Genomic DNA, 228405 nt, shown 5'->3' on the forward strand with positions numbered 1-228405 from the left:
GCGACTTGGGCCTCCTTTGTTGTCCAGACTCGGCAACGACTCGCCGCCTCTTACCAGCGTGGGCTACATCGTGATCGCCGATCCGGAGGGAGACGAGTTCTGCTGGGACTGAACCACGGGGAACCGCACCCCCGTGAGGTCTTCGGAGACGGCCCACAGGCGCTGCTGGACGGCTAGCCCGTACGACTGGGGACTGGAGGTGACCAGCCGGGGGTGGCCCATGATCTCGTTGCGTCCGCCGGGGCCGTAGTACTGGCCGCCGAGCGCGGCGGGGTCGGTGGCGGCGCGCAGGGTCGGCAGTGCGCCCATCGCCGGCGTCTGGGTGATCAGCGGCGCGAGCCAGGTGAGCGGGAGACGGAGGGCCGCGGGGGTGTTGCGGGCGAGTTCGGTGCTGGACAGGCCGGGGTGCGCGGCCACCGCGGCGGTGGTGGTGCCGTGCATGGCGAGGCGGCGCTGCAACTCGTACGTGAACATCAGGTTGGCCAGCTTGGACTGACCGTAGGCGGCGGCCCGGCCGTACGACCGCTCCCACTGCAGGTCGTCGAAGTGGATCGCGGCCCGGATGCGGTGGCCGGTGCTGCTGACCGTCACCACGCGCGAGCCGGGCACCGGCAGCATCAGGTCCAACAGGAGCCCGGTGAGCGCGAAGTGGCCGAGGTGGTTGGTGCCGAACTGCATCTCGAAGCCGTCCCGAGTGGTCTGCTTCGGGGTGTACATCACGCCGGCGTTGTTGATCAGCAGGTCGAGCCGGCCGAGCCGGGACCGCAGCGCCGCCGCCGTGGTCCGGACGGAGTCGAGCGAGGTCAGGTCCAGCGCCTGCACGGTCACGTCGCCGGTCATGCGGGCCGCGGCCTGCTCGCCCTTATCGACGTCGCGCACGGCGAGCACCACGGAAGCCCCGCGCTCGGCGAGCGCCTTGGCGGTCTCGTACCCCAGCCCGGTGTTGGCCCCGGTCACCACGGCGACCCGCCCGCGCTGGTCCGGAATGTTCGCCGTCGTCCACTTCTCGCTCATGCCAGGCTCCCGACTAGATAACGTACCGAGGGTATCTTGCGCCGACGACGTTAAAGTACTTTCGGTACGTTGTCAACGTACCGCCGGTACGTAAGTTAGGCTGGTGATCGTGACTTTCCAGCGGGCGCGAACCGAAGAGCAGCGGGAGATCCGCCGACGGGCGATCCTCGACATGGCCTCGGCGATGCTCGACGAGATGCCTGTGGCCGCCGTCACCCTGAACGAGCTGAGCCGCCGGGTAGGCCTGGCGAAGCCGAACGTGCTGCGCTACTTCGAGTCTCGCGAGGCGGTGCTGCTGGAACTGCTGGACCACTTCCTGCAGGAGTGGCTGACGGAACTGGCAGACGAGCTGGCCGCCGGCGTCGACGAGAATCTGCCCATGGCCGAGCGAGCGGCGGCGGTGGCCGAGACCCTCAGCCGCTCACTCTCCGGCCGAGTGGTGCTGTGCGACCTCTTCGGCGCACAGGGCGGCGTCCTCGAACACAACGTCTCCGTCGCGGTCGTAACACGTTTCAAGCGCGCCTCCCTGGACCGCCTGACAACGATGACCGCCCTGATCCGGAAGTACCTGCCGGAGCTGGGCGAGAACGCCACACAGTTCAGCCTGCAGACCATGGTCATGGCCGGCGCGCTGTCGGCGTACAGCACACCCCCACCCAGCCTCCAGGCGGCCTACCAGGCCGAGCCCGACCTGGCCCAATTCCACCTGGAGTTGAAGGACACCCTGAAACTGGCCCTGACCGCGACCCTCCTGGGCGTGCTGCCCCGCCGCTGACCTGCCCCGCCGTTGACCTGCGGCACCGCCTACGCACGCAGCTACGCACGCAACGCGATCACCGTCGTACCCGAGCCGACCGGGCCGACCCGCAGCACCGTGCCGGTCAGGTCGTCGAACGATGTCATCTTGACGCCTCCGTGCGCGTCCGCGGCCGACATGGCCACCCGGTACGCCCCCGGGTCGGCGTCGCCGATCTCCAGTTCCACCACCGCCCGGGTGTTGGGCGGCACGGTCACTCTGAGGGAGTGCGTGCCCTTGGAACGGCGCAGGGAGACCGAGACGGGGCCGCGCACGGACGGGACCGTTCCGTCGACCCGGGTCAGCCTCCCGGTCCTGGGCCGGACACGGAACCCGGCCGCGCCCGGTTCCGTGACCTGGACGCCCAGTACGTGCCGGGCCACGGCGTTGGCGGGGGCGGAGGCCCAGGCGTGGGAGAAGGTCATGTTCGGCTTCAGGGACGGGTCCCATGCCTCCGCGACAATGGTGGCCTTCAGGTCGTCGATCATGTGCAGCCATGAGTTGGTGGCCCTGGAGGTGAGCAACGCGAGCGCGGCGTCGGCGCGGCCGAGCCGGAACAACGCGTCGAGCAGGAACTGCGCCCCGTACACGCTCATCTTCATACCGCCCGCGGCGAGAGTGTCGCCCATCCTGGTCAGCACCTCGCCGTCGAGGGAGGCGTCGACACCGAGCGCGACCGGGAAGGCGGTGGCGTGCTGGGCACTGTGGGTGGTGCCCACACCATCGCGGAACCGACCCGCCGAGGTGTCGAGCAGGGTGTCGCGCATGGCGGCGGCGAGGGTGTCGGCCCGCTCCCGCATCAACGCTTCCTCATCGCTCTCGCCGAGGGCGTCGGCGCACTTGGCGAGAGCGTCGAAGGCCGCGTACTGGAAGGCGTTGACGACGGTGTTGACACTGGTGAAGACGTAGCCGTCGCGGCTGGTGGCGGGCCAGTCGACCAAGTCACCGAGATCCTGGCTGGAGTTGCCGGGCGACTTGTGAACCAGACCGTCGGGACCCAGATATGAGGTGAGGTTCTTGGCGGCGAGCAGGGCGTAGTCCTTGGCGAGCTGCCGGTCGTCGCCGGTGGCGAGATAGTCCTCCCAGGCGGAGATCGCGCACATCAGCCGGTACTCGGTGGGCCAGGTGCCCTGGCGGACCAGATAGTCGTTGGACCACCGGGCGAGCGCGTACGAGCGCTGCACGCCGTACTCGGAGAGCTGGTTGATCAGCGCGTCGCCCTCGTAGGGGCCGCGCTCGCGGGTCGGGGTGTCCTGGTAGAGGTCACCGCGGGTCGCCTCGATGGAGTAGCGGCACAGGTCCCAGACCCGGTCCAGATCGGGGTCCGAGCTGCTGAAGCGGGAGTCGGATTCGTCCCAGTCGAGCTTCCAGGCGCGGCCCCTGACGGTCGCCCGGGACAGGTCGACGGAGGTGCGCAGCTCGGCCCAGCGGAAGCCGCGGTAACCCCAGTGCTCGAAGCGCTGGGGACCGTCGCGCAGGGTCCACACCTCGCGGTAGAGGTTGGTGGCCCGCAACTGATACTTCACGGTGCCGTCGGCGTTGAGCTCCTCGCCGAGGCGTACCTCCACGGTGTCACCCGCGTTCCCGGTGACCTCCAGGGCCAGCCCGCCGGCGATCTCCCGGCCGAGGTCAACCAGCCAGCGGCCATCAGCCACTTCGGTCACCGAGGCAGGGGTGACGTCGTGCAGCCGTACGGGCTCGATGAGCGCCGGGACCAGGCCGTCGATGACCGAGCGGGATGCGGGGGTGAGCCAGTCGGCGTCGTCGAAGCCGGGCTCGGTCCAGCCGACGGGCTCGTTGCGCAGATCCCAGTACTCCTGGGGCGCGGTGAAGAAGCTGCTGCCCGCGCTGCCCCCGCCCGGGAGCAGGCCGTGCTCGCCGCGGGCTCTCCAGTCGCCGCCCGAGCCGATGGTGGCCCGGCTGCCGTCGGTGTAGGTGATCTCCAGTTGGGCCAGGAACTTCTGCTCCGAGGGGGTATGACACAGCGCGGCCAGAGCGTTGGCCCGGCCGGCGCGCAGGGTGTCGGTGATGTCGAAGGACTGGTACGCGACCCCGGAGCCGGAGCGTACGGAGGCGTAGCCGACCAGGCTGCCGTTGCTCCACACTTTGGCCACGTACTGCCTGGCCGGGTTGGCGGAGGTGGCGGCCACGTGCAGCACGGCGGCGGCGACCCTCTTGCCGTACGCCAGGCCGTACTCGTGCCGCAGCAGCGCCCAGGTGTTGTCGCCGCCGTAGGAGGAGAGCGAGAAGGCGCCGGTGGGGAAGGTGAGGACGCCGTTCGCGACAGTGCCCGCGGAGAACGTGCCTTTGTGGGAGGCGAAGTCGTCCTGGAGCAGCACGGTGCCGTCGGCCGCGGTGAAGCGGACGCTGTCGTACACCTGCGACTCGGTGCGGCCGTTGCGCAAGCCGATGTTGCCCGCCGGGTAGCGGGTGTGGGTGGTGGTGTCGACGACGGTGCCGTTGACGCCGGTGGTGAAGGTGGAGCCGGTCATCGTGACGGAGAGGTCCAGCCACTCACCGGTCGCGACCGGGAAGGGCAGAGTCACCTCGCCGAGGACGCTGTAGGTACCGTTCACGCACACGTGCTTGCGCAGCACTCCGGCGATACCGTCGGCGCGCAGTTGCCACATGTAGTTGTTGGCGGTGTCGGTGGCCCGGAACCACAGACCGGCCGCCACCGCGGTGATCTTCAGGCGAGTGGCGAAGGTACCGTCCGTCATGGTGGGCCCGGCCGGGGCCCAGATGGGCTCGGCCCGCCACTCGTCCTCCACCGCGGTCGCCATCAGCACCGGCTCCGACCACGACGACGATCGCTTGTCCCCCCAGCTGCGGACCCGCCACCAGTAGGCGGTACGCGGTTTCAGCGCCGGTCCGCCGTAGGCCACGGCGGTGGAGTCGGCAGCGGCCACCCTGCCGCTGCTCCAGACCAGTCGGTGGTTCTCGAACCCGGCCGGGGTGGTGGCGACTTCCAGCTGGTAGGCACGCTGGCGGGTGCCGGGGCCGAGGTCGGGGACCTGCCAGCTGAACCGGGGCCGCTGTCCGGCGGTGGTGCCCAGGCCCTGGGGAAGCAGGTCGGTCAGCAGTCCGATGGGCGCGGGTGGCGCGCCCTCGCCCTTGCCTTTGCCTTTGCCCTGCGCGGCGGCGGACGCCCGGGGTCCGGTGAACACGACAGAAGCGGACGCGGCGGCACCCAGTTGCAGGGCGGTTCTGCGCGTCGGGAGTCTGGACATGGGCAGCCTCCGCGGATGAAAGGTTTCATTCGGGTCCTCGGAGGCTAGGCGCTGTCCAGAAAACAGGTCAACAGATTGGACGAAAGAAACGAGCGAGGCAGAAGTGAAACGATATACATCAACGGAAGAGGAGCTCTCGCTCCTCATCGACACCGCGCTCGCTGTCAACGGCAGGTGGCACCGCAGCCGCGTTGAGAACAGACCCTCGAAGGGCCAAGGGCATGCTGTTGTAGGGCCAGGGCGTGCTGTTGTCCGGCATGCAAGGGATGATCGGACCATGAGTGGCGATGATCCTCTGGTGTTCGGTGCGGAGCGGGGCTGAGGGGGCGGTGAACGAAGGATCTCTTCTCAGACGGTACGAAGCACTCCTGGGCGCCGTACCGCAGTCGGTCTGGGTGATGTCGGCCGACGGGGTCGTCACTCTGCTGATGGGCAGCGGGATGCCGGAGAGGCTGTGGCACCCCGACGGTGAGAGCTCATGGATGGACGCGGTGCATCCGAAGGACCGGGACTGGTTCCAGCGGGCGTGGCGCAAGGCCAATCAGCAGCGGTCTCCCCTCGACACGATCGTACGAGTACGGCTTGAGGACGCCCCCGACCGTTTCCGCCACATCAAGATCATCGCTGCACCTGTCGTGGACCGGAGCGGGGAAGTGGAGTGGGTCGGTACCGCCACCGATGCCGAGGACGACTGGCGCTCCCGCATGCGGGAGAAGCTGCTGGCTCGCATGGCACCGGTACCGGCCGCGCACAACCTGTCCGAGGCCTTTCTGACCACTGCGGCAGCCGTCGTGCCTGAACTCGCCGACGCCGTCGCTGTCTTCCACGTACAAGGCGACACCCAAGCCGCTTTCCGGACTTCCGATGGAGTACCGACCGCGGCGTCGGCAGAGCGGGTGGGGCTTGCTCCCGGACTGCCTCCCATCCATCCGCTGGACGCGGACTTCCTGCTGGGGCCGGCCGCACAAGAGGCCATCGAGAGCCAGGAGGCGGGGCTGCTGACCTTCCCGCCCGGAGAGCCGCCCGAGGACAGTCTTTCCAAGGTCACCGTCCGGTGGCTGCGGGAGGCCGACGCGACGAGCGTGGCCCTGCTGCCCGTCGTGGTGGACGGCCGGACTGTCGCGCTGGCGACTACAGCGACCTGCCGGGGCAACCCGCCCTCGGACGAGGCCGACCTCTCCCTGCTGCAGGACGTCTTTCAGCAGATGAGCGAGCCCCTGCGCCGGACAATGGAACTGCAGAGCATCCGCGACATGGCCCTCGTACTGCAGCAGTCCTTCCTGGCCGTCCCGCCGTCCGTCGAAGGTCTCGTCATCACGGCGCTCTACCATCCGGCCGACTCGGCCGCCGAGGTCGGCGGGGACTGGTACGACGCCGTCAGACTCTCGGCCGACTCGCTCGCCCTGACCATCGGCGACATCGCAGGTCACGACCTGGACGCGGCCACCGCGATGGGGCGTGTCAACAGCATTCTGAGGGGACTCGCCTACGACAGCGGTCCGGCCGCCAGCCCGGCGGCCACCTTGAGCCGGCTCGACCGCATCGTGCAGGCGCTCGACAGCCCGTCGATGGTCACGGCGGTGCACGCGGTCCTGCACCGGCAGGCGGACGATGCCTGGCACATCGCCCTGTCCAACGCCGGCCACCCGCCACCCCTGCTGATCCCGGCCGGCGCGCCATCGCGGTATCTGCACGACCTCACGGCCTCGGACCCACCCCTGTGCGTCGGCGAGGCCCTCCCCCGTACCGACCTCCACGCGGTCATCCGGGAGGGCGACACCTTGGTGCTCTACACCGACGGACTCGTGGAGGTGCCGGGTACGGACATCGGTGACGGCCTCCAGCGCCTGCGTGAGCACACCGACGCGCTGGTCCGAAAGGGGGTACCCCAGCTGACCCTGATCCGAGGGCTCCTGCCGCCCGTCAAGAACCGCCGGGACGACATCGCCGTCATCGCCCTGCAAGCCCGGAGGGAGCGGTGATGCCCAGCCCCCGGCCCAGCCCCCGGCCCTGCCCTCGCCCCACCGAGGGCCGGCTTGGCCGTCCTGCCGGACGCATCCTCATTCCGCTGTTTCGCTTGCACCCGGAACACCACGTTTATACCGTTGGTGAGCCGTCCTTGACCGAAAGAGGCGCCGCATGAATGCTCCGCACGATCGACAGAGCGGACTTGCCACTTCGCGCGCCCACTCCGCCCGGGTGTACGACTACATTCTGGGCGGCAAGGATCACTATCCCGCCGATGTCGAAGCGGGCGACGCCATGTGCCGGCACTGGCCCGCCCTGCCCGTCCACATGATGGAAAACCGCCGATTCATGCACCGCGCCGGCCGCTTCCTTGCCGAGGAGCGGGGCATCCGCCAGTTCCTCGACGTCGGGACCGGTCTGCCGACCTCGCCCAACCTGCATGAGGTCGTGCAGGAGGTGGCGCCGGAATCACGCGTGGTCTACGTCGACAACGACCCCATCGTCCTCGCCCACGCCCGCGCCCTGCTGCAGAGCTCAGCCGAAGGGGCCACCGCGTATGTGGACGCCGACATGCACCACCCCGACACCATCCTGGACAGCCCCGAGTTCCGTGACCTCATCGATCTGAACCAGCCCGTCGGCCTGATGGTGATCGGCATCCTGCACTTCATCCTGCCTCCGGACGACCGGCGCCTGATCAAGCGGCTCCTGGAACCGCTGCCGTCCGGCAGCTATCTGGCGATGACCATCGGCACCGCCGACTTCGCGCCCGAGGAAGTCAACCGGGTGGCAGAGGAATACCGGCAGCAGAACATGCCCATGGCGCTACGCGATCTCCCCACCGCCACCTCGTTCTTCGAGGACCTGGAACTACAGGAGCCAGGAGTCACCCAGGTGCACACCTGGCGCCCCGGCCCTGAGCAGGCCGGCATCGACGGCCGCGACATCGCCATGTACGGGGCGGTTGCCAGAAAGCCCTGAAGCAACCCTGAAGAGACCTGCGCCGGGGTGATGCCTCGTGCGCGGCGGGTTCGCCTGGCTGGTCCCGCGAAGGAGTGGCCGAGCCACGTGTAGTAACAGCGGCGCCGCGCCGGGAACAGCCGGTCCGGCCGGCGCCGTTGCATCCGAGAGACCGACGTCGCAGGGCAGGGAACACGGAGACCATGAGGTCGTCCGCCCCTGCCTGGATCCAGGCCGTCGGGATCGCGGTACGCCCGTCGCGTACCCGGACCAAGACGTATTTCTACAGAAGGACTGTCCCATGACTGACCGGCCCTTGACGCTCATGGCAGTACACGCCCACCCCGACGACGAGGCCACCGGAACCGGAGGGATCCTCGCGCGGTACGCGGCGGAAGGCATCCGCACCGTTCTTGTGACGTGTACCGACGGCGGTTGCGGTGACGGGCCGGGGGGTGTCAAGCCGGGCGACCCCGGTCACGATCCGGCGGCCGTCGCCTTGCTGCGCCGGCAAGAACTTGAGGAGAGCTGTGACGTCCTGAAGATCAGCGATCTGGAGATGCTGGACTACGCCGACTCCGGGATGGCGGGCTGGCCGAGCAACGACGCCCCGGGATCCTTCTGGCAGACACCCGTGGAGGAAGGCGCCGCCCGGCTCGCGGAACTCATGCGGCATTACCGGCCCGATGTGGTCGTCACCTACGACGAGAACGGCTTCTACGGCCACCCCGACCACATCCAGGCCCACCGCATCACGATGGCGGCGCTGGAGATGACCGCGCTGACACCGAAGGTTTACTGGACGACGATGCCCCGCTCGCTGATGCAGCGGTTCGGGGAGACCATGCGCGAATTTCAGGAGGACGTGCCGGAGTCAGAGCCGGAGCCGGATCCCGCCGAGGCCGCCGCGATGGCCGAGATCGGCCTCCCCGACGACGAGATCACCACGTGGGTGGACACCACCGCGTTCAGCGGTCAGAAGTTCGACGCGCTGGCCGCGCACGCCAGTCAGGGCGAGAACATCTTCTTCCTCAAGATGGGCAAGGAGAAGTTCGGCGAGTTGATGGGCACGGAGACCTTCGTACGTGTCAAGGACGCCACCGGCGCGACCGTACCCGAGAACGATCTCTTCGCCGGACTGCGCTGATCCCTCCGTCCGGCCGGCCGGGGCTCGGGAAAGCTCATCGGCCTCAACGGACCTGCCCTCCTCGTCCCACTCCGAGGAGCCGCCGCATCCAGGTGGACCAAGTCAGATTTTTCGGAGTTCGGCGGTCTGCGGATGTCGAGAACGTGCCACCGGCTCCGTCCCGGGGACATCAGCGGCCACGACCGGCCGCACGAGGAAGAAGGAGAAGCCAGCATGGCGATTCAGCGGATGGACAACGTCGGCATCGTCGTCGAGGACATGGATGCCGCCATCGCGTTCTTCGTGGAACTCGGTATGGAGCTGGAGGGCAGGGCGGAGGTCAAGGGCCTCGTCGCCGATCAGTGCACCGGACTCGACGGCGTCCACTGTGACATCGCGATGGTCCGGACCCCGGACGGTCACAGCCGGCTTGAGCTGGCGAAGTACCGCAGCCCCGCGGCGATCGGCGCCGGGCCGCGCAACCGGCCGCACAACATTCTGGGCACGCACCGCGTCATGTTCGCCGTCGACGACATCGAGGACACGGTTGCCCGCCTGCGCCCGCACGGCGCCGAACTCGTCGGCGAGATGGCCCGGTTCGAGGACAGCTATCTGCTCTGCTACGTACGCGGCCCGGAGGGCATCATCGTCGGACTGGCCGAGCAACTGAGCTGAGAAGGAGAAACCGAACCACGCGGCCGAACGAGATCATCGTCGCCTTCGCCTGGAACGCTAGTTCATGCCGCGCAGTTCCTGGAGTTCGCCGCCCACCTTCGTGCGGAGCGTCTTGAGCAGTTGGGGCTTGGCGCCGATTGCCCATCTCGGGCCGACGAGGTAGGTACCGCCGTACATGCTCGCCGTATCCAGCCACGTCAGCTTGAGTTTCTCGGTCGGGAAGGTCGTCACGATCCAGTTGCCCTCCGGAGTGACGCACACCGCCTCGCGGAGTTCTTCGGCCTCGGTACGCATCTCCGCCGAGCAGCCCGTCATGGACGCGATCTTCTCGATGCTCGCGGGTGCGGCCGAGGGGGCAGGCGTGGTGGTCGCCTTCCGGGGTGGGCTCGCCCTGACGGCCGGATCGGCCGAGCAGCCCATGACCAGGGCTGCCAGGAGGAGGGGCACGGCGAGCGCACTCGTGGTGCGTGCGGGGTGGGCGCGAGGTGCGGTCACCGGTGTTGCCTTCCTGCCGGGTCGGGTGTGTCGGGAGGTACGTACCGGTGGGGCGCGTCGTTCACCTGTCTCCGCGCCGTCGGGGTTCAAGACCGTTGAGACCCGGAGGACTTGGAGTCAGCCACTAAGATGATTAGTATCAGCGGTCAAGTCCTCGCAAAGCGATTCGCCCACCCGGGGTGACGGCGGAGGAAGAAGGAGCTCGCCTCAGTGGCGTCCCATCGTCGTCCTAAGCAGCCGAACCCCGCGTACACGGGCATGCTCACAGCGACCGCCGCGGCTGCCGTGGCGCTGTCGACCCAGTCCGCGTCCGCCGACCCGCTTCCCGACCCGAACAAGAAGGGTGTCCAGGCGCAGATCGATCGCCTGTACGAGGAAGCGACCCAGGCCACGGAGAAGTACAGCGGGGCGAAGGAGAAGGCCGACAAGCTCGAAAAGCGGGTCGACAGTCTCCAGGACTCGGCGGCCCGCCGCCAGGACGGTCTGAACGAACTCCGCAACCGTCTCGGCTCGGTGGCCACCGCCCAGTACCGCAGCGGCGGGCTGGACCCGTCGGTGCAGTTGCTGCTTTCCACCGACCCGGACAGCTATCTGGACAAGGCGTCCGACCTGGACCGGCTGAGCGACCGGCAGGCGGAGACGCTCAAGCAGTACCAGTCCCGGCAGCGCACATCGCAGCAGCTGCGGGCGCGGGCCGGCGAACAGCTGAAGGCGCTTCAGGACACGCGTAAAGAGCTGGGGAACAAGAAGAAGGAGATCCAGGGCAAGCTGGCGAAGGCGCAGACCCTCCTCAACTCGCTGACGGCCGAGGAACGCGCGGAGCGGACGGCCGAGGAGGACCGGGTGAACCGCGACAGCGACCGCGTCGACCTCGGCGACGAGGCCAGTGCGTCACAGCGCGGCGCGGCGGCCTTCGCCGCGGCGAAGAGCCGGGTCGGCATGCCGTACGTATGGGGAGCGGCCGGCCCGAACTCCTTCGACTGCTCCGGCCTGACGTCCTGGGCGTTCCAGCAGGGCGGTGTCGCCATACCCCGTACGTCCCAGGACCAGGCCAACGTGGGCACCCGGATCAACTCACTGAGCGCGCTCAAGCCGGGCGACCTGATCATCATGCGCACCGACCTGAGCCATGTCGGCTTCTACGCCGGGAACGGCCAGATCCTGCACTCCCCGAAGCCGGGCGCGCAGGTTCGCTACGAGTCGATCGCCCGCAGCGGCATGCCGTTCATGTGGGGCGTGCGCCTCTAAGCCAGTCCCGGAGGACAAGCAACCAGGAGAGGCAGCAGCGGCATCAGTACGGCTGCCCCGGCCACAACGGCCCGGAACGCGGGATGCGTACGCCGGGCCGGCGCCAGGATCCGGCGCAGCCGTATGTGCACGGTGCGTCCCCCTGCGGACAGCGCGCCCTTCGGGACCGTCTCGGCCGACGCCATCTCGAACATCGCGGTGATCAGCGTCCGCTGGGAATGCACGTGCAGGGCCCCGTCGTCGGCGGCCATCTCCAGCAGGAGCGGGATCTGCTCCCCCGTCTGCCTGGCCAGCGGCACTCCCTTGAACACAACGGCGAAGGACCGCGCCGCCGCGAGAAGGAGATGGTGGCGGCCGGCGATGTGGACGCGCTCGTGCTCCACGACCGCGGCGATCTCGGCGTCGGACAGCAGCTCCACGGCGCCGCTGCTCACCACGATCCTGGAACGGCGGCCCGGCAGGCAGTAGGCGGCGGGGGTCGCGTGCTCAAGGACCGTGGCGCGCAGCCTCGCCGACGGTCGGCCCACCTTGTCCAGGACCTCGCGGTGCCGGGAGCGGGCCACGCGGGCTCGCAGTACGAGGTACGTGAAGGCGGCCACGAGGGCTGTCGGTACGGCCGCCGCAACACCGATGCCCAGGAACCGCACCGCGCCGGCGCCAGGCGGGCCGACGCCCAGTGCCACGCCGCACGAGTAGAGGATTCCGTGCAGATGGGCGCCCGGCGTCGCGAGATGGAGTGCGGCGAGGGCAACACACACGGAGAAGGACGCCGCGAGCGCGAACCACACAGCGGCGGCCAGCACCGGTGCCCGGTGCGGCCACGCGCTGCGCAGCATCACGCGTGGTGCGAGCACGCCGACGGCGGCGGCGTAACCGAGCAGTGCGGGGGCGGCGTTCACGGCTCGACGTCATGGTCGGTGACACGGTCGGTGCTGCGGTCCGAGGCGCCGTCGATGTCGCGGTCGGCGTCGCGCAACGCTTCGCGCAGCGCGGCCACTTCGTCGTCCGACATGCGTTCCACGAAGTGCGCCAACGCGACCCGCCGGTCCTCGCTCGCTCCCAGCGCGTCCTCCATGAGGGCCGCCGCGTACGCCTCACGGCTGCGCACAGGTGTGTAGAGCCACGCCTGGCCCTGCTTCTGTCTCGTCAGCCACCCTTTGCCGTGGAGGATCGACGCCACCGTCATGACAGTCGTGTACGCCGCCGGCCGCCGCGTGTTGATCTCGTCGACCACCTCACGGACGGTCGCGGGTCTCCCCCACTTCCACAGACAGTCCATGATCTCGGCTTCCAGGTTCCCCAGCCACCGCACTTCCGGAGTCCCTTCCACCGTCAACCGGCTCTTCGCCCACCTCGCCATCGTAGACGTGCCCGGACACCCTCCGGGCCGGCCATGTCCCGCGCGTTCACCGGGCAAGCCGAGCCTCGATGAGGTCCCTGAACTCGTCGTCAACGCGGCTGGGTTTCGAACAGCTTGCTGTACATCTGCTGGAACTTCCCCTGCCGCGCGGCGGCTTCTCCGGGGCGGGCACCGCGGGCGCCGCAGGGCGGAGCGGGTCAGTCGTGCAGCCCCGCCTCCTGCGCCAGCACCGCCGCCTGGACGCGGTTGGTGCAGTCGGTGCGGGTGAGGATGCTGCTGATGTGCGCCTTGACCGTGCCGGAGCTCAGGTGGAGCTGTGCGGCGATGCCGGCGTTGGAGAGGCCGGTGCCCAGCAGCCGGAGGACGTCCCGCTCGGTCGGCGTCAGGTCCGCGATCCGACGTGACGCGGCGTCGCTGTTGTGGCCCGACCGGGTCCGGAAGTCGATGAGTTGGCGGGTGACCTGCGGGGCGAGGACAGGTTCTCCGGCGGCGGCGCGGCGTACGGCGTCGATGAGGTCGCGGGGGCCGGTGTCCTTGAGGAGGTAGCCGTGCGCTCCGGCGCGCAGGGCGCGGGTGACGCTCGGTTCCTCGCCGAAGGCCGTCAGCATCACCACCCGGGTGCGGGGCGAGTGGCGGGCGATCTCGGCGGCGCCGGTGATGCCGTCGCCCGGCATACGGATGTCGAGGAGGGCGACATCGACGAGGTGTGCGCGGCAGGCCTCGACGGCCTCGCGGGCGTCCTGGGCCTCGGCCACGATACGGATCTCGTCGTCGTTCTCCAGGATCAGCCGGATCCCGGCGCGCATCAGGGCCTCGTCGTCGGCGATCAGCACTCGGATCATCGGTTCAGTGTAGAACCGCCATGATCAATAGGAGGAGGGTGCCACCGACCGTCGGAAGCAACACCAGCATCGCCGCGCAGCCCCCGCCCAGGAGGCGGGGCCAGGTGAGGACTTCCGTGGACAGCGGGGGCTGGGAGCCCGCCCCGCCGGACACCGGCCCGGACGAAGCGGCGTACACGGACGACGGCGCGTACACAGGCGAGGGCGCGTACACCGGCTTCGGCACGGCGGGCCGGGCGGGTATCCGGGCGGAGAGGGCGAAGCCGCCCTCCGGACTCGGCCCGGCGCTGAGGGTGCCCCCGAGCAGGCCGATCCTCTCCCGGAGACCGACGAGTCCGCTGCGGCTCCCGTCCCCGGGCGAACGGGGCACCGGCGGCGCGTCGTTGACGACGGAGACCACCACCATGTCCCCCTCGTCGTCGTACGTCACACGGACGGGCGCGCCGGACGCGTGCTTCAGCGCGTTGGCGAGTCCTTCGCGGGTCACACGGTGTACGGCCTGCCGGGTGCGGGCGTCGGCGTCCGCAACTCCCGTCGCGTTCCAGTGCAGTTCGGCGTCGGCTCCCGCGTTCCGGGAGTCCGCGACGAGGGCAGCGAGATCCTCGCGGGTCCCCCGCTCGCCGGTCTCCTCGTAGGACTGGTGCCGCAGGACGCCGAGGATGCCCCGCAGCTCTTCCATGGCTGTTCCCGCGGTGGTGCGCAGGAGTTCGGCCTGGGCGGCCAGCGGAGGTGCCTGTCGTTCGGCGGCGAGCTGGAGGGCTCCGGCGTGCATCGAGATGAGGCCGATGCGGTGGCCGAGCAGATCGTGCATCTCGGCGGCGATGCGCGCCCGTTCCTCCATGCGGGCCGCCTCGTCGGTGAGGAAGCGGGCCTGTTCGAGGTAGGCATTGCGTTCGCGCAACAGCCCGGTCAGCGGACGGCGACGCCCCAGCATCATGCCGGACAGCGCGGGCAGCAGGATGAACAGCCCGCTCAGGCCGGCTCCGGCGGCCAGGTACGGCATCGTCGGGAGTCCGCTGAGGGACTGCGCGGCGGTCGCGGCGAGCGCGGAGCCGGCAGCGCTCGCCCCAACCACCTTCCAGGCGCGCCGTGCTGGGGCGATGCGGCGCGCGGCGGACCACACGACGAACGGCGCCACCACCATCGCCCACACGTTGTCCCCGGCGACCACCGGCACGCAGCACAGGACCGTCAGGGCCGGGTACAGCCGCCGCGCGGGCACCAGCAGCGCCGCCCACACCCCCAGGAGGGCCGTCGTGACCGGGTGGGCCGGCGGTATCAGCGAAATCGGCGCCAGCGAGCACAGCAGGACCAGGCCGACGAGTACGGACTCCATGGCGACGGTCCGCCGGGGCGCGGCGCGCACCGCGTCCCGGATCGTGGCGGCCTCGCGGCGCGTCCGCCTCCACGGTCGCACGGCCGGGGTCATGGTTTCCTCCGTGTGGGCGCCGTGCTCAACGGCTGTTCTCGTCATACGCGTCGGCGAACCGTCGCGGCCTCAGGCAGCTCGTGCCGCTCCTCCCGGGACCCGGAGTTCCGGCTCCGCGCGCAGCGCGGCGACGTCCACCCCGCTCTCGGCCAGTACACGCTCGATCTCCGCCGCGGACTCCGCGTCCGTCCCGGTCTTGTCCAGCAGGGCTGCCAGCAGATGGGTGGTACCGACCGTGGGCGAGCCCTGGGAGGAAGCGGTGTACTGCGCGACGTGCAGAAGCCGTCGGTCGCGGTCGGCGGTTCCGTCGCCCAACGGGAGCTCCCCCTCCGCGGCCCCGGTGGCAGAGAACAGCACCCGGGCGACAGCGTCCAGCCGTGCGCCGTACCGGCGCAGCAGTTCCGCCCCCTGGTTCGCGCCCGTCAGCTTCTCCGGCAGCTCACGTCCCGCGACGGCCAACGACCGGTCCAGCGCCAGGATTCCCAGCAGTACGTCGACGGGCTCCTGCTCCGGCGCCCCGCGCCGCACCGCCCCCCGCAGCGCCTCCGCGCGCACCGCGCTCACGACCGAGGAACCGAACCCCGCGCCGCCCCCGAACACCCACGCGCTGAACTTCCGGGTCAGCGGATTGCCGCTCTTCCCGAACGTCCCCGACTTGCGCAGCATCAACACCGAGCCGGGCTCCGGCGCTGTGTCGCTCCCACGCAACGCGTCGAGCGCGGCCGAGGCCGCGGAGATGTCCACCTTCTCCACGACCATGGCCTCGCGGGCACGTGTATCGGGCAACTCGACCAGTGCGTACGCCACATGGCGCACACGCACCGAAACGGCCCCCTCCTCCCGTGCGTTCACCAGCGCATTGCGCAGACAGGCCCGCAACGCACCGGTCACCGGCGGGAGTTCAACACTTTCCCGCTCCGCTTCCTCCTTCTTCCGGTTCTTCCAGCGCAGCCTGCTGGCCCTGTCCTGCCGGACCTCCCGCCAGACAGAGTCGATCTCCCGCTCGTCGTCCGGGGCTCCCGCCGCGCCGTCACCCGTGTCGTCGCTGACCCACACGGATGTCCCACGGGCCGAGATCGAACCGCTGAGCGAGCCGGAGGCCCTCATCCCGGGGGCGATCGCGGAACCTGCGGCGGAGTCACCCGACACGAGCGCGGCAAGCAGGCTTTCCGTACCGGCATCCTCGCGTTCCTGCTTGTCCACGTTGCTCATCGTCTCCAGCAACAGCTTGACGACGTCGATCTCGAACTCGGTGGTCGCACCGGCGTCGCGCTCGGAAGTTCGCTGATCCATCGGTGTCTTCCTCTCCCTGGTGTCACCTGCCGAGAAGGACGCTAGCCCGCGCCCTCCGGCTCCGCGTCGGCCGACCTGCCACGCTTCCGGTCCGAACGGCCAGGCGACTTGTCCGCAACGGCCGGATTGCGGCCGTCGGTTGTTCTCGGACAAGGTCTTGCGACTCGCGGTGAAAGCGGGAGGTCCGGCGTAGAACTTGTGGGATCAGCGGGGAGTGACGCCGGCGGGGAAGGCGACGGGTGCTGTCGGACGACGCATGGCGTGAGTTGTTGGGGCAGGGAACTGTCCGTACGTTTCGCGAACGTAGCGTGATGCTGAGGCAGGGCTCCGCGGGAACGCACCTGCTCGCACTCACCGACGGCCTTGCCAAAGTCGTGTCACGGGAGCCGGGCGGAGTCATGACCTGGCTGGCCTTCCGCGGACCGGGTGACCTGTTGGGTGAGGTATCCGTCTTCAACGGCACCCCGCGTACGGCGGAAGTGGTCTCACTCACCCCCTGCACGGCTGTCGTGCTCGAAGCGGAACGGTTCCGCCAATTCGTCGAACGGCGCGGTCTCGTCATGGACTTGATGCGCCAGGCCCTTTCCCGACTGCGGGAATCCGACGCCCACCGCAGCGAACTGCTGACCCTGCCGCTGGTCGTCCGGCTGGCGCGGGCTCTCCTGCGGCTGGTCGAACTCACCGCGCCCGGAACCGAATCGGACGTCGTACGACTGACCGGTCTGAGCCAGGAGGAGATCGCCCAGGCGATCGGCGTGACCCGCAACGCGGCCATCACGGGACTGCAACGGCTGCGGGAGTCCGGCGCGGTGGAGACGGCCCGCAGGACGATCGTCGTCAGGGACATGAAGGTACTGCGCGCCTGGGCGACGGCCGCCCCGTAGACGGGTGAACGCGGTTCGCCCCAGGGGCACGCGGACGCTGTGACGTGAGACACCGGCGAAGCGCCCACCACTGTGCAGTCGCACGCACGGAACCGGCGGAACCTCGAAGCAGCCGGCCATCGGCTTCGTCAACGCCCTGCCCTCCACGAGGAGATCACGCATGACCACACCCGTTCCCGCCCCGTACTCCGAAAGCCGACCGCTGCCTCCCTACCGCGCCCTGTTCGCCGTGGACGCGAAGGACTTCACCGGTCTTCCCGCCGTGCAGCACGGCCCCGTCAGCCAGTTGATCCCCGAACTCGTCGACCAGGCGCTGGAGCAGGCCGGGCTTCACGAGCTGCGTGACTCCAAGCGGTTTCCGGCCAACACCGGGGACGGCGTGGTGTTCGGCTTCGACCCGGCGTCGCTGCCCTATGTCCTCTGGCCGTTCCTGGGCGTGCTGGACGACATCCTCGGCGCGTACAACAAGCAGTCCGTGGGCCCCCGCATCAGGCTCCGGGCCAGTGTCCACGTCGGGCCGCTGCCGGACGCGGACAACCCCGGCGACGGCAACGGCACCGCACGCAACGACACACACCGGCTGCTGGACTCCCGTCCCGTCAAGGCCATCCTGGCGGCGGCGAGCGAACAGGTCACCCACCTGGCGGCGGTCATCTCCCAGCGCGTCTACGAGGACGTCGTACTCGGCGGGTACACCGGACTGCACCCGGAACGCTGCGTGGAGGTCCCGGCCACCGTGGAGGGGAAGAACTTCTCGCAGCGGGCCTGGCTGTACGTCCCGTCGCCGTCCGGAAACCTGGTGCAGGCCGGGGTACGACCGCGTGAGAAATCCGCGGAGCAGGGCGGCGAATCCGTCGATCAGCAGCAGGAGCCGGTCGCGCGGCCCGGCACGCAGTACAGCGGCAACACCCAGCACGTGGGCGAGGGCGCTGCCGTGATGGGGAACGTCGGACGGGACGTCACCTACACCGGCGGTGCCACCTCGTACCGAGGTACCAACCAGCACTGGGGCAGCGGCGACAACGTGACGGGGGACAAGCGGGTCGGCGGGGACGGGGACGAGCGGTGAGCGCCGAGGCGGCCCCGGACCCGGACCCGGACAGTTCGGAGAGCGCCGACCAGGCGGGGGTACGGGACTCCTACCGCGGCAATCATCAGCGGCTGGGCCAGGGCGCTCAAGTCATGGGCCCGGTCGGCGGCAACTTCACCGTGATCAATGCGGCCACGCTCGACGAGAGCGTCACGGACCTCATCGTTCCGCCGCGGCTCCGGGAAGGCCCCTACCCCGCGGCCGATGTCCACGAACGACTGCGCGGATTCGTGGAACCGCCCACCTACGCGCGGTGCCGGAAGGTGCTGGACAGCCGCGTTCTGCTGCTGACGGCCGGCAGCGGAACGGGCGCGAGCACGGCCGCGTTCGCACTGCTCGCGGAGCGGTACGGAGCCGACGGCATCACCGGCCTGGACTCACCGGACGACCTCTCGCGCTGGCGCCCGACGGAGAGGCGCGGCTATCTGCTCCAGGGTTTGTCACCGAGGGCCGCCGACTCGCTCAGCGAAGTCGTACTCACCGCGCTGGCCGAGGTGTTGCTTCGATCGGGTGCCCATCTGATCGTCACCGTACGGGCGGAGACGGAGCTGCCCGGCGACACGGTGGCCTGGCAGGCCGTACACCGCCCGCCACCGCCGGTCGAGGTGGCCTCGAAGCGTCTGAAAATCATGGTTGAGGCGGGCGAACTCACCCCGGGGCAGGGTGCCGACGCACTGAGGTACCTCGCCTCCGCGGACTTCACCGGCCATCTGCGTGCCCATCCGCTGCCACAGGACGGTGTCGAGGTGGCGGAGGGACTGGGTGATCTCTTCGTCGTACCTGGAAAGTCCGCCGCATCCGTACTCGACGATCTACAGGCCGGCAGCCTCACGGCGGCCCGGAAAGCGCTGGCGAAATCGAGCCACCAGGCCGACAGCCTCGCCCTGATGGCGGCGATCTCGCTGCTCTCGGAACAGGACCGTACGGTCATCGAGAAGTTCAGCGCGATCCTGCGCCCCCGCATCGAGGAACGCGGCGGCCCGGCACCTGTCGCGGCCGAGCCGGCCGAACGCGGGGCTCACACGCCACGCGACCTTCTCGGGCCCTCCTTCGAGAAACGGCTGGAGACCGTCGGGGCACGTCAACTGCCGCCCGGCTTCGGACCGGCGCAGCGCTATCCGGTCCAGCCAGTCGTTTTCTCCGGTCGCCACCGGTCGGACGCCCTGCTCCGCTGTCTGTGGCTCGACCACGAAGGCATGGGGGACCTGCTGTCGAGGACCTTGGGCGAGGTTCCCCACCACCCCGGCATCGAGCTGGCGGCGGGCCGGGCGATCGGGAAGGTACTGGCCCACGCGACCGGCCCGGACACACTGCGCCAGCTGCACCCCTTCGCCGACTCGAACAAACGCTGGCAACGCCGTCTGGTGGCCTACGCGCTCGGGCAGATGGTCGAGCACCCCGCCCTTACCGGCGCGGTACGGGAACAGCTACGGCAATGGAGCCGGGCCGCCCCCGTCCCCCTCCGCTGCACCGTGGCGGAGACCTGCGCGGGCGGCTACGGCCTGGCCCGGCCCGCCGTCGCCCTGAGACTGCTGGACTCCGTGCTCGGCGAGCCGGACAAGGACCTGGACGGCAGATTGCGCACGGCGGTGTCGTTCGCTCTCAGCACCCTTCTCTCCGAGGACGCCAACTACGGCCTCGTGCTGGACAGGTTGAGCCAGTGGCAGGGGGCCGAGCCGGGCACACAGCGTCACGCCCTCGCCGTTCACTTCGTCGAGTCGGTGAGCGTGGATACCTTCCCCCTGCCCAGAGCGCCGGGCAAAAAGCGCGTGCGACTGGCCGACCTGCTCGCGGACCACCCCGAGTGGGCCCTCGACCTCGTCATCACCGCGCTGGACGACCCCGCCACCCACGAAGCGATGGCGAGGGGTCTGTCCGTGATCGAGAGCGACCCGGACTCACGGCGCCGGACCGCCTTCCCACGCTTCCTCGCAGCACTTTCCAGCGCGGCCCGGACCAACCGTGGCGTCCTGCGATTCGTCCTGCGCCGCCACCGCATACGTACGGCCTACTCAACAGAAGGGTTCGCCTCATGACCGGTCCGCTCATCACACCTCTGAAGTCCTCACCGGCCTGGCAGTTGCTCCGCCTCCGCTTCAGTGCCCCGGAGAACCGGGCGCTTGTGTTCCTCGCGGACGACGGGGCCGACGGCATGGTGCCGCCCCGCGACGGGGACTACTGGGGCTATCCCCGGCCGACAGTGCGCACAGTGGGTCAGCGGGACTTCTTCGACATCGTGTGGGTCTCGCTCGCGGAACGGCGGATCTCGGTCGACATCCCACGCCGAGCGCCGAAACCCCCTGCCCGCTACAGAGTCGCCTGGCGGATCAGCAACCCGGTCGTCGCGGCGAGGAACCGGCTCACGGAGGAGCGGGCACGGCACCTGGTGGCCCGCGACATCAGCGACAGCGCCAGCCTGCCCGGCCCGGCCGACCCGCTACGACGGCCGCCGCCCCACTTCGGTACGACAGAGATCGAACCGCCCGGCCGGCCACGGGTGATCGACGGCTTCGGCCTCACGTACTGGTTCCTGGACCCGCCGGCCGCGCTCCTGCCCACCCCCGGCACCGGTGCGGAACCCGCCCTCCCGCCAGGCTTCGGCGAAGCCCACCGTGAGGCGTACCGCTTCTACCGGGAGGTCATCGCGGGCGGTCCCGTCGGCCTGGCCGCCCTCTGGCTGCTGACCCAGCCGGAACAGGCGAAGGACGTGCTCGAATGGACGGTGACCCACCGCAATCTCCTCTCCGACAAGGACAGTTGGGAACACACCCTGGCAGCGACGCTTCAGTCACTGACACCGGAGGACCGGGGCTTCGTCGGAGTCAACCTGGCACGCGTCCTCAGCGACATCGGGGTCCCCCAGGGCGACGAGATCCTGCACCGGCTCGGCCATGACGACGGGACGGAGGGCTGGAACGGATCCTAGAACGGGCGGGCGTACGGGTGCTTTCGCACGTGGTCGTAGATCCTGCGCAGCCATGGCTCACGGACCGCAGGCAGGCGTGCCAGCGTGTGGAGGAAAACCTTCGAGTCGGGGCGGAACAGCTCGTGCGGGTACGGCGGCAGGGGGTCGTCGCGGAAGACGCCCTCGGGCATGCCGCCTGTCGCCGGAACCGGCTGCTGTTCGCGGGGGAAGGCCAGAGCGGTCCACACGTCGGCGGCCAACGGTACGGCTTTAGCCGTACCGGGCGGCTGCCACGTCTTACCCGTTCGTGGATGCCGTGGGACCAGGGCGATGTCGGCAACAGGGTGCGGGGCAGGCAGGTTCGGGCCGGCGAGGCCCGCTCGCTTCGGCGGCGGGCCCGGCGGGAGCAGCGTTTCGAGCGCGCGGCCGAAGGTGTCCGCGACGAGGCCGTCAGGGACCGCCACAGGCGCGCCCGCCGAAGCAGCCAGCATGTGTGCCAGCGCCGCCCCGACCGCCGCCTCCCACCTCGGGTTCCACCTGCCGGACTGCTCGACCGAGGGGGTGCCCTTCCACTCGACGGTCCGGCCGGCGGAGCCTTCGGCGGGAAGCCGGCGCACGGCGTCCGGCGCGAGCCACACCGCCTGCCAGAGGGAGCAGTCATCGATGCGTGTCGCCACCGCCAACCCGCATCGGGCACACGCGAGGTTCGGGCCGTCCCTCCCGTCCAGCCCCAGGCAGTAGCCGTCGCACCGCTCCGGGATCAGGACGGTGCCACGGGTGTCGCCCGGCGCGACGACGACCGCCCCCGGCGCACCGAAGGAGAGGGCGTGCACGGGCGCGAAGATGCCGCGAGCCTCTGCCTCATCCGCACCGATCTCGCTCCACGGCCGCCAAGGCGGCCCGGAGGGCTCCGGATCGACGGCGTACGTCCCCGGTTCCATGAGCGCGGGAAGCATGTCGTGTCCGTACGTGTGATGGGCATGAACCGGAAGCGCGACCCGCGACACGGAGGCGGTCAGCACGGCGCCGCACCGCGCGCACGCGAACACATCGGCCATCGGACCTCCCCGCCCCAGGACAGGTGAATCATCCCAGGGCGGTGCCCCGCCGGACACGCACTAGTCCGCCGGCAGTGGCTCCGTCCGGGGCGCCGGCGTCTCCCACGGGATCCGGGTGGCGCACAGCGTGACCACGAAGGCGCAGACGGAGACCAGGCCGAGGCCCCACGCCAGGCTGCTCGCGTTCGCCACGAAGCCGATGAGTGGGGGGCCCGCCAGCAGGCCCGTGGTGCCCATCGCGGCGACCAGGGTCAGGGTGTCCGAGCCGCGTTTCGCCGCCGCCACGTAGACGCACGGGGTTACCGCCGCGACGCCCAGGCCCACCGCGCCGAAGCCGAGCAGGGCCGGGATCACGCCGCCCGCCAGCAGGGCCGTGCCCAGGCCCACCCCGGCGACCACGCTGCCCAGTACGACCACCCTGCCGTCGCCCCAGCGGGCGCGCCAGCCGTCGGCGAGGAGGCGGGCCGCCACCATCGCTCCGGAGACGACCGCGATGCCCAGCGGCGCGACCTGCTCCGACGCCAGCGCGATGTCCTCCATGTAGAGCGTGGACCAGTCGTTCATGGCTCCTTCGGCCACGGTGCCGAAGGCCATCGCACAGCACATCCAGAGGGTGACGCCGGTGGGCAGCGTCCAACCGGTGCGGGTGCGGGACGTCTTCTTCTCCTCGGTCTCGGCAGGGGCTCCTTCGTCCGGGAGCAGTCCCGTACGCGCGCAGGCGGCCAGGATGACGAGCAGGAGCGCCGCGACGCCGAAGTGGGCGACGACGGACGAGGTGACCGCGTTCATGCCGGAGGCGAGCAGCGCCGCCGCGAACGACCCGGCGCTGAACGTGGCGTGCAGCTTGGCCATGGTGTTGCGACCGTACGTGGTCTCCAGGGCCGCCCCCTGCGCGTTCATCGCGGTGTTCAGGCACCCCACGAGGACGCCGTCCACGCACATCACCAGAAGCGCCACCGGGTAGTTCGGCGCCACCGAGAGGGCCAGCAGCATCAGGGTGAGGCCGAGGGCGGACAACAGCGCGAGCTGTTGCGAGCCCAGACGCCGCATCAGGTACGCCACCAGGGGGAAGGACACCGCGGCGCCGACACCCGCCGCCATCAGGAAGAACCCGACCTCGGCCGACGTCAGGTGGAGATCGGCCTTGAACGCCGGGATGCGTGAGGCCCAGGTGGCGTACTGGAAGCCCAGGGAGGAGAAGAGGGCGGCTGTCGCCAACTGTCCGCGGAGGAAGGGGTCGTGGACACGGAGCACCGGGCTCAGCTCGCTTCGGGTAGGGGGGACGGGACGGCTGGCGCCGGGACGGTACGGGACATGTAGACGGCGCCCGCCGGGTAGCTGCCGGAAGCCACCGCGTCGGGGTGCGCGGTGAAGCCGCGCGCCGACCAGAACTGTTCGCTCCCGCCGACCGCGACGAGGGATATCCGCTCGTAGCCCTGGGACCGGGCCGTCCGGTCCAGATGTGCCACGAGGCGGCGGCCCAGGCCCTGCCGGCGGTACGCGGGGGCGATCACGATGTCGTGGAGATGGAGGTTGCGCGAGCGGAAGCCGCTCTCCTCCGGCCGCTCCAGGTCCGGGTACCGGCCGGCCGGGTAGGGGAGCGCGAGCAGATAGCCGGCCGGCCCGTCGGCGGTCTCCAGGAGGAAACAGGTGTCGGGCGAGGCGTCGGCCCGGGACCTCAGGGCGGCGCGCCCCTCGGAGAGCCCGAGCCCGGTGTAGGCGTCGGACTCCAGGGTGACAACGGCGTCCCAGTCGTCCTCCCCGATGGGGCGGATCCGGATGCCGCCGTCCCCCGTCCCCAACCTCCTGTCCGCCGCACGCCGTCCGCCGCCCGTCGTCGTACGGGGCAGCGGGGCGACGCCGTTGAAGCCCTCGGTCATGTAGCTGACCCCGTACGCCCCGGTGGACAGGACCCACACCGGGTCACCGGAGGCCAGTTCGGCGGGTACCCGCACCGGGCGGTGCTCGGCGGCGTAGGCGTCGTCGCTGTCGCAGGTGGGACCGGCGACCACGACGGGGACCGTGGGGGCGTCGTCGCGATGGGTGGGGAAGACGAGGCGGTACTGGAGCGCGTCCATCTCGTACAGCCCGTTGAACTTGCCGCAGCTCAGATAGAGCCAGTGCCTGCGGTTGCCGTCCGGCATCTCCCGCTCCGACAGGCGGACCACCCGGCCCCGGACGGCCCCCTGGTCCGCGACGAGGAAGCGTCCCGGTTCCATGACGAAGCGCAGCTGCGCGCCGTGGGTCCGCCGCAGTTGGGCCATGCCCTCGCGCAGTACGGCGAAGATCTTGTCGATCGGAGGGTCCAGCTGCACCCCGCGCCGGTCGGTGTAGCCCAGTGCGGGAAGACCGCCGCCGAGATTGACGTGGTCGAGCACGATGCCGCGCCGGCCGAGGGCGTCCATGACATCGGCGATCCGCTCGACCGCGGCGTGCCAGGCGTCCGGGTCCATCTGCTGCGAGCCGACGTGGACCGAGAGCCCGGCCGGGGTGAGGCCGAGCGACCTGGCGGTCTCCAGTACGCGTACGGCGTCCTCGGGCGAGCAGCCGAACTTGTCCTTGAGCCCCCACAGGGCTCCGCCGCCCGCCGTCGCCACCCGGCAGAAGACCCGGGCCCCCGGCGCGTGGGCGGCGACGGCCCGCACGTCCTCGACGCTGTCGGTGGCGAAGTCGGTGATGCCCATCCGGTGGGCCGCCGCGATGTCCTGGTCGGACTTGATGGTGTTGCCGTAGTGGATCCGGCCGACCGGCACCCCGGCCCGCAGTGCCTGGGCGAGTTCCGGGAGGCTCGCCCCGTCGACACCGCAGCCCTGGTCCGCCAGGTGCGCGATGACGTCGTCCACCGGGCATGCCTTCATGGCGAAGCGGATGTCGGTGCCGGGGAGTTCGTCGAGCAGTGTGCTGTACCGCTCTCCGATCCCGTCCAGGTCGAGAACGATCTGGTCGTGGTCGGCGCGCGTGAGCGCGTCAATCAATCCGTGGGCCGGCGCGTCCGTCAACCCGTCCGTCAGCCGTGCCGGGAGTTCCTTCATCACCTGTCCTCCCCCACCGGGTTGAGCACGGGCGTCCGGCGGGCCGCGCGCACCAGCCGCTCCCACTCCTCGGTGAGGAGGGCGAAATCCTCCATGTCGCTCCGCGCCTCGTCTAGGAGACGGTCACGGTGCGGGGCCAGATGGTCGGCGAAGTCGGCGTAACGGCCGCCCAGTTCGCGGTACGCCGTGTCGAGGCGGCGCAGGCGCTCGCGGTTGTCGGCCGTGTCAACTCCGGTGCTCTCGCGTACGAGTTCGGCGACGGCGCGGGCGCGCACGTGCCCCTCGTCGTCGAGCAGGGTGTCCCCTGCTCGGCCCAGAGCGTCGTAGACAACGTTGTAATAGAGCATCGAGAGCAGGAACTTGGCGAAGCGCGTCTGGTACGCGACGAACCCCTGGTCGGTCCGGCGTTCGGCCGTGTAGAAGTTCACGATGTTGCGGTTGTGCAGGACGCCCGGCAGCCCGGCGTCGTACACGAGGTGGATCAGGAAGTAGTCGCTGCCGATGGTGTCGGTGGCCGGGGGCAGCGGGACGCGCCCGTGCACGCCGTGGAAGGCGATGTTGCACATGTCGACCCGCATGGGGTCGACCAGGGACAGCGTCGTACGGTCCTGGTCGAACGCGGCACTGCCGGCGCCCCGGAAGGACTCCTCGACCAGTTCCCGCTTCTGCTCCGGAGACCAGTCCAGGGGAGCCCATAGGCTGACGACGTCGTGGTACACGTCGCCGTCGATCGACTCGATCTCGTCGATGTCCACCGACGGCGGGCCGATGAAGGAGCTGCCGACCATGCTCACCGGCCGGTCCGCGTGCTCGGGGGCCAGTTCCGTCTCGGAGACGGACCGGGCGGCCTCCGCGGCCGGGCGGCCGAGCGAGGTCAGTTCATGGTGGATGGGGAAGACCGGTGCGCCGTCGGCCACTTGGTAGCGGCTGTCGGAGTCCCTGCGGTGGACCGACTCGCACCCGAGGGCGAAGCTGATCAGGAAGGCGCGGTTGGTGCAGGCGCCGTACGAGAGTGAGTCCGGCAGCATGAGGCGCAGCAGCAGCTCGGGTTTGGTGGCATCGGCCCGGCCGATCGTCCGCTCCAGGAAGTCCTTCTGGCCGGCCTCGTCCAGGTGGTGGGGAACGACGCGCGGGTGCCCGGGAAGACGGCGCACGGCGGCGGCGTGCTCCTCGTACGTCGGGGTGTCGCACGAGTCCAGGATCAGCAGGTGCACCTCGACGTCGAAGTGCTCGGCGGCGTGGACCGCCTCCGCGCCGATGGCCTCGATGGTCGCCGGGCAGGCCCGGTTGGTGGGCAGCGTCAGGCAGATTCTTCGCATGCCCGCTCCCCGTCGCGCTCGTCGAGGTCCTGTCCGCGCCAGCCCTTGAGACCCAGGAGCTTGCTGCCCAGTTCGTCGAGCTGGGCCCGGCCGTACCTCTCGGCCTCGGGGCGGGTCGCGTCGCCCAGCAGCGTCCCGTTCCAGGTCGGTGTGGTGACGTCGCGCCAGGACTCGACGCGCTCGCGGCGCAGGCTCCGGTGGCCGTCGAGTGCGGGCATCATCGAGAGGTACTGCACCGCGCGCGCCTTGTCCTGCGAGCGGTTGGGGGCCACGCCGTGGGCCAGGAAACCGTTGAAGATCAGCAGGTCGCCGGCCTCCAGATCGGGCCGTACGACGGGGAGTTCGGCCCGGTCGATCGCGGGGCGGATCGGGTCACGGTCGGCCGGCTGGAGAGCCTTCCAGCGGTCGAATCCGCGGAAGAGCTCGGGGCAGCACTGGAAGCCGCCCTGTTCCGCGTTGGTGTCGTTCAGGGCGATGATGCCCTGGACCCGCTGCGGCGGGATGCCCAGTGTGGAGTCCACGTCCCAGTGGAGGTTGATGTCGAAGCCCGTCTCACGGAATTCGATCAGGGACCGGTCACGGGTCTTGATGTTGGGCGGGTTGAGGTTCAACCGGTCCAGGGTGACCCAGAGTTCCTCGCAGTCCCACACGTCGGCGAACGCGTCGTAGACACGGCGGCTCTGGCGGCTCTCCCACAGAAGCTGGTGGTGGTACGCCTCCACGAAGCCGTAGATGTGCAGCTCCTGGTCCAGTTCGGAGCGGTACTCCCGCTCGTCGTACCAGGTCTCCGGGCGTTCGGGATCCAGACCCTGGAAGTCCCAGGTGAAGTCCAGCAGACGCCGGGCGGACTCCGCCGGTATCGCCTGCTTCACCACGACGTAGCCGTAGGTCTGCCAGAAAGTGAAGTCCTCTTCGGACAGGACGCGAAGCGGACGCGTCTTCTTGATGTCGCGCAGCGGTGTCTGGGCGAGGTAGGTCTCACCGTCCGCGCTGAAGTAGGGGCGGTCGGTGGCGGCACGGTGGAGATACGGATTAGCCGTTGGCATGCGTTGCTCCGAGACTCGGTGGCGGAGTCGCGACAAAGGGAACGAACGGACGACGCGGGGCGCGTCGTCGGCGGTCATGTCCGCCGGCGGCGCGCGCGGGTGAACACAGGGTCCGGCGCGGAGCGCTTCCGGATGCGAAGCGCGGTGCCTCTGTCGAGATCCCCTACGGCACGTGTGCACACAAAGTTGGACTAGACCAACTCGTATGTCAAACAGCTCGATCGGCGCGACGTAGCGTCAAAACCTCCTGACGGTACGTAAGTTCGCGAGCTGGGAGCACACCCCCGCCGCCCGGGAAAGTCGATTCACGCGCGAGGGACGCGACTCGGGCCTCCGGTCGTGTTGCCCACCTCACACGCACGCCCGACGATCACTTGACGTGGGGGTTGGCTCTTGACGCGGGGGGTCGGCTTAGGTTCAGACTATTGGTCCATACCAAGGATTGCGGCGCCGGCCCACGCGAAAGGCACAGATCATGTCAAGCGGACACAGCAAGGAGCTGCGGCGGCTTGCCCTCTCCCTCCTGCAGCCAGGGTTCGTGGGCACGACCGCGCCGGACTGGATACTCCGCGAGATCCGGAACGGCCTCGCGTCCGTGGTGCTCTTCTCCCGCAACATCGTCTCCACCGAGCAGGTCGCCCGGCTTACCGCTCAACTACGCGCGGAGAACCCCGAGTTGATCATCGCCATCGACGAGGAGTCCGGCGATGTCACCAGGATCGAGTCCGCGACAGGCTCCACCCGGCCCGGCAACTACGCCCTGGGCGTCGCCGACGACACGGAGCTCACCGCCTCCGTGGCCGCCGATCTGGGACGCCAACTGCGCGCCGTGGGAGTCAGCCTGGACTACGCGCCGAGCGTCGACGTCAACTCCAACCCCGACAACCCCATCATCGGCGTGCGGTCGTTCGGGGCCGAACCCGAGGCCGTCTCCCGGCACGCCGGCGCCTGGGTACGGGGCCTCCAGTCGGCCGGTGTCGCGGCCTGCGCCAAGCACTTCCCCGGGCACGGGGACGTGGCCGTCGACTCCCACCACAGCCTCCCCTGTTACACCGCGTCCCGGGAGCGGATCGCCGTCGAGGCGCTGCCGCCCTTCCGCGCCGCGCTGGACGCCGGAGTGCGCGCCGTCATGAGCGGTCACCTCCTGGTGCCCGCGTACGACCCGGATCTTCCGGCGACGCTCAGCCGCCGCATTCTCGTCGATCTGCTCCGCCACGAGCTGGGCTTCGACGGCCTGATCGTCACCGACGCCATCGAGATGGGCGCGGTCGCCGAACGCTACGGGATTGATGGCGCGGCCGTCCGGGCCGTGGTCGCCGGTGCGGACGCCATCTGTGTGGGCGGCGAGAACGCCGACGAGGGCACCACCACGCGGCTCGCCGACGCGCTGTGCGACGCCGTCATCGGCGGCGAACTGTCCGAGGACCGCCTCGCGGACGCGGTGGACAGGGTGGGTGCGTTCGCCCGCTGGTCCACCGAGCTGCGCCGGGGCGAGCCGGACGCCACGGCGGACGAGGCCATCGGGCTGGTCGCCGCCCGCCGGGCGCTCCGGCTGACCGGCTCCGTACGGGACGCGCTGCCGCTGTCCGCCGCGCCGCACGTGGCGGAACTGGTGCCGGTCACCAACCTGGCCGTCGGCAACGAGACCCCGTGGGGCGTCGCCCTCCCGTTGAGCGAACGGCTCCGCGGGACCACCTCGGTCCGGGTGCACGGCGACGCCCTGCGTGAGCCGGGCACCGCGGTGGACGCCTGCGGCCTGGAAGCCGCGTCGGGACGCCCCCTGGTCGTCGTCGTCAGGGACTCCGCCAGGCACCTGTGGATGGGCAAGGCCCTCGCCGAGATCACCGCGGTACGCCCGGACGCGCTCGTGGTCGAGATGGGCCTGCCCGGTCCGGACACCGGAGCGGCACGCATCTGCACACACGGTGCGTCGGCGGCATCGGGAATCGCCGCGGCGGAACTGCTCACGGGCGCACGCTGAGACGGCCCGCCGGGTGATCGCGACGACCACGATCACGGCCGTGGCGAGCACCCCGTAGCCGGGCCGGTAACGAGCCGTCGGCCGTTACGATGACCGTCGAACGTGGCGGGGGGCGGCTGTGGACTTCGGGGTGTTGGGCCCGCTGACCGTGCGGCGGGCGGGCGTACCGGTGGAACTGGGCACACCGAAAGGGCAGTTGGTCCTGGCTGTCCTGCTGTGCCGGCCGGGCCGGCCGGTCTCCGGCGATGCGCTGGCGGAGGCGGTCTGGGGCGATGAGCAGCCGAAAAGCGCCGCCAAGAACGTGCAGACGTACGTCCACCGGCTCCGGCAGCGCCTGGGGGAGCCGGGACGTATCGCCAGGGAGGGCCCCGGCTATCTGCTGCGCGCCGACCGCGACGAACTGGACGCGGCGCGGTTCGAGGACCTGGTGGACATGGCCCGAGCGGCGCTCGTGGCCGGTGATCCCCCTCAGTCACGGCGGCTCTATGACGAGGCCCTGGGCCTGTGGCGGGGACCCGCGTTCGCCGGGCTCGCCGACGTACCGGCCCTGACCTCGGAGGCCGCCCGCCTGGACGAGCTGCGGCTCGGCGTACTCGAAGAGCGGATCGACGTCGACCTCCGGCTCGGCCGGCACAGCGAGCTGCTCGGCGAGCTGACCGCGCTGACAATGGAGCACCCGTTCCGCGAGCGGATGTGGGCCCAGCTCATGCTCGCGCTGTACCGCTGCGGCCGGCGGGCGGACGCGCTGCTGGCGTACCTCCAGGTCCGGGACATCCTGGCGGAGGAGACCGGTCTGGAACCGGGGCAGAAGCTGCGGGACCTGCACCGGACGATTCTCGGCGAGGAACCGACGGACGATCCGGCGGAAGGTCACACGGCGGATCCAACGGCGGATCCGGCCGTCGTGACCGGGAAGCGGGAGCACCCGAACGCCAACACCGCCCGGATGCTGCCTCCCACACTCGGCGACTTCAGCGGCCAGCGGGCCGAGTTGGCTGAGATCGAGGCGGCGCTCGGCAAAGACCGCGCCGCCGACCGGCCGGCCGCGGTGGTGACGATCTCGGGCCCCGGCGGAATCGGCAAGACCGCGCTCGCGGTCCAGGCCGCGCATCGCCTCAAGTCGGCTTACCCCGAGGGGCAGTTGTTCGCGACGCTGGCCGGTACGCGTAGCCGGCCGACCGAACCGGCCACCGTACTCGGCCGCTTCCTGCGCGCGCTCGGAGTGCCCGCCACCGCGGTGCCGGACGATCCGGAGGAACGTACCGATCTCTACCGGAGCCTGCTCGCGGAACGCCGGATCCTGGTGGTGCTCGACGACGCGTCCGACGAGGAGCGGTTGGCGCCGCTGATGCCGGCCAGCGGTACGTGCGGGGTGATCGTCACCGGCCGCGTACGGCTCGGCGGGCTCGGCGGCGCGCACCGGGTCCAGCTCCGCGAGATGTCCGAGGCCGACAGCCTGGGCATGCTGCGCGACAGCACCGGCGACCGGCTGGCATCGGCCACATCGGCGGAGCTGTCCGACCTGGTCCGGCTCTGTGCGCGGCTGCCGCTCGCGCTGCGGATCGTCGGTTCGCTCCTGGTGTCACGACCGCACTGGCGCGTGGCGGACCTCGTGTCGCGGCTGGCGGACGAACAGCATCGGCTGGACGCGCTCCGCTACCGGGATCTTGAGGTACGGGCCAGTTTCGGGCTGAGTTACGAAGGGCTACGGTCCGGGGCGCGGCGGCTGTTCCGGCTCCTCGGGCTCCTGGAGGCACCCGACTTCCCGCTCTGGGCGGCAGCCGCCGCGGTCGACACCGAACTGCGCGCGGCCCAGGAACTCCTCGACGAGCTGGTCGACGTCCATCTGCTCGACGTCACAGGAACGCCCAACGGCCAGGCCCGTTACGGTTTCCACGATCTGATCCGCGCCTACGCGAGGGAACGCGCGGAGGTGGAGGACTCGGTGGAGGTCCGGGACGAAGCCGTCGTCCGCGTCCTCAGCGCCCTTCTGGCTCTCACGGACATCGCCGACCGCGACCACATGGGACAGAACATGTTCCAGCGGGACGCCTCCCGTTGGCGGCCGGAGCGGGTGGAGGCGAGTCTGCCCGCGTCGGTGGCTCCGATGGTGTCGCTGGACTCGGAACGTATCCCGCTGGTGACAGGTGTGCGGCAGGCCGCCGAGCTGGGCAGGGACGAGCTCTGCTGGGAACTGGCCGTGGGCGGGCACGCGCTGTTCGAGACGGAGCGGTACTTCGACGACTGGCAGGAGTGCTACGAGACGGCGATGCGCCTGGCCACGGCCGCGGGCAACGTGCGGGGCCGGGCCAGACTGCTCATCTCGATGGCCGGTCTGAGCTACACCCGGCGCCGGTACGGCCCGGCCGAGGAGTCCAACACCGAGGCCATGGGCCTGTTCGAGCGGATGGGGGACCGGCGAGGTTACCTGGAGGCGCTGAGCAACGCGCCGTTCTTCCTCGTGCCCAACGGACGTCTGACCGAGGCGATCGCGGCGGGCCGCGAGGCCTGGGAACGGCTCAACGCCGCCGGGCAGGAGGCCGCGGCACTGCACGCGTACTCACAGGTCGGTCTCGCCCATCTCCAGGCGGGGCGGCCCGGGGTCGCGGCGGAGGTTCTCGCCGAGATCGTCGCCGGGGCACGTAAGCAGGGAATCCGCACCCTGATCGCGCGGGACACCTACTGGCTCGGCCAGGCGCAGCTCGCGCTCGGCCGGCACGCTGACGCGGCGGAGTCGTTCACCGAACTGACGGCGTGCGTACGGGACATCGGGTCGGCGGGCGCGTTCTACACCGCCCACGCCTGGGGCTGTCTCCATCTGGCCCGGGGTGAGTACGCCGAAGCGCGACGCCGTCTTCTCGAAGGCGTCGAGTTCGCGCGCACGACCCATGACCCCATGTTCGAGGCCCGAGTTCTCGTCGACCTCCTCGATCTCCGCCTGTACGACCCGCACGACGGTCGTGACCTGCGAGCCGCGATCGAGCGGGGGGAGCACGCGGTGGAGGTGGCGCGCGGGATCGACTACCCGTATCTGCTCGCGGGTGTCCTGGAGAAGCTGGCGCGACTGCGGTCCGCGGCGGGTGACGAGAGCGCCGCGCGGAAGCTGGCGGACGAGGTGGCGGCGGTGCGAGCCAGAATCCGCTGAGCGGTACGGCTCCGAGCGGTACCCGACCCCTCGTATTCCCGGCGTGTGCCCGCCGTATTCCGGTGCGTGTCACTGTGCGCCTCGGCAACGAAATGCCGTCGGCGGGCCGCTCAAGCAGGTCCACCCGCGCTGCCGGTCATTTCTTGAGGCAATCGAACCTACGAGGCCGCCGTATCGGCCGGCTCTCGTTATCAGTGAGGTAACAGCAGTGCACAAGGGACGTATCGCATTCGCCGCCGCTCTGGTCACCATGGCGCTCGGGCTCTCCGCGTGCAACGGCGACGACGAGGGGGCGGCGGCACAGGACTCACCGGCGGCGTCGACCTCGGACCCGGCCGCGGACCCGGACCCGGACCCGGCCTCGTCCGAGCCGAGCGACGAGGGCGGGGACGCCGGCGGCGACGCTCCGGCCGAGGGCGACACCACCGCGCCGGGAACGGAACTCAAGGTCGGCGACAGGGCTGTTGTGCCGTTCGAGTACACGAGCGAGAAGAAGGGCACCATCGCCGTGACGGTCACGGCGATCGAGAAGGGCGCCGAGGCGGACATGGCCGCCTTCGGCGAGAAGGCGGCGGGAATGACGCCGTACTTCATCAAGATGAAGGTGGAGAACGTCGGGGGCACCGACCTGTCGTACGCGTCGCTGAAGCTGAACGGCGTGCTGGACGGTGGCGGCGGCACGGGTGTCGTCCTGATCGGCGACATCCCGGGCAAGTGCGACAACGAGACCGCGCCCGCCGAGTTCACCACCAAGGACGCGTCCTACGAGACCTGCTCGCTCAGCGCCACGAAGGGCACCCCGGTCACGTCCGCGTCCTTCGACGAGGGCGACGCGTACAGCGACAGCCCGGTCACCTGGTCCAACTGACAACCCACGCAGGCCCGTTGGCCGGCGGCGCCCATGGCGTCACGGCACCATCGAAGCCGGCTCCACGACGAACCCCCGGGCCGGCGGCCCGGGGGTGTCACCCGGATCGGGCCATGTCTACCAGCGCAGTTCGCCCGCCTCGTCCGAGAAGGTTCCTGTCGGGCCGTCCGTGGCGAGAGTCGCCAGGCGCACGATCGTGCCGGCGCTCTCTTCCGGCGTTCTGCCGCCTTCGAATCCCTCGGTCATGTCGGTGGCGGTGAAGCCGGGCTCGATGGTCGGGTTCGAGGATTTACGCAGCAGCGGAAGCGCCGCCTCCGTGACGCGGACGACCCCGACCGCGTTGGTGTCGAAGACCTGGAGAGCCGTGGGACCGTCGGCGACGCCGTGTCCCAGGATGCCCGCGTTGTGGACCAGAACGTCGAGCCGGCCCTCGGCCGAACCGATCGTCGCCAGCGCGCTGTTCACCGATTCGTCGTCGGTCACATCGAGTTGTACGAATCGCGCGCCAAGTGCTGCCCCCGGTGACGAGAGCGGTCTTGTCTTCCAGTTGTCCCACGCGTGAACAGCCTCCTTCGACTTCTGTAGCGGTCGCCACCGAATGGCCACGGTAGCACTTCCGCATCGATCACTACGGAAGAGGTAGGCTGTGGGGGTGGAGACGAAGAAGAGCGGTCCGATCGGCCGGCCGCGAGGATTCGACGCCGACGAGGCGCTTGAGCGCGCCATGCTGGTGTTCTGGGAGCACGGCTACGAGGGGGCCAGCCTGGCGGGCCTCACGGACGCGATGGGCATCTCCACCACGAGCATGTACGCGGCCTTCGGCAACAAGGAGGAGCTGTTCCGCAAGGCTCTGGAGCGTTACACCGAAGGCCCGAGCGCCTACCTGGCGCGGGCGCTTGAGGAGCCGACCGCCCTCGGCGTCGCCACCGCGATCCTGGCCGGCACCATTCGCACCACCACTCGCGCGGCCCGGCCCCAGGGGTGCATGGGCGTCCAGGGAGCCCTGGCCGCCGGCGACGCCGGGCGGGACGTCCGCGACCTTCTCGTCGACTGGCGCAACAACAGCCACTCCACTGTCCGGGAGCGGTTCCAGCGAGCCGTCGACGAGGGCGACCTGCCACCGGAGACCGATCCGGGGCTGCTGGCCCGCTATGTCACCACCTTGGCGTTCGGCATCGCCGTGCAGGCCGCGAGCGGTGTCTGCCGCGACGAACTCCAGGCGATGACCGACGCGGCCCTGCGGAACTGGCCGCTCTGACCTTGTCCGGGAACTCTCCCGGAGTTGTCCGCGATCGGTAACGGACGCATCCCACCGCCCACATGCCTCGTCCTGTCAGTTGGTCGTAAGACCACCGGGGATCAACGGGATCGCGCATAAGGGGCGGACATGGCACGGCACAGCGGCGGGCGTGGCTGGTACGGCAAGTTGATCGGGGCGGCGCTCGGAGTGACGATGCTCGCCACCGGTGCCTCGGTGTGGACCACGCACGCCGTAACCCCGGGCGGCTCCTCGGCGAAGCCGAGCGCGCCGGCCACGCCGGGCGGTGACATCAAGCCGGTCGCGGCGACCATCGCGCACGCCTCGGAGGCGGGGGAGCGCGGGGTCAACATCACCATCGACGACGGCCCCGACCCCGTGTGGACCCCCCAAATGCTCGACCTGCTGCGGGAGTACGAGGTGAAAGCCACGTTCTGCATGGTGGGGACGCAGGCGCAGGCCCACCCCGACCTCGTGAAGAAGGTGGTCGCGGACGGGCACCGGCTGTGCGACCACTCGGTGTCGCACAACACCGCCATGGACAAGGACTCCCAGACCTACCAGTCGCAGCAGATCCTCGACGCCGAACGAATGATCACCAAGGCGTCCGGGGGCGTACGGCCGATGTACTACCGCGCGCCCGGCGGGGCCTTCACCCCCTACAGCCGCCAGCTCGCCGCGTCCCGGGGCATGCGCCCGCTGGGCTGGAACGTGGACACCAAGGACTTCGAGCGCCCTGGCACGGCCGCCATCGTCGCCACGGTCGAGCGGGAGCTGCCCAACGGACCGACGCTCCTGTTCCACGACGCGGGCGGCGACCGCACCCAGACGGTGGAGGCCCTGCGCCAACTCCTTCCCCAACTCAAGGAGCAGGGTTACTCGTTCGGCTTCCCGGTGCGCTGAGCGATGCGCTGAGCGATGCATGGATGGCCGATCCGCCCGATCTCATCGGCAACGGCCGCGAAGTCGGCCTCCGCGTTCAGCGACGACACGAGTGCGGGAGTCACCGGTCGCGACGCGTACACATGGCGTACCGCTTCCAGGTCCACGGGAACCTCGTAGTAGTCCTCGGCGAATCGCCGGTACGCCTCGGGAGAACGTTCCACAAGGAGTCGGAAGAGACTGTCCGCCCCGTCCGGGTCTTCGCGGCCCAGCGGAAAATCAATCGTTCCATGTCTCCAACGGTCGTCCGCGGCCTCGCGCCATATACAGGCCGTCGCGACAGGCACGTTGTCCTCGTCGCTGAACGCCGGCTCCTCGACCCACGACCGGAAAGCCGTGGGGACCTCGTCCATCACACCCGGCCAGAGTTCACCGTCGTTCACGTACGGGCTCATCGGCGACTCGTGATCGAAACCGCGCACATAGGCACCGACCGGCGAGAAGACGATGGAGTAGTCGTCACCCGAGCCGTTGCGCATCGAGGCCATCTCCTCGCCCTCGGCCCAGGCGGAGTCGAAGGAGTAGTACCGGTACTCCCAGTCAGGGCTGAGGATCGTATCGAGCACCGCCAAGGAACGGCACAGGTGCCGCAGGTCGGCGATGGCGGGGAGTCGGCGCGCGACGTCGTATGCGGTCATGGGCCTATTCAACCCGCCGCCTCTGACAGCGGGACGGAACCTCGATGGGCGAAGTACGCGCACTGTCACAGGTTCTCGACCGCGCAACCGGGCACGCCCGTTCCCCTCTCTTGCAGTGCGGCCCGACCGGCCACGTCCATCGACGGCGCACCAGGCGAGGAGACATCCCCCATGTCCGAGACAGCAACTTCCCTGATCCGGCGTCTTCGTGGCCGGGCCGTGGGATTGGCCGCGGCCGGTACGGCCCTCGTTCTCGCCGTGCCGGTGCCGGCGACCGCCGTGGTCGGGCAGAGCCGAGCCGCCGCCGAGCCCGTCTCCGTCATGACGTACACCGCCAAGGAACGCCGCGAGGCCCTCGCCTACTGGACCACCGCCCGGATGAAGGCCGTCGGCAAGTCCGTGGACCTCGGTCCCACCGGGCCCAAGGCCAAGCCGTACCGGGGCGTCGCCCTCAAGACCGTGGGGCGGCTCTTCTTCGTCAACGCCAACGGCGCCGACACCTGGTGCACGGCCACCGCCGTCAAGAGCGCCAACCGCTCCGCCGTGATGACCGCCGCGCACTGCGTACGCCGCGGCTCCTCCCCCGGCAACACCAACACCACGATGGTGTTCGCCCCCGGCTACGGCAAGGGCAAGCAGCCGTACGGCGCTTTCGCGGTCCGCACCGCCGCGAGCCCGCGTGCCTGGGTGAACGACTCCACCGATGACGTCTCCGCGCTGGTCGTCGACGCCGACAAGAAGGGCCGCAAACTCACCGACGTCGTGGGCGGCCAGGCCATCGCCTTCAACCGCGCCGTCGGCGGCACCGTCTCCGCCCTCGGCTACTCCGCCACCCGCCCGCAGCGCGGCGAGGAACTCCTCCGCTGCGTCGGCAAGGCGAAGAAGGAGAACGGTATGCAGGCCATTCCCTGCGACATGACCGGCGGCTCCAGCGGCGGCCCGTGGCTGGCCGACTTCGACACCACCACCGGCAAGGGCGTCCTTGTCTCGGTCAATGGCTCGCTGGACGCGCTGACGCCGACCAAGATGTACGGAGAGGTGCTGGGGGCCACGGCGAAGAAGGTGTACAACCGGGCCCAGAAGGGCTGAGTCCCGCCATTCGGAAACGAAAACGCTCGGCTGGGAAATCCCAGCCGAGCGCAGACGGAATTTAGGCCGCCGGATCAGATCGTGGGTGTGTCGTCCACGACTTCCTTGTGCGGTTCGACAATGAACTTCCAGCCGTCGCTGGGCTCCAGAAAACGCACCCGGGTCGGGTAGATGTCCAACGCGCGGCGGTCGCGGTTCTGGCTCGCGCTCTTGCGCCCCCGGACCGGCTCCTCGAACAGGTCGACCTTGACGTCCGGCACCTCGACGACTTCCTCGCTCCAGCGCTGGACGATCCCCGCGCCGAACGCGTCGCGCGCGGCGGAGTAGAGCGCCTCCAGAGCTTCGGTGTTCCCGTTGGGCACGAAGAGCGCGAGATTCAGAACGACGCCGGCGCTCCGGAGAACCTCGATTTCCTCCCCCGCCTTGTCGGCGACCCAGATCCCGCGCTCGTCGGCGTTGTCCGGGAGAACATGGATTTCCTCGCCGAATACCGTCCGCGCGGCGAAGGACCCTCCCTCTGAATTCTTTCCCGGCTCCGAAAGGAATGCCGGAGCGTAGCAGTCGAGAGGAAGGCCATCCATCTCCGCCGAGACGAAGATGGCGTCCTGGACGCCCAACTCTGAGACCTCGCCGGCCGTAAGACGTCGACCCGTAACCTTCTCGGTATTCACGCCATTCCCCTTTTTCTCGTGGCGTCCTGTGAATTCAATAAGACTCTACCACGAAAAAGATCGGGCGGTTCCTCTTGTGCACGCCCGCGTATTCGGTGCCGATTTCGGCAACGAAGTCGCACCGAAGTCGGCACCGAATAGGAATGCGAGGAGGCTTGGCCGAATCACAACAGAGCGGTTAATTGGCGCCCGTCCTACGCCCCGCCGTCCGGCGGGTCCGTACGGTCCGCGAAGACGCCTTCCAGGATGCCGGTGGCCTGGCCGATCTCGATCAGGTAGCCGTCCGGATCCTTGAGGTAGCAGCGGAGTTCGGCCTTGCGGTCGAGCGGCTCGGTGAGGAACCGCGCGCCCTTCGCGGTCGCCTGCTCGTAGAAAGCCGCGATGTCCGCCACCCGTACGTTGAGAAACGAGGACACGGGGTCACCGGGTTCGGGGGCGGTGAGGATGACGTCGGGCTTGTCGGGTGTGGGGCCGCCGCCCGGGTTCATGATGATCCAGCCGTTGGCGATCTTCACGATGCAGGGGTTCTCCTCCAGCACCACCTCCCCGCCGAAGATGTCGGCGTAGAAGCGGCGCGAGGCCACGACGTCCCGGACGGTCAGGAAGTGGGTCAGAACCAGGCCCTCGGCGGGGGTCGGCAGGTTGCCACGGGGAGTCATGAGAGTTGTCCTTCCCACGGATGCGAGTCGGTCCCCGTTCCGTCCACCTTGCGCAGCGTTCCGCTCCCCTGCAACTTGTCCTTCGGGCCCCGCGCGGGCCCCGCGCGTACGGACGCGGACAGACAAGGGCGCCCCCGGGAAGGGGGCGCCCTTGTCTCAACGTGCGGTCAGGGTCGGGGCGCCTCAGGCCGCCGAGTTGGACCGGCGGCGACGGGCCGTGAAGACCGCCGCCGCGCCGAGGGCCAGCGCGCCGCCGGCCGCCGCGGCGAACTGCGGCAGGGGCGAGGACGAGCCCGTGCTGGCGAGGGAGCCGTCGTCGTCGGAGGAGTTCTTTACGGTGCCGGACGTGCCGCCCTGCGGCTTGTTGTCCGAGGTCGGCGGCGTGGTGCCGCCGGGCTTGGCGTCGTCGACGTCGTCATCCACCGCGCTGCCGGCGGCCAGGAGATCGAAGGCGTACTCGGTGGCGAAGTTGCCGCCGCAGGACTCGTCGAAGTTGGAGTACTCGCCGGAGACGAAGGCGAGACCGTGCCCGGCCGGGGCCTTGGCGTCGATCTTCAGGCGCAGCTTCACATCGATGTGGGCACCGGCCTTCAGCGGACTGATGGTCCCGGCCTTGTGGTCCTCTCCCACGTTCTGCCAGGCCGGGAACGCGGCGGTCGACCACTGGAGTTGGAAGGCGTCGTCGATGACGTTGTAGCCGCCCTTGTCCGTCGCGTGGAAGTTGACGCTCGGGGAGACCCTGTCCATGGACTTCTTCGTGCCGTTGGTCACGCGCACCGAGAAGTTGGTCGTGGCGCCCGCGACCAGCTTGGACGGCAGGCCGGTGACGACGGTGGTGAGCTTGCCCTCGGGGACGCAGCTCGGCTCCTCCGGCTCCCCCGCCTCCTCCTGGGCGTCGGCGAGCGCCTTGTCGGCGGCCTCCTTCTCCTTGAGGGCTTCCTTCAGGGCGTTCTGAACCTTGCCGTACTCCCGTACGGCCGCCACGCGGGCGTCGTCGCGGGCACGGTCGGCAGCCGTGGCCTTCTCGTCGGCGGTGGTCTTGGCGCCCGCCGCGGACGCGGCGGCGGTCTCGGCGTCGGTGACGGCCTTCTCGGCGGCCGTCTTCTCCTCGTCGGTGGCGGTCTCGGGCAGCGCGGCGAGTGCGGCCCTGGCGTCGGCGAGCGCCGTGTCGGCGTTCACTTTCGCGGTGGCGGCGGCGGTCGCCTCCGCCCTGGCGGCCTTCGCGGCGACGCTGAGAGGCGCGTCGTCGGAGAGAGCCGCGTCGAGGACCACCCTGGCTGCCTGGTGCGCGGCTTCGGCGTCGTCGTACGCCTTCTGCGCCTTCTCGGCGGCCTTTTCGAGTTCCTCGATGGAGGGCTTGTCCTGCGCGCCCCGCTGCTGTGCCTGCGACGCGACGGACGATTTGGCGTCGGCGAGCGCGGGGGTGACGGAGAGCAGGACTACGGGGGTGGTGACGGCGGCGACAACGGCCGTGGCAAGCATGCGGCGAATCTTCAACGGAGTCCTTCACGGGTCCGAAAAGCAGGGTGAGAAAGCGGGATCTGAAAGCTGGTGCGAAAGGTGTTGAGGCAACCCCAGCGGTGGCATCACGCAGGGCTTCGCCGGGATCGTATGACCGAAAACACCGCTGGCGGAAGCACGTTAAACGGGCGAAGGGGGTGGCACGGAGCCCTCACGTGCCGGACAATCGCCGCATAGGGGGATAGTTGCTTTCCCCACACAGGTCACTTTTGTGATCCATGTCATTTCATGGAGGGCAAGGTGTGGCGCCCCCGACGTGATCGCGTACGTAGTCGGCGAGTTCGGCCGGCTGGAGTGCGAGCGCGTCCACCGCGGATACGGTCAGTGGGACGCGGACAGGTGTGAACTCCCCCAGATCGGGGCGCCGTATCTTCACGACCGCGACGTTAGGGCGTGTTTGAGAAGTAGCGTCGTCCGCCCATCGGGCGGGGCCCACGGCGTCTGGTGCGTGCGATCGCAAGGCGGAGGATCATCCCCGTAGAAGGACTGGACGTACTTGGATGACTCCGACAACGCAGCGAGCGCGCGTGCCAGGCGTCGTGGGCCAGACGGGACTTCTCAAACACGCCCTAGCCCGTTCCACGGCCGCCGGCAGTGGGCCGGCGGCCGTGGAACGGGACCCAGGGGTCAAGGGAATCAGCGGCGGCCGAAGATCTCGCGGTCCGAGCCGAGGTGCAGGAAGGTCGTTTCGCCCGTGGCGTCGTCCAGGCCGTCGTTGTCCGTCACCGCGTAGACCTCGCCGTTCCCGGCCACGGTCAGGCCCTCCAGCTTCTCCTGCGTCCAGCCGTTCCCCGCGCGGAGGTCGGGCAGGACGTCGTGGGCCAGCTTCTTCGGGAGCACGCGCAGCGGGCCCGACGGGGCCGCTGAACTCGGGAGGTCGACCGTGTAGATCCGCTTGATCTTCGCGGACGGGCCGTTCAGCTTGTCCCGTTCGATCACCGCGAGCTTGTCGCCGACCGCGGTGATCTCGGAGAGGCCGATCCAGTCGCCTGGCGTGCTGGTGCTGCCGATCCGGTAGCCGTACCAGCTCCAGCTGTCGGCCTCGACGTCGTACCGGCCGAGGCGGACCGTGCCCGCCGGGTCCGTCTTGACCTCGCGCTGGAGCGTGGCCCAGACCACCTCGTGGCCCCGGCGGTCGGTGGTCGCCGTGACGCCCTCGAAGCCCTGTCCCCCGAGCCCCGCCGCGACGTCCGTCGGCAGCGGGACGACCTGACGGGTGTTGCCCGCGCTGTCGAGCCGGACCAGCTTGTTGCCCGCGCCGGTTTTGCCCTCCACCGCGAGCCAGAAGCCGCCCTGCTTACGGGCGTGGATGCCCTCCGCGTCGTAACCGATCGGCCGGCCGTCCGTTCCCTTGACCGTCAACGACCGTGCGATGACCGCCGGTTGGCGGGCCGCGTCGATCGTGAGGATCTTGGTGGTGGAGTACGCCGCGTCGGTGACGCTGTAGAGCTGGCTCGACTTGCCGGGTACGGCGGAGAGCGCGCCGAGCGCGCCCCAGCCGATCGGGGCGCCCGCCGAGTCGTCCGCCGAGACGATGCTCGGGAAGGAGGGTGTGTGCCTGCCGAGGCGGAAGAGGCTCACCGAGGCCCGTACGTTGACCGCGGCGTCGTCCTCCTCGCTGGAGACCGCGAGCATGTCGCGCGACGGGATCGGCAGCAGGCCCTCGGGGCCGTTGGTGGTGGCGAGCACCTGGCGGAAGACCGGGGCGGTCGGCCGGCTCAGGTCGTACACCGCGACGAAGTTGCTCCGCTCCGAGCCGACGAAGGCGTAGCGCACACCGTCGAGCTCGGCGATGGCCAGGCCCTCCGGCTCGGTGCCCTTCTTCTCGGCGCGGGACTCGTTGTGCAGTCCGTGACGCGCCGCGATCTCTTCGAAGCTGTTGCCCGCGTCCCAGACGACCTTGCCGGTGCGGCTGTCGAAGATGGACCAGCCGCGCGTACCGCCGTGCCAGTCGCCCTCGTTGGCGGTGGCGAGGTAGCGGTCGTCGACCCAGCCGACCGAGTCGGGCTCGCGCGGTACGCCGGTGATCGAGCCGGTCAGGTCGATGTTGCCGTCATCGACGGTGTCGATGCCGTCGACCGACGCCGTACCGGCACTGAACGCCTTGGTGATCCTGCCCGTCGGCAGGTCCAGCAGCACAACGCCGTTGTTCTCCTGGAGGGTCACCACCAGCTGGTTACGGCTGTTGATGGAGACGTACTCCGGCTCCGGGTCGGTCGGTTCGGTGATCCCGCCCGCGACCAGGGCCGGCAGCGCCTTGCCGTCGGGCCGGGTCAGCGGCACCGCACGGGTGCGCCACTGGGTGGGCGCGGCGCCCTTGAGGTCGACTATCTGGAGGAAACCGGCCGGGAGTTGGGGCAGATCGCCCTCCTCGCCGCCGGGCGGGGTCGCCTCCTCGTCGCGCTCGTTCTCGATGGCGATCGCGGCGTACCGCTTGTCCGCGCTGATCGCGATGGAGTCGGGCTGGCCGCCGAGGTCGTAACTCGCCACCCGCTCGCGGTCGCGCAGGGAGATGACGTCGAGCCGGCCGGACGGGTCGGTGTACTCCGCGCTGGTGTTTACCACGACCAGGACGTACTTGCCGACGACGGCCACCGACGTCGGCTCGTCCTCGGCGTCGCCGAGTTCGGCGAGCGAGAGCGTGCCGAGGCCCTGCGGGCGGTCGGCGTCGCTGATGTCGAGGAAGCCGATCCGCCGGGCCAGGGCGTCGGTGTAGACCAGGGTCCGGCCGTCCGCGCTGGTCGCCGAGATCTCGGCGACGGTCGGGGACGCGGGGTCTTCGCCGGCGGGCCGGTTCTGGAAGACCGGGTAGGTGGCGGTGCGGTCGAAGGCGACCGGCCGCCGCGAATCCTGGTGTGCGCTCGCCGCGCCCGTCCCGGCCAGCAGACCGGCGGCGACCGCCACGGCTACGAGCGCGGCGCAGGTTCTCTTCGGGGGCATCGTTTCTCCGTTGCAGGACAGTTGGGAGGGCAGGATCGTCCCACCCGCGCGCGAGCACGGAACGGCGCCCGGATGAACAGCCGCGGAAGGTCATCGACGCCGGTACGCGGCGAGCCGGCGGTCTTCGAGGACCGCCGCGACCGCGTACGCGCCGCCGCCCGCGAGGGTGAGGACCCAGTAGAGGCCGGGGGTGCCGAGGAAGAGCGCCGCCGTGGAGGTCAGGGCGAGCCAGACGCCGAGGGTGTAGTGGAGGGTGTTGCGGCGTACGGCGCCTTCGGCGAGGTAGAGGAGGCCGACGACGAGACCGGAGCCGGTGGGCCAGAGCATCGATTGCAGGTCGGGCAGGTCGAGGCTGTTCGTCAGTCCGGTGATGGCGAGGAACAGTGCGGCGAACGCGACGACCCACGACGCGCCGAGCAGCTTGCCGGAGAGGATGTCGGGCCCGGTGGCGCCGCGTTGGGCGCGGGCGGCGGCAAGGGTCGCGTTGACGGTGCCGGCCGCGAGCCCGATTCCGAGGAGCGTCATGGGCAGCCAGCCGGGCAGGGCGAACAGGGGGTTACTGCCACCGGAGACGGCCGCTGCGCCGTGGCCGAGTACGTAGGCGAGTCCGAAGCTGACGTATGTCGCACGGTTGTCGACCTCGCCCGAACGGGGCCCGCCTGCCGGGGACTTGGTCGTGGACGGGGCGACGGCAGTGGCGATGGACATGGTGGAGACCTCCGGAGTCGGGGTGGGGTGCGGTGGGGTGGGTTGATGTCCTGTCCACCGGACAGGACCTACGAAAGGGGCCCGCGTCCCGGGCGCCCGATGCGTGACAGCGAGGCCACGAAGGGCCGTACGAGATCGGGGGGCCACGGAAAGGCGTGGGCGATGGTGCGTTGGTGAGCGAATCCGTGCAGGCCGAGCCAGAGCGCGAGCGCGTCGGCGCGGGGGGCGGTGCTGGTGGAGTGCCCGGCGGTGACGCACTCGGCGAGGGCGTCGGCGAGGACGCGTTGCGCCGGCGCGCCCAGAGTGGCGGGGTCGTCGGTGGCCGGGAGTTCGGCGAACATCGCGCGGTAGCGCCCGGGATGGGCGGCGGCGAAGTCGAGATACGCGCGGCAGGCGGCATAGAGCCGTTCGCGAGGATCGTCCCCCGCACGCGCCACCGAGGACCGGAGCCGGCCGGACAGTTCGGCGAAGCCTTCGCGGACGACCGCGAGCACGATGGCGGACCGGTCGGGGAAGTGCGGATAGATCGACGGGGCGGTGATCCCGGCCCGCCGGGCCACGGCCCGTAGCGTGACGGCCCGTTGGTCGCCGTGGTCGAGCAACTCGGTCGCGGCAGCCAGGATGTCGTTACGCAGGTTGCCGCCCTGTCCCCGGCGGTTCCGCGCGTGCGTCCGCGCCGGTGGTGTCGACGGCAGTGGTGTCGACGGCAGTGGTGTCGACGGCGCCGAGAGTGTCACGCGTCCGGGACGAGGATGACCTTGCCCGCGACGGTGTGGGACTCGGCCAGCGACAGCGCCGACGCGACGTCGCTCAGCGGGATCCGCGCGGCGATCTGCGGGGTGAGGACGCCCTCCGAGACCAGCCGCAGCACCTGGGTGAGGTCCTCGCGCAGCCGGCGGCGGAAGGTCTCCGGGCGACGCAGGCCGGCCCAGAAGTTGTAGAAGTGCGCGCTCTTGCCGTTGGGCAGGTAGTTCCAGGCGAAGAGTCGTGCGAAGAGCTTCAGTACGGGGAGCTGCGAGTTGCCCTCGTCGTCCTTCGTCGCCGCGGTGCCGTACGAGACGAGCGTGCCGCCCTTGCGCAGCAGTCGCCACGAGCGCACCAGTCCGGCGCCGCCGACGTGGTCGAACACCGCGTCCACGCCGCCCGGGGCGAGTTCGGCGATCCGGCCATACAGGTCGGGGTCGCGATAGTCGACCGGGACGGCTCCCAGCTCACGTACCGCCTCGTGGTGGCGGGCCGACGCCGTACCGATCACCGTGATCCCGGCGTGCCGGGCGAGCTGTACGAGCGTGGAACCGACGCCGCCGTTGGCGCCCAGCACCACGATGGTGCCGCCGGAGGGGACCTTGGCCATCCGGTGCAGCATCTGCCAGGCGGTGATGCCGTTGACCACGACGGTCTCCGCGTCGGCGGCGTCCACGTCGTCGGGCACGGGGAGCAGGTCCTCGGCGTCGAGCAGCAGGTGGCTGGCCCATGCGCCGACCTTGGTGACGGCGGCGAAGCGGCGTCCGGTCAGGGCGGTGTCGACACCGGGGCCGGTCGCGGTGACCGTACCGACCAGGTCGTAGCCCGGTACGAAGGGGAAGGCCGGCTGGTTGTAGTACTTGCCGCGGCGCATCTGCTGCTCGGCGAAGGAGACGCCGGTCGCGTCCATCCGCAGAACGACCTGACCGGCGGCGGGCGGCGGCAGCTCACGGTTGTGGACCTTCAGACCGCTCGGCTCGACCTTGCCGGGCAGGACGATCTCGGTGGCGTTGGTGGTAACGGTGCTGGTCATGGTGGGCTCCTCAGGGCTTCGCTCGTTTGCTTACGGTCGTAACACTACAGGCGTTAACTTGAGCCCGCAAGGGAATCCGGCGATAAGCTTCGCGGTGTAAGGTGACAGGGTGAAGAAGACGCCGGCGGAGGAGTCCGCCGTACCGAGCGCGGGGCCCGGACCAGACGCGTCGCCCGCGGGCCCCGCCGCGAAACCCGCCCGCGCACGCAACCGCCGCGGCGAGGGCGGGCGCCTGCGCGAGGACATCGTGGCCGCCGCGGTGGAACTGCTCGACGAGTCCGGCGACGAACGCGCGATCACGCTGCGCTCGGTCGCCCGCCGCGTCGGCATCGCCGCCCCGTCGATCTACCCGCACTTCCCCGACCAGCCGGCCATCATGCTGGCCGTCGTGCAAGGGGAGTTCGCCGACCTGCACAGAAATCTGCTGGCCGCCGTGGAAGCGGCCGGCGACGATCCGCGCGAACGGCTCTACGCCGCCTGCGACGCCTATCTGGACTTCGCGCGGCTTCATCCCGGGCGCTACCGCACCATGTTCGGCGGCCTCTGGCAGCCGACTCTCGGGGACAGCTCCCTGACCCACGACGATCTGGCCTCACTCGGCTCGGACACCATGCGGCTGCTCGTCGGCCTCTTCGGCGACTGCGTCGCCGCGGGGCAGGCCACCAGCACCGACGTGTCCAGCGACGCGGTGGCGCTCTGGCTGGGGCTGCACGGACTCGCACATCAGCGTGCGGTCTCGCAGGCGTTCCCCTGGCCTGACGACATCGCCGACCGCATCATCACGACGCTCGCACACCTGACCCCGCGCACCTGAACGACGAACGACGGGCCCAAGTCGCGGGTTGGGCCCGGAGCTGGGCCTTGGGGCCCATGCCCGGGACGGCGTGCCGCCGTATGTTTCTCATGTCGCCAGCGAGACCGGCCAGGAGGAAGTCGGAAGCGCCGGGGACACCAAAGACTCGTACGAGTCGGCCGGAAGACGGCCGGCCGACACACAAGGGGAATCACATGTCGAACGTCACGCTGAAGGCCGCCACCAACGCCAAGCTCTACGTCGGCACCTGGGCGAACACCGCCGTCGCCGCCATGAAGCGCCGCAGCGACAAGGGCCAGGGCGCGGTCGAGTACGTCGGCGTCATCGTCCTGGTGGCCCTGATCATCGCCGCGATCGTCGGCTCCGGTGTCGCGGACGAGATCGCCGGCGGTCTGTCGGACAAGGTCGCCGAGATCCTGGGTGGCTGATCCTCGGCCGACCCCCACTGAGTAGGCGAGACAGGGCAGGCGCGGCACCATCCCCGGCCAGGGTGGTGACGACCCTGCCCCTCTCTCGTTTTCCGGACCACAGTGCCCCCCACCCTCTGCCCCGACCGCCCGAACGACCGGCGGTCGGGGCAGAGTCATGTGGTTTTACGGGAGGACCGCCGGCGCTACGACGGTGGGGGCCCGTAGGTCCCGTAGGGCCCTTTGGGCCCGCCCAGACCCTCAACTGACCGCCGGACAGAACCGACCCGCGATCAACGCGCGATCAACCCGCGACCGTGCCTCGAACGGCACCCCGGCGTCGCCGTCCGAGGCGGCGGAATGCCCGGTTCGGTAACTGCGGGCGTCGTCAAAGGTGTTGCCGGTCAACCAGAAGATGAACACCTCCCGGATCGGCCCTGAAGGAGCCACCAGTGGGTCCATGGACCCTGCCGAATGGGCCCTGACCAGTCCTTACGCTGCTCGCGCTCGGGGGCGGAGACGACAGCGCGAGGTGGGAGAACAGATGAAGAAGGGCCGCAGGTTCCAGTGGTGGCAGTCGCACACGCACACACACAGATGGCGAGATCCGAGGCACCGTGACAGAGGGCAGAGCGGCGCCGAGTACGCCGCGATGTTCGGGGTCGTGGCCGCGATCGTCGCCGCGATCGTCGGGCTCAGTGTGCCCGCCGACACCGGGACCGGGCTGAAGAGCGCGGTGTGCCGGGTCATCCACCCGCTCAGCGACGCCAAGGCGTGCGCCACCGGCGACTTCGCGGACGGCGGTGAGGGCGGCGGCGAGGGCGGGGGCGGCGGCGGGGACGAATTCGTCCCGAACGGCGACCCGTTCGAGCCCACCAGGTGTCTGCTGGCCCAGGACCAGACGAAGACCACCGTCGTCGTCCAGATCTTCTTCATCAAGATCAGCAGTTCGGAGACGGTCAAGCTCCAGCAGTGGTCCGACGGCACCGTCACCCTGGAGCGGATCACCGAGACCGGCGGCGGTGTCACGGCCAGCATCTCCGCGGGCATCAAGGGCCTTGAGGACTGGGGCGGCAGCGCCAAACTGAGCGGCACCTACCTCGCGGGCAGCGGCAGCGGCGGACAGTGGCTCTTCTCCGGCAACAAGACCGGCGACACGCAGAAGGACCTTGAGCTCAACCTTGAGGACGCCAAGCAGTTCACCGAGTACCTCAAGGCCCAGGACGAGTGCAACAGCAGGCCCGCCGGCCCCCGTTCCTCCGAACTGGGCGCGATCTGCGGCTACCACGCGAACAAGAAGAAGCCCGACCTGCCGCCCGAGAAGGCGCCGGACGTCGACATCACCAAGACCTCCATCGAGGCGTCGGGCAACGCGAACTTCGGCGGAAAGTTCAAGAGCAACGGCAAGAGCGGCAAGGACTCCAAGGATCTCGGCAAGATATCCGGCGAGCTGGCCAACGGCACGATGACCGAGGACGTCGTCGTCATGCGGTCGCACAGCGGACCCAACGCCGGAAAGATCACCTTCGTCTACACCTTCAGCGTCAAGGGCTCGGCCGGCGTGGGCGGGGTCGCTGTCGGCGAGCGGATGCAGCAGGTGGCGGTCACCTACGACGCGGCGACGTACGACCAGGAGGAGAAGGACGGCAAGTCGCACCGCCCCGAGAAGCTGGTGGTCACCACCAGCCAGGAGGCCGGCGAGGGCGGCGGCGTCAAGGTCGAGGCGGGCGCCAACGCCGGTCCCGTGACCATCGACGTCGGTGGCGGCGGCGGATCCACCAACTCGAAGATCCACACCGAGACGTCCGAGCTCATTCTCGACAACGACGCCGACAGCACGATCGTCGAGGACTGGCTGCGCGGAAACGGCGACCCGGCGAAGAACCCGCTGCCCTCGCCCACGGACTCGGCCAAGGTGCCCGGCCCCGACGCGAGCCCGCTCGAAAGGCTCCTGCACGACAAGGCGAAGCTCAGCAGGCTCGACTACAACGCCAACACCGACTGGTGGAACGCGTCGCTGGGCATCGGATTCGGCATCTCCGCCGGGCAGTTCACCCTGGGGTTCAAGCTCTTCGGGATCGACATCACCCACGAGGAGAAGTCGCAGACGATCACCGGCAATCCCGAGTACGCCACCGGCCCCAAGAGCGGCGGCGCCCGCCCGTGGGTGGACTGGAAGAACTGCAGCAAGATCAAGCCCATCCCGACGTAACGGTGCCGGGTGACCGCCCCTCGGCACACCGCCGCCCCTCGGCATCCGTCGGGGGGCGGCGCCCGTCGGCCTCGTGGTCAGGCCCGCCGTCAGCCCCGCCCTCAACCCTGCCGTCAGCCCCTCCGTCAGCCCCGCAGCTCGGCCAAGTCCCTCTCGCCGAGCGTGAGATCGTCCGCCCCGAGGTTCTCCTCCAGGTGATCGGCATTGCCCGTCCCCGGGATCGCCAGCACCGTCGGCGAGGCCGCCAGCAGGGCGGCGAGCGCCACCTGCGGGGTGGTCGCGCCGATGCGGGCGGCGACCTTGTCGAGGCGCGTGGTGTCGAGCGGGTTGTGGCCACCGCCGAGCGGGAAGTACGGGACGTACGCGATGCCCGCCTCCTCGCACTCCGCGAGCAGCGCCAGATCGTCCAGGTACTCGTTCTGCAACGCCGCGACGGGTGCGACGGCCCTGGCCTCCGCGAGCTGGGCGGCATCGACGTTGCTGACGCCCAGATGCCGGATCAGCCCCTCCTCGCGGAGCTCGGCCAGTGCCGCGAACCGTTCGGCGACCGACTCGCCACCGGGTCCGTGCGTCGCGCCCACCCGCAGATAGACCAGGTCGAGCCGGTCGAGACCGAGAGCGCGCAGATCCCCCTCGACCAGGCCGCGCAGCCGGTCGGGAGTCGCCTGTTCGGTCGGCACACCGCTCGGCCCGAGCAGCGGGCCGACCTTCGTCGCGATCACCAGGTCGTCGGGGTACGGCGTCAGCGCCGTACGGATCATGTCGTTGGCCCACACGTCCTGGCCGCCGTAGAAGCCGGCCGTGTCGATGTGGTTCACGCCCAGCTCGACGGCCCGCCGGAGCACGGTGACGCCGGTCGCCGTGTCCCGCATCGGGCCCGCGAAAGTGCCCCTGGCCAGGCGCATCGCGCCGAAGCCGAGCCGGTTGATGGTCAGGTCCCCGCCCAGGGAGAAAGTCTTGATCGTCATGGCTTCATCGTGCCGCCGGTCACGGAGCCCGGCGAGTTCGTGGCAGCTTGCTGCCAGACTGGTGGAATGCGGAACGAACAAGTGTTTTCAGTACAGGGCGACGCCGAGCTCGTCGCGCGTGCCGGTCATCTCTTCGAATCCGCGCAGACCGAGTTCGTGTGCGCCGCGCGGGACCTCGACACCTGGTCGCAGCCGGAGGCGAGAGCGGGGATCGCGAGGCGGATGGGCGCCGCCGGCTCCCCCGGCCGCCTCGCGGTCCGCAAGCTGCTCAGCCCGGTCGCGCTGGCCGACGAAGGGGCCAGGGCGCATCTTCGGGAGGTACGGAGCCGGGGCGCCCTCGTACGGATCAGCGGCTCGCTGCTGCCGCACGAGACGATCCTCATCGACCGGCGGGTGATGATCCTCGCCGGCCGGGAGACCCCCGCGTCGCCCACCGGCCGTGAGTACACGGTGACGACGTCGGAGACCCTGGTCGAGGGCGTCCACTCGATGTTCCGGGCGATCTGGGACACCGCCGTCGATCTCGACAGCTATCTGCGCGGCGATGTGCCGCACCTCGACGCCGAGGGCCGGGTGATCCTCGACGCGCTCGCCTCGGGACTCACCGACGATTCGTCGGCCAGGCGGCTGGGGGTCTCCCTGCGTACGTACCGTCGGCGCGTGGCCGACCTGATGGCCGGGCTGGAGGCGGGCTCCCGCTTCCAGGCCGGGCTGCGGGCGGGCGAACTGGGGCTGGCCCACCGGCCGTAGCGGTCCGGCCCGGGGCGCTCAGGGGAGGCGGCGGGCCGCGACGACCGCTGAACTCGCGGGGGTGGTGAGTACTTCGGTGGCTTCCAGCGCCGGATGGGTCAGATAGAAGACGCGGAGCTCGTCCACCTCGCCCTCGAAGCGGGGCGGCCAGTGGGGCGATGGGGTGAAGTCGTCCAGGATCAGCAGGCCGCCAGGGGCCAGCAACTCGACGACCCTCCCGGGGTCGTCGCGCTTGCCGCCGCCGTCGCAGAAGAAGACGTCGAAGGGGGCGTGCCGATCTAGGTCCTGTCCGGTGGATCTTCGCGGATAAGCCCGGGGCGTCTGGTGCGGTGCATCGCAAGGCGCCGAAGTGCCCGCAGGGTGGTTTCCTGTGGGCACTTCGGCAACGCGGCGAGGTGCCGTGCCAGGCGTTCCGGGCCCGCGAAGATCCACCGGACAGGACCTAGCAGCCGCCAGTCTCCGGTCATTACGCTGACGCGCTCGTCGTCCGCGAAGACGCCGGAGGCCCGCCGGGCCAGTTCCTCGTCACGTTCCACGGTGACCAGGCGCGCACCGGCGGCGAGGCCGCTGTGCAGCCAGGCGGTGCCCACTCCCGAGCCGGTGCCGCTCTCCGCGACGACCCCGTCGGGTTTCGACGCGGCGGCCAGCCTGAGCAGCCGGCCCACCTCGGGGAGGCAGCTCTTCGTGAACCCCGTCTCGGCGGCGATACGTTCCGCGGCCACCACGCGGGGCGGGACCGTACGCGCCGCCGACTTTCCGTCACTGATCACCACCGCACGGTAGCGCCGTACGCCCCGGAGCGCGACGGGCACTCCGGGGCGTACGGGCAGTCGTGGTCGGGCGGCACCGATGGGCCGGCGATCAGTCCACGATCATCGTGTTGAGCGGCACCGAGCCCGCCGTACGGGCGAACGCGCCGCCGAAGTAGCCCTCGACCTCGGCTTTTTCGGCCGCGTTCGGGTACGGGTTCTTGCACGAGGTGCCCGCGCTGGAGCCGGACATCAGGCTGGTGCACGGGCCGGGCTTACGGTCCGGGAGGCCCAGGATGTGGCCCAGTTCATGGGACGAGATACGGATCGTGTCGTGGCCCTCGTTCACCGCCTGGCGGCCGATCCAGACCGTTCCGTTGCCCAGCGACGTGGTGAGGGCGCGGGGCCAGCCGTTGTCCGCCAGGACCTGGATGTTGGCGCGCTGGCCGGCCGCGACCGGGCGCAGTTCGACGGCGTCGACGCTCTCGTTCCAGATCGCCGCCCCGCGGTCGACCGCGGACCTGAACTCCGCGGAACCGCCCGCGTCGTAGGTGACCACCCGCGCGGCCGCGGCTCTGTCCTGGGCCGCGGCGGGAGCCGCCGTGGCCTGGCCACCCATCAGGGAAAACGTCACAGCCAGTGCGGCGACGAGCCCGCCGGTCAGCTTACGGATGTGCATGGTGTGCCTCCTTGGGGGGAGAGACAGTTGTGAACATGACACGAAGTTCCCCTGCTCACTGCCCAGCGGCGCCCGGCACCAATCAGTCAATCCAACTGCCGTCCGGCGCCGGCTACTTGGTGCGGCCCGCGCACAGCTGCTTGTCGATCAGGTCGCTCGTCGCGTAGATGGAGCCCGGCATCGAGCCGTCGCCCGTGGCCTCCAGGATCACGACGCGGCGGCCGTCCGGGGTGGCGCCGGTGCGGGTCGCGTAGCCGGGGAGGTCGCCGGCGTGGCTGTAGTAGCTGCCGCCGCAGGTCAGCGGGAGCCGCATCAGGCCGAGACCGTAACGGGCGCCCGGCCAGGCCTCGTCCAGCTCCGTGGCCCGTACGGTCGTCTTCATCTCCTTCAGCTGCGCGGGCTTCAGCAGCCGGCCGCCCAGGAGCGCCTGGTAGAAGGTGGTCATGTCGCCGGTGGTGCTGATCATCGCGCCCGCCGCGCCGGCCGCGCTCGGGTTGAACTCGGTGATGTCGATCGCCGGAGCGGACTCACCGAAGGCGGAGTAGCCCTTCAGGTGGGAGCCGGGGATACGGGAGGAGGTGGTGGGGGTGCTGGTGTTGTGCAGGGCCAGGGGGCGCACGATGCGCTTGGTGACCTCCTGCTGCCAGGTGTGGCCGGTGACCTGCTTGATGATCATTCCGGCGAGGGTGTAATTGGTGTTGGAGTACGACCAGTTGGCGCCGGGCTCGAAGTTGGGTGCGTGGCGCGTCGCGATGCCCACGAGCTGCTCGTCGGTCCAGGTGGTGTAGCGGCCGGCCTCGTAGGCGGCGATGCTGGTCAGGGCGGGGAAATCGGCGGTGTAGTTGAACAGGCCGCTGGTGTGGTTCAGCAGCTGCCGTACGGTGATCCTGCTGCCTTCGTTGCCGTTGCCGGACACGAGGCCGGGGAGATGGTCCTCGACGGTGTCGTCCAGCGAGAGCCGTCCCTCGCCGGCCAGTTGGAGCAGAACGGTGGAGACATAGGTCTTCGTCGCGCTGGCGATACGGAACTTGTCACCCGGCCGCGCCTTCCGGCCCGTCTCGGTGTCGGCCACCCCGGCCGTCGCGTACTGGACTCCGCGCGGGCCGGTCGACCGGGCGAGCACACCCACGGTCCCGGTCTTCTGGACCGCGTCCACCTGCTGCTGAAGCGTCCCCTTCGCCGACGACCCCGCCGACGACCCCGGCGTCGGGCCCGCCTGCTGCGCCGCGGTCGCCGCCGGCACCGCCACACCCAGCGCGGCGAGCGCGGTGACGAGCGTCGTGGTCAGCACGCGGGAGGTGGTCCGGGTGAAGGTCTTGGTCGCCATGGTCCGCCGGCTCCTTGGGAGTTGATGGTGTCACCGCTCCGTGCGGTGTGATCACCAACTTAGAAAAACGGCCCGCCGGCCACGATCCGGCCAGCGGGCCACTCCGGGGTACAGCCAGCACCACCCCCGGGGTGTCCCCTCAGCCCTGCGACCCGGTCACCCGTACACCGTCACTCTCCCTGTCGGAGAGGAACAGCGCCAACTCCCGGCCCTGTTCGGCGACATCCGCGCGGTCCGCCCGGGAGAAACGGCGCAGCGGAGTGACCGTCACGGTGCCCGCCTCCACCGTCCACGTCGCGGCGACCCGGCCGTCGAGCAGGACCACACGGGCGCCGGCGACCGACAGACCGCGGTGTCCGTCGTCGATGATCCGGCCGCGGTCGTGGTAGCCGAGGATCGCGTTGTCGAACGCCGGCAGGAACCGGACCGGGGCCGGGGTGTCCGGGTCGGGGCGCGGGGCGCCGGGCAGGTCCAGCAGTTCCCGGCCGCGCTCGTCGCGGAAGGCGACCAGCTCCTCCCGCAGCGCGGCCACCGCCGCCGGCAGTCCGGCGAGCCCGCACCAGGCGCGCAGGTCGGCCGACGCGGCGGGGCCGTACGCGGCCAGATAGCGCCGCAGCAGCGCCTGGCCCACCGGATCCGAGCCGTCCGACGACAGAGGAGCGACCTCCCGGCCCAGCCAGGCGGTGAGCGGGACGCTGCGCACTCCCGCCCGCGTCCGCCACAGCCCGCGCGGCGGCAGCTGAACCGTCGGGATGAGCGCGGTGATCAGCATCTCCCCCAGCGCCCGTGTCCCGGCCGCCGGCCAGCGCTCGGCGACGGCCCGCGCCAGCTCGGTCATCGAACGCGGCTCGCCGTCCGCCAGCACCGCCCGGCCCGCCGCCGCGAGCTCTTCGAGGTCGGTCCCTTCGAGCTCGCCCCGGTACACCCCCAGGACGCGCTGACGCAGCATGGCGTCGTGGCGGGACCGCCAGGCCAGGGCGTCCTCGGCGGTGACGAGATGGACCGTACGGCGCATGAGGTGCGTCCGCACCACGCGCCGCCCGGTCAACAGGCCGGAGAGCGCCCCGGGTTGGAACGCGCGCAGCCGCGAGAAGAGTCCGACGTACGGCTCCTGCGGTTCCTGCGCCTGGAGTCCGCCGAGGTGCGCGACGGCGTCGACGACCGGCAGTGCGGAGCGGTCGAGCAGCAACTGCCGGGCGAGCGTGGCGCGGTTGAGCGCCCTGGTGCCGAGAACGGCCGCCATCAGGTCGACTTCTGCCCGTCGATCGACTCGCGCACGATGTCCGCGTGCCCGGCGTGCTGCGCGGTCTCGGCGATGACGTGCATCAGCACCGCGCGTACGCTGCGCACCGCTCCCGGCTCGTTCCAGGGCGCCTCCGGCAGGGGGTGGGTCACCGACAGGTCGGGGAGGGCGGCGACGATCTCCTCCGTGCGGGCGGCGACCTTCTCGTAACGGGCGAGGATCCCGGCCGACGTGTCGCCGGGCAGCATCCGGAAGTCGTTCTCACGGTCGATCGCCCACCGCGGGTACTCGGTGGCGGTACCGGCGGCGAAGTCGGCCCAGGTGACACCGTCCGGCAGTGCGAAGCTCATCGCCGACGGGCCGTCGAGCGCGAAGCGCAGCCAGGCCTCCTCGGTGGAGGCGACGTGCTTGATCAGCCCGCCCAGGGACAGTTCACCGGCCGTCGGGCGCTCGCCGAGCTGCTCGTCGCTGAGGCCGCGCACCGTGGTGGTGAGGGCGGATCGCACGGTGGCGAGGGTGGCGAGCAGGTCTGAGCGCTCGGGGTCGGCGGCCGGGGAGGAGGAGGTGGCGTTCATCGTGGGCGGGCCCTTCCACTGGGTTCATCAGGTTGGTCGCTTGTCGTGGTCGTTCTGTCGTGCCGCTTTCCGGCACAGGAGAACCTTCCCAGGAGAAGAGGACAGGTTGTGACCGCTTCTCGGGCGACAATCGGTGTCATGCCGAAGACCCCGAAGACCTCAGCACGTCTGCTGTCGATGCTCTCGCTGCTCCAGGCCCGCCGGGACTGGCCGGGGGCGCTGCTGGCCGAGCGGCTGGACGTCAGCCCGCGCACCGTACGCCGCGATGTCGACCGGCTGCGCGAGCTCGGCTACCCGGTGGTGGCCACCAAGGGCCCGGAGGGCGGGTACCGGCTCGACGCCGGTACGGAGCTGCCCCCGTTGCTGTTCGACGACGAGCAGGCCGTCGCCCTGGCCGTGGCACTCCAGATCGCCGCAACCACCGGCGCGGGCATCGAGGAGGCCGCGGCACGCGCGCTGCACACCGTCCGGCAGGTGATGCCCGCGCGGCTGCGCCGCCGTATCGACACCCTCCGGGTCACGGCCGTCGAGCCGCCCGCCGCGCGGCCCAACCCGCAGGCGGACAGCGGTGTGTTGATGGCCCTCAGCGCGGCGGTCCACGCGCGTGAGGAGCTGCGCTTCGACTACGCGAGAGCCGGTGACACCGGTGACACCGATGGGCCGCCGCCGCGCCGGACGCAGCCGCATCACCTCGTCACCTGGGGCGGGCGCTGGTATCTCGTCGCGTGGGACCTCGACCGGGAGGACTGGCGTACGTTCCGCGCGGACCGGATCTCCCCGCGTACGCCGACGGGTCCCCGCTTCACCCCGCGTGAACTGCCCGGTGGCGACGTGACGGCCTTCGTGATCAGCAGATTCCAGGGGATCTACGGCTCCGACGGCTCCGCCGGGTGGCCCTGCCGGGGCGAGGTGATCCTCGATCTGCCCGCCGCGGAGGTCTCCCGTTACCTCCGCGACGGACTGGTCGAGGAGTTGGGCCCGGACCGCTGCCGGCTGGTCACGGGCTCGTGGTCATGGGCGGGTCTGGCGGCCACCATCGGCAGGTTCGACGCGGACATCGAGGTCGTCGGGCCGCCCGAACTCAGGGAAGCCTGCGCGCGGTTGGCCCGCCGGTACGCCGGCGCCGCGGCCGGCCGCCGCCCCGACGGGACCTAGGTCCTGCCGGGGCGCCGGACCTACTTGACGGGCAGCAGGAAGTCGCCCGGCTTCAAGGCGCGGTCGACGATGCGGGTGTCGCCGATCCAGCCGTAGAAGCCCTGGCCGAACCGCTCGTTGAACTGGGTCCCGCCGATCGCGAACGGCTTGCCCAGCGTGGCGATGCCGGTGGCCCGCTGCGACGGGTTACGGGCGATCTTCGATCCGTCCACGTACATCACCGTGCCACGGCCGTCGTTGACGACCGCGATGTGCGTCCAGCGGCCGACGGGCAGGGCGTGGCTCCACGACGTGGGGTCGGCGTCCTGGACGTGCGGGTAGAGCACGAACTGGAGGAACCGCTCGGGCGTGATGTTGAGGCTGCACGTGGGCTCGTCCGTCGACCAGCCCGTCGTCTTGCCGGCGTCGCCGTTGCGCCCCTCCCAGCTGAGGATGCCCATCCAGGCGTGGTCGCCCTCGTAGGGGTCCGGCAGCTTGATGAACGTCTCGATGGTGAAACCGGACGTGAACCGGGCGCTGTTGAGCGGTGCCGTGGCGCTCGTGGTGAGCACCGCGCCCCGGTCGGGTCCCTTGCCGCCGTCGAAGCGCAGACTCGCGTGGGCCGGCTGGTGGGTGTGGTGGTCGGCGGACCGGGTGAGCACCTCCGCCGCGCTGTCGTGCAGGAGCTGTACCCGCAGGTCGTTGCCGTGGCCGGAGAGGTCGCGGGCGACGACGCCCTTGCCCACCGTGGACCCCGGTCCGCCGGGACCGGCGAGACCGTCGGAGTCGAACCGCCAGTACGCCACGGTGCCCCGCGGCATCACGCGGCCGGCCGGGCGCGGCTTCGGCGGGACGAGTCCGTCGAAGCCCTTGAAGCGCTCGGCGAAGTCGATGTCGATGCTGAACCGGTCGACGTCGCCGGTCAGTTCGACCGTCTCGGCCTCCAGCGGCGTCCGCTTCTCGGGGTCGCGGCGCAGGAACCACGGCGAGAAGGTCTCGACGTCGACCACGTCGCGCGCCGTGTCGAAGGCGTAGAGGCGGATCATGCCCGCGCCGCCGTAGTAGCGGTCCTGGTAGTTGGTGATGTGCACGTGCACGTCGTGGCCGGCGTCGTTCTTGAGGACCGTACGGCCCGAGGGCCAGTAGTGCCCGCCCAGCGCGAGGAAGATCTGGTCGTTGCCCTTGATGAGGCGGTCCCAGAGGCGTTGGCCGTTGTCCGACAGGTGCGCCTGGCCGTTGTCCTCGGCGTAGGCGATGTCATGGGTGGTCACCACGGCGGGCATGGTGGGGTGCTTGTCCAGGACGCTCTGGGCCCAGGCCAGGGCCTTGTCCGAGGCGCGCCAGTCGAGGGCGAAGATCAGCCAGCTCCGGCCGGCCGCCTTGATCACGTGGTACGTGTTGTAGCCGCCGGGGGACGCGCCGCCGAAGGTCGGCATGGCGCTGAACCGGGCGGGCCCGAAGGCCTTCAGGTAGGCGGAGTCGCCGCGCTGGTCGTCCTTGCTCCCGTCGATGTCGTGGTTGCCCGCCAGGACGCTGTACGGCACCTTGCCGTGGATGGTCCTGAAGGTCTTGGCGGCGAGGGTTATCTCCTCCTCCGTGCCGTGCTCGGTCACGTCACCGAGATGCGTCATGAAGGCGATGTTCGCCTCCTCGCGCTCCGACACGAGGTAGTCGAAGGTCTCCCGCAGCGGCTCCGGGTCGGCGCTGTCGGCGTCGAAGAGGTACTGCGTGTCCGGCAGCACCGCGAGCGCGAAGCGCGGGCTCTCCTCGTCGTAACGGCCCCGTCCGGAGGCACCGGGCGTGCGGGACGTGGCATCCGCCGGCTGCGTGCCCAGGACCGAGGCGGCGGCTCCGACCGCGGGAACCGCTATCGCCGCTTGCAGCAGCGACCGGCGGTCCGGACCGGAAGTGATGGACTTGCTCATACGATCTCTCCCAGCTCTCGACACCTTGCGTGTCTGTGGGGATCGTGTGCCTCTCCGGCGACCGCCGGACAAAACCGCACTGAACGCCGGCCGTCGCGGACCCGTCCGAAGACCTGAACACATCTCCTGACCCGCCCACGTTGGAGTGACGTTTCGCCGCGACGGCTCTCACGTCGAGTAGTTCTTCACTGGTCCTGTCCGGCGCCACTCGACATCCCGGCGGAGAAACATCGTGTCTCGTCTGGCTCACTGGTGTTTCCGACGCCGCCGCTGGGTGGTGGCCTGCTGGCTGCTGGTCCTGGTCGGCACCGTCGCGCTCAGCCAGGTGTTCGGCAGCAGGTACAACGAGAGCGCGAGCCTGCCGGGCACCGACGCGCAGGCGGCCGTGACCCTCCTCACCGAGAACTTCCCGCAGGCGTCGGGCGAGGGCGACCAGATCGTCGTGGAGGCCACCGGAGGAGCCACGGTCCGCTCGGACTCGGTGCGGAACCCGGTCACCGCGATGCTCGCGAAGGTCGCGGCGATCCCCGGCATCGCCTCGGTCGTCAGCCCGTACAGCGAACGGGGCGCGAAGCAGATCAGCAAGGACGGCACCATCGCGTTCGCCGCCGTGAACTGGCAGATGCGGGCCGCCGACGTCACCGAGGCGGACGCCCGGACACTGATCAACACCGCCAGGACCGCCGACGGCCCGAACGTCCATGTCTCGCTGGGCGGTCAGGCCATCACCGCCGAGGAGAGCTCGGGCCCCGGCCTTTCGGTGGCGGTGGGCGCCATCGCCGCGCTGGTCATCCTGCTGATCGTGTTCGGCGGAGCGCTGTTCGCCTCGCTGATGCCGCTGGTGACGGCGGGCGTCGCGCTGTTCATCGGCACCTCCCTCATCAGCCTGGTGTCCCACGTCATGGACACCCCGAGCGTCTCCAGCGACCTCGCCGTGCTGATCGGGCTCGGCGTCGGCATCGACTACGGCCTGTTCATCATCAGCCGCCATCGCAGCGCGGTGAAGTCCGGGCTGCCGTACGAGGCGGCGGCGGTGCGGGCGGTCAACACCTCAGGGCGGACGGTGCTGTTCGCCGGGATCACCGTGTGCATCGCGCTGCTGGGGCAGTTCGCGCTCGGGATCGACTTCCTGTACGGGCTGTCGCTGGCGTCCGCGCTCACGGTCGCCCTGACGATGGCCACCTCGCTGACGTTCCTGCCCGCCATGCTCGGCTTCCTCGGTCCCAAGACCCTCTCGCGGCGCGAGCGCCGCGCGCACGAGGAGAAGGGGCCGGTCTCCGACGACGCCGCCGGATTCTGGCTGCACTGGGCGAGGTTCGTGGAGAGGGGCAGGATTCCGGTGGCGGCGCTCGCGCTGGCCCTGGTCGTCGTGGTCGCGCTGCCGCTGTTCTCGCTGCGCCTCGGGTCGTCCGGCGCCGCGAACGACCCCGCGGACTCCACCACCCGCCAGGCGTACACCGCCCTGGCCCGGGGGTTCGGGCCGGGCTTCAACGGGCCGTTCCAACTGGTGACCGAGATCAACTCACCGGCGGACGCGAGGGCGTTCGACACTTTCCTGGCCGCCGCGGCGAAGACGCCGGGGGTGGTGACCGTGACCCCGGCGACGGTCTCGCCCAACGGGAAGGTCGCGCTCGCGATCCTCTACCCGAGCACCGGTCCGGGCGCGAGGCAGACGGTGACCCTGGTGAGCACCATCCGCGACCTGGCGCCCGAGGCGGAGGGACCCGGTCATCCACCCGTCCATGTGGGCGGGGTGACACCGACGAACATCGACTTCTCACGGGTGCTGAGCGACAAACTGCCGCTGTTCATCGCCGTCGTCGTGATCCTGGCGTTCCTGCTCCTGGTGGCGGTGTTCCGGAGTCTGCTGATCCCGCTGGTGGCGGCGGTGATGAACCTGCTGTCCGTCGGCGCCGCGCTCGGCGCGCTGAACGCCGTGTTCACCTGGGGCTGGGGTCTGTCGGTGCTCAACGTGCCGGTCGCCGGGCCGGTCGACGCCTTCATCCCGGTCCTGCTGTTCTCGGTGCTCTTCGGACTGTCGATGGACTACGAGGTGTATCTGGTCAGCCGTATGCAGGAGGAGTGGCACCACCGGCGGGCGGCCTCGACGCACGCGGACGAGGTCGAGGCCAACCACTGGGCGGTGACGCACGGTCAGGCGAAGACGGGCCGTGTCATCGCGGCGGCGGCCGGGATCATGATCCTGGTGTTCGGCTCGTTCCTGATCGGCGACAACCATGTGCTCCAGGAGTTCGGATTCGGGCTGGCCTTCGCCGTACTCGTCGACGCCCTGATCATCCGGGGGCTGCTCGTCCCGGCCCTGATGCATCTGATGGGTCCGGCCAACTGGGCCCTGCCCGCGGGTCTGCGCCGGATCGTGCCGAACCTCTCCATCGAGCCGACGCGGAAAGACCCCCGCTGACGGGGAACGGACCGTTACTGAGGGGGAATTGGGGGACGGGGACCCGGCGGCTGCCGGTTCTCCTCCTTCATCGCGCGGGCCTCGCTCTTGAGGATCCGGGCCGACTTGCCCGCCGAACGGGCCAGATCCGGAAGCCTCTTGGCGCCGAGTACCAGAATCACGACGATCAGAATGATCGCCAGCTCACCAAGGCCGAACAACAGAACCTCCAGGCCGCGCGAGCGCGGCAGACGTTCGCACCGGAACGGGCCCGTACTGGTACGGGCCCGCGATCTACGCCAGAATCTACAGCACTGTAGAAGTTGACGGGAGACGGTGTGAGCGAGCGTGAGGGCCCGGACGAGCGTCGGCGCCGGGGGCAGGGAGAGCTGGAGTCGCAGGTGCTGGCCGCGCTCCGGGAGGCGCCGGGGCCGGTCAACGCCGGCTGGGTACGCGAACGGCTCGGCGGAGCCCTCGCGTACACCACGGTGATGACGATCCTGACCCGTCTCCAGGCCAAGAACGCGGTGACCAGGGAGCGTTCGGGCCGTTCCTTCGAGTGGCGCGCCGCCTCCGACGGGGCCGGGCTCGCCGCGCTGCGGATGCGCCGCGTGCTGGACGCGGAGTCGGACCGCGAGGCGGTGCTCGCGCGGTTCGTCACCGCTCTGTCGTACGACGACGAGCGGTTACTGCGCGACCTGCTGCACACCGCCGACGACGGGGCGGAGGGCTGACCGTGGGCGTCTTCGTCCTTCTGCCGCTGGTGCTGCCGCTCACGGCGGTGCCGGTCGCGCGGCTGGCCGAGCAGCATCTCCATCCCCGCCTGGCCACCCGCCTGTTGAGCGCGCTGGCCGTGGTGCTCGCGGTGTGCAGCACGCTGTGCCTGGGGCTGCTGGTGGTCGTCGGCACGGCCCAACTGCCGGGAAACCCGCTGCCCGACGGCTGGTCGGACGCGGAGGTGCGGGAGGCCGTCCCGTACGACGAGGTGGCCGGCAAGGCGGCGATCGTCGCCCTCGTCGTGGTGGCGGTGGGATGCGGCGCGACAGGGCGGCGGCACCGGCGCGTACGGCGGGAGGCCTGGCGGGCGCTGCGGGGGCTGCCAGGTCAACGACTGGTGGTCCTGCCGGACCCGGAGCCGTACGCGTACGCGCTGCCGGGGCACGGGCGTCGAGGGGGCGAGGGGGCCGCTCAGGGGCGGATCGTCGTCTCCGGCGCGCTGCTGGGCCGCCTGACCCCGTCGGAGCGGAAGGCGCTTCTGGCGCACGAGGAGGCGCACCTGACGGGACGTCACCATCGTTGCCTGCTCGCCGTACAGCTGGCGGCGCGGGCCAACCCGCTGCTGCGGCCCCTGCGGGCTGCCGTGGCGTACACCACCGAGCGCTGGGCCGACGAGGAGGCGGCCCGGACGACCGGCAGCCGCACACTGGTCGCCCGCGCCATCGGCAAGGCGGCGCTCGTCTCGCGAGGGGCCCCGACGCCGACGTTGGCCGGAATCGTCGGTGCGGGGCCCGTGCCGCGCCGGGTCGCCGCGCTGCTCGCGCCGGCGCCCACCGCGATGACGTGGCCCTCGGTCTTCACCACGGCGGGGCTGGCGGTCTGGACGGCGACGGCGGGGACGGTCGGCTCGGCGCTGTCCTCGGCGAACGCGACGGTGACGCTCTTCTTCGTGCTGAAGGCGGCGACTCCGCTGTAGTGGGCGCCGGGCCGGATCCGCCCGGCTTTCCTACTCCACCTCGCCTTCCTCTTCTTCCTCGTCGCCCTCGAAGAAGTCGCCCACCTCGTCTACGACTTCGGCCGCCACCAGGCCGCCCGCCACGCCCACGGCCAGTCCGGCCGCACCGATGGCGACCGCCGTGCCCGTGCTGATGCCGGAGCCCGAGCCGGAGCCGTGCTTGGCACCGTGGCCGTGATCGTGATCGTGGTGGCCGTGGTAGCCGTGATCCTGATGGCCGTAACCCTGGTGAGCGGCGGCGAGTTGGTCGATCCAGCCCGTCACCACCGCGTTCCAGTCGGCGCGGGCCGGGTCGTCGAGTCCGACCGCGTGCCTGTTCATCGCGTCGTCCACACCCGAGCCCCCGCGCCCGTCGGCCTCCAGGACGACCTCCGTCCCGCCGGGGTGGGCGAGGAAGGTCACCTCGACCTCGTTCAGACGGTGCGCGTAGGCCGGCGCCGGGATCAGCTCGATCTCCTGGTAGAACGGCAGTCGCTGGCCGCTCCCCCGGATGTGCCCGAGCTCCAGGTCCGCCGACCTGAAGCCGAAGCCGAGTTGTCCGAGCGCCTCAAGAACGGCCTCCTGCACCGGCAACGGCCGTACGTCGAACGGGTCGAAGTCGCCCTTGTCCTTGGCTCCGGCGACCTCCAGCTCCGTACGTACGCCCAGATGGATCCCGAGCGGCTCACCGTGCAGCTCGGAGACGGGCGTCTCCCACGGCAGCGGCACCGCGAACGGCACCCTGTACGACTCCTCCGCGCCCAGCCGGAAGCCGCCGCCGATGTCGTACCGCTCGAAGCCGACCAGCCCCTCGCTCTCCCCCTCCTCGTGCTCCGCCTCGACGCGGGCGACGAGTTCGAGGGTGAGCCGGTCGATGTCGTACGACGCGCTCCCGCCGGTGAGCCTGACCTCACCGCGCAAGGTGCCTCCCGGCAGAACCGCCCCGCCGTCCAGCACCGTCTCCACACTCGGCCCGCCGACACCGAGTGAACCGAGCAGCCGTTTGAACACCATCGAGGTGTTCCTCCTTCATTCCCGGACTTCTGATGCACGATTACTTCTACAGCCCTGTAGAAGCACGCACGATCATACGGAGCGCAGGGCGCTGTCACACGTTGACCGCGTCCTCGTCCTTCGCCGCGCGCTCGTTCTCGGCCACCGTGCGTTGCCGCGGCTCCGGCACGAGCGTGTGCCGAAGGCTCTCGCCCTCGATGTCGAGGTTGGGCAGGATCCGGTCGACGGGGCGCGGCAGCCACCAAGCGGCGCGTCCGAGCAGGGACATCACCGCCGGGACCAGCGCCATTCGCACGATGAAGGCGTCGACGAGCACGCCCACGGCCAGCGCGAATCCCATCGACTTGATGATCGGGTCCGGCATGAAGATGAACCCGCCGAAGACCGCCGTCATGATCAGGGCCGCGGCCGTGACGACACGGGCGTTGTGCCCCATGCCGCTGACGGTCGCCTCCTGGGCGCCGGCGCCGTGGACGAAGTCCTCACGCATCCGCGAGACGAGGAAGACCTCGTAGTCCATGGCCAGACCGAACAGGATGCCGATGAGCAGGATCGGCAGGAAGCTCACCAGCGGTCCCGGGACGTCTATGCCCAACAGGTCCGCGAAGTGGCCCTGTTGGAAGATCGCCACGGTGATTCCGAAGGTGGCGCCGATGGTGAGGAGGAAGCCGAGCGCGGCCTTCACCGGCACCAGGAACGACCGGAAGACGAGCATCAGCAGCAGGATCGACAGACCGACCACGAGCAGCAGATAGACCAGCATGGCGTCCGCGACCTTCTCGGAGACGTCGATGCCGACGGCCGTGGTGCCGGAGAGCCCGATCGTGGCGCCCTTCGCACCCGCGACACCCCCGTCCCCGATGTCGGCGACGCGGTCACGGACGGTGTGCACGACCTTCTCGGTGGCCTCGTCGGTGGGGCCGGCCTTGGGGATGACGGTGAGCAGTGCGGTGGTGCCCTGCTTGTTCAACAGGGGCGGGGCGACGGTGAGTACGTCCTTGGTGCCCTGGATCCGCGCGGCGGCCTCCTTCGCCCCGGCGGCGGTGGTCGCGGCGTCGTCGCTGGAAACGACCGCGATCAGGCGGCCGTTGAAGCCGGGGCCGAAGCCCTCGCTCGTCAGGTCGTACGCCTCACGGGTGGCGGAACCGGCCGCCGCCGTACCCGCGTCGGGCAGCGCCAAGCGCATGTCGGCGGCGGGGAGGGCGAGTACGCCGAGACCGAGGATGCCGACGACGAGGACCGGGACGCGGAAGCGGGTGACCGTACGGCCCCAGCGGAAGCCGAAGCCCTCGCGGGGCTCCTTGGTGAGGTCGACGGCGGCCGCTGACGGGTGGCCGGGGCGCTGCTTGCGGGGCAGTACGCGATGGCCGGCGAAGCCGAGCAGTGCCGGCAGCAGCGTGAGCGCGACCAGGACGGCGACGGCGACCGTACCCGCGGCCGCGAGGCCCATCACGCTCAGGAAGGGGATGTTGACGACGGTCAGCCCCGCGAGGGCGATGACGACGGTGGCGCCCGCGAAGACCACGGCCGAACCTGCGGTACCGACAGCGCGGCCGGCCGCCTCTTCGGCGGCCATGCCTTCGGACAGGTACTGCCGGTGCCGGGAGGTGATGAACAACGAGTAGTCGATGCCGACGGCGAGACCCAGCATGAGCGCCAGGATCGGGGCGGTGCTGGTGAGTTCGACCGCGCCGCTCACGGCGAAGAGCCCGGCCATTCCCGCCGCGACGCCGACGAGCGCGTTCAGCAGCGTCATACCGGCGGCCACCATGGAGCCGAAGGTGACGACGAGGACGGCCGCGGCGATCAGGACACCGATCGCCTCCGTGGAACCCACCTCGACCTCGGCGCTGAGGACTTCACCGCCGTGCTCGACCCGCAGCCCCTCCTCGGCGGCGCCCACCTTCTCGTACGCCGAGCGCTGCGCGTCGGTCACCTCGTCCTTGGCGGTGTCGAACTGCACCTGGACCAGGGCGTATCGGCCGTCCTTGGAGACCGTGCCGGCCTGGAACGGGTCCACCGCGCCGACCACACCGGGCACTGCGGCGGCGTCCCGTACGACCGGGGCAACCGCGGACTTGTCGAGCCTGCCACCCTCGGGCGCGGCTATGACGATCGTGCCGGTCGTCCCGCTGGCCTGCGGGAACTGCTCCTTGAGCGAGTCCAGCGCGCGCTGGGACTCGGTGCCGGGGATGGCGAACTTGTCGCTGGTGGGGCCCATGAGGGTCGCGGCGGCTCCGCCCAACAGGGCGAGCAGGACCAGCCATACGGCGACGACGCGCTTGCGCCGGCGGAAGGAGAACCGGCCGAGCCGGTACAGGAGGGAAGCCATGGCGGAGGTTTCTCTTCTCGGTGGTCGGCGGAGGCCGGGTCAGCTTCTGGATGGACCGGGCCGTGGGTCCGGGTCGGGATCGGGATCGGGCACCAACTCCGGGTCGGGATCGGGCCGTAGCGTGCGCAGGGCGCCGCGGATCAGTTCGGCGCGCAGCCGCTCGTCCGGTACAGGGATGTCGCTGGCGCCCGTGACGAAGACGGCCCCGAGAACCATGTGGGCCGCGACCACGTCCCGCGCTTCGGTGGACCGGCCCGTGAGCGCGTTCAGCAGGCCGTCGACGATGGCGGGGATGCTGCCGAGCGCCGGGTGCGTGGTCATGCCGGGGACGTCGGCGAAGAGGATCTTGACCTCGCGCCGGAAGCGCATCGCGAGATCGACGTAGCCGATGACGGCCGCCTCCACCGCCTCCTGCCCGTCGAGGGGGACGAGCCGGGCGTGCAGCGCGGCGAGTCCTTCGCCGGCGGGGGTCAGCAGCTCGGTGAGTATCGCGTCCTTGCTGGTGAAGTGGTAGAGCAGCGACGCCTTCGAGCAGCCGACGGCCGTGGCGATGTCATGCAGTGACGTGCCTTCGTAGCCGCGCGTCGCGAACAGCTGCAACGCCGATTCCAGGATGTTTCCGCGCAGGGCGGAGGCGGGACGTGCCATGCCCCCACCATAACTGTCCGATCGGTCAGCTATCGCGCGCGGGGGTCTCGACCACCCCGCGGAGGTGCGCCACTCCTGCACGGCGACGAGACGTCCGCGGAGTGGTCTCGTCGTCCGGGCGGCGAGGGCCGTCCTCGGGACGCCCTCGCCGCGCACGGGGTCGGAGGGGTTGGGAGGGGTGGTTGGACTGGCGAGTGGACCACCTGGCCGTGCCTGATTACCCGGCAGATGCCTGCCGGCTGTGGTCCCTGACCGATTTCTCGATCAAGCGCGCACATGTGGTGAACATCTCGGCCTGCTCAGGGGTGAGATCACGCACGGAGACCTGCTCCAGGGTGCGCCACATATCGGTGATGGGCTCTTCCAGGGCGCGCCCGGCATCGGTGAGGTGGACCACCATGACCCGCCGGTCGTGAAGCGCGGGCTCCCGGGTGAGCAGCCCGGCTTCCTGCATGCGGCGCAGCGACTTGGAGACGGTGGAGTGGTCGAGGCCGACCCGCTCCAGCAGTTCTGCCTGGGTCTGGCCGTCGTGGTCGAAGAGCTGCATCAGCAGCAGTTCCTGGCCCGGGTGCAGGTTCATGGCGCGCAGCATGGCGGCGGCGTGGCCGCGGTGGACGCGGGCGAGCTGGAAAATGGCGTAGCTCAACTGCCCGTCGCGCGCCGCGTTCGGCAGCTCCGACGAGGTGGTGTCGGACATTGCTGCTCCCTCATCACAAGACTGGGGCTGATCGGTCAGTTGACCGTGAGGACGAGCTTGCCACGGTTGTGGCCGGCATCGCCGGCCTGCTGCGCCTTGGCGGCTTCCGCCAGCGGGTAGGTGGCGCTGAGCGTGGTCACCAGTGTGCCGTCGGCGGCCTGCTGGGCCAGTTCGGCCAGCCGCGCGGCGGAGCGGCGCTGCGGGCCCTCGGCGAAGACGATGCCGAGTTCGCGCGCGCGGAAGTCCGCGGTGGTGACGATCCGGTCGGTGCCGCCGCGAAGGGTGATGGAGTCCTCCAGAGCGCCCTTGCCCGCGGCGTCGAAGACCGCGTCCACCCCTTCGGGGGCGAGCGCGCGGACCCGCTCGACCAGGTTGTCCCCGTAGACCAGCGCGGTCGCGCCGAGCGAGGTGACGTACTCCTGGTTGGCGGCTCCGGCAGTGCCGATCACGCGGGCGCCGCGTGCGACGGCGAGCTGGACGGCGATGGTGCCGAGCGCACCGGACGCTCCGTGGATCAGCAGCGTCTCACCCGCGCTGACGTCGAGCAGATCCAGCACGCGTTCGGCACCGTCGCTCGCCACGGGCAGGGCGGCGGCGTGGGCCCACTCCAGGCCGGCCGGCTTGGGCGCGAGGACGGCCGCGGATGCCACTGCGTACTGGGCGTAGGAGCCGGTGTCGGACCAGCCCAGCACCTCGTCCCCCACCTTCAGGTGGTCGACGTCCTCGCCGACGGCGTCGACCACACCGGCGATCTCCCCGCCGGGCACGGCGGGCAGCGTGGTGGGGAAGATGGCTTCCATGACACCGGAGCGGATCTTGCCGTCCACCGGGTTGACGCCGACAGCGTGAACGCGTACGCGGACCTGGCCGGGGCCGGGCTGAGGAGTGTCGATCTCCGCCTCGTGCAGGACCTCGGTGCCGCCGAACGTGTCGAAAACGATGGCCTTCATGACTGGTGTCTCCTCAAGCGGATGCGTTGCGCCGCCCACTTCTGTGGCCAGCCACATAAAAGTAGCACCGATTGTGTGGCTAGCCAAGTAATCACCTCGGGGAGGTCCGGTCCCGGATGCGCCGCCCTGGCCTCAGCCCTCCCACCGCCAGTCCGAGACCTCCGGCAGATCCACCCCGTGTTCGCGGATCCAGCTGTGGTGGCGGGTCCGGGTGTCCTCCATGGCCTGGCGTACGCCGGCCGCCCGGACACCGAGCCCCGGCACCCGGTCGATGACGTCCATCACCAGGCGGTAGCGGTCCAGGTCGTTGCGGACGACCATGTCGAAGGGCGTGGTCGTGGTGCCCATCTCCTTGTAGCCGCGGACATGCAGGTTCACATGGCCGGTGCGCCGGTAGGCGAGACGGTGGATGAGCCACGGGTAGCCGTGGTACGCGAAGATCACAGGCTTGTCCGTGGTGAACAGGTCGTCGTACTCGGCCTCCGACATCCCGTGCGGATGCTCCTCGCGCGGCATCAGCCGGGTCATGTCGACCACGTTGACCACGCGGACCGCCAGCTCGGGCAGATGTCGGCGCAACAGGCCCGCCGCGGCGATGATCTCCTGAGTCGGCACGTCCCCCGCGCAGGCCAGGACGGCGTCCGGCTCCCGGGTCCCGTCCTCCGTACCGGCCCACTTCCACAGCCCCGCGCCACGGGCGCAGTGCGCGCGGGCCTCGTCCATGGTGAGCCAGTCGAAGCCGGGCTGCTTGCCGGCGACGACGACGTTCACGTAGTCGCGGCTGCGCAGCACATGGTCGGCCACGGAGAGCAGGGTGTTGGCATCCGGCGGCAGGTAGACCCGTACGACTTCGGGGCTCTTGTTGAGTACGTGATCGACGAAGCCCGGGTCCTGGTGCGAGAAACCGTTGTGGTCCTGGCGCCAGACATGGGAGGTCAGCAGGTAGTTGAGGGACGCCACCGGCCGGCGCCAGGCCAACTCCCTCGATGTCTTCAGCCACTTGATGTGCTGGTTGACCATCGAGTCCACGATGTGCACGAACGCCTCGTAGCAGGAGAAGAGTCCATGACGGCCCGTCAGGAGATAGCCCTCCAGCCAGCCTTGGCACAGGTGCTCGGAGAGGACCTCCATCACCCGGCCGTCGCGCGCCAGATGTTCGTCGGTGGGCAGGACGCGTGCCTGCCAGGCCTTGCCGGTGGCGTCGAAGAGGGCCTCCAGGCGGTTGGACGCCGTCTCGTCCGGGCCGACGACCCGGAAGTCCCTGCGGTCGGCGGTGTCCGTCATGATCCGGGCGAGCATCGCGCCGAGAACGCGGGTGGGTTCGTGCAGAGCCAGGCCGGGCTTGTCCACCTGGACGGCGAAGTCGTCCAGCGGCGGGACCGGCAGATCGCGGACGAGCAGGCCACCGTTGGCGTGCGGGGTCGCGCCGAGCCGGCGGGTGCCGGCTGGCACGCAGGACAGGACCTGGGCGGAGGGACGGCCGGCGCGGTCGAAGAGCTCGTCGGGGCGGTAGGAGCGCAGCCACCTCTCCAACTGGGCGAGATGGTCCGGGTTCTCGCGTACCCCCGGGAGCGGGACCTGGTGGGAGCGCCACGTCCCCTCGACCGGCAGCCCGTCGACCTCGGCGGGACCGGTCCAGCCCTTGGGGGTGCGCAGCACGATCATGGGCCAGGCGGCCCGCTCGTGGGCGGCTCGGTTCCGGCGGTCGCCGTCGTGGCCGGCGCCGTCCCGGGCGTTCCGCTGGATCGCGGCGATGCGGTCGGCCGCACGGTCGAGGGCCGCCGCCAGGGCACGGTGGACCTCGGCCGGGTCGCTGCCCGTCACGTACAGGGGCTCGTGGCCGTATCCGCGCAGCAGAGCGTCCAGTTCGTCGTCGGGGACGCGGGTGAGGAGGGTGGGGTTGGCGATCTTGTAGCCGTTGAGGTGCAGGATCGGCAGGACGGCGCCGTCGTGGACCGGGTCGAGGAACTTGTTGGCATGCCACGACCCGGCCAGCGGCCCGGTCTCGGCCTCGCCGTCGCCGATCACGCAGGCGACGAGCAGGTCGGGGTTGTCGAGGGCGGCGCCGTAGGCGTGCGCGAGGGAGTAGCCGAGTTCGCCGCCCTCGTGGATGGAGCCGGGCGTCTCCGGGGCGACATGGCTGGGAACTCCGCCGGGGAACGAGAACTGCCGGAAGAGCCGGTTCATGCCGGCCGCGTCCCGGGTCACGTCGGGATACGTCTCCGCGTACGAGCCCTCCAGCCAGGAGTTGGCGAGCACGGCCGGCCCGCCGTGCCCGGGGCCCCAGACGCAGAGGGCGGAGAGGTCCCGGTTCTTGATCAGCCGGTTGAGATGGGTGTGGACGAGGTTGAGGCCCGGGGATGTGCCCCAGTGGCCGAGAAGCCGTGGCTTGATGTGCTCGGGGCGCAGGGGCTCGGTGAGGAGCGCGTTGTCCATGAGGTAGATCTGGCCGACGGCGAGATAGTTCGCGGCCCGCCAGTGCGCGTCGAGTGCGGTCAGTTCTCCGTCGGTCAGGACGGTGGGACGCTCCGCACCCGACTTGCCCTTCCCGAACTTCGCCCTCGGCGTCCGCTTCTCCTGCCGCATGGTCTCTCTCCCGCCACGTCGTCACTTTTCGTGCTCGTCCATTGCTCCCGGTCACCGTCGCACAGCGGGAGTGGGGTGGTGGTAGAGGCCGACCGGCCCGGTCGGGGGATGTTCGGCCCTTCGCCCGCGTACCCGGACCCGCGGGCCCACGCGGCAGCGGTCAGCGGTGGACGTGTGGTGAGGGGTTCAAAGGCTTGAGTTCAAAGGCTTGAGCGGCGAAGGGTTGAGTGGCGAAGGGTTGAGGCGGGCGAAGCCCTCCTGGCGCTCGTACGGGAAGTAGGGGTACGGCGCCACCTTGGCGCTCGCCGCGTCGAGCCGGGCCACCTGCTCCGGCGCGAGCTCCCACCCCACGGCGCCGATGTTCTGGAGCAGTTGCGCCTCGTTGCGGGCGCCGATGATGACGGAGGAGACGGTCGGGCGCCGTAGCAGCCAGTTGATGGCCACCTGGGGAACGGTCCTGCCGGTCTCCTCCGCGATCCCTTCGAGGGCGTCGATCACGCGGAAGAGATGGTCGTCGTCCACGGGCGGCCCGAAGTCGGCGGTCCGGTGCAGACGGCTGCCTTCGGGCAGCGGCCGGCCACGACGCAGCCTGCCCGTGAGCCGCCCCCACCCGAGCGGGCTCCAGACCATCGCGCCGACGCCCTGGTCGAGGCCGAGGGGCAGCAGTTCCCACTCGTAGTCGCGGCCGACGAGGGAGTAGTAGACCTGGTGCGCGACATAGCGCGGGTAACCGTGCCGATCGGCGGCGGCCAGCGACTTCATCAGCTGCCAGCCGGAGAAGTTGGAGACGCCGACGTAACGGATCTTCCCGGACCGCACGAGCTGGTCGAGCGCCGACAGCACCTCGTCGACGGGCGTCCCGGCGTCGAACGCGTGCAGCTGGAAGAGGTCGATGTGGTCCGTGCCGAGACGGCGCAGCGCGTCCTCCGTCGCCCGGATCAGCCGCGAGCGCGAGGAACCCGCGTCCGCCGGCCCGTCGCCCATGGGCAGGCTCGTCTTCGTCGACAGCAGCACCTCGTCGCGGCGCCCCTTGATCGCCTGGCCGAGGACTTCCTCGGACGCGCCCGCCGAATACACGTCGGCCGTGTCGAACATCGAGATGCCCGCCTCCAGGCAGATGCCCACGAGCCGGCGCGCCTCCTGCGCGTCGGTGTTGCCCCAGGCACCGAAGAGCGGGCCCTGCCCGCCGAACGTGCCCGCGCCGAAGCTGAGAGCCGGGACCTTGAGCCCGGACGCGCCCAACTGCCTGTACTCCATGATCGACCCCTCCACGAGACCCTGAGATTACTAACGGGACTCCCGTCCCTTTAAGATGGCCTCAACGTAACAGAGAAGTGCCACTAACGAAACTGGAGTCCCGTTATGAGTGAGCGGCGAGCTCATGAGTGCTGAAGAGATGGACGATGCCTGTGACGATCCGGGGACCGTCCGTCCCGGAGGCCGTACAGCAAGAGTGCGGGCAGCGGTGCTCCGCACCGCCGGGGACGCCCTCGCCGAACACGGCTTCGCCCGCCTCGACCTCGCGGACATCGCGCGGCGCGCGGACGTCGGCAAGTCGACGGTGTACCGGCGCTGGGGGACGGTGGCCGGCCTCGTCGCCGACCTGCTGAGCGACATGGCCGAGCAGTCGCTGCCCCGCACGGAGACCGGCTCGCTGCTCGGCGACCTGCGGGCCAACGCCGAACTCGTACGGAGCACGCTCGCCGACCCGCGCCAGGGCGCGCTGTTCAAGGCGGTGATCGCGGCGGCGACGACGGACGCGAGGACCGCCGAGGCGCTGCACCGCTTCTACGAGATCCGGGTCGCCGAGTGGGCGCCGTGCGTCGAACAGGCGGTGCGGCGGGGCGAGTTGCCGGCGGGGACCGACCCGTACGAGGTGATCCGCGCGGTCTCGGCCCCGCTGTACTACCGCCTGCTGACCAGCGGCGCTCCCCTGGACGAGGCGGCGGGGGTACGCGCGGCGGAGGCGGCTGCGGCGGCGGCGAGGGCGGGCGTGTACGCGTAGGGGGTGCGGCGGGGGCGGGCGAGGCCGGATCTGTACGGTCTCTCCTGAGGCGGCAGCCATCGGGCGTCAACAGGAGGTACGTGTCGTGATCGGCATCTCGGACATCGAAGCGGCGGCGCGACTGATCGCCGGACACGTCGTACGTACGCCGACGGTCGAGAGCCCCGGCCTGTCGGCGCTGCTCGGGGTACCCGTCACCGCGAAGCTTGAGCTCTTGCAGCGCACGGGCTCCTTCAAGGCTCGCGGCGCGACGGCGAAGCTGCTGTCCCTGAGCGAGGCCGACCGCGCGGCCGGGGTGGTGGCGGTGAGCGGCGGAAACCACGCCATCTCCGTCGCGGTCATGGCGGACGCGCTGGGCGTGAAGGCCACCGTCGTCATGCCGAAGTCCGCGCCCGCGCGCGCCGTCGAGATCGCGGAGGCTGCCGGGGCGACGGTGCGGCTGACGGACACGATGGACGGCGCTTTCGCGCTCATGTCGCAGCTCCAGGCCGACGGACTGAGCCTGGTCCATCCCTTCGACGACCCGGTCGTCGTGGCGGGCCAGGGCACGGTCGGCCTCGAATTCGCCGAGGACGCCTCGGGCGGCGGCGAGGGTTCTGAGGGTGAGGGTTCTGAGGGCGAGGGCCTGACCGACGTGCTCGTCAGCATCGGCGGCGGCGCGCTGATCTCCGGCGTCGCGGCGGCTCTGCACGCGCGCATGCCCGGCGTCCGGATCTGGGGCGTCGAGACCGAGGGCGCGCAGGCCATGTCGGAGGCGCTGGCCGCCAAGGGTCCGCAGCCGGTGCGGCTGTCGTCGATCGTCTCCACGCTCAGCGCCCCCACCGTCTCGCAGCTCACCTACGACCATGTGTCGGCCCTGGTCGACGACGTACTCGTGGTCTCGGACGCCGAGGCCGTCCAGGGCACCCTCGACCTCGCGAACCACGCGAAGGTCTGGGCCGAACCGGCCGCCGGCTGCCTCCTCCCGGCCGCCCGCCTCGTACGGGAACGCGTCGACGGCGATATGCGCCTGGGCCTTGTCCTGTGCGGCGGCAACGCGACCACGACGGACGTCATCTCCTGGGCCGAACGCTTCAACCTCCGCTGACCCAAGCCCCCTTGGACCCCCGCCCTGACCACGGGCGGGGGTTCTTTGCGTATCCGTATGTCGGCGTACCCGGATAGGCGGGCGGCGCGGGCGCACGTACTTTGCTGGCGATCCCCCCATGTACGGGGCCCGTGCGACGGGCCCAGGTCACACCCCCCACAAGGAGATATGTCATGCTCTCGTCACTCCGAAGAATCGCTGGGGCATCCGCCGTAACGGCCGCCCTTCTCTTCGCGCTCCCCATGTCGGCCAACGCCGTCGAGAACAGTGACACCGCCCGTCCCGCCGCCGTGACGCAGGCCGCCCAGGCCTCCGTCGCCGACTCCACCCCCTCCCCCCGCTTCGAGACCGGCGACGTCTCGAACCTCCCGCCGGTGAGCGCCGCCAAGCGGGACGTCCGGGTACCGGCGTGGAGCTACCACATCACCTCGTCCTGCGGCGGCCGCGAAGGCGCGATACGCCAGGGCGCCAACTACTGGGGCAGCGCAACCGAAACGGCCTCCAGCGGCACCCCGGTCTCCTGCGTCGGCGGTTACATCCAGGGCTGCGGCGGCGGCAACGTCGTGGGCTGCAACTGGGGCGCGGGCCAGCGCATCGAACTCTCCACCCTGGTAGGCGACTTCGCCCTCCTGGCGGCCCACGAGTTCGGCCACAACTGGTACGGCCACTCAGGCACAGGCTGCGCCAGCTGGGCAAGCCAAGCGGACGTCATGCGCACAACGATGTGCAGCTGACCACCAGCCTGCCAAGGAGCGGGCCGACCACCGAAAACGGTCGGCCCGCTTGTCGTTGCCCACCTGCGCTGCGGCGCCGGGCGGCCGTTCATGGCTGCTCGGTCCCGCCCGGCCGACTTCGTCGGCCCTGCCGGACTCGGCCGTTCGGTCCTCACCGGCCCGTGCCGACGACTGGGCCGTGACCAACCCCCTCCGGCCGGCCTTCGTTGCCGGTGTCGCGGCCAGTCCCCGGCGGCTTCGGCCGGTCTCCGTCCTGGCTGGCGCGTCCCGCGTGGCGCCCGGCACCGGCTCAAACGCCGTCGCCCACCCCCGCGTTGTCGCCGCTGCCGTGCGACGGACGGGCCCGTGAGACCTCGTGGGCCAAGCCCTGCCGGCTCGCGATGCCGAGCTTGCGCATTGCTCGGGCCACATGCTGTTCCACCGTGCGCGGGGAGAGATACAGCGTGGCCGCGATCTCGCGGTTCGTGAGGCCGGTGGCCGCCAGTTCCGCGACCTCACCCTCGCGTGGGGACATGCGCTCCGCGTAACCCGGCCGACCGGGAGGCCGGCGCGGCGCGGCAGGCCGGTACGCGCGGAGCGTCGCCCGTACGCGCGCCGCGTCCCAGACCGCGCCGAGGGCGGTCAACTCCGCTACGCAGCCCGTGAGTTCCCCGACCGCCTCGTCCACCTCCTCCTCACCGAGCAGAAGCCCGCAACGGCCCGCGCCCTCCGCCATGAGCGCACGCGCGTACGGGTGCGGCAGCCCGGCGTACGCCGCGCCCGCCTCGCGGAAACGCGCCCGCGCCTCCGCCGGCTCGCCGTCCGCCTCCGCCAGCACCGCCCCGCACCAGAGCAGGGCCGCGGTCGCCGACGGGGCGCCCCGCCCGGTCACGCCGGCCGCGAACTCCGCCACCACCCGCCGCGCCGACTCCCGCCGCCCCGCACGCGTATGGGCCTCCACCACCCAGGGAGCCAGTTCGGCGGCCCATACCCAGACGCCCTTCCTGCCGAGCCACGCCCAGGCGGATGTCGCGGCTTCGGCGGCGGACTCCACGTCCTGCCGGGCCAGCAGGAGCCGGATACGGGCGCCCGCCGCAGTCGCCGCCACCGGGGCCTCGCAGGTCTCGTACGACCTGTCCGGCGGGTCGCCCGGCGGGAGCCAGTCCCGTACCGCCGCCCAGTCCCCCTTCGCCAGCGCCAGCAGAGCCAGCACCACCCGGGCATCGCTCGCGCTGCCGTCCTCGGCCACCAGGCCCGTGCACCGTTCCGCCAGACCCACCCAACGCCCGGTCAGCCAGTCCCGGAACAGGGCCGTCCCCCGTCCCACCCGCTCCAGGAACGGCGCCCCGCTCCGCGCCGCCAGTTCGATGCCCTCCGTCAACAGCTCGTCCGCCCGGCGGTGGAGGCCCAGATACACCGCGCCGTTCGCCGTGTTGCACAGTCCCCGCGCCACCTGCTGACGGGCGGCACGGTCCGTGCTGTCACGGGGCAGCCGTTCAACCAGCCGCCAGGCTTCCGGGTCGCCCGTGTTCATCAGCACGATCGCCCGGCAGGCGGCGGTCGCCGTCCGCGCCGCGTGGTCCCCCGACACCTCGGCCGCCGCCTCCGCCCCCTCCAGCCAGGCCACGTTCTCCGCCAGGGAGGCGCCGGGGAAGAACGGGTTCGCCAGCGCCGCCATCGCCAGCGCGGCAAGAGCCGGCCGTCCTGCCTCCGTCAACTCCTCGGCCGCTCCGCGCAGTTCCCTCCGCCCCTCCTCGAAGCGTCTCTTGCGGTTGTGGAGGAGCAGGCCCAGTTCGAGCCGTATCTCGCCCCGGTCGGCGGCGGGCAGCGCCGCGTCCTCGACTATCCCGCGCAGGACCCGCGCCGTCCCGTCCGACCGACGCCCCAGTACCGCACCACGGGCCAGCGTCAGCGCCAGCCGCCCCCGCTTCTCCGGCGGAAGGCCGCCCACCTCCAGCGCCTCTTCCAGCAGCGTCACCGCCGCCTCGTCGTCGTTCACCAGATGCTCCGCGGCCCGCAGCCAGTCCTCCGTACGGCCCCCGCCGCGCCAGTGGCGAGCGATACGGGCCCACGGCACCGGCTCCCGCGCCGCCAGCATCGCCGCCGCCCGGTCGTGGAGCCGCTCCCGCACCGGGCCCGGCAACTCCCCGTACACCGCCGACGCCGCCAGCGGTACGGCGAACCCGTACCGCCCCTCGCTCGTCTCCCGCAGCGCCGAGCTCTCCAGCGCCGCGATCAGCGCCGCCCGGCCGGCCTCCCCGCCGAAACCCGCCACCGCAGCCAGGTCCCCGGCGCCAGCCGGGTCGTCCAGCACCGCCGCCGCCCAGACGATCGGGCGGTACGGCTCCGGCAGCGCGGCGGTCCTGTCGAGTACCAACTCCGCGAGCCGGACCGGCACTCCGACCTCGTCCACGTCCCTGGCGGTGAAGCACTCCCGCCCGGTCCGCCCCGCGTCGCGGTCCCGGTCGGCGGCTGCGTCCCGCAGCATCCGCAACAGGTCCACGAGAACCTGCGGCACCCCGCCGGAACGCTGCCGCAGCCGCGCCACGAACTCCTGCGGACACCGCCGCGCCCCCAGCAACTCCCCCGCCACACCCCGCACCCGCCGCTCGTCCAACGGCTCCAGCCGCCACCGCACGACCGACAGCCGCGCCGGATAATCCACCGCCGCCCCCAACGGCAGCCCGGCTCTGGGCAGTTGTGCGGGCCGGTAGGTCAGCACCGCCGCGAAGGGTGTCGGCGGCGCCCTCAGCAGACCGCGCAGCAGGGCCAGACAGTCGTCGTCCGCGTGGTGGAGGTCCTCTGCGACCAGCAGAACGGGACGAGTTGAGGCAAGCAGCGCCTCAAGGGCCTGGTACGCGGTGAGCCGCACCCCGATCGCAGCCGCGTCCGGCGCCGGCGCCTGTTCCGACCCCTCGCCCGACTCGCGACCCTCGTTCGCAGGCGACCGCACCCCGTCCCCGACTCCCTGCTCGGCCACGGCTACGGCTCCGCCCGAACCCGCACCGGTACCCGCGACACCCGGCCGTCTCCCAGGCACCGCCGAGCTGCCGGCGCGCGGCTCCGGGCCGGGCGGATCGGCGACCACGAAGCCGCCCGACGCCTGAAAGGTCACCACCAGCCGCGCCGCCGCCCGCGCCTGCGGCAACTCCAGCAGACGGTGCACCAGTCTGCTCTTCCCCATACCGGCGTCACCCTCGACCAGCACCAGCGTCGGCTCCCGCCCGGCACCGGCACCGGCACCGGCACCACCGCAAGCACCGGGCAGCGCGGACATCAATCGCCGCTCCCACGCTTGTTCGTGCAAGGCCCACTCCTCACGGTCGTCACGCACTGGTCGCCGAACCGGTCCGTCCGTGGACGGAATCGCGGACAACCTCCCTCCGGTCTTCGCTACCTATCACGCACCGACACGCACAGAACAGACAGCGCCCGGCCAGCTCCGCCTGCCGGATTCCCCCCTCGAACTACCACCCGCCACGGCCGGCCAACGGTGGGGCACCCGGCCGCATGGCGCAGATGTGCGCGAATTTCTGGAACTCGTACGGGCGAATCCCGTTCCACTTTCTGCCCAAGACTCGTCCCCAGATGATTTCGTGGCGAGTTCTGGTCGTTGGTAGGAGCAGTGAAGCGGAAATGCTCCTGCTCGCTCGCGTCCGGATCCGGTGTGCCGCCACTGCGGGACGTGCAGAGCCACTTGCCGGACGGCGACACACCCCCCCACCTCAGTCCTTGGAGCCACCCTGTGCCCGTGCCCACCGACGCGATCACCAGCTCACGCACCCCCCTCTCCGACGCCGCCCTCACCTTCCCGCCCCAGCCCACCGACGGAGGGACGGACGGCGGAAGGGCCGACAACGCCGGTCAGCACACGGAGACGGAGACCGTCGAACACGAACTGACCTTCGGCGGGTTCCGCTACACCTGCCGCATCGCCCGCCAGGGCCGCCTCGACACCGAACCCATCGTCATCCTGGGCGGGTCCTCCCAGGACCGCCACTCATGGCAACGCCACGAGAAGTGGCTCACCCCCCTCAGCTCCGTCATCACCGTCGACCTGCCCGGCTATGGGACCGCCGACTTCCTGCCCGCGAAGTACGGCGTCGACTTCCTCGCCGCCGCGGTACGCCATGTCGTCGACGAACTCCGCGTCCCCCGCCTCAATCTGGTGGCCGCCTGCTACGGCGGAGCCATCGGTGTCCGGTTCGCCCAGCACTACCCTCACCTCCTCCAACGGTTGATGCTCGTCGGAATGACCACCGTCATTCCCGCCGACTACGCGATGGCCATGGAGCGTTGGGACGGCATGATCCGGCGTGGTGAGACGGAGCCCATCGCCCGTGAGCTCGCCGACCGGTTCATGTCGCCTCCCGGCACCGGGCATGTGCGCAAGAAGGCCGCCGTCGCCCGACTCGTCTACCAGCAGATCGCGGCGCAGAACCCCGAACAGTTGCGTATGTCCGCGGAGCACAACTCCCGGCTGATGCGCCACGAGTGGTACCGCCCCGAGCCGGCTCCCGCCATCCCCAGCCTGGTAGTCACGGGTGAGCACGACACCCTGACCACACCCGCCATGGGCCGCACGATGGCCGCCTGCCTGCCGTCGGCCCGGTTCATGACCATCGAGGAGACGGACCACCTCGCCCCGGTGGAACGCATCGCCGACTTCGCGGACCTCATGGCCCGCTTCTGCACCGACCGCCCGTTGGAGGGCCTGCCCTACGCCACCGAGCCGGAGGTATTCGGCGACGTGTGAACCCGCAAGTGACGCCGGCGGCCCTGGCTACAGCTCTGCTACGGCTCCGCTACGGGTCTACGGCGGGCTTCCCCACCCCGGCCCCCACAGCCCTACAGTACGAAGATCGTGCAAGCTGGATGAATCGGGGAATTCATGGCGCTTTTCGGGAACGCACACACGATCAATCCGGCCTCCGCCCAGCAGGACTACGCGCGGCTGCTGGGACAGGGCGAACAGGTGCATGCCGCCTACCAGTTGATCCGGGACAGCATCCTCTTCACCGACCGGAGGCTGATCCTCGTCGACAAGCAGGGGATAACCGGGAAGAAGACCGAGTACCACTCCATTCCGTACCGGAGCATCACGCACTTCGCCGTGGAGACGGCCGGCACCTTCGATCTCGACGCCGAGTTGAAGATCTGGCTCTCCGGTGCCTCGCTGCCGATCCAGAAGACCTTCACCAAGGGTGTCGACATCTACGAAGTGCAGGCCATCCTCACGCAGTTCGTCGCACGGTAGTAAGCGGCCGAGGGCGGGCGGGAGGCTCCGTCAGCGGGCGGCAGGTGGCTCCTTCGGGGTGATCAGCAGCGTCACGGTGCGGTTCCGGGGCGCGTTCGCCTCCGTCGCCGGGAAGGGGCCCCGCCGCTGGTCCGCGCTGACCAGCCGGAAATCCGTCAGCCGCAGGTCGCTGTCCTCCGCCAGGTACCACGCCGCGACCCGGGCGCGTTCCAGCGCGACCACGGAGCCGCCGCTCGGCGCCCCGCCGGGCACGGCGACCGAGTGGCCCACCACAGTGGTCTCCACCCCGGCCACCGCCCCCTCCCCGGACCCGGACTCCAGGTCGGCCAGCCTGCGGCCGATCTCCGTCAGGGCCGTGGCGCCCTCCCGGCTGATCACGGTGTCGTGCGGGAACACCCCCGTGCTGAACACCAGTTGGATGTCGTCGGCGTGCCGCCGGATCTCAACACCTGGCATCGCCAGCCGTTTCGCGACCTCGTCGAGCGTGCTGTCGCGGCGCTCCGCGTCCGCCTTGCTGTCGGATTCAAGTGCCGCCAGGCGCTCCTTGAGTTCGTCGGCGCGTTGCGACTCGGCCCGCAGCCGCTCCGACCCGGTGTCCGCCTCGGTCACCGATCCCGAGGCACGGCCGCCGTCGTCGTCGCCGTTCGAGATCAGCCGGACGGCGCCGCCGACCAGCGCGACTCCCGCCACCGTGGCGGCCAGGGCTCCGGCGATCACCGCGACCCGGCCGGTGTGGACGACCGGGCGGGCGTGCCGGCGCCCCGCGGTGATCTTGGCGAGAGTACGGCGGCCGGCGGCGGCGTCCGGATCGTCGGGCGCGAGCGCCTCCACCCGGGTCCAGCACGCGTCCGCCTCGGGCAGCTCACCGAGTTGGGCGTGCACCTTGGCCCGCAGGTTGAGGGCGGCCACCACGGTCGCCCGCTCAGCCCCGGAAGCACCCCCGGAATCGCCGGAGCCGGGCTTCGCGAAGCTGACCCGCGCCGTGTCCAGGTGGCCGCCCGTGTCCAGTTCGTCCAGCAGCCGGGCGGCCTGGCCGAGGTCGCCCGCGCGCGCCGCCGAGTGCGCCCGGTTCACGGTCAGTTGAAGGCTCAGGGCCCGTGCCCGCACCGAATCGGTCATCTCGCTCACGCCCTGCCCAGCCAGACGACCTTGTCCTGCTCATCCTTCGGAAGCAGCCGGTACAGCCGCTGGTTCACCGCGTCCAGGCCCTGCCGGTCGTTCGCCGCGATGGCCCGGTGCCCTTCCTGGATGAGCGGCCCGGCCTGCCCGGAAGCCCGCAGCATCTCCTGAAGGGTGTAGAAGAGCTTCACCGACCAGTCGGGGCTTCGCCGCTCCAGTTCGAACAGCAGCGACCCCGTCCGGTCGATGAGCCCGCGAACCGCCACCGAGTCCTGTGCGTCGACCGCCTCGTCCGCGCGGCTCTGGATCGCGGCCAGCTCCTGCCGGTCGGCCGTCTCGCCGTGCTGACGCACGAGTTCCTCGGCCTCGGCGAGCGCCGACCGCAGGTCCCGTACGAGACCGGGCAGCCCCACCGCGTCCGCGATGTCGTCCAACTCCGCCTGGAGATCGCGCAGTCGCTCCTCCGCCGTGGCCGCGGCGCCGTTGTCCACGGCCGACGCGTCCACCTGGTCGCGGGCGGTGCCGACGGACCGCTCCTCGTCCAGCTTCCGCAGCCGGCGCTCCGCGTCGGCCGAGCCCGCGTCCGCCACGTAACCGCGCAGCGTCGCCAGCCGTCCCTCCGCCTCATCCAGGATGTCGCGCAGTTCCTCGGGCTCCTTGGCGCGGATGTCGTCCAGGTTGATCTCGGCCTCGAACTGCGCCTGCACCAGCGGCACATCGGCGACCACCGTGACCATGCTGGACGCGTCGACCTCGACGGTCACCTCGACCTCGCTGCCCGCCGGCAGATCGATCCGGATATCACGCGGCCGGATCTCCAGCATGCCCACGCCACGGTTGCGGTCGGCCCGGCTGCGTTCGCCCTGGATGACCGGGATCCGGATCGTCGCGTCGGCCTCGGAGCGGCTCAGGGCCGCCGACGTACGGAACACCTCACGCACGGACGTCGGCAGGGTCGCGCCCTTGCGCAGCATCGGCGCGAAGACTTGCTCGGCGAGCTGGATGCCCAGCGAGTGCGCGAGCCGTACGCCGCCGAACTCCACGTCCCCGTGAGTGATCGACAGGGTGTTGGAGGCGAGTTCGCACCGGGTCCCCGACGGGTCGGTCAGCTCGACGGAGAACTTCGACGTCGTGTGCGGGGTGAGGACCACGTCGGTGATGAAGACGCCCTCCGCGTTCAGCGAGATGGCGCCGGAGTGGAACGGCGGCTGGCCGTCCGGGTTGTTCACGGTCACCGTGTAGCCCGTGAAGTCCGGCCCCGCTCCGGACTCCGCCCCCGACGAGCCGCGTACGCGCCCGCCGACGGTGGGCTGGAGGTTGGTGACGCTGGGCTCGTACGACAGTTCGACGGCGAACTGCCCGGCCGGGACCGGCGCCTTCGACCGCGGGATCCGGACGGTGCTGGCGAAGATCGCCGCGCCACGGGCGACGACCGTCGTCGGGTCGAGGCTGACGTCGAGTTCGATGCCGAGGCCGTGGCGCGGGTCGGCCAGCCGTTCGCGCAGTCCGGGGGAGAGCGTGACACCGCCGACGAGCAGCAGACGGTCGATGTCGTCGGGACCGAGGCCCGCTTCGGCGATCGCGTCACGGCACAGGTTGATGGCCCGGACGTAGAACGGCTCGGCGATCGCGTCGAGTTCGCCGCGTGTCAGCGTGTGTTCGAGGGTGAGGGGGTTCCCGTCGGCGTCGTTGAGGTCGATCAGCATCTCGACCTGGTCCTGCCGGGAAAGATGGATCTTCGCGTCCTCGGCCGCGCGCTTGAGCTTCGCGAAGTTCCTGCGCCACTGCGGGTTGTCCCTGCGCATGTCCGCCAGGCCGAGTTCGGCGGCGGCGGCGGGCACCAGCAGCCGCTCGATCAGCGCCCAGTCGATCAGTTTTCCGCCGAGGAACGGGTCCCCGGCGTGGTTGAGCACCCGCAGGTCGCCGTCGCGCTTGCTGACAAGAGCGGCGTCGAAGGTGCCGCCGCCGAAGTCGAACACCATCCAGTACGCGCGGTCGGTAGCGTCCTGGAAGCCGTACGCGAAGGCCGCCGCCGTCGGCTCCTGAACCAGCGGGCACGCGGAGGTGAATCCGGCCAGCTCGGCGGCCTCGATGGTCGCCTTGTTCTGATTCAGCGCGAAGGCGGCGGGGACGGTGATCACCGCCGACTCGGGCGGGGTGCCGGTGTGGTGCGCGGCATCCGCGCGCAGCGACCGGAGGACCTCGGCGGACAGCTGCGGCGGGCTGAGGGAGGCACCGGCCGTGGCGAAGGTCTTCCGCGAGTCGGCGAGGCCCATCTCCAGCTTGAACTCGGCCGTGGCGTTGGCCGGATCGTGCTCCACACGGTCCCGCGCCTGGCGGCCGACGTGAACCCTGCCCTCCTTGGGAATCCATACCGCCGAGGGTGTGATGTCCCAGCCGTCGTTGTTCTTGATGACGGACACATTGCCGCCTTCGACGACGGCGATGGCGCTGTTGGTCGTACCCAGGTCGATACCGAAGTCGACGGTGTCACGCATGATCGGTCCTCTCGTGGTCCGAGCTGGACGGTGCTTCTGAGGCACGGGCAGGGGCGGATGTGGGGGCGGATACGGGAGCGGGCGCGGGGACGGAGTCCTCGGGCGCCGGCACGGCGTCAGCAGGTTCAGGCGCGGACTCCGTCGCGGGTCCCGACTCCGACACCGGCTCCACCTCGGGTACGGGATCGGGTACGGGCGCGGGCGGAGGCGCCGGCGGAGAGCCGACGATCACCTGGCCCATCTGGATACGGCGGCCGTTGAGATAGATCGTCGGCCTGATGGTTTCCAGGACCGTCTCGGCCGTCAGCGAGGGATCTTCCTCGAAGGTCAGCGCCTCCAGCGAAAGACCGGCGTGGAACGCGTCGCCCTCGTGTTCCTGTACGAGCAGACCCGCCTCGTCCAGCGCCTCGCGGCACGACCGCAGATAGCGGCTGGTCTGCCGCGAGCGCGAAGTCGCCGCCTCGCCTTGGCGGTTGAGCCTGCGCTGCGCGCGCCACAGATTAGTCGCGGCGTCGGCGAGCGCCTTCGCGTCCAGGGGTTGCTCCTCGGCCGGACCGGCCGCGGTTACGGAACCGGCGCCGCCCTCCGAGACACCCCCCGAGTCGGCCCCAGCCCCCGTATCCGCAGCCGTATCCACGGCCGCGGCCGACGCCGCCACCGACGCGAGCAACCGTTCCAGCTCCTCGCGCGACGGTTCGTCCCAGGACAGCGGCGCGATACGGAAAGCCCGGTGGTGCCGGCGCTGTGCGAGGTCCGCCCTGAGCCGGGAGAGCCGCCCGCTCACATCATCACCCCCCGGCGCCACAGCGTGAGCTTGGACAGATAGCGGTCACGCAGGTATGGCGACAAGTTGACGGCCTCCTCCATGAGGTCGGCGGCGCGGTCGAGTTCCCCCGGCGAGCGGGCCAGTGCGAGTGCTTCTTCGGCCAGCCGCCGGGCACGTTCCGTGGGCGGCCTGTTGAGACGTTTGGTGGTGGCTTTGGGCGGCGGCCCGGTGGTCGAAGAGGCCTCGCCGCCAACGGAGTTGGGGCCCGTCGCCCCCTCCTCGTCCCCGCGTCGCGCCGCCTCCGCCGCCTCGGCCACCGCGCCGGCCATGGACTCCGCGCGCTCGCGCAGCGCGTCCGCGAGGAACTGGGCCGTGGCCGGACGGTTCTGCGGATCGATCTCCAGGGTGGCGAGCACGATGCGGTCCAGGTCCGCGTCGACCTCGTCGTTGTAACTGCTCGGCGGGAGCAGCGACCGGTTGAACCGTCCGAACGAGAAGGACGAGAACTCCTCCCCGCCCCCGTGGAACGGAAAGCGGTTGGTCAGCAGCAGATACGCGATCACGCCGACCGACCACACGTCGCTGGCGCACGAATAGCCCTGGTTACGCATCACTTCGGGTGCCATGAAGGCGTACGTCCCCTGGGCACTGGCCAGATGCGTGAACGGATCGGCGCGCTTGGCCAGCCCGAAGTCGCTCACCCGCACGCGCATGCCCGAACCGTCGTAGCCGATCAGTACGTTGGCCAGGGTCACGTCCCGGTGCACGATCGGCGGGTCCTGGGCATGGGCTACGGCGAGACCGCTCGCGATCTGGGTCATCACCTCGGCGACGAGATCCCTGGGGACCATCGACTTGTGTGCCGCGGCGAGGCGTTCGAGGCTGCCGCCCGCGACGTACTCCATCGTGAAGAAGCCCCGCAGTCCCTCGCGGGTGCGCACGGTGTTGGCGTCGAAGAGCCGGACGATGTTGGGATGCCCGAGAGTCGACAGCAGTCTGGCCTCGTCCAGCATCCGCCGCGTCTCCTCCAGGGACGCGACCCGCTTGAACAGCTTCATCGCCTGCCAGCCGAGATACTCGTGGCGCACCCGATGGACCTCGGCGAACGCCCCCTCACCCAGCGGGCGGTCGATCACAAGGGTGTCGCTGACCCTGTCACCACTGACGAGCAGTGTCATGCGGGGTCCGCCTTCCGCCCGCCCGAGCCCGACCCGGGGCCGGAGCCCGTACCACGCCCACCAGATCCCGAGCCCGACCCCGAACCGTCCCCACCCGCGAGCACGTTGAGCCGGTACCCGATCCCCGTCACCGTCTCCAGAATCTTCGGATTCGACGGATCCGCCTCGATACAGCGCCGTACCGCCCTTACGACACCCGCGATGTCGGCCCTGCTGTACGACCGGTGCGGCGCCCACTCCTCGTTCGAGCCCCACAACGCCGTGATCAGCTCGGCGTGTTCACACGCGACGGCCGCGCCGCTCGTGCTGCGCCCCGCCATGTACCGCAGCAACTGATGCCCCTGCGGCCGCAGTCCGGTGATCAGCGTCTCCTCGCCGTCCTCGTTGCGGTACGCCCTCGCGGCGACCCAGTCGTACCGCAGGCACGGCCCCGTATGGCGTACGTCCGAAGGCGAACCGAACGGCGCCGGCCGGGTGGTGTGCGGGTCCAGGAAGGTCAACTCCCAGTACACCGGCTCCCCTTCGGGATCCATGTCGCCCAGGATCAGCACCGTGTCCCCGTGCTGTATGCGCTTGCGCGCCTGGAGCCGCTCTATGGTGTCGCCGTGTCTCAGCAGCGTCCCGTTGACGCTCGCGTTGTCCGTCACCGACCACATGCCGTCGGCGAAGTCGAGGGTGCAGTGCAGCCGTCCGACCCAGCGCTGCGGATCGGGGCCGAGTCCGACATCGGGGGCCCGCTCGGGCACGGCGCGCCCGACGGTGACCGACACGCCGCTCAGCTCGAAGACGGTCTGCGTGCCCTCCGGTGAACTCACCCGCAGAGCAGCCCCCTTGACCCCCACCACCCGTCTCTCCTCCATGGTCATCATCGGTAGTCTCCGGTCGGACGGGCGTGTCGTCACAGCCCGCCGCCCCAGAGGTTGTCACCCACGTAGGACACGGCGCACATCGCGTAGATCGGGGTGCTCAGACCGGTCCACCAGTCCTGGGCGGGATAGACGACGTGCAGCCGCATGGTGCTCGACACGCCTTTCGTCAGATCCTCGCACGCTGCCTCGGCCCGCGCGTAGACAGCTTCGTTGCCCGGCCACGGGGGGCGGTCGTCGACCTCGTACAGGACGGGATACCCCACGATCTCGGCCCAATGAAGCTCTTCGCAGGGCACGATGGGCAGACCGACCGACTCGGCGGAGAGATCCTTCTTGGACTGGACGCACGATCCCACCGGTGCGTTTTCCCGGACGAACTGGCTGAAGGTGTCCATGAGTACCGGTTCGTCCGCTTCCGCGACATTCAGCGGCACCCGGTCCTCCTCCGTCATGGCCTCGTTGTCCGCCCGGTGCACCACACACGTCGTGTACTCGCCGCCCAGCCGGGATCTGACCGCGAGCTCCCAGGCCTCCTTGCCGGGCACCGTGTACGTCACCACCAGTCCTTCCCCCTCCGCGCCGAGCCGAGCGAGCACGAGTTGGCACCGGAAGCGGGAGAGCGCCACCGCCTGCTCCACTCCCGGGTACTTGCCCGTCAGATACCTGGACTCCCTTCCCAGCAGCGACTCGTAGGCCACCACCTCACCCCAGTGGGCGTCGTCGCACGGGACCGTATCCACCTCGCGTGCGCCTACCTCCCAGTCCGACTCCCGTTCTATGCACCCGCCCACCGGATCGTTCTCCTCGGCGTCGGCCGCCGACAGGACGAACGTGCCGGCCCCCGGCCGTGCTCCGCTGTCGCCGCTGTCGTCGTTGTCGAACACCCCCGTGAGCGCTCGCGCGAGGAGGATCAGCAGCACGACGGCCATGACCAGGGCGAACACCTTCCGGCTACGGCCGGGGGTGCCCGGGGTGCCGTAACTGCCCGAGCCGCTCCGTCTGTACGAGCCCGGCCAGTTGCGGAGATCGTCCATCATGCGGTCGATTTCCTCGGTGCCCGCGCCGCCCGCCAACTGGCGTTTGACGTTCAGCAGAAGGCTTCTGGCGAGACTGATGCGGCCGGCCGCGACCAGTTGGTCGACCTGCGTCCTGATCTGGTTGAAGGTCTCCATCATGTTGCGCAGACCGTCGCGGTTCGTCCTGATGGTCTGCTGGGTGACCGGGTCCGTCGCCAACTCGCCCGCCGTACGGAACCACTTGGACGCCTTCAGATTCGCCCCAGGGCCGAGCGCGTCCGTGGCGGCGGTGGCGCAGTTGTTGAGCAGGACCGCGACGTCGTTGCGGGCGGTCGAGGTGCGGCGGTGCCTGGCGTGGGGGACCAGGGCTTCCAGCTGTTTCAGTGCGGGCAGGGCGTGTTCGTACACCTGAGCCGCGGCGCCGTCCCAGTCCCCCCCTTCCAACTGGGACGACGCCCGTTTCGCGGTCGCACGGAGCGACTCGTAGTGAGGCGCGGCGGCCTCTTCCAGCTGGTCTTCGACCAGGCTGGAGGGTACGAGTGGCCAGCCGTGCGCCAGTTTGGTGAGCAGCAGGCGGTCGGCGGTGTTCGGCGCCGTCGACGCGAGCTCGATCAGTGGTTTGACCAGGGTGGCCGGCAGGGCGTCGCGGAGCGTGTCGATCACGGAGTCGTCGAGCTGCCGGTCGTCGAGGACGGCGATACGGTGCCGCACGTGGTCCCAGAAGACCGCGCGGCGCAGCACCTGGCCCCACAACCGCGAGGCGTCTGTCCACAGTTGGGTCGCCTCGGAGTCGCCCCACCCCGCGGACAGGTCGTCGACCGTCAGGTCGAGCGCCGCGCTGTGCGCGCGTACGGCGGCGTCGTGGTCGGTGTGCAGCGACTTGGGGCACTCGCAGGTGGGACCCTGCCCGCTCCCGCTCCCGCTCCCGCTCCCATTCCCGCTTCCGTTCCCATTCCCGCTCCCGCCCGCCGCTCCTTCGGCGTCCCAGAGCCAGAACAGCTCGTCGACCAGCCGGCGGCGCGGGTCGCCGAGTATCCGGTCGAAGGCGCCGCGGACGTCGTCGAGACTGACGGGGAGCGAGTGCCCGAGGTCGACGTCGGCGCCGAGTTCGAGCGCGGGCGTGATGCGCTGCTGCCGCTGTCGTACCGTTCGCCGGTCCGCGTAGGTGGGCAGCCCGGTGATACGGAAAGCGTTCCGCCGGTACATCTGCGGGCCTGCCGCCTCCAGCAGCCCCGCTGTCGTCTCGTCGATCACAGCACGCTCCGAATCGACCATGTCGAGGGTGGTTGTCCCTCTGGAAAGTATGGCGACCCAGGCTGCCGTGCTCCATGGCAACTGAATGGAATTCACATGGGCAACGCCCGCTGTGCCGCGCTCAGTCGTCGTGTACGTGCGTGGACGAGGTGTCCTCCGGCGGCACCGTACGCCCGCCGTCGCGTCCCGAGGCGATCACCGCGACGAGTACGCCGATGATGGCCACGGCCGCCACACGAATCGTCAGCCGCAGCGTCCAGCCGGTCTTCGACCCGCGGTGCGCGCCGGGCGCGGCGAGGCGTTCGGAGCGGCGGGCGGGGCGGAGGAGACGGAGCAGGAAGAGTGCGGCGATGGGGAGTTGGAGGAGCCATACGGTGTTGCGGAAGGCTCCGTCGTACCAGACGTTCGTGCCGTACAGCAGCGTGTGCCACACACTCAGGATGTAGACGACGAGGACGAAGCGGTGCAGGATCCGCCACGTCTTCGGGCCGATGCGGTGGCGTACGTAGAAGAGCAGGCCGAGCGGGATCGCGAGATAGAGGGCCGCCTGGCCGATCGGCATGGCCCAGACACCGGTGCCGGAGTTGTAGCCGCCGGGGATGAACGTCTCCAGGACGGCGCTGCCCAGGCGCGAGGGCCAGGAGTCGGTGTCCTGGTAGACCAACTCGGCGGCGAACAGCAGCGCGTGGGCGACGATGAGCGCGATCGTGTTGAGGCTGGTGGTGCGGTGCAGACGCTCCAGGCGGGGGCCGGAGAGCGGCAGACGGGCCGGGCGCGGGCCGGAGAGGAGCAGGCCGATGATGACGGTGCCCCAGGCCCAGAGGAGCGCGGCCCAGCCGAACGCCTGGCTGAGGTAGTACATCCAGAATTCGCTCGTGTCCGCCATGAACGGCATGACCGTCAGGGTGGACGACGCCTCCGACTCGATCCGCACGTAGAGGATGACGAAGACGGCGGCCGTCACCAGGAGGGCGACCGTGCCGTCGAGCCAGCTCGCCCGGAGGTCCGAGCGGAGGGTGACCCGGGGCGTGGCGGTGGCGTGGCCGGTGGCGGCGGGCGAGGCCGGGGTCGTCGTCTCTGCGTCGGGCGCATCAGGCGCGTCGGGCGCTTGGGGCGCGTCCTTCGCGTCGGGCGTCGCGGGCTCTGGGGGCGGATTCATCGGGCGGTCTCCGGTTCCGTCATCTGCCGTCGTACGGACTGGTGCACGGTCGTACAGTTGGAGGTGTCGGTGAGCCGGGCCGAGAAGTTCCCGAGCACTTCATGTGAGCTGGATCACACCAACTCCTTGTCCCCGCAAAGCGCCTGAACATCCGATGTATACCCATCAGGTGGCCTTTCGCGACAGCCGTGTCACGCTGGCACCATGACGGCCATGGGAGCCGGACCCGCACTCCGCCTCGCGCGCACCGCGGTCTTCGCCGCCGTGTGCGTCCTGGTGTCCGGGCTCGGCCACGCCCTGTCGTCCGGTGGCCCGCTGCCACCGCGCGTGCTCGCCATCGCCTTCCTGCCGGTGTGCGGCGCGGGCTGGCTGCTGTCCGGGAAGGAACGCGGCGGCGCCGTGATCGTCGGCGCGAGTGCCGCCGGACAGCTGCTGCTGCACGCGGTGTTCAGCGGTCTGCATCCCGGTCCGCGCGGCGACCACGCCGGACATGGCAGCCATAAGGACGGCGGGACGGCCGGGGGCGGCGGCGAGTTGTCGCACGATGCCGTCGGTGAACTCCTCGGTCTGAACGGGCTGACCGGGCTGCTCGACAGCTCCGGCCTCACCTCGGGCATGCTCGGCGCGCACCTGCTCGCCGGCCTCGTCTGCGGCCTGTGGCTGTGGCGCGGCGACCGCGCCTTCGTACAACTGGTGTGCGTTCTTGAGCTGTTCGTGTACGACGTCCGCGACGTGTTCGAGCGGCTGCGCTTCGCCCACGCGGTACTCAGCGGCTGCCGGCCGGCGTATCAGCCGCTGCTCGCGGCCCCCGTCGCGTACCCGCCGGTCCGGCCACCGGCCCAACTCCCGGCCCTGCACGTCGTGTCGCGGCGCGGGCCGCCACTCCTCGCGTTCTGAGCGCTTCTCCGCTCCTCACCTTCACCGCTCTGACTCCACGGGCCGCCCACACGGCCCGGACGCGAAGGACTTCCCGTGATACCTGCTGCCCTGCGCACACCTGTGCCCGGACACATCACCTCCAGACCCGTCACTCCCAGACCGGTCGCCCCCGGACGCACAACACCCGGACTCACAACGCCCAAACACATACCCCCCACCCGCATACATCCGACGACCGGCAGAAGCGCACGCGCCGACGATTCCGAGATCACCGCGTGGGCACTGGCCGCAGGTCTCGGTGACCGGCGGGCGGCCGAACTCTTCGTACAGGCCACGTATGACGACGTACGCCGCTTCGTCGCGCACCTCAGCGCCGACGTGCGCGGAGCGGACGACCTCACCCAGGAGACGTATCTGCGGGCGCTGGCGAGCCTCGCGCGGTTCGCGGGGCGGTCCTGCGCGCGTGTGTGGCTGCTGGCCATCGCGCGCCGGGTGGTCGTCGACCGGTACAGGCGGGCGGCCGTACGGCCCCGGATCGCCGACACCACGGACTGGGTGACCGTCGCGGACCGGGCTCAGCCACGGCATCTGCCGGGTTTCGAGGAGTCGGTGGCGCTCGCGGACGCCCTGGGCGCGATGGAGCCGGGGCGGCGGCAGGCGTTCGTACTGACCCGGCTCGTCGGGCTCTCGTACGCGGAGGCCGCCGACGCCCTGGGCTGCCCCGTCGGGACGATACGGTCCCGCGTCGCCCGCGCCCGGCGGGATCTCGCGGAGGTCTGGCAGCCGGAGGGCGGGGACGCGGCGGTCACGGCCGTCCCCGTGTGACGCGGCCGTAGCCGCTGCTCATCAGCGCGGGGGGCGAGCATCGGCGAGCTCGCCGCCCGCGCGGCGCCGCGCGGTCCCGGCCATGTACATCACCAACAGCGCGGGCAGCAGCACCGCCTGCGCGGCGACCACCAGCCAGAACACCGGTACGGCCGACGCCCGTTCGGCCGCCCCGTACAGCTGCCCGCCGACCACGGCCGCCGCGAACGCCCCGAGCCCCGCCGCCAGCCGCTGTCTGCCGAAGACGGTCGCGGGCGGGGCGGTCGACCGGTCGAGCGCCTCCAGGTCGTTCTTCAGGAAGAGGACGATCTCGCCGAGGCAGAGCAGTACCGCGCCGGCCGCGGTCCCCGCCCGACCGCCGAGCGCGAGCACCGCCGTACCGGCCGCCATCGCGCCGAAGCCCACCCGCAGTGCCGCCGCGTAGGGCAACGCCGCGAGCCGGCGCGCGAAGAGCGGCTGGGCGATGACGAGGAGGATCGCGTAGCCCATGAGGACGGTTCCGTAGAAGGCGGTGGAGGTGCGGGGCACGGCGTAGAGGGCGAGGTAGTGCTGGAAGAACATGAAGATGTAGACGGCGAGCACGGTGAACGCGAACGGGGGGAGGGTGAACGCGGTTGGAGCGAGTGGGAGTTGACGCCTGGAAACCCCCGAGGTGCCCGAGGCCCCGGCGGCGTCCTCGGCCGTCCCCGCCTCGTCCGCCACCGACGGCAGCAGCGCGTGCCCCATCCCCACCAACGCGAACAGCACGGCGACCGAAGTGAACAGCCCCGCAGACGAGGTCAGTACGAAGGGGGCCGCCGCCGGAGGCCCGAGCGCGATACCCGCGTTGAAGGCCGAACCGCTCACCGCGAGCAGCCCCGGCCGCCGCTCCCGCCCACAACCCGCCACCAGATACGCCTTGTTGGCGGGCAGGTACAGCGCGGCGCCGCACGACACCAGGAACAGCGCGCCCACCGCGACAACCGGCCGGGTCAGCCCCGGTACGAAGGCGGCGAAGCCCGCCGTACGTACGGCGAGTGCCACCAGCATCGTGGCCCGCAGCCCGATCCGGGCCGCCAGCACCGCCCCGACGACACCGCCGGAGAACTGCACCAGCGACGCGACCGCCAAGACCGCGCCCACCACCCCGAGTCCGAGCCCGAAGCGGTCGTGGAGGAGTACCGACATGTACGGGAGTACGGCGAAGCTCCCGAGCGTGATGAGGAACGAGGCGCCCAGGAGGAAGAGTTGAGGCCCCGTCAGGGCGCTGCCCAGGCCGAGCCGCCCCCTCACCTCCCCTCGCCCCTTCATCTCCCCTCGTGCTCTCACCTCCCCTCGGCCGTCTTCATCACCGGCCGCACCGTCGTCGCCGCGCTCCACGCCCGGTGCTGCGCCAGCTCCGCCGTCGCCGCCTCCGCGAGCACCATGCCCGTGCAGCCGCGCTGGTCGCCCACGTGCCGCACGGCGTCGCCCGGAGCCAGCACCGGAAACCAACTCACCTCGCCCGGGAAGGCGTTGAGACCGTCGAGACCGGCCCACCCGTCGAGTACGCCGGGCTCGTCCGCGTACACGAGGACGAACGCGACGGCCGGCCCGGTCGGTCGCAGCGGCGCGTCCAGCAGGCGTGGGCGGCGTCCCAGCGTGACGTCGACCAGCGCCTCGTAGACGTCGACCTCCAGCGCCCGGCACATGGCCTCGGCGACGAGGGCGCCGCCGATCCTGCGGTTGATCTCGACCAGTTCCGGTCCGCGCCGGGTGAGGACGAACTCGACGTGCGCGAAGCCCTGGTCGTGCCCTGTCGCCGCGAGGATGTCGCCCACCCACCGTTCGATCGCGGCCAGTTGATCGGTCGGCAAGGCCACCGGGAAGGCGGCGGCCTCCTCGCGTACGGCGGGACGGCGCGACGTCTGCCGGCTCAGCACACCCAGCAGCCGCGTGTGCCCCTCCCAGCTCAGAGTCTCGGCGCTGTAGAGGGGCCCGGCGAGGAAGGGCTCGGCGAACAGGCTTCCGTTCAGCCCGCCCGGTCGCCGCGCCCCCTCCTCGGCCTCCGCGAGCGCCGCACGCAGCGCCTCGTCGTCGTGCACGATCCACACGTCACGCGACGACGTCCCGGCGGACACCTTCAGCACGGCGGGCAGCCCGACTGCCTCGCGCACCAACTCGGCGCTGTCCGCCCGGGGTTCGACCACCAGGGACGTCCCGGCGCTCAGCCCCGCCCGGTGCAGCGTCTGCCGCACGCGCGCCTTGTCACGAAGAAGTTTTACGGCCTCCGGATCCGGACCCGGCAATCCGAGTTCCTGTGCGAGGTCGGCCGCGGGCCCGCTCCAGGTGTCCGTCGTGTTGATCAGCCCGGCGAGGTCGGGCACGCTCGCGAGCGCGCGGCGTACGGCGTCCGGGTCGAAGGTGTCGACGTCGATGACCTCGATGGCATCGGCGTCGGCACCCTGGTCGGCAGCGCCGTTGGCACCGCCCGCCGTGACCAGTTCGTGGCGGTAGACGCTCCGGTCGCCGGTCAGCAGGACGAACCGGTGCCCGGCGGCGCGGCAGGCCCGCGCCGTACGCCCGAGTCCGAAGGAGAGTGCTTCCAGAGCGGCGATCGTCATCGGCCGGCCTCACTCTCGGACGTGGCGTCGGCGCCCGGGGGCGCCGGCCGGCCCGCCCACTCCATCACGGCCCAGGGCGGGCGGAGTTCGGCCAGTTCATCGATACGCTCGGGATGCAGCGCGCTCGGCTCGGACGCCTCGGTGTGCCGGGCGAACACCCGCTCGGCGTAACGGTGTCCGGTGTCGGCGCCGAGGACGAGATGCGTGCGGCGCGGATCGCGCGCCGCCTCCCAGCCGGCGACGAGATGCGCGGCGCCGGTGGACAGCCCCGCGAACACCGCGTGTTCCTTCAGCAGCCCGACCGAGCCGGCCATGGCGTGCCGGAAGTCGAGCCAGTGCACGGTGTCGTACAGCTCGTGCCGCACATTCCCGAAGGGAATGGAGCTGCCGATGCCCGCGATGATCGCGTCAGGGTCGCTGAAGCCCTCGCTGCCGAACGTGACGCTGCCGAAGGGCTGGATGCCCACCAGCCGTACCGTGCGCCCGGCCGCGCGCAGCGCCCGCGTGAGTCCGCCCGTCGACGCGCCGGTGCCGACGGTGCCGACCACGGTCAGGTCGGCACCGGGCAGCGCGGCGGCGGCGAGGTCGGCCAGCTCGCGGTAGCCGGTGTGGTGCACGCCGTCGTGGTACTGCCGCATCCAGTGGAAGTCCGGCCGGGAGTCGAGGAGTTGGCGTACGTGGCGGACCCGTCGTTCCTGGTCGAGCCGGAGGCTCTGCGAGGGCGGCATCTGGTCGACGGTCGCGCCCAGCACCTCCAACTGGGCGCGCATCGTGGCATCCACGGTGGTCGAGGCCACGATGTGGCAGCGCAGGCCGTATCGGTGGCAGGCCATGGCGAGCGCGAGGGCGTAGATGCCGCTCGAACTGTCCACGAGGGTCTGGCCCGGTACGATCCGGCCGCGTTCGAGCAGCTCGCGCACGGCGCCGAGCGCCGCGTACACCTTCATGGTCTCGAAGCGGGCCAGCACCACGTTCTCGGAGAGCCGGAGGAACGCCGGGGCTTTCATGGCGTCGGTGATGTGGTCGTGCACGGGGACCGACAGGCGGGGGGTGGCGGGGCTGAGCTGGGGCATGGCGTACGGGTCCTCCGGGGAAGTGGAGCGTGGCGTACGGGAATCGGGGCGGGGCGGTCCGGGGCGGACCGCGCGGCCCCCTGGCGCGGGGGTCGCCGGGTGTCACTTCTTCAGGCCCCGGACGATCAGTCGGCGCGAACTCTGGTCGTAAGGACCACCGTCGAAGTCCCCGAAGCACTCGACGTCCGCGAACCCGGCAGCCACGAAGAGGTCGTGCAGTTCGGCAGCGCTGTAGAGGAAGGACCTGATGGACGCGGTGCGGGCGGTCTCGCCGCGTACGAGCGTCCAGTCGGTGCGCAGCCTGCGCCAGCTGTCCAGGACGGTGTCGCGCTGCACGACGTACGAACCGTCCGGCAGATCCACAGCCTGTGGACGGCCGATCCAGCCCGCGAGCACCTCCTTGCCCATCACGTCGACCAGCAGCCGGCCGCCGGGGGCGAGGCTCCGCCACGCGTTGCGCAGCACCTGGAAGTTGTCGGCGGCGTCCTCGAAGTAGCCGAAGGAGGTGAAGACGTTGAGGATCACGTCGTACGCCTCGGGGGCGGTGTACGTGAGCATGTCCTCGCGTACGAGGCGGACGTCGTCCTCGGCCGCCTCGCGACAGGCGGCTTCGGCGCGCTCCAGCATGGCGGGACTCAGATCGACGCCGGTGACGCGGTAGCCGCGCGCGGCGAGGGGGACGAGGAAGAGGCCGGGGCCGCAGCAGAGGTCGAGGACGCGGGAGCCGGGCGGGAAGTCCAGCAGCGGGGCGGTCCTGACCAGTTCGGCGACGGTCTCGGCGCGGGTGCCGGAGAACATGGCCGGGGCGAAGTCGACCCACAGGCTGTCGTCGTCGTACCAGTCGTCGCGTGTCACATCGGCCTCCACGTCTGTGTGTCTGCGTGCGTCCCGTCCGCGTCCCTCTGAGTTGTCGCGGCGTGGCGGGCCCGAGTTCCCGGAGTGCGCGAATTGGCGAGTGGTAGCCACGACGGGCGGTGGGGGAACCCGGCGGCTCGCACCGGCCGTTCTCCCATCGAACGGACTGTCCGGAACACGATCCGGAACAAGAGGGGAAGGAGGGTGGCGCGATGCTCGATCTGATCGCCGGAGGGAACGTGCCCTTGCCCGGGGGCGCGCTCGCGATCCGGGTGCCGGGGCCCTTCGACCTGTCCGTGCTGGTCACGGGTGAGGACGGCAAGGTCTCGGGCGACGGGGACTTCGTCTTCTACAACCAGCCGTCGGCGCCCGGCGCGCGGCTGCGGGACGGCACGGTCACGGTGGATGTGGGGCGGCTGCGCGCTGGGGCGAGCCGGGTCACGGTGGTGGTGAGCGCGGCCGACCCGGCGGTCCCGCTCGGCCTGCTGCCGGTGCCGATGCTGACCGTGACGCTGGCGGGGACGGGGAGCGGAGGCAGGACGCTCGCCCGGTTCACACCACCGCGCCCGACGCACGAGAGCGTGCTGCTGCTCGCGGAGATATACCGCCGGGGCGGCGGCTGGAAGCTACGGGCCCTTGGCCAGGGTTACGTGGACGGGCTGGCCGGGATAGCCCGCGACTTCGGCATCGAGGTGGCCGAGGACGACCCCACGCCCGACGACGGTTTCACCTCCCTGGTCAACGCCGAACGCGCACGGTCCGGCGCGCCGCCCGTCACGGCCGACGCCCGTCTCACGGCAGCGGCCCAGGCGCACTGCACCGCCATGGCGGCCGACGGCCGGCTCGGGTCCGCGCCCGGCCGGTCGGGAACGTCCCTCCACCAGCGGGTCACGGCCCAGGGGTACGCGTACCTGACGGTCGCCGAGCAGCTGGTCTCCGGTCCTCGTACGGAGGCCGACTTCCTCTCGTACTGCCTCTCCGACGCGCGCATGGGCCGTACGGTGCGCGACCCCGCCCTCTCGGACGTGGGTGTCGCCCATGCCCCGGCTCCCGGTGGCGACATCTTCTGGACGGCGGTGTGGGCCGGCCCGCTGACCCCGCACGGCCTCGCGTCCTTCGTGTCCGACGTCGTCGCGCTCACGAACGCGGAGCGCGGGTCCGCCGGCCTGCGCCCGCTGGCCGGCGACCCCCGGCTGACCACCGCCGCACAGGCGCACAGCGACGACATGGTCGCACGGGGCTTCTACTCCCACACCGGCCTCGACGGCCGGCAGCCGCGGGACCGGGCGGTCGCCGCCGGCTGCACGCACCGGGGCATAGGCGAGAACATCGCCTGCGGTCAGCGCTCACCGGCCGAGGTGGTCCGGGGCTGGATGGACAGCCCCGGACACCGGGCCAACATCCTCAAGCCGGACTTCACACACATAGGCGTCGGCTTCCGTGGAGGCGGCGAGAGGGGGACGTACTGGACGCAGCTGTTCGGCATGGCGGGGTAGCGCACCGACCGTACACGCGTGGCACCGCCGAAGCGGGACTTCACAGGCTGCGGTACACATCCCGACGGTTGCCGACGGTCATGACCCACACGATCAGTTGGCCGTCCTCGACGGTGTAGACGACGCGGTAGTCCCCCACCCTCAGCCGCCAGCGGGCGTTGTGCCCCTGAAGGGCCTTGATGTCGAGGGCCGCCGTGTCCCCCGCATCCATGGCCTTCTGAAGTTCGGTGAGGCGGTGGAGGATCCGCAGAGCATCGGGGCGGGGGATCTTGAGCATGTCCCTTTGGGCGTGCGGGGTGAACCTCGTGACGTACCCCACAGGATCAGGCCTTGTGGGTACGGAGCTGGGCGGCCATCTCTTCGAGGGAGATCGACCCTTCCACTCCTTCGGATTCGGCTTCATCAGCGAGGCGGTTGAGCCAGGACTCCTCCGCCCGCTCCGCCAGATCGCGCAGGCGCTGGTACTCCTCGATGTCGATCACGACGGCTTCCTGCTTGCCACGTCGCGTGATGATCGTCGGGGTGTCTTCGCGTCGGGCACGGTCGATCACATCAGCAAGGTGGCTTCTGACATCTGCCATGGATTCGATCACCGGCTCACTCATACAGCCAATGTAACAGATGTACATCTACTACACCTGTCGCATCGGGGGAGCTGCCAGCCCGGCGCCCGGCAGCGCCGACGACATACCCCGATATGAAAAGGTGCTCGGGACACCTATCGGGTGGCCGGGCTGGGTCGCCCGGTCGGACCGAGCCCGACAGGGACGCACCACACGGGGGATTCCATGCGCGGTACGACCGCCACGCTGTGCCTTGCCACAGCCCTGCTCCTGGGCACCGGGGCCACCGGCTGTTCCGACGACGGTGAGGAACCGCCGTTGGTCGTCGGGGCCACCGTCACACGGGAGTTGGAGGGCGGCGGCAAGGCCGCGTACACGCTGAAGGGCGTGACCGCGCCCGCCGAGATGAAGCCCGGCGAACTGACACGCCTCCACGAAGGGCGGTTCTGGGCCGCGCTGGAGCTGGAGTTCGAGAATGTCGGGTCGAAGGACATCGAGGAACGTCCCCAGTACCGGACGGACATCGGACCCCGGGAGGGAGAGGAGCCCTTCGGCACGACCGCCACCGGCTTCGAGCCCGTCCAGGGCCCCGCGCTTCCCGGCGTCGTACGGCTCAAGCCCGGTGAGAGCGCCGAGGGATACCTCGTCATCGAGATCTCACAACAGGGCCCGGTCATCGGCACGGTGACGTACTCGCCCGGCCGCAGCGGGGACATCGTCTGGAAGGTCGACTGACCACCCCGGGCGCCCGACCGGGCGCCGTCACCAGTCCCGTTCGGCGAGCAGCTCCTCCAGGTCCGCGTCCGCGAAGCCGTAGGCCGATGCCACGAACTGGAAGTCCCTGGCTATCTCGTCACGCGCCATGGTCTCGATCTCACTTCCCGCGGCCCAGAACTCCTCCTGAAGCCGGTTGAACTCTTCCGTCGCCGCCTCGCCGAGCACATACAGCGCCGCCAGATCAGCCGGCCGCTCCGCCTCGATCCGCTCGCACAGGCGCAGCAGGATGTCCCGCCCTTTGTCGAGGAGCGGATCCGGGAAGTACTCGTCCGGATACAGCGCCCTCAGAAACGCATGCCCCGCCACCTGCTGGTTGGTGATCGACATGGACTTCCCATTCCCCTCGGAGTACCGATGCGCCGATCCTGCACCACGGGTCTGACAACGGGGCGTGAGCAGGGAGTTCACCGGCGCGGCACCCGCGGTTCTCCCGGGAAGTGGATCAGGAGCAGCAGTCGTCCGACGGGGCCGCCGTGGCGAGGCGGCAGAAGCACGACGCGTCGACCGGTACGTCCGCGAGCGCCGTGGCGACCGTGAGCTGGTGGGCCACGATCTGTGCCTCACCCGTCTTTCCGAGCCGTACGAGGCATTCGTGGAACCCGTGCAGCGCCCACACGTTCCCGGGGTGCCGGGAGGGTCTCGGGAGCGTGTTGTCGAGCCCGAGATCCGCCCGGTACACGGCTTCGGCCTCCGCGACCCGGCCCTGTTCGAGGAGCAGCGCCCCGTACGCGTGCCGGGTCGGCTGCATCCAGCCCCAGGGCTCGTCGAAGGGCAGGCTGTCGTCGAGCTCGATCGAGTGCTCCAGCGAGGCGAAGGCCTGGTCGTACTCGCCCTTGCGGTAGTGCAGTTCGCCGTCGAGCATCGCCGAGGCGACGGCGAGGATGTCCTGGCAGGTGTTGTTGAACAGCATCCGGCTCTCGGGCACCCGCCCGACGGCGAGATGGAAGGCCCCGCGCTCGGCCTCGGCCTCGGGAATCCGGCCGGTCGCCGAGTACGCCACTCCCCGGGCGTAACGGATCATCGCGGTGGTGACGCGGTACAGATCGGCGTCGGCCGGCAGCGGCAGAGCGAGGATGTCCGCCCACCGGCCGAACCGGATCAGCACATGCACGCGCATGGCCAGGAAGGCTTCGAGCCAGTCCGCCATGGGCGGGCTCTGCACGCGCAGCAGTTCATCGGGGATGGAGGCTTCGAGCTGGGCGGCGGTCTCCAGGGCGGTCACCGACTGTCCCAGGAACATCGCGCCGTAGATCTTGAAGTGGTAGTTGTGCGAGCGGTAGAGCGTGTAGAAGTTCATCGCGCCGGCCCGCAGCCGGTACTTCTCGTCGGCCCTGATGGCTTCGCTGTTGGCCGACACGACCCGCCGGTAATCGCCGCACAGCACGTCGAGATGCGACGGCATGTGGTGCAGGTGCCCCGCGTCGGGCATCGATCCGCGCAGCCGGTCGGCGACCACCAGAGCGTCCTCCGGCGTCGGCGACATCTCCATCAGATGGATGTACAGATGCAGGGCGCCCGGGTGGTCGGCCCCTGCGTCGCTCAGCAGCGCCCGGTCGAGGACCGCCTTCGCCTCCAGCGTGCGGGCACCGGCGGCGGGCTCGCCCGTGCGCAGGTCCCAGAGCCGCCAGGGGGTGAGGTTCATCAGCGCGTCGGCGTAGAGCGTGGCGATGTCGACGTCGTCGGGCGCGAGTTCATGGACGCCGCGCATGGCCTCGGCGTACGGAAGGTTCCAGACCGTGCAGTCCGCCGGAGCCTCCGACTGCGGGTAGCGGGCGAGCAGCGCCCCGATCAGGGCGCGCTCGGTCGGTGTCGCATCCGCGTCGGCGCAGGCGCGCGCCCGCTCCACGGCGGCATGGGTCCTGCGGACGGTCCGCTCCAGGTCGAGCGGGTCGAACGAGTCCCACGGCTTGTTGTAGTTGGGCCCCAGCGCGTACGCGATCCCCCAGTGCGCCATCGCGCAGTCGGGATCGGCGGCCACCGCTTCCTCGAAGCAGCTGACGGCCTCTTCGTGGTTGAACGCGTACGTCCACGCCAGCCCCCGGTCGAACCAGCGCTGCGCGTCGGACGAACGCGTCGACACGGGCCGCGTGAGAGTCCCGAGGTCGAAGTACTCCGTGTACTCCTTGCGCTCCATGGGTGTCTCCTTCAAAGGGTGGGTGGTACGGCGAGGTCCTGTCCGGCGCGGGCGTGATCTTACGGTCCCGTGACATGCCGTGGCGGGTCCTGACCGCTCCGTGATCGCGCGCCTAGCGTGGGCTCCATGCGTGTACTTGTCACCGGCGGAGCCGGGTTCATCGGGTCGGAGATCGCGGGCACCCTCGTCTCACGCGGCCACGAAGTGGTCGTGTACGACGCGCTGCTGCCCTCCGCGCACGGCGGGGCCCCGGCCCGGCCGATGCGGGACGGGGAACGGCTGGTCGTCGGGGACGTACGGGACCGGGACGCGGTCGGCGGCGCGCTCGACGGGGTCGACGCCGTGTGCCATCAGGCCGCCATGGTCGGGCTCGGCAAGGACTTCGCCGACGCGCCCGCGTACGTGGGGTGCAACGACCTCGGTACGGCGGTGCTGCTCGCTGCCATGGCCGACGCGGGCGTGCGTTCGCTGGTGCTCGCCGGGTCGATGGTCGTGTACGGCGAGGGGCGTTACGACTGCCCGCGCCACGGTGTGGTCCGGCCGGGGCCGCGGGCCGCCGCCGATCTCGACGCGGGACGGTTCGAACCCAACTGCCCTGCCTGCGGCGCGGAGTTGACGCCCGGCCTGGTGGCGGAGGACGCGCCCGCCGATCCCCGTAACGTGTACGCCGCGACGAAGCTCACGCAGGAGCATCTGGCGTCGTCGTGGGCCCGCGCCACGGGCGGGTGCGCGGTGTCCCTGCGGTACCACAACGTCTACGGGCCGGGGATGCCCCGCGACACCCCGTACGCGGGGGTCGCCTCCTTCTTCCGCTCCGCGCTGGCGCGCGGCGAGGCGCCGCGTGTGTACGAGGACGGCGGCCAGCGCCGGGACTTCGTGCATGTACGGGACGTGGCCGCGGCCAACGCGGCGGCGCTCGACGCGGTGTCGGAGGCCGAGTGCTCCGGCTTCGCCGCGTACAACACCGGCAGCGGCGAGCCGCACACCATCGGCGAGATGGCCGCCGCGCTGGCGTCGGCGCACGGCGGGCCGGCGCCGGTCGTCACCGGTGAGTACCGGCTCGGGGACGTACGCCATGTCACCGCCGATTCACGGGCGTTGCGCGAGGAGCTGGACTGGAAGCCGGAGGTGGGGTTCGCGGAGGGCATGACGGAGTTCGCGACGGCGCCGCTGCGTGAGCCGGGGAAGCGGCCAGGGGGTGAGCCGCTACATGAGGCGGGACGCGTAGTCGATGAGCCGCGCCTGTAGCTCCGGATACGGCGTCGCCTCGGGGAGCGTGCCGGTGCCGGTGCCCCGTACCGTCTCCGCGACCCGCACCGCCGCGTGGAGTGCGGCGCGGTAGGGCAGGGAGCCCGTACTCACACGGCGTACGCCCAGTTCCCCCAGCTCGGCGACTGAAAGCCCCGGGATCGGGAGGACGTTGAGGGGGACGGGGACGGCCCCGGCCAGTTCGCGCAGCACGGCCGGGTCCGTCGCGCCGGGGACGAACACACCGTCCGCGCCCGCCTCGACGTAGCGCGCGGCGCGATCGAGGGTGGCGGCGAGTCCGGCGTCCTGGTCCAGCCAGTACGTGTCGATACGCGCGTTGACGAACACCTCCGGGCAACGGCCTTTCACAGCGGCGACCTTCGCGGCGTGCGTGGCGGGGTCGATCAGGGCCTCGGCGGTACTGTCCTCGATGTTGACGCCGGCGACGCCGGTGCCGGCGTGTGAGACGTCGCGTGAGGTATCGCGGGAGGTATCGCGGGAGGTATCGCGTGAGCCGTCGCGTGCGGCCGCGAGCGCCCAGACGTACGCGGCGACCTCGTCCGGATCGTCGGAGTACCCGTCCTCGATGTCCACGCTGACGTGCACGGGCAGCGGGGCCAGCGCGCGGGCCAGGGCGAGATTCGCCCCGCGCGTCGCCCCGCCGCCGTCCGGGCGGCCGAGCCCGGAGGCGATCCCGAAACTGGTCGTGCCGACTGCGGCGAACCCGGCGTCGGCGAAGGCGAGGGCCGAGGGGACGTCCCAGGCGTTGGGGAGGACCAGGGGCAGGCGCTGGTGGTGCAGTTCACGGAAGCCGGGCCGGCCGGTGGGGGAAGTCGCGGAGGTCATACAGGCACGGTACGGAGCGCTCCCGCCCCTCCGCGTCTTCTGCGAGCCCGGGGCGATGGAGGAATGTTTCTTCTGCGCGGATCCGGTGGACGCCGGGCAGGTGTACGGCGTCGAGCGCGCCCCGGCCGGGTCAGACCGCCGGGAGCGTCACCTCGAAGCAGCAGCCGCCCGTGACGTTGCGGACAGCCGCGCGGCCCGCGTGCGCCTCCACGATGCCGCGCACGATCGCGAGGCCCAGGCCCGCCCCGGCCGGTGGCGTACGCGCGTCGCTGCCGCGCCAGCCCGTGTCGAACACGCGCGGCAGATCCTCCTCCGGGATTCCGCCGCAGCCGTCGGTCACCGAGAGCACCACCCCGCCCCCGGAGTGACGCGCGGCGACGGCGACCGTACCGTCGGCCGGGGTCCGGCGGATGGCGTTGACCAGCAGATTGCCCAGGACGCGGCTCATCTCCCTGCTGTCGACCTCCACCGGCACGGCGTCTATCCGCTCCCCCACGAGCCGTACGCCCAACTCGCGCGCGAGGGGGTCGGCACCGGCCAGGGCGTCGCCGACCAGGTCGTACACGGAGATCCGGGTCGGGGTCAGGGTGAGGGATCCCGCGTGGATCCGGGAGAGTTCGAAGAGGTCGCCGACCATGTCGTTCATGCGCTCGACCTCGGTACGTATCTGCCGCAGATAGCGCGGGGAGTCGACGGCCATGCCGTCCTCCAGCGCCTCCGACATGGCGCGGAGACCGGCGAGGGGGGTCCGCAGGTCGTGCGAGATCCACGCGACGAGCTCACGCCGCGAGGTCTCCAGCGCGCGCTCACGCTCACGCGAACTGTCGAGCTTGGCGCTGGTGGCGGCCAACTCGCGGGTGAGCGCGGCGAGTTCGGCGGTGGCGGGCTCGACGGGCGCGGCGAAGACCCCGCCGTCGCCGAACGACCGGGCGGCCAGGGTCAGATCCTTGCTGCGGGCGACCATCCACCGCCCGAGGACGACGGCGGTGAGGAGGGAGACGACGGCGGCCATCGCGACGACGGTGGTCACGACGCTCAGATCGTGCGGAGACAGGAACATGGCCCAGGCGACGGCAAGGGTCCCGGCGAGCATGGCGGTCACGCCGACGCCCGCGACGACGGCGACGGACACGACGAGCGACCGCCGCCGGAGGATCCGCAGAACGAGCGCCCCGAGAAGCCCGGCGACGGCGGCCCCGAGAAACGCGAAGAGGGCGATGAGCAGCATGTCACTCATGGCAGCGGGGCCCTTGGGTGTGGGAGGGGGTGGCCGGGCCGGCCGCCGAGGTGGCGGGCCGGGCGGGCGCGTCCGGGAGAGCGCGGACGTCGCCCCCTCCGGCGGCCGAAGTCGCCGACGTCGCGGGTCCGCCGGGCCGGATGGCGCCGTCCGGAAGGCCCCGGACGGCGCGCCCGTCGGCAGCCGGCTCGGCGGTGGCCGGGCCGAAAGCCGTCGGCCCGGGGGCGATTGCCCCCGTCGGCGACGTGACCGGTCCGCTCGGCTCGGTGGGCGCGACCGGAAGGCCCGGGAAAGCGCCTGCCGCTCCCGCGCCCGAAGTCGCCGACGGCCCAGGGCCCCCGCCCGGTACGGGCGGTGGCGGAGGTGTCCCGCCACCACCCGGCCCGGTGGACGCGTCCGGCTCCGACATGCGGTAGCCCACCCCCCACACCGTCTGGATCAGGCTCGGGCGGGCCGGGTCCGGTTCGATTTTGGCGCGCAGGCGGCGGACATGGACCGTGACAGTGGAGAGGTCGCCGAAGTCCCAGCCCCAGACCTCGCTCATCAGCTCCTCCCGCGAGAACGCCCGCCCCGGGTGCCGCAGGAAGAACGCCAGCAGGTCGAACTCGCGTAGCGTCAGGGGGAGTTCGGCGCCCTCGCGGGTGGCGCGGCGGGCCGTCGGGTCCAGGGTGAGCGTCGCCGTGCGCAGCACTTCCGCCGCGGGGGACGAACCCGGCGCGGGCGGCGCGACGCGCGCCCGGCGCAGTACCGACTCCACCCGCAGCACCAACTCCCTTGGGCTGAACGGCTTGGTGACGTAGTCGTCCGCGCCCGTCTCAAGACCCAGCACGCGGTCCTCCTCGTCCCCGCGCGCCGTCAGCATGATCACCGGTACCGGTCCGCCCTGTTCACGCATCCGGCGGCAGACCTCGAACCCGTCCATACCGGGCAGCATCAGGTCCAGGACGACCAGGTCCGGGCGCCGGTGTGCGAAGTGCGCGAGCGCGGACGGGCCGTCGGCCGCGCGACCGACGTCATGGCCGGCCCGTTGGAGATAGCCGGCGACGACCTCCGCCACGGTCGGGTCGTCGTCGACCACGAGCACGTGGGCCGGCCCCAGGGGATTGTTCTGCATACGTCCACCTTCGCACTCCGCCGCCCGCACCGGTCCCGGCGAGCGCCCTCGACAGCCGGACGTCCGTGTTTCGTAAGGTCCAGAAGTCCGGAATGCCGCTTTACGATCCGTAGGGTGAGCGCCGTGACCCACTTCGCTGACCTCACCGCCGATGTCGTCCTGCCCTGCCTCGACGAGGCGGCCGCCCTGCCCTGGGTACTGGAACACATCCCCGTCGGCTGGCGCGCGATCGTCGTCGACAACGGCTCCACGGACGGTTCGGCGGACATCGCGCGCTCGCTCGGCGCGACCGTCGTGCACGAGGAGCGGCGCGGGTTCGGTGCCGCCTGCCACGCGGGCCTTCTCGCGGCGGACGCCGAGTACGTCTGCTTCTGCGACTGCGACGGTTCCCTCGACCCCGGTCTCCTCCCCCGCCTCGTACGCCAAGTCGCCCTCGGGCAGACCGACTTGATGCTCGGCCGGCGTCGCCCGCAGGGCCGCGGTGCCTGGCCCGCGCACGCCCGTGCCGGGAATCTCGCCCTGTCCCGGATGCTGCGCCGCCGTACCGGCGTACGGCTGCGCGACCTCGGCCCCCTGCGCGCCGCGCGCCGCGCGGACCTGCTGGCGCTCGGCCTCACCGACCGGCGCAGCGGCTACCCGCTGGAGATGGTGGTGCGCGCCGCCGACGCCGGACTGAGGGTGGCCGAGACCGACGTGCCGTACCGGCCGCGTACGGGGAAGTCCAAGGTCACCGGCACCTGGCGGGGCACCTGGCACGCCGTACGCGACATGCGCGCCGTACTGCGGCAGCCGCCCACCCACGCGAAGGACACGGCCCACGCGGAGGCCGCCAAGTGAGCTCACCGGACACCACCCTCCTCGTCATCGCCAAGGAACCCCTCCCCGGCCGCGTCAAGACCCGTCTCACCCCGCCCTTCAGCCCCACCGAGGCCGCCCTCCTCGCCGAAGCCGCGCTCGCCGACACCCTGCGGACCGTCCTCGCCGTCCCCGCCCGCCGCCGCGTCCTCGTCCTCGAAGGCCGCCCGGGGCCCTGGCTCCCGCCCGGTATCGAGGTGGTGCCGCAGAGCGCGGGCGGGCTGGACGAGCGGCTGGCCGCCGCCTTCGAGCGGTGTACGGGGCCGACGCTCCTCGTCGGCATGGACACCCCGCAACTCACCCCCGCCCTCCTCGCCCCCGCTCTCGGCCCCACCGCTTCACCCCGCTGCGACGCCTGGTTCGGGCCCGCCGACGACGGCGGCTTCTGGGCGCTCGGCCTCGCCGCGCCCGAATCCGCGCCGCCGGACCTGATCCGCGGAGTGCCCATGTCCGTACCGGAGACCGGCGCCGTACAGCGCCGCCGGCTCGTCGACGCCGGGCTCACCGTGCGCGATCTGCCGCCGCTGCGCGACGTGGACACGGCGGCCGACGCGGAGTACGTCGCGGCGCTCGCCCCGCACGGACGGTTCGCGGCCACTCTCCGCCGGCTGACCCCGGTGGGCGCCCGATGAGCATGACCCAGACGACGACCGGCACCGACGCGAGCACCGACGCGAACACCGACACCGAGTCCGCCGCCTGGAGCGACGACCCCTACGCCGACGCCCTCCGCGCCGGCCGCGGCCCGCTCTTCCTGCGCCGTACGGACGGCTGGCTGCTGCCCCTCGACGTCGAACGCTGGTGCTCACGCGCCGACGCCGCCGACCTCTCCGCCCTGCACCGTTGCGAAGGCTCCGTCCTGGACATCGGCTGCGGCCCCGGCCGCCTCGTCGCCGCCCTCGCGGCCCGCGGACAGCGCGCGCTCGGCGTCGACCTCAGCGCGGCGGCCGTCGAACGTACGCTGCGCCACGGCGGCACCGCCCTGCGCCGCTCCGTCTTCGATCCCCTTCCCGGCGAGGGGCGTTGGGGCACCGTCCTGCTCGTCGACGGCAACATCGGCATCGGCGGCGACCCGGCCGGTCTGCTCCGCCGGGCCGCCGGACTGCTCGCGCACGGCGGGCTGATCATCGCCGAGACCGCGCCCGTGGACATCGACGAGCGCGTCCACGTACGGGTGGACGACGGACGGCTGCCCCAACCGGGCGCCGCGGGCTCGCACTTCCCGTGGGCCCGGCTCGGCACCCCCGCCCTGCTCCGCCACGCGCGCGCCCTCGGCTGGCTCCCCGTCGATCAGTGGGAGGCCGACGGCCGCCCCTTCGTGGCCCTGCGCCGCAGCAGCGCCCGCGTCACCAGGCAGAGCGCCGAGCACACGAACAGCGCGGCGGTGACCAGCAGCCAGCGCTCCAGGAACCCATCCGACGACAGGCCCGCGTACAGCTCGTAGCGCCGCCGCACCCGCCCCGTGATCAGCGGGAACCACACCAGCAGGAGCAGCAGGGACAGGAAGGCCGGTACGCGTACGAAGTTCACCATCCGGCGCCGGGACGGCCCGAGCGCGGCGATCACCGCACGGTCGGCCGCGCTGTAGACCGGCAGCAGGACGAGGTCGTGCACGAGGGCGGCGCCGACGAACCACACCACGATCATGAACGTGTCGCCCTTCAGGAGCCGTACGCCCACATAGCCCGCGAACGCGAGGGTGCCGAGCAGCAGCACGATCTGGAACGGACTGCCCACCAGGGACCGGTACTTGGGGGCGAGACCGCCCCGTTCACCCGTGCGCATCAGACCGCTCCGAACGTCAGCTTGGCGACCCACTTCGTGTTGAGCACCCCGGGCGCGGCCGGGACGATGATCCGCGCCGGGAAACCGTGATCGAGCGACAGGTCCGCGCCGTTGACGCGCAGCGCCAGCAGTGAACGGCCGTCCCGCACCTGGTTGTCGCGCAGCGCGCCCGAGCGGAAGGCACCGGCGCGCTGGAGGGACTCCACGAACACCCCCGGCGGGCTGTCCGGATATCCGGCGAGCGCGGCGAGGTCGCGCAGGCGTACGCCGCGCCAGGACTGGTTCGACGTCGACCAGCCCTCCACACAGGCGATCGGCAGCTCCGAGGTGTGCTGGGTCATGGCGAGGAGCTGGGCGCGCGAGAGATGGACGTCTCCGGCCGGGCCGCTGACGGTCAGCCGCCAGGTGTCCGTCGTGTCGGCCGCCCTGACCCCGACGGATGCGGCGGTCTTGTTGATCTGGAAGCCGTCCGGGCCGCCGCCCGGGTCCTCCCAGCCGTGCGGGGCGAGCAGCGCGGTACGGCGCAGCGGGCCGTCGATGCTCCGGCCCGCCGTCGTGAGCAGCATGAAGAGCGAGCCGGTGCCGACGAGGGCGAAGGCTCCGCGCCGGGAGATGGTCGGCGCGGCGGGCGTCGGCGACGCCAGATCGTCGTCGGCGAAGGCGGCGCCGGCACGCGCACCCGCCCCGCCACCGGGTCCGGCACCGGCACCGGGTCCGGCACCGGCCACCGGTCCGGCACCGGCACGCGCATCCCCCGAGCGAAGCTCCCCGCTCCGGATCACCCGCAGCGCCTTCGGCATCTTCAGCGCCGCATGGGCCACGAACCCCCCGAAGAACACCCACGCCCCGTAGAAGTGCAGCCGGTAGAAGGACCCCGGAAAGATGTAGTCCAACTGGACGTTGAGCACCCCGGTGACGAACTCGAACAGCGCACCCCCCACCAGCAGCACCAGCGAAAGCCGCTCCAGCGCGTGCGCGAGCGACGTGACCGGGGGCAGTGCGAAGAACCTCGGGATCACCGACCAGAGCTTCGCCAGCAGCACCGGGATCAGCGCGACGCCGACGGTGACATGGAATCCCTGCGTGAGGCGGTAGAGCCAGTACGGGTGCGTGGGCCAGTCGAAGAGGTAGAAGCCCAGCCACCCCCGGTCCGGCGTCTTGTCGTTGACGGACGCGAGATCCGGGTTGTACGCCGCGTACGACAGCAGGCCCGTCACGAACAGCAGCGTGAGCCCGACCAGCAGGACGAGCCCGAGCGCCGCCGTGAACCGGACCCCGCGCACGGGGCTGCGCCAGAAACCGGGATCCGACGGCAGCGGAGGCAGACGACGCGATGACCGCGCCGAAGACGGCTTCGAGGGCGGAGGGGGGTGATCCATGCGGCGACCGTATGCCCGCGCACCCGCCCCGGACGTGGTACGACTTCTGACGAAACGGTGACGTGGCCCCGCCGTACCAACGGAACCCGACGCCCGCTGCTTACCGTGCCGGAGTGAAGACCGACGAACGCGGACAGCCCACCGACGAACGCCCGCACGCCCCCGGACAACCCGGCGAGGTCCCCGGCGCACGCACGGGCCGCCCCCGCCGCCGGGATCTCCTCGCGGCCTCCGCCGGCGCCGCCCTCGTCATCACCGCCGCGCTCGTCGGCACCTCGATCCAGCGCTCCGACGGCAGCCTCCGGGTCAACTGGCCGCCCCTGCTCGGCACCTGGGACCCCCGGACCGGCCCCGGTACCCCCGCCGCGCTCGCCGTCGCCGTCCTGATCATCGCGTACGGCCCCGGCCTCGCCGCCCGGCTGCCGTGGCGCGCGCTCCTCGTCACCACCTGGGCAGCCGCGCTGGCGTGGACGTTCTCGCTGGCGCTCATCGACGGCTGGCACTGGGGCGTGGCGCGCCGGCTCACCACCAAGAACGAGTACCTCACCGTCATCGACCGCTTCTCCGACATCGGAGCGACGCTGCGCGGTTTCTCCGACCACATCGTGATCGGTGACCCCGGCAACTGGCCCGCCCATGTCGCGGGCCATCCGCCGGGCGCCACCCTCACCTTCGTCTGGCTCGACAGGATCGGCCTCGGCGGCGGTTCGTGGGCCGGGGTCTGGTGCGTCGTGATCGGCGGCTCGGCCGTGGCCGCCGTACTCGTCACGCTCCGCGCCCTCACCGACGAGCGGACGGCGCGCCGAGCGGTGCCGTTCCTGGCGCTGGCCCCGGCCGCCGTCTGGATGGGCACATCGGCCGACGGCTACTTCGCGGGCGTGGCCGCCTGGTCGCTCGCCCTGCTCGCACTCGCCGCGACCCGTACGGTGCGCTTCCCCGCGGCGGCGGCGCTGGGCGCCGGGCTGCTGTACGGATTCACCTGCTACCTCTCCTACGGCCTGACCCTGATGGCGCTCCCCGGCCTCGGGGTCCTCGTGCTGGCCCGCACCGCGCGCCCGCTGCCGCTGGTGCTGCTCGGCACTCTGGTGGTGCCGGTGGCGTTCACGCTCGCGGGGTTCAACTGGTGGGAGGCGTACCAGGAGTTGGTGGTGCGCTACTACCAGGGCGCCGGTGGCATTCGCCCGTACTGGTACTGGGTCTGGGCGAACCTCGCCGCGACAACCCTGGCTGTCGGCCTCGCCACGGTCGCCGGCCTCGGCCGGGTCCTGGCACTCGCGCCCCGCGCCGTACGGGAACTGCTCCCGGGCCGGACACCGTCAACTCCCGCTCTCCGCCTCGCCGTTCTCGTACTGGCGGCCCTGCTCGCGATCGTCGCGGCCGACCTGTCCGGCATGAGCAAGGCGGAGACGGAACGCATCTGGCTGCCGTTCATGCTGTGGCTGCTCCCCGCCACCGCCCTGCTGCCCGGCCACCGGCGGGGCTGGCTGGCCGGGCAGGCGGTCGTCGCTCTGCTGGTCAACCACCTGGTTTTCACCGGCTGGTGAGCCCGCGTCGGACCACTTCCTGTCGACTACAGAACAGTCGTCGTCACCACCGTCACCACGACGATCGCCGTCAGCGCGTCCTCCGCCGCCTTGACCGCCTGGCGCACCGCCGGCCCCGCCCACTGTCCGTGCGCGATCTTCTCCATGTTCGTCCTGGCGGTCGCCAACTGCGGCTTCTGGTACAGCAGTCCGTGCAGCTTCGCCCCGTGCAGCAGCGCCACCAGACTCGCCGTACGCTCGTCCGGATCAGCCCCGCGCATCACGACCTCGTCCAGCCGCTGCCGCAGCGCCGCCTCCACCGAGCCGTCGGCCTCCGGGTAGCGGCGTACGGGGAAGAGACCGAGCACCTTCTTCTTCTCCTCGCGGAGCAGGCCCTTGCCCACGAGACTCTTGGTCGTCCCGGCCACCGCGCCCTTCTTCAGGTGCTCGATCCACTCCTTCGTCCTGCGCGGCTTGCGCTTCTGATCACCGGAGAGGTCGGCCAGCGCCGCGTCCAGGGTGGGATCGCCGAGCGGAGCCGCGTCACGGACGGTGACCTGGTCGTCGTGCACCTCGACGCGGCCCGCCAGCGCCAGTTCGACCAGTGACGCGGCCGCGATGGCGTACGCGACGTTCGCCGCCTGCTTCTCGGCCCCGGACTCGTCGTCCAGCGACAGGAGGAGCAGTTGTTCTCCCAGTGTGGTCTCGACCGGCGTATTCAGGGCGAAGTTCATGACGCTCGTCTCTCCTCGAACCGTGGGGGTAATCGCACGTCTTCCCCGAGGAGACGCGTGAGGAACGTGAACGGCTCCCGGGCTCTCGATCGGTCCCGTTTATCGGTCCGGCTTATCGGTCTGGTTTTTCCGTCGGGGATCGGACCGGTACACCATGCCGATCGGCGCCTAGCGTGAAGCCCGGAACACGGAGACACACCCCTGGATCACAAGGAGTCACGACATGCGACGACGCCGTATCGGCGGGCCGACCGGGCCCCTGGCCAGCGAACTGTGCCTGGGCGCCCTGCCCTTCGGCAGCAGCGTGGACGAGAAGACGTCCTTCGCGATCCTCGACCGGTTCGTCGAGGCCGGCGGCAATCTGATCGACACCTCCAACAACTACGTCTTCTGGGTCCCCGGCGCGACCGGCGACGAGAGCGAGACCGCGGTCGGCCGCTGGACGGCGAGCCGGGTCGTCCGCGACGAGGTGCTGATCTCGACCAAGGCCGGGGCCCGCCCCACCGTCCCCGGCACCGGTCTGGAGACGGCCGAAGGGCTGTCGGCCGCCGCGATCGAGAAGGCCGCCGCCGGCAGCCTGCGGCGGCTGGGCACCGACCGGATCGACCTGTACTGGACCCATATCGAGGACCGTTCCGTGCCGCTGGAAGAGACCCTCGGCGCGCTCGACGGCCTGGTCACAAGCGGTCAGGTGGGCCTCATCGGCGCCTCCAACCACACCGCGTGGCGCACCGCGCAGGCGCGGGACATCTCGCGCGCCAACGGGTGGGCGGCGTATACCTGCGTACAGCAGCGCCACTCCTACCTCCAGCCGCGCTTCGACACGGGCCTGCCGGAGTCGGGTCATGTGCATGTGACCCCGGAGCTGCTGGACTACGTGCGCAGCGAGCCCGAGCTGACGCTGATGACCTATTCGGCGCTGATCTCGGGCGCCTACACCCGCGTGGACAAGCCGCTGCCCGCCGCGTACGACCACCCCGGCACCGCCGCGCGTCTCGCCGTACTGCGCGAGGTGGCCGACGAGTTGGGGGCGAGCGCCAACCAGGTGGTTCTCTCCTGGCTGATGGGGGCGGATCCGGCGGCGCTGCCGATCGTGGGGGTCAGCTCGGTGGCGCAACTGGACGAGGTGCTCGGCGCGTTGGAGCTACGGCTGCCGGCGGAGGTACGGGCACGGCTGGACGCGGCAGGGGTACCGGCGGAGCGGGGCTGACCTGCGGAGTGGGGCTGATCAGCCGGCCGGGCCGCCGGCCTCGCGGATCGCGTCGGCCAGCCGCCGTACGGCTTCCGGCACCGCCGGGTCGGCGAGGTTGCCGTACCCGATCACGAGAACGCCGCCCCGGCCCGCCGCCTCTCCCGCCGCCGCCTCTCCCACCGTGTACTCGGCCAGGTCCACGAGCCGCACCCCGCGCCGGGCGGCACCGCCGACCACGTCCCCGGCCGCGCACCCCGTGAGATGGAGCAGCAGATGGAATCCGGCGGCGGCCCCCGACACCCTGTGCACGGGCAGCCGTTCGGCGATCTCCGTAAGGAGGCTGTCGCGGCGCCGCCGGTAGCGGAGCCTGGACGCGCGCAGATGCCTGTCGTACGACCCCGACTCCAGGAACCGGGAGAACGCCGCCTGGTCGATCACGGGCGGCGGCGACCCGACGGCGTCCGCCGCGTACAGCCCGTCCAGCAGGTCCGGCGGCACGACAGCCCAGCCGATCCGCATCGCGGGCGACAGCGTCTTGCTGAGCGAGCCCATCAGGGCGACCCGTTCCGGCGCCATGCCCTGGAGGGTGCCGACGGGGTGGCGGTCGTAGCGGAACTCGGCGTCGTAGTCGTCCTCCATGATCAGCCCGTCCGACTCCCTTGCCCAGGCGATGAGTTCGGCCCGGCGGGGCGGGGTCAGCACGACGCCGGTGGGGAACTGGTGCGCGGGCGCCACGATCACCGCCCGTACGCGCGGTTCACGTCGCAGCAGGTCGACGCGGAGACCTTCGTCGTCCACGGGGACGGCGACGGCCGTCAGCCCCGCCGCCGAAACGGCGGTCCGCAGGCGCGACCAGCCCGGGTCCTCCAGGGCCACGTGGGTGTGCCCGGCGGCGCGCAGGGCGCGGCTCAGCCGGAGCACGCCGTCCAGCGTGCCGCCGCAGACGACGAGTTGTCCGGCGTCGAGGGCGGCGCCCCGGCCGCGTACGAGATAGGCGGCGACGTGCTGCCGCAGCCCGGGGTGGCCCGCCGGGTCGGGATGGCCGAAGTCGGCAGGGGTGAGGGTGCCGGTCGCCTCCCGTACGGCGTCTGCCCACCGTTTACGGGGGAACTCACGGAGGTCGGGTATCCCGGGCGCCATGTCGAACTCCGGCTGCCAGGGCGCCTGTTGGGGCGGTCGCCCGAACCCGGCCGCACGCCCGGCCGCCGCCTGGCGGACACGCGTCGCGGATCCGCCGCGCGCCTCGAAGTACCCCTCGGCGACCAGCTGCCCGTACGCCTCGGTCACCACCCACCGGGAGCAGCCGAGATCGGCGGCGAGCGCCCGGCTGGGCGGCAGGGCGCTGCCGGGAGAGATCCGCCCGTCGACGACGGCCCCCCGGAGGGCCCGGACGAGCCGCAGGTGCAGGGGCCCTGCGGCTCGTCCGCCCAGGTCGAGAAGGGTGCCCCAGGCGGGGTCGGTGCGTGGGTGCGCCATGGAGCGATGGTACGTACGCGCCCCGCGAGCCCATCACGCCTTGGGCTCGGGCCCCTTCACCGGGTCCGGCCCCTCCGCCGACTCCAACTCCAACTCCAACTCCCCCGCAGGCTCAGGGTCTTTCGCCGTCCCAGGCCCCTTCAACAGCTCCGGGTTCTCGCCAGCTCCGAACGCCGGTAGGAGTACGCGAAGTACACGACGAGCCCGATCGCGAACCAGACCCCGAACCGCACCCACGTCTGCCACTGCAAGTACGTGATCAGCCACAGAGACGCCACCACACCGATCGCGGGCACCACCGGCATCCCCGGGCAGCGGAACCCGCGCGGCAGGTCCGGCTGCCGGTAACGCAGCACGATCACCGCCGTGCAGACCACCGCGAACGCCAACAGGATCCCGATGTTGGTCAGTTCGGCCGCCTCACCGATCTTCACGAACCCGGCGATACCCGCCGACGCGAACCCGACGATCCAGGTCACCCGGGTCGGGACCTTCCGCGTCGGATGCGTCTTGGCGAACCACTTCGGCAGCAGCCCGTCGCGGCTCATCGAGAACCAGACCCTGGTGACTCCGAGCATGAACGTGAACATGACAGTCAGAATGCCGATGATCGCCCCGACCGCGATGATGTCGGCGATCCCGTCAAGTCCGACCGAAGCGAAGGCGGTCGAGAAGCCGCTCTCCTTGTCGACGTCCTTGAAGTTCTGCATGCCGGTCAGCACCAGGCAGGCCAGCACGTACAGCACCATCGAGATCGCCAGCGAGTAAATGATCGCCTTCGGCATATGGCGCTGCGAGTCCTTGGACTCCTCGGCGGCGGTGCTCATCGCGTCGTACCCGAAGACCGCGAAGAAGACGGTCGCCGCGCCGGTGAACGCGCCGCCGACGCCGTACGGGAAGAACGGGTTGTAGTTGCTCGTATCGATGTGGAAGACGCCGACCGCGATGACGAGCAGCACCACCAGCACCTTCAGCACCACGACGACCATCTCGAAGCGGGCCGCGCTGCGCATGCCGAGCGTCAGCAGATACGCGATGAACAGGCAGAGCACGACGGCGAACAGGTCGACCTTGTGCCCCTCGCCCGTACCGGGCGCGCCCAGCATCCACGCGGGCAGATCGCCGCCCATCGACTCGACGAGGAAGCTGAAGTACCCGGAGATGCCGATCGCGACGACGGCGACGATCGCCGTGTATTCGAGCAGCAGGTCCCAGCCGATGAACCAGCCGGCGAGCTCGCCGAGTACCGCGTAGCCGTACGTGTACGCGGACCCGGCCTTCGGGATGAGCCCGGCGAACTCCGCGTACGACAGGGCCGCCGCCGCGCTCGCGACGCCGGCGATCAGGAACGAGACGAGGACGGCGGGGCCCGCCGTGCCGTTCGCGATCGTCCCGGCGAGCGTGAAGATCCCGGCGCCGATGATGCCGCCGACGCCGATGGCGGTGAGCTGCCAGAGCCCGAGGGTGCGGGTGAGCTGTTCGCCCTCCGCGCCTTCGGAGTCCTGGATGGTGTGGATGGGTTTACGGCGCATGACGCCTTCACCCGCACGGAAACCTGCCATGTCGCGACTCCTCTCGCTACGGCAACGCGCCATCGTCGCGGATGCCCGGCGGCGGGCGGAAGGATGTGACATGTGCGGGCCCTGTGACTGGACCGTGATGTCCGGAGCTTGTTGGCCCGGTGCCACGGAGATTAGGTTCGCCTTAGTTGCGTCCGGGCAGACTCCGGGCGGCTCTCAGGGAGGCTTCCGCGCTGTGTCGACACACCTCACTCGCCGTATCACCGTGGCCGCGGCGGTCACCGCGTTCGCCGTCTCGCTCTCCGCGTGCGGCGGCGACAGCGACGAGCCGTCGGACAAGGCCGGGGGCAAGAGCGGGTCGGGAGCGACGCACTCCGTGCGGACCGCCATGGGCGAGGTGAAGGTCAAGGACGACCCCGAGCGCGTCGTCGTCCTCGACACGGACGCGCTCGACTCCGCCGTCACGCTCGGGATCACCCCGGTCGGCGCCACGACCGCTGTCGCGGACACGCCGTTCTCCACGTACCTCCCCGAGGACAAGCTCAAGGACATCAAGCCCGTCGGCCTGATCGCGGAGCCGAACCTCGAAGCCATCGCCGCCCTGAAGCCCGACCTGATCCTGAGCAGCAAGGTCCGCGACGAGAAGAACTACAAGTCGCTCTCCGAGATCGCCCCGACCGTCTTCTCCGACACCACGGGCCCCAACTGGCGCGCCAACTTCGAGCTGCACGCCGACGCGCTGGGCAAGACGGCTGAGGCGAAGACGATCGCCGCCGGCTACGACACCCGTGTGAAGACCCTGACCACGGCCCTCGGCGGCCCGGCGGAGGCGAAGAAGACGACGTTCGGCTTCGTCCGCTTCGTGGAGGGCGCGGACACGCGCCTCTACCTCAACGACACGTTCGTCGGCTCGGTCTTCGGCGACCTCGCCGTGGGCCGCCCGGCCAACCAGGACAAGGACGGCTTCTCGCTCGACGTCAGCCCGGAGAAGATGGACGAGGCGGAGGCGGACGTCATCTTCTACTCCACCTACGGCGACGCGAAGAAGGCCAAGGAGACGGAGATCCTCGGCGGCCCGCTCTGGAAGAACCTGACGGCGGTGAAGGACAAGACGGCCTTCAAGGTCGACGACAACCTCTGGATGCTGGGCATCGGTTACACGGGCGCGGGCCAGGTGCTGGACGAGATCGAGAAGAACTACGACGGGGCCGCGGGCTGATCGGGGAGTTCACGGACGCACCACCGCCGAGCCGGGGTCGGGGTCCGGGTCCGGGTCCGGGGCGCCGAAGGTCGTCCAGGCCGAGCGGGGCGGGAGCCGCAGGACCTGGCGGTCCGCCACCGCGTTGAGGATTGTCGCCGCGCGCCAGGCGCCCAGTGTCAGGTCGGGGGCGCCGACACCATGGGTGTGGAGTTCCGCGTTCTGGACGTACAGGCGGCCCGGGACCCGTGGGTCCAGTGCGACGCGGTAGTCGGCGTCTATCCGGTAGCGGCCCTTGTCGTCCCAGTCCACCAGGGCGGCTAATCCGCCCCGGCCGCCGAGGAAGGCCGGGCGGGACGCCGTGTAGCCGGTGGCGGAGACGATCGCGGACGTGCGGATCTCGAAGAGCGCGTCCTGCTGGGTGTGACGGCACGTCAGTACGTATTCGTCGCCGGACACTTCGGCGGCGACGACGGCAACTCCCGGATGCAGCGCGGCCCTTGGCTCCGCCCCGCCGATCGTGCGCTCGTACAGCTCGTCGTGCAGCTCGCCCAGTGTCTCCTCGCTGACACCCTTGTAGAGCTGCCACTGCTCGCCGACGAGTTGTTCGCGGCGGGCCTCGGGGAGAGCGCGGAAATAGCGTATGTAGTCGGGTGTGAAGTGTTCGAGCCCGATCTTGGAGTACTCCATGGGCGCGAACGCGCCCGTGCGGGCGAGCCAGCGGACGTACGGTCCGCCCGCGCCGTCGCCGTCCTGGTGACGCAGCAGATCCAGTGCGACCTCCGCGCCCGACTGCCCGGCGCCGATCACGGTCACGTCGTCGCGGGCGGCGAGCCGGGCGCGGTGGGTGCGGTAGTCGGCGCTGTGCAGGACGCGGCCCGCGTGGGCGCTCTGCGCGATCAGCGGGCGCAGCGGCTCGGGCACGACCGGGTTCGTCCCGACGCCGAGGACGACCTGGCGGGCGAGCACCCGCGTGAGGGTTCCGTCGGACGCGCGGTGGGTGACGACGAACGCCTCCTTCTCCTCGTCCCAGCCCAACTCCTCGACGCGCGCGTCGAATTGGCAGGACCCCAGCGACTCGGCGACCCAGCGGCAGTAGGCGTCGTACTCGCGGCGCGGTATGTGGAAGCGCTCGGAGAAGAAGAAGGGGAACATCCGGTCGTGGTGGCGGAGGTAGTTGAGGTACGACCACGGGCTCGTCGGGTCGACCATCGTCACCAGGTCGGCCAGGAAGGGGACTTGGAGGGTGGTGCCCTCCATCAGCAGGCCGGGGTGCCAGGAGAACGCGGGCTTCGCGTCGAGAAAGAGCGTGCGCAGTTCGGGCGCGCCGTCGGCCAGCGCGGCCAGCGAGAGGTTGAACGGGCCGATCCCTACACCGACCAGGTCGTACATGTGGGCCACAGCCGACTCTGACTCGGTCACCGCTTCTCCTCCGCCTCACCCGCCGCCACCACCGCGTGCAGCAGCCGCTCCACCTCCGCCACCGTCGTATGCGGATTCAGCAGCGTCAGCTTCAGCCGGACGCGCCCCGGACCCTCGCCCGGCAGTTCGGTACGCCCCACCACCGCACCACCCTCGCGCAGCAACCGCCGTCGCAGCGAGGCGTTCACCTCGTCGGTGCGGGCCCCGTCCGCCGGCCCCTCGGGGACGTAGCGGAACAGGAACGCCGTCAGCGCCGGGTCCCCGGCCTCCTCCCCGTGCAGTTCAAGTCGCGGGTGCGCGGACACCGCCCGCGCCCCCGCCACCGCCAGTTCGTGGCACGCGTCGACCAGCCGCCCGAGGCCCTCGCGGCCCAGCGTCCGCAGCGTCACCGCGATCTTGAAGGCGTCCGCGCGCCGCGTCGTACGCAGCGAGAGACCGAGCAGGCTCGGATAGCCCGCGTCCTCGTCGTCCGCCGGGTTCAGATAGACCGCGCGGCGGGCGAGTGAGGCGTACGTCTCCGACTTCCGCACCAGGAAGACGCCTGCGGCGGCCGGCTGCCAGCCCAGCTTGTGCCAGTCCAGGGAGACGGAGTCGGCCAGTTCGATGCCGTCGAGCAGCGGCGCCAGCCGGTCGGACAGCAGCGCGCCGCCGCCGTACGCGGCGTCCACGTGCAGCCACGCCCCGTACTGTGCCGCCAGCTCCGCGCACTCCCGCAGCGGGTCGATCGCACCGGTGTCGGTCGTGCCTGCGGTGGCGACGATCGCGACCGGCAGCTGCCCGCGCTCGACGCACGCCTCCAGGGTCGCCGCCAACGCGCTTGGTTTCATGCGGAGTTGGGTGTCCACCGGCACCGGGATCACCGCGTCCTCGCCGAGACCCAGCAGGGCTGCCGCCCGCTGCACCGAGAAGTGCGCGGCGGCCGACGTCAGGATCCTCGGCCGCGCCCCCGCGCCGGCGCCCACACCCGCCCTCGGTACCCCGGTCAACTCGATCTGCCGGCCGCTCGCGGCGCCCAGCACGCGGTCCCTGGCCAGCATCAGACCCATCAGGTTCGACTCCGTGCCACCCGAGGTCAGCACGCCGGCCGCCTCGCTGGGGTCGTACCCGAGCATGCCCGCAAGCTCCTCAAGGAGCAGGGTTTCCAGGGCAGTTGCGGCAGGCGCCTGGTCCCATGAGTCCTGGGAGGGGTTCAGCGCGGACACCGCCAGGTCGGCGGCGACGGCGACGGCCAGCGGCGGGCAGTGCAGATGGGCCGCGCACGCGGGGTCGGCCGGGTCCGCGCTGCCGTGCGCGAGGAGTTCGGTGAGCCGGCCGAGCGCGGCGGGACCGCGCGCGGAGCGCAGCGCATCGGCGACGGCCGCCGTGATCTCCGCCGGCTCACCGGGCGGGACGGGCCCGCCGCGCCGGGCCGCGCCATCGGCGAGCGCGCCCAACACCTCGCGTACCAGGGGCTCCAGGGCGGCGGCCCCGCCCGTCCCGCCCGACAGGGCCGTACCGGTCGCGGGTCGGAGCGCTTCGTCCACGGCGGCGCCCAGCGCGTCGGTGGTCACGCCGCACGCCCCGAAACGCCGGTGGAGTCCGACGCCTTGGACGCCTGCGGCGCGTGCGGCGCGCGCGATGCCTCCACAATCGCGTCCGTCAGCCGCTCCAGTACGGACTCGGCCTCCTCGTCCGTGATCACCAGCGGTGGCAGCAGCCGCACCGTCGACCCGAACCTGCCGCCCCGCTCCAGGATCAACCCCCGCTCCAGGCACTCCTCCTGGACCCGCGCCGCCACCTCGGGCGCCACCGGCCGGGCCCCGCACGAGTCCAACGGCCCCTCGGGGTCGACGATTTCTACGCCGATCATCAGCCCGCGTCCGCGTACGTCGCCGATCAGGGGCAGTTCGGACCGCAGCCCCTCCAGCCGTGCGGTCATCCGCGCGCCGACCGTCGCCGCCCGCTCCGCGAGCCCTTCGCGCGTGACGTACCTGAGCGTCGCCGCGCCCGCCGCCATCGCCAGCGTGTTGCCCCGGAAGGTCCCGGTGTGCGCGCCGGGCAGCCACCCGTCGTACTCCCGGTCGTACACGATCACGGCCAGCGGCAGCCCGCCGCCGATCGCCTTCGACATCACCATCGCGTCGGGCACGATGCCGCTGTGCTCGACCGCCCAGTAGGCGCCGGTGCGCCCGACGCCGGTCTGCACCTCGTCCACGATCAGCGGGATGCCGCGCCGGCGCGTGATGCGCCGCATCTCCCGCAGCCACCCGTCCGGCGCCGGCACGGCCCCGCCCTCGCCCTGGACGGCCTCCACGATCATCGCCGCCGGCCGTACGACCCCGCCCGACGGATCGTCCAGGAGCCGTTCGGTGTACGTCGCCGCCAGCTCCGCGCCACGCTCGCCGCCGACGCCGAACGGGCAGCGGTACGCGTACGGATACGGCAGCCGCGTCACCTCACCACCGGCCGCGCCCCCGCCCGGCACCGGCTCCTTGACGGCCACGCTGCCGGTCGCGGCCAGCGCGCCCGCCGTCATCCCGTGGTACGCGCCGGTGAACGCGAGCACCCCGCGCCGCCCGGTCGCCGTCTGCATCAGCTTCAGCGCGGCCTCGACCGCGTCCGTCCCTGCGGGTCCGCAGAAGTGCACGCGGGCCCGGTCGGCGAACTCCGCCGGCAGCGTCTCGAAGAGCGCGTCCGTGAAGTCGTCCTTCTCGGGGGTCGCGAGGTCGAGCACATGCAGCGGGGCGCCGCTGTCGAGCGTGCGCTGGAGAGCTTCGCGCACGACGGGGTGGTTGTGGCCGAGCGCGAGCGTTCCGGCGCCGGAGAGGCAGTCGAGATAGCGGCGTCCGTCGGTGCCCTCGATCGTCATGCCGTCGGCACGGGCCGGGACGATCGGGAAGGAGCGGGCGTACGTACGCGCGGACGACTCCCTGGCACGCTGGCGCTCCAGGATGGAGTCGGCGGCGCTCGCGGTGGCGGGAACGGTCATGGAACGGCTCCGGAAGTAAGAGGAGAGGGAGAGAAGGCTCAGTGCGGGTGGCGGAACCGCCCGGGTGCCGGCACCGGCTTCACCCCCACGGATGGCCGGCCGAACGCACCGAGTTCACCGAAGCGGGCCCGTTCCGGCGGACATGGTCCGGCGGGACGCCCACGGAGTGGGCCGCGAACGAGGCTGCGGATGGCGGGAACTGGACGGACACGGCGGCTTCAACCTCGGTTGGGGGCAGGGGATCGACCCGGTTGCGGCATCAGCGTATGAGGGGCCGCGCGATCATCGCGTACGAGCGCCGGCCAGGGAGCCCGGCGGTCTCCCGCCAACAGACCGACCAGAAACACTTAGGCGAGCCTAACCTAATGGTTTGCCGAGGTGACGCCAAAGCCCCCCGCCCGCCGGGGAAGATTTCCGGACACAGAACCCATGATCATCCAGACCCGGACCCACACCCGCGTCCCGGTCCCGGATCACGCCGGCTCCCGCCGCTCCGTGACCTCGATGTAGTGGCGCAGGGTCCGGCGGGTGCGGACGAGCATGTCGATGTGATCGTCCAGCCCCCGCAGGCGCGCCCGCAGCATGTCCAGCAGGCCGGGGCAGGGTTCGAGATCGGGCGCGTCACCTGAGGCGCACGGCAGCAGGATCGCGATCTCCTCCGTCGAGAGACCGGCGTCGAGCAGCTTCCTGATCTGCGTCACGGTCGTGACGGCATCGCCGCCGTACTCGCGGTAGCCGTTCGCGCCACGACCGGGTTCGAGCAGGCCCTGCGACTCGTAGTACCGCAACTGATGCGCGTTGACGCTCGTCCGCCGGCTCAACTCCCCGATCAGCACGTCGGCCCCCCGTTTCCCCTTGACCTTCATATCGGTATGAACGTTGAGGATTCTGCCACGCGCCCCCACGACCCCGGAGCCGGACATGACTACGACCACCGCACCGTTCAACCCGCGCACGCTGCTCGCGGAGAGCCGCCTTGGCGTCCTCGCCACGATCAAGTCGAACGGCCTGCCCCAGCTCTCCCCGGTGATGCCCTTCTACGACGAGGAGGCCGACGTCCTGTACGTATCGATGACGGAGGGCCGCGCCAAGACGACAAACCTCCGCCGCGACCCCCGCGCGGCCCTGGAGGTCACGAGCCCGGACGGCTGGTCCTGGGCAACGGCGGAGGGCCCGGTCGCCCTCACGGGCCCTGGCACTGACCCCGAGGGCCCTGAGGTCGAGGCCCTGGTCACCTACTACCGCCGCGCGGCCGGCGAACACCCGAACTGGGCCGAGTACCGCTCAGTGATGGTCTCGGACCGCCGGGTCCTGATGACGATGCGAGTGACCCACGTCTACGGCGAAAGGATCGCCTGACACCGGCCCCACTCCCCGCCCGCCCGGCTCGGGCGGGCGGACACCGTCAGCGCCCCTGGTACGACGCGCCCTCCGCCCATGCCGGGCCGCGTGTCGGGATCGCGCCGAGGACCTCGACCGGGATCACCGCGCCCGTGTCCGTGGCCTCCGGCCTCGTCAAGTGGATCGCGAGGTCCGCGATCTGCTGGGCCCGTTGTGCGCGGGCCAGGCGGGAGCCGCTCTGTGCCGCCCCGTACGTGATCACGTTGACCGTCACGTCCGAGCCCCGGCACTCGTGGACCAGGTGCCAGGCCAGGCTCATCAGGTCCGCGTGCGGGGCGCCGCCCGCCAGGGTGGAGCCGCGGCCGAGGCCCTTCGTGGACGCGATCAGGACGATCCGCCCGTGCCCGGCCTCGCGCATGCCCGGCAGCGTGCGCCCGATGATCGCGTTCGCCCTGGCCCGGGTCCCGGCGGCGGCGGAGACGGAGGATTCATCGGTGTGGTGCTCGTGCCGGTCCGCGTCCACGACCAGGACGTCGACCGTTCCGTGCCCGGTCTCGAACTCGGATACGGCGGCGTCCAGTTGGAGCGCGTCGCTCACATCGCACCGTACGTTGTAGAGCTCGTCGGGAGGCGTCCCGCGCTCGTAGAGGAACCCGACCCAGTCGTCCTGGCGGGCATACGCGGCGGCCACGCTCTCCGCGCTCCCGCTCGCCCCGCTGACGACCAGCACCGAACGGCTCACGTCTACCACTCCCCCACTGCGCGTGACGTCACGGTCGCGTACCGACACCCGCGGCTCCGCGCTCGTCGGCCGGTACCAGGCCGTCCACCTGCGGGCGCGCGAAGACCGCGGGAGGCGGTGTCCCGCGCCGAGTGTTCTGTCCCCGTGGCGCACGCCGGCATATGTCGGGACCGTCTCGTGCGCGGGCTCTCGCGCGGGCTCATCGGATGCGGTGCTCCTCAATGCGTCCACTACAGCCTCTCCAAGACGGGTTGGTCAGCGCCCATCGGGCCGTGCCCACCAGACAGCGATCCAAGAGTTGGTCGTACGGTCACGTCTGCGCGCCGAGGCAGGGCGCCTCGGCGGGAAGGGTGGCCGAAGCCGCCCAACTGCCCTGTTGCGCGACGATGTTGACCTGGGCTCCGCACCGTTGTGTCAGGACCTCCGCCAGGCTCGGGCCGCCGTCGTCCGGACTCTCGTCCGGCCCTTCGGCCGGATGCCCCGCCGGTCCCTCGATCAGCTCGTCCGAACGGCTCTGCGCCGGCACCGTCACCGTCTCGGTGGGCGCGTCCAGGATCGTGACACTGACTCTTACGGCGACGGCGTCCTCCGGCCCGGTGCGCTTCGTCACCCCGAGGTAGTAACCGCTGACGCCCACGACACCGATCGCGTGCCTGGCCAGCTGCGCCGCCACCTCTTCGCAGGCGGCGATTTTCGCCGGTGGCCAGCCGAGACCGGCCAGTTCCTTGCGCACGATGCGCCGTGCGACCTGTATCTGCTCCGGAACGGCCGGTAGTGAGACGTGCATGGCATCGGTTCTCCGTGACCCCCCGCCCCTCACGCCTCGGCAGCGTGTCGGCGGGGTCGGTACCCGGCCCTGGCGCGGCTGGTTGGGGGGTGCCGCGTAGGGGAACTCCGGCCTCCATCGTAGCCACGACGCGGACACTCTGCAACGTGACAGAGTTCGATACGACGGTATCGTGGTCCGCTGAACGGAGAGGTGAACGGAGAGGAAGAGACCCTCCCCATCCGCGGACGCGAGGAGGGCCCGGTGAGTCAGCCAAGATCCGGCCCCACCGTCGCTCTGCGTTGCTTCGGGGCCGATCTGCGCCGTCGCCGCGAAGCCGCGGGCATGACCCTCCAGGGCGTGGCGGACGTGATCAAGAAGGACCGCGCGACACCGGCCCGCTGGGAGAACGCCGAAACCGTGCCGAATCCGCGCATGGTCGCCGTGCTGCTCGACCTCTACAAGACGCCCGTCGCCGAGCGGGGCGAGGTCCTTCACGCGCTGGAGGAGGCGAAGAAGCCCGGGTGGTGGCACCCCTGGCGCGAGGTCGCCGAGGTCGGTGTCATCGATCTGGAGTCAGCGGCGACCGGCATCCGTTCGTACGCTCCGGGCGTGCTGCCGGATCTGCTCCAGACCACGGAGTACGCGGAAGCCCTGATGAGTCTGCGCAACCCCTACGAGGACCCCGCCGTACGGCGCCTGCGGCTGGAACTGCTGGAGGCCCGCAAGGAGCACACCATCGAGGGCAAGCCGAGCACCGGCAACGGTGACCGGGCCGGGCTCTGGGTGTTGCTGGAAGAGGGGACACTGCGGCGCCGTGTCGGCGGAGCCGGGGTGATGGCCCGTCAACTGGACTACCTTGAAGCCCATATCGCCGATGTCGGGTCGTCGGTGGCCATCCAGGTCATTCCACCCGGCGTACCGCACCCGCTGGCCATCAGTCTCTGTGGCCATATCGAGATCCTCCGCTTCAAGGAGTTCGGCATGGGAGAGAGACTGATCCAGATCGGCCTCCATCCGGCCATGACGCTCATCACCGACGACTCCGACGCGGTGGAGAACTACCGGATGGCGGTGGACGTGACCAGTGGGTTCGCACCGCCTCGTTTCACCCCCCTGCCCCTGACGAGTAAGGACTTCGGATGAGCGACTCCGTACGCCCCGGAACCAATGTGATGCCCACCGTCCCCAACTCCGCGCGGATCTGGAACTACGCCCAGGGCGGCCAGGACAACTACCAACTCGACCGCGATCTCGCCGAGGTGATGATGGGCGACTTCCCGGAGATCAAGACCGCGGCCATGGAGTCACGTGCTTTCCAGGAGCGGGTGGCGGACCATGTCGTCCGCGAGGGCGGGATCCGCCAGCTCCTCGACCTGGGCACGGGCATTCCCACCGGGCGCGGCACCCACGGCATGGCGCAGCGGGCGGCTCCCGAGTCGCGCGTCGTGTACGTCGACAACGACCCGGTCGTCCTCAACCACGCGAGTTCGCTGCGGAGTTCGCCGGAGGGCAAGATCCACTATCTCCAGCAGGACTTCCGGCTGGTGGACAAGGTCCTTGACGACGCCTCGCAGACGCTGAATCTGGACGAGCCTGTCGCCCTTCTGGTGCTCTCCACCCTCGGGCACTTCCCGCCCGCCGAGGCGGCCGACCTGGTCGAGCGGTACACGAGCCGGCTCGCCTCCGGCTCGTATCTGGCGGTGTGCGACACGATCGAGACGCCGGGCGTGCTCAGGATGCAGGAGCACTACCGGGCGGCCGACCCCGAGGGTGCCTACCTCGCCCGGACACCGGACCAGATCGCGGACTGCGCCCGTGGGCTGACCCTGCTGCCGCCGGGTCTCCGCCCGCTGCCGGAGATCCTCGTACCGGCCGGGGAGGACATTCCGGCCGGGGCCGCGGACTGTGTGCAGTGGGGGTTCCTGGCGATCAAGCCGTAGCGTCGGAAGGGGTGTTGGGTGGGCCGCACGGCTAATGTCGGGTCTGTGAACACGACTTGGGAGCCCACGGCCGCAGGCGTGCTGCGGCTGCCGTCCGGTCGGCTCGTGCGCGGCCGGGGACTGCGCCACCCCCTCCCGGCCGGCCCCGCGCCCGCCTTCGCGCTCCATCTGCTGGGCAAGGAGCCGCCCGCCGTCGAGTGGGAGGCCCGCTGGGTCCGCTGGCCCGACTTCCGGCTGCCGTCCGACCGGGCGGGGGCCGCGGAGGCGTTGCGGGAAGCCTTGTCGCGGTCCTCCGACGAGCGCGTCGAGGTCGCCTGCGGCGGCGGGCGGGGCCGTACCGGCACGGCCCTGGCCTGCCTCGCCGTCCTCGACGGGGTGCCGAACGCCGAGGCGGTCGCCTATATCCGCGCGCACTATTCGCGGCACGCGGTCGAGACGCCCTGGCAGAAGCGGTACGTCGCGCGCTTCGGCGCGTAGACGGCGCGGGCCGGGCCGTCGCCGGGGCCTCAGCTCACCACCGCTCCCGACGCCAGCAGCAGATCCGGCAGCGTGCCCTCGAACTCCGGTATCAGACGCAGCGCCAGCGCCCAGCCCTCCGGGTTGTCCGACAGGTGCTCCGCCGCCAGCGCCGCGACTTCGCCGCGGGCCTCGCGTATCTCGTCGGTCGCGGGCGAGTCCTCCTGGCCCAGCGCCCTGGACAGGAACGCCACCACCGGCTGCGCCGGGTAGCCGGACCGCACCGCATCGGGCAGGGTGATCTGCCCCAGATGGTGCGCCTTCTCCAGCCAGCGGCAGCCGCCGCGGTCCAGCTGGAGGGGGTACTTCATCAGCAGCTCCGTGGCCGTCGGCGGCTTCCCCGTCCGGCGGGGCCGGTAATGGGGATGCGACAGACGCAGAGCGGCGACGGCCGACATCTCGGCGAGCTCGGCCGGGCAGCCGTCCAGTGCGGCCAGCCGGACAAGAAGCCTGTCGTGCAGGGGCTTCGCGCGGTGCGTCGCCGCCAGCTCGGCCCATGGCAGCGGCCCCGGACCGATCTCCTCGGCGAAGAGGTCGATGGCCTTCGTCAAGTCGTCGTCCTCGCTGCCCGCCCCCTTGTCGCACAGGAAGTCCGCCCGCCCCGCCGGGCTCGCGGCGCTCTCGTACGCGGCACGCAGCAGGGCGGCTCCGTTCTCCGGCCCCTCGGTCTCCAGCGCCGTACGCCCCGTCTTCAGCGTCGCCGGTGACAACGGGTGCCTGGCCTGCCGCTTACGGCCCGGGAAGTCCGTCTCGTCCAGCAACTCCCCTACGGCTCCGGGCCCGTGGCGCTCCCAGAGCCGTAGCAGCATGTGCAGCTCCAGCGCCGGCGTGTGGACCTTCGCCCGGGGGCTGCCCAGCAGAATCCGGCACAGCAGCGGGTCGCCCGAGTCGCAGCACGCGAGCAGCCATGGCCGGCGCGCGCTCTCCCGCACCCCCTCCACCAGGGGCTCCGTCAGCGGGATCCGCTCGGCGGTGGAGGTGTCAGCCGACCTGCCGTCCCGCCAGCGCCGGCCGGAGAGGATGTGCCCGCGCTGGTCGAGGGTGAGGTCGGTGTGGAGGAAGAGCGCGGCGTTGACTTCGGCGTCGTTGTACGTGATCAGGTCCTCGATCACCTCGGCCGGGGTCGTCCAGTCGGACGCGATGCCCGCGAGGGCGGGCGCACCTCGCAACTGGATGATGTGAGCGCGCAGTTCAGGGCTCGGCGCGTGCCAGAGCAGCAGCTGCTGGATGGCCCGCAGGTCCATGTGCGCGGCGAGCGCGCACCGCGTCCCGTGGTCGGCCGCGTCGTACAGATGCAGCCACGCCGACCGGCCGCCCTTCTGCCTGCGGCTCGGGAACTCCGGCCCCATCGGCCTCGGCCACGGCTGGCCGCTGTGCTTGGGCACCTCGGCGAGCGCGGCGTCGATCAGCTCGGTGACGCTCCCGGCGAAGCGCGGGAGCAGGGTGTACAGGGCCCGCCAGGGCGCGAAGTCCGAACCGAGCCTGGCCACTTGGGCGGCCAGGGCGGCCCGTACGTCCTCGTGGTCGTGCGGCAGCCCGCACAGGACCTTGCGCGCCGGGACGACCTCCCGCAGGACGCGGTCGGCCGGGAAGACACCGGACGGTATTCCGGGTACGAGGAGTTCGGCCAGGCGGTCCTCCTCGGCGGCGGCCAGCATCGGCCAGTGGAGGTTGCCCTCGATCCGCAGCCCGCGGTTCGCCTTGAAGGCGGCGAGGGCCAGCTCCTCCGGGCAGTCCGGGTGCGTCCGCAGTTTGCGCAGGCCGTTGGCGGTGAACGGCGTGCCGCGATTCTCCTCGACCAACTCGTCCCAGTGCAGGGCCCCCGGGGCCGGCGGCAGCTCTATGTCGCCGTGGTAGGTCGCGTCGTGGAGGTGCTCGATCAGCTCCTTCGTCGTGCCGGGTGCGGGCGTCGACGACCGGTCCGGCCGGGGGGCGCTGTTCTTCGGGCGGGCGGGGGCGGGCGCGGGGGCAGGTGCAGGCTTCGCTTCGAGGACGCGCCGCGCGAGCGCCACCAGTTCGGGGAAGGGGGAGAGCAGGGCCGGCTCCAGCAGTTCCCGGGACCTGGCCTCCATCAGCCTCCTCGGCAGCGCGCCCTTCGCCTGCCAGGCGGGGTCGTCGGCCGTGGCCGCCGCGCCCTCCCACACCGCAGCGCGCTCGTCCGCGTCGCGCTCCCAGTCGCGATCGCCGTAGAGATGGACGGCCAGGGCGGGATCGCCGAGCGCGGCCAGCCGGCGGAACACATCGCGGTGGTACCGGCGGGCCGAGAGCAGCGCGGTGCGCAACTCCGGGTCGGGCGAGGAGAGCACCTCGTCCAGCAGAACCGGCGGCACCGGGGCACCACTGCCCAGCAGCGCGAGCGTCTCCTCCCGTATCCGGGGGATCAGCGCGCGGGTGAGTGTCCGGTCGGCGAGTGCGTAGGCGGCGGACACGACGGTGTCGTCGGCGAGGCGCATGGCGTGGGGTCCGGGCTTTCTGGAGGAGGGAGTGGGTGGTGGTGGGGCCGGGGCCGTGTCAGGACGGCGACGCGGCGAGCTCCTTCATCCGGGCCAGCGCACCGACCCAGAAGCTCTGCCGGGCGGGCGTCTGCCCGACGAGATACGTGGCGCGCAGCTTCGGCGGCAGCTGCCGCAGCGCTCGGGCCACCACGTCGCCGTGCCGCTTGAGCTGGGACAACTCGGCGTTGGCCAGGACCCGGTGCACGAGGTCGGTGTCGTTGGTCCCCTCCGTCGAGACCTCCGAAGCGACGGCGAGCCGCTTTTCCCAGAGATCGATGTCCCGCACCAACTGCTTGAAGCCCAGGGTTACTTCAGCCCCGACGCCCGCCAGTCTGGCTTCGAGCGCGGTCAGCGGCACCGGTGCGAACTCGCCCTCGCCCAGGTAGATCAGGCCGGATATCAGTGGCTGGCCGGCCAGATGCAGTTTGATCAGACGCTCCAGCGTCCGCTTGGTGATCCAGTCGCGGGCCTCTTCGTCGATGTCGTTCTTCCACCATTCGAGGACGGTCTCGGCCACCTCGCCGTACGCGGCGATGAGCCATTCGTTCGCCGGGATGTCCTCGGGCCGCACCTCGTAACTGACCGTGAAGCGGCTGGCCTGCGCCACGTTGTTCCGGCTGACCTGGAGTTTCCTGCCGAGGTGGTACGGCGGGTTCTGGAGCGCGATCTGGGCGCGCAGACCCTCCACCGGCCGCCCTGCCAGCGACCACTCCTGGGTGATCTCCATCAGCTTGGCGAACGCGGCCTTGTCCTTGGGCCGGTTGTACTCGTCCCAGATGATCACCTTCTCCCCCGGGCCCGAGAGCGACCGGGTGAGCAGCGTGTCCAGCCGGCCGCCGGGGGTGGGCACCGGCACGCACAGGTCCTCGACGTTGGTCACCGGGAGCGAGAAGTACACCGGCTCCGCGCCGAGTTCGTCCCGTACGACGCTCTTGGTGATCTCCGTCTTCCCGCAGCCGGGCGGCCCCTGGAGCAGCACCGCCCAGTTCTCCCGCAGGGCGGTGCGCAGGATGCGGCGTACGGGATCGGCGACCGTGCTCGGATTGGCCGCGCCCACGGCGCTCGCGATGGCGTCCAGGGTCTCCGCCGTACGGTCCGCTCCCTCCGTGCCGTCCTTGCGCCGGTCCCGCAGCCGCAGCCGGACCCCGCCCACCAGCGGGAGCCCCCAGCTCAGCGGCAGCCCGGCGCGGGCGCAGTCCAGCACGTGCTCCAGGGTGCGCGGGGAGAGCAGCGAACGCAGCTTGGGCGTCAGGCCGGCCCAGATCCGGAAGACCTCGCCGAGGTCCCAGTCGGGGTAGCGGGCGGCGAGGGTGTGGCGCCAGGCCGTGTCGTTGGACGTGAGGCGCAGCGTGACCATGCGGTCGAGCACGGCGAGGTCGCTGCGGACGGAGCCGGTCTCCGTCCGGGACTCGTTGTCGCAGAGGAAGACGCCGACGCAGCCGAGCGCGCGCAGGTCGTGTTCGCCGAGGGTCCAGTCGCAGGCGATCTGCATGAGCTGGGACTGGATCATCTCGCCGGCCTGGAGAGAGTCGTCGATCAGCAGTACGAAGGGCTCGCCGGGGTCGAGCTGGCTCATGATCAGCTGTGTGAGGACGAGTTGGCCCGTGCCGTCGTCCCGTACGGGGGCGTTCATCAGCAGGTCGTCGGGGGTGAGATTGGCCGCGGGGACGAGGACGACGCGTGTGCCGGGGTGGGCCTCGGGGATATGGCGGAGGAAGGTGGAGGTCTTGCCGATGCCGTGCTCGCCGAAGACCTGGCCGGTCTGGCCCATCGCGATCATGGCGTCGATGAACTCCGCGAGGCGCGTGCCCGGTTGGGGGCCGGACGGCCGCTCCGGGTAGGTGGCCGTGCCGGGCCAGGCCGCCTTGTCGCGGGCGCTGTGGTCGTCGCGGCCGGAGGTGCGCGCCGCGCGGTTCGGGTCGGTCTTGATCACGGTGATGGGGTCCAGTCCTTGTGCGTGCGTACGCGGGGATGCGCGATGCGTTCGGGGTGAGCCGGGGCGCGCGCAGGCGCGCACCGCCGTACATGCGAGAGAGGCCCGCGGGCTCAGCTGTCGCCGGTCGTCACGCGGTGGCAGGCCATGGGCGGCTCGTGCCGCTCGGGCCAGTCGTCGCCGCCGTCGGTTATCAGCCAGATCCAGCTCTCGGGCCGGGCCGGGGTCACCTGCGGCGCATGACCGTCGGTGACCATGATCACCGCGTCCGGCCGTACCTCGCACCGCCTGCCGCCGACTTCGCGGCGCCCCTCCACGTACTCCACGACCTTGCCGAAGTCCGTACCGCCGCCGCCTCTGACCCGCTCTCCCGCGACGAACGGCATGACCTCGCCGTCGAAGCTCAGCCAGTGCGTCTCGACGCCGTCGGTGCGGCCGATCAGCGTCATCAGCCAGTCGATCACCCGCTGGGACATGGAGCCGGAGGTGTCGATGGCGACGACCACCACCTTCGTACGCTCCTTGCCGCGCCGCGACAGCATCGGATCGTGGCCGAGCGCGAGCAGCACCGCGCCGTGCTTCCTGGGATAGATGAGCCGTTCGCCGTCGCGGAGTTTGGAGGCGAGCGTGTCGGACAGCCAGCGCTTCCACCATTCGACCCGGCGGGTGGGCTCGGTCCGGCCGCGCAGCGCGCCGAGGCCGAGGCGCCCCCACATCTTGGTGACCCGGTCGCTGCCGCCCTCGGAACGGTCGGCGAGATGCAGGATCTCGTCGCGCGCGGGACCCTCGCCGCGCAGGGCGGCCCGCAGCACGTTCGCCAGGACCCCCTCCACGACCTCGCCCACGGTCTCCTCGTCCAGGGGGAGTCCGTCGACGAGCAGATGGGGACAGACCGCGCCCGCGGGCACGGGCGGGTCGCTCATCCGCTTCAGCTCGCCGTACACACTCATGTCGGTCTCGGTGAAGTGCGCGTACGACACCGGCTCAAGGCCCTGGGCGCGCAGATCCTCCTCGTACAGGGCGTGGATCTCGTGCGGATCGATCCCGACCGGCTCCCGTACGCCGCCCTCCGCCGCGTCTCCCGTCAGTTGGGTGGGCAGCTTGCTGCGCAGCCGCCGCATCACGACATGGTTGATGGAGACCTCGGCGGCCAGCTTGAACACCGGGTCCTCGCGCAACTCCGCGGCCATGTACAGATGCCGGTGTATGAGATGGCGCGCCTCGTGGAAGAGCACGAACCGCACTCCGTCCGCGCCGATCGCCTCGAAGAACTCCGGGTTGTAGAGAAGCACGCAGCTGCCGTCGCCGGTGGCGACCACCGCCGCCGTGTCCACGGCCAGGGTGGGGATCTGCTGGTGGCACTTGGTGTAGAGCCAGGAGGCGATCGCGCTCTCGCGCACCCCGAAGTCGAGCATCGCGGCTTCCTTGAGCCGTCGGCCCTTCTCGGTGACAGCGGGGTCCGGCGGGTCGGCCAACAGCCGCCGCCAGTCGCGCAGTTCGACGCCGCGCTTGGGCGCGGTCACGGACGCTTCGGTCATGGGAAAACACTAGCGGCGGGGTCTGACATCCCGTCCGGCGTCACCCGGGCCTGTGGAAAACCCTGGTGCGGACGGCGGGTCAGCCGGACGGCGGGGCAGCCGGACGGCGTCAGGCGGGCCACTCCCACGACATGCCGTGTATCCCCGCCGGGCACTTCGGCGGCAGCATGTGCGCCGAGTGCGAGACGTCCAGGGCGATCTGCCGGCTGCTGGCCTTCTCCGCGCCGATCCGCTCGCGGTAGTAGCGGTGGCAGCTCACGGGCAGGGCGTCCGGGTGGAAGTAGACGTGCAGCAGATACTCGCGCAGGCTCACCCGCGTACGGCGCTCGTGGTACGTCGAGACCTCGCGGCTCGGGGTGAGCGAGATCGTGTAGTCGGTCACCACCGTCTCGTTCTTGGCCAGTTCACCGCCGAACAGGATCTCCGTCACGATGCTCCGCCGCTCCGGCAGGAACTCCACACGGCCGAGCTTGCCGCACCGTACGGTGACATCGACCGACGCCGTCGCCGGGTCGTCGATGACATGCACGGCGGTCATCCGGCTCGCGCCGTCGCGCGTCGCGCGCAGCACCTGGTTCACGGACAACTGCCGTATGCAGCGCTCCTCGTCCAGATGCACCGTCTCGTGGATGACGAGGGAGGTGACGTCCTCGTTGAAGCGCGCGAAGTCCGGCCCGAGGGCCTGTTCCACGTCGGAGTTCTCACCGAAGACACGGTGGGATGCGGACAGATCGAGCAGCTCCGACGTCGTACGGCCGCGTGGCCTGCCGGGGCGCAGCAGCGAACGGAGCGCGCCCGCCGGGAGGGCGAGGATGGACTCCAGCGCGTCCACGGCGCGCAGCGACCGCGCACGCTCGGGCTGGCTCCGCCCGCGCTGCCAGTAGCTGAGGGTGGCGAGGCTGACGCCGATGCCCTGGGCTTCGAGCCGGTCGCGTACGCGCTCCAGGGAGAGCCCGCGGCGGCGCAGCGCGTCACGGAAGACCTCGGCGAACGTCACCTCGGCGTCCGGGTCCGCCCCGTCTTTGCCGGCCCCGTCCCCATCGGCCCCGCCCAGGTCCATGTCCGTGTCCACGTCGGTCATGGCAGCAGCTCCGATCGAACTCCGATACTTCCGTCCGATGGTAAGCGGACGACGAAAGCCGCCCACCGGTAAGGGTGAGCGGCTCCGTCGCCGTCTCTCCGGGGGCATCGGAGAGAGCAGTGGCCCGGCCGGCGTCGGTCGGTGCCGGAGGAGGTCAGGCGACGTTCAGGGTGAGCTTGTAGTGCGTGAGCGCGTCCGTGAGCGGCTGGAAGTACGAGGAGCCACGGCCGTTCACACCGGTGCAGTTCTGGCCGATCGGGCCGCCGGATGTCATGCCTTGCGCCTGGTTGCCGGAGATGTACGCGCCGCCGCTGTCGCCGCCCTCGGTGCAGACGGTGGAGCTGCCGAGGCCCGTAACGACCGTGTCCGGGCCGCCGTTGGCGTCGGTGTACGTGACGGTGACGTTGTACGAGCCCACGGTGCCGCACGTCCAGCCGGTGGTCTGGCCGGACTTGCACATCGCCGAACCCTGCGACGCGCGCGTGCTGCCCTTGACCGCGACGTTCGCGGCCTGGCCGTACGTGGTGACCTGGGTGCCTATCGAGTCCTCGGCGTCGACCGCCGCGATGCCCATGTCGACGCTGCGGGTGCCCACGGCGAAGCGGGAGTTGGTGCCCTTGGCGAACTTGACGTTGTTGTACGCGAGGTTCGGCAGGTCCTCGATGCAGTGGCCCGCGGTCACCAGATACTGCTTGCCCGCCGCGTCACGCGCCCCGAAACCGACGGAGCAGATGTAGCCGTTGAACGTCATCCGGCTGCCCGGCGGCACCACGGTCTGGGTCTCCAGACGCTCCTGGCCCCGCACGACACGGACGGCGTCGCCGTGCTTGCTCGCGGCCTTGATGAACGAGCGGGCGGCGGCGCCACCGTCGCTGTTCACCTCCACCGTGACGGTGTCGGACGCGAGGTCGACCGACCACGACGAGACACCGGCGGGAACCTGCTTGACGGCCTTCGCGTCCAGCTCGCTCTTGATCCGGTCCAGCGCGGACTTGCCGTGCTCGGGGACGCGGGCGGTGAGGCCGGCGTCCTCCACCCGGGCGGCGGATCTCGCGTCCGGCGCGTTCACCGTGAGCGTGCCCGCCTTGGTGAAGAAGGCGCCGTCCGTCTTGACGCCCTGCTTGTTCACGGCAGCCAACTCGCGCTGCTGCGCGGCCTCGTGGTCGAGCCGGTCCACGGCCGCCTGCTCGCTGCCACCGAGCGTCTTGGCGAGTGCCGCCACCATCTCGGGCTGGTACCGGGGCGCCTGGGCCGCGGCACCGGACGGGTCGGCGGCCTGCGCGCCGGTCACGGCGGAGGCCGAGAGCAGGACGCCGGTCACGGCGGCGACGAGATATTTGCGGGAAACCTGCACAGTGCTTCCTCTCATTATCGGAGGCAGCGCCGAACCGCACCGCGTCAAGCCCCTGGGGAGGAAGGGTGGTTGACGCGGGGGTTCATGGGAGGGCGCCTGTCCGGCGACGTGGATTGGGGGGTGTGTGGGGCGTCGCGGGATGAACTCTCGCCGAACGCTCCCTTTCCGGACAAGCCCTGGCCAGGAAGCTGTTTTCAACAGAGTTGCGGATAACTGTTGAGGGACGGGGCACTCGTCAGCTGTCGACGGACGCGGTACCCCGTGTCACGACGACCGCCGCCTTCAGGTCGGCCCAGAACTCCGGGGTGACGGCGACCCCGTGGCCCAGCCGGTAGACGGTGGTCGTGGCGCGCCGCCGTACCCGCAGTCGTACCTCCGTCGGGCCCGGGTGCGCCTTCAGGATCTCCTTGAGCTGGCGGACCGAATCCGGCGTGACGTGCGACTCGTGCATGTCGAGCCGTACGGGCGCGTGCGCGCCGACATCGCTCAGGTCGGGAACGCGCATCTCCATCGCGACAAGGCGGGGGACGTCCTCGCGCTTGTCGAGACGGCCCTTGACGAAGACGACCGTGTCCTCGACCAGTTGGGTGGAGACCAGCTGGTAGGTGGCGGGGAAGAACATGCAGTCGATGGACCCGGCCAGATCCTCGACGGTGGCGATCGCCCACGCGTTGCCCTGCTTGGTCATCTTCCGCTGGAGGCCGGAGATGATGCCGCCGATGGTGACCACAGCGCCATCGGCGTGCTCCCCGCCGGTGAGCTGTGAGATCGCCGCGTCCGACTTGTCGGACAGGACGTGCTCGATACCGAGGAGCGGGTGGTCGGAGACGTACAAGCCGAGCATTTCCCGTTCCTGCGCGAGCAGATAGGGCTTGTCCCACTCCACGTCGGAGAATTCGACGTCGAGCCCGAAGCCCGGACCCGGCTCGGAGGACGGGCTGCCACTGTCGCCCGCGTCGCCGAAGAGGTCGAACTGGCCCTCCGCCTCCTTCCGTTTGATCTGTACGACGTTGTCGATCATCGGCTCGTGGTGGGCCGCCAGCCCTTTCCTCGTATGCCCCATCTCGTCGAACGCGCCCGCCTTGATGAGCGATTCGACGGTGCGCTTGTTGCAGACGACCGCCTCGACCTTGTCCAGGAAGTCGGGGAACGTCACGTACTTCCCCTTCGCCTTGCGCGACCGGACGATCGATTCGACGACGTTCGCGCCGACGTTCCGGACGGCCGTCAGTCCGAAGAGGATCACGTCGTCGCCCTGCGCGGCGAAGTTCGCCACCGACTCGTTCACATTCGGCGGCAGCACCTTGATGCCCATGCGCCGGCACTCGTTGAGATAGACCGCCGACTTGTCCTTGTCGTCGCGTACGGACGTGAGGAGCGCGGCCATGTACTCGGCGGGATGGTTCGCCTTGAGATACGCCGTCCAGTACGAGACCAGCGCGTACGCCGCCGCGTGTGCCTTGTTGTACGCGTATCCGGCGAACGGGACCAGTACGTCCCACACCGCCCGTACCGCGTCGTCCGAATAGCCGCGCTCCCGGCAGCCGTCGCGGAACGGCACGAACTCCTTGTCCAGAACCTCTTTCTTCTTCTTTCCCATGGCCCGGCGGAGCAGATCCGCCTGCCCGAGCGTGTAGCCGGCCAGCACCTGCGCCGCCTTCTGGACCTGTTCCTGGTAGACGACCAGGCCGTAGGTGATCCCGAGGACGTCCTTGAGCGGCTCCGCCAACTCCGGGTGGATCGGGGTAATTTCCTGCTGCTTGTTCTTTCGCAGCGCGTAGTTCGTGTGCGAGTTCATGCCCATCGGGCCCGGCCGGTAGAGCGCGGTCACGGCGGTGATGTCCTCGAAATGGTCGGGCTTCATCAGCCGCAGCAGGGCACGCATCGCGTTTCCGTCGAACTGGAAGACACCGAGCGTGTCGCCCCGGCCGAGGAGTTCGAAGGTCGGCCGGTCGTCGAGCGGCAGGGACAGCAGCTCCAGGTCGATGCCTTTGTTCGTCCGCACCATGGTGACGGCGTCGTCCATGATGGTCAGATTTCGCAGACCCAGGAAATCCATCTTCAGCAGGCCGAGCGACTCGCACTGCGGATAGTCCCACTGCGTGATCGTGACGCCGTCGGTGTGCCTGACCCAGACCGGCACATGGTCGGTGATCGTCTCGCTGGACATGATCACGCCGGCCGCGTGCACCCCCATCTGACGCACCAGACCCTCGACACCCTTTGCCGTGTCGATGACCTTCCGCACGTCCGGCTCGTTCTCGTACATCGCCCGGATCTCGCCCGCCTCGTCGTAGCGGGGGTGGGCCGGATCGGTGATGCCGGAGAGTTCGATGCCTTTCCCGCCGACATCGGCGGGCATCGCTTTCGTGAGCCGGTCGCCCATCGCGTACGGATAACCCAGCACGCGCGCCGAGTCCTTGATGGCGTTCTTCGCCTTGATCTTTCCGTACGTCCCGATCATGGCGACCTTGTCGGCGCCGTATTTCTCGGTCACATAGCGGATCACTTCCACCCGTCTGCGCTCGTCGAAGTCGATGTCGACATCCGGCATCGATACACGCTCGGGATTGAGGAACCGCTCGAAGATCAGACCGTGTTCGATCGGGTCGAGGTCGGTGATGCCCATCGCGTACGAGACGAGTGACCCGGCTGCGGAGCCCCGCCCCGGTCCGACGGCGATGCCGTTGTTCTTGGCCCACATGATGAAGTCAGCGACGACCAGGAAGTACCCCGGGAACCCCATCTCGATGATGATGCCCATCTCGTACTCCGCCTGGCGCCGGTACTGCTCGCGCACACCGCCCGGAAAGCGGGTGCGGAGGCCCTTGGCGACTTCCTCGCGGAACCAGGTGACTTCGGTGAAGCCGTCGGGGATGTCGAACTTGGGCATCAGGTTCCGCTCCTGGAACCAGCCTTCCGTATCGATCTGCCGCGCCACCAGAAGCGTGTTCGCACACCCCTCCTGCCAGGCGTCCGAGGAGTCGACCGCATACATCTCGTCCGTCGACTTCAGGTAATAACCCGTCCCGTCGAACCGGAACCGATCCGGATCCGACAGATTCTTACCCGTCTGAATACACAGCAGCGCATCATGCGCCGTCGCCTCGCCCGCATACGTGTAATGCGAGTCATTCGTCACCAGCGGCGGAATCCCCAGCTTCTTCCCCACCTCCAGCAACCCGTCCCGCACCCGGCGCTCGATCTCGATCCCGTGATCCATCAACTCCAGGAAATACCGGTCCTTACCGAAAATATCCTGGTAATCCGAAGCCGCCTGCATCGCCTCGTCGAACTGCCCCAGCCGCAACCGCGTCTGCAACTCACCCGACGGACACCCCGTCGAAGCGATCAACCCCTCCGACCACTTCGCGATCGTCTCCCGGTCCATCCGCGGCCACTTCGTCAGCCACCCCTCCGCATACGCGTCCGACGACAACCGGAACAGATTATGGAGACCGGTCTTATTCGCCGCCCAGATCGTCTTGTGCGTATAACCACCCGAACCCGAGACATCGTCCCGCTTCTGATGCGGCTGCCCCCACTGCACCTTCCGCTTGTTCCGCCGCGACTCCGGCGCCACATACGCCTCAATACCGATGATCGGCGTCACACCCGCCTTCTTCGCCTGATGGAAGAAGTCGTACGCACCATGAAGATTCCCATGATCCGTCATCGCGATATGAGACATCCCCATCTCATCGCACGCCTTGAACATGTCCCCCAACCGCGCCGCACCATCCAGCAACGAGTACTGCGTGTGCACATGGAGATGGGTGAAAGGCCGCCGCATTTCCGTCCGTTCAGGCGTCGGCGTCAGCGTCGGCGTCGAGGCTCCGGGCGATTGCCCGCAGGCCGGCGGCCATCTCACTCGCCGACGGCGCGTGTTCGGGGTCGATGAGCCACTGCTGCGTGAGCCCGGCGACGAGCGCCATGTGCACGGAACCGACGGCGCGGGCGGTCCCGGGCTCCTCGGCGTCGGCGATCCCGTGCAGTTCGGCGGCGAGCCGGGGCCGGGCGCGCTCGTACGCCTCCGCGATCTGTGCCCGGACCTCGGGCGTCCGCTCGGCCTGCGCGAGAGCCTCGGCCGCGGCGACGAGGAGCGGCCGGTGGGTGGTCTGGGACGCGATGACACGCGCCCACATGGCTTCGAGCCGCTCCCCGACGGAGCCCGGAGCCTCGCCCACGGGATCGCTCGGGGGCTCCTGGACCTTGGTGCCCCACTCGTTGATCGACTCCAGCATGGCCGCGTTGAGCAGCGCCTCTTTGGAGCCGTAGTGGTAATTGATCGTGCCGAGCGGTGCGTTGGCGGCTGCGGCAATGTCGCGCGAGGTGGTGTGCGCGTAACCGCGCTCCTCCAGGCAGCGCCTGGCCCCGGCCATCAGCTTTTCACGGTGTCCCATGGGCGACACCGTACAACAGGTTTGAACGTCCGTTCAGAACACTGGTTCAGAACGGCCGTTCAGATGCCGCGCTCCGGGCATCACAGGCCGGTCAGCAGGCCGTCCAGCGGGGCGGGGGTGCGGTCGGGGGCCAGGGCTTCCACGAGGACGCGGCCGTAGTGGATCTTGCGGCCCTTCTTCGTACCGAGGAAGCGCCTCAACTGCTGGTCCGCCGGACGCCCCTGCTGCGCGGGCTGGCGCAGGAACGTCCGCAGGGCGCGTACGTCGCCCTCCGCCCGTACCAGCTCCGCGACCCGCGCCACACCCAGCGCACGGATGAGTTCGTCCTCCAGGTCCGCCATGCAGACGAAGAACTCCTGCCGCGTCGCACCGGCCCGCTCCAGGCCCGCCGTGTAGAAGCGGCGCTCCGCCTCGTCGCACAGGCCGGTGAGGCGCAGGTCGAGGCCGGGTGGGCCGAGGAGTCCCGCGAAGCGGCCGACGCTCATCGCGCCGCCCATCGGGAGCACGCAGATGCCCTCGGCCGCCAGGTCCCGGCCGCGGCTCGCGGCCAGCGCGTCGACCGCGGCGGCGTCGCTCGGCCCTTCGAGCAGGACGGCCGCCCGGACGGACAGTCGCACGGCCAGTTCGCGCGCGGGTCCACCGGGGCCGCCGGCCGCCCACGCGATGACCGCTTGCCGGAAAGACCCCATGTCAGCCATGAGGCGAGTCTCCGCCCTTTCCGGCGGGCGCGGTAAGGAATTTCCACCGGCGCGCCGGAATAGCCGGGTGACACCGGAGGTTGTCCGCATCGCTGGTACAAGATTCAACTGATCGAGGTGCGTGATGGGCAGGATAGTGGTGGGAGTCGACGGGTCGGCTTCTTCGGTGAAGGCGCTGCACTGGGCCGTACGGCAGGCCGGACTCACCGGCGACACGGTGGAGGCCGCGATCGGCTGGGAATACCCCGCGGCCGCGTGGGCGACGATGGCGCCCGGCATTCCGCCGGAGTTCGACCCGGAGAAGCTGGCGGCCCAGACCCTGGACGAGACGCTGGAGTCCGCCCTCGGCAAGGAGGGCGCGGCGGCCGTGGACCGGCAGGTCGTCGCCGCGCACGCCGCCCAGGCACTGCTCGCCCGCGCGGAGGGCGCCGAACTGCTCGTGGTCGGCGACCGTGGTTACAGCGGGTTCAAGGCGGCGCTGCTGGGCTCCGTGAGCCTGCATGTCACGCAGCACGCGAAGGTTCCGGTGGTCGTCGTCCGCGGCGAGTGATCCGGACGAACGACTCCGGCGAACGGCCTGCGGGCCGGGCGGAGTTACGGCGCGATGGTCAGGTCCTCGATCAGACCGTCGCGCAGCGTGAACCGGAAGCGGAGGTCGACGCGCCCGCCGGGGAAGTTTCCCTCCAGGCGGTGGGTGACGGTGTGGTGCGCGTCGTCCTCGCTCTCGGCCGCGACGAGTTCCGTGGTGTACGTGTACTCGCTCGCCGCGGTTTCGAGCCATCGCCCGATCTCGGCCGAGCCGGTGTGGGTCGAGCCCTCGTCGGTGACGGTGGCGTCCTCGTGCATGGTCGCGAGTGCGGCCGGGGCGTCGCGGTCCTCGTGGGCGGCCAGATAACGGGTGACGACGTCGGGGACAGCGGGGACGGCGGGGCTGCCAGGGATCGCGGGCATGGGTCTTCGACTCCCTCGGTGCTAAAATTGAAGTGAGTAACTTCGACTTTAGCAGTAACTGGACGGGCGAGCGGACGGGGCGGGACACATGGCGGGGCGAGGGAACCGGATGCGGCTGGAGGACCGGACATGTCCGCTGTCCACCACCGTGCGGCAGGTGGGCGAATGGTGGACGCTGCTGATCCTTCATGACGCGTTCGACGGCTATACGCGCTTCGACCAGTTCCAGGAGAGCCTCGGCATCTCCTCCAGCATGCTCACCACCCGGCTCAAGACCCTGGTCGCCGACGGGCTGTTGGAGCGCCGCCCGTATCAACAGGGCCCGACGCGCTACGAGTACGTCCTCACGGACCTCGGCCGCTCGCTGCGACCGGTCCTCGTCGCCCTCGCCGCGTGGGGCAATTCGCGGCTGCCGGCCGAGGAACGGACCATGGTCCTGGTCGACGCGGCGACGGGCACGGAGGTCGAGCCCGTGGTCGTCGACGCGGCCACCGGGCAACGGCTGGACGACAGCGAGAAGTACGTCTTCACCGCCGGTCCGGCGGCGACCGGCGGCATGCTCGCGCGGTATGCCAAGTCCGGTCAGCCGCAGGGGAGTTGACACGTACCTCTACGACAAACGCGCGGTTTTTCTGGACCGGATCACGTAGCCGGTCGGGACCGTTCTGTGCATCGTCACGACACGCGCGCAAACGTTCCGAATGTTTCCCTGAAGCTGCCTCAAGCGGTCGGTCGTGAGGGGTTGAATGGACCTCGACCACGCTCGCTTGAACGATGGAGAGACCCTTGAGCACTTCCGACAACACCATGCAGGCTCTCGCCGCGAGGTTCGACTCGGCTGCCGCCGCCGGTCTGGACCTCACCTTCGGCTTCAACGTGACCGACGAGAGCAAGCACTTCTCGTTGACCGTGAAGGACGGAACCTGCTCGCTGCAAGAGGGGGAGAACCCGGACGCCAACGCCACGCTCGTGCTGGACTCGGACACCCTGAAGTCCATCCAGTCGGGGACCACGGACGGGACGCAGGAGTTCACGGCCGGCCGGCTCAAGATAGAGGGCGACCCCGCGGTCGCCCAGAAGCTGGGCACGCTGTTCCCGGCCGCCTGATCGGTCTACGCGATGGGCCCGCGGTCACTTCGGTGGCCGCGGGCCCACTCGCTTAGCGGGCGGAGTTCTCGCATGCCGATTGTCAGTGGTGCCTTCTATGGTTTTGGGCATGACCCCTGCACTGATCGGGCGTGACCACCCCGCAGGCGTCCTTCGCGCGGAGATCGGCCGGGCGACGGACAGCCACGGGGGTCTCGTGCTGGTCGCGGGCGAGGCGGGCATCGGAAAGACCACGCTGGTCACGGCCGCCGCCCGGGAGGCCAGGCAGCGCGGGGCGCTCGTGCTGGGCGGCTCCTGCTGGGAAGGCAGCGCTCCGGGGTACTGGCCGTGGGTGCAGGTCGTGCGCGGCATGCGGCGCGGCCTGGACGAGGCGGAGTGGGCGAAGGCCGAGCAGGCGGCGGGCGGCCGGCTCACGGTGCTGCTCGGTGAGGCCGCGGGGGACGACGAGGCCAAGGACGCCTTCTCCGTGTACGACGCGGTGACGACCGCCCTCGTCACGGTCTCCCAGGACCGGCCGGTCGTCGTGGTCGTGGACGACCTGCACTGGGCGGACACCGCGTCGCTCAAGCTCCTCGAATTCGCCGCCCAGCACGCCTGGTTCGAGCGGCTGCTGCTCATCGGCACGTACCGCGACGTGGAGGTGGAGGCGCCCGGCCACCCGCTCCAGCAGCTCATCCTCCCGCTCGTCGCCCGCGCCACCACGGCCGTCACGCTGACCGGGCTCGACAGGGACGACGTGGGCGCGCTCCTCGCGCTGACCACCGGGCGGGAGCCCGAGCCCGCCCTGGTGGACGAGGTGCACAGCCGTACGGGCGGCAATCCCTTCTTCGTGGAGCAGACCGCCCGCCTGTGGCACGGCGGCAGCCCGGTCAGCACGATCGCCCCCGGCGTGCGCGAGGCCGTGCGGCGGCGGCTGTCGATGCTGCCGAAGCCGGTCGGCGACCTGCTGGTCACGGCGAGCGTGCTGGGCAGGGAGTTCCACCGCCAGGTGCTCGCCGCCGCCACGTCGGCGCCCGTGCCGCACGTGGACCGGCTGCTGGACCGGGCCGTGTCCGCCCGGCTGGTGGTGACGCGCGAGGGCGGGCGGTTCGCCTTCGCGCACGACCTCGTCCGAGAGACGCTCTACGACTCCCTGGAGGAGGCGGAGGCGGCCCGGCTGCACGGCGCGGTCGTACGGGGCCTGGACACCGCACCGGCACTGGGCGGCAAGGTCTTCCCCGCGGATCTGGCCCGGCACGCCCATCTCGCCGGTGACACCGTGGAGCGCGACCACCGCATCGATCTGCTGCTCGCCGCCGCGCGGGACGCGTCGAGCAGGCTCGCGGGCGAGGAGGCCGTGGGTCACTACCGGCGCGCGCTGGAGGTGGCGGAGACCTCCGGGGAGGGCGACCCGCGCCGCGCCGTCCTGATCGCGCTCGACCTGGCCGGAGAGCTGCGGCACCACGGCATGGAGGACGAGGCCCGGCGGTATTTCGACCGCGCGGTGACACCGGCGCGTGAGCTGGGCGATCCGGAGCTGCTGACCCGCGTGGCGCTCACGGTCCACCAGGTGGACGACCTCCCCGGCCACGGGCCGCAGGCGGCGGAGCTGCTGCACGAGGCGTACCGCGCGCTGTTCGGTGAAGGTGAGAGTGAGGGCGGGGGGAGCGAGGGCAGGGAGAGTGAGCGGATGGCGCAGGACCTCGCCGTCCGGGCCACCGATCTCGCCCGAAGGGACGATGACGACGAGGCGCTCGCCTTCTCCCTCTGGGCGCGGCACGACACGATCTGGGGACTCGGCACCTCCGAGGAGCGGCTCGCCCTCACCGCCGAGATGTCGGCCGTCTCCCGCCGCACGAAGAACCTGGACATGGAGGTGCACGCCGCGGCGATGCGCTGGGTGACGCTGCTGGAGCTGGGTGATCCGCTCTTCCTGAGCCAGTTGCGTACGTACGCGGTCCTTGCCGAGCGGGCGGGCAAGCGCAGGTACGAGCTGGGCAAGGCTGTGGACCTGGGCATCGTCGCCGCCCTCAGCGGTGACTTCGAGCAGGCCGAGAAGTGGTACGCCGACACGGTCGAAGCGGCCGACGGGCACGCTCCGTACGAGTATCTGGCCTCCCATCTGCTCTGGGCCCTGCACATGATCCGGGGTCGTCACGAGAAGGCCGACGCCGTTTCGCGCGGCCTCAACGGCATGGGCTATCCGCTGCCCGTGCTGCTCGACGGGATCGCCGCGATCGAACGCGCGGACACGGAGCGGGCGCTGCGGCATCTGCGGGAGCTGGAGGACCGGCCGGAGCCGGTGTCCCGGATCTTCGCACCGCTGCTGTTCCGGCTCCGCGCGCACACGGCTGCCGCGACGGGTGATCCCCGGTTGATCGCCGCGGCCAGGGACGACCTCGGCGCCCACAGCGGCCGATGGCTCGTCGCGCTGTACGGCTGCGACATCAGCGGACCGGTCGACCTGTGGCTCGGCATGCTGGACGCGGCGGAGGGGCGGTGGGACACGGCGGTGACCGCGTTCGCCTCGGCGCGCGAGTCCGCCGAACGTCTCGGGGCGAGACCGTGGTCCCTGCGCGCGGGCGTGGAGCTGGCGGACGCGCTGCGGGCGCGCGGCGGGCCGGGGGACGCGGCGGCGGAGGCGACGCTCCGGGCGGAGACGTCGCGGGCGGCGAAGGCGATGGGGCTGGAGCACCTGGAGAGGGAGGTGGTGAGCGGACCGGACCCCCACCACCCCACCCACCCTGTCACCGACCCCGATGAGGCTCAACCTGCCCCGCCCGGCCCGGAGTTCAGGCGGGACGGGGCCGTGTGGGCGCTCGCCTTCGACGGGCGGGCGGTGCATGTGCCCGACGCGAAGGGGCTGCGCGATCTGCACACGCTGCTCTCCCACCCGGGCACGGACTTCCCCGCCGTCCGGCTGCTCGCCCCCGACGGCGGCGAGACGGCGGTGGCGGTGCGCGCCATGGGCGGCGACCCGGTCCTGGACGAACAGGCCAAGGCGGCGTACCGGCGACGGCTCGACCAACTGGACCAGGACATAGATCGCGCTGGCGCACGCGGCGACGACGCGCGCGCCGCCGCGTACGACAGGGAGCGCCAGGCCCTCCTCGATGAGCTCCGCACCGCCGCCGGTCTCGGCGGACGCACCCGGCGTCTTGGCGACGAGGCGGAGCGGGCCCGTAAGACGGTCACGGCCCGAATCCGCGACACCCTGCGCAAACTCGACGCCCTCCACCCCGAACTGGCCGCGCACCTCCGGAAGTCGGTGACGACGGGCTCAACCTGCGCGTACCGCCCCGAACCACCCACCGACGACGGCACCGCCGGGAGCGACGCCCCCACCGATCTCAACTGGCGGCTGTGATCCCCGCCCACCCGGCGGTCGAGGCGTTCACCGCCGCGCTGGGCGAAGCGCTGGCCGCCGAGGTGACCGTCATGGCGTGACCGCGTCGGCCACCGCACAGGCCACGTTGTCCGGTCCGCCCGCCGCGAGGGCCAGCGCGATCAGTTCGCGCACGGCGTCCTCCGGCTCCGCCGCCGTACGGAGGACGCGCCGGATGTCATCGGGTCGTACGACCGTGAACAGGCCGTCGGAGCAGAGCAGATAGCGGTCGCCCGGCTCCGCGTCGTGCAGGCGCAGATCGGGGCGGGCGTGGTCCTGGCTGCCGTCCAGGGCGCGCAGCAGCAACGCCCGTTGGGGATGGGACACCGCCTCATCGACGGTGAGACTGCCCGCGTCGATCATCGACTGCACGAGGGTGTGGTCGTGCGTGATACGGGAGACCTCACCGCCCCGCAGCAGATACGCGCGGGTGTCCCCGACATGCACGAGCGCCAGCCGGGAGCCGGTCCACAGCATCGCCGTGAGCGTGGTCCCGGAGCCTCCGGGGGTCCCCGCCGCCCCCGCCCGGTTCACCTGGTCCACCGCGTCCGCCAGGCCGTTGAGCACATCCGCGCACCGGGCCGACTCCTCCAGCGCCACCAGCGCGTCGACCGCCGCGCCGCTCGCCCGCGCACCGTCGTCCCCGAAGCCGTCGGCCACCGCGAGCAGCCGTGAACCGGCGTACGCCGTGTCCTGATTGACCGGTCGGACCAGTCCTCGGTCCGACCCGGCCGCGTAACGCATCCTCATCTCGGACATCTCTTCGACGCCTTTCCCTGCCGGTCTCGCCGACAGTTGTCCAACGAGGAAGGTCACCAGGTCCCGGCGCATGGCGGTCTCCGTTTCCACCCGCGCCCAATACGCCCCGATGTCCAGGCCGGCGGCCCGCGGATCCGTCTCGCACAGATCGCAGACCTCGCCGATCCGGGCCAGCGGCATCCCGACGCGGCGCAGCCACGCCACCAGCCGCGCGCGGTCCAACTGCGCCTCGGTGTAGTACCGGTAGCCGGTCGTCCCGTCCACGCGTGCCGGTATCAGCAGCCCCAGCTCGTCGTAGAGCCGCAGCGCCTTCGGTGACAGCCGGGACGCGCGGGCGAACGCGCCGATGGTCAGTTCAGCCCTGTGCTCCATGCCGCGAAACACCCGCCGTCCCTACTCCTCGTACCGGGCGCTTCGCCCGGCACCGACGATGCTGGGGGTTGTCCCTTGGGGAGAGTCAACACCCGTGGCCTGCGGCTCTCCCCCCGGGGAGTCGCAGGCCACCGGCCGTCGGGGTCACGTGCTCACTTGCGGTTGTAGAGCCGCATCGTCCACGTACCGAAGACGAGCACCAGGCCCACCGACCAGCCCAGCGTCACCGCGATGTCGTGGGTCGGCCAGTTGCCCGCCATCAGTTCGCGGACCGCGCTGGCGAGTTCGGAGACCGGGCTGTTGTTGACGAAGGCCTGGAGCCAGCCCGGCATCGTCTTCGGGTCGACGAAGACGTTGCTCAGGAACGTCAGCGGCATGATCACCATCATGCTGACGCCCATCACCGACTTCTCCGTGCGCAGCATCAGCCCGAACATCGTCCAGATCCAGGAGAACGAGAAGGAGAAGACGAGCAGCAGCGCCACCCCCGCCGCGATGCCCAGCACGCCGCCGTCGGGGCGGTATCCGATGGCCAGGCCCACGCCGAGGATCACGATCGAGGCGATCATGTAGCGGATCACGTCGCCGAGCAGATAGCCGACCATCGGGGCCGGGCGCCAGATCGGGAGGGTGCGGAAGCGGTCGAAGACGCCCTTGGCGATGTCGGTGTTGACCGCGACGCCCGAGTACATCGTGATCATCACGACGCTCATCACCATCACGCCGGGCAGCAGGAACTGGATGTACGCGGAGACCGACCCCGCCAGCGCACCGCCGAAGAGATACGCGTACATCAGCACCATCATGACCGGGAAGACGGTGACGTCGAAAAGCTGCTCGGGCACATGCTTGATCTTCAGCATCGCCCGCCAGCCGAAGGTCATCGACGCCGAGAGCGCGCTCGGCCTCGGTGGCCGTTCCTTGTTCACGAGCAGCGCGGCGAGGTCGTCGGCGGTGGGCGCGGCGAGGTCGAGGTCGTCCAGGTCCTGGGTCTTCGTGGCTACGGTGGTCATGCCGCCGCCCCCTCCTTCACATCGGTGGTCTCGGTGCCGGCGGTCCCGGAGGACTGCCCGGACGGCTTCTTCTTCTCGGTGAGGGCGAGGAACACCTCGTCCAGGCTGGGCTGGCCGAGGGAGAAGTTGTCCACGACGATCCCCTCGCGCGCCAGCTCCGCCAGCGCCCTGCCTGCCTGCTCCGCCGCGCCCTGGTCGCTGCCGCCGCCGCTGATCGTGGCGGTGAGCGCGAGCGGGTCCGGGTCCAGCACGATGTCCGCGCTCAGCGCGGCGGCCAGCACCCGCTGGGCGTCCGGCCGTTGGGCGGCTTCGCGCAGGCGCAGATGGACGGCGCCGGAGCCGACCGACGCCTTCAGGTCGCCCTTGGTGCCCTCGGCGATCACCTTGCCCTGGTCGATCACCGCGATCCGGGACGCCAACTGGTCGGCCTCGTCCAGATACTGCGTCGTCAGCAGCACCGTCGTCCCCTGCGACACCACGGCCCGCACGATGTCCCACACCTGGTTACGGCTGCGCGGGTCGAGGCCGGTCGTCGGCTCGTCCAGGAAGAGCAGGTCCGGGGTGTTCAGGATGGACGCGGCGATGTCGATACGGCGCCGCATACCGCCCGAGTAGTTCTTGACCTGCCGGCCCGCCGCCTCCGTAAGACCGAACGCGTCCAGCAACTGCCCCGCGCGGTCGCGGGCGTCGGGCTTGGTGTGCCCGAGGAGCCTGCCGAGCAGGACCAGATTCTCCGAGCCGGTCAGGTCCTCGTCCACCGACGCGTACTGCCCGGTCAGCGCGACCCGGCTGCGGACCGACTCGGCGTCCTTCACCACGTCCTTGCCGAAGACGCGGGCCTCGCCGCCGTCCGGGCGGAGCAGCGTCGCCAGCATCCGTACGACGGTGGTCTTGCCCGCGCCGTTCGGACCCAGCACTCCGTAGACCGTGCCCGTCGGCACGGCGAGATCGACTCCGTCCACGGCTCGGTTCGAGCCGAAGACTTTCACCAGCCCTGTGGTCTCGATCGCGAGATCATTACTCATCATCAGTCCTTGTCGTTCTTCTTGATCGTTCTGATCGGTCTGGAACTCGGGGGGGGCGGTTTCCCTTATGACTCCGGGGGAGCCCGAAACTCATCAGCAGATGTACGGGCGGGCCGCCCGCGCCTCACGGAGGCCCAGCCCCCACCACCCGAGCTGGTCGAGCAGCACGCTCGCGTCGCGGTCCCTGCGCTCCTCGGTCGCCGCGTCGACTTCGAGCACGTCGTCGCCGCCGGAGTCGAAGAGGTTGATCGACACCGCGTTCCGGAGGGTCACCGTGTGCAGCTCGGTGAAGACCGTGCGCAGCCCCTCCACCGCGTACAGCCCGCCCGACCCGTGGCCGTAGCTGACGAACGCGACCGGCTTCGTCCGCCACTCGTCGTACGCGTAGTCGACGGCCTGCTTGAGGGAGGCGGGGAACGAGCGGTTGTACTCCGGTGTCACCACCACGAAGGCCTCCGCACGGTCGACCTCCGCCGTGAAGTCCGCCATCGGCTCCGTGGCCCGGTCGGGGTAGCGCGCGGGGAAGTCGAACTCGGCCAGATCGACGACCGCCACGTCCAGCTCGTCCCGCTTGCCCGCCAGCTCGGCGAACCACCGCCCGATCACGTCACCGAGCCGCCCCTCGCGGGTGCTGCCGATGATGACCGCGACCCGCAGCGGCGTCGCCGCGCCACCCTGTCGCATACGCGCCACCTCCTCCCTCGTCCGCCGTCACCACTGAGGCGCTAGACGTGACCGCGCGCCCGCCAGATCAGATCTGGCGGGCGCGCGAGATGAGAAGAACGCAGGTCGGACGGTATCCAGGCGTCAGCTCCAGGCGTCAGCTCTCCGGCGTGGCGATCCGCTTGCCGAGACCGCCGTCGACCGACAGCTTCAGGCCGGTCGTGAAGGTCGCGTCCGTCGCCAGGAACAGCGCCGCCTTCGCCACCTCGTCCGAGGTGCCGTGCCGTTTCATGGGCGTCGCCTCGTCGCCGCTCTTGCGGAACGCCTCGATCGCCTCGGCCGGCAGTCCCTGGATCCCCGAGCCCGGGGTGTCGATGAAGCCCGGCGCCACGGCGTTGACCCGGATCCCCCGCGACACCAGCTCGGCGGCCAGCGTCTGCGCGAAGGACCACAGGGCCGCCTTCGTACCGGAGTAGACGCCCATCCCAGGGGTGCCCGACTCATCGGCCACGGAGGTGGTGAAAACGATCGAGCCGCCCTCGCTGAGCAGCGGAATCAGCCGCTGCACGGTGAAGAACGCGCCCTTGGTGTTGACCGCGAACTGCGCGTCGTAGTCCTCCTCCGAGACCGTCTCGAACGTCCCCAGCCGCGCGATGCCCGCGTTGACGAAGAGGTGGTCGACCCGGCCCAGCGTCGAAGCGACCAGGTCGCCGAGCGCGGCCACGGCGGTGGGGTCGGCGATGTCCGAGCCGACGACCTGCGCGGAGGGGCCCAGCTCGTTCCGCGCGTCCTTGAGATTCACCGGGTTGCGGCCGGTGACGAGAACCTCGGCGCCGCCCTCCACCAGGCGCTTGGCCATCGCGAGACCCATGCCCATCGACCCTCCGATGACGACTGCCTTCAGACCCGCGTACGTACTCATGGCGCGCTCCCTGTATTCGCTGTGGGTGTGGTGGGAGCCAGGCTGCGCCGGGGCGCTGATGGTCCGCTGACGGTCGGCCGGTGGGCCCGGCACGTGTGGTTACGCTTCACGCATGCGGTTCGGAGTGCTCGGTCCCCTGACCGTGCGGATCGGGGTCGGTGCCGGGAACGACGCCGGGGACGGTGCCGGGGCCGCCGTACGGGTGCCCGAGGCCAAGGTCCGCGCCCTGCTCGCCGTCCTCCTCACCCACGAGGGCCGGCCCGTCCCGCCCGACCGGCTCGTGGAGGACCTGTGGGGCGCCGAGCCGCCCGGCAAGCCCGCGAACGCCCTCCAGGGCAAGGTCTCCCAGCTGCGCCGAGCTATCGGCCGCGACCGGGTCGTGCACGGGCCCGCCGGATACGCGCTCGACCTGACCGGCGCCGAGGTCGACGCGGACCGCTTCGAGCAGCTCGTGACACGGGCCCGGTCGGCCGCGCCCGCGCGGGCGCGTGCCGATCTGCTGGGGGAGGCGCTGGGGCTGTGGCGCGGGGCGGCGTACGCGGACTTCCGGGACGAGCCCTTCGTACGTACGGCCGTACGGCGGCTGGAGGAGCAGCGCCTCGCGGCCCTGGAGGAGCGCGCGCGGGCCCGGCTCGACCTGGGCGAACACCCGCAGGTGGCCGGGGAGCTGACCGCGCTGGTCGCCCGGCACCCACTGCGCGAGCGGCTGCGCCTCCTACAGATGCGGGCGCTCTACCGCGCGGGACGGCAGGCCGAGGCGCTGGCGTCGTACGCGGAGCTGCGCGCGCTGCTGGCCGAGGAGTTGGGCGCGGACCCCGGCCCGGAGGTGAGCGCGCTGCGCGCGGCGATCCTGCGCCAGGACCCGTCGCTGAACGCGCGCACGACCCCCGCGCCCGCCTCTCCCCCGGCCGCGCCCCTCACCTCCCTCACCTCCCTCGTCGGCCGCGACGACGCCGTGCACGAGGTCGGCCGGCTGCTCTCCACCGCGCGGCTCGTGACGCTGACGGGCGCGGGCGGCGTCGGAAAGACCCGCCTCGCGCTCGCGGCGGCGGCCCGCCTCGCCGACACGTGCGCGAGCGACTTCCGCGACGGCGTACGCCTGGTGGAACTGGCGGGCCACCGCACCGACGACCCCGACGACATCGCGGAGGCGGTCGCGCGACAGGTCGCGTCGGCGCTGGGCCTGCGCGACGACCCGGCGACGCCTGGCGCCGGGGATCAGCTCGCCGCCGCACTGCGCGAGCGCCGAACGCTCCTGATACTCGACAACTGCGAGCATGTCGTCGAGCCGGTCGCCCGCCTCGCCGAAAGGCTCCTGCTCGCGGCCTCCGGCCTGCGGCTGCTCGCCACCAGCCAGGAACCCCTCGCCGTGCCCGGCGAGACCGTGCTCCCGGTCGAACCGCTCCAACAGGCGGACGCGGTAAGGCTGTTCACGGAACGCGCGACCGCCGCCGACCCCGGTTTCGCGGCGGCCGGCCCCGGCTCCGGCCCCGACACCGAGGCGGCGAAGGCCGTCGCCGCCATCTGCCGCCGCCTCGACGGCATCCCGCTCGCGCTGGAGCTGGCCGCCACCCGCGTACGCGCGCTCGGCGTCCACGCGCTCGCGGCCCGTCTTGACGACCGCTTCCGCGTCCTCACGGCGGGCCGGCGCGGCGCGCCCGCGCGCCAGCAGACCCTGCGGGCGGTGATCGACTGGAGCTGGGAGCTGCTGACCGCCCCCGAACGCGTCGTCCTGCGCCGGCTCGCCGCGCACTCCGACGGCTGCACCCTCGAAGCCGCCGAGGCAGTGTGCGCGGGCGAGGCCGGCGGAGGCGCCGTGGCGCGCGAGGAGGTGCTGGAACTGCTGGCCCGCCTGGTGGACCGTTCCCTGGTGGTACGGGTGGACGGGCCCGCAGGACCGCGCTACCGCCTGCTGGAGTCCGTCGCCGCGTACGCCACCGAACGGCTCCACGAGGCGGCCGACTTCACCCCCGTATGCGACCGTCACCTCCACTACTACCTGCGTCTGGCCGAGGAGACCGACCCCCGTCTGCGCGGCCCCGAACAGCACGTCCAGCTGCTGCGGCTGCGCGCGGAGACGGCCAATCTCCGTACGGCGCTGGCGACTTCGGCAACGGGCGGCCACCCGGACGCGGCACTCCGCCTGGTCACCGCCCTGGCTTGGTACTGGCTTCTCGCCGGCCACCTCCAGGAGGCCCGCCGAGCCCTCTCGACGGCGCTCTCCGTCACCGGGCCCGCGCCAACTCCCCGGCTCCACGCGGAAGTCCGTGCCCTTCACGCCGCCTTCGCCCTCCTCGGGGGCGCGCCCGTCACTCCCGGCACGGTGAGCGCGCTGGCGCGCGACCACGCGGCCGTCGAATCTCCCCGGCGGCGGGCGCTGGCGCGGTGGTTCGGCGCGTACGGGCTGTTCAACGCCGGGGCTCTCGCCGCAGCGGAGGAACTGAACACCCGCGCTCTGCACGGCTTCGAGGAGCTGAACGACTGGTGGGGCGTCGCCGCGTCCCTGGGACGGCGGGCCGTGCACGCCGCCATCCGGGGCGAGTTGGCCGTGGTGCGCGTCGACGGGGAGCGCAGCGCGCGGCTCTTCCGCGAACTGGGCGACCGCTGGGGCGAGTCGCAGTCCGTGATGCCGCTGTCCCTGCTCGCCTCGATCGACGGCGACTACACCGGCGCGGCCCGCATCCACCACGAAGGCCTCCGGATCGCCGAGGAGTTGGGGCTCGGCACGGAGGTCTCCGCCAGGCTCTCCGGCCTCGGCCGCCTCGCCCTGCTGACCGGAGAGCCGGACAGGGCACGCGAGTTGCACGAGCGGGCGCGCCGGGTGGCCGCCGAACAGGGCTACCGGTTCGGTGAGATCCACGCGGAGATCGGACTCGCGCTCGGCGCCCGCCGTACGGGCGACCTCGACGAGGCGCACGCGCGTCTCGTGCGCATCCGGGACTGGTACGCGGAGGTCTCCACCGAAGCCGGCAACGCGCTCGTCCTCGCCGAACTCGGCTTTGTCGCCGAGCGGCGCGGCGACGCCGCGACGGCCCTGGCCACCCACCTGGACGGCCTCGCCGCCGCCCGCGCGACCGGCGACCCGCGCGCGGTCGCCCTCGCGCTGGAGGGGTTGGCGGGCGCGCGGTCCCTGGCGGGCCACCCCGGTCCGGCGGCGCTGCTGCTCGGCGCGGCGGCGACTTCCCGCCGCGACGCGGGCGCCCCGCTCCCGCCGGCCGAGCGCGAAGACGTCGACCGCATCGCGCATTCGGCCCGAATCGCCCTGGGGAATGAGGCGTTCGAGGAGTCGTTCAGACGGGGCACGACGCTGAGCCCGGACGAGGCGCTGGCCCGGACCGGTCTCCCGTCGCACATGGCGAGGAGTTGACCTCGGCGCGGCCGACATCCCCTCGCCTGACAGACAAGCGCGATCGGAGCCTCCGGCGTATCTCCGCCGGAGGCTTCGGTCTGTCCACCCGGCACACCTGTGATACTAATACCGGTATAAGTATTGGATCGAGTGCTGGGCAGGGCGAGGAGTCACACATGGTGGAGATCAAGACCGACGCCGCGTTGGACGCGATGCGGGAAGCCGGGCGGGTGGTGGCCCGCGCGCTGGCCGCGGCGCGGAAAGCGGCCGGTATCGGGGTGTCCCTGAAGGAGCTCGACGAGGCCGCCCGCACGGTGCTGGACGAGGCGGGGGCCGGTTCGCCGTTCCTCGGGTACCGGCCGTCCTTCGCCCCCGTCCCGTTCCCCGCCGTGATCTGCACCTCCATCAACGACGCCGTGGCGCACGGCATCCCCACCGGCTACCGCCTGCGCGACGGCGATCTGGTGAGCATCGACTGCGGCGCGCTGCTCGACGGCTGGGCCGGCGACGCGGCCATCAGCTTCATCGTGGGAACTCCACGCCCCGCGGACCTCGACCTGATCGAGGCCACCCAGCAGGCACTGGACGCCGGTATCGCCGCCGCTCTGGTCGGCAACCGCCTCGGCGACATCTCCCACGCCATCGACACCGTCGCCCGCAAGGCGGCATGCGGCATGCCCGCCGACTTCGGCGGGCACGGCATCGGCCGCAGCATGCACGAGGATCCCCATCTCCCCAACCGTGGCCGCCCCGGTCGCGGTTTCCCCCTCCGCCACGGCCTGGTTCTCGCCATCGAGCCCATGCTCATGGCCGGCGGCCAGAACGTCTATCGCACCGACAACGACGGCTGGACCCTGCGCAGCATCGACGGCAGTCAGTCCGCCCACATCGAACACACGGTCGCCATCACCGCCCAGGGCCCCCGCATCCTGACCCTCCCCTGACCCGGAGTCGGCCCGGAGTCGACCCGGAGTCAGTCCGCCGGGCGGACCTGTTCCGCGACCAGTTCCCGTGCCTTCTCGCTCCACTCCGACGGGCGCCTCGTCGCCGGGTCCAGGCGGATCAGCGTGCGGTTGCCGTGGGCGTACGTCGGCGGCCCGCCGTCCCGGGAGCGGATGCCGAAGCTGTACCTGAGCGAGGTGCGGCCGAGGTGTTCGACCCAGATGCGGACGCCGTACTCGCCGGGGCGGTCGATCGGCGCCTCGAAGGTGCACCAGGAAGCCGTACTCCTCCGTTCCTTCCGCGCCTTCCGTTCGCTTCCGTTCCCTGCGTTCCCTGCGTTCCTTCCGTCACTCAGGGCTCCCGCGTGTGGAAGTAGTAGAAGGCCGCTATCGCCGTCGCCGCCCCCACCGTCAGCCCGATCCCGGACGACCGGAAGACGCTCGCGTACGAGAGGCTGTAGAGAAAGCCCAGGGACATGCCGGCCACCACGCCGAACGCCCCCGCCCGTATCTCCGTCGCCAGCGTCTTGGGAAGCCGCAGCAGGATGAAGACAAGCAGGGCCACCGAGAGGCCGGAGACCACGCCGAGGGTGATCTGGAGGGCGTTGAGCGGTTCGCCGCGGCGCTGGATGAACGGTGCCCAGATGCCGTAGACGATGCCGAGCGTGACCGGGACCGCCACGGTGTGGAGGGGGATGCGCGGCCGCCCCCCGCCGGAGAAGCGCGAGAGACGCGAGAGGCGCGAGGGGCGCGCGTGCCGAGGCCCTGGCGACCTGCTCGCGGACGTCGGTGCGTGTGTGGCCATGGCAGAGAACTCCTCCCGCTCGTCCCTCTTCCAGAGCACACCCGCCGACGCCGCCCGGCAACTCGTACCCCCGCCCTCTGCTGACAGCCCGCCCCCTCATACGTCACTGTGGCCACCGTGATCTCTCCCCGCCCCGGACTCACGCCTCCCGAGTGGCTGCTCAGCGGTCTGCGCCCGAAGCCCGCCCCCATCCCGTGGTCGGCGGTCGTCCGCGCCGGCGTCGCGCTCGCCGCGCCGCTCGCCGTCGGGCTCGCCTGCGACCGGCCCACCTACGGCGCGCTCGCCTCCATGGGCGCCCTGTCCGGCGTGATCAGCGACACCGCCGACGCCTACCGGCTGCGGATACTGAACATCGCCGTCCCCCAGCTCTTCGGCGCGATCGGCGTGACCCTCGGCACGCTCGTCTTCGACCAGGGCTGGGTCGCCGTCGCCGCGCTGACCCTCGTCGCGCTCGTCTCCGGGATGATCTCCTCGATCGGCGCGGTGGCCTCGGTCTCCGGGCTGCTCCTGCTCCTCAACGCCGTCGTCGGCGCCGGTCTCCAGATGCCCGAGCCGTGGTGGCTGGCCCCGCTCCTGCTCGGCTCCGGCGGCCTCCTCGTGCTCGCGCTGTCCCTGCTCGGCTGGCCCTTCCGTGGCCGCGTCGCCGAACGGACCGCCGTCGCCGACGCCTACCGCGCCTTGGCCGACCTGCTGGAATCCGCGGCCCGCGAGGACGGCGACTACGAGGTGAGGCGGCAGGCCGTCACCGAGGCGCTGAACAAGGCGTACGACCTCATCCTCGCCCGCCGCGCCCGCGACCACGGCAGGCGCGGCCCCCTCGTACGGCTGCTCTCACAGCTCAACGTGCTCATCCCGCTCGTCGAGGCGGCGCCCGCCGCGCATCTGCGGCGCCGCCCGCTGCCCGACGAGATCCCGGCCCTCGTACGGGAGTTGGCGCGCGCGATCGACGAGGGCCGGGTCGACGGCGCCGACGCGGGCGCCGACCTGCCCGCGCCCGGCACCCCGTCCGAGCGGGCCGTCGACGTCGCGCTGCGGCACGCCGCCTCGGTCGTGCACAAGGCCGACCCCGACCCGTACAACGTGGACGACCGCCTCGGCCGCCCCGCCGCGCTCCGCGTCCGGATCAGGCACGCCGGGCGCGACGTGCTGTTCAGCGAGTCGTCCTGGCGCTACGGGCTGCGCCTCGCGCTCTGCATCGGTCTCGCGCAGTCCCTGGTCTCGGTGATCGACGTGCCGCGCTCGTACTGGGTCGCCCTCACCGTCACCTTCGTCCTCAAACCCGACTTCGGCTCGGTGTTCTCGCGCGGCGTCCTGCGCGCGCTCGGTACGGCGGCCGGTCTCGTCGTCGCCGCGGCCGTGCTGTCGCACGTACCGCGCGGCTGGTGGGACGTGCCGGTCATGCTGGTGCTGGCCGCGTGCATCCCGGCCGTCTCCGCGAAGAGCTACGGCTTCCAGACGGCGGCCATCACGCCGGTGATCCTGCTGCTGTCGGACGTGCTCAACCACGAGGGGTTCGCGCTGGTCGTACCGCGTCTCGTGGACAGTCTCATCGGCTGCGCGATCGCGCTGATCGCGGGCTATCTGCTCTGGCCGGAGAGCTGGCACACACGGATCGGGGACCGGCTGGCGGACGCCGTCGACGACACGGCGGACTATCTGACGTACGCGTTCGGCCCTGCCGACGGCCTCACCGCCGCGGAAGCGGCGGCGAACCAGGCCGAGCGGGTGCGCCGGCGGCGGACGATCTACCGCGATCTGTCCGTCGTACGCACCGAGTTCCAGCGCGCGCTCACCGAGCCCCCGCCGACCGGCACACGCGCCGCGGCCTGGTGGCCGCTGGTCGTCGCGCTGGAGCGGATCATCGACGCCACGACGGCGGCGCGGGTACGCGTCAACCACGGGGCAGCGCCACCCGGCGCGGCCGAGATCGCGGACGCGGAGAGGCAGTTGAGGGAGCTGGCGACGCGGGTGCGCTCCAGCGTCGTCCTGGTGGACGTGAGGAAGGGGTGGTCGGCGGAGGAGGACGAGGGGGTGCTGGCGCCGCTGCGGCAGGAACTCAGGTCGGCGCAGGCGATCACCTCGCAGCGCGTTCAGTAGTCCGGCGCCTTGAGCGTCACCCAGACCCGCTTCCCCGGCCCCTCCCGCCCCGCCACCCCCCAGTCGTCCGCGAGCGCAGCGACCAGCGCGAGCCCGCGCCCGCACTCGTCGACCAGGTCAGGGGTACGGGGATGGGGCAGCGCCTCGCCCGCGTCCTCGACCTCCAGCCGCAGCAGCCCGTCGCCCCTGCTCACGGTCACATGGATCTCCCGCCCCGGCGGCGACCCGTGCCGCAACGCGTTGGTGACCAGCTCCGACAGCAGCAGCGCCGCGGTGTCCCCGAGCTCACCCGCCAGGCTCAGCCGCTCCAGCAGGGCCTCCCTGGCACGGCCGACACTGCGGGGGTGGCGGGGGAGCCGGAGCTTCATGTGCTGGTCACAGTCGCGGTTCATGGAGATGACCTTCCCCATGTGAACGGCTTTTACTTTCCGTGCACGAAAGGTGACTCTCCGGTATTGGAGCGCACCCCCTCGAACCCACCCCAGGGCAGCGACCTTTACACGCGAGAGCTTCCATGAGTAAGGTTACGGTCGTAAGTTAACGAGCCGAACCCGAGATAGGAATCATCATGCTTGCTCGTCGCGCCGCCCTCTCCGCAGCCACCGCCCTCCTTGCCCTCGCCGCCATGGGAACGCTCACCGCGGGAGCCCCGGCCGCCGCGTCCACCGGCTCCGCGCCCACCATCTCGGCCGCCTACGACGCCGGTCACCACGACCGCGTCCCGCGCATCGCTCAGCAGTGGGCGTCCGCGTGGAACGACGCCGACCCGCAGAAGATGGCATCTCTCTTCACCAAGGACGGGACGTACGAGGACTTCGCCTTCCAAGGCGCTTTCCACGGCAAGGAAGGTGTGGCGATGTGGGTGTCACTCACGCACCAGAGCATCCGCGACGCCAAGGTGACCGTCACCGACGCCTTCCGCACAGGTGACCGTGTCTCGATCCGGTGGGTCTTCTCCGGTACGGACACCGGGGCCTTCGCCCCGGACCTTCCCTCGACCGGCAAGTCCTTCGCCGTGCCCGCCACCACCGTCATGGAGCTGAGGAACGGCAGGATCAAGAGGACCAGCGACTACTACAACCTCGCCGACGTCCTGCGCCAGGTCGGCCTCCCCGCCGGCGCCTACACCCCGCAGGGCGCGTAGACCCGGGGCGTGTCTTTTCGATCAGGTCCTAGATCCAAACGACAGGCCCTAGTGCCCCTGGAGCTCGTCCAGCACGCGCCGCTCCCGCTTCGTCGGGCGGCCCGCGCCACGTTCGCGGACCGCGACCGGGCCCGCGAACTCGCGGGGCGGGGGCGGCGGGCTGTGGTCCTCGTAGCACTGGACGGCCACCGGCGCGCCCACCCGTTTCCGTACGACACGGGTGAGCACGACGATCCGCTGGCGCTCCGCGTGGCGGACGCGGATCTCGTCGCCCGGCTTGACCGGAGACGCGGGCTTCACCCGCTCACCGTTGACCCTGACGTGGCCCGCGCGGCACGCGGACGCCGCCTGCGAGCGCGTCTTGGTCAGCCGCACCGACCAGATCCAGACGTCGGCGCGGACGGTGCCCTGGTCCCCGGTCCCGGACCCCGCTCCGGACCCGTTCCCGCCGTGAGCTTCAGCAGCAGCCATGCCCCCGAGCTTACGGCGTGTCCTCCGCATCGCCGGGGGAAAGCGCGTCCAGCACCTCGTCCTCGGACGTCTCCGTGAGTTCCTCCCCGACCACCAGCCAGCGCGTGATCCCCACCGATTCGAGGAACGGCAGGTCGTGGCTCGCGATCAGCAGCGCGCCCTCGTACGACTCCAGCGCGCCCGTCAACTGCCGCACGCTCGCGATGTCCAGGCTGTTCGTCGGCTCGTCCAGCATCAGCAGTTGCGGGGCGGGCGCGGCGAGCAGCATCGCGGCCAGCGCCGCGCGGAAGCGTTCGCCGCCCGAGAGCGTCCCGGCGAGCTGTTCGGCCCGCGCCCCCTTGAAGAGGAAGCGCGCGAGCTGCGAGCGGATGTGGTTGTCGGTGGTGCCGGGCGCCAGGCGCGCGACGTTCGCCGCGATGCTCAGCGCCGGGTCGAGGACATCGAGGCGCTGCGGCAGGAACCGCGCGGGTACGAAGGTCCTGGCCTCGCCCGACAGCGGCGCGAGTTCCCCGGTGAGCGTGCGCAGCAGGGTCGTCTTGCCGGATCCGTTGCGTCCGACGAGCGCGATCCGTTCGGGGCCGCGTACGTCGAGCGTCCCTTCCCGCAGCCGCCCGAAGCGGGGCCGTACCGCGTCGAGAGTCAGCACCGTACGGCCCGCGGGCACCGCGGTCCTCGGCAGGCTCACCCGGATCTCGGCGTCGTCGCGGATCGCCTCCGCCGCCTCCTCGCGCCGCTCGCGCGCGCCGCTCAGGCGCTCCTCCTGGAGGACCCGCGACTTGTCCGCCGACTCCTGCGCGGACCGTTTGCGCATCCCCGCGACGATCCGGGGCGCCTTGCGCTGGGCGTTGAGCTTCTTGTCGTGGCGCTGCCTGCGGGCGTTCTTGATCTGCGTCTCCTCCAGTTCGCGCTTCTGGCGCCGTACGTCGGCTTCCGCCGAGCGCAGCATGCGGCCCGCCGCCTCCTGCTCGGTGGCGAGCGCCTCCTCGTACGCGGACCAGCCGCCGCCGTACCAGTTCACGGAGCCGGCCCGCAGCTCCGCGATCCGGTCGACGCGTTCCAGCAGCTCACGGTCGTGGCTCACCACGACGAGCACGCCGGAGCGCCAGGAGTCGACGGCTTCGTAGAGCCGGTGGCGGGCGGGCAGGTCGAGGTTGTTCGTCGGCTCGTCCAGCAGGAGCACGTCGGGACGCTCCAGGAGCAGTGCGGCCAGGCGCAGCAGGACCGTCTCGCCGCCGGAGATCTCGCCGACGGTGCGGTCGAGGTCGATGCCGCCGAGGCCGAGCGAGCCGAGCATGGCGACGGCGCGTTCCTCGACGTCCCAGTCCTCGCCGACCGTCTCGAAGTGCTCCTCGCGTACGTCTCCGTCCTCGATGGCGCGCACCGCGGCGCGCCGCTCGGCGATGCCGAGCGCCTGGTCGACACGGAGGGCGGTGTCGAGAGTGATGTTCTGCGGCAGGTACGCGAGGCTGCCGCCCACCGTGACCGAGCCGCCGGAGGGGCGCAGCTCGCCCGCGAGCAGGTGCAGGAGCGTGGTCTTGCCGGCGCCGTTGGCACCGACGAGTCCGGTGCGGCCCCGGCCGATGCTCAGGGAGAGCCCGTCGAAGACGGGGGTGCCGTCCGCCCACCGGAAGGAGAGCGCGGAGCAGGTCAGGGAGGCGCTGGGGGTGGTGCTGGGGGTGGACATCGTCGTGGTCCTCGTCGGCGCGGTGGGATGGGGGCGTCGTATGCGAGCACCACGCGGCGACAGGGCCTTGGCCCAGGGAAGGACGCGGCTGTCCGAGAGTTCAGGGACGGCACATGCATCAAGGTCGCAGCCACGCGGGGCGTACGGGCGGAGGCGTGAGCCAGGAGCCGTACGGCGTGATGATCGCGAACCTCAGATGCGCAACGTCCACCTCTATCGGAGACAACAAGGACGCGGTGAACGATAGGCGACCCGGGCGGCGGAGGCAAAGGCCTTTCGTCCCTCCCGCTGCCCGCCGGCGTGACCTCGCCCGCACGAACGCGTCCCGCACAAGAAAGTCGCCGGACGGTCCGGAGATCCGGCCCGCCCGGCGACTGTTCACGTGCTCATCCAGGACTGACGAGGGCGTCTCAGACGCCGATGTCGTCGCCGTCCTTGCGCCAGACGGCCACGACCGCCGGGCGGACCATCTTGCCGCGCCCGTCGGGCCACGCGCTGAGCGGGTTGTCGACCGTCGCGCCGTCGAGCTCGCCCGGGTGCTGCACCGCGACCAGCACGCGCCGGTCCTGGATGATCGGGCCACAGGTCTCCGCGCCGTTCGGAACGGTGAGGAACTGCTTCAGCTCACCGCGCCGCTCGCCCTGCGTCGCCACACCGAACAGGCCGTCGTGCGAACCGAGTTGGGCACCGTCCGTGGAGATCCACAGATTGCCGTGCGGGTCGAACGCCACGTTGTCCGGGCAGGAGATCTGGCTGACCTTGTCCTTCGGGTACCCCGCGAAGTAGGTCGCCGGGTCCTTCGGGTCGCCCGCGACCAGGAACAGCCGCCAGGCGAAGCCGTCACCGGCCGGGTCGTCCCAGTTCTCGGCGAGCTCCAGGATGTGACCGTGCTTGTTGGCCTTGCGCGGGTTGGCCTCGTCCGCCGCGGCCTTGCCCGCGGCGCCGCGGTCGCTGTTGTTCGTCAGCGCGACGTACACACGGCCGGTGCGCGGCGAGGGCTCGACGTCCTCGGGGCGGTCCATCTTGGTGGCGCCGACCTTGTCACCGGCCAGGCGCGTGAAGACGTACACCTCGTCGGCGGTCATGCCGGGCACGTGCGAGACATCGCCGGTGGCGAGCGGGATCCACACGCCGGAGCCGTCGAACTCGCCGTCCTTGGGCAGCTTTCCGCTGCCGTCGACGTCCTCGACCGGGCTGTCGCCGGTCAGCTTCGCGACGTACAGCGTGCCCTCGTCCAGCAGCGTGAGGTTGTGGTCGCGGGCGGCGCGGCTGTTGCCCTTCTTCATCGACTTGGACGACACGAACTTGTAGAAGTAGTCGAACTTCTCGTCGTCGCCCATGTAGACGACCGCGCGGCCGTCGGAGGTGAGGCGCGGCTGCGCGGCCTCGTGCTTGAAGCGGCCGAGCGCGGTGCGCTTGCGCGGCGTGGAGTCGGGGTCGTACGGGTCCAGTTCGACGACCCAGCCGAAGCGGTGCGCCTCGTTGGGCTCCTGCTTCAGGTCGAAGCGCTTGTCGAACTGCTCCCACTTGCGCTCGGTGGCGGCGGTGCCGATGCCGTAGCGCTTGTCGGTGGCGCTCGATCCGTTGGCGAAGTACTGGTTGAAGTTCTCCTCGCCCGACAGGATCGTGCCCCACGGGGTGGTGCCACCTGCGCAGTTGTTCAGCGTGCCGTAGACCTTCTTGCCCGAGCGGTCCTCCGAGGTGCGCAGCAGCTCGGAGCCCGCGGCCGGGCCGGTGAGGCGGAACTCGGTCTTGACCGTGATCCGGCGGTTCAGCTCGTGGCGCGGAACGACGGTCAGCTTTCCGCTGCGGGGCTGCTCGTCCACCACGACGACCGACAGACCGTGCGCGGCCCAGGCGATCTCGACCTGCTCGCGGGTGGGGTTGGCGGCGTCGTAATCCTTGAACATCAGGATTTCGTCCGTGTACTCGTGGTTGGCCACGAGGAGCTGCTTGCCGCGCTCGCTCTTGAGCGGCAGCAGGCTCAGGAAGTCGTTGTTGTAGCCGAACTGGCCGGCCTGCACCTTGGCGGTCTGCTTGTCCGGGTTGAACTCGGGGGCGCCGCGCAGGATCGGGTCGCCCCAGCGGACGACGATGTTCTGGGTGTAGCCGTCGGGGACGGTCACCTTGTCGGCGGTGTTGGGCGCGACCGGCGTGAAGCGCAGGCCACGCGCCCCGTCGGGCTTCTTGCCGCCCTTGCCGTGGCCGTTGTCGCCCCCGGCGAGGGGGGTCGCCGAGGCGGGGGTGTTGCCGGAGCCCGCGACGAAGGCGGTGCCCGCGGTGGCGGCGACGGTCACCACGGCGGCGGTGCGCATGATGGACCTGCGGGAGAGCGCGGTGGCGATGATGTCGCCGGAGTACTCGTTCTCACTCGTGTTGGGCGTCTCGTGGAAGCACGCGTCGCCGCAGCGGAAACGGCAGGTCATGGCGGAACGTCCGCCCGGGTGCGAGTTGAGCAGCGGCAGCAGTTTGCGCACTTGTCCCCTCCGGTGGGCCTTGCTCGGCGCGGCCTGCGCCGACAATGTGTCGGGATATGTACGGCGGTGACGCTATGCGCGTAGGCACCCGGTTCTCCGACCGCAAGGTGAACGCGGAATGAATGCGCGTCGACCGGGCATCCGCAGGGGGCACATTCCAGGTCCCGGGGCGCCCCTGCCGGAGCCGACGCCGGGTGGCCGCTAACCTTACGTATCCGCCGTGGCCAGGGATGCCGAGTTTAGGTCGGGGCATGTCCCCGAATCCCCTGTTTCCAGTACGGATATATGCCGCACCCAACTCTTCTGAAAGGCTCGCCCATGGGCATTCGGAGCTTGCTGCGCAAGGTGTTTGGACGCGAGCGTGCGGAGCGTGACGAGTCGGCGGCCACGTCGGTACCGGCCCAGACCGAACGCACGCATGAGCCAGAGCCTTCGCAGCCAACGACGACTACGTCGGCCACTGTGCCGGCACCGGCGAAGGAGCCGTCACCCGCCGCGGAGAAGGTGACGGCGGAGAAGTCCACGACGAAGACGACGAAGACCGAGACCGAGAAGCGGGCGGAGGCGGAGAAGGCCGAGGACCTGGTCGCCGCGGCCTTCGACAACCCGCGTACGTCGGCGCCGTCGACGCCGGAGGCGAGCGTCCCGGCCCAGACGAAGCGCGAGGAGCCGAAGACCCCGACGGTCCCGGCGCAGGCCCAGTCGACACCGGAACCGGTGAAGGCGGCGGAGCCCGAGCCCGCGCCGGAACCGGAGCCTGTTGTCGTGCGGGAGCCGGAGCCGGTGGCGGAGGTCGTACCGGAGCCGGAACCCGAGCCCGAGCCGGTCGTCGTACCGGACCCCGAGCCGGTGGCCGAGGTCGTACCGGACCCCGAGCCCGTCGCGGAGGTCGTACCCGAGCCCGAGCCGGTGGCCGAGGTCGTACCGGACCCCGAGCCCGAGCCGGTCGTCGTACCGGACCCCGAGCCCGTCGCCGTCGCCGAGCCGGCCCCGGAGCCGGAGGCCGCCCCCACCCCCGCGCCCGCGGCCCCCAAGGAGGCGGGCAAGCCGGCGTACTCCCTCGCGAGGGTCAAGACCCACGCGCCGGGCCTCGTCGACTCGTACAAGGCGGCGGGCGCCGCGCTCAAGGGCGCCGGTCTGGACGGCGAGCGCGCGACGGTCTACCTCGTGCTCGACCGTTCGGGCTCCATGCGCCCGTTCTTCAAGGACGGCAGCGCCCAGCGCCTCGGCGAGCAGGCGGTCGCGCTCGCCGCGCACCTGGACGAGAAGGCGACCGTGCAGGTCGTCTTCTTCTCGACGGACATCGACGGTACGGGGGAGGTCTCCCTCACCTCGTACGAGAACCGGGTGGACGAACTGCACGCCGGGCTCGGCCACATGGGCCGGACGAACTACCACCGCGCGGTGGAAGAGGTCGTCGCCCTGCACGAGAAGGCGGGCAACCCCGGCCCGGCGCTGGTGATCTTCCAGACGGACGGCGCGCCGGAGGCCAAGCAGGCGGCGGAGAAGGCGTTCGCGGAGGCGGCGAAGCTGCCGCTGTTCTGGCAGATCGTGGCGTTCGGCGAGCACAAGGCGAAGGGCTTCGACTTCGCGCGGAAGCTCGGCGCGGACGAGAAGGCCGCGAACGTGGCGTTCTTCCACGCGGGCCCGACACCGAAGGACCTCCCGGACGCGGAGGTGTTCGGCAATCTGCTCGCGGCGGTCCCCGCCTGGTGGTCGTCCCACAAGGCCTGATCGCAGCTGAGGCTCTACGAGACGCGCCCTCCGCAATACGACGGAGGGCGCGTCTCGTTCTTGTGCGCTGTGAGAGGGTCGAGAGGTGATTGTCGAACGTGCGTACGCCTCCAAGCCCCTGGACGACGCGGCTGACTGGCCCTGGTCGGTGCCGTGCGTCGCCGAACTGCTCGCGAACGGGCTGCGGTTCACCGCGCCGGTGACCTTCCTCGTCGGCGAGAACGGCTCCGGCAAGTCGACGCTGGTGGAGGCCCTCGCGGAGGGTTTCGGCCTCGACTCGTGGGGCAGCTCGCACGAATGGCGTTACGTCGGTCCACGCCCCAAGTCGCAGCTCGGCGAACGGATCCGCTTCGACGCGGCGTCGGGCCGCGGCAGACGCATGCTGAGCAACTGGTCGGCACGGCAGGGGTTCTTCCTGCGCGCGGAGACCGCGATGGACGCGCTGAAGCGCGAGAGCTTCGACCCGGAGTCGGCGAGCCATGGTGAAGGCTTCCTGGCGGTGTTCCGGGAGAAGTTCCAACGGCCGGGCCTCTATGTGATGGACGAGCCGGAGGCGGCGCTCTCGTTCCAGTCCTGCCTCGAACTCATGGGCCACATCGACCAGTTGGCGAAGAACGGCGGCCAGGTCATCTGCGCCACGCACTCCCCGCTGCTGACGGCGCTCCCGAACGCGGACATCATCGAGGTCGGCGACCACGGCCTGCGCCGCACGACGTGGGACGACCTGGCCCTGGTCGACCACTGGCGCCGCTATCTGACCGACCCACGGCGGTACTTGCGGCACATCCTCGACTGACGGGCCGGGATCAGGACGTTCAGCCGCTCCGGTGCCGGATCCACCGCGACGAGTGGAGGGCCGCCCTCACAGCGTTCGCGACACCCGTAGTTCCGTGAGGTACCGCTTGGTGATCCGGCCTCCGTACCGTCCGTCGATCAGTCCCGCGACGCATCCCAGCAGCCCCTCCCGGGCCTCCGGCGGCAGTGCCCGGTGGCCGGAGTAGGTCCGCAGTACGTCCAGGTACTCAGCCGTCGTGTACGCCAGGTCCCATTCGTAACGCCGGACGACGACAGGGCCGAACCGGCCGCTGTGTGCGACCTCGTCCTCGTGGTCCAAGGTGTCGACATCATCCGCGGCGGCGGGCCGCAGCCCCGGAGGCGTGGCAGGGTCGAAACGCTCGTAGCAGGCCTGGACATCGACGAAGAACCGCTCGCTGCCGCCCGCCACATGCTGTGTGGCGACCACCGCGAGCGCGCCGCCGGCCCGCAGCGCGTCGGCGGCTCTCACCATCCGGACCGCCGGATCGATCCAGTGGAACGCCGTCGCCGAGACGATCGCGTCGAACGGCTCCAGCGGCAGCGGCCACGTCTCGAAGTCCGCCGTCACGACCTCGACCGACCCGAACCGGGCCAGGTTCCGCCGGGCGACGGCCGCCATGTTCGCGCCCAGTTCGACCGCGGTGATCCGGCAACCGCGCTCCGCGAGCGGCACGGTCGCCTTCCCGGTGCCCGCGCCCACCTCCAGAACGCGACGGCCGGGCCCGGTACCGGCCAACGCGTCGAGATCGTCGAACAGCTCCGGCGGATACCCGGGCCTGGCCCGGTCGTAGAGTTCAGCGTCCTCGTCGAACGTCCGGCTCAGATGGCTACGGCGCGTCTCATCAGGCTTGTCGTCGCGCATGCCCGCATGCTAGAGACCACCTCACGTAGTGATCAACCAGGTTTACCGGACACCGCGCGTCCGCCCGCCTGACCACCCGACACCCCTCGCTGGAAGTCGGCGTGCCGGCCGGCTTCGCCCGCGACGCGGAAAGCACCTCTTCCTGGCGGCGTTCCGGCAGGACCACTGGCGCCGCTATCTGACGGACCCACGGCTGTACTTGCGGCACATCCCCGACTGAGGCCGGTTGTCAGTGCCGGGTGGCATGCTCTGCCCCTATGAACAAGCAGCAGTTCTGGCAGCTGATTGAGGCCGCCCGCGAGCAGGTGCCGGACCCCGAGGACGGGGAGGCCGTCGCCGACCGCGCGAGCGAACTCCTCGCGGCGCGCCCGGTCGAGGAGATAGTCGCGGCGCAGCAGACCCTGTGGGACGTGCTGGCCGACTCGTACACGAACCCCCTGTGGGCGGCGGCGTACCTGATCAACGGCGGATGCTCCGACGACGGATTCGACTACTTCCGGGGCTGGTTGCTGTCACAGGGCGAGGAGGTCTACGCACGGGTGGTCGCCGCTCCGGACACCCTCGCGGAACTGCCCGTGGTACGGGCGGCGTCGACGAACGGCCTGGAATTCGAGTGCGAGTCGGTACTGAGCATCAGCTGGAACGCCCATCTCAAGGTCACGGGCGAAGAACTCCCCGCCGATTCGTTCACCATCCGGCACGAGGAACTGGACCCGGCCTGGAACTTCGACTTCGACGACCGCGCCGAAATGCGCCACCGTCTGCCTGGCCTGTCGGCGCTCTACCTGGACTAGGGCGTGTTTTAGAAGTCCCGTCTGGCCCCCGCCCGATGGGCGGACGACGCTACTTCTAAAACACGCCCTAGGGCCTTGGCCCGGGCCCTACAGACACAACCCGCGTCCACCGGTCGAAATCCGTCGGGGTCACGTTGCTCCCGCACAGAATCGTCGCGACCGTCCTGCCGTCGAACCGGCCGCCGCCCTCCAGGATCGACGCGCCCCCCAGCGCCCCGGCCGGCTCGACCACCAGCCCCGCGTGCACGTGGAGGAGTCGCATCGCTTCGATGATGGCGTCCTCCGTCACCAGCACCGCGTCGTCCACGACCGAGGCGAGGTCCTTGAGCACCTCCGGGAGGACATAGCGGCCCGCGACCCCGTCGGCGATCGTGTTCGGAGCCCCGACCTCGATCGGCCGGCCCGCGCGCAATGCCAGCGTCATCGCCGGGGCGTTCTCGGGCTGGACACAGATGATCTCCGTGCCCCCGCGCAGACTCCTCAGCGCGTAGCCCACACCCGATGCCATCGCGCCGGCGCCCAACGACACCACCACCGCGTCGAGTTCACCGGGCAACTCCGAGAGCTCGACCCCGATCGTGGCCGCTCCCTCGCACGTATCAAGGTCCTTGCTGTCCTCGACCAGGAACGCGCCGGCCTCGGCGGCATGCCGCGCGGCGGCTTCGAGTGCCTGCTCGATCCCCCCGTCGACCAGGATCACGTTCGCGCCGAGCGTTCTCATTCGCTCGATCTTCAGCGGGTTGGCCGCCGACGACGCGACGACAGTGACCCCGATTCCGCGCAGCCCGCCGCCGAAAGCGAGCGCCTGCCCCAGGTTCCCCGCGCTCGCGCAGACGACGGCATCGGCCGTCCCTCTGTCCTGAAGACGGTTGAGGACGGTCTCGGTTCCGCGCCCCTTGAACGAGCGGACGGGATTCAGGGTCTCCACCTTCAGAATCACGCGGCAGCCGAGCGCATCGCCCAAGGAGCCGCATTCGTACTGCGGCGTGTCCAGGAACACCGGATTGATCCGGGTGCGGGCCAGAAGGATTCTCGCGAGGTCCAACCGCACCGCGCGCATGTCGCTCATGCTCCGAGACCGGAGCGGGGGTGATTCTCGTCGCGCCAGGCCCGGGGCGAGACTCCGTAGGTCTGTTTGAACGCCTTGCTGAAATGCGTCGCGTCCACGAAACCCCAACTCCGCCCTGTCGCCGCGATGGTCCGCCGCCGCCCGTTCGGGCCTGCCAGCTCTCGCTTGCATTCGGCCAGGCGGCGCGTCCGGATCCAGTCTCCGAGGCTGATGCCCGACCGGGACAGTACGGCGTAGAGATGACGTACGGAGATGCTGTGCGCGGCGGCGATCCGTGCCGCCGACAGATCGGGATCGGCCAGATGCTCCCGGACGTACTGAGTGATCCGCAGGCTGAGCGTCGCCTCCAACGGGCCCGTGGCCAGGACCGAGTTGCCATGCTGGGACGTCAGCACCGCACGGAGCAGTTCGATGCTGGGTTCCACGACGGCGTCGGCGTGCACGCCCTGGTGGATGTCGTCGCTGACGGCCAACTGGGAGAAGTAGGTGAAGGCGAGGCGCGCGATGGGGTTGTCCGATCCCAGCGTGACCGCGCCGGTGTCCCGCAGCAGCCGGTCGGGAAGCGCGAGTGCCGCGCGGGGAAAACGCAGGAAGTGGTGGTCGACTCCCTCGTCGAAGAGAAGTGTGTAGGGAGCGGTCGATTCATAGACGGCGAGTTCCCCCGGCCTCAGCACGCACTCCCGACCGTTCTGCGCCACCAGGCTCGTGCCCGACATCTGAACACCGAGGAAGACGGCCGGCTCCTCGTCCTCCCGGGCCAGCCGCTCAGTCCGACGGACAGTGACCGCGGACGCCCGCGCCGAACAGAACCTGAGAGGACCGACGGCCCCGAGCCCGATGCGAACGGAGATGTCCTCGGAGGGAGGCCGGTGGTCGATGTCGACCGCCACCAGGGACTCCCACACCGCGTGCCGGACGACTTCCTCCCGGTCCCGCGGCGGAACGAACGCGGTGTCCAGGACCGGGCTCATGAGGCAGACCTCCGTCCGCCCCGGTCACAGCGTCGGCCCGGCAGTACCTCCGCCCGTTCCCCCACAAGCCCCCCTCGCCCGATGCGGCGCCGAGTTGAAACTGTGCACTACCGACAAAGTTCCCTGCACGGACGACACAGTCCGAATCCCGCGGCGACCCTAAGGTCCATGGGCGAAGTCGCCACAGAGGCGACATCACCGACCAGAAGGATCGCATCGTGCAACGAGTATCCACAACGCTTCGGATGCGGATCGGAGTGTTGGGGGCCCTGACTCTCCTCTTCGCCGCCGGCCTGACAGCCAGCCCGGCGATGACCACGCCGGCGCACGCCGCCTACGGCCCGTGCAACACGACGGTGAAGCGCACCGACGGGGTCGCCGTCAACAACTACTACAGCGTTCCCGCGCGCACCGGAAACGGCATCAGCTGCTACATGCAGTGGCAGACGGGCAGTTCGAACGCCGTCAAGGCGCTGCAGAGGGCCATTCTCCGCTGCTACGGCAGCACCTACGCGGCCGATCGGATCCGCGCCACCGGAGGAGCGGACGGGGACTACGGCACCGGCACGGTGGATGCCGTTGAGTGGCTCCAGGCCAACCGCCTCGGCGTGCGCGCCGACGGCGTCTACGGGCCGGACACCCGCAAGGCGATGCTGTGGCCGGACTACTGGCGCGACCCCGCCGACGGAAGCGTTCAGTTCATCGCCTGCTACAACCCGCCGTTCTAGTCACCACAACGTTCCGTCGACGCCGACCCCCTGCCGGAGGCCGGCGTCGACCGCGTCACCCATGCCGCCCGCGCCGGCTGTGCCGGTTGCGCTCCGCCAGCCGCGCGCTCAAGTTCGAGGCGGGCGGTACGAAGTCCGGGCACTTCGCGCTACCGCACTGGCACTTGGGCCACGCGAGCACGGCACCCGGTCCCAGGACCTGCTCCGCGTCGGCGTTGCCGCCGCCATCACCGTTGCCGTCGATCTTCCGCACCACCAGCACCCCATCCGTACCGAACGTACTCATCAGCCGGGACAGAAACCGCCGCGCATCGCTGCCGCTCATTCCGCCACCCGCTTCAGTCCTTGTTCAACGCGCCGCAGCAGCTCTGGTGTCACTGGTACGTACATACGGGGTACCCCCTCGGGCACGAGCCGCCAGAAACCACCGCTGTGCACGACGGCGTCCAATTCGGCCACGTGAGCGGGGATGTGGGGTGTTCGAGTCTCTGGTTCGAACATGCGACAGACGCACCTTCCGTCATTGCGTAATTACATTCCGTGCATCAAGAATCGGCATGTGGGGCCACGTCCAAAAGGGCTTGGCCATAGCCCGGTTGCCGCTGGACACAGGGGAGTTGTCGTGGTCGCACGGAAGTCGAACGCAGGTCAGAAGCCGTCGGCCCGAGAAATGCTGGCGAAGGAACTGGCGCGGCTGCGCGAGGAGTCGGGGATGTCCTTGGCCCAACTGGGCGAGGAGACGACGTATGACCGTGCGTATCTGCACAAGCTTGAGACGGGGGCGCGGGTGGGGTCACCGGAGGTGATCGCGGCGCTCGGTGCGGTGTACGGGGCGGCGGGCGAGCATCTGGCGATGCTGTGGGCGCTGGCGAGCGAAGACGCGTTCGCCGACAAGTACAAGTTGTTCATGGAGCTTGAGGCACGGGCGACCGTTCGGTACACGTACTCCGCAGGAGCCATTCACGGTCTTCTGCAGACCGAGGCGTACGCCCGAGAGGTCTTCGAAGCGGCCCGACCGCGCGACGAGAACGAACTGTCCGAAGAGATCGCTGCGCGGCTCGGACGACAGGAGTTGCTACGCCGCGACAACGCGCCGCACTTTCGCGCGGTTTTGGACGAATCCGTACTGCGACGCAGGATCAGCGACCCCAAGGAGTGGACGCGACAGCTGGAACACCTTCTGGAAGCAAGCCAGTTGCCAAACGTCACGCTTCAGGTGTTGCCTTTTAACGCAGGGCTACACACCCTGCTGGGCACCTCGGTCACCATCCTCTGGCTCCCGGACGGCAAGGCTGTCGCGTACACGGAGCACGCTCACTCAGGGGAATTGATCGAGGATCCGTCAGAGGTCGAGAAGCTACGCCTGTCCTACGATCTACTGAGGGACTTGGCCCTCTCGCCTCGGGATTCCGTGGCGTTCATCGAGCGACTGATCGAGGAGTACACACCATGCGTCCCCGACCCGACCTGAGCACCGCGCAGTGGCGTAAGTCCAGTTACAGCAACGGCGACGGAGGGGAATGTGTTGAGGTGGCCGACGGCTACCCCGGCGTCGTGCCCGTCCGGGACAGCAAGACGCCCCATGGCCCGGTGCTCCTCCTCAACCCCGCCGCCTGGGGCGACTTTCTCAAGTACGTCTGACGCGTCTGGCGGACCACACCAGTAGTCCGGGGCCGTCGGGCGTGTGCACGGGTAGCCACGCGTCGTCGGCCTCGGTCAGGCGGGACTCGTCGAGCCGCAGCGGGTGCGGAGTCTCCGCCTTGCCGTCGCACGCCCAGAACCTGACGGTGCCGACGGCCGCCCGCAGGGCGTCCAGCTCCGCGCCTTCCCAGACATGGCCGCCGGCCCCGCCGCCCCGGAAGGGTTCGAAGACGGTCGCGAGCGCGTCGACCTGGCCCGATCCCCCGGGCATGGGGACGAGGTAGCCCTCCGCCTGGCCCTGGCGGCGCGAAGTGCCGCCGTACTCCTGCTGGTAGAAGACCCCGGTCGGCGCGTCGACCACGACGTGGACCCAGTCACCGCCGGTGCCGTCGGGGTCGATGAAGACGTATCGCATGGTCGTAGTCTCCAGCACATGGAACGACACGACATGGATCTCGCCGCCTACGAAGAACGCGCCCGCAACGGCCCCTGCTTCGTGTGCGCGTTCCTGCGTGGGGATCCCGGCTATCGTCACGAGACCGTCTACGAGGACGACGCTCACATCGCCTTCCTCGATCGCTGGCCCACTCTCCCCGGGCGGGTACTCGTCGCGCCCAAGGCGCATGTGGAGCATGTCGTGCGGGAGTTGGACGAGGCCGCGTACAGCTCGCTCATGCTCGTCGTACGGCGCGTCGCGCTCGCCGTGGAGCGGGTGCTGGAGCCGGAGCGTACGTATCTGCTCTCGCTCGGCAGCCAGCAGGCGAACGCCCATCTGCACTGGCACATCGCCGCCCTGCCGCCCGGCGTGCCGTCGGAGCGGCAGCAGTATCACGCGCTCATGGCCGAGAACGGGATCCTGACGCCGACCCCCGACGAGGTCGCCGCCCTCGGCGCGCGGCTGCGGGCTGCTCTGACTACCTGAGTTCCGTGCTTGGTCGGCGACGCCAGTCCCATGCCGGGTGACGGTCCACCAGGGTGAGGAACTCATTCGCCGGCAGGATCTCGAAGTGGTTGGTGTCGACGAGACCGTCGAAGCCATCGAGCACCTGACGGAGGAAGACCCGGGCCGCGTCCATGGACTCGCACGAGACGTAGACCCCGTACGGCTCGCCGATCCGGGCCGTCACCTGCTGGAGCTCGTCCGGCTCGTAGTCCGCCAGGATCGCGCCCGAGAGGTCGATGGCGTACGAGTAGCCGTGCCAATGGAGCCTTTCGTCACCCGTCACAGAATCCGGCACGAGCTCGAAGGACTCGAAGGAACGGATTCGCCCTTCAAGCGACGCGCGCCGCTCCGCGGGAGCGAGAAGGATCACGGACGGCCAGGACACGCCTTCACCTCCGCAGGCGCCTCCACGCCGTCGAGCGGCCTGACCCAGCGGCTCCACTGCGCCTGCGGCGCATACCCGGCATTCGCCCAGGCGTGGTGGGCGAGTTCGTTGTGGTCGAGGACCATCGCGTCGGCCCGGCGGCCACCGAGGGCCGCGAAGCGCTCGTGCGCGGCGCTGAGCAGGGCGGCGGCGATGCCCTGGCGGCGGTGGGCCGGGTCGACGGCCAGGCGGTACAGGTGGCAGCGCCAGCCGTCGTAACCGGCGATGACCGTGCCGACGATCGCCCCGCCGTCACCCTCGGCCACCAGCAGCGCGTCCGGGTCGCGGGAGAGGAGGCGGGTGACCCCGTCCACGTCGTCGGTAATGCCGGCGCCCTCCGCCGACCGGGCCCAGAAGGCCAGCAGCGCGGGGACCTCGGCGGAACTCGCGGTACGGATCTTGACCTTGCTCATGAGGGCTGTCTAGCAGGAGCGCCCCCGGCCCGGCAGACATTTTCGCCCGCCGGACAGAGGCAGTGGCGAACGGACTACGCCTCCGCGAGGTCCCCGTTGCTCCAGGCGTAGACCTCACGGTCCTTGACCGTGATCCGGTACTGGTACTGCTCCGAACAGTCCGTCCGCGCCCCGGAGTTGTCCTGCGCGTCCTCCGCGAACCAGCTCGCCTCCAGCTCGGGGCCGTCCGTGAACGCACCGGCCTCGCAGGCCTTTTCGTCGCCCAGCTTCAGCGCGGTGTCACCGAGAGTGAAGCGCAAGAGCTTCGCGTTGCCCGTGGTCTCCGCCTTGATCGTCAGATCCGTGGCGTCCGCCGGAACCCACGCGGGCAGGACGAAGATCCCCTCCCCGTCGCCCGACTCCGGCGCGCTGTCCGCCGTCGGATAGTTCTTTATGCGCTCGCCGAGGACGACATCGTTGAAGGCGTCCGGGAAGTGCTCGTCGTGCTTCTTCAGCACGGGTCTGATCACCGACCCGACCACCCACAGCCCTACGCACGCCCCGACGACGATGATCAGCACCTTCTTGTTCATGCGCCTCATTGTCCAATGAACGTTTTGATTTCGGCCCTCGGGGCCAGAGATCATGTCCACACGGCCGGGTGCGCCCGGGAGCGGGCCAACGGGCAACGGGGAAGAGAACGGGGAGGGCGTCGCGCATGCCGTGGGACGAGTGGGAGGGGCTCAAAGCCGATGCGGCGGCCCGCGGTGCCACCCAGATGCGGCTGAACCAGCAGCCGGCCGATCCAGAGGGCGGCCCCTCCGAGAATCTGAAGTCGGACAAGAAGGCGTGGGTGGCCGCCGGCGAGGGCGTCAGCGGCCTGAAGACCGGCATCGGCAAGGCGTTGACCGCGCTGGAGAGCGGACAGGCGGGGCTCGGTGACAGCTCAGGATGCCAGAGCGCCGCGGCGCAGAAGGAGTTGTACGACTCCTGGAAGAAGTACGTCGGCGATGTGAGCGCCCGCTGTGGTGAACTCGGCGGGCTGCTGGAGCAGGCGGGCCACGACCTGTCGAAGTCCGACCAGTCGGTCCTGACGGAACTCGACCGGCTCAAGGTGAAGTACGCGGACACCGAGGCAGTCGGCGGCCAGGCGAAGGAGAAGTGATCCGCGGCCATGGATCTCGCGACGCTCAAGGCCCTCAAGCCCGCGGAGTACGAGGAGGCCGCCGACGGCTACCGGACGACCGGCGACATGGCCAGTGCGGCCAAGGACACGATCGACAACCGGATCGGCGCGGGCGTACGCCACCAGTTGAAGGGCGAGGCGGCGACGGCAGCCCTGCGGGAACTGCGGGAACTGGCCAAGAACTTCCACTACGCGCAGACCGAGTGCGCTCTGGTGAGCACCGCGCTGAACGGTTTCGCCTACGACATGGCGGCCGCCAAGCGGAAGCTTGACGCGGCGATCGCCGACGCCGGTGCCGACAACTGCACGGTGCGGCAGGACGGTTCGGTCAGCTATCCCGCAGGAAAGAAGCCGGGCGAGGAGAAGAACGAGCCGGGCGGCACCGTGACCGGCAGCGCCGGGGGCAGCGCGACGTCCGACGCGCTGGAGCGCCAGGCGGCGGGCATCCACCCGAACCCGTACTACGGCAGGGCCATGGCGTACGCGAACCGGATCGCCGACGCGCTGAGGGAAGCCACGGACGCGGACGCCAAGTGGGCGCCGAAACTGCGCGCGTTGAAGGCGGACGACGACCTGACCGTCTCCAAGCAGGACTGGGCCGACGCGCAGTCGGACATGGGCGGGGTGCGCGAGGCGGGCAAGACCTACCTCGACTCACTGCCGCAGGCCCCGAAGGACGGCACCCCGGCGGCCAACGCGGCCTGGTGGAAGGGGCTCAGCCCGGAGGAGCAGGCGGCGTGGCTCTCGACCCGGCCCGACACGGTGGGGGCGCTCGACGGGCTGCCCGCCACCGTGCGCGACGAGGCGAACCGCGTCGTACTGGAGGAGAAGCGCGGTCAGCTCCAGATGGAACTGGACTCCATGCCGAAGCCGCCCGCCAACGAGTGGACCTGGATAACGGCAGGCATGTACCCGTCCAAGGTGCACACCGACGAGTGGATGGCGTGGCACAACAAGTACGGGGACCGGTACGAGCAGCTCAACAAGTCCCTCAAGGGCATCGGGAGCATCCAGGACCGCTTCGACAGGACCGGGGAGAGAGGCCTGCCCGAGGCGTACCTGCTCGGCTTCAGCCCGGAGGGCAACGGCCGGGCGATCGTGGCCAACGGCAATCCGGACACGGCCGACCACCAGGCGGTCTATGTACCGGGGACGACGTCGAATCTGGGCGGTATCGGCGGGGACATCGGCCGGATGGAGAACGTGTGGCGTTCTGCCACCGAGTCGGCCGATGGCGGCTCGGTCTCCACAATCACCTGGCTCGGATACGACGCCCCGCAGGACATCGTCAAGGACTCGCCCTTCAGCCACTACGCCGATGACGGTGCTCCGGCCTACAACCGCTTCATCGACGGCCTCGACGCGTCGCGTACGGCCGAATCGGACACGCACCGCACGGCGATCGGCCACTCGTACGGCACGACCCTCATCGGATCCGCGGCCCGGCAGGGTGAGCTGAACGTGGATGATGTGATCTTCGCCGGCAGCCCCGGGGTGCAGGTGAGCAACGCCGACCAGATGGACGTCCCAAAGGGGCACGTCTGGAACCAGGAGGCGAAGGGGGATGTCGTCCCGGACGTCGGACGCTTCGGGCACGGCGGAACCGACTGGGACGGAGCTTTTACGACTCCGAGCGACGAACGCTTCGGCGCCAACCAGTTGCAGACCGACACCGAAGGCCACAGCGACTACTGGAAAGACGGCACCAAGAGCCTGTGGAACCAGGGCCAGGTCGTGGCAGGCAATGGTGGCGACGCCGCGTTGAAGCCGCCGCCGGACCGCTGGGCGCATGTGAAGTGAAAGATGACCACGCACACCCGCACGTTCCGACCGATCGAGGCTTCTCGACTTGAAGATGCAACTGGGGGCGTCCGCGCTCCTCATGTCCCTCGCCCTCATGACCCTGACCGGATGCGGCATGACTGACACCAACAGCTCCGACGACATCCCCACCGCGGGCACCAGCAACTCGGAGGACGCCGCCGACGAGGCGGAGCGGATCTCCAGCGAGCTCTACGACCTGATCGGCGTCAAGGGAAAGGCGTCCGACACCGGACCGGGCGTTTCGGAGTGCGGCGGCAAGGACCCGGAGAAGTACTTCACGATCTTCCACCCGTGGAGTTTCACTCCGGCATCGGCCGACGAACTCGACGGTGTGATGGAACGGCTCAAGACGGAACTGCCCAAGCACGGCTGGAAAGTTGTCGAGTACGGGCCGGACACCAGCATGAACAAGAATCTCAGCCTCACGGCCGACAACGACGAGAAGAAGCACAGCGTCAAGATCGTCCAGATGACGAAGCGTGAGCCGCCGAAGCTCAGTCTGACGGTCGTCTCCGGCTGCTATCAGGTCCCCGACGGCGAGAAGGTCTACCGGTTCTGAGGCGGCAGCTCCACCCGTACCGCCAGCCCGCCGCCCTCCCCGCCCGGCTCCGCCGACACCGTGCCGCCGTGGGCCGTCGCTATCGAGCGGACGATCGAGAGACCCAGGCCCGCGCCCGGCCCCATGCGGTCGCGGCCCTCGCCCCGGCGGAAGGGTTCGAAGAAGGCCGGGATGTCCTCCGGAGCGATGCGGGGGCCGTCGTTACGGACCGTCAGAGCCGTGCCCGACACGGAGACGTCCACCTCGCCCTCCCCGTACGCCTGCGCGTTCGCCAGCAGATTGCCGACCAGCCGGTCCAGCAGCGCCCGGTTGCCCCGTACGCGCGCCGTCTCCGCCCCCGGCTCCGTCACCGTCACCGACAGGCCGTGCCGGGCCGCCTCCTCCGTCACCAGGTCGCCCCAGCGGATCTCCTCCTGGTCCTCGACCTCCCGCTCGCTGCGCGCCAGGACCAGCAGGCCGTCGATGAGCTGTTCGCTGCGGCGGTTGTTGGCGAGCAGCAGCTCCTTCGTACGGGCCAGCTCCTCCGGCGAACCGGCGCCCGTGAGGCCCACCTGGATCGCCGTGCGCTGCGTGGCCAGCGGCGTACGCAGTTCGTGGGAGGCGTTCGCGATGAAACGCCGCTGGCTGTCGAAGGCCTTCTGGAGCCGGCCGAGCAACTCGTCGAGCGTGTCGCCCAGTTCCCTCAGCTCGTCGTCGGGGCCGGTCGACCCGATCCGCTCGTGCAGGTTGTGCGCCGACAGCTGCCGCGCCTTCGCCGTCATCGCGTGCACGGGCCGCAGCACCCGCCCCGCCGTCCACCAGCCGACGCCGACCGCGCACAGCGCCATCACCACCAGCGCGCCCACCGACCAGAACATCAGCTCGTCCGACGCGGCCTCGCTGACGTTGTCGGTGAGCTGGTAGACGGTGACGGGCGCGAGCCGGCCCTCCTCGGTGAGGTAGTAGCCGTTGCCCGACGACGGCGGCAGCGCCGGTACGACACGGGCCGCGATCTCCTCGGCCTCCGTCTGCGTACCGGCGCTGGACAGCAGGTTCACGACCGCGAGCAGGCAGCCGCCGAGGACGAGGAAGACCGCGCCGTACACAAGGGCGATCCGCTCCCTGATCGCACCCGTCACAGCACGTAACCCCCTCCGTCCAGGTCCACCGGCCTGATCAGCGCCGGATCGCCGAGCTTGGCACCAAGCTCCCCCACACAGAGGCGTACGACACCTGAGAGCGGGTCCGTCTGCGCGTCCCACGCGCGCTCCAGCAGCTGCTCCGTCGTCACGGCCTTTCCGTCCGCCTCCAGCAGGATCTGGAGCACGGTCAGCTCCTTCACGGAGAGGTCGAGGGCCTTGCCGTCGCGTACCGCCGTACGGCTCACGGTGTCCAGCCGCACACCGCGCCGCTCCAGAGTCGGCTGTAACGCCCGCGAACTCCGCCGGCGCAGCGCCCGCACGCGCGAGACCAGCTCGGGGAACTCGAAGGGCTTGCCCAGATAGTCGTCAGCGCCCAGATCGAGCCCCTTGACGCGCTCCTCCATGGAAGAGGACGCGGTGAGCATCAGGATCCGGGTCCGGGACTCGTCGGCGACGAGCCGGCGGGCGACGTCGTCGCCGTGGACGCGGGGGAGGTCACGGTCGAGTACGACGACGTCGTAGTCGTGCAGCCCGAGATAGGCCAGCGCGGCGTCCCCGCTGTACACGGTGTCCACGGCGAACCCGGCCCGCCGCAGCCCGGTGGCGATCAGCTCGGCCAGGATTTCCTCGTCCTCGGCGACCAGCACGCGCATCTGAATCCTCCCCGCCCCGTGCGGGAGCGCACGAGTGTCGTCCTTCTCCTTCTAAAGATGCGTTTGCCGGGGTCATAGGTTGTGCCGAATCCACACTCTTTAACCACAGTCTCAGGTTTAACCGAGGTGAAGGGACCTCTGCCGGGCCGTTAGGATTTCGACCATGGCCGCCACTGGATCCGAAGAGCAGGGTGGGCGGGCGTACTACGTCACCACCCCCATTTACTACGTCAACGACGCTCCTCACCTGGGCCACGCCTACACGACCGTCGCAGGCGACGTGCTCACCCGCTGGCACCGCCAGCGGGGCGAGAAGGTGTGGTATCTCACCGGCACGGACGAGCACGGTCAGAAGATCATGCGTACGGCCGAGGCGAACGGTGTCACCCCGCAGGAGTGGGCGGACAAGCTCGTCGACGAGGCGTGGCGGCCTCTGTGGAAGCACCTGGAGATCGGACACGACGATTTCATCCGGACGACGGAGAAGCGACACACCGACCGCGTCCAGGAATTCGTGCAGGACCTGTTCGACAAGGACGAGATCTACAAGGGCGGCTACGAGGGCCCGTACTGCGTGGGCTGCGAGGAGTACAAACTCCCGGGGGAGCTGCTCGACGGCGAGGGCGAGTTCGCGGGTCTGAAGATCTGCGCGATCCACAAGACGCCGGTGGAGATCCTCAAGGAGGAGAACTACTTCTTCAAGCTCAGCGAGTACGGCCCGAGGCTCCTGGAGCACTACGCGGCCAACCCGGGCTTCATCCAGCCCGAGTCCGCGCGCAACGAGGTCGTGAACTTCGTCAGGCAGGGGCTTCAGGATCTGTCGATCTCCCGGTCGACGTTCGACTGGGGCGTGCCGGTGCCGTGGGACGAGAAGCATGTGATCTACGTGTGGATCGACGCGCTCCTGAACTACGCGACGGCCGTCGGCTACAACGAGAACCCGGCGAAGTTCGAGGAGACCTTCCCCGCCGACGTCCATCTCGTCGGCAAGGACATCCTGCGTTTCCACGCGATCATCTGGCCCGCGATGCTGCTCGCGCAGGGTCTGCCGCTGCCGGGCAAGGTCGCGGCGAACGGGTGGCTGATGGTCGGCGGCGAGAAGATGTCCAAGTCGAACCTGACCGGCATCAAGCCGCAGGACCTGACCTCGCACTTCGGTGTGGACGCGTACCGCTGGTACTTCCTGCGGGCCATCGCGTTCGGGCAGGACGGCTCGTTCTCCTGGGAGGACTTCTCCGCCCGGTACACCTCCGAGCTGGCGAACGACTACGGCAACCTGGCGTCGCGCGTCGCGGCGATGGTCGGCAAGTACTACGGCGGCACGCTGCCGGAGGCGACGTCCGGCGGGGCCGCGGAGCAGGCCGTACGGGACGGGCTGGCCAGGGCGGTCGGTGAGGCCGACCGGAAGATCGGCGAGGAGCTGGACTTCCAGGGCGGCATCCTGGCGATCTTCGACTTCGTGAAGCAGGTCAACGGCTACATCACGGAGCAGGAGCCCTGGAAGGTCGCGAAGGACACGTCCGACGCGGGCCGGGCGGCGCTCGCGACGATCCTTTACACGGCCACGGAGGCGCTGCGCGGGGTCGCGGTGCTGCTGAACCCGGTGATGCCGGACACGTCGCAGAAGTTGTGGGACTCGCTGGGCGCGGAGGCCTCGCTGGGCGCGCTGGCGGACCAGCGGGTCCAGGACGCGGGCTCGTGGGGGCAGCTGCCGGCGGGCACGACGGTGACGAAGGGCGCGGTGCTGTTCCCGCGTCTGGAGGAGAAGACCGCGTAACCGCGGAGATCGGGGCACCGGACGGGCCGCGGATGCGGCGCGTCCGGCGCTGTCGCGAAACGGCCCCTTCAGCGGCCCAGAGACGACACGTCGCCCATCACCACCTGCGGGTGCTTCGACGGGTCCAGCCAGCGCAGGAGTTCCTTCATCCGGCCCATGGGGATGGAGACGCAGCCCTGGGTCGGGCCGCCGTGGTCCACATGGATCCAGATGCCGCCGCCCTTGGCCGCGCCCAGCGGTCGTGTCCAGTCCAGTGGCGTGGTGCCGGGCTTGCGGTTGTAGTTGATCGCCACGACGTGGTCGAAGGACCCCGCCAGGGGCTCACCCTCGAAACCCACGCCGCCGAGCGTGAAGGCCGGGCCCCGGTCGTAGGGGAGTCTCGTCCCCGGGTCCGGCAGCCGGCCGCCCGCGTCGGTGAGGCCGAAGACGCCGACCGGGCTGCGGAGGTCGCCCTGCCGGTGGTCGTCGGTCCAGCCCTTCAGGGCGTTGTGCGCCGGCCAGGGGTCGGTGACCGACCGCCAGCCCTCGACGGGGTCCCGCTCGTAGAGGACCAGGGTCGCGCGGTTGGAGTCGGGGGCGTCGCCCGTGACCACGACGGCCTGGCGGCTGGACCCGGGGATCCCCGACCGGGTCCGCGGGCCGAGGGACGGGATCTTCCTGGGGCGTACGGCCTGCTGACCGGCCGCCGATTCCGGCACGGCCCGCCCGAGACCGCCGCGCGCGCCGTCCGGCTCGTCGCCGCCCGCGCCCTTGTCGTCGACGGCCTTCTCGTCCACGGCCTTGGGGACGGACGATCCTCCGTCTTCCCCGAACCCGCCGCCGAGCCCGCCCGCGCAGCCGCCGAGCAGCAGACCGGCGGAGAGAAGAAGGGCGGCCACGTGGCGCGGGCGTACGCGGTGAGACATGAGTGACCTTTCAATTCGCATGGACGTCGGTCCCACCGTTGTCGTGGGCCTGGGCGGTCGGAGCCCTGCTGGGCTCGCGGCCCGCCGCGGAAGCGGGATGGCCCGCACCGGCGATCATGGCGCGTACGTCGTCGAGGATCGGGGAACTCGCCCCGGCCCCGGCGGCGCAGACACTGACTTGGATGCCTACGTCGGCGCCGGGATCCGGTCCGGCGAGCAGGGCGCTGTACTCCTCGGTGCCCATGAGCTTGCGGCAGAGCGCCGAGGGCCGCGCCAGCGGGTGGAGCGCGGGCGGGTCCTGGGTCTTGGTGTCGAGCCCGCGGAACTTCTTCACGTCCAGCGAGACCAGCACGCTCCCGGACGGCAGCGTCGCGACCGGTTCACAGCCGGTCTCCGGCTCCTTCGCGCACGCCGGTGTGAGGGTGTCGGGCACCCGCCGACTGGCGACGTACCCGCGGGGCACGAGGTCGCGCGCGGGGTCGCCGGGCACCGCGAGCGCCTGCCAGCCCGGCGGCAGCCGCAGGGTGAGATCCCCCAGGTCGGGGAAGCGGACCGCGCGGCCGTCCTCGCTGTCCGTGGCCGAGACGGTCGGCGCCGGGCTCGCCGGTGGCGCGCCCCCGTCCGGGCCGCCGCGCAGGAGGCCGGGCAGGAGTGTGCCGGCCACGACGAGACCGGTCACCGCCACCGCCGTCGTCCCGGCGGCCCGGCGGCGCCTGCGGCTGCGGGCGGCCCGCTCCCGTACGCGGCGCAGGCGCTCGTCAGGGGCGGGCAGCCGGGGCACGGCGCGCTCCAGCAGGATCCGCAGCTCCCGCTCCTCGTCCTCAGACACCCCGCTCACCGCCGTCCACCGGCACGGGCAGCGCGGCCCGCAGCGTGCGCAGCGCCTTCGCCGACTGGCTCTTGACCGTCCCCGGCGAGCAGCCGAGCGTGGCCGCCGTGTCCTCGACGCTCAGGTCCTCGAAGAAGCGCAGCACGACGACCGCGCGCTGCCCCACCGGCAGCGACCGCACCACGGCGGCCAGCGACTGCTCCAGATCCACGCTCGCGTACGCGTCGAACGGGCCCGCCGACTCCGGGACTTCGCCGTGCGGCACCTCGCCGCGCCACCGTCTGCGCCACCACGACGCGTGCGTATGGACCAGCGCCTTGCGTACGTACGCCTCCGGCCGCTCCCCGGAGATCCGGTGCCACTTGGGCCACACCTTGGCCAGAGTCGTCTGGAGCAGGTCCTCGGCCAGATGCGCGTCGCCCGTCAACAGCCAGGCCACCCGCAGCAGTCGCGGCCCGCGCGCGGCGACGAACGCCTCGAAGTCGCCGTCGCCCGGGTCCATCGTCTTCTCGCCCTCGCCAATCCGTTCGGTCGTCCACGACCGGTCAACGTCCCGGGGGGCCGCTCAGGTTGCCCTTTGGCGAGAAGACGCCACGCGAAGGACCCGGAACCGTACGGTTCCGGGTCCTCGCGGCAAACGAAAAACAGCTGCGCGGCTACTTCGCGGCCGGCTTGCGGAGCTGGATGTTCAGCTCCCGCAGCCGCGTCTCGTCCAGCTCGGTCGGCGCGCCCATCATCAGGTCCTGCGCGTTGCCGTTGAGCGGGAAGGCGATCGTCTCGCGGATGTTGGGCTCGTCGGCGAGCAGCATCACGATGCGGTCGACGCCCGGCGCGATGCCGCCGTGCGGCGGGGCGCCGAGGCGGAAGGCGCGCAGCATGCCCGCGAACTCGTGCTCGACGGTCTCGCGGTCGTAGCCCGCGATCTCGAACGCCTTGAGCATCAGCTCCGGCTCGTGGTTCCTGATCGCGCCCGACGACAGCTCGATGCCGTTGCAGACGATGTCGTACTGCCAGGCGAGGATGTCCAGCGGGTCCTTCGTCTCCAGGTCTTCGAGACCGCCCTGCGGCATGGAGAACGGGTTGTGCGAGAAGTCGATCTTTCCGGTCTCCTCGTCCTTCTCGTACATCGGGAAGTCCACGACCCAGCAGAACCGGAACACGCCCTCCTCGAAGTGGCCCGAGCGCCTGGCCGCCTCGACACGGACCGCGCTCATGATCTTCGAGACCTCGTCGAACTCGCCCGCGCCGAAGAAGATCGCGTGGCCGGGCACGAGCGACAGGCGCTCGGTGAGGACCTTGACGTCGTCCTCGGTGAGGAACTTGGCGATCGGGCCGGTCAGCGCGCCGTCCTCGCCGACCCGCACCCACGCGAGGCCCTTGGCGCCCTGCTCGACCGCGTAGTCACCGAGACCGTCGAAGAACTTCCGCGACTGGCCCGCCGTGTCCGGCACCGGCAGCGCGCGCACGTGCTTGCCCGCGAACGCCTTGAACTCGGAGTCCTTGAAGACGTCCGAGATGTCGACCAGCTCCAGCTGGGCGCGCAGGTCCGGCTTGTCGTTGCCGTACTTGAGCATCGCCTCGCGGAACGGGATGCGCGGGAAGGGGGACGTGACCTCGCGACCGCCGCCGAACTCCGTGAACAGCTCCGTCATGAGCTTCTCGATCGGCCGGAAGACGTCCTCCTGCTCGACGAAGGACATCTCCACGTCGAGCTGGTAGAACTCGCCGGGCGAGCGGTCGGCGCGGGCGTCCTCGTCGCGGAAGCAGGGCGCGATCTGGAAGTAGCGGTCGAAGCCGGAGATCATCAGCAGCTGCTTGAACTGCTGCGGGGCCTGCGGCAGGGCGTAGAACTTGCCCGGGTTGAGCCGGGAGGGGACCACGAAGTCGCGGGCGCCCTCGGGGGACGTCGCGGTCAGGATCGGGGTCGCCATCTCGTTGAAGCCCAGCGCGGTCATCTTGTGGCGGATCGCGGAGATGACGGCCGTACGCAGCAGGATGTTGCGGTGCATGCGCTCGCGGCGCAGGTCGAGGAAGCGGTATTCGAGGCGCCGCTCCTCGTTGACGCCGTCGTCGGTGTTGATCGTGAACGGCAGCGGCCCGGCGGCGCCGAGGACCTCGACCTCGCCGACCTCGATCTCGATCTCACCGGTCGGCAGGTCCGGGTTCACGTTGTCCGCGCCACGGGCGGAGACCTTGCCGTCAATACGGACGACGGTCTCCTTGGTGAGCTTGGAGAGCGCCTCGTTGGCGGGGGTGCCGGGGCGGGCGACGAGCTGGACGAGACCGTAGTGGTCGCGGAGATCGATGAAGAGGATGCCGCCCAGGTCTCGACGATTGTGCAGCCAGCCGCTCAGCCGGACGTCGGTGGAGACGTCAGAGGCGCGGAGCTCGCCGCAGGTGTGGGACCTGTACCGATGCATCGTCGTTCATCCAGTCTTAGCTCTTGGCGGGTGGGCTTGGCCGCTCCAGGTTACCGGCAGGGCCAAGGGCGCCTCCCCCGCATTTACGGGGTCCTCCCGGTTACCGGCCCGTGCCCGGTCCCCGTTCCGTCCCCGCCCGGCCACCCGCACGCCCGCTCGGCACCGCACCCATCACCCGCATCGGTCTAAAGTGGTGCAATGCGCACCGAGGATGTACTGGCCGCGATCGCGACCGGTCTGTGGCGCTGGGACAACGCGGCCGGGTACGTCACCCTCGACGCGGAGGGGGCACGGCTGCTCGGGCTGCCCGCGGAGCCCACGGTCCTCAGCGAGGCGGCCATGCGCGCGCGCCTGCATCCGGTCGACTGGGCCGAGACCTACGGCATCGTGCGCCTCGCCGTCGCCGAGGGGACGGTCGCCGAGGCCCAGGTGCGGGTCGTGGGCGAGGACGGGCAGGTGCTCCGTACCATCAGGTCCCGCTCCAAGCCGCTGGTCACCAAGCACGAGTACGGCGACGACTACGAGCTGATCGGCACCCTTCAGGAGATCGTCGCGCCCCATCCGGGCGCGCTGACGGGGCAGAGCCCGGTCGCCGGCGACTGGCGGCGCTCACGTGAGGCGTTCCTGCTCGACGCGGGGCGGGCGCTCGCCGAGGCGCGCTCCACCGCCGAGGTGCTGCGGGTCGCGGCGTCGCTGTCCATGCCGGGCTTCTCCCCCGACGGGCTCGCCGTCTTCGGCGTCGAGGGTGATCATCTGACGGTCATCGGGCACCATGGGCACCCGGACGGCGCGGAGGGACCCTTCACGGACATGTCCGTGAACACGGACTACCCGGCGGCCGAGGTCGTACGGACCGGCCGGGCCATCTATCTGCCGACGCCCAGGGACTACCACGACCGCTACCCGGCCACCTGGCCGCTGGTGCAGGGTTTCGGACGTCAGTCCTGGGCCTTCGTGCCGCTGATCGTCGCCGGGCGCACGATGGGCGCCTGGATGGCGGCCTTCAAGCACCCGGTGACGTTCACGCCCGACGAGCGGTCCGTGCTGACGACGGTCGGCAGGATGCTCGCGCAGGCGCTGGTACGCGCGGACGCCGCGGAGACCGAGCGCGAGCTGTCCCTGGGGCTCCAGCGCTCGATGATGCCGACGCTGGGGCCGGACATCCCGGGGATGAGCGTGGCCGCGCGCTATGTGCCGACGGGCGGCGGGCTCCAGGTGGGCGGCGACTGGTACGACATGATCCCGCTGCCCGGCGGCGGCAAGGTGGCGCTGGTCATCGGGGACGTCCAGGGGCACGACGTACGGGCCGCGGGCCTGATGGGGCAGCTGCGGATCGCCCTGCGCGCGTACGCCGCCGAGGGGCACCGGCCCGACGCCGTACTGGCCCGTGCCTCGCGCTTCCTGCACGGCTTGTACGAGTTCTCGGTCCCGCACGGACTTACGGACCCCCACGACGACGAGGACGGCGAGGACCCCGAGTACGGCCTGGCGCGCTTCGCGACATGCCTCTACATGGAGGTCGACCCGGACTCCGGCACACTCGACATCGCACGGGCCGGGCATCCCGACCCGGTGATCCGCGCGGCGGACGGCACGGCGGTCATCCGGCAGACGGCGGGCGGGCTGCCGCTGGGCATCGAGGCGGACTCGAACTACCCGACGACCCGGGTGGTTCTGGAGCCCGGCGACACGATGATGCTCTGCACCGACGGGCTGATCGAGACCGGCGGGCACGACATGCTGAGCGGCTGGACGCGGCTGCGGCCCGTGCTGGAGAACAACACGGGCGTGTCGCTGGAGAAGCTCGCGGACGCGCTGGTGGAGGCTGTCCACGGCCCCGGCTCGCACTACACGACGGGCCCGCTCGCCGACCGCCGCGAGGACGACATCGCGCTGATGCTGCTCGCGCGGGACACCACACCGGCGGCACCGGCGCGACCGCACCCGCGCCGTGCGGTGCTGACGATCTCCCAGGCCGAACCCGCGCAGGTCGCGGGCGCGCGGGGGCATCTGAAGGACCTGCTGCACGACTGGGCGGACGAGGAGCAGGTCGACTCGGCGGTGCTGATGCTCTCCGAGATGGCGACGAACGTGCTCGTCCACACGGACGGCGACGCGGTGCTGATCGCGGAGGCGGCGGGGGAGCGGGGCAGACGCCGCCTGCGGGTGGAGGTCTCTGACGCGAGCGACGAACTCCCCCACAAGCGCAGGCCCGGCGAACTGGCGTCGAGCGGCCGGGGCCTGGTGCTGCTGGAGATGCTGGCGGACGCGTGGGGGGTGGACCCGCGGGGCGAGGGCAAGTCAATCTGGTTCGAGATCTACGAAGACGGCGACGCGGGCTGACCGGATCGCGCCGGTGCGGTCGCTCTGGTGCGGTCGCTCTGGTGCGGTCGCTGTCACGGAGAGCGCGCCTCGTACCGTTCGCGGATCTCCGCGAGGACCCCGAAGGCCGCCGCCGTCAGCGGCACCGCCAGCAGTGTTCCCAGGATCCCGGCCACGCTCGCGCCCGCCGTGATCGCCAGCATCACGACCGCCGGATGCATCTGCACCGTACGGCTCTGGATCACCGGCTGGAGCACATGGCCCTCCAGGACCTGCACGGCCAGTACGACCCCGAGCGCCCACAGCGCGATCACCACGCCCCGGTCGGCGAGCGCGACGAGCACCGCCACGGCGCCGGTCAGGAACGCCCCCAGGTACGGGATGTACGCCCCCACGAACACCAGTGCGCCCAGCCCGACCGCGCCCGGCACGCGCAGGATCAGCAAGCCGGCGGTGATACAGATCGCGTCGATGAGCGCGATGAAGGTCGTCCCGCGCATGAAGCCCTCGACGGCCCCGAACGCCCGCCGCGCCATCGCCTCCACGACGTCGCCCGTACGGCGCGGGGCGAGGGAGCGCAGCGCGCCGGCGACCCGGTCGGAGTCCTTGAGGAAGAAGAAGATCAGCAGCAGCGCGAGGACGGCGGTGGCGATCAGCTCGCCGACGACGCTGAGCCCGGTGATCACGCCGGAGGCGGCCGTACCGCCGAACTTGCCCAGCAGATCCCGCGCGTTCGACGCGATGTCGTCCAGCGACGTCCCGGCGGCCCCGAACTGCTTGCTGAGGTCCCGCCCGGCCTGCCTGAGCGAGTCGACGATCTGGTCGCCGGTCTCGATGAGCGCGGTGACGACGACGTATCCGGCCCCGCCGACGACCGCGACCAGCGCCAGACAGGTCAGCCCGGCGGCGAGGGACTTGGGCATCCGCATGGCGACCAGCCGCCGGTAGAGCGGGCCGAGGAGCGCGGTCCCGAGGATCGCGAGCAGTACGGGGGTGACGGCCGTCTTGAAGGTGATGACGATCCACACCCCGACGGCGACGACACCGGCGACGAGCAGCACGACGGCGCACCAGGCACCCACCCGCCAGACCTCCGGGGGCAGCACGCCGGGCGGGCCCCCGCGCGAGTTCTCCATCCGCCCACCCGACCACGCCGTCCGGGGCGCTGCCCCACGGATGGGGCCGGGTGGGTGACGGAGTGTCACTCACAGGTGGAGCGGGGCCGATCGGGGCGGAGTCCGCCCCGCTCCACCCGGACTTAGGGCGTGTCTTTCGGATCTTGCCGGGCTCGCGAGCCCTGGCACGCACGCACGCCGCGTTGTCGTCGGTCGGCATGGCTCCGCCATGCCTCCCTCCTCCGCCTTGCGACCGCACGCACCAACGGGACATCAGCCGCTGCCGCGGCGGGCGCTCCCTCATCCGGCCTGATCCAAAAGACACGCCCTACTCGGCGCCCGCCGGCACCGTGCCCAGCCGGCCCGCCTGGAAGTCCTCGAAGGCCTGCTGGAGCTCGGCGTGACTGTTCATCACGAACGGTCCGTAGTGCGCCATCGGCTCCCGGATCGGCCGGCCGCCCAGCAGGACGACCTCCAGGTCCGGGGTGTTCGAGTCCTGGGACTCGTCCGCGCGGACCGTCAGCGACGACCCCGCGCCGAAGACCGCGGTCTGGCCCGTGTGCACGGGCCGCCGGTCGGTACCGACCGCGCCGCGTCCCGCCATGACGTACGCGAGACCGTTGAAGTCCTCGCGCCACGGCAGCGTGACCTCGGCACCCGGCCGCAGCGTCGCGTGGATCATCGTGATCGGCGTGTGCGTGATGCCGGGGCCCTCGTGCCCGTCCAGCGAGCCCGCGATCACCCGCAGCAGCGCGCCTCCGTCGTGCGAGGTCAGGAGCTGCACCTGGCCGCCGCGGATGTCCTGGTAGCGCGGGTCCATCATCTTGTCGGCCGCGGGCAGGTTCACCCAGAGCTGGAGGCCGTGGAAGAGACCGCCGGACACCACGAGCGACTCCGGCGGCGCCTCGATGTGCAGCAGGCCGGAGCCCGCGGTCATCCACTGCGTGTCGCCGTTACGGATCGTTCCGCCGCCACCGTTGCTGTCCTGGTGGATGAAGGTGCCGTCGATCAGGTACGTCACGGTCTCGAAGCCGCGGTGCGGGTGCCAGGGAGTGCCCTTCGGCTCTCCGGGCGCGTACTCCACCTCGCCCATCTGGTCCATCATGATGAACGGGTCGAGGTGCTGGTAGTTGATCCCCGCGAACGCCCGGCGCACCGGGAATCCCTCGCCCTCGAAGCCACCGGGCGCGGTGGACACGGCGAGCACGGGCCGGGCGACGGCGTCGGCTGCCGCAGTGACACGGGGAAGGGTGAGTGGATTTTCGACGGTCACGGCGGGCATCGGGGGCCTCCTCGGCTTCGGGCTCCAATTTAGTTGAAAGGTGAACATCTGACAAGGCAGCGGTTATTCCGCACGCGTGTCACGCGCGTCACCAGGGGAAATCCAGCGCCGGCCGGGGTTCAGCCGCGCACCTGTCAGCCGTACGACGGCTCAGCCGTACATCCGCCGCATCGCGAAGTCGACCATCTGCTCCACGGCCTTCGCGTCGAACACCATCCGGTGCTCGCCCTCCATGTCGATCACGAAGCCGTAGCCCGTCGGCAGCAGATCGATCACCTCGGCACCGGTGATCACGAAGTACTTCGACTCCTTGCCCGCGTACCGCCGCAGCTCCTTGAGCGTGCTGAACATCGGGATGACCGGCTGCTGGGTGTTGTGCAGGGCCAGGAAGCCGGGGTTGTCACCGCGCGGGCAGTAGACCTTCGACGTCGCGAAGATCTGCTGGAAGTCCTCGGCGGACAGCGACCCGGTGGTGAACGCCCGCACCGCGTCGGCCAGCGAGGGAGGGGACGGCTCGGGGTACAGCGGCTGCTCCCCGTATCCGCCGCCCATCGGCTGCTGCGGGGGCGCGTACTGCTGCTGGGCGCCAGCGTTCTGGTCGTAGCCGTACATGGGCCCAAGACTACTGAGGAAAAGGCCCACCCATGGGCCGCATGCGCTCCTCGTCGTCCTCGTCACAGATGTCCGGTAGGGGTTGCATCTTATTACCGACGGGTAGCATCATCGGAGCACTACTGATACGCGTACGAGGAATCCGCCTCCCAACCGCTTACGGAGCCGTCGCCATGGGGCACTACAAGTCGAATCTCCGCGACATCGAGTTCAACCTCTTCGAGGTCCTCGGGCGCGACAAGCTGTACGGCACGGGCCCGTTCGCGGAGATGGACGTCGAGACAGCCAAGACGATTCTCTCCGAGGTCACCAGGCTCGCCGAGTCCGAGCTGGCCGCCTCCTACGCCGACGCGGACCGCAATCCCCCCGTCTTCGACCCCGAGACCAACACCGCCCCCGTCCCCGCCTCCTTCAAGAAGAGCTATCAGGCCTTCATGGACTCGGAGTACTGGCGGCTCGGCCTGCCCGAGGAGATCGGCGGCACCACCTCGCCCCGCTCCCTGATCTGGGCGTACGCGGAGCTGCTGCTCGGCGCCAACCCGGCGATCTGGATGTACACCTCGGGCCCGGCCTTCGCCGGCATCCTCTTCCAGGAGGGCAACGAGGCACAGAAGAAGATCGCCGAGATCGCCGTCGACAAGCAGTGGGGCTCCACGATGGTGCTCACCGAGCCCGACGCGGGCTCGGACGTGGGCGCGGGCCGCACGAAGGCCGTCGAGCAGGAGGACGGCTCCTGGCACATCGAGGGCGTGAAGCGCTTCATCACCTCCGGTGAGCACGACATGTCGGACAACATCCTTCACTACGTGCTGGCCCGCCCCGAGGGAGCGGGACCCGGCACGAAGGGCCTGTCCCTCTTCCTCGTACCGAAGTACGAGTTCGACTGGGAGACCGGCGAGCTGGGCGAGCGCAACGGTGTGTACGCGACGAACGTCGAGCACAAGATGGGCCTCAAGGCGTCGAACACGTGCGAGCTGACCTTCGGCGACCGGCACCCCGCCAAGGGCTGGCTGATCGGTGACAAGCACGAGGGCATCCGCCAGATGTTCATGATCATCGAGTTCGCCCGGATGATGGTCGGCACGAAGGCCATCGCCGCGCTCTCGACGGGGTATCTGAACGCGCTGGAGTACGCGAAGGAGCGCGTCCAGGGCCCGGACCTCTCGCAGTTCATGGACAAGAGCGCGCCCAAGGTCACCATCACGCACCACCCGGACGTACGCCGCTCGCTGATGACGCAGAAGGCGTACGCCGAGGGCATGCGCTCGCTGGTGCTCTACACCGCCTCCCTCCAGGACGAGATCGCCAAGCGGGAGGCGGAGGGCGAGGACGTGAAGGCGCAGCACGCGCTGAACGACCTGCTGCTGCCGATCGTGAAGGGCTACGGCTCCGAAAAGTCGTACGAGCAGCTGGCCCAGTCGCTCCAGACGCTCGGTGGCTCCGGGTATCTCCAGGAGTACCCGATCGAGCAGTACATCCGCGACGCCAAGATCGACACTCTTTACGAGGGCACCACCGCCATCCAGGGCCAGGACTTCTTCTTCCGGAAGATCGTCCGCGACCAGGGGCAGGCGCTGAACACCCTCTCCGAGGAGATCAAGCAGTTCCTCGCCGTCGGGACGGGGGGCGCGGAGCTGGCGCCGGCCCGCGACGCGCTCGCCAAGGCGGCCGTCGACCTGGAGGCGATCGTCGGCAGGATGCTGACCGACCTCTCCGCCACGGCCGATGACGTCAAGAACATCTACAAGGTGGGCCTGAACACCACCCGCCTGCTGATGGCCTCGGGCGATGTCGTCGTCGGCTATCTGCTGCTGCGCGGTGCGGCGGTGGCCGTGGAGAAGCTGGAGACGGCGTCCGCGAAGGACGTGCCCTTCTACCAGGGCAAGATCGCGGCGGCGAAGTTCTTCGCGGCGAGCGTCCTGCCGGGGGTCTCGGTGGAGCGCGCGGTGGCCGAGTCGGTCGACAACTCGCTGATGGAGCTGGACGAGGCGGCGTTCTAGAAGTCGTCCGGCGCTCTTTCGCCAAGTCCGTCCGGCAGTCTTCCGCCAAGTCGTCCACGGGCGCCGGGCGGGCCGTGATCACGGTCCGTCCGGCGTCCGGCGTCCGCTTCAGCCGTGCGAATACGCCAAAGCATGGCTCGTTATGGTGATCCCATGAGCAGATCCGCCCGCTTCGACCGCGGCCACACCGACGACCTGATGACCTTCCTCGCCGCAAGCCCCACGCCGTACCACGCGGTGGCGAGCGCCGCCGAGCGCCTGGAGAAGGCCGGCTTCCGGCAGGTCCAGGAGACGGACGCGTGGGAGGGGACCACCGGCGGCAAGTACGTCGTGCGCGGCGGGGCGCTCATCGCCTGGTACGTCCCGGAGGGGGCCGAGCCGCACACGCCGTTCCGGATCGTCGGCGCGCACACGGACTCCCCCAACCTCCGGGTGAAGCCGATCCCGGACACCGGGGCGTACGGCTGGCGGCAGGTCGCCGTCGAGGTGTATGGCGGGCCGCTGCTCAACACCTGGCTCGACCGGGACCTCGGGCTGGCCGGCCGTATCTCCCTGCGGGACGGCAGCCACCGGCTCGTCAACGTGGACCGGCCGCTGATGCGCGTACCGCAGCTGGCCGTCCATCTGGACCGCGGGGTCAACACCGACGGTCTGAAGCTCAACCCGCAGCGGCACATGCAGCCGATCTGGGGGCTCGGCGAGGTCGGGGAGGGCGACCTGATCCGCTTCGTCGCCGAGGAGGCCGGGGTCGCGGCGTCCGACATCACCGGCTGGGACCTGATGCCGCACTCCGTCGAGCCGCCCGCCTATCTCGGGCGCGACCGCGACCTGGTGGCCGGGCCGCGGATGGACAACCTGCTGTCGGTGCACGCCGGGACGGCCGCGCTGGCCGCCGTCGCGGGGGCCGCGGGTTCGGGCACGGAGCTGCCGTACATCCCGGTCCTCGCCGCCTTCGACCACGAGGAGAGCGGCTCCCAGTCGGACACCGGCGCCGACGGGCCCCTGCTGGGCACGGTGATGGAGCGCTCGGTGCTGGCACGCGGCGGTTCGTACGAGGACCGGGCGCGGGCCCTGGCCGGTACGGTCTGCCTCTCCTCCGACACCGGGCACGCCGTGCACCCCAACTACCCGGAGCGGCACGACCCGACGCACCACCCGCGCGCCAACGGCGGCCCGATCCTCAAGGTCAACGTCAACATGCGGTACGCCACGGACGGCGGCGGGCGCGCGGTGTTCGCGGCGGCGTGCGAGCGGGCCGGGGTGCCGTGGCAGACGTTCGTCTCGAACAACTCGATGCCCTGCGGCACGACTATCGGCCCGATCACGGCGGCCCGGCACGGCATCAAGACGGTCGACATCGGGGCGGCGATCGTCTCGATGCACAGCGCGCGCGAACTGTGCGGCGCGGACGACCCGTTCCTGCTGGCCAACGCGCTGGCCGCGTTCCTGGAGGGCTGACTTCCGCGGGCCGAACTCCCTTCTCCCGCATGGGTGTTCCCGGGCCGGGTACCCGCATGGGCGGCCCGGGAACGGCCACCACTCGTGTCAGAGGCGGGATTCATGGGCGTTGGCGGATGCATCGCACTCATCGCGGTGGGGGCGATCCTCACCTTCGCGACGGACTGGGAGGCGGAGAGCGTCAACCTCGACCTGGTCGGGGTGATTCTGATGGCGGTCGGCCTCATCGGTATCGCGACATTCACGAGCATGGCGAAGCGCCGGCGGACGATCGTGACACCGCCGACGGTCATCGAACGCGACCGGCAACACGACTTGTAGGCCGGGGCCGTACGTGCTCCGCACGCCGGGGGCTGTACGTGGTCCGTAAGCCGTCGGCCGTACGCCGGAGCCCGCACGCCGGGGCGGGTACGTGCTACGCGTCCAGCCCGGCCAGCACCAGACCCAGCCGGCCCGCGCCGGACCCGGTGACGCGTACGGGCACGCCCCAGTCCTGCTGGTGCACATGGCACGCCGGGTACTCGATCTCCGGAGCGTCGTCGCAGGACGCGGCCATGGCCGAGACATGCAGCACGCCCTCGGTGACACCGTCCGCGAGCACCAGTTCGCGCCCCAGGTCGGTACCGGCACCGGCACCCTCCGCCAGCAGCTCCGGCGGGGTGGCGGAGACCAGGAGCCGGGTCGAGGGACCGTAACGGGTGTCCAGCTTCTGCCCCTTGGGCGCCTCGAAGACCACGTCGAGCCGCAGCGCGCCCGGCGCGACATCGGTCGCGGCGCGCTGTGTGCGGTGCGCGACCGACTCGACGCGGACGGCCTCGTCGGGCAGCCGCAGCCGGGTCAGCCGGTGCCGGGCGGACTCGACCACGACGATGTCGTCTCCGACGAGCACCGCGCCGGACGGCTCGCGCAGGTCGGTGGCGAGCGTCGTGACCTCCCCGGTCGCCGGGTCGTAGCGGCGCAGGGCGTGGTTGTAGGTGTCGGACACGGCCACGGAGCCGTCCGGCAGCGCGGTCACGCCGAGCGGGTGCTGGAGCAGGGCCTGGCCGGCGGGGCCGTCGCGGTGACCGAAGTCGAAGAGCCCGGTCCCGACGGCGGTCCGTACGACGAAGCCGTCCCCGTCCCGCTCCACGTACCGCAGGGCGCTGGTCTCGGAGTCGGCCACCCACATCCGGTCCTCGGTGGCGGCCAGCCCGGACGGCTGCGCGAACCACGCCTCGGTGGCGGGCCCGTCGACCAGCCCCTCGTTGGTGGTACCGGCCGCGACCGCGACGGTGCGGGTCTTCGGGTCGTACGTCCACAGCTGGTGCACCCCGGCCATGGCGATCCAGAGCCGGTCGTGCCACCAGGCCACGTCCCACGGCGAGGAGAGCGCCACGTCGAGCGCGGGGCCGTGGGCCGGTGAGCCCTGCCACCACTGCCTGCCGGTGCCGGCGAGGGTCTCGACGGCGCCGGAGGCGGGGTTGAACTCGCGGATCGCGTGGTTGACGGTGTCGGCGACGGCGATCCGGCCGTTGGGCATCAGGGCGAGCCCCTGCGGCTCGTTGAACGACTCGGGCCCGAAGCCGCGCTCGCCGCCGCCGATCCGCCGTACGACGCTCTCGCCGTCGGCCGCCAGCTCGACGAGCTGGTGGCGGGTGGTGTCGGAGACCAGGAAGTTCCCCGAGTCCAGCGTGACCGCCTTGCCGGGGAAGCGCAGGTCGGTGGCGACGGGCTCGGGCGCCACATAGGGCCCGTCGCCGCGCCGCAGGGTGCCCTTCGCGGCGTGCTCGGCCTCCAGCTCCGCCACCAGCTTCTCGATGGCGTGCGCGTGTCCCTCGCCGGCGTGCTGCGCGACGACGTACCCCTCGGGGTCGATGACGACGAGCGTGGGCCAGGCCCGTACCGCGTACTGCTTCCAGGTCGCCAGCTCGGGATCGTCCAGGACGGGGTGGTGCACCTCGTACCGCTCGACGGCGTCCACGACGGCAGTGTGCTCGGCCTCGTGGACGAACTTCGGCGAGTGGACGCCGATGGTCACCACGGTGTCGCTGTGCTTCTGCTCCAGCTCGCGCAACTCGTCCAGGACATGCAGGCAGTTGATGCAGCAGAAGGTCCAGAAGTCGAGCAGAACGATACGTCCGCGCAGGTCGGCGAGGGAGAGCGCGCTGCCTCCGGTGTTCAGCCAGCCGCCCTTGCCGACCAGCTCGGGGGCACGGACACGGGCACGGCGGCGGGGTGCGGGAGAGGGGCCGGAGGCGGAGACGTCGTTCATGGTTCCAGGGTGCCACCCGCCTCGGACAACGCGACCCGGACCCCGCGCCGGCCGGCCGGAATGAAGAGTTACGGGCTACCGCGTCCCACTCGCACCGGCCCACCGGGGCCAGGCGCGTGCGCCCGCGCGGGTGCGGCGTACCCAGGGGGTGTCCGCGAAGCGGCGTCGTCCGCCCACACGAGGGGCTCACGCCCGCCGCGTCAGCGGCTGACAAGTCCCGCTGGTGCGTGCGATCGCAAGGCGGGGGAAGGAGTCGCGGGGAGCCGTGCCGACCGGCGACCACGGAGGGCGCATCCCGCCCGAAGGGCGCCGAGTCCCCCGCCGTCCAGCGCGGCCATGAGCGGCGCGCCGAGGCCCGCTCCGTGCAACGGCTCCTCGGCCCGTCGTCGGTGGCCGTCGTGCGCGACCCCGCCACCGGCGCCCTGATGAACCAGCTGCGCCGTCGCCCGTGGCCGGGCAGGCCGACCGTGAGCCCGGCAAGAGCGGAAGGGGCCCTATCCGCGTCCCCCGGCCTCCGCCGCGCCCATGAGGGCCTCGCCCGCCTCCGTACGGAAGTAGAGCACCGAGCGGCCCGCCCGGCGGCGGGCGATCAGGCCCGCGTCGTGCAGCACCCTCAGGTGGCGGCCCACCGAGCCCAGGCCCTGGCCGGTCAGGGCCACCAGTTGCGTCGTGCTCTTCGGGGCGCCGAGCAGGGTCAGCACCGTGGCCCGGCCGGGGCCGAGCAGATTGCGCAGCGGCTCGGGCACCGGCGGGCGGCCGCCCTCGTGGGCGAGGGCCCCGGCGCACGGGTAGACCACGGCGTACCGGTCGGCATCCCACGACACCCAGCCCGTGTGCGGCGTGACGGGCACGAACATCAGCCGCACGCCGGGGATCACCTGCGAGGGGCCGCCGCGCGTGTTGATCTGGAGGCGGCTGCCGCCCAGCCAGCGCATGCCGGGGCGCATATCGCCCAGCGCGCTCGCCCAGCCGCCCCGGCTCAACTGGGCCGTCCGCGCGACGATGTCGGCCTCGATGAGGCGTCGGCGCCGTGGCCAGTACGGCAGTACCGTCCGCGCCCACACCCACTCCACCACCGCGGCTGCCCGCTCCGGCAGATCGTCGCGGCCGGCGAGGAGGGCGGGGAGCGGGCCGTTCAGGGAGACCAGCAGGTCGGCGCGGACGGTCGCGGGCGGAGTGTCCCGTATCCGGGTCAGCTCGGCCTCGAAGGTCTGCCCCGTCAGGGGCAGACCGGTGGGCGTGGGGGTGATGAAGTCCGCGTTCCAGGTGCGGCCGAAGGCCGCCCGTACGAGCTGCGCCGTGACCGGGTCGTCGGCCTGCCTGGCCCGGTAGGCGGGCAGGTGCGCGTCGAGCCACGCGCGCTCGCCGGGGTGCGCGGCCCGCCCTTCCTCCAGCGCCCGCAGGCTCGCCACCGCCTCCGTAAGAGGCGACACCACGAACCGGCTCCCGGCGAGCGTGTCCGCGTCGACCTGCCACCAGCCCATCCGACCTCTCCCCACCATGTTTCGCGCTCCCGCGAAACATTAACGCCGCCTCCCGCGCGCCTCGGAGACTCCGGACATGCGCACCTACCAAGAGCTGTTCCGCACCCCGGAGTTCACCCCGCTCTTCCTCACCACGGCCGGACAGGTCAGCGCCCAGACGGTGAGCGGGCTGGCGCTGAGCACGCTCGTCTACACGGCGACCGGCTCTCCGCTGCTCTCCGCGCTCGCCATGTTCGGCCCCTCCCTCGCCCAGGTGCTCGGCGCGACGATGCTGCTGTCGGCGGCCGACCGGCTGCCGCCGCGTGCCGCGCTGACCACGCTGTCGCTGGTCTTCGCGCTCGGCACGGCCGCCACGGCGTTGCCGGGTCTGCCCGTCCCGGCGGTCCTCGCGATCGTGCTCTGTCTCGGCGTCGTCTCCGCGCTGGGCGGCGGGGTGCGCTACGGGCTCGTCACCGAAGTCCTCTCCAAGGAGGGCTACCTGCTCGGCCGGTCCGCGCTCAACATGTCCGCGGGCCTGATGCAGATATGCGGCTTCGCGGCCGGAGGTGTGCTGGTCGCCTTCCTGTCGCCGCGCGGGGCGCTGCTCACCGGCGCCGGGCTCTACCTCGCGGCGGCGGCCGTCGCGCGGCTCGGCCTCAGTAGGAGGCCGCCGCGCGCCACCGGCCGCCCCTCGGTCGCCCAGACGTGGCGGAACAACGCGCGCCTGTGGTCGTCCCGGCCCCGCCGCACCGTCTATCTGGCGCTGTGGGTGCCCAACGGCCTGGTCGTCGGCTGTGAATCCCTGTACGTGCCCTACGCCCCCGAGCACGCGGGGCTGCTCTTCGCCGCGGGTGCGGCGGGCATGCTCGCCGGGGACATCCTGATCGGCCGGTTCGTCCCCCGCCGCGTACGCGCGCACCTCGCCGTCCCGCTGTTGCTGCTGCTCGCCGTGCCGCACCTGTTCTTCTTCCTCGGCCCGGCCCTCCCGCTCGCCGTACCGCTCGTGACCCTCGCGACCGTCGGCTACGCGGCGAGCCTCGTCTCCCAGGAACGGCTGATGGCCCTGACACCGGACGAGCTGAGCGGGCACGCGCTCGGGCTGCACTCCTCCGGCATGCTCACGATGCAGGGCGTGTGCGCGGTCCTCGCGGGCACCGTCGCCGAGCGGACGTCGCCGGCCACGGGCATCACAGTGCTGGCGGCGGCCTCCGTCGCCGTCACCCTCACGCTCGCGCGCGGGCTGCGGGAGAAGCCGGTGCCGACGGCGGACGCCGTCCTCCGTACGCGTGCAGGTGACGCCGTACCACCGTCGCCGGGCAGCCCGGTGGGTACTGATCCGGCGTGAAGTACTTGGTGCGCGACAAGATCTTCGCCATCGGCGACGACTACTGGATCGAGGACGAGCAGGGCCGCCAGGCCTTCCTCGTGGACGGAAAGGCGCTGCGGCTGCGCGACACCCTGGAGCTGAAGGACCCTCAGGGGCGGGTGCTGGTCACGCTCCGTCAGAAGCTGCTGAGCCTGCGGGACGCGATGACGATCGAGCGGGACGGTGAGCCGCTGGCCACCATCCGTAAGAAGAGGCTCTCGCTGCTGCGTAACCACTACCGGGTCGAACTGGCCGACGGCACCGAGCTGGATGTAAGCGGGCGGATCCTGGACCGCGAGTTCGCGATCGAGTACGACGGCGAGCTGCTGGCGCATGTCTCGCGCCGGTGGTTCCGGGTGCGGGAGACATACGCCGTGGACGTGATCAGGGACGAGGCGGACCCGTCGCTGCTGATCGCGGTCGCGGTGTGTGTGATCCGGATGGCGGAGAAGGAGCACGAGGGGGGCTGAGGGGTGGCCGCCGGCCCGGCGCGGGCCCGCCTCCTCAAGAGGCGGGCCCGTCGCATGAAGAAGCTCAGCCGCGCGGCGCCGTCACACCCAGCAGACGGTCCTTCAGCACCGGGAACTGCTCACGCGTCGTCGCGACCTTCGCCGGGTCGAACTCGACGGTCAGAACCTCCTCGCCGGTCCCCGCCTCCGCCAGCACCTCGCCCCAGGGGTCGACCACGATGCTGTGCCCGGACTGCTCCACCCCGGCGTGCGTGCCGGCGGTCGAGCAGGCGAGCACATACGCCTGGTTCTCCACCGCGCGCGCCTGCGCCAGCAGCGTCCAGTGCGCGCGGCGGCGGGCCGGCCAGCCCGCCGGGACCACGAAGATCTGTGCGCCCTCGTCGAGCAACCCCCGGAACAGCTCGGGAAACCGCAGGTCGTAGCAGGTGGCGAGACCCATCACCGCGTCCGGCAGGGCGACGGTCACCAGTTCGCCGCCCGCGCCCATCAAGGTCGCCTCACCCTTGTCGAACCCGAAACGGTGAATCTTGCGGTACGAGCGCACGAGGGAGCCGTCCGGCGCGATGACGAGCGCGGTGTTGTAGAGGTCGGCGGCACCGTCCAGGACCGCCTCAGGAGCACGTTCCACGATGGACCCGGCGTGCAGCCAGACGCCCGCGTCGCGCGCCGCCCGTGACATCTCCTGGAACGTCGGACCGTCCAGCGTCTCCGCCTCGGCGGCGAACGACTCGTACGCGAAAGCCCCCACCGGCCAGAGCTCGGGCAGGACCACCAGGTCGGCGCCGCGCTGTTGCCGTACCAAGGAGGCGGCGCGCTGCCTACGGGAATTGACTGGTTCGTCCGGGTCTACTGCGATCTGGATGAGGGAGGCGCGCACACTACCACCGTCCTGGCATTCGAGCCGTCTACACGGGCCTACGATCGTCACACGAAAGCACTGCCGGGGTGCCAACGGGCAGCGTAACTTAGGCCTTCGAACCTCCCACGCAGCCCACAGCCCGCCGCCCGCAGCCAGCAGCCCAGCCCGCTAACCGCAGAACCGTCGAGGGGTCCCGTGACCGTCCATCCCAGCCTTCAAACCTACGCCGACGCCTGGTCCGACTCCATTGAAGCCATAGCCGAGCTGGTGCAGCCACTCGTCGAGGGTGAGTGGAACCGGCCCACGCCGTGCCCCGGCTGGTCGGTGCGGGACATCGTCTCGCACGTCATCGGTCTGGAGTGCGAGATGCTCGGGGACCCACGCCCCATCCACAGCCTGCCGCGCGACCTGTACCACGTACGGAGCGAGATCGCCCGCTACATGGAGATGCAGGTGGACGTGCGGCGCCACCACACCGCTCCGGAGATGACCTCCGAGCTCGAATACACGATCATCCGCCGCAACCGCCAGCTGCGGAACGAGAACCGCGCACCCGACACCATGGTCCGCGCGCCGCTCGGCACCGAGCAGACCCTCGAACAGGCCATGCGGGCACGCGCGTTCGACATCTGGGTGCACGAGCAGGATCTGCGTACGACGCTGAGCAAGCCCGGCAACCTCGCCTCCGGCGGCGCGCTGGTCACCCGCGACGCGCTCCTGGAAGCTCTCCCGAAGGTCGTCGCGAAGGGTGCCGGCGCCCCGCCGCACACGGCGGTCGTCTTCGACGTGCACGGCCCCGTGGAGTTCCTGCGGACGGTGCGGGTCGACGCGGACGGCCGCGGCACGGTCGACGGCTCGCCGTCGCTCGGCCCGGCGGTGACGCTGGTGATGGACTGGGAGACGTACTTCCGGCTGGCATGCGGGCGGGTGCGGGCCGCCGCGGTGCCGGACCGGATCAAGACGGAGGGGAACGGGGAGCTGGCGGCGGCGATCCTGCGGGAGTTCGCGGTCACGCAGTAGCGCCGCGCGCCCTGCCCTCGCTTCGTACGGGTCCTGGTACGGGGTCCTCGTACAGGTCCACGGGGTCCTTGTACGTGTCCTGGTGCGGGCCGTGCTCAGACGGGCACGTGCACCGCCTCCACCCGGCTGGCCACCAGCCGCTCACGCTCCCGTCGCGCCGTGCGCGCCCGCAGCCGCAGGATCTGGACGACCCCCAGCGCTTCGAGGACGAAGACGGACGAGAACGCGACGCGGTAGTCGCCGCCGGTCGTGTCGAGCAGCACACCGATGGCGAGCAGCGTCGTCATCGAGGCGATGAAACCGCCCATGTTGACGATGCCGGAGGCGGTGCCCTGACGGGCCGGCGGGTTCGCGGGCCGGGCGAAGTCGAAGCCGATCAATGAGGCGGGCCCGCACGCGCCGAGGACGACGCAGAGTGTGATCAGCAGCCACATCGGCGCGTGGTCGCCGGGGTAGGCGAGGGTCGACGCCCAGACGAGGGCGGTCATGCCGATCGTCCCCAGGGCGATCGGGGCCCTGGCGGCGTGGTGGCGGGCGATGATCTGCCCGTAGACGAGACCGATCACCATGTTGACGAGGACGACGAGGGTGAGCAGATCGCCCGCCGTGGCCCGGGAAAGCCCCTGGGCCTCGACGAGGAACGGCAGGCCCCACAGCAGCATGAAGACCGTGGCGGGGAACTGGGTGGTGAAGTGCACCCAGAGCCCCAGCCGGGTGCCGGGCTCCCGCCACGACTCGGCGATCTGCTTCCGTACGTAGGTCGCGCCCGCGTGTTCGGACGGCGGCGGCTCGTGGCCCTCGGGGTGGTCCTTGAGGAAGAACACCAGTACAAGAACGACGACACCGGCCATCGAGCTGCCGACGAACGTTGTCGTCCAGCCGAAGTGGCTCAGGAGGCGGGCGATGAGAAGGGTCGAGACCAGATTGCCCGCCATCCCGAAGAGCCCGGCGAACTGCGCGATCAGCGGGCCCTTGCGGGCCGGGAACCAGTGGATGCCCAGGCGCAGTACGGCGATGAAGGTCAGCGCGTCGCCGCAGCCGAGCAGGGCGCGGGCGGCGAGGGCCATGCCGTAGGTGGGGGCGAGGGCGAAGCCGAGCTGGCCGATGGTGAAGAGCGTCACGCCGAGGGTGAGGACCTTGCGGGTGCCGAGCCGGTCGACCATGAGGCCGACGGGTATCTGCATCCCGGCGTAGACGAGGAGTTGGAGGATCGAGAAGGTGGAGAGGGCGGAGGCGTTGACGTCGAAGCGGTCGGCGGCGTCGAGTCCGGCGACGCCCAGGCTCGTACGGAAGATGACGGCGACGAAGTAGACGGCGGCGCCGATGCTCCAGACGGCGATGGCACGACGGCCGCCGGGCGGGTCGCCGGGGAGGGTGAGGGCGGGGCCGCGGCCGGATGATCCGGAGGAGCCGGAAGATCCGGACGACCCGTCCGAGGCGCCTTCCGAGGACGCGCTCACCGGGCCTCACCCCGGATGAGCACCTTGACGCGACTGACGTGGGCGCGCACGCACCGCGCTGCGGCCTCGGCGTCACCGGCCCGGATGCTTTCGAGCAGTTCGGCGTGCTCGACGATGCTGGTCTCGACGCGCTCGGGATGCGCCTCCATGACGGCGACGCCCATCCTCAACTGCCGGTCCCTGAGCTGGTCGTAGAGCTTCGACAGGATCTCGTTGCCAGCGTTGCGCACGATCTCGGCGTGGAAGCAGCGGTCGGTGACCGCGACGGCGGCCAGATCGCCCTCCTCGGCGAGGCGGCGCTGCTCCTCGACGAGTTCCTCCAGTCGCGCGATGAGCCGCGCGGACGCGGGGACGGCCTTGCGGGCGGCGAACTCCTCGACCAGCAGGCGGGTCTCGACGACGTCGGAGATCTCCTGCGCGGAGACGGCGAGGACGAGGGCGCCCTTCTTGGGATAGAGCTTGATCAGCCCCTCGACCTCCAGCTTGAGCAGCGCTTCGCGCACGGGCGTACGTGACACCCCTACGGCCTCGGCGAGTTCTCCCTCCGTAAGGAGGGTCCCGCCCTGGTAGTGCCGGTCGAGAACGCCCTGCTTGATGTGGCTGTAGACACGGTCGGCGGCGGGCGGTTGCTTCACGGGGACGGCGGACACGGGGGAGGTGGCGGGAGGCGCGGATGACATGAGCACAGCTTAGATACAACAGAGATGCGACGGTGATCGCGTCCATATCGCGGACCGACGAGATTTCCGGTGCGCGCCGTACATCCCTTCGGATCACTCGTGAGTCTTTTCAGTGGACCACCCCTGTACGGGTGTGCGTCGAATTCACTTCAGACCAGCGCATATGCGACATCGGAGCGTTCCTTTGATAACCAGCTTCCCGGGCGTGCGGAGAAACGTGCGCAGGTCCACCGTGGTAGCCCTCACCGCCGGCGCGATGCTGACGGGCACGGCCCTGGTCGCCCCGGCGACCCAGGCGGCCGAGTCCGCGCCCGCCGCCACTGCGGCTGCCGCCGCCCTGCCGACCCTCTCGGCCAAGGGCGCCTTCCTGCTGGACAACACCACCGGTGCGAAGCGGTACGGCAAGGCCGCGGACACCCGCCGGCAGATGGCCAGCACCACGAAGATCATGACCGCGGCCGTCGTGCTCAACACCAAGGGCATCGACCTCAACCGCAAGATCACCGTCAAGCAGACGTACCGCGACTACGTGGTCCGCGAAGGCGCGAGCACCGCGGACCTGCGCACCGGCGACAAGGTGACGATCCGTCAGCTCCTGTACGGCCTGATGCTCCCGTCCGGCTGCGACGCGGCGTACGCCCTCGCGGACGCGATCGGCACCGGCACGACGGTGGCGGCGCGCACGAAGTCGTTCATCGGGAAGATGAACACGAAGGCCAAGGACCTGGGCCTGACGAATACCAAGTTCGACTCGTTCGACGGCATCTCGGCGGCGGGCAACAACTACACGACGCCGCGGGACCTGGCGACGATCGCCCAGTACGCGATGAAGAACACCACACTGCGCGCGGTCGTCAAGTCCACGAGCTACAAGACGACGGCGACGACCAAGTCGGGCGGCACCCGCACGTACACCTGGTACAACACGAACCAGCTGCTCGGCTCGTACACGGGCGCGTTCGGCGTCAAGACCGGCACGGGCACGGCCGCGGGCCCCTGCCTGATCTTCGCCGCCACCCGCAACGGCAAGACGCACATCGGCGTGATCCTGAACGGCACGGACCGCTACAAGGACGCGGCGAAGCTGCTGGACTACTACTCGGGCGTGTCAACGGCCAAGACGATGCAGCTCCGCACCCTCCCGCCGGGCGCCCAGCGCGACTGACCCCCCCTACGGGATGCACCAACAGGGGCGCGGCCACCACGGGGTGGCCGCGCCCTTCTTTTTGCGGTCGGCTGCAGAAACGGTCACTCCTCACCCGCAGTGGTGAATATCGCGCTCTTTCCGCATGGTTCGGGTTTGTTCGCTATTACGTTCCCTCTCATGGAGGTGGTTCGTATGAACGGACAGATTCGGCCGTCGGACACGGCTGCGCGACACGAGGCGATCGACATCGGCGACTTCGTCTACGGGGCGACGGGGACGCGGATCCGGAGGTTGACGATGCCGGACGGAAGTCACTGGTTCCCAGCGGCGGACGTCTGCAGGCAACTCGGTTACACCACCACGAGAAAAACTCTCACCGACCATGTCCCGGAACGCCATCGAGACTTTCTTGAGACTGTGACTGGAAGTCACAGTCTCAGCATTCCCGCAGGTAGGGAGTGGCGTCGAGACCTGCAACTGATCGACCTCCAGGGCCTGATCCTGCTCGTAAACGGATGCACCAAACCGTCATGTCTGCCGTTCAAACAGTGGGTCTCAGAAGTGATCGTTACGGTTCAGGGCACCGGCACCTACACCCTCCCCCGCGCCGAGGCGCAACCTGCGGCCCCCGCCGCAACGGCCACCCCCGTCGCCTATGCCCTGCCCCCGCAGGTCGCCGACGCGATCGTCCGGCTGGAGGAGCGGAACATACGGCTGGACGAGCAATTCGCGGCCGTGCAACGCGAGTCGCTCGAAACCCGACGCGAAATGCTCACCGCGCATCAAGCCACGGCACGTGCCATGGAACGGATCGCCGACCGGCTCGACGCCCTCATCCCCGACCGCCCGGCCACGCCTCCGCACACCACGACCCCCGACGCCGTCCTCGCCGACTGGAAGTCCCGGATGTCGGTGACCGAGGACGTCTGGGCCGTCGCCGTCACCATCGCGCCGGCCCTCGCCGCCGACGGCGAGCTGCGGCAGCCCTTGGAGTCCATCGCCTCCCGCACGGGCCTCACCGAGCACCGCGTCAACGAATGCCTGCGGTTCATGCGCAAGCACGCCTGCATCCACGCCTGGGGCAGCACCGTGGACGGCGTCCCCGTCTATGGGCTGAGCCCCGCGCGTCCCCTGTAACCTTCCCCGGTCAGGGATCGTCAGGGATCGCAGAGCGACGAGGAGTACGGGTGGCCGGTCAGCGGATCACGACCCGCAACGCCCGTTTCCAGCAGTGGCACGCGCTGCTCGCCAATCGCAACAAGCGCAAGCGCCAAGGCGAGTTCCTCGTCCAGGGCGTGCGCCCCATCACGATGGCCGTCGAGCACGGGTGGACCGTACGCGCCCTGCTGTACGACGCGAGCCGTCCGCTCTCGCGGTGGGCCGAGGAGTTGCCGCGCGGCATCAGTACGGACCGAATCGCCATGGCCCCCGAACTCCTCGCCGAACTGGGCGAACGCACCGACGGCGCACCCGAGGTCGTGGCCGTGGTCGAGATGCCGCCGGACGATCTGCGCCGGATCGCCGTCCACGACACCTTCCTGGGCGTGCTGTTCGACCGCCCCACCCAGCCGGGCAACATCGGCAGCATCGTCCGCTCGGCCGACGCCTTCGGCGCGGACGGTCTGATCGTCACGGGCCACGCGGCCGACGTCTACGACCCGAAGGCCGTACGCGCCACCACGGGCTCCCTGTTCGCACTCCCGGTCGTCCGAAGCCCCTCGCACCACGAGGTCGCGGAGTGGCTGGCGAAGGAGCGCGCGGAGGGACGCCCGGTCGCCGTCGTCGGCACGGACGAGCACGGCGACGCGGACGCCGACGCGTTCGACCTGACGCGGCCGGTGTTGCTGCTGATCGGCAACGAGACGTCCGGACTGAGCACGAGCTGGCGCGAGTTGTGCGACCACGTGGTGAGCATCCCGATGACGGGCTCGGCGAGCTCCCTGAACGCCTCGAACGCGGCGACGGTGGTCCTGTACGAGGCGGCCCGCCAACGCCGGGCGGCGGCTACGGGGCGCTGACCCCGCGCACGTACGCGGCGAACGCGCTCCACGCCCCGGTCGCCACGGTGACCACGGGCCCGGCGTCCACCTTGGAGTCCCGGACGGCGACGGTACCGGGGATGTTGCGGGCGACCTCTACGCACTCCTGCCCGGCGTTCCCGCCGCTGTAGCTGGACCTGACGAACTCATACGCGGGCACGAGGCCTACAACTCCTTGAGGATTCCGTCGATCAAGCTGATCGAGTTCCGCTGCGCGAGCCCGAGCCGGGTGATGCGTTCGAACAGGTGCCCGTGCTGCGCAGCATCAGTATCGCTCTCCAGCCAGAGGGACGTCGAGGTCGTATCCATGTACACCACGTCGAGCGCGCCCTCGTCGGCGAACGAGACGATGTTGAAGGCACTGGTCATCCCCGGGTGGGCGCCGGCCAGGTACGGAAGCACCTGCACCTTTACGTTGGGGCGCTCGGCAACGTCCCGCAGATGTTCGAGCTGGGTCCTCATCACGGCGCGCCCGCCAACGAGTTGGCGCAGTGCGCCTTCGTGCACGACCGCCCACAGTTCCAGCGGGCGTTCGCCGCCCAAGCGCGCCTGCCGCGCCATCCGGGCTTCGACGAACGGATCGATCTCGTCCGGGTCGTCCCATGAGCCGTTCCCGACGGCTAGCGCCCGCGCGTAGTCGGGCGTCTGCAACAGACCCGGCACGATGGCGAGTTGCCACGTACGCAACTGGGTTGCGATGTCCTCAAGCGCGACGTACTCGACCATGGCTTGCAGTTGGGGATACTGGTTCCACCAGCCCTTCGCCTTCCGGCGCTCCCTGTCCAGCCGCGCCAGTTCCAGCAGCCGACCGACGGCCACCGGGTCTTCCTGGCCGTAGAACTCGAACAGCACCCGAATGTCCGGGTCTCTCATCGGCACCCAGCCCTGCTCCATCTTCACGATCTTCGAGTTCGTGGCGCTGATCGCGCCGGCCGCCTGTTGCTGCGTCTTGCCCGCCGCGTCGCGCAGACGCAGCAGCTCGCGTCCGAGTCTGCGCCCGAGGACCGTTGATGCCCGATTGCCTTGCTGAGCCGATCGATTCACGGTCCAAGTGTCGCTTGAGAAGCGATGAGCGGTCGACTCAGCTCACTCGATGGAGACAATTGTCTCTGGAGGACTTGCACCCATGAAGTAAGTGTAGCTACTTTCAGCACACCGCCACTCACACCGCGGAGCCACCCGGCGGAAGTGCACCGCGCTGCCCCGTGCCCAAGAGCAGCCGGCATCGCCACCGCCGACTCACCCCCCAGGGACCCCAGATGAACGCAGCTCACGCTCCACAACAACCCACGCCCAACCCTGAACCCGTCCTCCAGGAGGACCGGCTCGACTACACCCCCACCGCAGGGAGCGTCCGGCTCGCGCGGCGGCGGGCCGTGCGGCTTGTTGGGGAGTGGGGGTGGGCCGGACTCGCAGGCAGTGCCGGGCTGTTGGTCAGCGAGCTCGCCACCAACGCCCTGTTGCACGGCTGTCTGCGCGACCGGCTCTTCCGCGTACGGCTCCGACTCACCGCCGCCACCCTCCGCATCGAGGTCAGCGACCCGCGCGGCGAACGGCTGCCGCGCCTACGGCTCCCCGAGGACGACGAGTGCTTCGGCCGGGGGCTGCTCATCGTCGCGGAGCTGGCGGACCGTTGGGGCGTCGAGCCCCGCACCGTCGGCAAAACGGTCTGGGCGGAGTGCCACCTCGGCCCCCGCTCCCTCGTCACCCCACCGGGTTCGCCGGACCGTCCAGCCACAGCTCCTGTCGTCCCCGTGCCGTGACCGTCAGGCCGAAGCGGGTCAGGGACGGGCGGTCCCGGTCCTCCCACCAGGCACGGGCCGCCGTGATTTCGTCCCAGAGACGGCGGGTGCCCCACTGGCGCACCGCGTCCGGGGCGTCCCACGCCTCGTAACGCACCGACGTCCACGAGCCGTTGCCGTCCGAGAGCGCGATCCGGTACGTGGCGGCGGGGTCAGCGGCGTCCCAGGTGTGGAGGTAGCGGGCGTCCGGGACGCGCAGGCCGATCGTGAACGCCACGTCCACGTTCGACAGCACCAGATCCGGGTCGATCGCGGACGGGCCCAGCCGATCCGGCTCCTGGGGCGGAAGGACCACCGCGTGGGGGCGTTGGGCGCGCATCCACATGAAGCTCACGTTGTCGACGAAGCGGCCGTACGAGGGGCCGCCGGGCTCGCCCGTCACCAATCGCAGCAGGCCAGCGTTGGCGTACGGCGTGCCCCACGGCGTCACGATCGTGCCGCCGGGCCTGGTCTGTTCGATCCAGGTGCGAGGAATGCGGCGGACGGCCGCCGTCGAGTGGATGTGGTCGTACGGCGCGCCCTCGGGCCGGGCCGCCAGGCCGTCACCGACCAGCAATCGCGCGGGCGAGAGCGCCGCGGACTTCAGACGGTGCGCGGCCTCCCCCGAGATACGGGGGTCGACCTCCACCGTGGTGACGGCTTCGCCGCCAAGTCGGGCCACCAGCAGGGCACTTGTCCAGCCCGTGCCCGTACCGACGTCCAGGACCCGGGCGCCGTCGGTGACATCCAGATGCCTGAGCATCGACGCCACCAAGGACGGCTTGGACGCGGACGAGGTGGGGACACCGGGGCCGTTGTCCGCGCCGTCGTCCAACTGCGTGACGACCACTCCGTCGGCGTCCACCAGCGACCGCCACGTATCGGGCTCGGCGGCCCGGGTGATACGCCGGTGGCCGTTCGGCGACCCGTCGTCCGGCGCCCATACGACCTCCGGCACGAACGCCGCACGCGGCGCACGCGCGAACGCGCCCCGCCAACTCTCTGCCAGCACACCGGACTCGGTCAGGCCGGCCAGCAACCGCGCGTAGCCGTCGCTCACTTCTTCGGCGGTACGGGCCTCGTCCACTGACCGTCCGACTCCTTCGGCGTCTGCTTCTTGTCCCCTTCGGTCCCGTCCTTGCCGTCCCCGTGCTCACCCATGAACGTCTCCCCTCGTTCTCCGATCGACCGACTGCGTTCGGTCACCAGAACAGGTATACCCGCTTCGCTCCGTGACCACAGGGGGCGTGCGGAAGCACCCGGGGACGGGCGGGGCGCACAGCGGCGCCCCCGGCGACCGCCCGCTCATGGCCGGCCGCCCGCTCACGGACCGCCGTGCGGCACCGCGACCGTCAGGGACTGGGCCGGACCGCCCACACGGGTCCAGGTTCCGGTGGCGGAGTCCCAACGCCGGACCGACGCACGGTCCTTGGACAGGACGAACACCGCACGGCCCGCCACCCACGTCTCCGCCCCGGCCGGACCGATGTCGTGCCAGGTGCTCGACGCGTAGTGGCGCAGGCGGGTGCCCGTGCGGTCGGTGGAGAAGAGGCCCGCGGTGCCCGCGAACAGTGCGGTGGCCGGGCCCGCCGTGCGGGTCCACTGCTGCTCCGCGCCTTTCGCCTCGGGGCCCAGCCAGCGGGTGACCATCGCGCGGTCCGGCGTGAGCCCGTAGAGATGCTGGTCCGTGAGCGCGAAGTCCGCGCCCGCCGTGCCCACGAAGTCCCATTCGCCGGGCCGGCCGGCGTACTTGAAGATCCGGCCGTCCTTGGGGTTCGTCGCGAAGAGGCCGGGACCGCCGCCGTACAACCGCTGCGCGGGGCCGCCCACCCAGGTCCAAGAGGTGCCCCGGCCGTCCCAGACGTGGACGGCGCCGCCGTCCGGCGCCAGGCGGTAGACACCTGCGCCGCTGACCGCGAAGTCGCTGCCCGGCCCGCCGACGCGGTGCCAGCGGCCGGGACTGCCGCCGTACGCGTAGAGGCCGTCGCCGTGCACTCCGGTCGCGAACAGGCCCGCCGGGCCCGCCCACAGGCGCTTCGCGGTGTCGCCGATCCGGGTCCAGTCGGCGGCGCCCGGGCCGTCCCAGCGGAAGACTCCGTCGCCGCCGGGACCGATCGCGAAGACGCCGGTGCCGGCGAGCGGCGCCGCCCGTTCGGGCGCCGGGCCGCTCGACGAAACGCCGCCGCCGGACGGGGTCCGGCCGCCGGCCGTGATGTCCTCGCCGCCGGACGAGAACAGCGCGATCAGCACCAGGAGGACGGCGACGGCGGTCGCCACCCCGGCGGTCAGAGCCACCGCGAGCGGGGGGCGCCGGGGGCCCGGCCCGCGTACGGCAGCGGCAGCCGGGACCCCGGCCGCGACCGGAGCCTCGTCGGACGACGGCACCGGCTCAACAGGCGCCGGAGCCGCCGCCGGAGCCGCCGCCGCACCCACCGCCGCCGCGTGCAGCCGCCTCGCCGTCCCCGTACGGCTCCGGCGGACCGCCTCGTCCGGCGTACGGTCCGCCACCAACCGCTCCAGCAGGTCCAGCGGTACGAGCTTCTGGCCCGAGCGGTACTCCCCCCACATCGTTTTGCCGACGTGATACCGCTGCGCCAACTCCCGCACCGTGGACCCGGCCGTCACCTCCAGCACGAACGACGCGAGCGCGTTCGCCTCCTCCGTACGGCCTCTCGGCGCGCCCTGCCGTCTGCCGGCCCTGCCCGTCGTGTCGTCTGTCATCACGCCCCCTCACCCCGGGGAATCCCAGCAGATCGGTTGTCCGCGGACAATGCGTTGTCCGGACTTCATACGTGTTTTCCGGCCGAATCGCCCGGACAATCGCGAGTCCCGGCAGCCTGGGAACCGCGGGTCAACGTCGGCACATCGACCGATCCACTCGGTTTCGACCAAGGAGGAAAACATGCCGTTCAGCGACGACGAAATCACCGAGATCGCCTTCAGGGAGCAGCGGGAGCGCGACCGCCAGTACCAAGAGATGATGGAGCGTCAGGAGGCCGAGCGCCAGGCGCGGTACGCCGAGGAGCAGGCCCGGAGGAACGCCGAGCAGCCGCACTCCGGGCCCACCTGGTAGGTCAGGACCTGGTTCACGCACAGACGGAAGGGTCGCAACCCACGGGGGAGTTGCGACCCTTCCCTGGGCCTGGGTGATCAGGCCCAGGTGATCAGTCTCTTCGGCTGTTCCAGGATCGCCGCCACGTCCGCCAGGACCTTGGAGCCCAGTTCGCCGTCCACCAGGCGGTGGTCGAACGACAGGGCCAGGGTCGTCACCTGGCGGGGTTTGACCTTGCCCTTGTGGACCCAGGGCTGGAGCTTGATCGCGCCGACCGCCAGGATCGCCGACTCGCCCGGGTTGAGGATCGGGGTGCCCGTGTCGACGCCGAAGACGCCGACGTTCGTGATGGTCACCGTGCCGCCCTGCATGGCCGCCGGGGTCGTCTTGCCCTCGCGGGCCGTGGACACCAGTTCGCCCAGGGACTGGGCGAGTTGGGGCAGGGTCTGGTCGTGCGCGTCCTTGATGTTCGGGACGAGCAGGCCGCGGGGGGTCGCCGCCGCGATGCCCAGGTTGACGTAGTGCTTGACCACGATCTCCTGGGCGGCCTCGTCCCACGTGGCGTTGACCTCGGGGTGGCGCTTGATCGCCACCAGCAGCGCCTTGGCGATGAGCAGCAGCGGGTTGACCCGTACACCCGCCATGTCCTTGTCGGACTTGAGCTCGTCCACCAGCTTCATCGTGCGCGTCACGTCGACCGTCACGAACTCCGTGACGTGCGGCGCGGTGAACGCGCTGCCCACCATCGCCGCCGCCGTCGCCTTCCGTACACCCTTCACGGGGATCCGGGTCTCCCGGCCCACCGGCGCCGTCGGGGCGGCCACCGGTGCCGGCGCGGGCTCCGCGGCCGGCTCCTCGGCCACGGGTGCCGTCGCCGCGTGCACGTCCTCGCGGGTGATGATCCCCTCCGGGCCGGTCGGCGTGACCGTCGTCAGGTCCACACCCAGGTCCTTGGCGAGCTTGCGCACCGGCGGCTTCGCCAGCGGGCGGGACGGCGCCTCGGTCACGGGGGCGGAAGCGACCCCGTTCATCTCCGCCTGGATCGCGGCGGCGGCAGTGCCCTGCTCAGGGACCGCCGCCCCCCGGCGCGGACGCCGCTTCGTGGACGACTCCGAGACGCCGTAGCCCACGAGCACCGGTTGGCGCCCCTTCGGCCCGGCGGCCTCCGCGGGCTCGGCGGGCTCGGCGGCCTCAGCGACCGGCTCCACAGGCGCGGCCGCCCCGCTCCCCGGCGCCACGTCCACCGTGATGATCGACGCCCCGACATCGACGGTCGTGCCCTCGTCGAAGCGCAGCGCGTGCACCACCCCGTCGTAGGGGATGGGCAGTTCGACGGCCGCCTTCGCCGTCTCCACCTCGCACACCACCTGGCCGTCGACGACGGTGTCGCCCGGCTGTACGTACCACTTGAGGATCTCCGCCTCGGTGAGCCCTTCGCCCACGTCGGGCATCTTGAACTCTCTATAGCGGGTAGAAGTGTCAGCAGTCATGGTCACGGCACTCCTCAGTACGCGAGCGAGCGGTCGACGGCGTCGAGCACCCGGTCCAGGCCCGGAAGGTACTCCTCCTCCAGGCGCGCCGGCGGGTACGGGGCGTGGAATCCGCCCACCCGCAGCACCGGAGCCTCCAGGTGGTAGAAGGAGCGCTCCGTGATCCGGGCGGCGATCTCCGCGCCGGAGCCGTAGAACACCGGCGCCTCGTGGACCACGACCAGCCGGCGTGTCTTCTCCACCGACGTCTGGATCGTGTCGAAGTCGATCGGGGACATCGAGCGGAGATCGAGGACCTCCACCGACTTGCCCTCCTCGGCCGCGGCGGTCGCCGCCTCCAGACAGACCTTGACCATCGGGCCGTACGCCGCGAGGGTGAGATCCGTGCCGGCGCGGGTGACCCGGGCCTTGTGGAGCGGGCCGGGAATGGCCTCGGTGTCGACCTCGCCCTTGTCCCAGTAGCGGCGCTTGGGCTCGAAGAAGATGACCGGGTCGTCGCTCTGGATGGCCTGCTGCATCATCCAGTAACCGTCCGCGGACGTCGAGGGCGAGACGATCTTCAACCCCGCCACATGCGCGAACAGCGCCTCCGGCGACTCGGAGTGGTGCTCGACGGCGCCGATGCCACCGCCGTACGGAATCCGGATGACGACCGGCATCTTGATCTTGCCGAGCGCGCGGGCGTGCATCTTCGCGAGCTGCGTGACGATCTGGTCGTACGCGGGGAAGACGAAGCCGTCGAACTGGATCTCCACGACGGGCCGGTAGCCGCGCAGCGCGAGGCCGATCGCCGTACCGACGATGCCCGACTCCGCGAGCGGGGTGTCGATGACCCGCCCCTCGCCGAAGTCCTTCTGGAGACCGTCGGTGACCCGGAAGACACCGCCGAGCTTGCCGACGTCCTCGCCCATGATCAGGACCTTGGGGTCGGTGTCGAGGGCGACGCGCAGCGACTCGTTGATCGCCTTGGCGAGGGGGAGTTTCTGTACGGCCATGGCTACTTGCCCTCCTCGGCTGCGGAGTCGAACGACGCCTCGTACGCCGCGAACTGCGCCCGCTCCTCGTCCACGAGCGCGTGCCCGTCCGCGTAGACATGCTCGAAGATCGCCAGGTGGTCCGGGTCGGGCATCGCACGCACCGTCTCACGCACCCGCCTGCCGAGCGCCTCGCTCTCCTTCTCCAGAGCCGCGAAGAACGCCTCGTCGGCGGCCGACTCCCGCTCCAGATACGCGCGCAGCCGCAGGATCGGGTCCTTCGCCTCCCACGCCTCGCGCTCCTCGTCCGCCCGGTACTTCGTCGGGTCGTCGGAGGTGGTGTGCGCGCCCATGCGGTAGGTGAACGCCTCGACGAGCATCGGGCCCTCGCCACCGCGGGCGCGCTCCAGCGCGGCACGCGTCACGGCCAGACAGGCCAGTACGTCGTTGCCGTCGACCCGGACACCGGGGAAGCCGAAGCCCTGCGCGCGCTGGTAGAGCGGCACGCGCATCTGCTTCTCGGTCGGCTCCGAGATGGCCCACTGGTTGTTCTGGCAGAAGAACACCACCGGCGCGTTGTAGACGGCCGAGAAGGTGAACGACTCGGCCACGTCGCCCTGGCTGGACGCGCCGTCGCCGAAGTAGGCGATGACGGCGGAGTCCGCGCCATCCTTGGCCACGCCCATCGCGTAGCCGGCGGCGTGCAGCGTCTGCGAGCCGATGACGATCGTGTAGAGGTGGAAGTTGTTGGCCTTCGGGTCCCAGCCTCCGTGGTTCACACCGCGGAACATCCCCAGCAGATTCGTCGGGTCGACGCCCCGGCACCAGGCGACGCCGTGCTCCCGGTAGGTCGGGAAGACATAGTCCTCGTCGCGCAGCGCGCGTCCCGAGCCGATCTGCGCGGCCTCCTGGCCGAGCAGCGAGGCCCACAGGCCCAGCTCGCCCTGACGCTGGAGGGATGTGGCCTCGGCGTCGAAACGGCGGGTGAGGACCATGTCGCGGTAGAGACCGCGCAGGGACTCGGGGGTGATGTCGGCTACGTAGCCGTCGTACTCGTCGTTCTTCACGCGCTCGCCCTCGGGCGTCAGCAGCTGTACGAGCTGGGGCTCGGAAGCCTTCGGCTGCGGCGTCGTCCTGGCGCCGGCGCGCTTGGTGCCGCTGCTACGTCGCGGCTTTCGCGCGGCGGCAGTGCTCTCCACGGTCACGTGCGTGCTCCTCCGTCGGTCCGGTCCCCGGGATCCGCCGGGAACCAGTGCGGCTCCGCCTGCTTCCGGACGTGTGCACGGGGTGGGTGCGGCCCGGCCGGGACAGGCGTGACAGGTGCCCCGGCGAGCGCCCTGTCACAGGCACGTTACCCAGTGGGTCGCATTCCTGCGAAACCCCCCTGACCTGCAATTTTGCTTGGATTTCCAAGTAAATCGAAAAAGTCGGGTACAACCACTGGTCACAGCCTTGCAGGCCGCCGGAACAACGGCACGTTATCCCGGCGGCCCGGGGCGGGGATAGGGGTATGTGTGTTTGACTGATGTCGTGCCTGAAGAGGGAAAAATCACCGTATTTCTTCTTGACGACCACGAGGTCGTCCGGCGAGGCGTCCATGAGCTGCTCGCCGTCGAGCCCGACATCGAGGTCGTCGGCGAGGCGGGTACGGCTCAGGACGCGCTGGCCAGAATCCCGGCGACCCGGCCCGATGTCGCGGTGCTCGACGTACGGCTGCCGGATGGCAGCGGGGTGGAGGTCTGCCGTGAGATCCGGGCCAGGGACGAGAGCATCAAGTGCCTTATGCTCACCTCGTTCTCCGACGACGAGGCGCTCTTCGACGCGATCATGGCCGGCGCCTCGGGTTATGTACTCAAGGCCATCCGCGGCGACGAGCTGCTGACCGCCGTACGGGACGTGGCCGCGGGCCGCTCCCTGCTGGACCCGGTCGCCACCGCGCGGGTGCTCCAGCGGCTCCGCGAGGGCAACACCCCCAAGGGTGACGAGAAGCTGGCGAACCTCACCGAGCAGGAGCGCAAGATCCTGGATCTGATCGGCGAGGGCCTGACCAACCGCGCCATCGGCGAGCGGCTGCATCTCGCCGAGAAGACGATCAAGAACTACGTCTCCAGCTTGCTGTCCAAGCTGGGGATGGAGCGACGCTCGCAGGCAGCCGCGTACGTGGCCAGAATCCAGGCCGAGCAGCGCTGAAACCTGTCGAAGGGCCTCCACCTGCCCGGGTTCCCTAAAGGCCAGATAAGGACCAAGGTCCCATGTATCCGGGGCGGGCTCCCCTGTTCTGTGGACGATCGGTGACAGAGAGTGGGAGCCATGTCCACCGATCATCTGCGCGCCATCGAGCTGCTCAACCGGGTCCGGTACGGACGGGTGGCGACGAGCATGCGGGCGATGCCCTTCGTGGCCCCCGCCCGTCACATCGTCCTGGATGACAGCGTCGTCCTGCGGATGCACCGGGGGATGGGCTACCACCGGGCGTGCAGCGGCAGCGTGGTCGCGTACGGCGCCGACAACTTCAACACCGGCGAGCCCGACCTCTGGTCGGTCCAGTTCACCGGCACCGCGAACATGGTCAGGCCGACGGACGACGAGCTGGCGCTCTTCGGGCCGGGGCCGCACGACGTCGACGGCGAACCGTTCGATGCCGTCTATATGAGCATGACGCCGCAGTTCGCGACCGTGCACGTGCTGAAATACAAGCCGGAGGACGCGACGGAGGGCCCGGCGGCCGGGACCGGAGCCGAGAACAGGACCGAGAGCGGGGCCGCGACCAAGACCGACAGCGGACCGCGACACAATCAACACGCAGCGTGATCTATCATCTGACGGGTGCCGCGCTCATCTGCAACGACTGCGACCCCGCCCGATGTCGCGACCGCTCCCCCCGTGGCGGACCAGCCCTTCGGTCTCCTCCCCCTCGGTGACCTGCTCCGACGCTACAAGCGCGGCGGCGAGCCCCTGTCCTGCCGGCCCGTCGCCCAGGGCCTGCTGAACCGCGGCTACCGGCTCACCACCACCCACGGGTCCTACTTCCTCAAGCACCACCTCGACGGCGACCACGAGTCCATCGCCCGCCAGCACCGCGCCACCCGGCGGCTCCAGGCCCTCGGCGTACCCGTGGTACCGCCCGTACAGGACACCGAGGGCGGCACCGTCGCCGTCGTCGGCGGCCACTGCTACGCCCTGCATCCGTGGGTCGACGGCCGGCACCGCACCGGCGCCCAGCTGACCCCCGCCACGTCGGGGCGGCTCGGGTCGTTACTCGGAGTCGTACACATCTGTCTGGAACAGGTCATGGAGTCGGTGAAGTGCCACCTCGCCTACGACGACGCGTACGACAGCGCCGCCCCCGAGGACACCTTCGCGCTCATCGAAGAACTGCTGGCCCTCGCCCGCGGGCGCACCCCGCGCGACGGCTTCGACGCCCTCGCCGAACACCGGCTCCGGGAGCGCCGCACGCTCCTGGAGAGCCACGCCCACCACCGCCCGCCACCGGGCGCCGAGACGGCCACCGGGTGGGTGCACGGCGACTTCCACCCGCTGAACCTGCTCTACCGGGGCACCGAGCCCGCAGCGATCGTCGACTGGGACCGGCTGTCCGTCCAGCCGCGCGCCGAGGAGGCGGTCCGGGCGGCGGCGATCTTCTTCGTACAGCCGTCGGGGGAGCTGGACCTTGGGAAGGTACGGGCGTACGCGCGCGCCTACCGGCTCGCGGCCGGGGCCGACGCCGGTGAACTGGCCGCGGCCGTCCACCGGGTGTGGTGGGAGCGGCTGAACGACTTCTGGATACTGCGCTGGCGCTACCAGCTGGACGACCGAAGGGCCGACTCGCAGTTCCCTGCGGTGTCGGCCCTGGCGGTCTGGTGGACGCGGAGGTACGAAGACGTGCGCGAGGCGTTCACGGGGTGACTTCCAGCCCGTCCGGCGATTGAGGACCGGCCACCGGCCGGGTCCGGTCCCGCTACGGACCACCCTCCCCGCCGGCCGCGGCACCCTCGACGACGCCCTCAGTCGTCCCCGTGCTGCCTTCCGTCGTGCCCTCGGTCGTGCCCTCCGTCGTGCCCTCGGTCGTACCTTCCGTCGTCCCCTCGGTCGTGCCCTCGGTGCCCTCCACGTCGCCGCCACCCTCGGTGGTGCCCTCCGTCGCCCCCTCGTCGTCACCCGGATCCGGCGAGGACGGGGGGTCCGTCGGCGTCTCGGACGGCGTCGGCTGCCCGGTCGGGGTGTCGTCCGGCGGGTAGTCCGGCTGCTGGTTGCCGCCCGTGGAGGTGTCCGGCTCGTCGTCGGTCGGCGCCGACTCCTCGTCCGACTTCGTCGGCTTGTCGCTCGGCGTGGCGGGCGGGCTCTGCGTGGTCTTCTGGTCGTCCTTGTTGCCGGTGTCCGTGCCGGCAATGTTGTTCAGCGCGTACGCGGCGCCGGCGACGATCGCGATCACGGCGAGCACCGCGAACAGCCACATCTTGCTGCGGCCCCCGCCCCCGTTGCCGTGGTGGCCCCCGTCGTAACCGCCGTCGTGCGGGTTCTGCGGCGGCAGCAGCGGGCGCTGCGCGGTGTCGCCGTGCGGCGGGTGACCGAGCGCGGTCGTGGCGGCGACGCCCATCGCCGGGGTGCCGCCCTCGTGCATGTCGACGGGGCCGGTGTTCCAGGTGCCGACGTGGCTGCCCTGCTGCTGGAGCATCTGCATGCCGTACTGGACGAGGCCGCGCATCTCCTCGGCGCTCTGGAACCGGTCGTCCGGGTCCTTCGCGAGCGAGCGCATGACCAGCCCGTCCAGCTCCGGCGGCACCACGTCCGAGACCTCGGACGGCGGGACGGGGATGTCCTGGACGTGCTGATAGACGACGGAGAGCGGCGTCTCGCCGGTGAACGGCGGGCGCAGCGACAGGAGTTCGTAGAGCAGACAGCCCGTGGCGTAGAGGTCGGACCGGTGGTCGACGGCCTTGCCGAGCGCCTGCTCGGGGGAGAGGTACTGCGGCGTGCCCATGACCATGCCGGTCTGGGTCATCGTCGACTGCGCGCCGTGCAGGGCGCGGGCGATGCCGAAGTCCATCACCTTGACCGCGCCGCCGTGCGTGATGATCACGTTCGCGGGCTTGATGTCACGGTGCACGATGCCGTGCTGGTGCGAGTACGCGAGCGCTTCGAGCACACCGGAGACGATGATCAGTGCCTGCTCCGGCGGCGGCGCCTCCGCGTTGATCAGCAGATCGCGGATGGTGCGGCCCTCGACGAGCTCCATGACGATGTACGGAACGGTCTGGCCGCCCACGACATCTTCACCGGAGTCGTACACGGCCACCACGGCGTGGTGGTTGAGACCGGCCACCGACTGGGCCTCGCGTGTGAAGCGGGCCTTGGAGACCGGGTCCTCGGCGAGGTCGGAGCGGAGCAGCTTGACGGCCACGGTACGGCCGAGCCGGACGTCCTCCGCCGCGTACACCTCCGCCATACCGCCCCGGCCGAGGCGGTACGTCATCCGGTAACGGCCGTCGCCGACCAGCCCGCCGACGCCCCATGAGTCCCCAGCATCAGGCACTCCGCCGCCGCCTGCTTCGGATTCGGGTGCCATCAGTCCTCGCCGTCGTATCTATCCGCGCGTGCCGCGCGCGGGCGCGGGGTCGCGGTGGTGCCTGGGATGGGTGAAGGTGTGGGGCCAGGAGCCGCCACGAATCCTGGATTGTTGCTGTGCCGGTCACGCTACAGCCTTCGCGCGGCACGCCGATCAGAGATGGACCGGTCATCAAACCCGCTACGCGTACGCACGGGCAAATTCCATGCGTTTCCTGTAACGCTTCCGAGACGCTTGTTGTGCGTAGGGTCACGGAACGGGCACCCCGCTTGACGTGTCAGGGCCCTGCGGCAGACTTGGCCCGTAAATACGGGAGCATGTGAGTACGGATCAGCGCGAAGCACTGAGTCACCGCGTCGCCGCGCCGAGGGGGAAGCACAGTCATGAGCCACGACGGCGCACAGGGCCGCTACGCGGGCGGTTCGGTCGCGGGCGGCCGGTACCAGCTTCGTGACCTTCTCGGCGAGGGCGGCATGGCGTCCGTCTACCTCGCGTACGACGCGGCTCTCGACCGGCAGGTCGCCATCAAGACGCTCCACACCGAGCTCGGCCGTGAGCAGTCCTTCCGTGAACGCTTCCGGCGCGAGGCCCAGGCCGTCGCGAAACTGTCGCACACCAACATCGTCTCGGTCTTCGACACCGGTGAGGACGAGCTGGACGGCTCGCTCATGCCGTACATCGTCATGGAGTACGTGGAGGGGCAGCCGCTCGGCTCGGTGCTCCAGTCGGACATCCAGCAGTACGGCGCGATGCCGGCGGACCGCGCGCTGAAGGTGACGGCGGACGTGCTCGCCGCGCTGGAGACCAGCCATGAGATGGGCCTGGTCCACCGCGACATCAAGCCCGGCAACGTGATGATGACCAAGCGCGGCGTCGTCAAGGTGATGGACTTCGGCATCGCGCGGGCCATGCAGTCGGGCGTCACGTCGATGACGCAGACCGGCATGGTCGTCGGTACGCCGCAGTACCTCTCGCCCGAGCAGGCGCTGGGGCGAGGCGTCGACGCCCGCTCCGACCTGTACTCGGTCGGCATCATGCTCTTCCAGCTGCTGACGGGCCGGCTCCCCTTCGAGGCCGACTCGCCGCTGGCGATCGCGTACGCGCATGTGCAGGAGGAGCCGGTCGCGCCCTCCTCGATCAACCGCTCGCTCACTCCCGCGATGGACGCGCTCGTCGCGCGGGCGCTGAAGAAGAACCCGAACGAGCGGTTCCCGAGCGCGGCCGCGATGCGCGACGAGTGCGCGCGGGTGCTTCCGCAGGGCCACACCGGGGCTCCGGTGATCGTGCAGGGCGCCCCGTCGGTGAGCGGCGCGGGTGTGGGCTCGGCGGTCTTCCCGCCGGTCGACCAGGGGACGCAGCCGCCGCAGGGCGGCGTGCAGACGCCGTACCAGCCGGGGGCGTACGGCCCGCCGACCCCGGCGCCGATGCAGACACCGCCTCCTACGTACGGCTACCCGCCGCAGCCCAACCAGGGCTACCAGACCCCGGCACCCACGTACTCGATGTCCCCGCAGCCCCCGATGGGCCCGGGGCACGGCGGGCACGGGGGCCACGGCGGTGGTGGCAACGGCCGCGGCAGCAGGCGGAACATGCCGGTGATCGTCGGCTCGATCGTGGTCGCGGTCGCGGCGATCGCGGGCCTGACGTTCGCGCTGACTCAGAACGGCGACGACGGGAAGGGCGGCTCGGAGGCCAAACCGAGCGGCTCGGCGGTGGAGGGCCACCGGCCGCCGGAGCGCAACCGCGTCATCGACAAGGAGAAGTGCTCGGACGCGTACGAGGACGGGGTGGACCCGACCAAGGTCCAGGCGCCCGACCTGCGTTACAAGGACATCCTCTCGGTGAAGGAGTGCCTGCGGTCCGCGGGGTGGACGTGGACGGTGACCGAGGTCAACGACCCCACTCAGGCGAAGGACATCGTGGTCGATCAGTACCCGCGCCAGAGCGCGGCGGTGCTGCCCAAGGACCAGGAGTTCGAGCTCAAGATCTCCACCGGCAACCCGGAGTAGCCGACGGCGCGGGCGCGATTCTGACGGCCGGGGGGCTGAGGGCCGGGGATTGGCGGTCGGGAGTTCGACGGCCGGCGCCCGCGGAAGGCCCCGGTCCGGAGGGGCCGTGACGGCGCCCGCGCGGGGCGTCCGCGCGGGAGTGTACGGCCGCCGGGACGCCCGGCTCCCGCCGAGATGCCGCTTCTGTCACCGCATGTGACGCTGAGTCGGTGATGTCTCGGCTCCACGCACGGCTCCGTTCCTCCCGCGCGCTCGCGCTTGCCATCGCCGTCGCGCTCATACTCGCCTCTCTGCTGACAAGCGCGTCCCTCGCGTTCGCCGAGGACCGCGAATCCCCGCGCGCGGAACCGTCGCGGTCGCCGGGCGCCACCTCCTCGCTGGCGGGGAACGAGGCCGGGCAGGGGCGGCCCCGGCCAGGGCGGACGAACCCGGCGACCGCCACCGGCGCGAGTGGTGAGGTGCCGTCGTCCGGTGTCGGCACCGTGTCCGCGGATCCCACCGTGCTGATGTCGCCCAGCGGTACGAGCGGAAGACCTTCGTCCCGTTCCGCTTCGCCGTCCCCCACCCGTTCCGCGCCCGCCTCGGCCGAGCCGCACAGGCAGCAGTCCCCGAGCGGGAAACCCGAGCGCGAGCAGGGCGACCCGGACGAGGGTGAACTCCGCGACGAAGAGCTCCTGTCGGACGACTTCGATGCCTCGGAAGAGGGACCGGTCCCACCCCGTACACCCCCTCACGACGCCTCCGCACAGGAGCAGAACAGCCAGGCGGTCGCCCAGCCGGTCGCCCGCGCCGTCCCCGCGCTGACTCTCGGGGTCGGGATGGCACTGATGGGCCTCGGCATCGGTTTTCTGGGCCTGAGACTCCGGCGACACTGACACCGACCATCCGCCGACGCCCTCACGTACCACCTCTGACCTGGCCGTTTACCACTCTCGTACATCCCGCGTCGCCCTTACCTCCTCCTTACGACGGACCTGTCACGTCCCTCTCAAGGCCCTTGCCGTCGAATCCATACTGGGTATACATACTGAGTATGTCGATCCGCCACGGGCTGCTGGCCCTCCTCGAATCGGGACCGCGCTACGGCTCCCAGCTCCGTACGGAGTTCGAATCCCGTACCGGCGCCACCTGGCCCCTGAACGTCGGTCAGGTCTATACGACGCTCAACCGTCTGGAGCGCGACGGGATGGTCGTCCAGGACGGTGAGGACGAAGCCGGCCACGCGCTCTACGCGATGACGGACGCCGGTCGCGATGAGCTGCGGAACTGGTTCCGGTCACCGGTCGACCGGCGCAGTCCACCGCGCGACGAGCTCGCCATCAAGCTCGCGATGGCCGTCGGCGCACCCGGGATCGACATCCGCGACGTGATCCAGTCCCAGCGCCACCACACCGTGCAGGCGATGCAGGACTACACCCGGCTCAAGGCCCAGGCCACCGACGTCTCGCCGGACAACCGGGACGACGTGGCATGGCTGCTCGTCCTCGAACAGCTCATCTTCCAGACCGAGGCCGAGGCGCGCTGGCTCGACCACTGCGAGGCCCGGCTCGTCCGGCTCTCGCTGCTGAACGCGCAGAAGGAGAAGCGGCGGAAGAAGGAAGAGGAGAGCGCCGCCGGGACCGCCGAGGGGGCCGCCGCCGGGACCGCGACCGGGACCGCCGACGGGACCACCGATCAGCCGGCCCGGCAGCCCGGCGCCTCCCGGGCCGGCTCCGGCCGCTCCAGAAACCGCTGACACCCCACCCACCACATGCACCACACACACCACAGACCCACCCACCGACGCGTCTGCGCACCAGATCCGCACCCAAGGGGGACCACCCATGCCTGACCAGGCACCGCATCCCGTGCTCCAACTCAAGGACCTGACCCGCGTCCACGGCAGTGGCGCCACCGAGGTCCACGCCCTGCGCGGGATCAACCTCGACGTCTTCCCCGGCGAACTCGTCGCCGTCATGGGCCCGTCAGGCTCCGGCAAGTCCACGCTGCTCACCATCGCCGGCGGTCTCGACACCCCGACATCGGGCCAGGTGATCGTCGAGAACACCGACCTCACCACCGCGGACCGCAAGCAGATCGCCGCGCTGCGGCGCCGCAGCATCGGTTACGTCTTCCAGGACTACAACCTCATCCCGGCCCTCACCGCCGCCGAGAACGTCGCCCTCCCCCGCGAGCTCGACGGCACCTCCGCCCGCAAGGCCAGGGGCGAGGCCGTCGCCGCGCTGCGCGAGATGGAACTCGGCGACCTCGCCGACCGCTTCCCGGACGAGATGTCCGGCGGCCAGCAGCAGCGCGTGGCCATCGCCCGCGCGCTCGTCGGCGACCGCCGCCTCGTCCTGGCGGACGAGCCCACCGGCGCCCTCGACTCCGAGACCGGCGAATCCGTGCTCGCCCTGCTGCGCAGCCGCTGCGACGCGGGGGCGGCCGGCGTCCTGGTCACGCACGAGCCGCGCTTCGCGGCCTGGGCCGACCGCGTGGTCTTCCTCCGGGACGGCGCCGTCGTCGACCAGACCCTCCGCAGCCAGGCCGACTCGCTGCTCACGGGCCAGGCGGCCGAACGGTGAAGAACTGGTACCACTCCTGGCGCGCCGCGATCCGCATAGCCCGCCGTGACGCCTGGCGCTTCAAGGGACGCAGCTTCCTCGTCCTCGCCATGCTCGCCCTGCCGATCCTCGGTGTGAGCGCCGCCGACCTGACCCTGCGCAGCGCGGACCTCAGCCCCGCCCAGCAGTTGGACCGCGACCTGGGGCGGGCCGACGCCCGCGTCAACGACCCGCGTATGGGCGGGGTTCCCCTCATGCAGAACCCCAAGGGTGACAACTACCAGCCGGTGAAGAGCTACGGCGACGACGAGCCGTGGCCCGAGGGCGAGACGGACATCGCCTCCGCCCTTCCGGCAGGCGCGAAGTCCCTCATCGACTCGGAGGGCACCGCCAAGCTCAGGACGACCCACGGACTGCTGAGCACCTCGGTCCGGGAGCTGAAGGCGGCGGACCCGATGGCCGAGGGCATCATGGTCCTCGACCGCGGCCGGTTCCCGAAGAAGGCCGGCGAGGTCGCCGCGACCAACGCTTTCCTGGAGAGCAGCGGACTGCACGTCGGTTCGAAGCTCACGGCTCGCGGACTCGACGCCGCGTACCGGATCGTCGGCGCGTACGAGGTGCCGAACGACCTGGGCACCACCCAGGTCAACGCTCTTCCCGGCGCGCTGCTGGCCCCGCTCGACAAGGCGCTGGCCGCCGCGGAGCTGCCCGGCACCGATACGTTCAGCACCTATCTGACCTCGGTCCCCGGCGACGCCGGTTTCACATGGAACATGGTCAAGGAGACCAACGCCAAGGGCGCCACGGTCACTTCGCGCGCGGTGGTGCTCGATCCGCCGCCGGACTCGGACGTGGCGCTGTACGCGAAGGAGGGCGCGACCGACCGCGGGAGCGGCTCCGCCAACGCCACCGAGCTCGCCATCATCAGCACCATCGTCGGCCTCGCGATGCTGGAGATCTGCCTGCTGGCGGGCCCCGCGTTCGCCGTCGGCGCCCGCCGCTCCCGCCGCCAGCTCGGCCTGGTCGGCGCCAACGGCGGCGACCGGCACCACATCAGGGCCATCGTCCTCAGCGGCGGCCTGGTGATCGGCGCGGTCGCCGCCGTGGTCGGCACGGTGCTGGGCATCGTCCTGACCTTCGCGCTCCAGCCGGTGCTCGAAGGTGTGCTCGGCAGGCGCTTCGGCAGCTTCGACCTGCGTCCGCTGGAGCTGATCGGGATCGCGCTGGTCGCGGTCGTCACCGGTCTGCTGGCCGCGATCGTGCCGGCCGTGACCGCGTCCCGGCAGACCGTCGTCGCCTCCCTCACCGGGCGCCGTGGCATCCGCAGAAGCAGCAGGGTGCTGCCGATGGTGGGCCTGGGCGCCGTCGTACTCGGCGCGGGCATCGCGCTGTACGGCTCGACCGTGTCGGACCAGGCCATGATCGTCGCGGGCGGCAGTGCGCTCGCGGAGCTCGGTGTGGTGGCGCTGACGCCCGCCCTCGTGGGCCTCTTCGGACGGATCGGCCGGTGGCTGCCGCTCTCGCCGCGGCTCGCGCTGCGGGATTCCGTACGTAACCGGGGCCGTACGGCTCCGGCCGTGGCGGCGGTGCTCGCGGCGGTCGCGGGAACGGTTGCCGTGGCGACGTACTCGGCCAGCTCCGACGCCCAGGCCGAGGCCCGGTACGAGCCGGAGTTGCCGTACGGCGCGGTCGCGATCCTGTCCCCGGAGTCCGCCGTGGACGTCCCGTCGATGCGGGAGGACGTACGGAAGCTGCTGCCTACGGACGTACGGGCCGATGTGGACCGTGTCGTGGTCGGCACGAAGAGCTGCTCCATGTACGGGGAAGGCGAGGAGTGCGGAATGTACGAGCTCGTCACGCCCAAGGCGTACGAGTGCCCGCTCCGGTCGTACGACGAGTCGGGCGAGGACCCGACGGAGAAGTTCTCCAAGGCCGAGAAGCGCAAGCTCGCCACGGACTGGCGCTGCGTCCAGGACCTCACCGGCCTCGGCAGCTCGGCCGGCGAGATCCTGGTCGGTGACGACAAGCTGCTCAAGGTGCTGGAGATCAACAATCCGGAGGCGAGCGAGGCGCTGGCCAACGGGCGGGCGGTCTCCTTCAGCAAGCGGATCTTCACTCCTGAGGGTGCCGGCAAGGACAAGGACAAGGGCGGGGCGAAGGGCGACGCGGGCGGCACCGTGGTCGCGCCGAAGGGCGGCGTCAACGGGACGATCGACGTCCGCCTCACCACCGCGGCCCAGTCCGAGGAGTCCGAAGAGGCGGGCGCGTCGGACGGCGCGAAGCGGCCGGGCACCGTCAAGGCGATCCCCGCCCACCAGTTCTCGGGCGGCGAGAACACCTATGGCGTCACGGTGATCATGCCTCCGGACGCGGCCGAGAAGGCGGGCATCACGACCGTCCCGTTCGGTTCCTTCTTCACCACCGAGAAGCTGCCGAGCGACGCGCAGCAGCAGAAGCTCAACAGCGAGCTCGCCAACACGGGCGCCGATCCCTGGCTGACCATCGAGAAGGGCTTCGTCCCCGAGAACAGCACCACGATGCTGGCACTCGCCGTCTTCGCGGGGCTGATCACCATCGGCGCCGCCGGTATCGCCACGGGCCTCGCCCAGGCCGACGCGGAGGCCGACCTGAAGACGCTCGCCGCCGTCGGGGCGCCGCCCAGGGTCCGCAAGGCGCTGAGCGGGTTCCAGTGCGGGGTGGTGGCCGCGATGGGTGTCGTACTCGGCTCGGCGTCCGGGATTCTGCCCGCCATCGGGCTGCGCTTCACCGAGCGCCGCGCGGAGGACCAGATGTACGCGCAAATGCTGGACGAGGGGTGGTCCAGCGGTGAGCAGGCCACGGCGCCCTTCGTGCCGGTGGTCATCCCGTGGGAGACGCTGGGCCTACTGCTCGTCGTGGTCCCGCTCGGCGCGGCGCTCCTGGCCGCGCTGGTCACCCGCTCGCGAGGCGCGCTGGCGCGCAGGGCGGCGATCTGACACCGGTCAGCGGGCACAGGTGAGCCCCCGTGGGAAAGCGATTCGCTTTCCCACGGGGGCTCACCTCGCATCGGCACCCAGGTGCGAGACAATGAAAGTATGGAAATGCCGAGGAACGAACGGTCGCAGGAGAGCAACCCCCATGTCCTCGTGGTGGGGCAGGACGGGATGGCGCTCGGCGGCGGACCCGGGGACGACGAGCCGCGCGAGATCCCGGTGACGGAGATGGTCGAGCAGCCGGCGAAGGTCATGCGTATCGGCAGCATGATCAAGCAGCTGCTCGAAGAAGTGCGGGCGGCTCCTCTGGACGAGGCGAGCAGGGTACGGCTCAAGGAGATCCACGCCGGTTCGGTGAAGGAGCTTGAGGACGGACTCGCGCCCGAGCTCGTCGACGAGCTGGAACGGCTCTCGCTCCCGTTCACCGACGAGGCCATTCCGTCCGAGGCCGAACTGCGCATCGCACAGGCCCAGTTGGTGGGCTGGCTGGAGGGCCTCTTCCACGGGATCCAGACGGCGCTGTTCGCCCAGCAGATGGCGGCGCGTGCGCAGTTGGAGCAGATGCGCCGGGCACTGCCGCCGGGTGCCTCGCAGGACGGCGACGACGGCGAGGACCCGGGCGCGCACGGCGCGATCCGGTCGGGGCCGTATCTCTGACACTTCCGTCGGCCGGCGCGGGCGGTCGGGGTCGGTCTCCGAGGGGTCTCGGAGACCGACCGGGGAAATCCGTCCTCGTTACGGGCGCAGCAGCAGGATCTTGCCGACATGGTCGCCCGACTCCAGCGCGTAATGCGCCTTCGCCGCCTCCGACAACGGGAAGGTGCGGTCCACGATGGGCCGCACCTGCCCGGCGCCTATCAGCGGCCAGACATGCTCCCGTACGGCGGCGATGATCGACGCCTTCTCGCCGGCCGGACGTCCCCGCAGCGACGTCGCCGTGATCGCGGCACGCTTGCCCAGGAGGGCGGCCAGGTTGAGTTCGCCCTTCAGCCCGCCCTGGAGACCGATCACCGCGAGCCGGCCGTTGACGGCCAGGGCCTTCACGTTGCGGCCGAGATACTTGGCGCCGACGATGTCGAGGATGACATCCGCCCCGGCACCGTCCGTGGCCTTCCTGAGCTCGTCGACGAAGTCCTGTTCGCGGTAGTCGATCAGGATGTCCGCGCCCAACTCGGCGCAGC

202 protein-coding genes and 4 pseudogenes (1 of these 206 only partly in view) are annotated in these 228405 nt (G+C 70.8%); 84 read left to right on the forward strand and 122 right to left on the reverse strand.

Annotated elements, in window-relative coordinates:
• Positions 1–63: 63 nt before the first annotated feature.
• A complete protein-coding gene (locus OIE74_RS17400) occupies positions 64–1014 on the reverse strand; it encodes an SDR family NAD(P)-dependent oxidoreductase (RefSeq protein WP_329384282.1) in 951 nt (316 codons plus the stop codon).
• A 109-nt stretch (positions 1015–1123) separates the two neighbouring features.
• Between OIE74_RS17400 and OIE74_RS17405 the strand changes: the two genes are divergently transcribed.
• Positions 1124–1789: a TetR/AcrR family transcriptional regulator gene (locus OIE74_RS17405; RefSeq protein WP_329384283.1), complete on the forward strand. Its 666-nt coding sequence runs from the start codon at positions 1124–1126 to the stop codon at positions 1787–1789.
• Positions 1790–1830: 41 nt separating this feature from the next.
• Here the strand turns inward: OIE74_RS17405 and OIE74_RS17410 are convergent, their stop codons facing one another.
• Complete coding sequence (locus OIE74_RS17410) at positions 1831–5040, reverse strand: family 78 glycoside hydrolase catalytic domain (protein WP_329384286.1); 3210 nt, start codon at positions 5038–5040, stop codon at positions 1831–1833.
• Between the two features lie 329 nt (positions 5041–5369).
• On the opposite strand from OIE74_RS17410, the gene OIE74_RS17415 reads away from it, so the two are divergent.
• The 4 genes from OIE74_RS17415 (at position 5370) to OIE74_RS17430 (ending at position 9769) form a co-directional block, all read left to right on the forward strand.
• Positions 5370–7022: a SpoIIE family protein phosphatase gene (locus OIE74_RS17415; RefSeq protein WP_329384289.1), complete on the forward strand. Its 1653-nt coding sequence runs from the start codon at positions 5370–5372 to the stop codon at positions 7020–7022.
• 157 nt (positions 7023–7179) lie between these two features.
• Positions 7180–7989, forward strand: coding sequence for an SAM-dependent methyltransferase (locus OIE74_RS17420; RefSeq protein ID WP_329384292.1), 810 nt, complete (start codon positions 7180–7182; stop codon positions 7987–7989).
• Between the two features lie 280 nt (positions 7990–8269).
• Positions 8270–9115 (forward strand): PIG-L family deacetylase, encoded by an 846-nt coding sequence (locus OIE74_RS17425; protein ID WP_329384295.1) that lies wholly within the window; start codon positions 8270–8272, stop codon positions 9113–9115.
• 213 nt (positions 9116–9328) lie between these two features.
• Positions 9329–9769 (forward strand): VOC family protein, encoded by a 441-nt coding sequence (locus OIE74_RS17430; RefSeq protein WP_329384298.1) that lies wholly within the window; start codon positions 9329–9331, stop codon positions 9767–9769.
• 57 nt (positions 9770–9826) lie between these two features.
• Here OIE74_RS17430 and OIE74_RS17435 read toward each other — a convergent pair whose 3' ends face one another.
• Positions 9827–10264, reverse strand: coding sequence for a hypothetical protein (locus OIE74_RS17435; RefSeq protein WP_329384301.1), 438 nt, complete (start codon positions 10262–10264; stop codon positions 9827–9829).
• Positions 10265–10474: 210 nt separating this feature from the next.
• On the opposite strand from OIE74_RS17435, the gene OIE74_RS17440 reads away from it, so the two are divergent.
• A complete protein-coding gene (locus OIE74_RS17440) occupies positions 10475–11512 on the forward strand; it encodes a C40 family peptidase (protein WP_329384304.1) in 1038 nt (345 codons plus the stop codon).
• Here OIE74_RS17440 and OIE74_RS17445 read toward each other — a convergent pair.
• From OIE74_RS17445 to OIE74_RS17465, 5 genes are all read right to left on the reverse strand, one after another.
• The gene (locus OIE74_RS17445) at positions 11509–12411 is read right to left on the reverse strand and encodes a M56 family metallopeptidase (protein WP_329384306.1); all 903 of its coding nucleotides are present in this window, start codon (positions 12409–12411) and stop codon (positions 11509–11511) included. The two genes, OIE74_RS17440 and OIE74_RS17445, sit on opposite strands and share 4 nt — an antisense overlap.
• Entirely contained in the window at positions 12408–12824 is a 417-nt protein-coding gene (locus OIE74_RS17450) for a BlaI/MecI/CopY family transcriptional regulator (RefSeq protein WP_329384307.1), read from the reverse strand. The genes OIE74_RS17445 and OIE74_RS17450 overlap by 4 nt, the downstream gene beginning before the upstream one ends.
• Positions 12825–13069: 245 nt before the next feature.
• Positions 13070–13714 carry a response regulator transcription factor gene (locus tag OIE74_RS17455; RefSeq protein WP_329384314.1) on the reverse strand — a complete coding sequence of 215 codons (645 nt, stop codon included), beginning with the start codon at positions 13712–13714 and terminating at the stop codon, positions 13070–13072.
• A gap of 4 nt (positions 13715–13718) precedes the next feature.
• The gene (locus tag OIE74_RS17460; RefSeq protein ID WP_329384317.1) at positions 13719–15143 is read right to left on the reverse strand and encodes a sensor histidine kinase; all 1425 of its coding nucleotides are present in this window, start codon (positions 15141–15143) and stop codon (positions 13719–13721) included.
• A gap of 69 nt (positions 15144–15212) precedes the next feature.
• A complete protein-coding gene (locus tag OIE74_RS17465) occupies positions 15213–16436 on the reverse strand; it encodes a Clp protease N-terminal domain-containing protein (RefSeq protein ID WP_329384322.1) in 1224 nt (407 codons plus the stop codon).
• Positions 16437–16675: 239 nt separating this feature from the next.
• Between OIE74_RS17465 and OIE74_RS17470 the strand changes: the two genes are divergently transcribed.
• The 4 genes from OIE74_RS17470 (at position 16676) to OIE74_RS17485 (ending at position 21336) form a co-directional block, all read left to right on the forward strand.
• A complete protein-coding gene (locus tag OIE74_RS17470; RefSeq protein ID WP_443076145.1) occupies positions 16676–17320 on the forward strand; it encodes a Crp/Fnr family transcriptional regulator in 645 nt (214 codons plus the stop codon).
• A 160-nt stretch (positions 17321–17480) separates the two neighbouring features.
• Positions 17481–18389: a hypothetical protein gene (locus OIE74_RS17475; RefSeq protein WP_329384328.1), complete on the forward strand. Its 909-nt coding sequence runs from the start codon at positions 17481–17483 to the stop codon at positions 18387–18389.
• Positions 18386–20446: a hypothetical protein gene (locus OIE74_RS17480; RefSeq protein ID WP_329384330.1), complete on the forward strand. Its 2061-nt coding sequence runs from the start codon at positions 18386–18388 to the stop codon at positions 20444–20446. The genes OIE74_RS17475 and OIE74_RS17480 overlap by 4 nt, the downstream gene beginning before the upstream one ends.
• A complete protein-coding gene (locus OIE74_RS17485; protein WP_329384333.1) occupies positions 20443–21336 on the forward strand; it encodes a hypothetical protein in 894 nt (297 codons plus the stop codon). The genes OIE74_RS17480 and OIE74_RS17485 overlap by 4 nt, the downstream gene beginning before the upstream one ends.
• Here OIE74_RS17485 and OIE74_RS17490 read toward each other — a convergent pair.
• From OIE74_RS17490 to OIE74_RS17515, 6 genes and pseudogenes are all read right to left on the reverse strand, one after another.
• Entirely contained in the window at positions 21333–22373 is a 1041-nt protein-coding gene (locus tag OIE74_RS17490; protein ID WP_329384335.1) for a hypothetical protein, read from the reverse strand. The two genes, OIE74_RS17485 and OIE74_RS17490, sit on opposite strands and share 4 nt — an antisense overlap.
• A gap of 60 nt (positions 22374–22433) precedes the next feature.
• Entirely contained in the window at positions 22434–23627 is a 1194-nt protein-coding gene (locus tag OIE74_RS17495; protein ID WP_329384337.1) for an MFS transporter, read from the reverse strand.
• Between the two features lie 5 nt (positions 23628–23632).
• The gene (locus OIE74_RS17500; RefSeq protein ID WP_329392334.1) at positions 23633–24175 is read right to left on the reverse strand and encodes a GNAT family N-acetyltransferase; all 543 of its coding nucleotides are present in this window, start codon (positions 24173–24175) and stop codon (positions 23633–23635) included.
• A 15-nt stretch (positions 24176–24190) separates the two neighbouring features.
• A pseudogene (locus tag OIE74_RS17505) lies at positions 24191–25405 on the reverse strand (type III PLP-dependent enzyme); the annotation flags it as partial.
• A complete protein-coding gene (locus tag OIE74_RS17510) occupies positions 25405–26724 on the reverse strand; it encodes a DUF6271 family protein (RefSeq protein ID WP_329384340.1) in 1320 nt (439 codons plus the stop codon). The pseudogene OIE74_RS17505 and the gene OIE74_RS17510, both read right to left, overlap by 1 nt.
• On the reverse strand, positions 26706–27770 hold the full coding sequence (locus tag OIE74_RS17515) for a phytanoyl-CoA dioxygenase family protein (RefSeq protein WP_329384343.1): 1065 nt from the start codon (positions 27768–27770) through the stop codon (positions 26706–26708). The genes OIE74_RS17510 and OIE74_RS17515 overlap by 19 nt, the downstream gene beginning before the upstream one ends.
• A 472-nt stretch (positions 27771–28242) precedes the next feature.
• Here OIE74_RS17515 and OIE74_RS17520 point away from each other — a divergent pair, with 472 nt between their 5' ends.
• The 3 genes from OIE74_RS17520 (at position 28243) to OIE74_RS17530 (ending at position 33764) form a co-directional block, all read left to right on the forward strand.
• Positions 28243–29751, forward strand: a complete 1509-nt coding sequence (locus tag OIE74_RS17520) for a glycoside hydrolase family 3 protein (protein ID WP_329392335.1) — start codon at positions 28243–28245, stop codon at positions 29749–29751.
• A 118-nt stretch (positions 29752–29869) separates the two neighbouring features.
• Positions 29870–32896, forward strand: a complete 3027-nt coding sequence (locus OIE74_RS17525) for an AfsR/SARP family transcriptional regulator (protein WP_329384346.1) — start codon at positions 29870–29872, stop codon at positions 32894–32896.
• Between the two features lie 208 nt (positions 32897–33104).
• Complete coding sequence (locus OIE74_RS17530; RefSeq protein WP_329384348.1) at positions 33105–33764, forward strand: hypothetical protein; 660 nt, start codon at positions 33105–33107, stop codon at positions 33762–33764.
• 117 nt (positions 33765–33881) lie between these two features.
• Here the strand turns inward: OIE74_RS17530 and OIE74_RS17535 are convergent, their stop codons facing one another.
• Positions 33882–34490: an SDR family oxidoreductase gene (locus OIE74_RS17535; protein WP_329384351.1), complete on the reverse strand. Its 609-nt coding sequence runs from the start codon at positions 34488–34490 to the stop codon at positions 33882–33884.
• Here OIE74_RS17535 and OIE74_RS17540 point away from each other — a divergent pair.
• Entirely contained in the window at positions 34417–35022 is a 606-nt protein-coding gene (locus OIE74_RS17540) for a TetR/AcrR family transcriptional regulator (protein ID WP_329384354.1), read from the forward strand. The genes OIE74_RS17535 and OIE74_RS17540 overlap by 74 nt on opposite strands.
• Positions 35023–35151: 129 nt before the next feature.
• Positions 35152–35925, forward strand: coding sequence for a polysaccharide deacetylase family protein (locus OIE74_RS17545; protein ID WP_329384357.1), 774 nt, complete (start codon positions 35152–35154; stop codon positions 35923–35925).
• Here the strand turns inward: OIE74_RS17545 and OIE74_RS17550 are convergent.
• The gene (locus OIE74_RS17550; RefSeq protein ID WP_329384360.1) at positions 35898–36602 is read right to left on the reverse strand and encodes a hypothetical protein; all 705 of its coding nucleotides are present in this window, start codon (positions 36600–36602) and stop codon (positions 35898–35900) included. The two genes, OIE74_RS17545 and OIE74_RS17550, sit on opposite strands and share 28 nt — an antisense overlap.
• 171 nt (positions 36603–36773) lie before the next feature.
• Between OIE74_RS17550 and OIE74_RS17555 the strand changes: the two genes are divergently transcribed.
• Complete coding sequence (locus OIE74_RS17555; protein ID WP_329384363.1) at positions 36774–37691, forward strand: trypsin-like serine peptidase; 918 nt, start codon at positions 36774–36776, stop codon at positions 37689–37691.
• 74 nt (positions 37692–37765) lie between these two features.
• Here OIE74_RS17555 and OIE74_RS17560 read toward each other — a convergent pair whose 3' ends face one another.
• The 8 genes from OIE74_RS17560 to OIE74_RS17595 all read right to left on the reverse strand — a co-directional run bounded on the left by OIE74_RS17560 (position 37766) and on the right by OIE74_RS17595 (position 45967).
• Entirely contained in the window at positions 37766–38362 is a 597-nt protein-coding gene (locus OIE74_RS17560) for a hypothetical protein (protein WP_329384365.1), read from the reverse strand.
• 194 nt (positions 38363–38556) lie between these two features.
• A complete protein-coding gene (locus tag OIE74_RS17565) occupies positions 38557–39021 on the reverse strand; it encodes a VOC family protein (protein ID WP_329384368.1) in 465 nt (154 codons plus the stop codon).
• Positions 39022–39204: 183 nt separating this feature from the next.
• Positions 39205–40503 carry a peptidase gene (locus tag OIE74_RS17570; protein WP_329384369.1) on the reverse strand — a complete coding sequence of 433 codons (1299 nt, stop codon included), beginning with the start codon at positions 40501–40503 and terminating at the stop codon, positions 39205–39207.
• A gap of 265 nt (positions 40504–40768) precedes the next feature.
• Positions 40769–40918: a hypothetical protein gene (locus tag OIE74_RS17575; RefSeq protein WP_329384372.1), complete on the reverse strand. Its 150-nt coding sequence runs from the start codon at positions 40916–40918 to the stop codon at positions 40769–40771.
• Positions 40919–41178: 260 nt separating this feature from the next.
• On the reverse strand, positions 41179–43482 hold the full coding sequence (locus OIE74_RS17580) for an esterase-like activity of phytase family protein (RefSeq protein ID WP_329384375.1): 2304 nt from the start codon (positions 43480–43482) through the stop codon (positions 41179–41181).
• Positions 43483–43572: 90 nt separating this feature from the next.
• On the reverse strand, positions 43573–44190 hold the full coding sequence (locus OIE74_RS17585) for an ABC transporter permease (protein WP_329384378.1): 618 nt from the start codon (positions 44188–44190) through the stop codon (positions 43573–43575).
• A 68-nt stretch (positions 44191–44258) separates the two neighbouring features.
• Positions 44259–44927: a TetR/AcrR family transcriptional regulator gene (locus tag OIE74_RS17590; protein ID WP_329384381.1), complete on the reverse strand. Its 669-nt coding sequence runs from the start codon at positions 44925–44927 to the stop codon at positions 44259–44261.
• Positions 44924–45967, reverse strand: coding sequence for a medium chain dehydrogenase/reductase family protein (locus tag OIE74_RS17595; RefSeq protein ID WP_329384384.1), 1044 nt, complete (start codon positions 45965–45967; stop codon positions 44924–44926). Before OIE74_RS17595 ends, OIE74_RS17590 begins: the two co-directional genes overlap by 4 nt.
• Before the next feature lie 109 nt (positions 45968–46076).
• Here OIE74_RS17595 and OIE74_RS17600 point away from each other — a divergent pair, with 109 nt between their 5' ends.
• Positions 46077–46781: a TetR/AcrR family transcriptional regulator gene (locus OIE74_RS17600; protein WP_329384387.1), complete on the forward strand. Its 705-nt coding sequence runs from the start codon at positions 46077–46079 to the stop codon at positions 46779–46781.
• A gap of 194 nt (positions 46782–46975) precedes the next feature.
• Entirely contained in the window at positions 46976–47209 is a 234-nt protein-coding gene (locus OIE74_RS17605) for a hypothetical protein (RefSeq protein WP_189110977.1), read from the forward strand.
• 240 nt (positions 47210–47449) lie between these two features.
• On the opposite strand, the gene OIE74_RS17610 is transcribed toward OIE74_RS17605, so the two are convergent.
• Entirely contained in the window at positions 47450–47650 is a 201-nt protein-coding gene (locus OIE74_RS17610; RefSeq protein ID WP_329384391.1) for a hypothetical protein, read from the reverse strand.
• An 82-nt stretch (positions 47651–47732) separates the two neighbouring features.
• On the opposite strand from OIE74_RS17610, the gene OIE74_RS17615 reads away from it, so the two are divergent.
• Complete coding sequence (locus OIE74_RS17615; protein ID WP_329384394.1) at positions 47733–49400, forward strand: hypothetical protein; 1668 nt, start codon at positions 47733–47735, stop codon at positions 49398–49400.
• 125 nt (positions 49401–49525) lie between these two features.
• Here OIE74_RS17615 and OIE74_RS17620 read toward each other — a convergent pair whose 3' ends face one another.
• Complete coding sequence (locus OIE74_RS17620; RefSeq protein ID WP_329384397.1) at positions 49526–50368, reverse strand: oxidoreductase; 843 nt, start codon at positions 50366–50368, stop codon at positions 49526–49528.
• Positions 50369–50434: 66 nt separating this feature from the next.
• On the opposite strand from OIE74_RS17620, the gene OIE74_RS17625 reads away from it, so the two are divergent.
• On the forward strand, positions 50435–51118 hold the full coding sequence (locus OIE74_RS17625; protein WP_329384400.1) for a DNA-binding response regulator: 684 nt from the start codon (positions 50435–50437) through the stop codon (positions 51116–51118).
• An 18-nt stretch (positions 51119–51136) separates the two neighbouring features.
• Here OIE74_RS17625 and OIE74_RS17630 read toward each other — a convergent pair.
• The 6 genes and pseudogenes from OIE74_RS17630 to OIE74_RS17655 all read right to left on the reverse strand — a co-directional run.
• A pseudogene (locus tag OIE74_RS17630) lies at positions 51137–51400 on the reverse strand (transferase); the annotation flags it as partial.
• Positions 51397–51843 (reverse strand): O-methyltransferase, encoded by a 447-nt coding sequence (locus tag OIE74_RS17635; RefSeq protein ID WP_443076358.1) that lies wholly within the window; start codon positions 51841–51843, stop codon positions 51397–51399. The pseudogene OIE74_RS17630 and the gene OIE74_RS17635, both read right to left, overlap by 4 nt.
• Before the next feature lie 136 nt (positions 51844–51979).
• A complete protein-coding gene (locus tag OIE74_RS17640; protein ID WP_329384403.1) occupies positions 51980–52546 on the reverse strand; it encodes a snapalysin family zinc-dependent metalloprotease in 567 nt (188 codons plus the stop codon).
• A gap of 112 nt (positions 52547–52658) precedes the next feature.
• Positions 52659–53873: a serine hydrolase domain-containing protein gene (locus OIE74_RS17645; RefSeq protein WP_329384404.1), complete on the reverse strand. Its 1215-nt coding sequence runs from the start codon at positions 53871–53873 to the stop codon at positions 52659–52661.
• 139 nt (positions 53874–54012) lie between these two features.
• A complete protein-coding gene (locus tag OIE74_RS17650; RefSeq protein WP_329384407.1) occupies positions 54013–55116 on the reverse strand; it encodes a winged helix DNA-binding domain-containing protein in 1104 nt (367 codons plus the stop codon).
• On the reverse strand, positions 55116–55691 hold the full coding sequence (locus OIE74_RS17655) for a DinB family protein (RefSeq protein ID WP_329384411.1): 576 nt from the start codon (positions 55689–55691) through the stop codon (positions 55116–55118). Before OIE74_RS17655 ends, OIE74_RS17650 begins: the two co-directional genes overlap by 1 nt.
• Before the next feature lie 138 nt (positions 55692–55829).
• On the opposite strand from OIE74_RS17655, the gene OIE74_RS17660 reads away from it, so the two are divergent.
• Positions 55830–56846 carry a helix-turn-helix transcriptional regulator gene (locus OIE74_RS17660; RefSeq protein ID WP_329384414.1) on the forward strand — a complete coding sequence of 339 codons (1017 nt, stop codon included), beginning with the start codon at positions 55830–55832 and terminating at the stop codon, positions 56844–56846.
• Positions 56847–56866: 20 nt separating this feature from the next.
• On the opposite strand, the gene OIE74_RS17665 is transcribed toward OIE74_RS17660, so the two are convergent.
• Complete coding sequence (locus OIE74_RS17665) at positions 56867–58750, reverse strand: LamG-like jellyroll fold domain-containing protein (RefSeq protein WP_329384417.1); 1884 nt, start codon at positions 58748–58750, stop codon at positions 56867–56869.
• 232 nt (positions 58751–58982) lie between these two features.
• On the opposite strand from OIE74_RS17665, the gene OIE74_RS17670 reads away from it, so the two are divergent.
• Positions 58983–61172 carry an MMPL family transporter gene (locus OIE74_RS17670; RefSeq protein WP_329384420.1) on the forward strand — a complete coding sequence of 730 codons (2190 nt, stop codon included), beginning with the start codon at positions 58983–58985 and terminating at the stop codon, positions 61170–61172.
• A gap of 14 nt (positions 61173–61186) precedes the next feature.
• On the opposite strand, the gene OIE74_RS17675 is transcribed toward OIE74_RS17670, so the two are convergent.
• A complete protein-coding gene (locus OIE74_RS17675) occupies positions 61187–61372 on the reverse strand; it encodes a twin-arginine translocase TatA/TatE family subunit (RefSeq protein ID WP_384203950.1) in 186 nt (61 codons plus the stop codon).
• A gap of 117 nt (positions 61373–61489) precedes the next feature.
• Between OIE74_RS17675 and OIE74_RS17680 the strand changes: the two genes are divergently transcribed.
• Both OIE74_RS17680 and OIE74_RS17685 read left to right on the forward strand, forming a co-directional pair.
• On the forward strand, positions 61490–61885 hold the full coding sequence (locus OIE74_RS17680; protein ID WP_329384423.1) for a BlaI/MecI/CopY family transcriptional regulator: 396 nt from the start codon (positions 61490–61492) through the stop codon (positions 61883–61885).
• A gap of 2 nt (positions 61886–61887) precedes the next feature.
• Positions 61888–62844 (forward strand): M56 family metallopeptidase, encoded by a 957-nt coding sequence (locus OIE74_RS17685; protein ID WP_329384426.1) that lies wholly within the window; start codon positions 61888–61890, stop codon positions 62842–62844.
• 30 nt (positions 62845–62874) lie between these two features.
• Here the strand turns inward: OIE74_RS17685 and OIE74_RS17690 are convergent, their stop codons facing one another.
• The 7 genes from OIE74_RS17690 to OIE74_RS17720 all read right to left on the reverse strand — a co-directional run bounded on the left by OIE74_RS17690 (position 62875) and on the right by OIE74_RS17720 (position 72346).
• Positions 62875–63876 carry a sporulation protein gene (locus tag OIE74_RS17690; RefSeq protein WP_329384430.1) on the reverse strand — a complete coding sequence of 334 codons (1002 nt, stop codon included), beginning with the start codon at positions 63874–63876 and terminating at the stop codon, positions 62875–62877.
• Between the two features lie 94 nt (positions 63877–63970).
• Entirely contained in the window at positions 63971–66208 is a 2238-nt protein-coding gene (locus OIE74_RS17695) for an MMPL family transporter (RefSeq protein WP_329384432.1), read from the reverse strand.
• A 39-nt stretch (positions 66209–66247) separates the two neighbouring features.
• Positions 66248–66856, reverse strand: coding sequence for a TetR/AcrR family transcriptional regulator (locus tag OIE74_RS17700; protein WP_329384437.1), 609 nt, complete (start codon positions 66854–66856; stop codon positions 66248–66250).
• A 217-nt stretch (positions 66857–67073) separates the two neighbouring features.
• On the reverse strand, positions 67074–67553 hold the full coding sequence (locus tag OIE74_RS17705) for a MarR family winged helix-turn-helix transcriptional regulator (protein ID WP_329384440.1): 480 nt from the start codon (positions 67551–67553) through the stop codon (positions 67074–67076).
• A gap of 35 nt (positions 67554–67588) precedes the next feature.
• Complete coding sequence (locus OIE74_RS17710) at positions 67589–68503, reverse strand: NADP-dependent oxidoreductase (protein ID WP_329384443.1); 915 nt, start codon at positions 68501–68503, stop codon at positions 67589–67591.
• A 132-nt stretch (positions 68504–68635) separates the two neighbouring features.
• Positions 68636–71089: a phosphoketolase family protein gene (locus OIE74_RS17715; protein WP_329384445.1), complete on the reverse strand. Its 2454-nt coding sequence runs from the start codon at positions 71087–71089 to the stop codon at positions 68636–68638.
• Positions 71090–71275: 186 nt separating this feature from the next.
• On the reverse strand, positions 71276–72346 hold the full coding sequence (locus tag OIE74_RS17720; protein ID WP_329384448.1) for an aldo/keto reductase: 1071 nt from the start codon (positions 72344–72346) through the stop codon (positions 71276–71278).
• A 124-nt stretch (positions 72347–72470) separates the two neighbouring features.
• Between OIE74_RS17720 and OIE74_RS17725 the strand changes: the two genes are divergently transcribed.
• The 3 genes from OIE74_RS17725 (at position 72471) to OIE74_RS17735 (ending at position 74915) form a co-directional block, all read left to right on the forward strand.
• Positions 72471–73094, forward strand: coding sequence for a TetR/AcrR family transcriptional regulator (locus OIE74_RS17725; protein ID WP_329384451.1), 624 nt, complete (start codon positions 72471–72473; stop codon positions 73092–73094).
• An 85-nt stretch (positions 73095–73179) separates the two neighbouring features.
• Positions 73180–74181 carry a threonine/serine dehydratase gene (locus tag OIE74_RS17730; RefSeq protein WP_329384453.1) on the forward strand — a complete coding sequence of 334 codons (1002 nt, stop codon included), beginning with the start codon at positions 73180–73182 and terminating at the stop codon, positions 74179–74181.
• A 173-nt stretch (positions 74182–74354) separates the two neighbouring features.
• Positions 74355–74915 carry a hypothetical protein gene (locus tag OIE74_RS17735; protein ID WP_329384456.1) on the forward strand — a complete coding sequence of 187 codons (561 nt, stop codon included), beginning with the start codon at positions 74355–74357 and terminating at the stop codon, positions 74913–74915.
• Between the two features lie 289 nt (positions 74916–75204).
• On the opposite strand, the gene OIE74_RS17740 is transcribed toward OIE74_RS17735, so the two are convergent.
• Positions 75205–78201: a helix-turn-helix transcriptional regulator gene (locus OIE74_RS17740; RefSeq protein WP_329384458.1), complete on the reverse strand. Its 2997-nt coding sequence runs from the start codon at positions 78199–78201 to the stop codon at positions 75205–75207.
• A 444-nt stretch (positions 78202–78645) separates the two neighbouring features.
• Here OIE74_RS17740 and OIE74_RS17745 point away from each other — a divergent pair, with 444 nt between their 5' ends.
• The gene (locus OIE74_RS17745; RefSeq protein ID WP_329384461.1) at positions 78646–79650 is read left to right on the forward strand and encodes an alpha/beta fold hydrolase; all 1005 of its coding nucleotides are present in this window, start codon (positions 78646–78648) and stop codon (positions 79648–79650) included.
• A gap of 135 nt (positions 79651–79785) precedes the next feature.
• Positions 79786–80151: a PH domain-containing protein gene (locus OIE74_RS17750; protein ID WP_329384464.1), complete on the forward strand. Its 366-nt coding sequence runs from the start codon at positions 79786–79788 to the stop codon at positions 80149–80151.
• Between the two features lie 30 nt (positions 80152–80181).
• Here the strand turns inward: OIE74_RS17750 and OIE74_RS17755 are convergent, their stop codons facing one another.
• The 7 genes from OIE74_RS17755 to OIE74_RS17785 all read right to left on the reverse strand — a co-directional run bounded on the left by OIE74_RS17755 (position 80182) and on the right by OIE74_RS17785 (position 90010).
• Entirely contained in the window at positions 80182–81270 is a 1089-nt protein-coding gene (locus tag OIE74_RS17755; protein WP_329384467.1) for a hypothetical protein, read from the reverse strand.
• Positions 81271–81275: 5 nt separating this feature from the next.
• Positions 81276–83768: an Hsp70 family protein gene (locus OIE74_RS17760; protein WP_329384470.1), complete on the reverse strand. Its 2493-nt coding sequence runs from the start codon at positions 83766–83768 to the stop codon at positions 81276–81278.
• Positions 83761–84552, reverse strand: coding sequence for an SPOR domain-containing protein (locus OIE74_RS17765; protein WP_329384473.1), 792 nt, complete (start codon positions 84550–84552; stop codon positions 83761–83763). The genes OIE74_RS17760 and OIE74_RS17765 overlap by 8 nt, the downstream gene beginning before the upstream one ends.
• Complete coding sequence (locus OIE74_RS17770) at positions 84549–85712, reverse strand: serine/threonine-protein kinase (protein WP_329384475.1); 1164 nt, start codon at positions 85710–85712, stop codon at positions 84549–84551. Before OIE74_RS17770 ends, OIE74_RS17765 begins: the two co-directional genes overlap by 4 nt.
• Positions 85709–86578, reverse strand: coding sequence for an FHA domain-containing protein (locus OIE74_RS17775; RefSeq protein ID WP_329384478.1), 870 nt, complete (start codon positions 86576–86578; stop codon positions 85709–85711). Before OIE74_RS17775 ends, OIE74_RS17770 begins: the two co-directional genes overlap by 4 nt.
• A 32-nt stretch (positions 86579–86610) precedes the next feature.
• Positions 86611–88872 (reverse strand): septum formation family protein, encoded by a 2262-nt coding sequence (locus tag OIE74_RS17780; RefSeq protein WP_329384481.1) that lies wholly within the window; start codon positions 88870–88872, stop codon positions 86611–86613.
• Positions 88873–88972: 100 nt separating this feature from the next.
• The gene (locus OIE74_RS17785) at positions 88973–90010 is read right to left on the reverse strand and encodes a ferric reductase-like transmembrane domain-containing protein (RefSeq protein ID WP_329384484.1); all 1038 of its coding nucleotides are present in this window, start codon (positions 90008–90010) and stop codon (positions 88973–88975) included.
• Positions 90011–90214: 204 nt separating this feature from the next.
• Here OIE74_RS17785 and OIE74_RS17790 point away from each other — a divergent pair, with 204 nt between their 5' ends.
• Both OIE74_RS17790 and OIE74_RS17795 read left to right on the forward strand, forming a co-directional pair.
• Positions 90215–90907, forward strand: coding sequence for a hypothetical protein (locus tag OIE74_RS17790; RefSeq protein WP_329384487.1), 693 nt, complete (start codon positions 90215–90217; stop codon positions 90905–90907).
• A gap of 189 nt (positions 90908–91096) precedes the next feature.
• Positions 91097–91714, forward strand: a complete 618-nt coding sequence (locus OIE74_RS17795) for a sigma-70 family RNA polymerase sigma factor (RefSeq protein WP_443076359.1) — start codon at positions 91097–91099, stop codon at positions 91712–91714.
• Between the two features lie 21 nt (positions 91715–91735).
• Here OIE74_RS17795 and OIE74_RS17800 read toward each other — a convergent pair whose 3' ends face one another.
• The 4 genes from OIE74_RS17800 to OIE74_RS17815 all read right to left on the reverse strand — a co-directional run bounded on the left by OIE74_RS17800 (position 91736) and on the right by OIE74_RS17815 (position 96167).
• Entirely contained in the window at positions 91736–93004 is a 1269-nt protein-coding gene (locus OIE74_RS17800) for an MFS transporter (RefSeq protein WP_443076148.1), read from the reverse strand.
• Positions 93005–93018: 14 nt separating this feature from the next.
• Entirely contained in the window at positions 93019–94296 is a 1278-nt protein-coding gene (locus tag OIE74_RS17805) for an ATP-grasp domain-containing protein (protein WP_329384493.1), read from the reverse strand.
• On the reverse strand, positions 94293–95369 hold the full coding sequence (locus tag OIE74_RS17810) for a pyridoxal-phosphate dependent enzyme (RefSeq protein WP_329384496.1): 1077 nt from the start codon (positions 95367–95369) through the stop codon (positions 94293–94295). Before OIE74_RS17810 ends, OIE74_RS17805 begins: the two co-directional genes overlap by 4 nt.
• Before the next feature lie 102 nt (positions 95370–95471).
• Complete coding sequence (locus OIE74_RS17815) at positions 95472–96167, reverse strand: class I SAM-dependent methyltransferase (RefSeq protein WP_443076360.1); 696 nt, start codon at positions 96165–96167, stop codon at positions 95472–95474.
• 269 nt (positions 96168–96436) lie between these two features.
• On the opposite strand from OIE74_RS17815, the gene OIE74_RS17820 reads away from it, so the two are divergent.
• Positions 96437–97720, forward strand: coding sequence for a CAP domain-containing protein (locus OIE74_RS17820; RefSeq protein ID WP_329384502.1), 1284 nt, complete (start codon positions 96437–96439; stop codon positions 97718–97720).
• 40 nt (positions 97721–97760) lie between these two features.
• Here the strand turns inward: OIE74_RS17820 and OIE74_RS17825 are convergent, their stop codons facing one another.
• Both OIE74_RS17825 and OIE74_RS17830 read right to left on the reverse strand, forming a co-directional pair.
• Entirely contained in the window at positions 97761–98039 is a 279-nt protein-coding gene (locus OIE74_RS17825) for a type II toxin-antitoxin system RelE family toxin (protein WP_329384505.1), read from the reverse strand.
• 4 nt (positions 98040–98043) lie between these two features.
• The gene (locus tag OIE74_RS17830; protein ID WP_329384508.1) at positions 98044–98325 is read right to left on the reverse strand and encodes a type II toxin-antitoxin system Phd/YefM family antitoxin; all 282 of its coding nucleotides are present in this window, start codon (positions 98323–98325) and stop codon (positions 98044–98046) included.
• 183 nt (positions 98326–98508) lie between these two features.
• Between OIE74_RS17830 and OIE74_RS17835 the strand changes: the two genes are divergently transcribed.
• The gene (locus OIE74_RS17835; protein ID WP_329384510.1) at positions 98509–99018 is read left to right on the forward strand and encodes a hypothetical protein; all 510 of its coding nucleotides are present in this window, start codon (positions 98509–98511) and stop codon (positions 99016–99018) included.
• Positions 99019–99045: 27 nt separating this feature from the next.
• Here the strand turns inward: OIE74_RS17835 and OIE74_RS17840 are convergent, their stop codons facing one another.
• Together OIE74_RS17840 and OIE74_RS17845 are read right to left on the reverse strand one after the other, a co-directional pair.
• The gene (locus tag OIE74_RS17840; RefSeq protein WP_329384513.1) at positions 99046–99387 is read right to left on the reverse strand and encodes a DUF5713 family protein; all 342 of its coding nucleotides are present in this window, start codon (positions 99385–99387) and stop codon (positions 99046–99048) included.
• 115 nt (positions 99388–99502) lie between these two features.
• Complete coding sequence (locus tag OIE74_RS17845) at positions 99503–101194, reverse strand: tetratricopeptide repeat protein (RefSeq protein WP_329384514.1); 1692 nt, start codon at positions 101192–101194, stop codon at positions 99503–99505.
• 126 nt (positions 101195–101320) lie between these two features.
• Here OIE74_RS17845 and OIE74_RS17850 point away from each other — a divergent pair, with 126 nt between their 5' ends.
• Positions 101321–102442, forward strand: a complete 1122-nt coding sequence (locus OIE74_RS17850) for an NAD-dependent epimerase/dehydratase family protein (protein WP_329384517.1) — start codon at positions 101321–101323, stop codon at positions 102440–102442.
• Here OIE74_RS17850 and OIE74_RS17855 read toward each other — a convergent pair.
• From OIE74_RS17855 to OIE74_RS17865, 3 genes and pseudogenes are all read right to left on the reverse strand, one after another.
• Positions 102401–103288, reverse strand: coding sequence for an isocitrate lyase/PEP mutase family protein (locus OIE74_RS17855; RefSeq protein ID WP_329384519.1), 888 nt, complete (start codon positions 103286–103288; stop codon positions 102401–102403). The genes OIE74_RS17850 and OIE74_RS17855 overlap by 42 nt on opposite strands.
• A 130-nt stretch (positions 103289–103418) precedes the next feature.
• A complete protein-coding gene (locus OIE74_RS17860; RefSeq protein ID WP_329384522.1) occupies positions 103419–104525 on the reverse strand; it encodes a sensor histidine kinase in 1107 nt (368 codons plus the stop codon).
• A 405-nt stretch (positions 104526–104930) separates the two neighbouring features.
• Positions 104931–105639, reverse strand: a pseudogene (locus tag OIE74_RS17865) (response regulator transcription factor); the annotation flags it as partial.
• A gap of 123 nt (positions 105640–105762) precedes the next feature.
• Here OIE74_RS17865 and OIE74_RS17870 point away from each other — a divergent pair.
• Genes OIE74_RS17870 through OIE74_RS17880 form a run of 3 tightly spaced genes read left to right on the forward strand, consistent with a single transcriptional unit; the run spans position 105763 to position 107938 of the window.
• Entirely contained in the window at positions 105763–106476 is a 714-nt protein-coding gene (locus OIE74_RS17870) for a glycosyltransferase family 2 protein (protein ID WP_329384525.1), read from the forward strand.
• Entirely contained in the window at positions 106473–107126 is a 654-nt protein-coding gene (locus tag OIE74_RS17875; RefSeq protein WP_329384527.1) for a TIGR04282 family arsenosugar biosynthesis glycosyltransferase, read from the forward strand. The genes OIE74_RS17870 and OIE74_RS17875 overlap by 4 nt, the downstream gene beginning before the upstream one ends.
• Positions 107127–107128: 2 nt before the next feature.
• A complete protein-coding gene (locus tag OIE74_RS17880; RefSeq protein ID WP_329392338.1) occupies positions 107129–107938 on the forward strand; it encodes a class I SAM-dependent methyltransferase in 810 nt (269 codons plus the stop codon).
• A 340-nt stretch (positions 107939–108278) separates the two neighbouring features.
• On the opposite strand, the gene OIE74_RS17885 is transcribed toward OIE74_RS17880, so the two are convergent.
• Positions 108279–109658, reverse strand: coding sequence for a molybdopterin-dependent oxidoreductase (locus tag OIE74_RS17885; RefSeq protein ID WP_329384529.1), 1380 nt, complete (start codon positions 109656–109658; stop codon positions 108279–108281).
• Between the two features lie 113 nt (positions 109659–109771).
• Between OIE74_RS17885 and OIE74_RS17890 the strand changes: the two genes are divergently transcribed.
• Positions 109772–111202, forward strand: coding sequence for a hypothetical protein (locus OIE74_RS17890; RefSeq protein ID WP_329384532.1), 1431 nt, complete (start codon positions 109772–109774; stop codon positions 111200–111202).
• Between the two features lie 26 nt (positions 111203–111228).
• Here OIE74_RS17890 and OIE74_RS17895 read toward each other — a convergent pair whose 3' ends face one another.
• The gene (locus OIE74_RS17895) at positions 111229–111915 is read right to left on the reverse strand and encodes a GOLPH3/VPS74 family protein (protein ID WP_329384535.1); all 687 of its coding nucleotides are present in this window, start codon (positions 111913–111915) and stop codon (positions 111229–111231) included.
• A 223-nt stretch (positions 111916–112138) separates the two neighbouring features.
• Here OIE74_RS17895 and OIE74_RS17900 point away from each other — a divergent pair, with 223 nt between their 5' ends.
• Positions 112139–113125 carry an aldo/keto reductase gene (locus OIE74_RS17900; RefSeq protein ID WP_329384537.1) on the forward strand — a complete coding sequence of 329 codons (987 nt, stop codon included), beginning with the start codon at positions 112139–112141 and terminating at the stop codon, positions 113123–113125.
• A gap of 18 nt (positions 113126–113143) precedes the next feature.
• Here OIE74_RS17900 and pdxR read toward each other — a convergent pair whose 3' ends face one another.
• Entirely contained in the window at positions 113144–114583 is a 1440-nt protein-coding gene (gene pdxR / locus OIE74_RS17905) for a MocR-like pyridoxine biosynthesis transcription factor PdxR (protein ID WP_329384540.1), read from the reverse strand.
• Positions 114584–114723: 140 nt separating this feature from the next.
• On the reverse strand, positions 114724–116145 hold the full coding sequence (locus tag OIE74_RS17910; RefSeq protein ID WP_329384543.1) for an amino acid permease: 1422 nt from the start codon (positions 116143–116145) through the stop codon (positions 114724–114726).
• Positions 116146–116338: 193 nt separating this feature from the next.
• On the opposite strand from OIE74_RS17910, the gene OIE74_RS17915 reads away from it, so the two are divergent.
• A complete protein-coding gene (locus OIE74_RS17915; RefSeq protein ID WP_329384546.1) occupies positions 116339–117322 on the forward strand; it encodes an ABC transporter substrate-binding protein in 984 nt (327 codons plus the stop codon).
• Positions 117323–117331: 9 nt separating this feature from the next.
• Here the strand turns inward: OIE74_RS17915 and OIE74_RS17920 are convergent, their stop codons facing one another.
• The 4 genes from OIE74_RS17920 to OIE74_RS17935 all read right to left on the reverse strand — a co-directional run bounded on the left by OIE74_RS17920 (position 117332) and on the right by OIE74_RS17935 (position 122527).
• Complete coding sequence (locus OIE74_RS17920) at positions 117332–118723, reverse strand: lysine N(6)-hydroxylase/L-ornithine N(5)-oxygenase family protein (protein WP_329384548.1); 1392 nt, start codon at positions 118721–118723, stop codon at positions 117332–117334.
• Complete coding sequence (locus tag OIE74_RS17925; protein WP_329384551.1) at positions 118720–120273, reverse strand: pyridoxal phosphate-dependent decarboxylase family protein; 1554 nt, start codon at positions 120271–120273, stop codon at positions 118720–118722. Before OIE74_RS17925 ends, OIE74_RS17920 begins: the two co-directional genes overlap by 4 nt.
• Positions 120270–121691: a diaminobutyrate--2-oxoglutarate transaminase gene (locus OIE74_RS17930; RefSeq protein ID WP_329384554.1), complete on the reverse strand. Its 1422-nt coding sequence runs from the start codon at positions 121689–121691 to the stop codon at positions 120270–120272. Before OIE74_RS17930 ends, OIE74_RS17925 begins: the two co-directional genes overlap by 4 nt.
• 473 nt (positions 121692–122164) lie before the next feature.
• Positions 122165–122527: a MerR family transcriptional regulator gene (locus OIE74_RS17935; RefSeq protein WP_329392339.1), complete on the reverse strand. Its 363-nt coding sequence runs from the start codon at positions 122525–122527 to the stop codon at positions 122165–122167.
• 85 nt (positions 122528–122612) lie between these two features.
• On the opposite strand from OIE74_RS17935, the gene OIE74_RS17940 reads away from it, so the two are divergent.
• Entirely contained in the window at positions 122613–123050 is a 438-nt protein-coding gene (locus tag OIE74_RS17940; RefSeq protein ID WP_329384557.1) for a PPOX class F420-dependent oxidoreductase, read from the forward strand.
• Between the two features lie 46 nt (positions 123051–123096).
• On the opposite strand, the gene OIE74_RS17945 is transcribed toward OIE74_RS17940, so the two are convergent.
• Both OIE74_RS17945 and OIE74_RS17950 read right to left on the reverse strand, forming a co-directional pair.
• Positions 123097–123774: an SDR family NAD(P)-dependent oxidoreductase gene (locus OIE74_RS17945; RefSeq protein WP_329384560.1), complete on the reverse strand. Its 678-nt coding sequence runs from the start codon at positions 123772–123774 to the stop codon at positions 123097–123099.
• 310 nt (positions 123775–124084) lie between these two features.
• A complete protein-coding gene (locus OIE74_RS17950) occupies positions 124085–124561 on the reverse strand; it encodes a hypothetical protein (RefSeq protein WP_329384563.1) in 477 nt (158 codons plus the stop codon).
• A 243-nt stretch (positions 124562–124804) separates the two neighbouring features.
• Between OIE74_RS17950 and OIE74_RS17955 the strand changes: the two genes are divergently transcribed.
• From OIE74_RS17955 to OIE74_RS17965, 3 genes are read left to right on the forward strand one after another with little or no spacing between them, the layout of a single operon-like run.
• Complete coding sequence (locus OIE74_RS17955; protein WP_329384566.1) at positions 124805–125686, forward strand: helix-turn-helix domain-containing protein; 882 nt, start codon at positions 124805–124807, stop codon at positions 125684–125686.
• On the forward strand, positions 125683–126483 hold the full coding sequence (locus OIE74_RS17960; protein ID WP_329384569.1) for an SAM-dependent methyltransferase: 801 nt from the start codon (positions 125683–125685) through the stop codon (positions 126481–126483). The genes OIE74_RS17955 and OIE74_RS17960 overlap by 4 nt, the downstream gene beginning before the upstream one ends.
• A 45-nt stretch (positions 126484–126528) precedes the next feature.
• The gene (locus OIE74_RS17965) at positions 126529–126960 is read left to right on the forward strand and encodes a protein-tyrosine phosphatase family protein (protein ID WP_329384572.1); all 432 of its coding nucleotides are present in this window, start codon (positions 126529–126531) and stop codon (positions 126958–126960) included.
• Between the two features lie 29 nt (positions 126961–126989).
• Here the strand turns inward: OIE74_RS17965 and OIE74_RS17970 are convergent, their stop codons facing one another.
• The 8 genes from OIE74_RS17970 to OIE74_RS18005 form a co-directional block, all read right to left on the reverse strand.
• Positions 126990–129452 carry a hypothetical protein gene (locus tag OIE74_RS17970; RefSeq protein ID WP_329384575.1) on the reverse strand — a complete coding sequence of 821 codons (2463 nt, stop codon included), beginning with the start codon at positions 129450–129452 and terminating at the stop codon, positions 126990–126992.
• Between the two features lie 58 nt (positions 129453–129510).
• Positions 129511–131427 (reverse strand): AAA family ATPase, encoded by a 1917-nt coding sequence (locus tag OIE74_RS17975; protein ID WP_443076149.1) that lies wholly within the window; start codon positions 131425–131427, stop codon positions 129511–129513.
• A 113-nt stretch (positions 131428–131540) separates the two neighbouring features.
• Positions 131541–132965: a DUF2201 family putative metallopeptidase gene (locus OIE74_RS17980; protein ID WP_329384578.1), complete on the reverse strand. Its 1425-nt coding sequence runs from the start codon at positions 132963–132965 to the stop codon at positions 131541–131543.
• A 109-nt stretch (positions 132966–133074) separates the two neighbouring features.
• Entirely contained in the window at positions 133075–134046 is a 972-nt protein-coding gene (locus OIE74_RS17985) for a helix-turn-helix transcriptional regulator (protein ID WP_329384580.1), read from the reverse strand.
• 154 nt (positions 134047–134200) lie between these two features.
• Complete coding sequence (locus tag OIE74_RS17990; protein WP_443076150.1) at positions 134201–135400, reverse strand: S1 family peptidase; 1200 nt, start codon at positions 135398–135400, stop codon at positions 134201–134203.
• A gap of 235 nt (positions 135401–135635) precedes the next feature.
• On the reverse strand, positions 135636–139193 hold the full coding sequence (gene dnaE / locus OIE74_RS17995) for a DNA polymerase III subunit alpha (protein ID WP_329384584.1): 3558 nt from the start codon (positions 139191–139193) through the stop codon (positions 135636–135638).
• Positions 139194–139203: 10 nt separating this feature from the next.
• Positions 139204–139803 carry a TetR/AcrR family transcriptional regulator gene (locus OIE74_RS18000; RefSeq protein WP_329384586.1) on the reverse strand — a complete coding sequence of 200 codons (600 nt, stop codon included), beginning with the start codon at positions 139801–139803 and terminating at the stop codon, positions 139204–139206.
• Positions 139804–139883: 80 nt separating this feature from the next.
• Positions 139884–140501, reverse strand: a complete 618-nt coding sequence (locus OIE74_RS18005; RefSeq protein WP_329384589.1) for a TOPRIM nucleotidyl transferase/hydrolase domain-containing protein — start codon at positions 140499–140501, stop codon at positions 139884–139886.
• Positions 140502–140625: 124 nt separating this feature from the next.
• Here OIE74_RS18005 and OIE74_RS18010 point away from each other — a divergent pair, with 124 nt between their 5' ends.
• Positions 140626–141051, forward strand: a complete 426-nt coding sequence (locus OIE74_RS18010; protein ID WP_329384592.1) for a universal stress protein — start codon at positions 140626–140628, stop codon at positions 141049–141051.
• 44 nt (positions 141052–141095) lie between these two features.
• Here the strand turns inward: OIE74_RS18010 and OIE74_RS18015 are convergent, their stop codons facing one another.
• Positions 141096–141452 carry a nuclear transport factor 2 family protein gene (locus tag OIE74_RS18015; RefSeq protein ID WP_329384595.1) on the reverse strand — a complete coding sequence of 119 codons (357 nt, stop codon included), beginning with the start codon at positions 141450–141452 and terminating at the stop codon, positions 141096–141098.
• 88 nt (positions 141453–141540) lie between these two features.
• Between OIE74_RS18015 and OIE74_RS18020 the strand changes: the two genes are divergently transcribed.
• The 3 genes from OIE74_RS18020 to OIE74_RS18030 all read left to right on the forward strand — a co-directional run bounded on the left by OIE74_RS18020 (position 141541) and on the right by OIE74_RS18030 (position 145905).
• Entirely contained in the window at positions 141541–142053 is a 513-nt protein-coding gene (locus OIE74_RS18020; protein ID WP_329384598.1) for a winged helix-turn-helix transcriptional regulator, read from the forward strand.
• A 185-nt stretch (positions 142054–142238) separates the two neighbouring features.
• Positions 142239–142559, forward strand: coding sequence for an SCP2 sterol-binding domain-containing protein (locus OIE74_RS18025; protein WP_329384601.1), 321 nt, complete (start codon positions 142239–142241; stop codon positions 142557–142559).
• 109 nt (positions 142560–142668) lie between these two features.
• Positions 142669–145905, forward strand: coding sequence for an ATP-binding protein (locus OIE74_RS18030; RefSeq protein WP_329384603.1), 3237 nt, complete (start codon positions 142669–142671; stop codon positions 145903–145905).
• A 69-nt stretch (positions 145906–145974) separates the two neighbouring features.
• On the opposite strand, the gene OIE74_RS18035 is transcribed toward OIE74_RS18030, so the two are convergent.
• The 5 genes from OIE74_RS18035 to OIE74_RS18055 form a co-directional block, all read right to left on the reverse strand.
• Positions 145975–147054: a MerR family transcriptional regulator gene (locus OIE74_RS18035; protein ID WP_329384606.1), complete on the reverse strand. Its 1080-nt coding sequence runs from the start codon at positions 147052–147054 to the stop codon at positions 145975–145977.
• A 152-nt stretch (positions 147055–147206) separates the two neighbouring features.
• Positions 147207–148067, reverse strand: a complete 861-nt coding sequence (locus OIE74_RS18040) for an ABC transporter permease (protein ID WP_329384609.1) — start codon at positions 148065–148067, stop codon at positions 147207–147209.
• Positions 148064–149092: an ATP-binding cassette domain-containing protein gene (locus tag OIE74_RS18045; protein WP_329384612.1), complete on the reverse strand. Its 1029-nt coding sequence runs from the start codon at positions 149090–149092 to the stop codon at positions 148064–148066. Before OIE74_RS18045 ends, OIE74_RS18040 begins: the two co-directional genes overlap by 4 nt.
• A gap of 93 nt (positions 149093–149185) precedes the next feature.
• Positions 149186–149776, reverse strand: a complete 591-nt coding sequence (locus OIE74_RS18050; RefSeq protein ID WP_329384614.1) for an NADPH-dependent FMN reductase — start codon at positions 149774–149776, stop codon at positions 149186–149188.
• Between the two features lie 136 nt (positions 149777–149912).
• On the reverse strand, positions 149913–150677 hold the full coding sequence (locus OIE74_RS18055; RefSeq protein ID WP_329384617.1) for an SDR family oxidoreductase: 765 nt from the start codon (positions 150675–150677) through the stop codon (positions 149913–149915).
• 112 nt (positions 150678–150789) lie between these two features.
• On the opposite strand from OIE74_RS18055, the gene OIE74_RS18060 reads away from it, so the two are divergent.
• Together OIE74_RS18060 and map are read left to right on the forward strand one after the other, a co-directional pair.
• On the forward strand, positions 150790–154044 hold the full coding sequence (locus OIE74_RS18060) for an AfsR/SARP family transcriptional regulator (protein ID WP_329384620.1): 3255 nt from the start codon (positions 150790–150792) through the stop codon (positions 154042–154044).
• 158 nt (positions 154045–154202) lie between these two features.
• Positions 154203–154970 (forward strand): type I methionyl aminopeptidase, encoded by a 768-nt coding sequence (gene map, locus OIE74_RS18065; protein WP_329384623.1) that lies wholly within the window; start codon positions 154203–154205, stop codon positions 154968–154970.
• 349 nt (positions 154971–155319) lie between these two features.
• Here the strand turns inward: map and OIE74_RS18070 are convergent, their stop codons facing one another.
• Positions 155320–155772, reverse strand: a complete 453-nt coding sequence (locus OIE74_RS18070) for a hypothetical protein (protein WP_329384626.1) — start codon at positions 155770–155772, stop codon at positions 155320–155322.
• A gap of 117 nt (positions 155773–155889) precedes the next feature.
• Here OIE74_RS18070 and OIE74_RS18075 point away from each other — a divergent pair, with 117 nt between their 5' ends.
• Complete coding sequence (locus OIE74_RS18075; protein ID WP_329384629.1) at positions 155890–157869, forward strand: FUSC family protein; 1980 nt, start codon at positions 155890–155892, stop codon at positions 157867–157869.
• Here OIE74_RS18075 and OIE74_RS18080 read toward each other — a convergent pair.
• Entirely contained in the window at positions 157863–158261 is a 399-nt protein-coding gene (locus OIE74_RS18080; RefSeq protein WP_329384631.1) for an ATP-binding protein, read from the reverse strand. The genes OIE74_RS18075 and OIE74_RS18080 overlap by 7 nt on opposite strands.
• A gap of 176 nt (positions 158262–158437) precedes the next feature.
• On the opposite strand from OIE74_RS18080, the gene OIE74_RS18085 reads away from it, so the two are divergent.
• On the forward strand, positions 158438–159013 hold the full coding sequence (locus OIE74_RS18085) for an SgcJ/EcaC family oxidoreductase (protein WP_329384633.1): 576 nt from the start codon (positions 158438–158440) through the stop codon (positions 159011–159013).
• Between the two features lie 48 nt (positions 159014–159061).
• Here OIE74_RS18085 and OIE74_RS18090 read toward each other — a convergent pair whose 3' ends face one another.
• The 4 genes and pseudogenes from OIE74_RS18090 to OIE74_RS18100 all read right to left on the reverse strand — a co-directional run bounded on the left by OIE74_RS18090 (position 159062) and on the right by OIE74_RS18100 (position 163645).
• Positions 159062–159484: an RNA-binding S4 domain-containing protein gene (locus OIE74_RS18090; RefSeq protein WP_329384636.1), complete on the reverse strand. Its 423-nt coding sequence runs from the start codon at positions 159482–159484 to the stop codon at positions 159062–159064.
• 10 nt (positions 159485–159494) lie between these two features.
• Positions 159495–160430, reverse strand: coding sequence for an ATP-binding cassette domain-containing protein (locus OIE74_RS38640; protein ID WP_443076361.1), 936 nt, complete (start codon positions 160428–160430; stop codon positions 159495–159497).
• Positions 160431–160553: 123 nt separating this feature from the next.
• Positions 160554–161168 (reverse strand): annotated as a pseudogene (locus OIE74_RS38645) (ATP-binding cassette domain-containing protein); the annotation flags it as partial.
• Between the two features lie 410 nt (positions 161169–161578).
• Positions 161579–163645 (reverse strand): PhoX family protein, encoded by a 2067-nt coding sequence (locus OIE74_RS18100; protein ID WP_329384640.1) that lies wholly within the window; start codon positions 163643–163645, stop codon positions 161579–161581.
• A gap of 462 nt (positions 163646–164107) precedes the next feature.
• Between OIE74_RS18100 and OIE74_RS18105 the strand changes: the two genes are divergently transcribed.
• Both OIE74_RS18105 and OIE74_RS18110 read left to right on the forward strand, forming a co-directional pair.
• Positions 164108–165379, forward strand: coding sequence for a VWA domain-containing protein (locus OIE74_RS18105; RefSeq protein WP_443076151.1), 1272 nt, complete (start codon positions 164108–164110; stop codon positions 165377–165379).
• Positions 165380–165464: 85 nt separating this feature from the next.
• On the forward strand, positions 165465–166175 hold the full coding sequence (locus tag OIE74_RS18110; protein ID WP_329384643.1) for an AAA family ATPase: 711 nt from the start codon (positions 165465–165467) through the stop codon (positions 166173–166175).
• A 66-nt stretch (positions 166176–166241) separates the two neighbouring features.
• Here the strand turns inward: OIE74_RS18110 and OIE74_RS18115 are convergent, their stop codons facing one another.
• The gene (locus tag OIE74_RS18115) at positions 166242–167057 is read right to left on the reverse strand and encodes a class I SAM-dependent methyltransferase (RefSeq protein ID WP_329384645.1); all 816 of its coding nucleotides are present in this window, start codon (positions 167055–167057) and stop codon (positions 166242–166244) included.
• Positions 167058–167314: 257 nt separating this feature from the next.
• On the opposite strand from OIE74_RS18115, the gene OIE74_RS18120 reads away from it, so the two are divergent.
• A complete protein-coding gene (locus OIE74_RS18120; RefSeq protein WP_329384647.1) occupies positions 167315–167851 on the forward strand; it encodes a DUF4240 domain-containing protein in 537 nt (178 codons plus the stop codon).
• 67 nt (positions 167852–167918) lie between these two features.
• Here the strand turns inward: OIE74_RS18120 and OIE74_RS18125 are convergent, their stop codons facing one another.
• Both OIE74_RS18125 and OIE74_RS18130 read right to left on the reverse strand, forming a co-directional pair.
• Positions 167919–168920, reverse strand: coding sequence for a threonine ammonia-lyase (locus OIE74_RS18125; RefSeq protein ID WP_443076152.1), 1002 nt, complete (start codon positions 168918–168920; stop codon positions 167919–167921).
• Positions 168917–169891 (reverse strand): helix-turn-helix domain-containing protein, encoded by a 975-nt coding sequence (locus OIE74_RS18130; protein WP_329384649.1) that lies wholly within the window; start codon positions 169889–169891, stop codon positions 168917–168919. The genes OIE74_RS18125 and OIE74_RS18130 overlap by 4 nt, the downstream gene beginning before the upstream one ends.
• Before the next feature lie 245 nt (positions 169892–170136).
• Here OIE74_RS18130 and OIE74_RS18135 point away from each other — a divergent pair, with 245 nt between their 5' ends.
• Positions 170137–170619 carry a peptidoglycan-binding domain-containing protein gene (locus tag OIE74_RS18135; protein WP_329384652.1) on the forward strand — a complete coding sequence of 161 codons (483 nt, stop codon included), beginning with the start codon at positions 170137–170139 and terminating at the stop codon, positions 170617–170619.
• Between the two features lie 55 nt (positions 170620–170674).
• Here OIE74_RS18135 and OIE74_RS18140 read toward each other — a convergent pair whose 3' ends face one another.
• On the reverse strand, positions 170675–170944 hold the full coding sequence (locus OIE74_RS18140) for a hypothetical protein (protein WP_329384655.1): 270 nt from the start codon (positions 170942–170944) through the stop codon (positions 170675–170677).
• A 297-nt stretch (positions 170945–171241) separates the two neighbouring features.
• On the opposite strand from OIE74_RS18140, the gene OIE74_RS18145 reads away from it, so the two are divergent.
• Together OIE74_RS18145 and OIE74_RS18150 are read left to right on the forward strand one after the other, a co-directional pair.
• Positions 171242–172090, forward strand: a complete 849-nt coding sequence (locus tag OIE74_RS18145) for a helix-turn-helix domain-containing protein (protein WP_329384658.1) — start codon at positions 171242–171244, stop codon at positions 172088–172090.
• Positions 172069–172260: a DUF397 domain-containing protein gene (locus tag OIE74_RS18150; protein WP_329384660.1), complete on the forward strand. Its 192-nt coding sequence runs from the start codon at positions 172069–172071 to the stop codon at positions 172258–172260. The genes OIE74_RS18145 and OIE74_RS18150 overlap by 22 nt, the downstream gene beginning before the upstream one ends.
• Here the strand turns inward: OIE74_RS18150 and OIE74_RS18155 are convergent.
• The gene (locus OIE74_RS18155; RefSeq protein WP_329384663.1) at positions 172247–172675 is read right to left on the reverse strand and encodes a DUF6210 family protein; all 429 of its coding nucleotides are present in this window, start codon (positions 172673–172675) and stop codon (positions 172247–172249) included. The two genes, OIE74_RS18150 and OIE74_RS18155, sit on opposite strands and share 14 nt — an antisense overlap.
• Positions 172676–172693: 18 nt before the next feature.
• On the opposite strand from OIE74_RS18155, the gene OIE74_RS18160 reads away from it, so the two are divergent.
• Entirely contained in the window at positions 172694–173182 is a 489-nt protein-coding gene (locus OIE74_RS18160; RefSeq protein WP_329384665.1) for an HIT family protein, read from the forward strand.
• Here the strand turns inward: OIE74_RS18160 and OIE74_RS18165 are convergent.
• The 3 genes from OIE74_RS18165 to OIE74_RS18175 all read right to left on the reverse strand — a co-directional run bounded on the left by OIE74_RS18165 (position 173175) and on the right by OIE74_RS18175 (position 174612).
• Positions 173175–173588 carry a hypothetical protein gene (locus tag OIE74_RS18165; RefSeq protein ID WP_329384667.1) on the reverse strand — a complete coding sequence of 138 codons (414 nt, stop codon included), beginning with the start codon at positions 173586–173588 and terminating at the stop codon, positions 173175–173177. The two genes, OIE74_RS18160 and OIE74_RS18165, sit on opposite strands and share 8 nt — an antisense overlap.
• Positions 173570–174040, reverse strand: coding sequence for a GNAT family N-acetyltransferase (locus OIE74_RS18170; RefSeq protein WP_329384669.1), 471 nt, complete (start codon positions 174038–174040; stop codon positions 173570–173572). The genes OIE74_RS18165 and OIE74_RS18170 overlap by 19 nt, the downstream gene beginning before the upstream one ends.
• Before the next feature lie 74 nt (positions 174041–174114).
• Entirely contained in the window at positions 174115–174612 is a 498-nt protein-coding gene (locus tag OIE74_RS18175; protein ID WP_329384672.1) for a hypothetical protein, read from the reverse strand.
• Between the two features lie 125 nt (positions 174613–174737).
• On the opposite strand from OIE74_RS18175, the gene OIE74_RS18180 reads away from it, so the two are divergent.
• Genes OIE74_RS18180 through OIE74_RS18190 form a run of 3 tightly spaced genes read left to right on the forward strand, consistent with a single transcriptional unit; the run spans position 174738 to position 177588 of the window.
• Positions 174738–175184: a hypothetical protein gene (locus tag OIE74_RS18180; RefSeq protein ID WP_329384675.1), complete on the forward strand. Its 447-nt coding sequence runs from the start codon at positions 174738–174740 to the stop codon at positions 175182–175184.
• Between the two features lie 9 nt (positions 175185–175193).
• Entirely contained in the window at positions 175194–177005 is a 1812-nt protein-coding gene (locus tag OIE74_RS18185; protein WP_329384678.1) for an alpha/beta hydrolase, read from the forward strand.
• 55 nt (positions 177006–177060) lie between these two features.
• Positions 177061–177588, forward strand: a complete 528-nt coding sequence (locus OIE74_RS18190; RefSeq protein WP_329392342.1) for a hypothetical protein — start codon at positions 177061–177063, stop codon at positions 177586–177588.
• Here OIE74_RS18190 and OIE74_RS18195 read toward each other — a convergent pair.
• Together OIE74_RS18195 and OIE74_RS18200 are read right to left on the reverse strand one after the other, a co-directional pair.
• Positions 177576–178706 carry a HAMP domain-containing sensor histidine kinase gene (locus tag OIE74_RS18195; RefSeq protein WP_329384681.1) on the reverse strand — a complete coding sequence of 377 codons (1131 nt, stop codon included), beginning with the start codon at positions 178704–178706 and terminating at the stop codon, positions 177576–177578. The two genes, OIE74_RS18190 and OIE74_RS18195, sit on opposite strands and share 13 nt — an antisense overlap.
• Positions 178703–179362 carry a response regulator transcription factor gene (locus OIE74_RS18200; protein WP_329384683.1) on the reverse strand — a complete coding sequence of 220 codons (660 nt, stop codon included), beginning with the start codon at positions 179360–179362 and terminating at the stop codon, positions 178703–178705. Before OIE74_RS18200 ends, OIE74_RS18195 begins: the two co-directional genes overlap by 4 nt.
• Positions 179363–179525: 163 nt before the next feature.
• Between OIE74_RS18200 and metG the strand changes: the two genes are divergently transcribed.
• Entirely contained in the window at positions 179526–181139 is a 1614-nt protein-coding gene (metG, locus tag OIE74_RS18205; RefSeq protein WP_329384686.1) for a methionine--tRNA ligase, read from the forward strand.
• Between the two features lie 68 nt (positions 181140–181207).
• Here the strand turns inward: metG and OIE74_RS18210 are convergent, their stop codons facing one another.
• From OIE74_RS18210 to aspS, 4 genes are all read right to left on the reverse strand, one after another.
• Positions 181208–182044, reverse strand: a complete 837-nt coding sequence (locus OIE74_RS18210) for a hypothetical protein (protein ID WP_329384689.1) — start codon at positions 182042–182044, stop codon at positions 181208–181210.
• A 10-nt stretch (positions 182045–182054) separates the two neighbouring features.
• Positions 182055–182873, reverse strand: coding sequence for a hypothetical protein (locus tag OIE74_RS18215; protein WP_329384692.1), 819 nt, complete (start codon positions 182871–182873; stop codon positions 182055–182057).
• Positions 182866–183375 (reverse strand): SigE family RNA polymerase sigma factor, encoded by a 510-nt coding sequence (locus OIE74_RS18220; RefSeq protein WP_329384694.1) that lies wholly within the window; start codon positions 183373–183375, stop codon positions 182866–182868. Before OIE74_RS18220 ends, OIE74_RS18215 begins: the two co-directional genes overlap by 8 nt.
• Before the next feature lie 154 nt (positions 183376–183529).
• The gene (aspS, locus tag OIE74_RS18225) at positions 183530–185293 is read right to left on the reverse strand and encodes an aspartate--tRNA ligase (RefSeq protein WP_329384697.1); all 1764 of its coding nucleotides are present in this window, start codon (positions 185291–185293) and stop codon (positions 183530–183532) included.
• 198 nt (positions 185294–185491) lie between these two features.
• Between aspS and OIE74_RS18230 the strand changes: the two genes are divergently transcribed.
• Complete coding sequence (locus tag OIE74_RS18230) at positions 185492–187636, forward strand: ATP-binding SpoIIE family protein phosphatase (protein WP_329384699.1); 2145 nt, start codon at positions 185492–185494, stop codon at positions 187634–187636.
• A gap of 53 nt (positions 187637–187689) precedes the next feature.
• Here OIE74_RS18230 and OIE74_RS18235 read toward each other — a convergent pair whose 3' ends face one another.
• The 3 genes from OIE74_RS18235 to OIE74_RS18245 all read right to left on the reverse strand — a co-directional run bounded on the left by OIE74_RS18235 (position 187690) and on the right by OIE74_RS18245 (position 190624).
• Positions 187690–188751 (reverse strand): AI-2E family transporter, encoded by a 1062-nt coding sequence (locus OIE74_RS18235; RefSeq protein WP_329384701.1) that lies wholly within the window; start codon positions 188749–188751, stop codon positions 187690–187692.
• Between the two features lie 307 nt (positions 188752–189058).
• Entirely contained in the window at positions 189059–190012 is a 954-nt protein-coding gene (locus OIE74_RS18240) for a pirin family protein (protein WP_329384703.1), read from the reverse strand.
• 150 nt (positions 190013–190162) lie between these two features.
• The gene (locus OIE74_RS18245) at positions 190163–190624 is read right to left on the reverse strand and encodes an SseB family protein (protein WP_329384705.1); all 462 of its coding nucleotides are present in this window, start codon (positions 190622–190624) and stop codon (positions 190163–190165) included.
• 173 nt (positions 190625–190797) lie between these two features.
• Between OIE74_RS18245 and OIE74_RS18250 the strand changes: the two genes are divergently transcribed.
• The 3 genes from OIE74_RS18250 to OIE74_RS18260 all read left to right on the forward strand — a co-directional run bounded on the left by OIE74_RS18250 (position 190798) and on the right by OIE74_RS18260 (position 194403).
• On the forward strand, positions 190798–192624 hold the full coding sequence (locus OIE74_RS18250) for an acyl-CoA dehydrogenase (RefSeq protein ID WP_329384707.1): 1827 nt from the start codon (positions 190798–190800) through the stop codon (positions 192622–192624).
• Between the two features lie 153 nt (positions 192625–192777).
• Positions 192778–194082, forward strand: coding sequence for a M18 family aminopeptidase (locus OIE74_RS18255; RefSeq protein WP_329384710.1), 1305 nt, complete (start codon positions 192778–192780; stop codon positions 194080–194082).
• Between the two features lie 102 nt (positions 194083–194184).
• On the forward strand, positions 194185–194403 hold the full coding sequence (locus OIE74_RS18260; protein WP_329384713.1) for a DUF6458 family protein: 219 nt from the start codon (positions 194185–194187) through the stop codon (positions 194401–194403).
• A 94-nt stretch (positions 194404–194497) separates the two neighbouring features.
• On the opposite strand, the gene OIE74_RS18265 is transcribed toward OIE74_RS18260, so the two are convergent.
• Entirely contained in the window at positions 194498–196333 is a 1836-nt protein-coding gene (locus OIE74_RS18265) for an NHL domain-containing thioredoxin family protein (RefSeq protein ID WP_329384716.1), read from the reverse strand.
• A gap of 494 nt (positions 196334–196827) precedes the next feature.
• On the reverse strand, positions 196828–197817 hold the full coding sequence (locus OIE74_RS18270) for an ArsR/SmtB family transcription factor (protein WP_329384719.1): 990 nt from the start codon (positions 197815–197817) through the stop codon (positions 196828–196830).
• Positions 197818–197893: 76 nt separating this feature from the next.
• Between OIE74_RS18270 and OIE74_RS18275 the strand changes: the two genes are divergently transcribed.
• Both OIE74_RS18275 and OIE74_RS18280 read left to right on the forward strand, forming a co-directional pair.
• Complete coding sequence (locus OIE74_RS18275; protein WP_329384722.1) at positions 197894–199141, forward strand: MFS transporter; 1248 nt, start codon at positions 197894–197896, stop codon at positions 199139–199141.
• Positions 199138–199632 (forward strand): LURP-one-related/scramblase family protein, encoded by a 495-nt coding sequence (locus OIE74_RS18280; protein WP_329384725.1) that lies wholly within the window; start codon positions 199138–199140, stop codon positions 199630–199632. The genes OIE74_RS18275 and OIE74_RS18280 overlap by 4 nt, the downstream gene beginning before the upstream one ends.
• A 64-nt stretch (positions 199633–199696) precedes the next feature.
• Here the strand turns inward: OIE74_RS18280 and OIE74_RS18285 are convergent, their stop codons facing one another.
• Positions 199697–200509, reverse strand: a complete 813-nt coding sequence (locus OIE74_RS18285; protein ID WP_329384728.1) for a carbon-nitrogen family hydrolase — start codon at positions 200507–200509, stop codon at positions 199697–199699.
• Positions 200510–200686: 177 nt separating this feature from the next.
• Here OIE74_RS18285 and OIE74_RS18290 point away from each other — a divergent pair, with 177 nt between their 5' ends.
• Positions 200687–201511, forward strand: coding sequence for a maleylpyruvate isomerase family mycothiol-dependent enzyme (locus tag OIE74_RS18290; RefSeq protein ID WP_329384731.1), 825 nt, complete (start codon positions 200687–200689; stop codon positions 201509–201511).
• A gap of 95 nt (positions 201512–201606) precedes the next feature.
• Here the strand turns inward: OIE74_RS18290 and OIE74_RS18295 are convergent, their stop codons facing one another.
• A complete protein-coding gene (locus OIE74_RS18295; protein WP_329392343.1) occupies positions 201607–202851 on the reverse strand; it encodes an MFS transporter in 1245 nt (414 codons plus the stop codon).
• A 116-nt stretch (positions 202852–202967) separates the two neighbouring features.
• Entirely contained in the window at positions 202968–203651 is a 684-nt protein-coding gene (locus OIE74_RS18300; protein ID WP_329384734.1) for a GntR family transcriptional regulator, read from the reverse strand.
• Between the two features lie 163 nt (positions 203652–203814).
• Between OIE74_RS18300 and OIE74_RS18305 the strand changes: the two genes are divergently transcribed.
• The 3 genes from OIE74_RS18305 to OIE74_RS18315 all read left to right on the forward strand — a co-directional run bounded on the left by OIE74_RS18305 (position 203815) and on the right by OIE74_RS18315 (position 206816).
• On the forward strand, positions 203815–204816 hold the full coding sequence (locus tag OIE74_RS18305) for a D-alanyl-D-alanine carboxypeptidase family protein (RefSeq protein WP_329384737.1): 1002 nt from the start codon (positions 203815–203817) through the stop codon (positions 204814–204816).
• A 174-nt stretch (positions 204817–204990) separates the two neighbouring features.
• Positions 204991–205935, forward strand: coding sequence for a BRO-N domain-containing protein (locus OIE74_RS18310; protein ID WP_329384740.1), 945 nt, complete (start codon positions 204991–204993; stop codon positions 205933–205935).
• A gap of 50 nt (positions 205936–205985) precedes the next feature.
• A complete protein-coding gene (locus OIE74_RS18315) occupies positions 205986–206816 on the forward strand; it encodes an RNA methyltransferase (RefSeq protein ID WP_329384742.1) in 831 nt (276 codons plus the stop codon).
• Here OIE74_RS18315 and OIE74_RS18320 read toward each other — a convergent pair.
• Together OIE74_RS18320 and OIE74_RS18325 are read right to left on the reverse strand one after the other, a co-directional pair.
• Positions 206803–206997, reverse strand: a complete 195-nt coding sequence (locus OIE74_RS18320; protein WP_329384745.1) for a DUF397 domain-containing protein — start codon at positions 206995–206997, stop codon at positions 206803–206805. The genes OIE74_RS18315 and OIE74_RS18320 overlap by 14 nt on opposite strands.
• Positions 206998–207002: 5 nt before the next feature.
• On the reverse strand, positions 207003–207881 hold the full coding sequence (locus OIE74_RS18325; protein WP_329384748.1) for a DUF5753 domain-containing protein: 879 nt from the start codon (positions 207879–207881) through the stop codon (positions 207003–207005).
• 215 nt (positions 207882–208096) lie between these two features.
• Between OIE74_RS18325 and OIE74_RS18330 the strand changes: the two genes are divergently transcribed.
• On the forward strand, positions 208097–208600 hold the full coding sequence (locus OIE74_RS18330) for an ATP-binding protein (protein ID WP_329384749.1): 504 nt from the start codon (positions 208097–208099) through the stop codon (positions 208598–208600).
• Here OIE74_RS18330 and OIE74_RS18335 read toward each other — a convergent pair.
• The 3 genes from OIE74_RS18335 to OIE74_RS18345 form a co-directional block, all read right to left on the reverse strand.
• Positions 208542–209705 (reverse strand): methyltransferase domain-containing protein, encoded by a 1164-nt coding sequence (locus tag OIE74_RS18335; RefSeq protein ID WP_329384751.1) that lies wholly within the window; start codon positions 209703–209705, stop codon positions 208542–208544. The two genes, OIE74_RS18330 and OIE74_RS18335, sit on opposite strands and share 59 nt — an antisense overlap.
• Positions 209675–209824 (reverse strand): hypothetical protein, encoded by a 150-nt coding sequence (locus OIE74_RS18340; protein WP_329384754.1) that lies wholly within the window; start codon positions 209822–209824, stop codon positions 209675–209677. The genes OIE74_RS18335 and OIE74_RS18340 overlap by 31 nt, the downstream gene beginning before the upstream one ends.
• A 117-nt stretch (positions 209825–209941) precedes the next feature.
• Positions 209942–211339 (reverse strand): hypothetical protein, encoded by a 1398-nt coding sequence (locus OIE74_RS18345; RefSeq protein WP_329384757.1) that lies wholly within the window; start codon positions 211337–211339, stop codon positions 209942–209944.
• A gap of 181 nt (positions 211340–211520) precedes the next feature.
• On the opposite strand from OIE74_RS18345, the gene OIE74_RS18350 reads away from it, so the two are divergent.
• A complete protein-coding gene (locus OIE74_RS18350) occupies positions 211521–211691 on the forward strand; it encodes a hypothetical protein (protein ID WP_329384759.1) in 171 nt (56 codons plus the stop codon).
• A 77-nt stretch (positions 211692–211768) separates the two neighbouring features.
• On the opposite strand, the gene OIE74_RS18355 is transcribed toward OIE74_RS18350, so the two are convergent.
• From OIE74_RS18355 to pdhA, 3 genes are read right to left on the reverse strand one after another with little or no spacing between them, the layout of a single operon-like run.
• Positions 211769–213160, reverse strand: coding sequence for a dihydrolipoamide acetyltransferase family protein (locus OIE74_RS18355; RefSeq protein WP_329384762.1), 1392 nt, complete (start codon positions 213158–213160; stop codon positions 211769–211771).
• A 14-nt stretch (positions 213161–213174) separates the two neighbouring features.
• A complete protein-coding gene (locus tag OIE74_RS18360; protein ID WP_329384765.1) occupies positions 213175–214155 on the reverse strand; it encodes an alpha-ketoacid dehydrogenase subunit beta in 981 nt (326 codons plus the stop codon).
• A gap of 2 nt (positions 214156–214157) precedes the next feature.
• Entirely contained in the window at positions 214158–215339 is a 1182-nt protein-coding gene (gene pdhA / locus OIE74_RS18365; RefSeq protein ID WP_329384768.1) for a pyruvate dehydrogenase (acetyl-transferring) E1 component subunit alpha, read from the reverse strand.
• A gap of 325 nt (positions 215340–215664) precedes the next feature.
• Between pdhA and OIE74_RS18370 the strand changes: the two genes are divergently transcribed.
• The 3 genes from OIE74_RS18370 to OIE74_RS18380 all read left to right on the forward strand — a co-directional run bounded on the left by OIE74_RS18370 (position 215665) and on the right by OIE74_RS18380 (position 218040).
• Positions 215665–216324, forward strand: a complete 660-nt coding sequence (locus OIE74_RS18370; protein WP_329384770.1) for a response regulator transcription factor — start codon at positions 215665–215667, stop codon at positions 216322–216324.
• Between the two features lie 120 nt (positions 216325–216444).
• Positions 216445–216945, forward strand: a complete 501-nt coding sequence (locus OIE74_RS18375; protein ID WP_329384773.1) for a pyridoxamine 5'-phosphate oxidase family protein — start codon at positions 216445–216447, stop codon at positions 216943–216945.
• Positions 216946–217017: 72 nt separating this feature from the next.
• Positions 217018–218040 carry a phosphotransferase gene (locus OIE74_RS18380; RefSeq protein ID WP_329384776.1) on the forward strand — a complete coding sequence of 341 codons (1023 nt, stop codon included), beginning with the start codon at positions 217018–217020 and terminating at the stop codon, positions 218038–218040.
• Between the two features lie 52 nt (positions 218041–218092).
• Here OIE74_RS18380 and OIE74_RS18385 read toward each other — a convergent pair whose 3' ends face one another.
• A complete protein-coding gene (locus tag OIE74_RS18385; protein WP_329384779.1) occupies positions 218093–219700 on the reverse strand; it encodes a protein kinase domain-containing protein in 1608 nt (535 codons plus the stop codon).
• A gap of 383 nt (positions 219701–220083) precedes the next feature.
• On the opposite strand from OIE74_RS18385, the gene OIE74_RS18390 reads away from it, so the two are divergent.
• The 6 genes from OIE74_RS18390 to OIE74_RS18415 all read left to right on the forward strand — a co-directional run bounded on the left by OIE74_RS18390 (position 220084) and on the right by OIE74_RS18415 (position 227881).
• Entirely contained in the window at positions 220084–221709 is a 1626-nt protein-coding gene (locus tag OIE74_RS18390) for a protein kinase domain-containing protein (RefSeq protein ID WP_329384781.1), read from the forward strand.
• Between the two features lie 212 nt (positions 221710–221921).
• Positions 221922–222584: a hypothetical protein gene (locus OIE74_RS18395; RefSeq protein WP_329384784.1), complete on the forward strand. Its 663-nt coding sequence runs from the start codon at positions 221922–221924 to the stop codon at positions 222582–222584.
• Positions 222585–222742: 158 nt separating this feature from the next.
• Positions 222743–223444, forward strand: coding sequence for a PadR family transcriptional regulator (locus tag OIE74_RS18400; RefSeq protein WP_329384787.1), 702 nt, complete (start codon positions 222743–222745; stop codon positions 223442–223444).
• 88 nt (positions 223445–223532) lie between these two features.
• A complete protein-coding gene (locus tag OIE74_RS18405) occupies positions 223533–224273 on the forward strand; it encodes an ABC transporter ATP-binding protein (RefSeq protein WP_329384790.1) in 741 nt (246 codons plus the stop codon).
• A complete protein-coding gene (locus tag OIE74_RS18410) occupies positions 224270–227227 on the forward strand; it encodes an FtsX-like permease family protein (protein ID WP_329384793.1) in 2958 nt (985 codons plus the stop codon). The genes OIE74_RS18405 and OIE74_RS18410 overlap by 4 nt, the downstream gene beginning before the upstream one ends.
• A 99-nt stretch (positions 227228–227326) precedes the next feature.
• A complete protein-coding gene (locus OIE74_RS18415) occupies positions 227327–227881 on the forward strand; it encodes a bacterial proteasome activator family protein (RefSeq protein WP_329384796.1) in 555 nt (184 codons plus the stop codon).
• Between the two features lie 78 nt (positions 227882–227959).
• On the opposite strand, the gene OIE74_RS18420 is transcribed toward OIE74_RS18415, so the two are convergent.
• Positions 227960–228405 carry the final stretch of an NAD(P)H-quinone oxidoreductase gene (locus OIE74_RS18420; RefSeq protein WP_329384799.1) on the reverse strand. 541 nt of this gene lie beyond the right edge of the window, so the window shows 446 of its 987 coding nt (coding positions 542–987); the start codon falls outside the window, past its right edge — the gene reads right to left on this strand; its stop codon occupies positions 227960–227962.

The sequence above is a fragment of the Streptomyces sp. NBC_01716 genome, from assembly GCF_036248275.1.
Lineage (GTDB): Bacteria > Actinomycetota > Actinomycetes > Streptomycetales > Streptomycetaceae > Streptomyces.

Excerpts from the sequence above, each read along its gene's own strand:
- OIE74_RS18175 (WP_329384672.1), bottom strand. The coding sequence starts at position 174,612 with ATGAACAAGAAGGTGCTGATCATCGTCGTCGGGGCGTGCGTAGGGCTG.
- OIE74_RS17665 (WP_329384417.1), bottom strand. The coding sequence starts at position 58,750 with ATGAGCAAGTCCATCACTTCCGGTCCGGACCGCCGGTCGCTGCTGCAA.
- OIE74_RS18160 (WP_329384665.1), top strand. The coding sequence starts at position 172,694 with ATGGAACGACACGACATGGATCTCGCCGCCTACGAAGAACGCGCCCGC.
- OIE74_RS18090 (WP_329384636.1), bottom strand. The coding sequence starts at position 159,484 with ATGGCTGCTGCTGAAGCTCACGGCGGGAACGGGTCCGGAGCGGGGTCC.
- OIE74_RS18180 (WP_329384675.1), top strand. The coding sequence starts at position 174,738 with ATGCCGTGGGACGAGTGGGAGGGGCTCAAAGCCGATGCGGCGGCCCGC.
- OIE74_RS17725 (WP_329384451.1), top strand. The coding sequence starts at position 72,471 with ATGAGTGCTGAAGAGATGGACGATGCCTGTGACGATCCGGGGACCGTC.
- OIE74_RS17860 (WP_329384522.1), bottom strand. The coding sequence starts at position 104,525 with ATGAGTGACATGCTGCTCATCGCCCTCTTCGCGTTTCTCGGGGCCGCC.
- OIE74_RS18055 (WP_329384617.1), bottom strand. The coding sequence starts at position 150,677 with ATGAGTACGTACGCGGGTCTGAAGGCAGTCGTCATCGGAGGGTCGATG.
- OIE74_RS18050 (WP_329384614.1), bottom strand. The coding sequence starts at position 149,776 with ATGCGACAGGGTGGCGCGGCGACGCCGCTGCGGGTCGCGGTCATCATC.
- OIE74_RS18060 (WP_329384620.1), top strand. The coding sequence starts at position 150,790 with ATGCGGTTCGGAGTGCTCGGTCCCCTGACCGTGCGGATCGGGGTCGGT.
- OIE74_RS18305 (WP_329384737.1), top strand. The coding sequence starts at position 203,815 with ATGCGACATCGGAGCGTTCCTTTGATAACCAGCTTCCCGGGCGTGCGG.
- OIE74_RS18200 (WP_329384683.1), bottom strand. The coding sequence starts at position 179,362 with ATGCGCGTGCTGGTCGCCGAGGACGAGGAAATCCTGGCCGAGCTGATC.
- OIE74_RS17930 (WP_329384554.1), bottom strand. The coding sequence starts at position 121,691 with ATGACCGTTCCCGCCACCGCGAGCGCCGCCGACTCCATCCTGGAGCGC.
- OIE74_RS18265 (WP_329384716.1), bottom strand. The coding sequence starts at position 196,333 with ATGAACGACGTCTCCGCCTCCGGCCCCTCTCCCGCACCCCGCCGCCGT.
- OIE74_RS18115 (WP_329384645.1), bottom strand. The coding sequence starts at position 167,057 with ATGCGCGACGACAAGCCTGATGAGACGCGCCGTAGCCATCTGAGCCGG.
- OIE74_RS17760 (WP_329384470.1), bottom strand. The coding sequence starts at position 83,768 with ATGCGTGACACCGTCGACTTCGGTATCGACCTGGGTACGACCAACAGC.
- OIE74_RS17780 (WP_329384481.1), bottom strand. The coding sequence starts at position 88,872 with ATGGTCGATTCGGAGCGTGCTGTGATCGACGAGACGACAGCGGGGCTG.
- OIE74_RS18395 (WP_329384784.1), top strand. The coding sequence starts at position 221,922 with ATGTCTCGGCTCCACGCACGGCTCCGTTCCTCCCGCGCGCTCGCGCTT.
- OIE74_RS18135 (WP_329384652.1), top strand. The coding sequence starts at position 170,137 with ATGCGGATCGGAGTGTTGGGGGCCCTGACTCTCCTCTTCGCCGCCGGC.
- OIE74_RS17985 (WP_329384580.1), bottom strand. The coding sequence starts at position 134,046 with ATGACCGACGTGGACACGGACATGGACCTGGGCGGGGCCGATGGGGAC.
- OIE74_RS18230 (WP_329384699.1), top strand. The coding sequence starts at position 185,492 with ATGCGCACCGAGGATGTACTGGCCGCGATCGCGACCGGTCTGTGGCGC.
- OIE74_RS17645 (WP_329384404.1), bottom strand. The coding sequence starts at position 53,873 with ATGGCGACCAAGACCTTCACCCGGACCACCTCCCGCGTGCTGACCACG.
- OIE74_RS17475 (WP_329384328.1), top strand. The coding sequence starts at position 17,481 with ATGACCACACCCGTTCCCGCCCCGTACTCCGAAAGCCGACCGCTGCCT.
- OIE74_RS18080 (WP_329384631.1), bottom strand. The coding sequence starts at position 158,261 with ATGAACCGCGACTGTGACCAGCACATGAAGCTCCGGCTCCCCCGCCAC.
- OIE74_RS17400 (WP_329384282.1), bottom strand. The coding sequence starts at position 1,014 with ATGAGCGAGAAGTGGACGACGGCGAACATTCCGGACCAGCGCGGGCGG.
- OIE74_RS17700 (WP_329384437.1), bottom strand. The coding sequence starts at position 66,856 with ATGGCACGTCCCGCCTCCGCCCTGCGCGGAAACATCCTGGAATCGGCG.
- OIE74_RS18400 (WP_329384787.1), top strand. The coding sequence starts at position 222,743 with ATGTCGATCCGCCACGGGCTGCTGGCCCTCCTCGAATCGGGACCGCGC.
- OIE74_RS18330 (WP_329384749.1), top strand. The coding sequence starts at position 208,097 with ATGAACGCAGCTCACGCTCCACAACAACCCACGCCCAACCCTGAACCC.
- OIE74_RS18130 (WP_329384649.1), bottom strand. The coding sequence starts at position 169,891 with ATGAGCCCGGTCCTGGACACCGCGTTCGTTCCGCCGCGGGACCGGGAG.
- map (WP_329384623.1), top strand. The coding sequence starts at position 154,203 with ATGGTGGAGATCAAGACCGACGCCGCGTTGGACGCGATGCGGGAAGCC.
- OIE74_RS18190 (WP_329392342.1), top strand. The coding sequence starts at position 177,061 with ATGCAACTGGGGGCGTCCGCGCTCCTCATGTCCCTCGCCCTCATGACC.
- OIE74_RS17485 (WP_329384333.1), top strand. The coding sequence starts at position 20,443 with ATGACCGGTCCGCTCATCACACCTCTGAAGTCCTCACCGGCCTGGCAG.
- OIE74_RS17705 (WP_329384440.1), bottom strand. The coding sequence starts at position 67,553 with ATGTCCGACACCACCTCGTCGGAGCTGCCGAACGCGGCGCGCGACGGG.
- OIE74_RS18250 (WP_329384707.1), top strand. The coding sequence starts at position 190,798 with ATGGGGCACTACAAGTCGAATCTCCGCGACATCGAGTTCAACCTCTTC.
- OIE74_RS17510 (WP_329384340.1), bottom strand. The coding sequence starts at position 26,724 with ATGCGAAGAATCTGCCTGACGCTGCCCACCAACCGGGCCTGCCCGGCG.
- OIE74_RS18255 (WP_329384710.1), top strand. The coding sequence starts at position 192,778 with ATGAGCAGATCCGCCCGCTTCGACCGCGGCCACACCGACGACCTGATG.
- OIE74_RS17585 (WP_329384378.1), bottom strand. The coding sequence starts at position 44,190 with ATGTCCATCGCCACTGCCGTCGCCCCGTCCACGACCAAGTCCCCGGCA.
- OIE74_RS17790 (WP_329384487.1), top strand. The coding sequence starts at position 90,215 with ATGACGGCCATGGGAGCCGGACCCGCACTCCGCCTCGCGCGCACCGCG.
- OIE74_RS18240 (WP_329384703.1), bottom strand. The coding sequence starts at position 190,012 with ATGCCCGCCGTGACCGTCGAAAATCCACTCACCCTTCCCCGTGTCACT.
- OIE74_RS17895 (WP_329384535.1), bottom strand. The coding sequence starts at position 111,915 with ATGAACTTCGCCCTGAATACGCCGGTCGAGACCACACTGGGAGAACAA.
- OIE74_RS18185 (WP_329384678.1), top strand. The coding sequence starts at position 175,194 with ATGGATCTCGCGACGCTCAAGGCCCTCAAGCCCGCGGAGTACGAGGAG.
- OIE74_RS17710 (WP_329384443.1), bottom strand. The coding sequence starts at position 68,503 with ATGAAGGCCATCGTTTTCGACACGTTCGGCGGCACCGAGGTCCTGCAC.
- OIE74_RS18005 (WP_329384589.1), bottom strand. The coding sequence starts at position 140,501 with ATGGCTGACATGGGGTCTTTCCGGCAAGCGGTCATCGCGTGGGCGGCC.
- OIE74_RS17460 (WP_329384317.1), bottom strand. The coding sequence starts at position 15,143 with ATGACCCCGGCCGTGCGACCGTGGAGGCGGACGCGCCGCGAGGCCGCC.
- OIE74_RS17770 (WP_329384475.1), bottom strand. The coding sequence starts at position 85,712 with ATGACACTGCTCGTCAGTGGTGACAGGGTCAGCGACACCCTTGTGATC.
- OIE74_RS17545 (WP_329384357.1), top strand. The coding sequence starts at position 35,152 with ATGGCACGGCACAGCGGCGGGCGTGGCTGGTACGGCAAGTTGATCGGG.
- OIE74_RS18030 (WP_329384603.1), top strand. The coding sequence starts at position 142,669 with ATGACCCCTGCACTGATCGGGCGTGACCACCCCGCAGGCGTCCTTCGC.
- OIE74_RS17820 (WP_329384502.1), top strand. The coding sequence starts at position 96,437 with ATGCTCGATCTGATCGCCGGAGGGAACGTGCCCTTGCCCGGGGGCGCG.
- OIE74_RS18035 (WP_329384606.1), bottom strand. The coding sequence starts at position 147,054 with ATGGAGCACAGGGCTGAACTGACCATCGGCGCGTTCGCCCGCGCGTCC.
- OIE74_RS17420 (WP_329384292.1), top strand. The coding sequence starts at position 7,180 with ATGAATGCTCCGCACGATCGACAGAGCGGACTTGCCACTTCGCGCGCC.
- OIE74_RS17900 (WP_329384537.1), top strand. The coding sequence starts at position 112,139 with ATGCGACGACGCCGTATCGGCGGGCCGACCGGGCCCCTGGCCAGCGAA.
- OIE74_RS18405 (WP_329384790.1), top strand. The coding sequence starts at position 223,533 with ATGCCTGACCAGGCACCGCATCCCGTGCTCCAACTCAAGGACCTGACC.
- OIE74_RS17910 (WP_329384543.1), bottom strand. The coding sequence starts at position 116,145 with ATGGCAGGTTTCCGTGCGGGTGAAGGCGTCATGCGCCGTAAACCCATC.
- OIE74_RS18245 (WP_329384705.1), bottom strand. The coding sequence starts at position 190,624 with ATGTACGGCTACGACCAGAACGCTGGCGCCCAGCAGCAGTACGCGCCC.
- OIE74_RS17815 (WP_443076360.1), bottom strand. The coding sequence starts at position 96,167 with ATGTTCTCCGGCACCCGCGCCGAGACCGTCGCCGAACTGGTCAGGACC.
- OIE74_RS17960 (WP_329384569.1), top strand. The coding sequence starts at position 125,683 with ATGAGCGACTCCGTACGCCCCGGAACCAATGTGATGCCCACCGTCCCC.
- OIE74_RS17655 (WP_329384411.1), bottom strand. The coding sequence starts at position 55,691 with ATGAACGCCACCTCCTCCTCCCCGGCCGCCGACCCCGAGCGCTCAGAC.
- OIE74_RS17785 (WP_329384484.1), bottom strand. The coding sequence starts at position 90,010 with ATGAATCCGCCCCCAGAGCCCGCGACGCCCGACGCGAAGGACGCGCCC.
- OIE74_RS17830 (WP_329384508.1), bottom strand. The coding sequence starts at position 98,325 with ATGAGTGAGCCGGTGATCGAATCCATGGCAGATGTCAGAAGCCACCTT.
- OIE74_RS18150 (WP_329384660.1), top strand. The coding sequence starts at position 172,069 with ATGCGTCCCCGACCCGACCTGAGCACCGCGCAGTGGCGTAAGTCCAGT.
- OIE74_RS17940 (WP_329384557.1), top strand. The coding sequence starts at position 122,613 with ATGACTACGACCACCGCACCGTTCAACCCGCGCACGCTGCTCGCGGAG.
- OIE74_RS17555 (WP_329384363.1), top strand. The coding sequence starts at position 36,774 with ATGTCCGAGACAGCAACTTCCCTGATCCGGCGTCTTCGTGGCCGGGCC.
- OIE74_RS17535 (WP_329384351.1), bottom strand. The coding sequence starts at position 34,490 with ATGGCGCGCTCAAGCGCCTCGTCGGCGTCGAATCCTCGCGGCCGGCCG.
- OIE74_RS17715 (WP_329384445.1), bottom strand. The coding sequence starts at position 71,089 with ATGCGGCAGGAGAAGCGGACGCCGAGGGCGAAGTTCGGGAAGGGCAAG.
- OIE74_RS17660 (WP_329384414.1), top strand. The coding sequence starts at position 55,830 with ATGCCGAAGACCCCGAAGACCTCAGCACGTCTGCTGTCGATGCTCTCG.
- OIE74_RS17690 (WP_329384430.1), bottom strand. The coding sequence starts at position 63,876 with ATGGTGTTCAAACGGCTGCTCGGTTCACTCGGTGTCGGCGGGCCGAGT.
- OIE74_RS18355 (WP_329384762.1), bottom strand. The coding sequence starts at position 213,160 with ATGACTGCTGACACTTCTACCCGCTATAGAGAGTTCAAGATGCCCGAC.
- OIE74_RS17845 (WP_329384514.1), bottom strand. The coding sequence starts at position 101,194 with ATGGAGCGCAAGGAGTACACGGAGTACTTCGACCTCGGGACTCTCACG.
- OIE74_RS18415 (WP_329384796.1), top strand. The coding sequence starts at position 227,327 with ATGGAAATGCCGAGGAACGAACGGTCGCAGGAGAGCAACCCCCATGTC.
- aspS (WP_329384697.1), bottom strand. The coding sequence starts at position 185,293 with ATGCATCGGTACAGGTCCCACACCTGCGGCGAGCTCCGCGCCTCTGAC.
- OIE74_RS17950 (WP_329384563.1), bottom strand. The coding sequence starts at position 124,561 with ATGCACGTCTCACTACCGGCCGTTCCGGAGCAGATACAGGTCGCACGG.
- OIE74_RS18040 (WP_329384609.1), bottom strand. The coding sequence starts at position 148,067 with ATGACCACCGTAGCCACGAAGACCCAGGACCTGGACGACCTCGACCTC.
- metG (WP_329384686.1), top strand. The coding sequence starts at position 179,526 with ATGGCCGCCACTGGATCCGAAGAGCAGGGTGGGCGGGCGTACTACGTC.
- OIE74_RS18390 (WP_329384781.1), top strand. The coding sequence starts at position 220,084 with ATGAGCCACGACGGCGCACAGGGCCGCTACGCGGGCGGTTCGGTCGCG.
- OIE74_RS17615 (WP_329384394.1), top strand. The coding sequence starts at position 47,733 with ATGAAGAAGGGCCGCAGGTTCCAGTGGTGGCAGTCGCACACGCACACA.
- OIE74_RS18000 (WP_329384586.1), bottom strand. The coding sequence starts at position 139,803 with ATGGGACACCGTGAAAAGCTGATGGCCGGGGCCAGGCGCTGCCTGGAG.
- OIE74_RS18125 (WP_443076152.1), bottom strand. The coding sequence starts at position 168,920 with ATGAGCGACATGCGCGCGGTGCGGTTGGACCTCGCGAGAATCCTTCTG.
- OIE74_RS17430 (WP_329384298.1), top strand. The coding sequence starts at position 9,329 with ATGGCGATTCAGCGGATGGACAACGTCGGCATCGTCGTCGAGGACATG.
- OIE74_RS17455 (WP_329384314.1), bottom strand. The coding sequence starts at position 13,714 with ATGATCCGAGTGCTGATCGCCGACGACGAGGCCCTGATGCGCGCCGGG.
- OIE74_RS18275 (WP_329384722.1), top strand. The coding sequence starts at position 197,894 with ATGCGCACCTACCAAGAGCTGTTCCGCACCCCGGAGTTCACCCCGCTC.
- OIE74_RS17610 (WP_329384391.1), bottom strand. The coding sequence starts at position 47,650 with ATGGACCCACTGGTGGCTCCTTCAGGGCCGATCCGGGAGGTGTTCATC.
- OIE74_RS18235 (WP_329384701.1), bottom strand. The coding sequence starts at position 188,751 with ATGGAGAACTCGCGCGGGGGCCCGCCCGGCGTGCTGCCCCCGGAGGTC.
- OIE74_RS18140 (WP_329384655.1), bottom strand. The coding sequence starts at position 170,944 with ATGAGCGGCAGCGATGCGCGGCGGTTTCTGTCCCGGCTGATGAGTACG.
- OIE74_RS17810 (WP_329384496.1), bottom strand. The coding sequence starts at position 95,369 with ATGCCCCAGCTCAGCCCCGCCACCCCCCGCCTGTCGGTCCCCGTGCAC.
- OIE74_RS17425 (WP_329384295.1), top strand. The coding sequence starts at position 8,270 with ATGACTGACCGGCCCTTGACGCTCATGGCAGTACACGCCCACCCCGAC.
- OIE74_RS18045 (WP_329384612.1), bottom strand. The coding sequence starts at position 149,092 with ATGAGTAATGATCTCGCGATCGAGACCACAGGGCTGGTGAAAGTCTTC.
- OIE74_RS17720 (WP_329384448.1), bottom strand. The coding sequence starts at position 72,346 with ATGGAGTACAGGCAGTTGGGCGCGTCCGGGCTCAAGGTCCCGGCTCTC.
- OIE74_RS17570 (WP_329384369.1), bottom strand. The coding sequence starts at position 40,503 with ATGCTTGCCACGGCCGTTGTCGCCGCCGTCACCACCCCCGTAGTCCTG.
- pdxR (WP_329384540.1), bottom strand. The coding sequence starts at position 114,583 with ATGGCGCACCCACGCACCGACCCCGCCTGGGGCACCCTTCTCGACCTG.
- OIE74_RS17755 (WP_329384467.1), bottom strand. The coding sequence starts at position 81,270 with ATGACCGATTCGGTGCGGGCACGGGCCCTGAGCCTTCAACTGACCGTG.
- OIE74_RS17880 (WP_329392338.1), top strand. The coding sequence starts at position 107,129 with ATGACCCAGACGACGACCGGCACCGACGCGAGCACCGACGCGAACACC.
- OIE74_RS18375 (WP_329384773.1), top strand. The coding sequence starts at position 216,445 with ATGTCCACCGATCATCTGCGCGCCATCGAGCTGCTCAACCGGGTCCGG.
- OIE74_RS17855 (WP_329384519.1), bottom strand. The coding sequence starts at position 103,288 with ATGACCTCCGCGACTTCCCCCACCGGCCGGCCCGGCTTCCGTGAACTG.
- OIE74_RS18085 (WP_329384633.1), top strand. The coding sequence starts at position 158,438 with ATGCTTGCTCGTCGCGCCGCCCTCTCCGCAGCCACCGCCCTCCTTGCC.
- dnaE (WP_329384584.1), bottom strand. The coding sequence starts at position 139,193 with ATGCGGCGGCCTTTCACCCATCTCCATGTGCACACGCAGTACTCGTTG.
- OIE74_RS17550 (WP_329384360.1), bottom strand. The coding sequence starts at position 36,602 with ATGACCGCATACGACGTCGCGCGCCGACTCCCCGCCATCGCCGACCTG.
- OIE74_RS17885 (WP_329384529.1), bottom strand. The coding sequence starts at position 109,658 with ATGGATCACCCCCCTCCGCCCTCGAAGCCGTCTTCGGCGCGGTCATCG.
- OIE74_RS17565 (WP_329384368.1), bottom strand. The coding sequence starts at position 39,021 with ATGACTCCCCGTGGCAACCTGCCGACCCCCGCCGAGGGCCTGGTTCTG.
- OIE74_RS17640 (WP_329384403.1), bottom strand. The coding sequence starts at position 52,546 with ATGCACATCCGTAAGCTGACCGGCGGGCTCGTCGCCGCACTGGCTGTG.
- OIE74_RS18260 (WP_329384713.1), top strand. The coding sequence starts at position 194,185 with ATGGGCGTTGGCGGATGCATCGCACTCATCGCGGTGGGGGCGATCCTC.
- OIE74_RS17835 (WP_329384510.1), top strand. The coding sequence starts at position 98,509 with ATGCGCGGTACGACCGCCACGCTGTGCCTTGCCACAGCCCTGCTCCTG.
- OIE74_RS17750 (WP_329384464.1), top strand. The coding sequence starts at position 79,786 with ATGGCGCTTTTCGGGAACGCACACACGATCAATCCGGCCTCCGCCCAG.
- OIE74_RS17625 (WP_329384400.1), top strand. The coding sequence starts at position 50,435 with ATGCGGAACGAACAAGTGTTTTCAGTACAGGGCGACGCCGAGCTCGTC.
- OIE74_RS17775 (WP_329384478.1), bottom strand. The coding sequence starts at position 86,578 with ATGACCATGGAGGAGAGACGGGTGGTGGGGGTCAAGGGGGCTGCTCTG.
- OIE74_RS17515 (WP_329384343.1), bottom strand. The coding sequence starts at position 27,770 with ATGCCAACGGCTAATCCGTATCTCCACCGTGCCGCCACCGACCGCCCC.
- OIE74_RS38640 (WP_443076361.1), bottom strand. The coding sequence starts at position 160,430 with ATGCTGCGCTCGGCGGAAGCCGACGTACGGCGCCAGAAGCGCGAACTG.
- OIE74_RS18210 (WP_329384689.1), bottom strand. The coding sequence starts at position 182,044 with ATGTCTCACCGCGTACGCCCGCGCCACGTGGCCGCCCTTCTTCTCTCC.
- OIE74_RS18300 (WP_329384734.1), bottom strand. The coding sequence starts at position 203,651 with ATGTCATCCGCGCCTCCCGCCACCTCCCCCGTGTCCGCCGTCCCCGTG.
- OIE74_RS17620 (WP_329384397.1), bottom strand. The coding sequence starts at position 50,368 with ATGACGATCAAGACTTTCTCCCTGGGCGGGGACCTGACCATCAACCGG.
- OIE74_RS17800 (WP_443076148.1), bottom strand. The coding sequence starts at position 93,004 with ATGAAGGGGCGAGGGGAGGTGAGGGGGCGGCTCGGCCTGGGCAGCGCC.
- OIE74_RS17490 (WP_329384335.1), bottom strand. The coding sequence starts at position 22,373 with ATGGCCGATGTGTTCGCGTGCGCGCGGTGCGGCGCCGTGCTGACCGCC.
- OIE74_RS18120 (WP_329384647.1), top strand. The coding sequence starts at position 167,315 with ATGAACAAGCAGCAGTTCTGGCAGCTGATTGAGGCCGCCCGCGAGCAG.
- OIE74_RS18020 (WP_329384598.1), top strand. The coding sequence starts at position 141,541 with ATGGCGGGGCGAGGGAACCGGATGCGGCTGGAGGACCGGACATGTCCG.
- OIE74_RS17850 (WP_329384517.1), top strand. The coding sequence starts at position 101,321 with ATGCGTGTACTTGTCACCGGCGGAGCCGGGTTCATCGGGTCGGAGATC.
- OIE74_RS17735 (WP_329384456.1), top strand. The coding sequence starts at position 74,355 with ATGCTCTCGTCACTCCGAAGAATCGCTGGGGCATCCGCCGTAACGGCC.
- OIE74_RS18070 (WP_329384626.1), bottom strand. The coding sequence starts at position 155,772 with ATGGCCACACACGCACCGACGTCCGCGAGCAGGTCGCCAGGGCCTCGG.
- OIE74_RS18350 (WP_329384759.1), top strand. The coding sequence starts at position 211,521 with ATGCCGTTCAGCGACGACGAAATCACCGAGATCGCCTTCAGGGAGCAG.
- OIE74_RS17805 (WP_329384493.1), bottom strand. The coding sequence starts at position 94,296 with ATGACGATCGCCGCTCTGGAAGCACTCTCCTTCGGACTCGGGCGTACG.
- OIE74_RS18010 (WP_329384592.1), top strand. The coding sequence starts at position 140,626 with ATGGGCAGGATAGTGGTGGGAGTCGACGGGTCGGCTTCTTCGGTGAAG.
- OIE74_RS18270 (WP_329384719.1), bottom strand. The coding sequence starts at position 197,817 with ATGGGCTGGTGGCAGGTCGACGCGGACACGCTCGCCGGGAGCCGGTTC.
- OIE74_RS17970 (WP_329384575.1), bottom strand. The coding sequence starts at position 129,452 with ATGCGCCTCGCCGACGACACCGTCGTGTCCGCCGCCTACGCACTCGCC.
- OIE74_RS18360 (WP_329384765.1), bottom strand. The coding sequence starts at position 214,155 with ATGGCCGTACAGAAACTCCCCCTCGCCAAGGCGATCAACGAGTCGCTG.
- OIE74_RS17465 (WP_329384322.1), bottom strand. The coding sequence starts at position 16,436 with ATGGATCAGCGAACTTCCGAGCGCGACGCCGGTGCGACCACCGAGTTC.
- OIE74_RS18015 (WP_329384595.1), bottom strand. The coding sequence starts at position 141,452 with ATGCCCGCGATCCCTGGCAGCCCCGCCGTCCCCGCTGTCCCCGACGTC.
- OIE74_RS18310 (WP_329384740.1), top strand. The coding sequence starts at position 204,991 with ATGAACGGACAGATTCGGCCGTCGGACACGGCTGCGCGACACGAGGCG.
- OIE74_RS17580 (WP_329384375.1), bottom strand. The coding sequence starts at position 43,482 with ATGCCCCCGAAGAGAACCTGCGCCGCGCTCGTAGCCGTGGCGGTCGCC.
- OIE74_RS18345 (WP_329384757.1), bottom strand. The coding sequence starts at position 211,339 with ATGACAGACGACACGACGGGCAGGGCCGGCAGACGGCAGGGCGCGCCG.
- OIE74_RS18220 (WP_329384694.1), bottom strand. The coding sequence starts at position 183,375 with ATGGACCCGGGCGACGGCGACTTCGAGGCGTTCGTCGCCGCGCGCGGG.
- OIE74_RS17595 (WP_329384384.1), bottom strand. The coding sequence starts at position 45,967 with ATGACCAGCACCGTTACCACCAACGCCACCGAGATCGTCCTGCCCGGC.
- OIE74_RS17695 (WP_329384432.1), bottom strand. The coding sequence starts at position 66,208 with ATGGCTTCCCTCCTGTACCGGCTCGGCCGGTTCTCCTTCCGCCGGCGC.
- OIE74_RS17410 (WP_329384286.1), bottom strand. The coding sequence starts at position 5,040 with ATGTCCAGACTCCCGACGCGCAGAACCGCCCTGCAACTGGGTGCCGCC.
- OIE74_RS18385 (WP_329384779.1), bottom strand. The coding sequence starts at position 219,700 with ATGGCACCCGAATCCGAAGCAGGCGGCGGCGGAGTGCCTGATGCTGGG.
- OIE74_RS17650 (WP_329384407.1), bottom strand. The coding sequence starts at position 55,116 with ATGGCGGCCGTTCTCGGCACCAGGGCGCTCAACCGCGCCACGCTCGCC.
- OIE74_RS17980 (WP_329384578.1), bottom strand. The coding sequence starts at position 132,965 with ATGACCGAAGCGTCCGTGACCGCGCCCAAGCGCGGCGTCGAACTGCGC.
- OIE74_RS17605 (WP_189110977.1), top strand. The coding sequence starts at position 46,976 with ATGTCGAACGTCACGCTGAAGGCCGCCACCAACGCCAAGCTCTACGTC.
- OIE74_RS17840 (WP_329384513.1), bottom strand. The coding sequence starts at position 99,387 with ATGTCGATCACCAACCAGCAGGTGGCGGGGCATGCGTTTCTGAGGGCG.
- OIE74_RS18170 (WP_329384669.1), bottom strand. The coding sequence starts at position 174,040 with ATGAGCAAGGTCAAGATCCGTACCGCGAGTTCCGCCGAGGTCCCCGCG.
- OIE74_RS18155 (WP_329384663.1), bottom strand. The coding sequence starts at position 172,675 with ATGCGATACGTCTTCATCGACCCCGACGGCACCGGCGGTGACTGGGTC.